The following is a 230686-nucleotide window of genomic DNA, read 5'->3' as shown; positions in this document are numbered from 1 at the left end:
CCCCGCCAGCGGTGCTTGAACTGGGTAATGCCACCGGCTTCGACGTGTTCCTTCAGGACCGCGGCGGTGTCGGCCACGCGAAGTTGATGGAGGCGCGCAACCAGTTCCTGGCCAAAGCTGCGCAGAGCAAGATCCTCAGCGCCGTGCGCCCGAACGGCCTGAACGATGAACCGCAGTACCAACTGACCATTGATGACGAACGTGCCAGCGCCTTGGGCGTGACCATTGCCGACATCAACAACACCCTGTCGATTGCCTTGGGTGCCAGCTACGTCAACGACTTCATCGACCGTGGCCGGGTCAAGAAGGTGTACATCCAGGGCGAACCCAGCGCGCGGATGAGCCCGGAAGACCTGCAAAAATGGTACGTGCGCAACGGCGCAGGCGAGATGGTGCCGTTCTCCTCCTTCGCCAAAGGCGAATGGACCTACGGTTCGCCGAAGCTGTCGCGTTACAACGGTGTCGAAGCGATGGAAATCCTCGGTGCACCGGCGCCTGGTTACAGTACCGGTGAAGCCATGGCCGAGGTCGAGCGCATTGCAGGCGAGCTGCCGAGCGGTATCGGCTTCTCCTGGACCGGCATGTCCTACGAGGAAAAACTCTCCGGCTCGCAGATGCCGGCGCTGTTCGCCCTCTCGGTGCTGTTCGTGTTCCTGTGCCTGGCGGCCCTGTACGAAAGCTGGTCGATCCCGATCGCTGTGGTGCTGGTGGTACCGCTGGGCATCATCGGTGCACTGATCGCCACCAGCCTGCGCGGCCTGTCCAACGACGTGTACTTCCTGGTTGGCCTGTTGACTACCATCGGTCTTGCGGCGAAAAACGCCATTTTGATCGTGGAATTCGCCAAGGAGCTGCACGAACAAGGCCGTAGCCTGTACGACGCAGCGATCGAAGCGTGCCGCATGCGTCTGCGCCCGATCATCATGACCTCGCTGGCGTTCATCCTGGGCGTGGTGCCGTTGACCATCGCCAGCGGCGCCGGCGCCGGCAGCCAGCACGCCATCGGTACTGGCGTGATCGGCGGTATGATCAGTGCGACCGTGCTGGCTATCTTCTGGGTACCACTGTTCTTCGTCGCAGTGTCGTCGCTGTTCGGCAGCAAAGAGCCGGAAAAAGACGTCACCCCTGAAAATCCACGTTATGAGGCTGGGCAATGACCAAGTCTTTGTTGTCCCTGGCGGTAACCGCTTTCATTCTTGGCGGTTGCTCGCTGATCCCTGACTACCAGACCCCAGAGGCGCCGGTGGCTGCGCAGTGGCCGCAAGGCCCTGCTTACTCGCCGACGCAATCGGCGGATGTTGCCGCTGCTGAACAGGGCTGGCGCCAGTTCTTCCACGACCCGGCGCTGCAACAGCTGATCCAGACCTCGCTGGTCAATAACCGCGACCTGCGCGTCGCGGCGTTGAACCTCGACGCCTACCGTGCGCAATACCGCATTCAGCGCGCCGACCTGTTCCCGGCGGTTTCGGCCACCGGCAGCGGCAGCCGCCAGCGTGTCCCGGCGAACATGTCGCAAACAGGCGAATCTGGCATCACCAGCCAGTACTCGGCCACCTTGGGCGTCAGCGCCTACGAGCTGGACCTGTTCGGCCGCGTGCGCAGCCTGACCGAGCAGGCCCTGGAAACCTACCTCTCCAGCGAGCAGGCGCGTCGTTCCACGCAAATTGCCCTGGTCGCCAGCGTGGCCAACGCCTACTACACCTGGCAGGCCGACCAGGCCCTGTTCAAGCTGACCGAAGAAACGCTGAAGACCTACGAGGAAAGCTACAACCTCACCCGTCGCAGCAACGAAGTCGGCGTGGCCTCGGCCCTGGACGTCAGCCAGGCGCGTACCGCCGTGGAAGGCGCCAGGGTCAAGTACTCGCAGTACCAGCGCCTGGTCGCCCAGGACGTCAACAGCCTGACCGTGCTGCTGGGCACCGGCATTCCTGCCGACCTGGCCAAGCCGCTGGAGCTTGATGCCGACCAACTGGCCGAAGTACCGGCCGGCCTGCCATCGGATATCCTTCAGCGTCGCCCGGACATTCAGGAAGCCGAGCACCTGCTCAAGGCTGCCAACGCCAACATTGGTGCAGCCCGCGCAGCGTTCTTCCCGAGCATCAGCCTGACCGCGAACGCCGGCAGCCTGAGCCCCGACATGGGCCACCTGTTCGCGGGCGGCCAGGGCACCTGGCTGTTCCAGCCGCAGATCAACCTGCCGATCTTCAACGCCGGTAGCCTGAAAGCCAGCCTGGACTACTCGAAAATCCAGAAGGACATCAACGTCGCCAAGTACGAAAAAACCATCCAGACGGCCTTCCAGGAAGTCTCCGATGGCCTGGCGGCACGCAAGACCTTCGAAGAGCAGTTGCAGGCCCAGCGCGACCTGGTGCAGGCGAACCAGGACTACTACCGCTTGGCCGAACGCCGTTACCGCATCGGGATTGACAGCAACCTGACCTTCCTCGATGCCCAACGCAACCTGTTCAGTGCCCAGCAAGCGCTGATCGGCGACCGCCTGTCGCAGCTGACCAGCGAGGTCAACCTGTACAAGGCGCTTGGCGGTGGCTGGTACGAGCAGACCGGGCAGGCCAACCAGCAGGCATCGGTGGAAACACCGAAAGGCTGATCGGCCTTGTTACAAAAGTAGAAAGCCCACCCTTAGCGGTGGGCTTTGCTTTTTTACTGCCTGTGCCGGCCAGTATCCCCTGGCGATTCACCGTCGCAGCCACCACCGTATTCGCGGGTGAACCCGCTCCTACACGGATCGTGTGGCGGACACATACGGTGGTTGGGCGCAAGCCGTTGTAGGAGCGGGTTTACCCGCGAAGAGGCCGCCCCAGGAGAGTTATTAACCAAACGGAACATTCCGTTCGATTATCGCCCCGTTCCGTTTGCGGCGAATTGCCTCACCCCCGCACTACCCCGCACCATCCCCCCACGCAACGTTACCCAAGTTCATCAAAAACACCCGCACCTGCAGGCCCGATCCCGCAGTGCACCGGCTCGACCATAAAAACAAGAGATCCACGACAGATGAGCATTTCGCTACCCGCACGTCAGCTGCTGCCTGGCCTGTTGGCCATGTCCTGCGCCCTCCCCGCATTCGCCGCCAACGAAGGTGGTTTCATCGAGGACGCCAAGGCCACCCTCAACCTGCGCAACTTCTACATCAACCGCAACTTCGTCGACCCGGCCCACCCACAGGGCAAGGCCGAGGAATGGACACAAAGCTTCATCCTCGATGCCCGTTCCGGTTTCACCCAGGGCACGGTCGGTTTCGGCGTGGACGTACTGGGCCTGTACTCGGTCAAGCTCGACGGTGGCAAAGGCACCACCAACACTCACCTGCTGCCCGTGCATGGCGACGGCCGCCCGGCCGATGACTTTGGCCGGCTGGGTGTGGCGCTGAAGGCCAAGCTGTCCGAAACCGAGCTCAAAGTCGGTGAATGGATGCCGGTACTGCCAATCCTGCGTTCGGACGATGGCCGCTCACTGCCGCAAACCTTCCGCGGTGGCCAGCTGACCTCCAGGGAAATCGCCGGCCTGACCCTGTACGCCGGCCAGTTCCGCGGCAACAGCCCGCGCAACGATGCCAGCATGGAAGACATGTCGCTCAACGGCAAAGCCGCCTTCACCTCCGACCGTTTCAACTTCGCCGGCGGTGAGTACACCTTCAACGACAAGCGCACCATGATCGGCCTGTGGGATGCCCAGCTCAAGGACATCTACCGCCAGCAATACCTCAACCTGACGCACAGCCAGCCGCTGGGCGACTGGACGCTGGGCGCCAACCTGGGCTATTTCATTGGCAAGGAAGATGGCGCCGAACGGGCCGGCAAGCTGGACAACCGCACCGCCTCCGCCTTGCTTTCGGCGCGCTACCAAGGCCACACCTTTTACGTTGGCCTGCAGAAGGTCAGCGGCGACGATGCCTGGATGCGGGTCAATGGCACCAGTGGCGGTACCCTGGCCAACGACAGCTACAATTCAAGCTTCGACAATGCCAAGGAGCGTTCCTGGCAGGTTCGCCATGACTTCAACTTCGCCACCGTCGGCGTACCCGGCCTGACCCTGATGAACCGCTATATCAAGGGTGACAACGTCACCGTGGGCAGCGTGGACGATGGCAAGGAATGGGCGCGGGAAACAGAGCTGGCCTATGTCGTGCAGTCGGGCAGCTTCAAGGACCTGTCGGTGAAATGGCGCAACTCGACCATGCGTCGCGACTTCAGCACCAACGCGTTCGATGAGAACCGCTTGATCGTGAGTTATCCGCTGAATCTTCTGTGAATCAAATGGCCTCTTCGCGGATAAACCCGCGAGGAGGCCAGACGCCTCCTCAAATGAACTGAAGCCATAAAAATCCATGCCCCTTTTTTGAAGGCATGATTTGCAACAGCTTGATGAAATCCCTGCCATGAATTTGCCAGTGCACGCTGCCGCCATTCGCTGAGCTGATGATAGTGGTGACTGCAGGCTATCCTGATCACTATCTGGTACAGGTGAAGCAAAGCAGAACAGGGAGGCACAACAATGAAAACCCTCGTCGACCACCTGAGCCAATACGCCAACTACCACCGCGATCCGCGCAATATCGCCACCCACTTCGTCGGCATCCCCATGATCGTGCTAGCAGTCACCATCCTGCTTTCACGCCCAGGCTGGGAGATAGCTGGCATGTGGCTGTCCCCTGCCCTGGTGGCAGCGGCGGCGTCTGTGTGGTTCTACTTGCGCCTGGACCTGCGCTTCGGGCTGGTGATGGGGCTGTTGCTGGGCCTGTGCCTGTGGGTCGGTGAGGCGCTGGCAGTGCAGTCGACAACGCTATGGCTCGGCGCCGGGCTGGGAGCGTTCGTGGTGGGCTGGATCATCCAGTTCATCGGCCATTACTACGAAGGCCGCAAACCGGCATTTATTGACGACGTGAGTGGCCTGATCATCGGGCCGCTGTTCGTGGTGGCGGAAGCTGCGTTCATGCTGGGCCTGTGCCCGACCCTGAAGCGCGCCGTGGAAACCAACGCCGGCCCGATTGCCATGCGGCAAAAAAAGGCATCGGTGTAAAGGCCATTCGCGGGCAAGCGCCCTGTTGCAGGGGGCTTGCCCGCGAACACGGTTTACTGGCGCGACTCTACGCCAAGTTCATCCCACACCGACTCAGCCATGTGGAACGTGGCATTGGCCGCCGGAATGCCGCAGTAGATCGCGCTCTGCATCAGCACTTCCTTGATCTCGTCACGGGTCACACCATTGTTGGCCGCCGCACGCAGGTGCAGCTTCAGCTCGTCGTTGCGGTTCATGCCAATCAGCATGGCGATGGTGATCAGGCTGCGGGTATGGCGCGGCAACCCCGGGCGGGTCCAGATGTCACCCCAGGCGTGGCGGGTGATCATTTCCTGGAACTCGCCATTGAAGTCGTTGAGCTTCTCCAGGCTGCGGTCCACGTGGGCATCACCCAGCACTGCGCGGCGCACTTGCATGCCAGCGTCGTAACGTTGTTTCTCGTCCATGGCGTTGTCCTCAGTGAGCCAGCAGGAAATCGAGCACGCGGCGGCTGAAGGCCTCGCCAATCTCGACATTGGACAGGTGCGCCGCCGGGAAGTCGACGTACTCGGCACCTTGGATACCGGCCTGCATGAAGCGGCCATGCTCAGGGGTGGTAACCACGTCTTCCGTACCGGCAACGATCAGCGCGGGCACCTGGATGCGGCCCAGTTGCTCACGATAATCAGCGTCACGTACCGCTGCACAGTTGCCTGCGTAGCCTTGTGGGCTGGTTTGCGCCAGCATCTGGCAGATACGCTGAGCCTGCTCCGCCTGTGCCTGGGCAAAGCCCGGGGTGAACCAGCGGGCGATAGAGGCATCGCGCAGGTCGACCATGGCCTGCTGGCCGCCTTTGAGTACCGTGTCGATACGGGTGTTCCACACCTCGTCGTTGGCGATCTTGGCGGCCGTGTTGCACAGGGTCAGGCTGTGCAGGCGCTCACCTGCATGGATACCCAGCCACTGGCCGATCAGGCCTCCCATCGACAGGCCGACGAAGTGAGCCTTTTGAATGTCCAGGCCATCGAGCAGGGCCAGCACGTCGCGGCCCAGCTGTTCGATGCTGTAAGGGCCTTCAGTGACCAGCGATGCGCCGTGACCACGGGTGTCATAGCGCAGCACCCGGAAGTGCTGGCTCCAGAGCGGAATCTGGGTGTCCCACATGCCCAGGTCGGTACCCAGCGAGTTGGACAGGACCAGCACCGGGGCGTCATCCGGGCCATCGATCTGGTAATTCAAAACGCCATCGGCCAGTTGCAAGTGCGCCACAGCGGTCTCCTTCAGGCAGTAAAACGTTGATGTTCGGACACGGCGCGCGCCACCCAGACGCGGGCCTGGCCCAGGTAATGGGCAGGGTCGAGCAGGCGATCGAGTTCTTCGCCAGACAGCTCGGCGCTGACCTGCGGCTCGTCACCCAGCACGGCACGCAGGTGCCGCTGTTCGGCCACCGCGCGCTGGCAGCATTGTTCCAGCAGGTGGTGGGCACGGTCGCGACCCAGACGCTGGGCGAGGACGATGCTAACCGCCTCAGCCAGCACCAGGCCTTGTGTCAGGTCGAGGTTACGGCGCATGCGCGCGGCATCCACCTCCATGCCCTCGGCAATCACTTGAGCCTGGCGCAGGGCACCCGAGACCAGGCAGCAGATATCCGGCAGGGTTTCCCACTCGGCATGCCATAGGCCCAGGCTGCGTTCGTGCTCCTGAGGCATGGCTGCAAACAGCGTCGACAGCAGGCCCGGCACGCGGGTTGCGGCACCGATCAACACGGCGGCACCCACCGGGTTGCGCTTGTGTGGCATGGTCGAAGAACCACCCTTGCCCGGCGCAGACGGCTCAAATACCTCCCCCGCCTCGGTTTGCATCAGCAAGCTGATATCACGGCCGAACTTGCCCAGGCTGCCGGCAACCAGGCCCAGCACCGAGGCAAACTCCACCAGGCGGTCGCGTTGGGTGTGCCAGGGCTGCTCGGGCAGGGACAGCTTGAGCTGTTCGGCCAGCGCTTCGGCCACCGGCATTGCCTTGCTGCCCAGGGCCGCCAGGCTGCCCGAGGCACCGCCGAACTGCAGGACCAGCAGGCGCGGGCGTAGTTCCTGCAGGCGCTGACGGTGGCGGGTCAAAGCCCCCAGTACACCGGCCAGTTTCATGCCCAGGGTCACCGGGGTGGCGTGTTGCAACCAGGTACGACCCACCAAGGGCGTATCGGCGTGCTTCAAGGCCTGCTGCGACAGGGTATCGGCCAGCTTGCCGAGGTCGGCCTCGATCAAATCGAGGGCATCGCGCAGCTGCAGAACCAGACCCGTGTCCATCGCATCCTGGCTGGTGGCGCCAAGGTGCACATAGCGCTCAGCCTCAGGCACGCCGGTGGCGATCACCTTGCCCAACGCTTTCACCAGCGGAATGGCCGAGTTACCGGCGGTGGCGATGGCATTGGCCAACGCACCAACGTCATAGCGCTCGGCCTGGCATGCCGCCTCGATGGCTGCTACCGCGCTGTGCGGGACCAAACCGGCAGAGGCTTCGGCACGGGCAAGCGCTGCTTCGAAATCCAGCATGCCCTGCAGGCGGCCACGGTCGGAGAAAATCTCGCGCATGGCCGGCGCGGTGAAATAGGCGTCGAACAGTTGGTTGCTCATGCAGCGTCCTTAGTCATCATGGTGCAGGTACGCCGCCTGCTTCGGCAGGCGCAGGCTGAACAGGAAGGCAATCGCCATCATCGCCGTAACGTACCAATAGAAAGTGTTTTCCATCCCCAGGGTTTTCAGGCCCAGGGCCACATACTCGGCCGAACCGCCGAATGCTGCGTTCGCCACCGCATAGGCCAGGCCAACACCCAGTGCACGCACCTGTGGCGGGAACATCTCAGCCTTCACCAGACCGCTGATCGAGGTGTAGAAACTGACGATACACAGGGCCAGGCTGATCAGCACGAAGGCCATGAACGGGCTGGTCACAGTTTTCAGTGCCATCAGCAGCGGCACGGTGCACAGGGTACCGAGGCCGCCGAACAGCAGCATCGAATTGCGCCGACCGATACGGTCGGACAGCATGCCGAAGAACGGCTGCAACACCATGAACAGGAACAACGCCCCGGTCATCACGTAGCTGGCGTTCTTGGCTGTCATGCCCGCGGTGTTGACCAGGTACTTCTGCATGTAGGTGGTGAAGGTATAGAAAATCAGCGAGCCACCCGCGGTGTAGCCCAGTACCGTGATGAACGCCGCTGCGTGATTGCGGAACAGGCCTGCGATAGAACCTGCATCCTTGTCATTGCGGGCTTCGGCGCTACTGGTCTCGTGCAGCGAACGGCGCAACATCAGCGAGATCAGGGCGGCGATGGCCCCCACCACGAAGGGAATGCGCCAGCCCCAGGCCCGCAGTTCATCTTCAGTCAGCAGCTGTTGCAGGATCACCACGACCAATACCGCCAGCAACTGGCCGCCGATCAGGGTGACGTACTGGAACGAAGCAAAGAAGCCGCGCTGCCCACGCAGTGCCACTTCACTCATGTAGGTGGCCGTGGTGCCGTATTCGCCCCCTACCGACAGCCCCTGGATCAGGCGGGCCAGCAATAGCAGCGCCGGGGCCCAGGTGCCGATGCTGGCATAGGTGGGCAGGCAGGCGATCATCAGGGAGCCGAAGCACATCATCAGCACCGAGATCATCAGGGAGTTCTTGCGACCGTGGCGGTCGGCGAGGCGGCCGAAGATCCAGCCACCAATGGGGCGCATCAGGAAGCCTGCGGCGAATACACCTGCCGTGTTCAGCAACTGCACGGTGGGGTCGTCGGAGGGGAAGAAGGCCGGGGCAAAGTAGATCGCGCAGAAGGCGTAGACGTAGAAGTCGAACCATTCCACCAGGTTGCCTGACGAGGCACCGACAATAGCGAAGATGCGCTTGCTGCGTTCTTCGCCGGTGTAATAGGTTGAGGTCATGAGGGTTTCACTCCTGGAGGGTCCTAGGTAAGTCTAGACATACCTAGTAACACACTCGTTCCGCTATCTGCCTGGCAATTGGCCTTGTGTCTCACAGGACAGACCTCTTCGCGGGCAAGCCCGCCCCCACAGGTGATTGCGTGGATCCCTGTAAGAGCGGGCTTGCCCGCGAAGCGGCCGGTACAGGTCAAACCCGCTCGATGGCCAGTGCCAGACCTTGGCCAACGCCCACACACATGGTCGCCAGGCCTTTACGCCCACCACTCTTCTCCAGTTGGTGCAGCGCAGTCAGCACCAGGCGTGCACCGCTCATGCCCAGCGGATGGCCCAGGGCAATGGCGCCACCATTAGGGTTTACTTGTGGTGCATCGTCAGCGACACCCAGCTCACGCAGCACCGCCAGGCCTTGACTGGCAAACGCTTCGTTAAGCTCGATCACGTCGAAATCGCTTACCGCAACCCCCAGACGCTCGGTCAGCTTGCGCACCGCCGGCACCGGGCCAATGCCCATGACACGTGGCGCAACGCCGCCGCTGGCCATGCCCAGAACGCGGGCACGCGGGGTCAGGCCGTGTTTCTTCACCGCTGCGGCCGAGGCCAGGATCATCGCTGCAGCACCGTCGTTAACGCCCGAGGCGTTGCCGGCGGTGACCGTCTTGTCCGGGCCGTTGACCGGTTTGAGCTTGGTCAGCGCCTCCAGCGTGGTTTCCGGGCGCAGGTGTTCGTCACGTTCGACGATGATTTCGCCCTTCTTGTGAGCGATACGCACCGGCACAATTTCTTCGGCAAAGAAGCCGGCAGCCTGTGCAGCGGCAGCCTTCTGCTGGCTGCGCAGGGCGAAAGCGTCCTGGTCGGCACGCGAAACCTGATAGTCGTCAGCCACGTTGTCGGCGGTTTCCGGCATGGAATCCACACCGTACTGGCTCTTCATCAGCGGGTTGATGAAACGCCAGCCAATGGTGGTGTCTTCCAGCTTCATGTTGCGCGAATAGGCGCTTTCAGCCTTGCCCATGACGAACGGGGCGCGCGACATCGACTCGACGCCACCGGCAATCACCAGTTCCATCTCGCCGCTGGCGATGGCGCGGAACGCGGTGCCGATGGCATCCATACCCGACGCGCACAGGCGGTTCAAGGTGACGCCCGGGATGCTTTCCGGCAGGCCGGCCAGCAGCAGTGCCATACGGGCCACGTTGCGGTTGTCTTCACCGGCCTGGTTGGCGCAGCCGAAGAACACTTCGTCTACCTGGTCCCACTGCACGCCAGGGTTGCGCTCGATCAGCGCCTTCAGCGGCACGGCTGCCAGGTCGTCGGCCCGCACGCTGGCCAGGGCGCCGCCAAAGCGGCCGATCGGGGTACGGATGGCGTCACAGATGAATACGTCGTGCATCAGGCTTCTCCTGCCAGCTGGCCATGCTCAGCGGCGGTACGGGCGTCGAGGTCACGCATGGCGGACGGCTCGATTGGGGTGGGTGTGGAAATGGTCTGCGCGTGGCATTTGGAGGCTCCTGGTCAGGGTGCTTCGATGAACCCAGATTAAGGAGACTGGTGGGCACCTTACAATCCGATAATCGACTATTTGTGCGATTAACGAACCATTTGTTGCGCAACTGCCCACGCCCACCACAGGGCAGCTGTGCGCCCTGATCGCAGCACAATGCCGCACCAGTCGGCGCGGCGTTGTGCTGCGAATGGGCCGTAACGCGGCCCTCACCCTCAGGTTGCGTCGGCGTGGCTGACCAGCCCCTTGACGACCACACCCACAGTCGCCAGCGCTGCCGGCACCAGCAACGCCGTCAGCACCTGCTCGAAAGTCCAGCCCAGGCCCAGCAGCGTTGCACCACTCCAGGCCCCAAGAATCGCACCAAAGCGGCCAATACCCAGCATCCACGATACACCTGTGGCACGGCCCTGAGTGGGATAGAAGCGCGCCGCCAGCGATGGCATTGCCGACTGCGCACCGTTCACACACATACCGGCAACGAGTACCAGCGTAGCTAGCACGGTGATGTTGCCCAGGCTCTGCCCCACTGCGTAGGCGAACACCCCGGCCAGCAGATAGAAAATGCCAATCACCTTGTGCGGGTTGAAACGGTCCATGGCCCAACCCACGCCGACTGCACTTAGCACTCCGCCAAACTGGAACAGCGCGCCGATGAACGCCGCCTGCTCCATGCTCGCGCCGCTGTCACGCATCAGGGTTGGCAGCCAGCTGGTCAGAAGGTAGACGATCACCAGGCCCATGAAATAGGTCAGCCACAGCAACACGGTGCCCAAGCCATAGGTGCCAGAGAAGATCACCGCGAACACGTTGCGCGCAGCCACCGCCTTTTGCTCAGGCACACTGAAACTGCCTGCCTCGGCCACCACTTGCGGGGCGATTGGCGACAAGGTCTTGCGCACCTTGTCGGTGCCGCGGTTGCGCACCACCAGGAACCGCGCCGACTCCGGCAGCCAGACCATCAGCACCAGCGCCAGCAGCAACGGCAGCACGCCACCGATGACCAGCAGGCTGTGCCAGCCGTAGGCCGGGATCATCTTGGCGGAAATGAAGCCACCACCCGCCATGCCCAGGTTGAAGCCACAGAACATGCTGGTCACCAGCAGCGACTTGAGGCGCTCCGGGGTGTATTCGGACAACAGCGTGGTAGCGTTGGGCATGCCTGCACCCAGGCCCAGGCCAGTCAGGAAGCGCAGTACCAGCAACTGGTCGACGTTGGTGGCATAGGCCGAGGCCAGGCTGAAACCACCAAATACCAGCACCGCCCCCACCAGCACGCCTTTGCGGCCGAAACGGTCAGCCAGCGGCCCGGAGCCCAGGGCGCCGAACACCATGCCGATCAACGCGGCACTCATGACCGGCCCAAGGCTGGCGCGGTCGATTCCCCACTCTTGCGACAGTGCCGGGGCGATGAAACCCATGGCAGCAGTGTCCAGGCCATCGAGGAAGACGATCAGAAAGCACAGCAGCACGACTCGCCACTGATAGCGGGACAGCGGCTGCTGATTGATGAACGACTGAACGTCGAGGCTTTTGCCGACGTTGGTTTGCGCTTGATTCATTATTGTTATCCAGAATGTGGGGCACAGTCAGGCCATTGCACGCGGGTAACCGGTACAAAGGCGATGATTGGGGTATATGGCCTGGGTCAGCCTGGATACAACGGTACTGCATGCGGGTGCGGCCGCAGCAGCGAGGTGACAGTATTCATGCGTAAGTGCCTCTTATGTTTTTCTTGTTCGGTCGGCTAGCCGACCGTTGCGAGAGACATTAATCAGCGGGCCGGGGTGAAGCAATTCACCCGGCACGACACTGTGCGTTTATCGCACAAGAAACGGTTTTGCCTGTTCTGATCCGGGGCCGCAACGTGCTCCCTGCGGTCTCAACCAAACAACTGATGGCAAAGGTCTCGACTGGCTGCCAGTAAAATCGGCAAGAACCGCTGCTCCAGTTCACTGCGGGTCACCCGCCCAACATGGGTACTTACGTTCAAGGCAGCCAACACCTGCCCCGAAGCGTCATACACCGGCACTGCAATCGATCGCAGCCCCTGTTCCAGTTCCTGGTCCACCACGCACCAGCCCTGGGCGCGCACCTGCTGGATGCAGGCGAACAACGATTCGGGATCATTCAGGGTGCGGCTGGTGCGCGCTTTGAGATCAGCACGTTCCAGATACTCACGCAGGCTGGTGTCGTCCATGGCCGCCAGCAGAATACGCCCCATCGACGTGCAGTAGGCCGGCAGGCGTCCGCCCACCGAGAGATCGACCGAAATCAGCCGCTCGACCGTGGCCGAACGGGCTATATAAAGGATGTCGTCGCCTTCGAGGGTGGCCATGTTGGCCGCCTCATGCAACTGGTCGCTGATGCGATCCAGGTACGGCTGGGCAGAAATTGCCAGTGGCGTCGACGACAGGTAAGCATGCCCCAGGGTCAGCACTTTGGGCAGCAGCGAATAGGTACGCCCGTCGGTGGTGGCGTAACCCAGCTTGATCAACGTGTGCAGGCAACGGCGCACCGCTGCGCGAGGGATTTCAGTACGGTGGCTGATCTGGGCGATGGTCAGGTGGCGCTTGCGCTCCTGGAATGCCTGGATCACGGCCAGGCCACGTGCCAGCGAGGTCATGAAGTCCGGGTCACCGGTAAAGGCCTGGATGCGCTTGGCCGGGGAAGCCACGATCGGCGGCGCCATGGCAGCCGAAGCAGGTCGCGCCACCTCTGCATTGCCGGAATCGTTGCCCAGGGTTTCGTCACTCATCGCACACCTCAAAAAAAACACCGGTTCGTGCGATTATCGAACAAACGGCCGATAATCGCAATTGACCGCCGACACTTTTGCTTATACCTTTCTCATGCCACTTGTGGCTTCTTTGGAGAGACTGGTCAGGTACCCACCGTAGAAGTCCCCAGGCAACGGCCTCGCCTTTCGGCGAGGCCGTTTTTCATTACGGCCCGCCCTGACATTGCAACGAACTTCTATCCGTCATTCCTTTCTAACTTGTACGAAAGGTCCAAACTGTTGGCGGGCACATCCTGCTATTTACGCCAGATGATGTCAGGGCTGAGTAAATTAACGATGATCGGCGAATTATCGGTTGCTATAATCGATTGCGCAGGCCCTCCGCTTATCGTGGTCATGGAACCTTCCGCTTTATCAAGCCGTTGCGGCCAGCAAGGCAAAATGCATGTTGCACAATGCATAACAACAGTCATTACACTTATTTCAGGTACTGCACGTGACGAAAGATGAACTGCGCGCGGAACTCGAGCGCCAGGCTGAACGTTACAAGGATGTTTATGGTGGCGAAGTCACCACTTACGCCGCACAACCGGATCCGGAACGCAAACCCTGGCGCAAGCGTGCCAGCGTTCGTGACCAGGCCTTCAGCCAGGAACTGGAACGCATCGAAAAAGAATTGCGCAGCGACAACCCCTGAGCCTCGGGGGCGCCCTCTGCGTGTCGTCGCCCGGTGTACCCGGGCGAGGTCGATCTTTACGGTCTGGCCGATGATGAAATGGAATCACACAAATTTCATACGGCCGTTTGAATTCTAGAGAAATGGCCATTTCTCCACATTTCGGCCTTATTTCGCCATATTTTGTGATTTTTTACCGCCATTTACCGCCTTGATCGCCCCCCTCCGCACGACACGGCTGCACCATGAAGGCGGTCATCTGTCTGTTGCAGGTGCATCGATTGCCAAGGTTTTCTGGCATAATCCCGCCCCCCTATGACCCGCCAGACAACCTTCATGATCGATTTATTCAGCGGACTGGATGCCTGGGTGTTGGTGAGCCTGCTGCTCGCCTTGACCTTCGTACTCGCCTTCGAGTTCATCAATGGCTTTCATGACACCGCCAACGCGGTAGCTACCGTCATCTATACCAAAGCCATGCCGCCACACCTCGCCGTGTTCTTCTCCGGCGTGTTCAACTTCCTTGGCGTTCTGCTCGGCGGTGTAGGGGTGGCCTATGCCATCGTGCACCTGTTGCCGGTAGAGCTGCTGATCAATGTGAACACCGGACACGGCCTGGCCATGGTCTTCTCGTTGCTGGCCGCGGCCATCACCTGGAACCTGGGCACTTGGTACTTTGGCATCCCTGCCTCCAGTTCGCACACGCTGATCGGCTCCATTCTCGGTGTCGGCCTGGCCAACGCCCTGATCAACGACATTCCGCTAGGCGACGGCGTCAACTGGCAGAAAGCGATCGATATCGCCATGTCGCTGGTGGTCTCGCCAATGGCCGGTTTCGCCGTTGCTGCCCTGGTGCTGATCGGCCTGAAATGGTGGCGCCCGCTGTCGAAGATGCACAAAACCCCGGAACAGCGCCGCAAGCTCGATGACAAGAAGCACCCACCCTTCTGGAACCGTCTGGTCCTGGTTGTTTCCGCCATGGGCGTGAGCTTCGTGCACGGCTCCAACGACGGCCAGAAAGGCATCGGCCTGATCATGCTGGTGCTGATCGGTATTGTGCCGGCCAAGTTCGTACTCGACCTGAACAGCACCACCTACCAGATCGAACGTACTCGCGACGCTACCCTGCACATGAGCCAGTTCTACCAGCGTAACGCCGCCACCCTGGGCGAGTTCCTGGCACTGGGCAAGGCCAAGGCCAGCGATCTGCCGGAGCAGTTCAGTTGCAACCCGCAGCAGACCGAGCCGACCATTGCTGCGCTGCAGACCTCGCTGAAAGGCGTGACGGACTACCACAGCCTCGATGCCGAGAAGCGCGTTGAAGTGCGCCGCTATTTGTTGTGCCTGGATGACACGGCAAAGAAGGTTGGCAAGCTGCCAGGCCTGGACGCCCGTGAAAAGTCCGACCTTGAAAAACTGCGCAAAGACCTCACCGCCACCACCGAATACGCCCCGTTCTGGGTGATCGTGGCCGTCGCCCTGGCCCTTGGCCTGGGCACCATGGTTGGCTGGAAGCGCGTGGTGTTGACGGTGGGCGAGAAGATCGGCAAACAAGGCATGACCTACGCCCAAGGCATGTCGGCACAGATCACCGCAGCCTGCGCCATCGGTATGGCCAACGTATTCGCCCTGCCGGTGTCGACCACCCACGTGCTGTCGTCCGGCGTGGCCGGCACCATGGTCGCCAACAAAAGTGGCCTGCAAGGCGGCACTGTGAAAACCATCCTGCTGGCATGGGTCCTGACCCTGCCTGCCTCGATGGGCCTGGCGGCCGGCCTGTTCTGGCTGGCGTCCAAAGCCATTGGCTGAGTGACACCGCAATGAATAAAGGCGCCCTCGGGCGCCTTTTTCATAGCCGTTATGTCTGCCGAAGCAGCCTTGTGCTACCAAGGGTATGGGCGCGGCGCCGGAAGACTACCTTTTCTTGCCCCCTAACAACGACCCCATCAACCCGCGCACCAACTGCCGCCCCAACTGGTTAGCGGCCTGGCGCACTGCTGACTTGATCGCCTGCCCCGCTGCACTCTGCAAGAACTCACCCGCCTTGTCGGCAAAACTCTCTTCATCCGCCTTCGGTTGCGGCGCCGGTTCCACCGGCTCGCCCTTACGCTGGCTCAGCATTTCATAGGCTGACTCACGGTCCACCGGTTTGTCATAGCGCCCAGCCAATGGCGACGCCGCAATCAGCGCACTGCGCTCAGCCGCACTCAGTGGCCCGATACGCGACTGCGGTGGTGCAACCAGCACCCTCTGCACGATGGCCGGTGTGCCCCTTTCTTCCAACGTTCCCACCAGCGCTTCGCCAATACCCAGTTCGGTAAGCACCGCCAGGGTGTCGAATGTTGGGTTGGGACGGAAACCATCGGCTACCGCCCGCAGCGACTTCTGCTCCTTGGCCGTGAACGCCCGCAAGCCGTGCTGAATGCGCAAGCCCAACTGGGCCAGTACCGCGTCAGGCAAGTCACCCGGCGACTGGGTAACGAAATAGACGCCCACCCCCTTGGAGCGGATCAGCCGGACCACTTGCTCAAGACGGTCCTGCAGCGCCTTGGGCGTGCCGTTGAACAGCAAGTGTGCTTCATCGAAGAACAGCGCCAGCACCGGCTTGTCGGCATCACCGCGCTCGGGCAACTGCTCGAACAGTTCGGCCAGCAACCACAACAGGAACGTCGCGTACACCTTGGGTGCCTCGTGCACCAATCGGCTGGCATCTAGCAGGTGGATACGTCCACGGCCATCCGGATCAGGGCGCAGCAGGTCCTCCAGTTGCAATGCCGGCTCGCCGAACAGTGCCTCGGCGCCCTGCTGCTCCAAGGTAGCGAGCCGGCGCAACAAAGCCTGGGTGGAGGCCGTGGTCATCAGCGCGCTGTCTTCGCCAAGCAGATGCGGGTTGTCCTTCAGATGCGCCAGCAGGGCCTTGAGGTCTTTGAGGTCCAGCAGCAGCAGGCCTTCGCGGTCGGCCACCTTGAATGCTGCATACAGCGCCGCCTGCTGGCTGTCGGTCAGTTCCAGCAAGTTGCCCAGCAGCAGCGGCCCCATTTCACTGAGGGTGGTGCGCAGCGGGTGGCCCGACAGCCCGGCGATATCCCACAAGCTCACCGGGTAGGCCTTGGGCGTATGCCCCAGCCACGGCATGCCGGCGATGCGCTCAGCCACCTTGCCTTGTGGCGCACCAGCAGCCCCCAAGCCACAGAGGTCGCCTTTGACATCGGCGGCGAACACCGCTACCCCCGCGTCGCTGAACACCTCCGCCAGGTGCTGCAGGGTGACGGTCTTGCCAGTACCGGTTGCGCCAGCCACCAGACCGTGGCGGTTGGCCAGGCGCATTGCTTGCCCGACTGGCTGGCCATCCGGGCCCGCGCCTACAACGATGGTCGAAAATTCCGACATCTCTTTAATCCTCTGCTCAAGCTTTAGCTTAATTCGGCCGATACCTGTGGGTGTTATTCGCCTTAATTAGAGAGGAACAGCCGAAAAGGGACTTTTCGGGATGTTGCACAACCTACGGCTCCCCTCGTGCGAACGCCTGATATAAAACCTTAGCGGAACCGATTACGCCATGAACAAAAGCCTTCGTTTCAGCCACAAGATTCTTTTGGCAGCATCACTGATCGTGATACTCGCCTTCAGCCTTTTCACCCTCTACAACGATTACCTCCAGCGTAATGCGATCCGCGAGGACCTGGAAAACTATCTGGCTGAAATGGGCACCTCCACGTCGACCAACATTCGCAACCTGTTCGAGGGCCGGATAAAACTGGTGGAGAACCTGGCGCAGAACATTGCCCAGGACCCAGCCAACGCCGAAACCCTGATGGGTCAGAATGCGCTGATATCCAGCTTCCTCACGGTCTACCTGGGCAAAGTCGACGGCGGTTTCAGCGTACGCCCGGACGCGAAGATGCCCGACGGCTACGACCCGCGCACCCGCCCTTGGTACAAGGACGGCATGAACGCCAGCGGCGCGACGCTGACCGAACCCTACATCGACATGACCACCAACAAGATGGTCATTGGTATCCTCAGCAAGGTCTCCAGCAGCGTGGGCGTGGTCGGCGGCGACCTGGCCCTGGACGGCCTGGTGCAGATCATCAACTCGCTGAACTTCGGCGGCATGGGATACGCCTTCCTTGTCAACGACCAGGGCAAGATCCTGGTGCACCCGGATAAAGATCTGGTCATGAAATCGCTGTCGGACCTGTTCCCGCAGCGCACGCCGAAACTGACCGGTGAGCTGACCGAAGTGCAAAGCGAGGGCCAGACCCGCCTGCTGACCTTCAGCCCGATTACCGGCCTGCCGTCGGCAAACTGGTACATCGGCCTGTCGGTGGACAAGGACAAGGCCTTCTCGATGCTCAGCACCTTCCGCACCTCGGCGGTGATCGCCACGGTGGTGGCAGTGGTGATCATCATCGGCCTGCTCGGCTTGCTGATCCGCGTGTTGATGCAGCCGCTGCACACCATGACCCGTGCCATGGAAGACATTGCCGAAGGTGAAGGCGACCTGACCAAGCGCCTGCACATCCACAACCACGACGAATTCGGTGTCCTCGGCAACGCCTTCAACCGCTTCGTCGAGCGCATTCACAGCAGCATTCGCGAAGTGTCCTCGGCCACCGAGCAGGTCAACGAAGTAGCCCTGCGGGTGATCAGCGCTTCGAACTCGTCGATGACCAACTCCGACGAGCAGTCCAACCGCACCAACAGTGTCGCCGCCGCCATCAATGAATTGGGCGCTGCGGCTCAGGAAATCGCCGGCAACGCCGCCCAGGCTTCTCAGCACGCAAGCTCCGCGCGCCTGTTGGCCGAAGAAGGCCAGCAAGTGGTCGAGCGCAACATTGCCGCGATGAACCGCCTGTCCGACCTGATCGTCACCTCCAGCGCGCACATCGAGACACTGAACAGCAAGACCGTGAATATCGGCCAGATCCTGGAAGTGATCACCAGCATTTCCCAGCAGACCAACCTGCTGGCGCTGAACGCCGCCATCGAAGCGGCCCGCGCCGGTGAGGCCGGGCGTGGCTTTGCCGTGGTCGCCGATGAGGTGCGCAATCTGGCGCACCGCACCCAGGAGTCGGCGCAGCAAGTGCAGACCATGATCGAAGAACTGCAGGTCGGTGCCCGCGAGTCGGTCGACACCATGGACCAGAGCCAGCGCCACAGCCAGGACAGCATGCAGATCGCCAACCAGGCGGGTGAGCGACTGGACAGCGTTACCGTGCGCATTGGCGAGATCGACGGCATGAACCAGTCGGTGGCCACTGCCACCGAAGAGCAGACCGCCGTGGTCGAGGCGATCAACATGGACATCAACGAGATCAACATGCTCAACCAGGAAGGCGTGGAGAACCTGCAAGCGACCCTGCGCGCCTGCTCCGACCTCGAGCAGCAGGCTGGCCGCCTGAAGCACCTGGTGGGCAGCTTCCGTATCTGATAAAGGCTACACCTTCACCTGGAGCAGCCTTGTGCTGCTCCAGGCATTGCGCACTCCCCCTCTCAAACTGATCGAACAAACTATCCTTCTGATAGGTCCACCTTTAGGCGTTTCATCGCCGGCCATTCAACGCCGGATGACAGACCCGAAGACGATCCCGGAGGGATGCTGATCGTGCACATCGCCGACATCACCATGTTCTACGCCCCGGCCAGCGGTGGCGTACGTACCTATCTTGATGCCAAACATCACCGTCTCGACGCCATTCACGGCGTACGCCACAGCCTGTTGATTCCCGGTGCCAGCGCCCAACACGGCGATGGCATCTATCAGGTACCTGCGCCGCCCTTGCCGTTTGGCAAGGGCTACCGCTTTCCGGTACGCCTGGCCCCCTGGTGCAATACACTGCGCACGCTCAAACCCGACCTGATTGAAGTTGGCGACCCCTACCTGACCGCCTGGGCGGCGCTGGAAGCGCGGCGCCAGCTCGACGTGCCCGTGATCGGTTTCTACCATTCCGACCTGCCGTTACTGGTCAGCAACCGCATGGGCAACTGGTTCGCACCCAATGTCGAGGCCTACGTCAGCAAGCTATACGGCAATTTTGATCGGGTACTGGCCCCCAGCCAGGTGATGGCCGACAAATTACGCCGCTTGGGCGTGCGTGATGTCCATGTGCAGCCGCTGGGCGTTGACCTTGCCACATTCCACCCCTCCCGGCGCGACCCACATGTGCGTGCCGAACTGGGCATTCCCGACACCAGCCGCCTGTTGATCTTTGCCGGCCGCGGCTCGCGGGAGAAGAACCTGCCGGTGCTGCTTGACTGCATGCAGCAACTCGGCGCCCCCTACCACCTGTTACTGGTAGGCTCGAACATGCCGGCCAGCGTGCCGTCCAACGTCAGCGTCATCGATCACTTCTGCCCGTCTGCAGAGGTGGCCCGGCTGATCGCCAGCGCCGACTTGCTGGTGCATGCTGGCGACCAGGAAACATTCGGCCTGGTCATTCTCGAAGCGATGGCCAGCGCCACCCCCGTGGTAGCCGTGCGCGCCGGTGCGTTCCCTGAAATCATCAACGAACAGAGTGGCCGCCTGTGCACGCCCAACGACGGTCGGGCCATGGCGTGCGCCGTGCGCGAGGCGTTCGAGGCGGGTACCCGCGAGCTCGGCCTGCAGGCCCGCCACCATGTAGAGCAACATTATTCATGGGATAACGTGGTAGCTGGCCTGCTCCAGCACTACCAGGCCGTGCTCGGCCACCAGCCGCAGGTGCGCGCCCATGCTTGAGCCCTCCGCCAGCCAGCGCAGCCTCATGCTGGTGTTGCACGATATTGCCCCGGAAACCTGGCCGGACTATGAACCGTTCGTAAGGGCTGTGGACGCGCTGGGCCACGTGCCAATGACATGGCTGGTGGTCCCGGACTTCCATCGACGCAATCCGCTTCACCAGGCACCTTCGTTCTGCCGCCTCCTGGACGAACGCCTTGCCAAAGGCGACGAACTGGCGCTTCACGGCTATGCCCATGCTGACGAAGGCCCCGCACCGCGCAGCCCCATCGACTACTTCATGCGGCGCATTTATACCCATGAAGGCGAGTTCTACGGCCTTGATGAGAACGAAGCGCTTACCCGGCTACAGGAGGGCCTGGCGCTGTTCGAGAGCCAAGGTTGGCCTGTGGCAGGCTTTGTCGCACCGGCCTGGCTCATGAGCCAGGGCACGCGGCAAGCCCTGTGCCGCCTGCCACTCAAATACACCAGTACACCGCAGCATCTGTACCGGCTGCCAGACTTTACAGCCATTGATGCGCCAGGCCTGGTCTGGAGCGCACGGAGCGCATGGCGTCGCACATTGTCCCGCACGCTGTGCGACTGGCAATGCCGGCGCTGGCGAGGCGCGAGCACATTGCGCTTGGGGCTGCACCCTATAGACATGCGTCATCGCTCATCCCGAGACTATTGGTTGCGAACGCTGGAAACACTGGTGAAGGATGGCCGCGAACCGCTGACCAAATCTGCCTGGCTGGAGCGCCAGGGGGCAGCATGAAGCGTTGGGCCTGGCTGGCGCTGGCACTGCTGGGGGCAGCGCTGGTGCCAGCGTTGCTGGGTGGTAGCGAGCTGCTGCCGAGGCTGAGCCGGTTCGACCCGCACCTGCTGCTCATGCTGCTAGGCATGATTCTGTTGTGCTGGGTCATCAATGCGCTGCGCCTGCGCCTGTTGCTGGGTGAGCAGGCAAAACAGTTGAGCCATGCTCGCAGCCTCGGCGTGGTCATGGCCACCGAGTTTGCCATCTGCACCACCCCTGGCGGCAGTGGTGGGCCGCTGACCCTGATGGCGCTGCTGGCGCGAGACCGCATCCGCCCGGCGCGCAGCGGCGCCGTTTTTGCCATGGACCAGCTGAACGACCTGGTGTTCTTCTTCTGCGCAATGCTGGCGATTGCCGGCTACGCGCTGTTCCACAGCCTGGGCCGCAGCCAGGAAAGCATGTTGCTTGGCAGTGCGTTACTGCTGTGCACAGCGTTGGCCGGGGTGATCGGGCTGTTGCGCTACCGGCGCCCGATAATGCGCATGAACGGCAGGCTGTTGCAGCGCATGGGGATGGGCCAGCCGCGCAAACGTCGCTGGGCGCGCAAACTGCTGCACTTCGTTGCAGCACTGGCGCAGACCTGGCGCCTGCCCAAGCGCAGGCTGAGCCTGGTGTTCACCCTGACCTGCATCCACTGGGGGCTGCGCTACAGCGTGCTGTACCTGGTGTTGCGGGGCTTGGGGGTAGACCTGCAGTGGATTCCCAGCTTCCTGGTGCAGATGCTGTCGCTCAGCGCCGGCCAATTCAGTCTGTTGCCTGGCGGGGCCGGGGCCGCCGAGCTGACGTCTGCCAGCCTGTTGACACCCTTGGTGGGCAGCTCGACCGCAGCTGCGGCAATCCTGATATGGCGGGCAGTTACTTACTACTTTTATCTGCTGGCTGGGGGGCCGGTGTTTGTGTGCCTGCTGGGACGTCCGTTGCTGGAGCGCTGGCGGCGTCAGGCGGGTTGAGCTGTTGCCAGAGTTCGGCGGCGCCGGGGAAGTCGGTGCCATCCGTGTCATCCAGGGCTTCAGGGTCGTAGCGGGCCAGGCAGCCTTCGCCAAGGATCGGTGGAGGTGAGGCGACGGGGTTGTTGCGTTGCTTGGTCATTGCCGTTTCACCCAAGATTGCCGGGGCGCTCTGCGCCCCTGTCGCGACAGGGCTGCGCAGCAGCCCAGCACCTCACAGCAAGCCGGACGGTGTCAGTCGAACACCACAGTCTTGTTACCATGCACCAGCACACGGTCTTCCAGGTGATAACGCAGGCCACGGGCCAGCACCATCTTCTCCACATCACGGCCAAAGCGGACCATGTCCTCGATGCTGTCGGCATGGCTGACACGCACCACATCCTGCTCGATGATCGGGCCGGCATCCAACTCTTCAGTGACGTAGTGGCACGTCGCGCCAATCAGCTTCACCCCACGCAGGGCAGCCTGGTGGTAAGGCTTGGCGCCGACGAACGACGGCAGGAAGCTGTGATGGATGTTGATCACCTTCTCGGCATAGTCCCGGCACAGTTGTGGTGGCAGGATTTGCATGTAGCGGGCCAGCACCACGACGTCGGCGGCATGCTCCTGCACCAGGCGCGACACTTCGGCAAAGGCCGGGGCCTTGTCTTTGGGGTCGACCGGAACATGGAAGAACGGAATACCGTGCCACTCGACCATGCTGCGCAGGTCGTTGTGGTTGGAAATGACGCAAGGGATCTCGCAGTCCAGCTCATCGGTGTGCCAGCGGTGCAGCAAGTCTGCCAGGCAGTGCGACTCACGGCTGGCCATCAATACCACGCGTTTTTTCTGAGCCGAGTCGGTAATGCGCCAGGTCATGGAGAACTCTTCGGCGATCGGCGCAAACGCCTCACGGAAGGCTTCGATACCGAACGGCAGCGATTCAGCGCGGATTTCATGACGCATGAAGAACCAACCGCTCTGCTCATCGGAGTGGTGGCTGGCTTCGTTGATCCAGCCATTGTACAAGGCCAGGAAATTACTGACTTTCGCCACGATGCCTACACGGTCGGGGCAGGCGATCACCAGACGATAGGTGCGCATGAATGAGACTCCAGAACTTCGCAAAGGCGCCTATTCTAGCGGCCCGCCAGAAAAAACGCAGTATTGATCGCTGCCGCGATTGCATATGCAGGCCCGAAAACGCCACACGGGCGCTGCCTGACAGACAAGAGGAAACGCACGGGGCATATGTAAAAATTTGTTCACGTAGAGAAATGCTGTCACAGCTTAATTAACAGTTAATTGCCCAATCTTATGTTTACTTGCGAGTAGGGGCTGTCTATTATTGCCCCACACATTTCTGAACACGCATTAAGGAACACTCCATGTCCCTGATCAACGAGTACCGCGCTACCGAAGAAGCCATCAAGGAACTTCAGGCCCGCCTGGCCAATCTGTCGCAGGATGACAAGCTGAAGAAAGAACTGGAGTTCGAAGGCAAACTGCGCACACTGATGGGCGAGTACTCCAAGTCGCTGCGCGACGTGATTGCCCTGCTCGATCCAGAATCGAAACTGAGCAAGGCACCTCGTGGTTCGGTCAAGACTACCGCCACCAAGCGCGCACGCAAGGTCAAGCAATACAAGAACCCGCACAACGGTGAAGTGATCGAAACCAAAGGCGGCAACCACAAGACCCTGAAAGAGTGGAAAGCCACTTGGGGCGGCGATGTGGTTGAAAGCTGGGCAACCCTGCTGGACTGATTATCCGCATACGCCTCTTGCTTCGCACAACAAAAACGCCGGCACACTGCCGGCGTTTTTGTTTACCGGCCATCAGCCGATTGAATAGTGCTCCTGCAATTGTCGAGCATGCAATTGCCAGGCCTCCAACACTCGCCTGCCCGCCTCGTCGGCGCCCTCCCAGGCTTGCTGGCGTGCCTGTTCGAAGTCGCCCAAGGTATTCGGCGCGCCCCACTGCGGGTCGCTCAGGCGTTGCTGGCAGAAGCCATACCAACGTTGCCGCTCTTCGGGGGTCAAGGTTTCAGGGAAGTTACGTGCCCGGTAGCGGAACAACAGCTCCGGCAAACGCGGATCATCGAACATCCAGTGGCCATGGCTCAACTGCGCCGGTTCCAGCGCACGAACTTGCTCGCATAAGCGCCGGTCGCGGTCACCTATAAAACCCTCATACAACTGCTGTTCCGGGTCCTCGCTCGGGGCGAACTCGTCCTTGCCATAGATGTGCTCCAGCTTTTCTTGCCATTGCGCCTGTTGATTGGCCAATTGTTCGCCGCGCAATTGTAACAACGTCAAGTCCAGGCCCAATCGTTGTTGATCGACCGGGCGCAATACCGACAGCGGCGCCACTACCGGGCAACGATTGATCTGCACCAATTTGAGCGGTACCGGTAATTCACCTTCGGCCAATTCATCATGCCGGGTGTACAAGCGCTGACGCAAAACTTCAGCACTTTCCCGCAGTAACGGTAGGGTTTCCTTATGCAGGTCGCAGACAATCAGTGTATTGCGATTACGCGGGTGCCAGGCCAGTGGCAATACGACCCCCAGGTAATTGCGCGCCGCCGAAAAACGCCCGGATATATGCACCAGTGGCTGCAACAGACGGATCTGCTCCATCACTTTATGCTTGCTGCGCAGTTGAAACAGCCAGTCATACAACTTGGGTTGTTTCTGCCGAATCAGGCGAGCCAAGGCAATGGTTGCCCGCACGTCGGAAAGCGCTTCGTGGGCATGACCGTGGTCAATGCCATTGGCCTTGCTCAGCAGCTCCAGACGCAGGCTGGTGCGCCCGTCCTGCTGCGGCCATGCAATGCCTTCCGGGCGCAGGGCATAGGCGGTGCGCACAATGTCGATCAGGTCCCAGCGGCTATTGCCTCCCTGCCATTCACGGGCATAGGGGTCGAAAAAGTTGCGGTAAAGGCTGTAGCGGGTCACTTCATCGTCAAAGCGCAGGGTGTTGTAGCCGGCACCACAGGTACCCGGTTGCGCCAGCTGGGCGTGCACGCGAGTCATGAACTCGGCTTCGCACAGGCCCTGCTCCGCCAACAGTTGTGGCGTGATGCCTGTCACCAGGCAGGCCGCCGGGTGCGGCAGGATGTCGTCCGACGGTCGGCAATAAAGGCTGATTGGCTCGTCGATTTCGTTGAGGTCGAAGTCAGTGCGCACGCCGGCCACCTGCAGCGGCCGATCGCAGCGCGGGTTGATGCCGGTGGTTTCATAGTCGTGCCAGAAAATGCTGGAGGTCACGGGGTCGTCCTGTATCGAGGTCGACCCGATTCTAGCGCGATTCTGAAAAATGAACGTTCAGACGGGAGCGTTCGCGGGGCGGAAACTGAAATAGTCGCGCAACGAACGTACGAAATCATCGTACTCGCGTGGAGACTGCAGCAGCATGAAGCCCGAATCGTAGTGCCCAGGCGTCTCGTCCTCGCGGCACCACAGGCAACTGGCCGTGAGGTTGACGAACTGGTGCCCGCCGCCAGGCAGGGGCATACGCAGCTGCAGCTCGTAATCAGGCCCGACCAACACGGGCAGCTGGCTGATGACCATCAACCCATTTTCAGAGGCATTGCCTAGCTGACCGATCTCCTGACCGGTAAAGCGGTTGAACACCTTGAGGACACAAGGTAGCTGATGACGTTCGATGTGGCGCTTGTTAAACATGATCGCGAGTGTATTCCGTACCTGATGCCAGGAATACTAGGTACTGGCGGTTGTTGTAACAGCTGAGTTACAGATTAGCGCAGCACGCGCAGCAAATCCCGTGAAATAAACCACACCTTTGTGTTAGCGCCAAGGTACGGTCGTCACCGGGTTGGCCACGGCCGTTTCTGCGCCGCGCAAATGGCCAAGTTTTTCCAAGGTCTGCAGGCGCGCTCGGGCGCGATAGGCATATTCGTTGCCCGGGTACTGCTGGATCAGGTACTGATAGGTCTGCGCCGCGTCCACGTACAACGCCTGGCGCTCCAGGCACTGGCCGCGCAGCAGTGATACTTCGGGGTGGATGAACGGCCGGGCACGGCTGGTGCGATCAACCTGCGACAGTTCGAGCATGACCCGTGCGCAATCGCCGCGGTCGTAGGCGCGGTAGGCATTGTTCAGGTGGTGGTCCATGGACCAGCGGGTACAGCCGACGGCGCTGGCGGCCAAGGCTAAAACGATCAGGGCTCGCATGGGGATCTCCTTTGATGCCAGTGTATCGGCGTTTGCCTGCAAATCTTCACACCCTTTTGCAAGGATACCCTGCCCCGTTCAAATGCCACCCTGCCTTGGTCGCAGGTAGTGCAACGGAACAATGACTACAGCGAGATTCAGGAGTAGCCTTTCGCTGCGCTTCACTATAGGAGTCTGTGCATGAGCATCCGCCGCACCAAAATCGTCGCCACCCTTGGCCCCGCCAGCAACTCGCCGGAAGTGATCGAACAACTGATCCTCGCCGGCCTGGACGTGGCACGTCTGAACTTCTCCCACGGCACGCCGGACGAGCACAAGGCCCGCGCGCGCCTGATCCGTGACATCGCCGCCAAGAACGGCCGCCATGTTGCACTGCTGGGCGACCTGCAGGGTCCGAAGATCCGCATCGCCAAGTTCGCCAACAAGCGCATCGAACTGAAGATCGGTGACAAGTTCACCTTCTCCACCGCCCACCCGCTGACCGAAGGCAACCAGGACATCGTCGGTATCGACTACCCCGACCTGGTCAAGGACTGCGGCGTTGGTGACGAACTGCTGCTCGACGATGGCCGCGTGGTCATGCGCGTCGAAACCGCCACTGCAGACGCCCTGCACTGCGTGGTGATCATCGGTGGCCCGCTGTCGGACCACAAAGGCATCAACCGTAAAGGTGGTGGCCTGACCGCACCGGCCCTGACCGAAAAAGACAAGGCCGACATCAAACTGGCTGCGGAAATGGACCTGGATTACCTGGCCGTTTCCTTCCCGCGTGACGCCAGCGACATGGAATACGCGCGCAAGCTGCGTGACGAAGCCGGCGGCAGCGCCTGGCTGGTGGCCAAGATCGAACGCGCCGAAGCAGTTGCCGATGACGAGACCCTCGACAAGCTGATCGCCGCCTCCGACGCTGTGATGGTTGCCCGTGGTGACCTGGGCGTGGAAATCGGCGACGCCGAGCTGATCGCTATCCAGAAGAAGATCATCCAGCACGCCCGCCGCAACAACAAGGCCGTGATCGTGGCGACTCAGATGATGGAGTCGATGATCCAGAACCCGATGCCGACCCGCGCGGAAGTGTCCGACGTGGCCAACGCCGTGCTGGACAACACCGATGCGGTGATGCTGTCGGCCGAAAGCGCCGCCGGTTCCTACCCGATCGAAGCTGTCCAGGCCATGGCACGCATCTGCCTGGGTGCCGAAAAGCACCCGACCAGCCAGAAGTCCAGCCATCGCCTGCACACCACCTTCCAGCGCTGCGACGAAAGCATCGCCTTGGCGGCCATGTACACAGCCAACCACTTCCCGGGCGTAAAGGCGATCATCGCCCTGACCGAAAGCGGCTACACCCCGCTGATCATGTCGCGCCTGCGTTCGCATGTACCGATCTTCGCCCTGTCGCCGCACCGCGCCACCCAGGCACGCGCCTCGATGTTCCGTGGCGTGTACCCGATTGCCTTCGACCCGGCCGCGCTGCCGGCCGACAAGGTGAGCCAGGCAGCGGTCGACGAACTGCTCAAACGTGGCCTGGTGGAGCAAGGTGACTGGGTGATCCTGACCAAGGGTGACAGCTACCACACTATCGGTGGCACCAACGGCATGAAGATCCTGCACGTGGGTGATCCGCTGGTCGGTTGATCCACGCTTTTCACAGCACAAGGCTCAAGCGCAGCCTTGTGCTGTGAAGATGGCCCGACAGGAATAACAAAAAGCCCCGGTTCTCGCGAACCGGGGCTTTTTAATGGTGCAGGGGGTAAGGCTGGCTTACATCATGCCGCCCATGCCACCCATGCCGCCCATATCAGGCATGCCAGCAGCTGGCTTGTCTTCCGGCAGGTCGGCAACCATGGCTTCGGTGGTGATCATCAGACCGCCGATCGAAGCAGCAGCTTGCAGCGCCGAGCGAGTAACCTTGGCTGGGTCCAGGATACCCATCTCGATCATGTCGCCGTATTCACCGGTAGCGGCGTTGTAGCCGAAGTTGCCCGAACCTTGCTTGACCTTGTCAGCAACCACGCTTGGCTCATCACCGGCGTTGGCAGTGATCTGGCGCAGCGGGGATTCAACAGCGCGACGCAGCAGCGCGATACCGACGTTCTGGTCTTCGTTGTCGCCTTTCAGGTCGACGATGGCCGCCAGGGCGCGAACCAGGGCAACACCACCGCCAGGCACCACGCCTTCTTCAACGGCTGCACGGGTAGCGTGCAGGGCGTCTTCAACGCGGGCTTTCTTCTCTTTCATTTCAACTTCAGTGCCGGCACCCACCTTGATCACGGCAACACCGCCAGCCAGCTTGGCCAGACGCTCTTGCAGCTTCTCACGGTCGTAGTCCGAGGAAGTTTCTTCGATCTGGGCACGGATCTGCTTGACGCGTGCTTCGATCTCGGTGTCAGCGCCAGCACCGTCGATGATGGTGGTGTTTTCCTTGGACAGGATGACACGCTTGGCGTTACCCAGGTGCTCCAGGGTAGCGGTTTCCAGGGACAGGCCGATTTCTTCGGAGATGACCTGGCCGCCAGTCAGGACGGCGATGTCCTGCAGCATGGCCTTGCGGCGATCGCCGAAGCCTGGAGCCTTGACTGCAGCAACCTTGACGATGCCGCGCATGTTGTTGACTACCAGGGTAGCCAGCGCTTCACCTTCAACGTCTTCGGCAACGATCAGCAGTGGGCGGCCGGCCTTGGCAACGGCTTCCAGAACTGGCAGCAGCTCACGGATGTTGGAGATTTTCTTGTCGACCAGCAGCAGCAGCGGGCCTTCCAGCTCGGCAACCATGGTGTCCGGCTTGTTGACGAAGTACGGCGACAGGTAGCCGCGGTCGAACTGCATGCCTTCTACGACGGACAGTTCGTTTTCCAGGCCCGAGCCTTCTTCAACGGTGATCACGCCTTCTTTACCGACTTTTTCCATGGCTTCGGCGATGATTTCACCGATGGAGTTGTCGGAGTTGGCAGAGATGGTACCTACCTGGGCGATGGCCTTGGAGTCGGCGCATGGCTTGGACAGGTTCTTCAGCTCGGCAACAACGGCAGCAGTGGCCTTGTCGATACCGCGCTTCAGGTCCATCGGGTTCATGCCGGCAGCGACGGCTTTCAGGCCTTCGTTGACGATGGCCTGAGCCAGAACGGTAGCGGTGGTGGTGCCGTCACCGGCAGCGTCGTTGGCCTTGGAAGCAACTTCCTTGACCAGCTGGGCGCCCATGTTTTCGAAAGCGTCTTTCAGCTCGATTTCTTTGGCGACGGAAACGCCGTCCTTGGTGATGGTCGGCGCGCCGAAGCTCTTGGCCAGTACCACGTTACGGCCTTTCGGGCCCAGGGTCGCTTTTACCGCGTCAGCCAGAACGTTGACACCAACCAGCATTTTCTTACGGGCGGAATCACCAAATTTTACGTCTTTAGCAGCCATGATCGTTTAATCCTTGAAAAACTTTGGAGTAACGGGAAGTCGGGGGGAAATCAGCCTTCAACAACGGCGAGGATTTCGTTCTCGGCCATGACCAGCAGGTCTTCGCCATCGACTTTCACGGTGTTGCTGCCCGAGTACGGGCCGAAAACCACTTTGTCACCCACTTTCACGGCCAGCGCGCGAACTTCGCCGTTGTCCAGGACGCGACCGGTGCCGACGGCTACAACTTCGCCGCGGTTTGGTTTTTCAGCGGCCGAACCCGGCAGGACGATACCGCCAGCGGTTTTCGATTCTTCTTCGCTGCGACGGATGACTACGCGGTCATGCAGAGGACGAAGTTTCATTGTCGATCTCTCCCAAATTGTGGTTTTCATCGGCCGGTTCGACACCGGCGGTTTTGATGCTGTCCGGCGTTGCCGGGGGCGGCCCGCTGTGAGCGAACCACCTGTGTAATGTCTGGTGTTACCACCAGAAACCTTGCGGTGACCACATACATGAGGCCGCCACATCCAATTACAAGGCTCGAGATAGAAAAATTTTCATCAGGCCAAAAAAAACCGGGGCCGCTTGTGCGGCCCCGGTCCTTTTTACTTGTCGCGGCGCTCGTACTCGCCTTCGATCACGTTCGGGCGGTGGCCGCCATCACGCGGCTGCGCCTGGAAGGGGTCATCCTGGAATGCACGCTGGCGCATGGCCTGGGCCTCGGCACGCTCGCGCATCTTGCGCGCCGCCAGGCGGCGGGTGAATGGCAGCAGGCACAGCACACCCAGCACGTCGCTGATGAAGCCGGGCAGCAACAACAGGCCACCACCCACGGCCAGCATCATGCCCTGGAACATGTCCTCGGCGGGCAATTCACCGCGCTGCAGGCTTTCACGGGCGCGCAATGCAGTCGCCAGGCCGGCCACCCGCATGACCAGTACGCCCAAGGCGGAGCCGGCGATGATCAGCAGCAACGCCGGAAAGAAACCGATTGCCGCGCTGACCTTCACGAAGACGAACAGCTCCAGCACAGGAAAAATCAGAAACAGCAGTAGAAAAGCACGCATCAAGGGTTCCTCGACGGAAGATAACCTTCCAATAAGACCTCACATGGATGCCTGCGCTCCGGATTTCAACCCTCGGCTTGCATCACAAGCGGCCAATGGTCGGCGCGAGCCAGCAAAACCAAGGCCTCGCGGACTTGTGTCGGCGTGTTGCAAGTAGTGGGGAAAGGCAACCAGTGCACGGCCTGGCCGATGCGCAGGTGCATGCCTTCACTGTCTACACCAACCATCTGCGCCGGTACGTGCCGTGGCAACCCGGTCAACTCGACGTAGTGGGCAATGGCACTGGCGTGATCGCTGTTCATGTGTTCGATCATGCTCCCCTCGGCCTTGCCCGCGAACGGGTTGGCCAAGGTGACATGGTCAAGCCAGTGGATCGCACCGAAGCCGCCGATGTAACGGTGGCGCACCGGTTGCAGCACCCAGAAATCGAAGTCGTGGGCCTTGTGGTAATTGGCCGCATCCGGGAAATAGCGGTAATAGCGCTCGGCGGCGGCCTCGATGACGGCCTCGTCGACCAGCTTGTGCGCTTCGGCCATCACCGTCAGGCGCCCTACCGCCTGCACATCCTCAGCCTCGCGCTCACCCACCAACAGCGAACACTTGGGGTCCTTCTGCAGGTTATGGGTGTGCTGGGCAATGCGGCTGATCAGGATCAGCGGGTTGCCCTGGGCGTCCAGGCAGTACGGCACGACCGAACCGAAGGGGTAGCCAGGCATCGACCTGGAATGTGTCGAAAGCACGCCGCGGTATTCCTTGAGCAGCAGTTCCCGGGCGGGGCGGATGGCGTTGGTACTCACTTGAGGGCGGCTCCTGGCGGACGGGTTGGGGACAAGATAAGCATTATCAGCTGCCTGTGCCACTGACCTGCATCCAGACGCCTTACCAGGTAACGCCGAAGCCCGCGGTATAGCGTGTCTTGTCCAGGTCACTTTCACGCGTGCCGGTGATGATGTCCTTCTCCGCCTTGAGGTTCAGCGAGGCCCACTCGGTGACCTTGTAGCGCAGGCCAACCTCGGCATCCAGCGAGTAGTCGGCCACGCCACCCAGCGGCTTGGCGAACTCGCCGTTGGTGAACAGCTGCACGTTCTTGCCGATCAGGTATCGGGTGTAATCCCACTTCACGGCCGCAGAATAGAAATTATCCTTGCCACCATCCTGATACTCGAAGTCAGTACGGTTGATCAGTGAGCCCAGCGAGAACGCGCCCAGCTCATCGTCCCAGAACTGGTAACCCGGGCCGGTACCCACGGTGCGCTGGCGGGCCAGGTCTTCGATGCGATCACGTTTGTATTCCGCACGCCCCTGCCAGAACCACTTCTCGGTAATGAAGCGGTCCAGCGCGTACTCGGCGCTCCAGTTGTCGGTGGTGGTGACGTCGTCCTTGGTCTCGCGGTTGTACTCACCCTCGGCGTTGTGCCGCCAACGGCCATGACGGGCGGTGGTCTTGAAGCCCACGTCGTAATCGTCGGTGTCGTTCTCGGCGCGCTTGTAGTCCAGCGCTACGTCGACATTGCCTTTCCACACGAAATCCTCGACCAGCGGCTTGGGCTTCATGATCTGCTCGATACTGGCCAGCTCCACCGTCTTCGGTGCCTCGCCATTGGCCAAGGTCACCTTGCCTGGCTCTGCCGCCTTGAGCGACTTGGCTTTCTCTCCGCTGTAGGCGTCCTGCTTGACCAGCATCTCCTGGTCGCTTTCCAGCGTCTGGACCTGTTTCCAGTCCAGGGCGATGGACCCACCATAAGGGGTTTCCAGCAGCAGCTTGCCGCCATCGAATACCTTGATCTTGCCACTTAGCCGGTCACCGTTCTTCATCCACACAGTGTCGGCGAACACCGGAGAGGCACACAGGGAAACAGCAAGAAGGCACAACAAGGATCTAGAATTCATAAACGGGCTTTGTTTGCGGACTATGGGTTCGATTTGACGAAAAAGCCGGGCATTATCCAGATACCCAAGACCAGAGCAAGGACAGACCGGGAGTATGCCGTTGAGTTCAACTCTCATTTACCAGACCACCGGTCCGGTTTCATCTGCAGCCCAAGGCGGGCGAGATGTCTGATGGATATGAGCACGCCCTCGATTCGGCCGAGGGCCGACGAACGGCGCTGTATTCAGTACTGGGCCAAGTGCCACCCGGCAAGGTCGTGAGCTATGGCCAACTGGCCGAACTGGCTGGGCTTGGCCGTGCGGCGCGCTGGGTTGGGCGCACCCTGGGGCAGTTGCCTGCAGACACACGCCTGCCTTGGCACCGGGTGCTCGCTGCGGGTGGCCGGCTGAGCCTGGCGCTGGGCACCCCGTCGGGCGATGAACAACGGGCGCGGTTACGCGCAGAAGGTGTGAATGTAAGCAACAATCGTGTGGATATGACGCGCCATGGCTGGCGCCCAATGGAGCACAGCGGTTAGAGTGCGCGCTTTGTTTTCGAAAACTTGAGGCAGATGTTGGCCCATGCCCCGTAAAACCTGGCGCGCTGCGCTTGCTGCCTATGCCAGCCCGTCAACATTGGTACTTTTGCTACTCGGTTTCGCCGCCGGCCTACCCTACATGCTGGTGTTCTCGACCCTGTCGGTATGGTTGCGCGAAGCCGGCGTTGCCCGTGAAACCATCGGTTATGCAAGCCTGATTGGCTTGGCCTACGCCTTCAAGTGGGTCTGGTCACCGCTGCTCGACCAATGGCGCTTGCCGCTGCTTGGCGGCCTCGGGCGCCGGCGTTCGTGGCTGCTGTTGTCGCAAGCGCTGGTGGTGATCGGGCTGGTCGGCATGAGCCTGTGCGACCCGCAACAGCATCTCTCCTGGCTGATTGCCATGGCCGTACTGGTGGCTTTCGCCTCGGCTACCCAGGACATTGCAGTCGACGCCTACCGCCTGGAAATCGCTGACGACCAGCGCCAGGCCGCGCTCGCTGCCAGCTACATGGCCGGCTACCGGGTGGCTGCCTTGCTCGCCACGGCCGGTGCCCTGTTCTTCGCCGAGTGGTTCGGCTCTACCGGCTTCAGCTACCTGCACAAGGCCTGGGCCGGCACTTACGTGATGTTCGGGGTGATGATGCTGCCCGCCCTGTTCACCACGTTGGTCATGCGCGAACCGCCAGTGCCCATGCGCACCCAACTGTCGGCAGCGCGCTACGGGCTGGTGCACCAGATGGCTTCGGTGTTCGTGCTGATCATCCTGCTGGTCTCGGTACCGGCCAGCTTCACCCAGATGTTCAATACCGGCTGGTCCAGCGTGGTCTCCGGTGATGCCACGCCGCTCGACCTGCTGCTGGAAGACCGCGCCTTCCTGCGCCTGATCCTCTACGTGCTGCTGACCTGGGCCTGCCTGTCGAGCCTCGGCCGCCGCGGCCTGGCTCCCGTGCTGACCCCGATCAACGACTTCATCACCCGCTACCGCTGGCAGGCTCTGCTGCTGCTCGGCCTGATCGCCACCTATCGCATGTCGGACACGGTGATGGGGGTGATGGCCAACGTGTTCTATATCGACATGGGCTTCACCAAGGACCAGATTGCCAGCGTCAGCAAGATCTTCGGCCTGATCATGACCCTGGTCGGCGCCGGGGTTGGCGGCCTGCTGATCGTACGCTTCGGCATCATGCCCATCCTGTTCATTGGCGGCGTAGCCTCTGCCGGCACCAACATCCTGTTCCTGATGTTGGCTGACATGGGGCCGAACCTGGAAATGCTGGTGGTGACCATCTCACTGGACAACTTCAGCTCCGGCATGGCTACCTCGGCCTTTGTCGCCTACCTGTCCAGCCTGACCAACCTGAAGTTCTCGGCGACCCAGTACGCGCTGCTCAGTTCGATCATGCTGCTGTTGCCGCGGCTGATCGGCGGGTATTCGGGCGTTATTGTGGAGAAGTTCGGCTACCACGACTTCTTCCTGATCACGGCGCTGCTGGGGGTGCCTACGCTGATCCTGATCGCCCTGCAGTGGCATCAGGAAGCCGGGCGGGGAACGCCGGTGGCCGAGGATCACTCTGTGGCTGAGCGGCCCTGAAGTTTTGTATTGCCTGTGCTGGCCTCTTCGCGGGTAAACCCGCTCCTACACCGGGCCGCGCTGCCTTGTAGGAGCGGGTTTACCCGCGAAGAGCCCGGGCCGCGTTGCCTTGTAGGAGCGGGTTCACCCGCGAAGAGGCCGGCCCGCGTTGCCTTGTAGGAGCGGGTTCACCCGCGAAGAGGCCGGCCCGCGTTGCCTTGTAGGAGCGGGTTCACCCGCGAAGAGGCCGGCCCGCGTTGCCTTGTAGGAGCGGGTTCACCCGCGAAGAGGCCGGCCCGCGTTGCCTTGTAGGAGCGGGTTCACCCGCGAAGAGGCCGGCACAGGCAATACCACTTATCAAGCTACAGCCCCTTCCCCAGGCCGCCCCCCCACCACAAACCACAGCGGCCACAGCGCCAACGCCCCCGCCACCCCCGCCGCCAGGGCAAAATGCAGCAAGCTGGCACCGGCGCCAATCATCGCCAGCAGCGCACCGCCGAGCCCCAGCAAGGCAATGGTGATCATCCCCAGCATGGCCGAAACCAACCCCTTGCTCTGCTCACTGGAGAACAGCGTCATGCGGTACAGCACCGCATTGGCCACGCCCAACCCCAGCGCATACAGCGACATGCCAGCCACCACACTGGTCACACTCGGCCAGTACCAGGTCGCCAGCACCATCAGGCACAGGCCCGCCAGGTATGGCCAGAGCGCACCACGCACCAGGGCTGGCAGCGGGTAGCGATCGGCAATGCGGTTGATGATCAGGTTACCGAGGATCAGGCCGCCAAAGACCGGCAACTGCCACAAGGCATACTCCAGGGTACTCAATCCCTCATCGTGAATCAGCAGCACCGGCGACAGGCCAATCCAGCCAATCAGCGGCAAGCCGACCAACCCAAGGGCAGCGCTGCCTGCAACGAAGGGGCGGTTGCCCAGCAGCTGGCCATAGCCCGCCAACAGTGGCAGCAGGTGAATCGGCGTGAACGCCAGCCGCGAACCGTCACGGCGCTCCACGCCCAGGGTTTCCGGCATCAGCCGGTACAGCAGCAGCCAGGCCAGCACCGCGCCGATGGCGAACGCCACGAACAGCCAGCGCCAGTCCAGCCATTGCAGCAGCAAGGTGCCCACCAGCGGCCCGAGCAGGGGCGACAGCAAGGCGATGTTGGCCAACAGGGCCATCATGCGTACGGCATCAGCCTCGCTGAAAGCCTCGTTCAGGGCTGGGTAGCTGACGGTGACCACAAAGCCCAGGCCAATGCCCTGCAACAGACGCAACAGGTTGAACAGGCCGATGTCCTGGACCCAGAAGGTAGCCAGGCAGGCCAGGCCAAAGAATGCGCAGCCGACCAGCAGCAACGGGCGCCGTCCATAACGGTCGGCCAACGGGCCGATCAGCCATTGCAGTACCACGCCCCCCAGCAGGTACAGGTTGAGGGCATGGGGTATGTATTCGGGGCTGGCGTCGAGGTCGTTGACCACGACAGGCATGGCCGGCATGACCGCGTCGCTGGCCAGGTAGGTCAGCAGTTCGAACAGGGCCAGGGTCAGGCCGAACAGCAAGGCACGCAGAGGGGTGATATACAGCAGTGGTTTCATGATGGCGTATCGGGTGTGGCGGGCGGGGTCACGCTATATGCCAGAAATGGCTGGAAATTGCTGTGAGCAAGTGTAATCAGGGTCGGAAAAAACTGGGGCCGCTTTGCGCCCCTTCGCGGGCAAGCCCGCTCCTACACAGAACACGCATGTCCTCGTAGGGGCGGGCTTGCCCGCGAAGGGGCGCAAAGCGGCCCCGGCTTTAACGCGGTATTACTGCGTTGCAGTCTCCTGCACCACGCGAATAACCCGCTGCGGAAACGGAATATCGATCCCTTCGGCCTTCAACCGGTCACGCGCATACTCGTTGAGCATGAACATCACGTCCCAGTAATCGGAGGTCTTGGTCCACAAGCGCAGCGATACGGTGATCGAGCTGTCGCCCAGCGTCGACACGACCGCCTGCGGTGCAGGGTCTTGCAGAACACGCGGGTCCTTTGCCAGCTCCAGCAGCACATTGCGGGCCTTCTGCAGGTCGGCCTCGTAGTCAACGCCCACATCGAACACCACCTTGCGCGTCGGCTGGCGGTTGGTGTTGGTAATGATGCCGTTGGACAGGCTGCCATTGGGCATGATGACCGTCTTGTTGTCACCGGTGCGCAGCACAGTGTGGAAGATCTGGATACTGTCGACGGTGCCGGAAACGCCCTGCGCCTCGATCCAGTCACCGATACGGAACGGGCGGAACATCAGGATCAGCACACCACCGGCGAAGTTCGCCAGGCTGCCCTGCAAGGCAAGGCCGATGGCCAGGCCTGCGGCACCGATGGCGGCGACGAACGAGGTGGTCTCGATGCCGATCATCGAGGCCACGCTGACCAACAGCAGCACCTTCAGCACGATGTTCGCCAGGGTGCTGATGAAGCCCTGCAGCGCCAGGTCGGCGTTGCGCAGGCCAACCAGCTTGCCGAGGCGGGCGCTGACCTTGTTGATGATCCACCAGCCAACCGCCAAGGTCAGCAGTGCCAGCAGCACACGGCTGCCGTATTCCATGATCAAAGGGATCCACGTCTGGGATTGGCGGACGAGCTGGTCGACCTCAGCGTTCAAATCCATATTCATCTCCTGATGCCGAGCGGCAAGTACACGGTAGAACAGGCCGCGCGTGTTATTACGCAACCCCGGCCCCCATGGACATCATTTGGCCATCGGGGTTCCGGGCCACCCCCACATCAGTCGCGGAAGTTGTTGAACTGCAGCGGCATGTCGAATTCCTTGGTGCGCAGCAGGGCAATGGCTTCCTGCAGATCGTCACGTTTCTTGCCGGTTACCCGTACCTGCTCACCCTGGATGGCGGCCTGTACTTTCAGCTTGCCATCCTTGATGGTGGCAACGATCTTTTTTGCCAGGTCCTTGTCGATGCCTTCGCGGAACTTGGCTTCCTGTTTCTTTTCCTTGCCGGAGGCGTAGGGGTCCTTGGTTTCCAGGCACTTCACGTCGATCTTGCGCTTGACCAGTGCAAGGCGCAGGATCTCCAGCATCGCCTCGAGCTGGAACTCTTCCTCAGCAGTGAGCATCACGGTCTGCTCTTTGTCCTTGAACTCGAAGGTGCCTTTGCCCTTGAGGTCGTAGCGGCGGTCCAGTTCCTTGATGGCGTTGTCGACCGCGTTCTGCACTTCGTGCTTGTCCAGTTCCGATACCACGTCGAACGAAGGCATGGTTGTTCTCCCAAAATAAAAGCGCGCTCAGGCTGAAGATGGAGCGCGCTGGGTTTGAAGGTTAAAATGCGGACTCATTATAACGGGTTGCGAAACGCATATGAGCAGCACCTGGCATATTCTCGGCGCCGGTAGCCTTGGCAGTCTGTGGGCCTGCCGGCTGGCACGCGCCGGCAAGGCTGTGCGCCTGATCCTGCGTGACGGACAACGGCTGCAGGCCTATCAGCAGGCCGGTGGCCTGACCCTGGTCGAGCAGGACCAAACCCGGCGCTACGCCATACCGGCCGAAACGGCGCAAGCGCAAGGCCCGATCCACCGGCTGCTGGTGGCCTGCAAGGCCTATGACGCTGCCCCGGCGATTGCCGGTCTAGCACCTCGGCTGGCCGAGAGCGCCGAAGTGCTGCTGTTGCAGAATGGCCTGGGCAGCCAGGATGAAGTCGCCGACCTGGTGCCGCACGCTCGCTGTATCTTCGCCTCCAGCACCGAAGGCGCCTTCCGCGAAGGGGACTGGCAAGTGCGTTTTGCCGGCCATGGCTTCAACTGGCTAGGCGACCCACGAAGCCCCCTGCTCCCCGCCTGGTTCGATGACCTGCACGAGGCCGGTATCCCCGCTGAGTGGACAGTAGACATACTGACCCGCCTGTGGCGCAAGTTGGCGCTCAATTGCGCCATCAACCCGCTGACCGTGCTTCACGATTGCCAGAATGGCGGGCTGCTGGGGCACCTGGGTGAAGTGCAAGCCCTGTGCGTCGAACTGGCCCGACTGCTGCGCCGTTGCGGCCAGCCGCAAGCAGCCGAGGGGCTGGACGAAGAAGTTCAGCGGGTAATCCTCGCCACCGCAGCCAACTACTCTTCCATGTACCAGGACGTGCATGCAGGACGGCGCACCGAGTTGCACTACCTGCTCGGCCATGCTTGCCGCGCTGCGGGCCGTCATGGCCTGCAACTGCCGCAGCTGGAACACCTGCTGCAGCGCTTGGTCGAAAACCTGCGCGTGCGTGGCTTGCCTTGCGACTGACGCGGCCCTTCCACCGGATACGGACATTGCCTTGCCCATGACCTTGCGCCAACGCCTGGAAAACCTCCCGGTCGGGCAGAAGCTGCTGGCGGCCCTGCTGGTTTTGCTGGTGACCATCTTGCTGATGGCCAACCTCACCTTCATCAGCGCCGCCTACTGGATCACCCAGGAAAGCATGGCGCCCCAGGCCATGCACACCATCGGCCGGCTGGTGGCCAATCCACAGCTTGCAGCCCGCGCCGGCGACACCCCGGACACGGCCCGTGCCCTGCTCAAGGAACTGGACAGTTACACACCGCTGCGCGCCGCCGCCATCTACGGTGGCGATGGCCGAATGCTGGCGCAGTTGCAGCATGGCGAGCCGCTGGCCCTGCCCAAGCGTTTTCGCAACATCGACGGCTGGCGCCTGATGGAGTTTCGCAGCACTCAGTTGATCCGCATCCCCCGCGATGCCAACCCACCGGCACATTTGCTGTTGGTAGCCAGCAGCGAACTGCCCACGGCCTTCTACACCGGCACACTCAGTGCCAGCCTGGGCATCCTGGTGTTCAGTGTCCTGCTATGGATCGTCATCGCCCGGCAGATCAAACGCCTGATCACCCAGCCGATCAACCGGCTTGAGGAGCTCAGCCGCCAGGTTACCCGCGAAGAGAGCTACGCCTTGCGCGCCCAACGCGGCAATGATGATGAAATCGGCAGCCTGGCCGAGGCCTTCAACACCATGCTGTCGCGCATCGAGGCCCGCGAGCAGCAGCTCAAGAGCGCCCGCGACGAGTTCCAGAGTGCCTACGACCAGGCTCAGGGCCTTGCCGAAGAAACCCGCCACACCAACCGCAAGCTGGAACTGGAAGTACAGGTACGCAGCAAGATCGAGAAAAAGCTCACCGGTTTTCAGAACTACCTCAACAGCATCATCGACTCGATGCCCTCGGCACTGATCGCCCTCGACGAACAGCTCTACGTGACCCAATGGAACCACGAAGCCACGGTGCTTTCCGGCACGCCACTGGACGAGGCACTCAACCAGCCGGTGTTCATTGCGTTCGAGCCGCTGAAGCCGTTCCTCCCGCAACTGAAGGAAACCGTGGAAAAACATCGAGTGGCGAAGATCGAGCGGGTAACCTGGCCCAAGGGCGACGACCTGCGCCACTACGCCCTGACCTTCTACCCACTGACCGGCGGCGGCGGGCGCGGCGTGGTCATTCGTATCGACGACATCACCCAGCGTCTGTCATTGGAAGAAATGATGGTGCAATCGGAGAAAATGCTCTCGGTCGGGGGTCTGGCTGCCGGCATGGCGCACGAAATCAACAACCCGCTGGGCGCTATCCTGCACAACGTGCAGAACATTCGCCGACGCCTGTCGTCCGACCTGCCGCGTAACCAGGAACAGGCCGAAGAGCTGGGCATCGACCTGGCCACGATCAACCGCTACCTGGACAGCCGCGAGGTGCCGCAACTGCTCGACGGCATTCAGCAGGCCGGCGCCCGGGCGGCGAAGATCGTCACCCACATGCTCAGCTTCAGCCGCCGCAGCAACCGCCAGCTGGTGCCATGCGAGCTGCCGGCACTGATCGATCAGGCGCTTGAAATTGCCGGCAATGACTTCGATCTGGCCATCGGCTTCGACTTCAAGGGGCAAGCCATCGTGCGCCAGTTCGACCCCGACCTGGGGCCGGTGCCATGTACCGCCAACGAGCTGGAACAAGTACTGCTCAACTTGCTGAAGAACGCAGCCCAGGCCATCCACCAACGCCCGCAACCCAGCGAGCCCGGACGCATCACACTGCGCACCCGGCTAAACCCGCCATGGGCGGAAATCCAGGTCGAAGACAACGGCGTCGGCATGCCCGAGGCGGTGCGCAAGCGCACCTTCGAGCCGTTCTTCACCACCAAGGAAATCGGCCAGGGTACCGGGCTGGGCCTGTCGGTCTCGTACTTCATCATCACCAACAACCACAAGGGGCAGATGGAAGTGCAATCCACGCCAGGCCAAGGCACCTGCTTTACCCTACGCCTGCCCCTCACCCAGCCGGCAGCGGCGGTGCCGGCCAGAACGGAGCAATGACATGGGCTACCGCCTTTCGAAGATCTATACCCGCACCGGCGACAAAGGCGAAACCGGCCTGGGCGACGGCCGTCGGGTGCCCAAGGACCACCCGCGGATCGAAGCGATTGGCGAGGTGGACAGCCTGAACAGCCAGTTGGGGTTGCTGCTGGCGGGGCTCGCCGAGCACGGGCTGAATGAAGTGACCACGGTGCTGGCGCCGTGTCAGCACCGCTTGTTCGACCTGGGTGGCGAGCTGGCGATGCCCAGTTACCAGGCATTGACCCTGGCGGAAGTGGAACGCCTGGAGGCGGCCATCGATGTGTGGAACGAAGAGCTGGGGCCGCTGAAAAACTTCATTCTGCCCAGTGGTTCGGCGCTGGTGGCGCAGGCGCACGTGTGCCGCAGCCTCGCGCGCAGTGCAGAGCGCCGGTGCCAGCAGTTGAATGCCATGGAGCCGCTGGAAGGCGTTGGTTTGGCGTATATCAACCGGCTTTCCGATCTATTGTTCGTGGCGGCGCGGATCATCGGGCGGCGCCAGGGGGTGGCTGAGGTTTTGTGGCAGCCCGCCGAGAAACCCAAAGGCTGATACTTCTGGGGCTGCTTTGCAGCCCATTCGCGGGCTTGCCCGCTCCCACAGGCTTCGAGCAGGCTTGAAGCGCCTGTGGGAGCGGGCAAGCCCGCGAATGGGCCCCGCAGCGGCCCCTGTTACAAGGGACTCAAACCTCGGGCCAGAACGCCCGGATCCCGGCTACACCCTGTGCCCCGGCTTCCCAGGCCTGCTCGCGCTCACCCGGCCCTACCCCACCCAGCAGGTAAACCGGCTTGTTGAACCCGGCAATCAACCGCTGCGCCTCATCCCATCCCAACGGCACCGCCTCTGGGTGAGTCTGGGTCGCCTGCACTGGCGACAAGGTGACAAAGTCCACGCCCATCTGTTCAGCCAGCGCCAGCTCTTCGGCACTGTGGCAGGATGCCGCCAACCAGCGCTCCTTGGGGAACGGCCGGCCCCTGGCGGCGTACTTGCGCAGCTGCGCGGCCGTCAGGTGCCAACCGGCCGCCGGGAAATCACCCAGCCATTCCAGTGGCCCTTTAAGCATCAGCTGCGCCTTGCCCGCACACAGCCCGACCGCATCCACCGCCACGTCGCGGTACTTGGGGTCGTACATGTCCGGGGCACGCAACTGGATCAGGCGAATACCATTGGCCACCGCCTTCTGGATGCCCTTGAGCATTTGCGGCACTTCCAGGCCGTCCGGGGTGATCAGGTACTGGTCCGGCAGGCGCGCAGCGGCGACGATCGGCTTGTTGGCCTCGGGGAATTCGTACTGCGGCAAATCGCGCGGGGCAACCCATTCCAGCGGCTGGCCTTCGGCACCATGGGGTTCGCCAGTGAACGCTTCGACCTCGCGCACGTCCAGCAGCACCTGCTTGTCCGGGTAGTCATGGCTGACCTTGATCAGCGCACGCGACCGGCTTACCTCGATGCCCAGCTCCTCGCGCAGCTCGCGGGCAAGCGCCGCTTCGACGCTTTCGCCTTCTTCCACCTTGCCACCGGGGAACTCCCACAAGCCGCCCTGGTGCTGGGTATCGGCACGACGTGCGATCAGAATACGGCCATCAGCGCCGCGAATCACGGCAGCTACTACATGAATCCGTTTCACGCTTCACGCTCCTCCAGGCCTGCCTGTTGCCATGCCTGGAAGGCTGGCCATTGATAAATGGTCTCGATGTAGGCTGCCGCCTCGGCGGGGACTTCTATGCGGTAGGTGCGCAGGCGCACGGCCACCGGGGCAAAGAAGGCATCGGCCAGGCTTACCTTGCCGAACAGGAACGGGCCGCTGTCCTTGGCCACCAGACGGCATTCGGACCACAGCGCAACGATACGGTCGATGTCGATTTGCACGTCCAGCGGCACGCTGTCCAGCGCCTGGTCGCGCGACAAGTCGAACGGCATGGCGCCGCGCAGGGCAAAGAAGCCGCTATGCATCTGCGCACAGGCCGAACGGGCCTGGGCACGCGCCGCCACATCGGCAGGCCACAGCTGGGCTTCGGGGTGGCGTTCGTTGAGGTATTCGGCAATGGCCAGCGAGTCAGCGATCACACCGTGCTCGCTCTTGAGCAGCGGCACCTTGCCGGTGGAGGAGAAAGCGAGGATGCGCTGGCGGGTATCAGGCTGGTTCAGCTTGATCAGGGTTTCTTCGTAGGGCACGCCAGCCAGCTCGAGGGCCAGGGCGCCACGCAGCGACCAGGAGGAGTACAGCTTGTCGCCGATGATCAGGTGATAGCTCATGGTTCGGCTCCATCAGGTTTGTCTTGCAAAACCCGCAGGCCGCTGCGCGGCCTTTCGCGGGCAAGCCCGCTCCCACAGGGACCGCACCGCTCCTGCAGGCATTGCAACACCTGTGGGAGCGGGCGTGCCCGCGAAGAGGCCTTCGGATCAGTAGATCAGGTACGGTACTCGGCGTTGATCTTCACGTACTCGTGGGACAGGTCGGTCGTCCAGATGGTTTCGCTGCACTGGCCACGGCCCAGTTCGATTCGGATGGTGATCTCTTCCTGGGCCATCACTGCCGAACCCTGCGCTTCGGTATAGCTCGGGCTGCGGCCGCCTTTGCTCGCAATGCAAACGCTGTCCAGGTAAACATCGATCAGGCTCACATCCAGCTCCGGTACACCGGCACGGCCTACCGCAGCGAGGATACGGCCCCAGTTCGGGTCGGAAGCGAACAGCGCGGTCTTGATCAGCGGCGAGTGGGCCACGGCGTAGCCGACGTCCAGACACTCCTGGTGGTTACCACCACCGTTGACTTGCACGGTCACGAACTTGGTCGCGCCTTCGCCGTCACGGACGATGGCCTGGGCCACTTCCATGCACACTTCGAACACGGCCTTTTTCAGCGCTTCGAAGAGCGCGCCGCTGGCTTCAGTCACTTCCGGCAAGTCGGCCTTGCCGGTAGCGATCAGCATGCAGCAATCGTTGGTCGAAGTGTCACCATCGATAGTGATGCGGTTGAACGACTTGTTGGCGCCGTCCAGCATCAGGTCCTTGAGGACGCTTGGCGCCACCTTGGCGTCGGTAGCGATGTAGCCCAGCATGGTCGCCATGTTCGGGCGGATCATGCCTGCACCCTTGCTGATACCGGTAACGGTGACGGTCACGCCATCGTGCTGGAACTGGCGGCTGGCCCCCTTGGGCAGGGTGTCGGTGGTCATGATGCCGGTAGCGGCCTCAGCCCAGTTGTTCTCCGACAGGTTGTCGAGGGCGGCCTGCAGCGCGCCTTCGATCTTTTCGACCGGCAGCGGCTCGCCAATCACGCCGGTGGAGAACGGCAGTACCGACTCTGCCGGTACGCCAGCCAGTTCGGCCAGCTTGGCGCAGGTGCGCTCGGCGGCGGCCAGGCCTGGCGCGCCAGTACCGGCGTTGGCGTTACCCGTGTTGGTCAGCAGGTAGCGCACGGTGCCCTGTACACGCTGCTTGGACAGGATCACCGGCGCTGCGCAGAAGGCGTTGAGGGTGAACACGCCAGCCACGCTGGAGCCTTCGGCACAGCGCATGACCACCACATCCTTGCGCCCCGGGCGCTTGATACCGGCAGAAGCGATACCGAGTTCAAAACCCGGAACCGGGTGCAGGGTGGGCAAAGGACCAAGACCAACAGCCATTAGAGCGCTCCTAGAAAAAACGATGATGTCGAAAAAGGGGCCGCTTCGCGCCCCATCGCGACACAAGGCCGCCCCCACAAGGATCGCGCCCGTTCATGGACGAGCGCGCTACCTGTGGGAGCGGCCTTGTGTCGCGAAAGGGCCGCAAAGCGGCCCCAGGCTTGTACAACGTAAGGTTCAGATCACTCGATCTGACCATGGCAATGCTTGAACTTCTTGCCCGAACCACACCAGCACGGCTCGTTGCGGCCCAGCTTCTGGTCATTGCGTACTGGCGCCGAGGCTACCGCTACTTCGGCACCCTCCTCGCTCAGTTGCTCACTTTCCAGGCCCGGTGCAGCGGCGTGCTGGAATTGCATGCGACTCGCCAGCTCTTCGGCCTCGCGGCGCAGGCGGGCTTCTTCTTCGGCCGGGTCTTCGCGGCGAACCTGTACGTGCGACAGCACGCGGATGGTGTCGCGCTTGATCGACTCCAACAGCTCCTGGAACAGGCTGAACGACTCGCGCTTGTACTCCTGCTTCGGGTTCTTCTGCGCATAACCACGCAGGTGAATACCGTGACGCAGGTGGTCCATGGTCGACAGGTGGTCTTTCCACAGGTCGTCCAGTACGCGCAGCAGAATCTGCTTCTCGAAGGTTCGCAGGGCGTCGAGACCGGCCTGGTCTTCCTTCTCGGTGTAGGCAGTGGTGATCTCGTTCAGCAGCTTCTCGCGCAAGGTCTCTTCGTAGAGGTGATCGTCCTCGTCGAGCCATTGCTGAATCGGCAACTTGATGGCGAAATCGCTGGCCAGCGAAGCCTCCAGGCCGGCTACGTCCCACTGCTCTGGCAGCGACTGCGGCGGAATGTGCTGGCTGATGGTAGCGTCCAGTACTTCCTTGCGGAATTCGACGATGGTGTCGCCAATGTTCTCGGCGGCCAGCAGGCTGTTGCGCATGTGGTAGATCACCTTGCGCTGCTCGTTGGCGACGTCGTCATATTCGAGCAATTGCTTACGAATGTCGAAGTTGCGGCCTTCGACCTTGCGCTGGGCTTTCTCGATAGCGTTGGTGACCATGCGGTGCTCGATGGCCTCGCCCGACTGCATGCCCAGTGCCTTCATGAAGTTCTTCACCCGGTCAGAGGCGAAGATGCGCATCAGGCTGTCTTCCAGCGACAGGTAGAAGCGGCTGGAACCCGGGTCGCCCTGACGACCGGAGCGGCCACGCAGCTGGTTGTCGATACGGCGCGATTCGTGACGCTCGGAAGCGATTACATGCAGGCCACCCGTCTCGATCACTTGCTGGTGACGCTTCTGCCAGTCGGCCTTGATCTGGGCAATCTGCTCGGCTGTCGGGTTTTCCAGGGCAGCCACTTCGGCTTCCCAGTTACCGCCCAGCAGGATGTCGGTACCACGGCCAGCCATGTTGGTGGCGATGGTCAGTGCACCTGGCGCGCCTGCTTGCGCGATGATCTCGGCTTCCTTCTCGTGATACTTGGCGTTGAGCACCTTGTGGTCGATCCCTTCCTTTTTCAGGAGGTTGGACATGTGCTCGGAAGTCTCAATGGTCGCGGTACCTACCAGCACCGGCCGGCCCAGCTTCATGCTTTCCTTGATGTCGGCGATGATCGCGGCGTATTTCTCGTCAGCGGTCAGGTACACCAGGTCGTTGTAGTCCTTACGCGCCAGTGGCTTGTTCGGCGGAATGACCATCACGTTCAGGCCGTAGATCGACTGGAACTCGAATGCTTCGGTGTCGGCGGTACCGGTCATGCCGGACAGCTTGGTGTACAGGCGGAAGTAGTTCTGGAAGGTGGTCGAAGCCAGGGTCTGGCTCTCGGCCTGGATGTTCAGGTTCTCTTTGGCTTCGATGGCCTGGTGCAGGCCCTCGGACAGGCGACGGCCCGGCATGGTACGGCCGGTGTGTTCGTCGATCAGCAGAACCTGACCGTCCTGGACGATGTACTCGACGTTGCGGTGGAACAGCTTGTGTGCACGAAGACCGGCGTAGACGTGTGTCAGCAAGCCCAGGTTGTGCGCGGAGTACAGGCTCTCGCCCTCAGCCAGCAGGCCCGCCTGGGCCAGCATCTCTTCGATGAACTGGTGACCGGCTTCATTCAGCTCCACCTGGCGACTCTTCTCGTCGATGGTGAAGTGGCCTTCCTGGGTGACCTGGCCTTCGACCTCTTCGATGTGCTGGGTGAGGCGCGGGATCAGGCGGTTGATCTCGATGTACAGCTTGGAGCTGTCCTCGGCCTGACCGGAAATGATCAGCGGGGTACGCGCTTCGTCGATGAGGATGGAGTCGACTTCGTCGATCACGGCGAAGTTCAGTTCACGCTGGAACTTCTCGTCCTGGCTGAACGCCATGTTGTCGCGCAGGTAGTCGAACCCGAATTCGTTGTTGGTGCCGTAGGTGATGTCGGCTGCATAGGCGGCGCGCTTTTCTTCCGGCGGCTGGAAGGCCGAGACGATACCGACCGACAGACCGAGGAACTCGTACAGCGGGCGCATCCAGTTGGCGTCACGGCGCGCCAGGTAGTCGTTGACGGTGACCACATGCACGCCCTTGCCGGACAATGCGTTGAGGTAGACGGCCAGGGTACCGACCAAGGTCTTGCCTTCACCGGTGCGCATTTCTGCGATCATACCCTCGTGCAGGGTCATGCCGCCGATCAACTGCACATCGAAATGGCGCATGCCCATTACACGCTTGCCGGCCTCACGGGCCACGGCGAAGGCTTCGGGCAGCAATTGGTCCAGTGTCTCGCCTTTGGCCAGGCGTTCCTTGAACTCTGCAGTCTTGCCCCGCAGTTGCTCGTCGGAGAGGGCCACCATCTTCTCTTCGAAGGCATTGACGATACTCACCGTCTTGAGCATGCGTTTGACTTCACGCTCGTTCTTGCTTCCAAAAAGTTTTTTTAACAAAGGCGCAAACATATCGGCAGGATCTTCCACACGTAGGGATGGAGGGCGGCCCCATGAGTCGCCCGTGCAGCCCATAGGCCGCATGCGAACGAGCATTCTACCCGGAAACGATGGTGAGGAAAGTGGTGGATTTCCACGATGCTGATACAGCGTTTTGGCAGGGGCCTGTTTTAGATAGGGGCATTTTCACTGAGTTCAAGGCTTGGCAACATGAAAGCTATCGAGAACCAGTCTTGTCTTTGGCTGCCTGTGCCCACGTCACCTCACGCGTACCCCCATGGCCTACAAACCCTCCCCCGCCCAGCCACCTTCCGCCCTGCTGCGCCAGGTGCGCCCGCTGCGCCTGCTGCTGAACCAGGCCGAGCGCCTGGAGCACCTGCAGCGCCTGCTGGAAAGCCAGTTGCAACCGGCTGCCCGCGAGCACTGCCATGTGGCGTCCTGGCGCGATGGTACTTTGTTGCTGGTGGTTACCGACGGCCATTGGGCAACCCGCCTGCGCTACCAGCAGAAGCGCTTGTTGGCGGCCCTGCAGGCCATGGAAGCATTCGGCAACCTCAGGCGCATCCTGTACAAGGTACAGCCGCCGCTGGTACCGGCCAAGCGTGGCGGGCATGCGGCCGAGCTTTCGAACAGCGCGGCCGAGAGCCTGCGCGACACCGCCGAGGGCATTACCGACCCCAAACTGCGTGCCGCACTGGAACGGTTGGCCGCCCACGCCCAGGGCAAGCCATAAAAAAGGCCACCCGAAGGTGGCCTTAATGAACTAGAGAGTGTTCGAACTTACACGGCCGCAACAGGGCGCATGTACGAGATCGGTGCCGTGCTGGCATCTTCGAAAGTGACCACTTCCCAGGCATCGGTTTCAGCAATCAGCTTGCGCAACAGCTGGTTGTTCAGCGCGTGGCCGGACTTGAAGCCCTTGAACTCGCCAATCAGGCTGTTGCCCAGCAGGTACAGATCGCCGATGGCGTCGAGGATCTTGTGCTTGACGAATTCGTCTTCGTAACGAAGGCCGTCTTCGTTGAGCACGCCGTCCTCATCGACCACGATGGCGTTCTCGACACTGCCACCCAACGCAAGGTTGTGCTTGCGCAGGTACTCGATGTCACGCATGAAGCCAAAAGTACGCGCGCGGCTGACTTCCTTCACGAACGACGTGCTGGAAAAGTCGACGCTGGCGCTCTGGGTCCGGTTGCGAAGCACCGGGTGATCGAAATCGATCTCGAAGCTCACCTTGAAACCTTCGAAAGGCAGGAACGTGGCGCGCTTGTCGCCCTCTTCCACGGTTACCTCACGCAGGATGCGGATGAACTTCTTGGCTGCGTCCTGTTCTTCCAGGCCGGCAGACTGAATCAGGAATACAAAAGGACCGGCGCTGCCATCCATGATCGGCACTTCCGAGGCGGAGAGCTCGACGTAGGCGTTATCGATGCCCAGGCCCGCCATGGCGGAGAGCAGGTGCTCGACCGTATCGACCTTGACGTCACCGTTGACCAACGTCGTCGACATGGTTGTCTCGCCGACGTTGGCCGCACGCGCAGGGATCTCGACCACAGGGTCGAGGTCGGCGCGGCGGAAGACGATGCCGGTGTCAACAGGTGCAGGCTTGAGGGTCAGGTAAACCTTCTCCCCGGAGTGCAGACCGACACCTGTGGCACGGATGGTATTCTTCAGGGTGCGTTGTTTAATCATGGCATTGGCCGCTTCAGCGCAAATTGCGAACAGGTATCAACAAAGGCTGGGGATGATAACAGACCCAACCTTTGATGAATACCAATCACCTTTATACCCCTGATAAATTCCATTAATCAGCCTGACGACGCAGGAATGCCGGGATATCGAGGTAGTCCAGGTCATCCTGAGGGTTCAGTTTAGCGGCTGCGGCAGCACCTGCATGCGCCTGGTTGCGCATGACGGTCGGGCGCTCCAGGTCACGGTAGTTGACCGCTGGCTGCTCCTGGCGCACCGGCGCAGGATTGGACGCTTCGTACGCCTGCTGGGCAGTCTGCAGGGTATTGTCGACCACCTTCACAGGCTTCTCGATGCGTGCGCCCAGACCAGTGGCCACCACGGTCACGTGCAGTTCGTCACGCATGTCCGGGTCAATCACGGTGCCGACCTTGACCATCGCGTGGTCGGAGGCGAAGGCTTCGATGATGCTACCCACGTCGGAGTACTCACCCAGCGACAGGTCCGGGCCTGCGGTGATGTTCACCAGGATACCGCGGGCGCCCTGCAGGTTGACGTCTTCCAGCAGCGGGTTACGGATAGCTGCCTCGGTGGCTTCACGTGCACGGTTCGGGCCGCTGGCGCAGCCAGTACCCATCATGGCCATGCCCATTTCACCCATCACGGTGCGCACGTCGGCGAAGTCGACGTTGATCATGCCTGGGCGCTTGATGATGTCGGAGATACCGCGTACGGCACCGGCCAGTACATCGTCAGCCTTGGCGAAGGCAGACAGCAGGCTGGCATCCTTGCCCAGGATGGTCAGCAGCTTCTCGTTGGGGATGGTGATCAACGAGTCGACGCTTTCAGCCAGCATGCGGATGCCTTCATCGGCGATCTGCATGCGCTTGCGGCCTTCGAACGGGAACGGACGGGTCACCACTGCAACGGTGAGGATACCCATTTCCTTGGCCACTTCGGCAATGATTGGCGCTGCACCGGTACCGGTACCGCCACCCATGCCGGTGGTGATGAACACCATGTTGGTGCCCTGCAGCACTTCAGCGATGCGCTCACGGTCTTCCAGCGCGGCCTGACGGCCGACTTCCGGATTGGCACCGGCACCCAGGCCCTTGGTCACACCCGTGCCCAATTGCAGGATGGTGCGCGCGCCAATGTTTTTCAGCGCCTGGGCATCGGTGTTGGCGCAGATAAATTCCACGCCTTCGATGCTGCTCTTGACCATGTGATTGACGGCGTTGCCGCCACCACCACCAACGCCGATCACTTTGATGACCGGACTTTGCGGGACGTTGTCTACGAGCTCGAACATTTTCCCTCTCCTTACAGTTCTCTAGTTGTTGCGCCTACCACTACTGCTTTGAAACTTAGAAGTTGCCCTGGACCCACTTCTTGAAGCGTTCAAGCACTGGGGCCTTCGGTTCATCGCCATAGCTGTTGCTGCTGCTGTTGCTGTTACCGGTCAGGGCCAAATCCTCGGACTGCTTCAGCAGGCCGTAGGTGAGCAAGCCCACACCGGTGGAATAGATCGGGTTGCGCACCACGTCGCTCAGCCCCCGAACGCTGTGCGGCACGCCCAGGCGTACCGGCATGTGGAAGATTTCCTCGGCCAGTTCCACGGCGCCTTCCATCTTCGCGGTGCCGCCAGTGAGGACGATGCCGGCGGGCACCAGGTCTTCGTAGCCGCTGCGGCGCAGTTCGGCCTGGATCAGGGTAAAGAGCTCGTCGTAACGTGGCTCCACCACCTCGGCCAGGGCCTGGCGCGACAGCTCGCGCGGTGGGCGATCGCCCACGCTCGGCACCTTGATGGTCTCGCCAGCGCCAGCCAGTTTGGCCAAGGCACAGGCGTAGCGGATCTTGATTTCTTCGGCGTACTGGGTCGGGGTCCGCAGGGCCATGGCGATGTCGTTGGTCACCTGGTCGCCAGCAATCGGGATGACCGCCGTGTGGCGGATGGCGCCCTCGGTGAAGATGGCGATGTCGGTGGTGCCGCCACCGATGTCCACCAGGCACACGCCCAGTTCTTTTTCATCATCGGTCAGCACCGAGTAGGCCGAAGCCAGCTGTTCGAGGATGATGTCGTCGATTTCCAGGCCGCAGCGGCGCACACACTTCTCGATGTTCTGGGCGGCGTTGACGGCGCAAGTGACCACGTGAACCTTGGCTTCCAGACGCACGCCAGACATGCCCAGCGGCTCGCGCACGCCTTCCTGGTTGTCGATCACATAGTCCTGCGGCAAGGTGTGCAGCACGCGCTGGTCGGCCGGAATCGCCACGGCCTGGGCAGCGTCGAGTACGCGCTCCAGATCCGCCAGGCTGACCTCGCGGTCACGGATGGCAACGATGCCGTGGGAGTTCAGGCTGCGGATGTGATTACCGGCCACACCGACGAACGCCGAGTGGATACGGCAGCCGGCCATCAGCTGCGCCTCTTCCACGGCGCGCTGGATCGACTGCACGGTGGACTCGATGTTCACCACCACGCCTTTTTTCAGGCCACGGGACGGATGGGTGCCGATCCCGACGATTTCCAGGGTGCCGTCTTCGCCCACTTCGCCCACCAGCGCCACCACCTTGGAGGTGCCAATGTCCAGCCCGACGATCATTTTGCCGCTATGCGCGTTTGCCATGGTCCTGCCTCTCTCTAATTCTTCGCAACGGCGGGTTGGGCCGTCGTCGGTGCAATCGGTTCCCGCCAACCAACGGCAAGTCCGTTGGAATAACGCAGATCAATGCGGGCGATAGTGGTGATCTGGTCTTTGAGTGTCTTGTCGTAAATGGCAATGAAACGGCGCATCTTCTCCACCAGATGATCGCGCCCCAGCAGCAACTCGATGCCTGGCCCGGCACTGCTCGCACCGGTGGTCAGGAACCAGCTGCCTCGCTCGCGCAGCTCCAGGCGAGCGATGGAAAAGCCCAAGGGGCGCAGCATCTGGCTCAATACCTGATACTGCTGCATGACTTGTTGCTGAGCACGCTGCGGCCCGGCCAGCTGCGGCAGGTGCTCATAGTTGGCCAGCTCGCGCGGGGTGAAAGCCTGACCCTGGTTGTTGAGCAGGGCTGCGTCCCCCCAGCGTGCCACCGGCAGCTGCTCTTCAAGGCGGATCACCACCTCGTCGGGCCACACCCGGCGCACTTCGGCGTGGGCGATCCACGGCATCTGCTCGAGCTCGGCCCGCATCGCCGGCAGGTCGACGCTGAAGAAGCTCGCCGCCACGTAGGGCGCGATACGCTGCTGCACCGACTGCTGACTGATGTAGCTGAGGTCGCCCTGCACATCGATCTTGGTGATCGGGCGGTCGGCGTACGGCATCAGGCGAATGGCGCCCTCGTAGGCACCAAAGCCGGCCGCCACCAGCAACACCGGCCACAGCAAGCGCTTGAGGCCGCCCAGGCTTGGCCGGGGCAGGCGCGCCGATACGGGCTCGTCGGCCACCAGCCGGCTGGCACCACGCGGCACCGGCTTGCTACGGCCGGTAACGGGTTGCTGCTGACGTATCATCGCGCCTTGCATGGTTATTAACCTCGCGTCGCCACGCTTTCGGCCAGGATTGCCAGCACCAGTTGCTGGAAGTCCAGGCCAGCCGCGCGGGCCGCCATGGGCACCAGGCTATGATCTGTCATGCCTGGTGCGGTGTTGACTTCGAGCAGCCAGAACTGGCCCTGCTCGTCCTGCATCACGTCCAACCGCCCCCAGCCTTCGATGCCAATGGCATCGCAGGCGCGCGCGGTCAGGTCGATCAGTTCCTGTTCCTTGACGCTATCCAGCCCGCACGGGATGCGGTACTGGGTATCGTTGGCGATGTACTTGGCGTCGTAGTCGTAGAACACGTGCGGCGTACCCAGGGCGATCGGCGGCAGCACCTGGCCGCGCAGTACCGCGATGGTGAACTCCGGACCGTGGATCCACTGCTCCACCAGTACCTGGGAATCGTATTTGGCGGCGTCCTGCCAGGCGGCGACCAGTTCCTGGGCGCTGTTCACCTTGGCCATGCCGATGCTAGAGCCTTCATGGGCGGGTTTGACGATAAGCGGGAAGCCCAGTTCCGTACTGGCCTGCAAACAATCGCTTTCGCTCGCCAGCACCGCGTGGCGTGGCGTGGGAATGCCCAGGCTCTGCCACACCTGCTTGGTGCGCAGCTTGTCCATCGCCAGCGCCGAAGCCAGGATGCCGCTGCCGGTGTAGGGGATGCCCAGGCACTCCAGCAAACCTTGCATGCTCCCGTCTTCACCGCCACGGCCGTGGAGGATGATGAAGGCGCGGTCAATCTTCTCGCTCTGCAGGCGTGCGAGCAGGTCGTCACCGACGTCGATGCCAACCACGTCGACGCCGGCAGTGCTCAGCGCATCGATCACTGCGGCGCCAGATTTCAGCGACACCTCACGCTCGGCGCTCTTGCCACCGTACAGCACGGCGACGCGGCCGAACGCCTTGACGTCCAGGGTCGACTGCAGCTTGTCGTAGGCGCTGGTCATTTCGACTTCTCCTGCTTGGCGCCTGCGAACAGCGGGCTTTTCATCAACTGCGGGGCCAGGCCGCCGACATCACCGGCACCCTGACAGATCAAAATGTCGCCAGCGCGCAGCAGTGGCTTGACCAGCGGTGCCAGCTCGACGCCGCGCTCGATGTAGATCGGGTCCAGCTTGCCGCGCTGGCGGATGCTGTGGCACAGCTGACGGCTGTCGGCACCGGGGATCGGCTCTTCGCCGGCCGGGTAGACCTCCATCAGCAGCAGCACGTTGGCATCGCCCAGCACCTGGACGAAATCGTCGTACAGGTCGCGGGTGCGGCTGTAGCGGTGCGGCTGGTAGACGATCACCAGGCGGCGGCTTGGCCAGCCACCGCGCACAGCCTTGATCACCGCCGCCACTTCGGTGGGGTGATGACCGTAGTCGTCGACCAGCATCACACTGCCGCCTTCGACCGGCAGCTCGCCGTATACCTGGAAGCGACGACCGACACCCTGGAAGCCGGACAGGCCCTGGACGATGGCCTCGTCAGTAATGCCTTCGTCAGTGGCGATGGCGATGGTCGCCAGGGCGTTGAGCACGTTGTGGTTGCCGGGCATGTTCACCGAAACCTCCAACGGCTCGCGATCACGGCGCAGCACGGTGAAGTGGGTCTGCATGCCCTGCTGACGCACATTGATGGCGCGGATGTCGGCCTCTTCGCTGAAGCCGTAAGTCACGGTAGGACGCTTGACCTGCGGCAGGATCTCGCGAACCACCGGGTCGTCCAGGCACATCACCGCCAGCCCATAGAACGGCAGGTTGTGCAGGAACTCGACGAAGGTTTTCTTCAGCTTGTTGAAGTCACCTTCGTAGGTCGCCATGTGGTCGGCGTCGATGTTGGTGACAACCGCGACCATCGGCTGCAGGTGCAGGAAGCTGGCATCGCTTTCGTCTGCTTCAGCGATCAGGTAGCGGCTGGTGCCCAGCTGCGCATTGGTACCGGCAGCGGTAAGACGGCCACCGATAACGAAGGTTGGGTCCAGGCCACCGGCGGCGAACACTGAAGCCAGCAGGCTGGTCGTGGTGGTCTTGCCGTGAGTACCGGCAACGGCCACGCCATGGCGGTAACGCATCAGCTCGGCGAGCATCTCGGCACGCGGCACCACCGGAATGCGCCGCTCCAGTGCGGTGGCAACTTCCGGGTTGGCCGGGTTGATGGCGCTGGACACCACCAACACATCGGCGGTGGCAGCGTTCTCGGCGCGGTGGCCGACGAAGATCTCAGCGCCAAAGGACTCCAGGCGCTCGGTCACCGGCGAGGCTTTAAGGTCCGAACCGGACACTTCATAGCCCAGGTTCAGTAACACTTCGGCAATACCGCACATGCCCACGCCGCCGATGCCGACGAAATGAATGCGGCGAATACGGCCCATCTTCGGCTGGGGCATGGCTTTCTGGCTCTCAACCATGGGCCACCTCCAGGCAGATATCGACCACGGTGCTGGTTGCAGCAGGTTTGGCCAGGCGCCGTGCGGTGCCAGCCATGACGTTGAGTTTCTCGGGTTGCATCAGCACCTCGTTCAGGCGTTCAGCGAGTTGCGCTGCGCCAGTTGTCGCTTGTGGCATCAGGAAGGCAGCGCCTTCGCGGGCCAGATATTGGGCGTTGTGGGTCTGGTGATCGTCGATCGCGTGGGGCAAAGGCACCAGCATCGAAGGCAGGCCTGCTGCCGCCAGTTCGCTGACAGTCAGGGCACCGGCTCGGCACACCACCAGGTCGGCCCAGCCATAAGCTTGAGCCATGTCGTTGATGAAGGGCTCTACCTGAGCCTCGACGCCCACCTCGTGATAACGCTCGGCGGTGATCGGTGCGTGCTGCTTGCCTGCCTGGTGGAACACCTCTGGCCGCAGCGCCGCGGGCACTTCAGACAGGGCCTTAGGCAACAATTTGTTCAATGGTTCCGCACCCAGGCTGCCACCGAGCACCAACAGGCGTGCGCGGCGCTCGCCCAAGGGCACGCGTTGCGCGTCCATGAAGAGTTCCGGGCGCACCGGGTTGCCGGTGGTGCGACGCTTGTCGCTGGCCTCGAAGGTGTTCGGGAAAGCTTCGCAGACCCGCGCCGAGAGTGGCACCAGCAACCGATTGGCGGTACCGGCCCTGGCGTTCTGCTCATGGATCACCAGTGGCACGCCGCACAGCCGCGCAGCCACGCCGCCCGGGCCGGTCACATAGCCGCCAAAGCCCAAGACACATACGGGCTTGAGCTGGCGAATGATGCGCCGTGCCTGCAGCACGGCCTTGACCAACGTGAAAGGCGCCTTGAGCAACGACAGCTTGCCCTTGCCGCGCAAGCCGCTGACCTGAATCAGGTGCAATGGCAAGCCTGCCTGTGGCACCAACTCGTTCTCGATGCCACGCGGGGTGCCCAACCAGTGCACGCTGTAACCGCGCTTCTGGAACTCACGGGCGCAGGCCAGCGCCGGGAATACGTGCCCCCCGGTGCCGCCGGCCATGATCAATACATTTTTGCCTTCAGCGGCCATGACTGGTCTCCTCGGCAAAATCGCTTTCGCTGAATTCGTGCTCCTCACTGCCCAGATGCGTGCGGCTCTCCCACTCGATGCGCAGCAACAGGCCTACGCAGGCGCAGCAGATCACCAGCGAGCTCCCCCCGTAACTGAGAAACGGCAGGGTCAGGCCCTTGGTCGGCAGCAGGCCGACGTTCACACCGATGTTGATCAGGAACTGGCCAATCCACAGGAAAGCCAGGCCGAACGCCATGTAGGCGGCAAAGAACTGTTTGGCTTTTTCGGCCCACAGGCCGATGTACAGGGCGCGCACGGTGACGAACACGAACAGCGCGACGGTCAGCAGCGAGCCGACCACGCCCAGTTCTTCCGCCAGGACCGAGAACACGAAGTCGGTGTGCGCTTCAGGCAGGTAGAACTGCTTCTGCACGCTGTTGCCCAGGCCAACGCCCAGCCACTCGCCACGGCCGAAGGCGATCAGTGCCTGGGTCAGCTGGTAGCCGGAGCCGAACTGATCGGCCCAGGGGTCGGTGAACGTAATAAGGCGCGCCATCCGGTAGGGCTGCGCCTGAACCAGAACAAATACCGCCAGCACCGCCAGCACCACCATCAGGCTGAAGCGGAACAGCCCCACCCCTCCCAGAAACAACATGGCCGCCGCCGCGCCCATCATGACCACGGTGGCGCCAAAGTCCGGTTCCATCAGCAGCAAGGCGGCCATGGGCAGCAGTACGATGAACGGCTTGAAGAAGCCCATCCAGGTTTCGCGCACCTCGGTCTGTCGGCGTACCAGGTAGCCGGCCAGGTAGATGACCACGAACACCTTGGCGATTTCCGAAGGCTGCACGTTGAAGAAGCTGAAACCGATCCAGCGCATGGAGCCGTTAACCTCACGGCCGATACCCGGCACCAGGACCAGGACCAGCAGGCCGAAGGCGCCAAGCAGCATCATGAAGCCCATGCGCTGCCAGGTGGCGATCGGCACCAGCATGGTTGCACCGCAGGCCACCAGGCCGAGGAACACGTACACCAGGTGGCGGAACATGTGATACAGCGGGTTGCCGGACTGTACAGCAGCCACTTCCGAGGAGGCCGAAGTGATCATCACCAAGCCCAGGCCCAGCAAGGCCAGGCAACCGGCGAGCATCGGGAAGTCCAGGTCGACGCCACGGCCGCTGATCAGCGGCGACGGGTAGGGTTTGAAGATGCCGAAGATCATGCGAGACCTCCCGCTGCCTGGGCGAACAGGCGCCCCCGTTCCTCGAAGTTCTTGAACATGTCGAGGCTGGCGCATGCTGGCGACAGCAGCACGGCATCGCCGGCCTGGGCCAGTTCGGCACACTGCTGTACGGCATCGTCAAGCGTCTTGACCCGAACCAGTGGCACGGCATCGCCCAAGGCCTCGGCCAGGCGCTCGGCATCACGGCCGAGCAATACCACGGCGCGGCAGAAACGCTTGACCGGCTCGCGCAGCGCAGTGAATTCAGCACCTTTGCCGTCACCACCGGCGATCAGCACCAACTTGCCTTCGATATCGGCGCCCAGGCCTTCGATGGCGGCCAGGGCAGCACCGACGTTGGTGGCCTTGGAATCGTCGTACCAGTTCACGCCATTACGCTCGCGTACCCACTGGCACCGGTGGGCCAGGCCACCGAACTCGCGCAGGGCCGCGAGCATGGGCTCGAACGGCAGGCCGGCAGCATGCCCCAGGGCCAGCGCCGCCAGGGCGTTGCTCTGGTTGTGAGCACCGCGAACCTTCAGTTCACGCGCCGGCATCAGCGTCTGGAACTCGAACGCCAGGTATTTTTCACCGTCCACTTCACGCAGGCCAAACGCTTTGAAGTCGGGCGAGTTGAGGCCGAAGGTCCAGCATGGTCGGCCTTCCACCGGCAGCGGCCGGCTCAGGGCGTCCTGGCGGTTGACCACAACCTGGCGGGCACCGCGGAAAATCCGGTGCTTGGCCAGGTGGTAGGCCGGAAGGCCGCTATAGCGGTCCATGTGGTCTTCGCTGATGTTCAGAACAGTCGCCACTTCGGCGTTGAGCTGGTCAGTGGTTTCCAGCTGGAAGCTGGAAAGCTCCAGCACGTACAGCTCGATGTCATCGGCCAGCAGGTCGAGCGCCGGGGTACCGAGGTTACCGCCCACGGCCACTCGCTTGCCGGCCTTGGCGGCCATTTCACCGACCAGCGTCGTGACGGTGCTCTTGGCGTTGGAACCGCTGATGGCAATGATCGGCGCCTTGGCATGGCGAGCAAACAGCTCTATGTCGCCAGACAGCTTCACGCCACGCGCGGCCGCCTGCTGCAAGGCCGGCGTGGCCAAGGCCAGACCGGGGCTCACGTACAACTCGTTGGCGCGGCACAGGAAGTCCACGTCCAGTTCACCACAGCGCACTTCCACCTGCGGGTAATCACGGCGCAGGGTTTCCAGTTCCGGCGGTTGCTCGCGGGTATCGGCGACCGCAAAGGCAATGCCCCGGCTCGCCAGGAAGCGAACCAGGGACATGCCGCTCTTGCCGAGGCCGACAACGATGCGGAATTGGTCGGAAGCGATCAAAGACACGCTCATCTACCTCAGTTTCAGGGTTGCAAGGCCAATCAGTACCAGGATCACGGTGATGATCCAGAATCGGACGATCACCCGGGGCTCTGGCCAGCCCTTGAGTTCAAAGTGGTGGTGGATCGGCGCCATGCGGAACACGCGCTTGCCGGTCAGCTTGAAGGAAGCGACCTGGATGACCACCGACAGGGTTTCCACCACGAAGATGCCGCCCATGATGAACAGCACGATTTCCTGGCGCACGATGACGGCGATGGTGCCCAGCGCGGCGCCCAGCGCCAGCGCGCCGACGTCACCCATGAACACTTGCGCCGGGTATGTGTTGAACCACAGGAAGCCCAGGCCGGCACCGATCAGCGCGCCGCAGAACACGATCAGCTCGCCCGAGCCCGGCACGTAGGGGATCAACAGGTACTCGGCAAACTTCACGTTACCCGACAGGTAGCAGAAGATGCCCAGCGCGCCGCCGACCATCACCGTCGGCATGATTGCCAGGCCGTCAAGGCCATCGGTGAGGTTGACCGCGTTGCTCGAGCCGACAATGACGAAGTAGGTCAGTACGACGAAGCCGACGCCCAGTGGAATGGTGACATCCTTGATGAACGGCAGGATCAGCGTGGTCTCGACGCTGGTTGGCGCCGTCTTGTACAGGAACACTGCCGCCGCCAGGCCGAACACCGACTGCCAGAAGTACTTCCAGCGGCTTGGAAGGCCACGGGAGTTCTTTTCGATCACCTTGCGGTAGTCATCGACCCAGCCAATGGCACCGAACGCCAGGGTGACGATCAGCACAACCCAAACATAGCGGTTGCTCAGGTCGGCCCACAGCAAGGTGCTGACGGCGATGGCCGACAGGATCAGCGCACCACCCATGGTCGGGGTGCCGGACTTGGACAGGTGCGATTGCGGGCCGTCGTTACGCACGGCCTGGCCGATCTGGCGAATTTGCAGGGTACGGATCATCCAGGGGCCCAGCCACAGCGCCAGGGACAATGCGGTCAGTACGCCAAGAATCCCGCGCAGGGACAGGTACTGAAAGACCGCAAAGCCTTTGTGGAACTGTTGCAGATACTCGGCCAACAGCAGCAGCATTAATGTTTCTCCCCGCTGGCACCGCACAATGCCGCTACGACGTTTTCCATCGCAGCGCTGCGCGAGCCCTTGATCAAGATAGTGGTGTCACTGGCATTCTCGGCGCTAACCGCATCGATCAGCTCAGCTTGAGTAGCGAAATGGCGGCCATTGGCGCCGAACGCCTTGACCGCATGTGTCATGTTGGAACCCACTGCGTACAGGGCGTCGACCTTGCCACGCGCGTAGTCACCCACCTGACGGTGGCCTTCTTCCGCCCATTGCCCCAATTCGCCGATATCCCCAAGCACCAGAACGGTGCGTCCGGAAAAGCCGGCGAGTATATCAATGGCTGCGCACATAGAGGTGGGATTTGCGTTGTAACTGTCGTCGATTACCCGTACCCCGTTCGGCGCGATCTGCGCCACGGTGCGCCCCTTGACCGGTTGCACCGCCGCCAGGCCGGCGGCGATGCCGCTCAGGCTCAGACCAACGGCATGTGCAGCGGCGGCGGCGGCCAAGGCATTGCTGACGTTGTGTTCACCCAGCACATTGAGTTGCACGTCTACCGTTTCACCGGCGCCATGCAGGGTGAAGGACGGGCAGCCACGGGCATCGCGACCAATGTCTGACGCGTGGAAATCGGCCTTCGGGTTGCTGCGTGCGAAACTGACAACCTTGTGCGCACCGGCACGCGCCTTCCAGATATCAAAGGCTTTGTCGTCCAGGTTGAGAATGGCAATACCGCCTTCGCCCAGGCCTTCGAGAATCTCGCCCTTGGCTTCGACGATCTTGTCCGGGCCGCCGAATTCGCCAACGTGGGCAGTACCGGCATTGTTGATGATGACCACCTGCGGTTGCGTCAGGCCCACGGTGTAGCGGATTTCGCCAATGCGCGAGGCACCCAGCTCAATCACTGCTGCGCTGTGCTCCGGTGCGATCTCCAGCAGTGTCAGCGGTGCACCGAGGTCATTGTTCAAGTTGCCGCGGGTAGCGTGCACCAGGCCACGGGTACGCAGGATGCTGGCGAGCATTTCCTTGACCGTGGTCTTGCCGCTGGAACCGGTAATGGCCACTACAGGCTTGTCGAAAGCCGCGCGGTTCAGGGCGCCGAGCTGACCCAGTGCTACCCGGCAATCCTTGACCAGCAACTGCGGCAGGTCGACACCGGCCACTTCACGCTCGACCAGGGCAGCCACTGCGCCTTTGGCTTTCACATCCGCCAGGTAGTCATGGCCATCGAAACGCGGGCCGGCCAGGGCGACGAACAGCTGCCCGGCGCTGACACTGCGGCTATCGATGCTGACGCCGGTGAACGTGGCGTCGCCACCGATGTGTTGACCCTTCAGTGCTGTGGTCAGCTGGCTGAGTGACAACGGCTTAAGCATGTGGAGCCTCCCAGGCTGCAAGTGCCTTTTCGGCTTCGGTCAAATCGGAGAAATCATGGCGCTCGCCATTGATCTCCTGGTAATCCTCGTGCCCCTTGCCAGCCAGCACGATCACATCGTTGGCAGCGGCGGTGGCAATCAGGTGCGCAATGGCTTCGCCACGCCCGGCGACGAACTCGACGTCGTCAGGCCTGGTGAAACCGGGGCGAATGTCATCGAAGATGCGCGACGGATCTTCAGTACGCGGGTTGTCGTCGGTGACCAGTACGCGGTCGGCCAGGCGCTCGGCCACTTCGGCCATCAGCGGGCGCTTGCCGCGATCACGGTCACCGCCGCAGCCGAACAGGCACAACAGTTTGCCATGAGCGTGCGGGCGCAGGGCCTCGAGTACTTTTTCAAGTGCATCCGGTGTGTGTGCATAGTCGACCACCACCAGCGGCTTGTCGCCGCCACCCAGGCGCTGCATGCGGCCTACCGGCCCCTGCAGTTGCGGCGTGACCTTGAGGATCTCGTCCAGCGCATAGTCCAGCGCCAGCAGGGTCGCGACAGCGGCCAGCATGTTGCTCAGGTTGAAGCGACCCAGCAGTTGGCTGCGCAAGATACGCTCACCTTGGGCGGTGACGAGGGTGGCGCGCACGCCATCGTCACTGAATACGGCTTCGCGGCAGAACAGCGAGGCTTCAAGGTTTTCCAGGCTGTAGCTCAGCAGCCGGGTTTCGATATGGTCGACACTCGGGCGACGCGCGAAGTCGGCCGCCAGACGACGACCAAAGTCGTCATCCAGGTTGACCACCTGGCAACGCAGGCTCGGCCAGGCGAACAGCTTGGCCTTGGCGGCCTCATAGGCTTCCATGCTGCCGTGATAGTCGAGGTGGTCGCGGGACAGGTTGGTCATCACCGCGATGTCGAATTCCAGTGCGGCAACCCGGCCTTGCTCCAGGGCATGGGAAGACACTTCCATGGCCACGGCCTTGGCGCCGCCTTTCTTGAGGTCGTTGAGGGTCGATTGCACGGCAATCGGGTCGGGCGTGGTCAGGCGGCCGCTCTGCAACTCGCCGTAGAAACCCGTCCCCAGGGTGCCAATCAGACCGCAGCGCTGGCCAAGCAGGTCGAGCGCCTGGGCTACCAGTTGGGTAACGCTTGTCTTGCCGTTGGTGCCGGTCACGCCGACCAGATTCAACTGGCGGCTCGGTTCACCGTAGAAGCGCCCGGCGATGTCTGACAGCTGAGCGATCAGGCCTTTGACCGGAATCAGCGGCGCATCGGTCAGCGGCAGCACGCTGGCACCCTGCTCTTCGTAGGCCACGGCGGCAGCGCCACGGGCCAGGGCATCGGCGATATGCTCGCGGCCATCGACCTTGGCACCCGGCACCGCCAGGAACAAGTCACCCGGGCGCACATTACGGCTGTCCAGGGTCAGCTCACGAATCAATGGATCACGGCTGGCGTGGGCGAAAAGTTTGCTTAGTGGCATTGTCATCATCCACGCCCTCCCTTGGCGGCTGCTGCATTGACTTGCGATTGCACGGCGGGTGCAGGTGCAGGTGGCGGCAGGTTGTCTGGCGGCACGTTCATCAGGCGCAGGGTGCCGGACATGACCTTGCTGAATACAGGCGCCGATACCAGACCACCGAAGTAGCCGCCCTTGCCCGGCTCGTCGATGACCACAACGATGGCGTAGCGCGGGTCGCTCATTGGCCCGAAGCCGGCGAACAGCGAGCGGTAGGCGTTTTCGGTGTATCCCTTGGCACCCACGGTGGCCTTACGCGCGGTGCCGGACTTGCCGGCCACGTGATAGAACGGCACCTGGGCACGGAAGACGCCGCGCGGCGCTTCGATCACCTGCTGCAGCATGCCTTGAACGGTTTCGGCGACATCCTTCGGAATGGCCTGCACGGCTTCCGGCGCCTTGTCGACCTTGATGATCGACAGCGGCACCATCTTGCCGTCGTTGGCCAGCGCCGCGTAGGCATGCACCAGCTGCAGGGCAGTCACCGATACGCCGTAGCCATAGGACAGGGTTGCGGTCTCGGCCTTGCGCCACTCACGGTGGTTGGGCAGGTTGCCGACACGTTCGCCCGGGAAGCCAAGACCGGTGTACTGGCCCAGGCCGACCTGGGACATGACGCGGTAGATGGCCTCGCCGCCGATGTCGAAGGCGATCTTGCTCATGCCAACGTTACTGGAGTTGATCAGGATGCCGGTCAAATCAAGAATCGGGCCCTCGCTGCGCGACACGTCCTTGATGGTGTAGCGCCCGATCTGCAGGCTGCCAGGGTACACCTCGACCTTGTCGGTAGGCTTCCAGCGGCCGCTCTGCAACGCCGCACTCATGGAGATCGGCTTGACCGTGGAGCCTGGCTCGAACACGTCGATGATCGCCCGGTTACGCATGGCCGCCGGGAACATGCTACGGCGGTTGTTGGGGTTGTAGGTCGGCTGGTTGACCATGGCCAGGACCTCACCGGTCTTGACGTCCATGATCACCAGGCTGCCGGCCTTGGCGTCCTGTTCGGCAATGGCATTGCGCAGCTCGCGGGTAGCCAGGTACTGCAGGCGCAGGTCTATCGACAACGCCAAGGTCTTCCCGGCCTTGGCGTTCTTGGTTACCTGAATGTCCTTGATCAGCCGGCCGCGCCGGTCCTTGATCACCTGGCGCTTGCCGGGCACACCGGCCAGCCACTCGTCATAGGCCAGCTCCACCCCTTCACGACCGTGGTCGTCGAGGTCGGTAAAGCCGACCATGTGTGCAGTCACATCACCGGCCGGATAGAAGCGGCGGAATTCTTCCAGGCCGTACACACCAGGCACTTTGAGGTCGAGCACGTGCTGGCCCTGCTCGGGGGTCAGCCCCCGGACCAGGTAGATGAACTCTTTGTTGGCCTGCTGGGTCAGGCGCTCGATCAACTGCTGCGGGTTTTGCCCCAGCGCAGCGGCCAATTGCGGCCAGCGCTCCTTAGAGGCCTGCATCTCTTTGGGGTTGGCCCACAACGTGGTGACCGGGGTACTCACGGCCAACGGCTCACCGTTGCGGTCGGTAATCAAGCCGCGGTGCGCGGGGATGGGGATGTGACGCAGGCTGCGTGCATCGCCCTGGCCCTTGAGGAAGTCACGGTCAACCACCTGGAGGTCGATGATGCGCCAGCAAATGGCGCCGACCATGATCGCCAGCAAACCGATCACTACGCGGAAGCGCCACGGGTAGAGTGCGCCTTCGAGCTTCATCATGGCGCCACCATCCGGACTTCGTCAGCTGATGGCACGCGCATCTTCAACTGCTCGGAGGCCAGGCTCTCGATGCGGCTGGCAGCAGTCCAGGTACTCTGCTCAAGAATCAGCCGGCCCCACTCGGCCTGAGCCTTGTCGCGCTCGTTCAATTCACCGTACAGGGTGTTGAGCAGTTGACGGTTCCAGTGCGCACTGTAGGACACGGCAATGGCCGAAACCAGCACGCCGACAAACAGCAGAAGCATCAGGAAGCTTCCGCCTGGCAAGGGTTTGGCAAGTAGCCTGCTCACCGCAGCTTCTCCGCCACGCGCATCACGGCGCTACGCGACCGCGGGTTGGCCTTGAGCTCGGCCTCGGAGGCGAACTGAGCCTTGCCGATGAGCTTGATTTTCGGCTCGAAGACCTTGTGCTGAACCGGCAGGTTGCGCGGCAGGTTGTCGGCCTCACCCTTCACCAGCTTGCGCATGAACAGTTTGACGATACGGTCTTCCAGCGAGTGGAAACTGATGACCGCCAGGCGACCACCGACTTCGAGCGCATCGAGCGCAGCCTCAAGGCCAGCCTCCAGGTCGCCCAGCTCGTTGTTGACGTGAATGCGAAGACCCTGGAAGGCACGGGTAGCCGGGTTCTTGCCCTTTTCCCATGCCGGGTTGGCCACTTTGAGTACCTCCGCCAGGTCGGCGGTACGGGTGAAGGGCTGTTTTTCACGGCGCTCGACCACTGCACGCGCCATGCGCCCGGCAAAGCGTTCTTCGCCGTACTCCTTGAAGACGCGGGCGATTTCTTCCACGGGCGCAGTGGCGATGAACTCGGCGGCACTGATGCCCTGGTCCGGGTTCATGCGCATGTCCAGCGGGCCATCATTGAGGAAGCTGAAGCCACGCTCTGGGTCATCCAGCTGCGGCGAGGACACGCCCAGGTCCAGCAACACACCACTGACCTTGCCGTGCAGGCCGCGCGCTGCGACTTCCGCACCCAGCTCGGCAAAACTGCGCTGCACAATGACAAAGCGGCCGTCTTCGGCCGCCAGCGCTTGCCCCGTGGCAATCGCCTGTGGATCTTTGTCGAAGCCCAAGAGCCGCCCTTGCGGCCCGAGCTTGCTGAGAATCAGACGGCTGTGTCCGCCACGGCCGAAAGTGCCGTCCAGATAGCAACCGTCGGCGCGCAGGGCCAATGCCTCGACAGCTTCGTCGAGCAGGACGGTAATGTGGTTGAAGCCGCTATCTATGGTCACAGGATCAGGTCACGCAATTCGTCGGGCATGGCGCCCGGTTGTTGAATAGCTGCAAGGTCAGCTGCCGAAACCGCGTTCCAGGCATCTTCATCCCACAGCTGGAATTTGTTCAGTTGCCCCACCAGCATCGCCTTCTTGTCGAGCTTGGCGTATTCACGCAGGCGGGGCGGCACCAGGAAACGCCCGCTGCCATCGAGCTCCAGGTCAACCGCATTACCGATCAGCAAACGCTGCAGGCGGCGGTTTTCCTCACGCAACGATGGCAAGGCACGCAACTTGGCTTCTATCTGTTCCCACTCATCGAGGGGATAAACACACAAGCAGGGGTCTACGGCGTCAATGGTCACGATCAGTTGACCATTGCAACGTGAGTCGAGCTCGTCACGGTACCGGCTCGGCATGGCGAGACGGCCCTTTGCATCGAGGCTGACGGCGTTGGCTCCGCGGAACACGGCTGTGATTCCCCACAATGTTAGCTTTTTTGTGTCAGAAAACCCACTTCATCCCACTTTCTGCCACTTGCGCACACTATAGGAATCCGCCCGCAGCACCGTCAAGGCACGTTCATAAGGAAAAGCCTTACAGGACCGAGATTTAGCGCAACAACGGAATGTGGAAGGACTGCCAGAGAGAGAAAAACACGAGAAAAATCAAACCCACGCAAACGAATGGAGTTCGAAGTTAAAGTAATTTATTAAGAGTAAGATTTTTTCGGTATTACCAGAGAGGATCTGCTATCGATTCAAGCAGGGAAAGAAAGGTGGAGAGTCGATCTGTAAGCCGGGTTTTGTCGAGGACAGTCATTCCTCTACGACGGCCATCACTGGACGCCTCTAGCAACCTACCCGGTTCCGACGCGGGCCACGCCTGATGGAACCCTATTTGGTCTTGCTCCGAGTGGGGTTTACCTAGCCACGAACTGTTGCCAGCCGTGCGGTGCGCTCTTACCGCACCTTTTCACCCTTACCGGCACCGAAGTGCTTAGGCGGTTATTTTCTGTGGCACTTTCCGTAGGCTCACGCCTCCCAGGCGTTACCTGGCACTCTGCCCTATGGAGCCCGGACTTTCCTCCCCCTGCTGCTCACACAACAAAAAGTTGCGGAACAAAAACAGGCAGCGACTGTCCGATCGACTCTCCGCCGCCAAGGTTACCGGCACGCGCGCGCAAGAACAAGCGCCACCGACATTTATATCAAAATGCCACTACTCGGCTTTCTGCTTTTCCAGGGCAAGTTGATACAAGAGGTTCTTGCGCACCCCGGTAATTTCCGCTGCAAGCGCCGCCGCCCGCTTCAGTGGCAACTCAGCCAACAGCAGGTCGAGCACGCGCTGTGCTTCGGCACTGATGGCCTGCTCGCCCTCCGGCGCACTCCATCCGCCGACCAGCACCACGCACTCACCGCGCTGCTGATTGCTGTCGCCGGCTACGAACGCACGCAACTCAGCCAGCGGCAAGCCCTTTAGGGTCTCGAAGGTCTTGGTCAGTTCGCGCGCCAGCAACGCCGGACGATCGCCACCAAATACCGCCTCCATGTCTTCAAGACACTCCAGGATGCGATGCGGGGCTTCATAGAAGATCAACGTGCGCGGCTCTTCCCTCACCTGCTCCAGGCGCGCCCGGCGCCCTGCCTGCTTGGCCGGCAGGAAGCCTTCGAAGATGAAGCGGTCCGATGGCAGGCCTGCCGCCGATAGCGCGGCGATCAAGGCACAGGCGCCCGGCACCGGCACCACGCTCACCCCCGCGGCCCGCGCCTGACGCACCAAGTGGTAGCCCGGGTCGGAAATCAGAGGCGTGCCGGCATCAGAGACGAGCGCCACATTTTCACCCGCCAGCAGCTTGGAGAGAAAACGCCCGCCCTCGTCACGCTCGTTGTGCTCATGACAAGCGGCCAACGGCGTATCAATGCCAAAGTGTTGCAGCAGGCGGATCGAATGACGGGTGTCTTCGGCGGCGATCAGCGCCACATCCGCCAGCACCTTCAGCGCCCGGGCGCTCATGTCGTCGAGGTTGCCGATGGGGGTTGCCACCACATACAGCGTCCCCACCGCGGATTTCGAAGCCCCTGCCACATCAGTCACTGCGCACACCTGTCATTCGGATCAAAGGCGCCATTGTAGCCCGAGCGCCTGCAACAGGGCGCAAAGAAACTCGCCGGCGATCAGGAACACGCCGCCTATAGTGAAGGATCGACACAGCAACATCGCGCCCCGGCCAGTGCTTGGGTACAATTGCCGGCCAACTTGATCGAGTAACAGGACCTTTACATGATCGCTTGCCTGCGGCTGCTCACAGCCCTCTGCCTCGCCGCCCTGCTGGCAGCCTGCGCCAGCTCGCCCTCATCCAGCCTGGGCGAACTGCCACGCACCCCGGATGCCAGCATCGAGCAACTGCTCGAAAAGGCCGCTTCCAGCAAGTCTGCAGAAGACGCCGCCCTGCTGCGCCTGAGCGCGGCCGACCTGGCCTACAAGCAGAAGGACTTCCCACGCGCCGCACGCATTCTCGAGCAGGTCCCGCTGGACACGCTCAAGCCGGCCCAGCAAGTGTTCGCCAGCACCCTCGCGGCGGAACTGGCCATGAGCCGCAACCAGCCCAAAGCAGCGCTGACCGCCCTGGCCCACCCGAGCCTGCAGCGCCTTGCCGAGCTGCCGACAGAACAGCAAGTGCGCACCTACAGCGTGCACGCCGCCGCGCTCGAAGCCGACGGCCAGGCCCTGGCTGCCGCACAGCAGCGCACTCTCCTGGCCCCGCTGCTTGGCGGCCAGGCCGCCAGCACCAACAATGACGCCATCTGGGCCTTGGTTGCATCGCTTCCGGCAGAGCAACTGCAGCAGCCAACCAACGATCAGACCCTGGCTGGCTGGACCAGCCTGGCCTTCGCCGTGAAAAGCGCCGGCACCCTGGAGCAGCAGCAAGCGGCCATCGAAGCCTGGGTCAAACAGCACCCGGACCACCCTGCCGCCCAGCAACTGCCGCTGGCCCTGACCAAACTCAAGGAACTGGCCAGCCAGCCGCTGACCAAGATCGCCCTGCTGCTGCCTCAGGAAGGCCCACTGGCCGGTGTAGCCCGCGCCCTGCGCGATGGCTTCATGGCCGCCCACTTCCAGGCCCAGCAAAGCGGCCAGCCAGCGCCTGCGGTGCAGGTGTTCGACAGCTCGCGTATCGGCTCGCTGGACGACTTCTATCGCCAGGCGCAAGCCGCCGGCGTGCAACTGGTCATCGGCCCGCTTGAAAAACCATTGGTCAAACAACTGGCCGCCAAACCACAGCTGCCGATCACCACGCTGGCCCTGAACTACGCCGACGCCGGCCAGAAGGCGCCGCCACAACTGTTCCAGTTCGGCCTGGCGGCCGAAGACGAAGCCCGTGAAGTGGCCCGCCGCGCCCGCGCCGATGGCATGGTCCGCGCCGTAGCCCTGGTGCCGAGCGGCGAATGGGGTGACCGTGTCCTGGCTGCCTTCCGCCAGGACTGGGAAGGCAATGGCGGAACCCTGCTCGCCGCCCAGCGCATCGCCCAACCGGTCGCCCTGGCCCAGCAGATTGCCGACCTGTTCCAGCTGCGCCAGAGCGAAGGCCGCGCCAAGAGCCTGCAAAGCACGGTGGGCGGCAGCATCGCTGCACAACCGTCGCGCCGCCAGGACATCGACTTCATCTTCCTCGCCTCGACCCCACAACAGGCGCAGCAGATCAAGCCGACCCTGAACTTCCAGTACGCCGGTGATGTGCCGGTCTATGCCACCTCGAACCTGTACAGCGCCAGCGGTGACATCAACCAGTACAATGACATGAACGGCATCCGCTTCTGCGAAACACCGTGGCTGCTCGACACCAGCAACAGCCTGCGTCAACAGGTTGTACAGCAGTGGCCGCAAGCCGCTGGCAGCCTCGGTCGCCTGTATGCCATGGGCGTCGACGCCTACAGCCTGGCGCCGCGCCTGGGCCAACTGAAAGCGCTACCAGACAACCGCATCCTGGGCCTTTCGGGCAGCCTGAGCATCAATGCCAACCAGCGCGTCGAGCGCCAGCTGCCATGGGCCGAGTTCACCGGCGGCCAGGTCAAGCGCCTGCCTGACACCGCGCGCTGATGGCCGCAGCATCGCCTACCCGTGCCGGGCAAGCGGCAGAAACCCAAGCCCTTGAGTACCTTCAGGGGCAAGGGCTGCAGTTGCTGGCGCGCAACTGGCGATGCAAAGGCGGCGAGCTTGATCTGGTCATGCTCGACGCCGATACAGTAGTATTCGTCGAAGTCCGCTACCGGTTGCACGCGGGCTTCGGAGGCGCCCTCGACAGTATCGACGGGCGCAAGCAGAAACGGTTGGTGCTTGCCGCCAGCCTGTTCCTGCAGAAGGAGGCCCACTGGGGCAACTACCCCTGCCGCTTCGACGTAGTCGCCCTGCAGGGTAGCCACCATGCAGGCAGACCGCTTCAATGGCTGAAAAACGCCTTCGAATGCTGAACCCACTTCGTTTTTTTTGCTCTATGTATCGCGGGCTGGTCGTTGTTGCGCGTAGCAAAGGCCACCGCCCCATTTAAGGTCACCAGATGGACATGCAATCCCGAATTCGCCGGCTGTTCGAGGCCAGCATCGAAACCAAGCAACAGGCAATGGACATCCTGGCACCGCACATCGAGCAGGCCAGCCTGGTCATGGTCAATGCGTTGCTCAACGAGGGCAAGATGCTCGCCTGCGGCAACGGCGGCTCGGCCGGCGATGCCCAGCACTTTTCATCGGAGCTGCTCAACCGCTTCGAGCGCGAGCGTCCCAGCCTGCCAGCCATCGCGCTGACCACCGACAGCTCGACCCTGACCTCGATCGCCAACGACTACAGCTACAACGAAGTCTTTTCCAAGCAGATCCGCGCCCTGGGCCAGCCCGGTGACGTTCTGCTGGCGATCTCCACCAGCGGCAATTCGGCCAACGTAATCCAGGCAATCCAGGCCGCACATGACCGTGAAATGATTGTCGTAGCATTGACGGGTCGCGATGGCGGCGGCATGGCTTCGCTGCTGCTGCCCGAAGACGTGGAAATCCGCGTGCCTTCGACAGTTACCGCGCGTATCCAGGAAGTCCACCTGCTGGCGATCCACTGCCTGTGCGATCTGATCGACAGCCAACTGTTCGGGAGTGAAGAATGACCCCTATGCGCCTCGGCCTGATGGCCCTGACCCTGTGCCTGAGCGTCACTGGTTGCAGCTCGGTACTCACCTCTACCCGCAATTCGCCGATCGAGGACGATCGCGGCACGCGCACCATCGGTAGCAAGATCGACGACTCGCTGATCGAGACCAAGGCTGCCGTGAACATTTCCAAAGCCAACCCAGACCTGGACAAGGGCTCGCACATCGTTGTCAGCAGCTACAACGGTATCGTCCTGCTGGCCGGGCAGACCCCACGCGCCGAGCTCAAGAGCCTCGCGGAGCAAACGGCCAGCCAGGTCCAACGGGTCAAGAAAGTACACAATGAGCTGCAAGTGATGCAGCCCTCCTCCATTCTGGCGCGCAACAACGACGCCTGGCTGACCACCAAGATCAAGACCCAGATGCTGACCGACAACGCCGTGCCCAGCTCGCGCATCAAGGTGATTACCGAAAACGGCATCGTCTATCTGCTGGGTCTGGTCACCCGCCAAGAAGCCAACTCGGCCACTGCCGTGGTGCAGGGCGTGTCGGGCGTGCAGAAGATCGTCAAGCTGTTCGAGTACATCGATTGACTCAGTGATTGCCTGGACAGGCCAAACAAAAAAGGCGATCCATCTGGATCGCCTTTTTTGTTACTTGACCACTTTCAGGCTTGGCCGGCCAGTCGGACGCGGCGGCTGCCCTCCATCGTCTGGCGGGCCATCGTCATCCGGCTGCACATCATCGTCTTCCAGCTCGTCGCCATCCATCGAAGACGGCTCCAGCTCGAAGACCATACCCTGGCCATTTTCGCGGGCGTAGATACCCAGGATTGCACCAACCGGCACGAACAGCGAGTGAGCCACACCACTGAAGCGGCCCTCGAAGCTGACTGCGTCATTGTCCATGTGCAGGCTACGCACGGCACTTGGCGAGATATTCAAGACGATCTGGCCATCACTGGCGAAACCATCCGGCACCTGAACTTTCGGGAATTCGGCATTGACCAGCATATGGGGCGTGCAATCGTTGTCGACGATCCACTCGTACAGTGCTCGAACCAGATAGGGGCGACTGGAGTTCATCAACGGCTCCTTAAAGCTTGCGCATTTCACGTTCTACGGAGGACAGGCTCGCCTGAAAAGGCTCGCGGGCGAACTGGCGCTCCATGTAATCCAGCAGCGGCTTGGCTTGCCGCGGCAATTCGATACCCAACACCGGCAAACGCCAGAGTATGGGCAATAGACAGCAATCGACCAGGCTTTGCTCATCACTCATGAAGCAGGCGAACTCGCCAAACAACGGCGAGACCCCGGTCAGGCTTTCGCGCAAGGCCTTGCGCGCTTCGGTTCGGGCAGCTTCACTGCTACGCGGGTCAAGCACGGTATCGGCCAAGGCACACCAGTCGCGCTGGATGCGGTGCATCAGCAGACGGCTGTTGCCACGCGCAACCGGGTATACCGGCATCAGCGGCGGGTGCGGGTAACGCTCCTCGAGGTATTCCATCACCACGGTCGATTCATACAACGCCAGGTCACGATCGACCAAGGTCGGCACGCTGCCATAAGGGTTGACCTCGGCCAGCTTCGGCGGCAGGCGGGCGGGATCGACATCGATCAACTGCACGCTGACGCCCTTCTCGGCCAGAACCAGGCGCACCCGATGAGAATAGTGATCAGCGGGATCGGAATAGCAGGCTAACCTGTTGGTTGCGCCCATGTAGCGGCTCCTCGCACGGATGCTTGTGCAACTTTAAATGAAAACGCGCCCGGGGTGGCCTGGCAATACTGCTAGGCCACCCCGGGCGCGTTCAACAACCAGAAACTACTGCGTGATCAGTGCACGTCCTTCCAGTATTCACGCTTGAGCAAGTAGGCGAATACGAAGAAGAAAGCCAGGTACAGCAACACATAGGTGCCGATGCGCTGGCTTTCCAGTTTGACTGGGTTGGCCGAATAGGCCAGGAAGGTCACAAGGTTCTTGACCTTCTCGTCGAACTGCTCGGTCGTCAGGGTACCGGAATTCGGCGTAATGGTCAGCTGATCGCAAGCTTCATGGGTCAACGGGCTGCCGGTCAACGGGTCGAATTGCTTCTTGCCCTCGACCACCGTCTGCACCTGCTTGCAACCCACCACCTGGTTACCTTGCAGACCCACCAGCACGTTAGGCATGCCGACGTTCGGGAACACCTTGTTGTTCACCCCGTAAGGGCGCGATGGGTCCTCATAGAAGCTGCGCAGGTAGGTGTAAAGCCAATCGGTACCGCGCACGCGGGCGACCAAGGTCAGGTCGGGCGGCGCGGCACCAAACCAGGTCTTGGCGTCGCTGGGCTTCATGCCGATCTGCATGTGGTCACCAATCTTGGCGCCCGTGAACACCAGCTTCTCGAGCATCAATTCATGCGGGATACCCAGGTCATCAGCCACCCGCTCGTAACGCTGGAACTTGGCACTGTGACACCCCATGCAATAGTTGGCGAAGGTACGCGCACCGTCCTGCATGGCGGCCTTGTCAGTCAGGTCGATATCGACCTTGTCCAGCTCCAGGCCAGTTTCGGCAGCGAAGGAAAAGGCAGGCATCACTGCCAGCAAAAATACTGCAATCAACTTTTTCATCAGCCAGTCACCCTTTCCGGAACCGGTTTGGTCTTCTCAAGCCTTGTGTAGAACGGCATCAGCAGGAAGTAGGCGAAGTACAGCACCGTGCATACCTGCGACAACAAGGTACGCCCAGGTGTCGGTGCCAGTACGCCCAGCACGCCGAGGATGACGAAGGCCACGCAGAACACCAGCAGGAAGACCTTGCTGATCCAGCCCTTGTAACGCATGGAACGCACTGGGCTGCGGTCGAGCCAGGGCAGTACGAACAGCACGGCGATGGCCGCCCCCATGGCAATGACGCCCATCAGCTTGTCAGGCACCGCACGCAGGATTGCGTAGAACGGTGTGAAGTACCACACCGGCGCGATGTGCTCTGGGGTCTTGAAGGCGTTGGCCTGCTCGAAGTTAGGTTTCTCGAGGAAGTAACCGCCCATTTCAGGGAAGAAGAACACCACAGCGCAGAACACGAACAGGAACACCACCACGCCGACAATGTCTTTGACGGTGTAGTACGGGTGGAACGGAATACCATCCAGCGGAATACCGTTTTCGTCCTTTTTCTTCTTGATGTCGACGCCATCAGGGTTGTTCGAACCCACTTCGTGCAAGGCGAGGATGTGCAGTACCACCAGGCCAAGAATCACGATTGGCAGGGCAACCACATGCAGGGCGAAGAAGCGGTTCAGGGTGATGCCCGAGATCAGGTAGTCACCACGGATCCACTGGGTAAGGTCATCACCGATCACCGGGATGGCACCGAACAGCGAGATGATCACCTGGGCGCCCCAGTACGACATCTGCCCCCATGGCAGCAGGTAGCCCATGAACGCTTCAGCCATCAGCGCCAGATAGATCAGCATGCCGAACAGCCAGACCAGCTCGCGTGGCTTCTGATAGGAGCCATAGAGCAGGCCGCGGAACATGTGCAGGTAGACCACGATGAAGAACGCTGACGCCCCCGTGGAGTGCAGGTAGCGCAGAATCCAGCCGTATTCCACGTCGCGCATGATGTACTCGACCGAGGCGAACGCCTCTTCCGCCGAGGGCGTGAAGCTCATGGTCAGCCACACGCCGGTCACGATCTGGTTGACCAGCACCAGCAATGCCAGGGAGCCGAAGAAGTACAGGAAGTTGAAGTTCTTGGGTGCGTAATACTTGCTGAGGTGGTCTTCCCACATCTTGGTGGCGGGGAAGCGAGCATCAATCCAGTCCATGAACTTGCTCATCATGCGTTCTCCTGGTCGACGCCAATGACGATGATCTCGTCCGACTCATAAGAGTGCGGTGGCACGGGCAGGTTGAGAGGCGCTGGCTGGGACTTGTAGACACGGCCAGCCAGGTCATAGTGAGAGCCGTGGCATGGGCAGAAGTAACCACCTACCCACTTCGGCCCAAGGTCGGCGGGCGCCACCTCTGGTCGGAAGGTGGGCGAGCAGCCCAGGTGCGTGCACAGGCCGACGAGAATAAGAATTTCCGGCTTGATCGAGCGAACCTCAGGGTCGACGTACGCTGGCTGTACCGAGGCCTTGGACTCGGGGTCGGACAGGTCACCCGTGATTTTTTTCAGATTGCCAAGGATTTCCTCCGTTCGCCGCACGATGAATACGGGCTGGCCACGCCACTCGGCCACCATCTGCTGCCCCGCCTCGACCTTGGCGATGTTGACCTTCACCGGTGCACCCGCGGCTTTCGCCTTGGCACTGGGAAACCATGACCCCACGAACGGTACCGCAGCCCCCACTGCCCCCGCCGCCCCGACCACGGATGTCGCGGCTACGAGGAAGCGGCGCCGGCCTGCGTTGACGCCGTCATTGCTCATTCAGTCCTCTCCCATCAGCTTGCTTGGCCAGTTGGACCTGGCCTGTACTTAGGTTGTGTCAATGGCACTAAAAATTGGCCGCCATGGTAAGAAACAAATCCACACACTGACAAGGTGATTACCCCGGCAAGGGCGACAACCCACGCTTTGCTTGATCTACGTCTATGCGACAAGCGGCCACTGACTGCTGACAGGTTAGTTCAAGGCTAAAAAAAAAGCCCGGTTCCAAGGAACCGGGCTTTTTTCGACTGCCGAAGCGGTATTAACGCTTGGAGTACTGAGGACGCTTACGCGCTTTACGCAGACCCACTTTCTTACGCTCAACTTCACGAGCGTCGCGGGTGACGTAGCCAGCACGACGCAGAGCGCCACGCAGGGTTTCGTCGTATTCCATCAGAGCGCGGGTGATACCGTGACGGATCGCACCGGCCTGACCGCTGACACCACCACCGGAAACGGTGACGTAGATGTCGAATTTCTCAACGGATTCAGTCAGCTCGAGCGGCTGGCGAACAACCATGCGAGCGGTTTCGCGACCGAAGAACACGTCCAGAGAACGGTTGTTGATGGAAATGTTACCAGTACCCGGACGCAGGAATACGCGAGCGGTTGCGGTCTTGCGACGGCCAGTGCCGTAATTTTGAGTCGCCGACATAATGAACTATCCCGTTAGATCTTCAGTTCTTGAGGCTGCTGAGCAGTGTGTGGGTGAGCAGCACCCGCGTACACTTTCAGCTTGCGGTACATGTCGCGACCCAGCGGGTTCTTAGGCAGCATGCCTTTGACCGCAGTTTCGATAACACGCTCAGGGGCCTTGGCGATCAACTTCTCGAAGTTGATTTCCTTGATACCGCCTGGGAAACCGGAGTGGGAGTAGTACATTTTGTCGGAAGACTTGGCACCAGTCACACGAACCTGCTCGGCGTTGATAACGACGATGTAGTCGCCGGTGTCAACGTGAGGGGTGTATTCTGGTTTGTGTTTGCCACGCAGACGGGTAGCGATTTCGGTAGCCAGACGACCCAGGGTCTGGCCAGCGGCGTCGACTACGAACCACTCGCGCTTTACTGTTTCCGGTTTAGCAGTAAAAGTTTTCATTCTCTAAAGCCTCAGAGGCCGCCCAGCGAAAAATAGACGGCGAATCTTACTGGATAGTGCACAGCTTGCCAAGGGCAAGCGCGCAGCCGAACACAGACGCTTTTGGGGGCTCGGGTCGGGCACGCCAATGTTCGACGGGGTTCTTCCTGCGTGATGGTGCATCACTTCCGCCACGCGGAGAGGGGCTGAATTATCCAGATTGCGCGAAAAATTTCAACCTGCTTTGATTGGCTTCTATCGCCAAGGAGTGAATAACCGATGGAATACCGCCAGCTCGGCCGTACCGACCTCAACGTCAGCGCCCTGTGCCTGGGCACCATGACCTGGGGCGAGCAGAACATCCAGGCCGAGGCCTACGAACAGATTGCCCGGGCCAAGGCCGCCGGGGTCAACTTCATCGACACCGCCGAGATGTACCCGGTCCCTCCCCGCCCGGAGACCTACGCGGCCACCGAGCGCATCATCGGCAACTGGTTCCGTGACCATGGCGACCGCGACGCGTGGATCCTGGCCAGCAAGGTTGCAGGCCCGGGCAACGGCATCAGCCATATCCGTGACGGGCAGCTCAAGCACAACCGTCAGCACATCGTCGCGGCGCTGGACGAAAGCCTCAAGCGCCTGCAGACCGACCGCATCGACCTGTACCAGTTGCACTGGCCAGAGCGCAGCACCAACTTCTTCGGCAAGCTGGGCTACCAGCACCTGCCGCAGGATCACTTCACCCCACTGGAAGAAACCCTCGAAGTGCTCGACGAGCAGGTGCGTGCGGGCAAGATCCGCCACATCGGCCTGTCCAACGAAACGCCGTGGGGCACCATGAAGTTCCTGCAACTGGCCGAGAGCCGTGGCTGGCCGCGGGCGGTATCGATCCAGAACCCGTACAACCTGCTCAACCGCAGCTTCGAGGTGGGCCTGGCAGAAGTGGCCATACGCGAGCAGTGTGGCCTGCTGGCCTATTCGCCGCTTGCCTTCGGCATGCTCTCGGGCAAGTACGAGAACGGCGCACGGCCGGACAATGCACGCCTGACCCTGTTCAGCCGCTTTGCCCGTTACTCCAACCCACAGACCGTGGCGGCCTGCAGCCGCTACGTGCAGCTGGCCCGCGAGCACGGCCTGGACCCGGCGCAAATGGCCCTGGCGTTCGTCACCCGACAGCCGTTCGTGACCAGCAACATCATAGGTGCCACCAGCCTGCAGCAGCTGGACAGCAACCTGGCCAGCCTTGAACTGAACCTGAGCGCCGATCTGCTGACAGCGATCGAAGCCATTCATCAGGAGCAGCCCAACCCTGCGCCTTGAGCCAAACACTGCGCCCCGCTTCGCGCCGCTGTTACATGGGGTAGACACAATCGCCAAAAAATAAGACGATCCAGCCGGTGATTGACCACTCTACCCTATAAGAACAATGACAATGATGTTTACCCAACCCTCAGCGTCGCTGCGGCGCGTCAGCATCCTGGCCATTGACAAGGTGTTCGCTTCGACCTTGATGCAGGCCAAGGACTTCTTCCACCTCGCCAGCCTACGCTATAGCAAGCAGCTGGGCCTGGGCTTGCAGCCCATGTTCGACATCCGCCTGGTGAGCCCCGACAGCCAGCCCGTGGACAGCTTCAGCAATGTGCAGTTACCGGTTGACGGCGGCCTGGACGACGCCGATGTGATCATCCTCCCGGCCTACTGGGATGATTTCGACAACTTGCTGCAGCGTTACCCACAGGTGCTGCCGTGGTTGCGTGAACAGCACGCGCGTGGCGCGGTGCTGTGCGCCGAGGCCAGTGGTGTGTTCTGGCTGGCCGAATCCGGCCTGCTCGATGGCAAGGAAGCGACCACCTACTGGCGCTTCTTCAACAGCTTTGCCGAACGCTTCCCGAAGATTCGCCTGAACCAGGACAAGCACCTGACCGATGCCGACAATATCTATTGCGCCGGCGGTGCAACCTCGGCCTGCGACCTGTACATCTACCTGATCGAACGCTTCTGCGGTGCCAACGTGGCCCGTGCGGTGTCCCGCGACATCCTCTACGAAGTGCAACGCAACTACACCCCGGGGCGCATGGGCTTTGGCGGACAGAAGCTGCACCAGGACCTGATCATCCTGCAGATCCAGCACTGGCTGGAGGAACACTTCGCCGACAAGTTCCGCTTCGAGGATGTGGCCCGCAACCACGGCATGAGCATCCGCAACTTCATGCGTCGCTTCCAGGGCGCAACGGGTGACAAGCCGCTGCATTACCTGCAGCGGTTACGCATCGAGACAGCCAAGGGGTTGTTGTCGAGTACGCGCAAGAGCATCAAGACCATCAGTTACGAGGTGGGGTATGACGATGCCAGTTTCTTTGCGCGGCTGTTCCGCCAACACACCGAGTTGTCGCCGAACCAGTATCGGCAGCAGTTCATGCAGGAAGCCTGAAAGGCTTCCAGAGCGGCAGGTTTCGAGCTTGAAGCGACAAGGAAAAACCAGAGCGGATCGCGCATTGCCCTGAACTTTCCTTGTCGCCTGACGCTTGCCGCTGCCGTCAGGGCTTGTGTGCGCGCGCCAGGAATTCGTGCGATTGCATCTCCAGCAACCGGCTCAGGGTACGCTGGAACTCGAAGCTCAGACGCCCACCGGTATACAGGTCCTTCAACTCCACCTCGGCCGAGATGATCAGCTTGACGTTGCGATCGTAGAACTCGTCCACCATGTTGATGAAACGACGGGCGATGTCGTCGGTGGTGACGCCCATCTGCTCCACGTTGCTCAGCAATACGGCGTGGAAGATCTTGCCCAGCTCAATGTAGTCGTTCTGGCTGCGCGGCCCGTCGCACAGGGCGCGGAAGTCAAACCAGGCGACGTCGTCGCAAGTACGCAGGGCATTGATCGGGCGGTTCTCGATCATCAGCACGTCGTTTTCGATCGCCTGGGTGCACTCAGGGGTGAGCGCCTTGAAGCTGGCGCGCATGCTCTGGTGCGCCGCGTCATCGAGTGGGAAGTGGAACAGTTCAGCCTGCTCCAGGTGACGCAGACGGTAGTCGACCCCGCTATCGACGTTCACCACGTCGGTGTACTGCTTGATCATGGCGATAGCCGGCAGGAAGCGTGCACGCTGCAGGCCGTCCTTGTAGAGGCCGTCCGGCACGATGTTGGAGGTGGCCACCAGCGACACGCCATTCTTGAACAGCTCTTCCATCAAGGTGCCGAGGATCATGGCGTCGGTAATGTCCGACACGAAGAATTCGTCGAAGCAGATCACCTTGGCTTCTTCGCTGAAGCGCTTGGCAATGAGGGTCAGCGGGTTCTTCTCGCCCTTGAGGGTTTTCATCTCCTCGTGCACACGCTTCATGAAGCGGTGGAAGTGCGTACGCATCTTCTGCTTGAACGGCAGCGCTTCGTAGAAGGTATCAACCAGGTAGGTCTTGCCTCGCCCCACCCCACCCCAGAAGTACAGGCCCTTGACCGGGGTCTGCTCCTTCTTGCCGAACAGCTTGCCGAACACGCCCGGCTTGTTGTTCTGCGCGTGCACCAGGTCGTCGTACAGGCGCTGGAGGTGACGCACCGCAGTTTCCTGCGCCGCGTCATGGAAGAAGTCGGGACGTTTCAGATCTGCTTGATAGCGTTCTAAGGGAGTCATGATTCGTTAGCGAGGCAACAAAAAACGGGCCGTCACTGTAGCGACAGGCCCGCTTAATGGCAATCAGTCTGTGGGAGCGGGCGTGCCCGCGAACACCGGCAAAGCCGGTGCCATGCACCGCGGCGCCTGTTTCGCGGGCACGCCCGCTCCCACACGGATCGCGCCAGCTTTCAGAAATTGAGCAAGACAGTTGCTCCCACCGTTTGGCGGCCTCAGTCCTGCTGTGGTGCCAAGGCTTCGTTCAGGCTCTGAATGGCCGCATCACGGGCTTCAGCGTTGTCGAACTGCGGCCCGTCGGCAACCTGCTCGCCATTGAGCCACAGGCCGAAGCTCAGGCCTTCGATGCGGACATCGGCCTCGCCACCCTGCTGCAACTGCTTGCTCACGGCGCCCGCACTCTTGCCGTCGGCGAAGCTGCGCGACAGCAGCAGTTGCTCACCGTCGGCGGCCAGCAGGCGGAAACGGAAGCTGCCGTCTTCGTCACGGAAGCTGACGAAGCGTGCGCTCTTGGCAGCCTTCTTCTTCACCTCGGTGCTGGCCTGCACGCTGCTGCGGAACGAACGCAGGCCAACGGCCTCGCGCAGCTGCTCAAGGAACGGCGTGGCGATCTTGCGGGCCTTGGCAGCGCCGGCCAGCAGGATGTCTTCCAGGTCCGCCGGCCGGGCGATCAGCTGGTGATAGTACTCGCGCTTCTCGGCCAGTTGGCCGTCCAGCAGCTGGAACAGGCGCTGTTTGGCATCGCCCCAGCCCAGGCCCTGCAGCAGCTCTTCGCGGAAACTGGCGCACTGCTCAGGCGTCGAGAAGGCCTGGTACAGGGTGAACAGGTGCGCGTTGTCCGGGTCTTTCGCCTCACCCGGCGCGCGCGAATCGGTGACGATGCGCGAGATGGCGTCTTTCATGTCCTTGGCGCTGGTGAACAACGGGATGGTGTTGTCATAGCTCTTGGACATCTTGCGCCCGTCCAGGCCCGGCAGGGTCGCCACGCTTTCTTCGATCACAGCCTCCGGCAAGGCGAAGAAGTCCTTGCCTTGACCGAACAGATGGTTGAAGCGCTGACCGATATCGCGGGCCATTTCCACGTGCTGGATCTGGTCACGACCGACCGGCACCTTGTTGGCGTTGAACATCAGGATATCGGCGGCCATCAGCACCGGGTAGCTGAACAGGCCCATGGTCACGCCGGCGTCCGGGTCTTCGCCGTTCTCGACGTTCTTGTCCACCGAGGCCTTGTAGGCATGCGCACGGTTCAGCAGGCCTTTGGCAGCAACGCAGGTCAGCAGCCAGGTCAGTTCGGGGATTTCCGGGATGTCGGACTGGCGATAGAAGGTCACCTTGTCCGGGTCCAGGCCACCGGCCAGCCAGGTGGCGGCGATTTCCAGGCGCGAGCGCTGGATGCGCAGCGGGTCGTCGCACTTGATCAGGGCGTGGTAGTCGGCCAGGAAGTAGAACGAGTCGACACCGGGCTGCTGGCTGGCACGGATCGCCGGGCGGATGGCGCCGGCGTAGTTGCCCAGGTGCGGAGTGCCGGTGGTGGTGATACCGGTAAGAATGCGCGTGGTCATGGGTGTTCGCTTATTCAGGCTTGGCTCAGTTCGAAAGGCGCGGCAGCAGCAGATCCTTCAGATCGGTCAGCTTGCCATGGAAGAAGTGTCCGCATTCTGCCACTTTCAGCAGCTCATGGGGACGCGACAGGCTGTCGGACCATTCGTAAACCAGCTGCGGCGCGACGACTTCATCGGCGTCCGGCTGCACCACGGTGAGCGGGCAGCGCTGCGGCAGCGGGAATTCGGCGGTCAGGCGCATGACCGCCGGGGCGATCATGAACAGGTGCTGCAACTCGACGCCTGCCGTTTCAAGGCGCCCGGCCAGGCTGGTGGCAACGAAACCACCGAACGAAAAGCCCATCAGCACCAGCGGTAGCCCGGGGTGCCTGGCACGCAGCCATGCTGCAGCGGCCTCGGCATCGGCCACTTCGCCAGCGCCCATGTCGTGGCTGCCGGCGCTCTGGCCGACGCCACGGTAGTTGAAACGCAGGGTCACATAACCGGCATCACGTGCAGTGCGCTGCAGGGTCGAGACCACCTTGTTGAGCATGGTGCCGCCCTGGACCGGGTTAGGGTGGCAGATCAGCACCGCGCCACGGGCTTGCGCCACGTCCAGGTACAACGCTTCCAGCTGGCCGCTGGGGCCATCGATGAACAAGGGGGTTTCGCGGACAAGCAAGGCACTACTCCGTGACCTCGAGAAGGGTCGATTCGTCTAGGTGTGAAATTCTGTTCTGATTTGCGATCGCTCGCGGTATACAGCGCAGGTCTGAGCCGTTAACGTAAAGCAAAGCCGTTTATAGAGGAAGGACTCGTGGAACTCTCGCTCCTTGTTTGGTTGTTGCCAACCCTGGCCCTGGTCATCGGTGTGGCAGTCGGTTTCATTGTTGCCCGCCTGCTGCCCAATGCGGCCCCGAGCAACACCCAGCGTCAACTGGATGACATCCAGAAGCGCTTCGACAGCTACCAGAACGAAGTGGTCACCCACTTCAACAGCACCGCCATGCTGGTCAAGAAACTGACCCAGAGCTATCAGGACGTACAGGATCACCTGGCTGAAGGCGCCAACAGCCTGGCCCTCGATGACGTCACCCGCCAACGCCTGCTGGCTGCGCTGCACTCCGATGCACCGCAAGGCCCGCGTGACCGCCTGACCCCACCTAAAGACACCGCCGAAGTGCCGCGCGACTATGCGCCGAAAGTGCCTAACTCGCCGGGCATGCTGGATGAGAGCTACGGGCTCAAGCGTTGATCTGCTGAACATGCAAAAGGCCTCGCAAGAGGCCTTTTTTATGGGCTGGATTCACTGGCCCCCTTCGCGGGCACGCCCGCTCCCACAGGTCCACCACAGCATTTGAAACCTGTGAAACACCTGTGGGAGCGGGCGGGCCCGCGAAAGGGCCAGTGCAGGCAACCTAACAGCAGGCCTGCAATGCCTGTTCGACATCTGCCAGCAGGTCCTCCACATCCTCCAGCCCCACCGACAGACGCACCAACCCCTCCGATATCCCGTGATGCGCCCGCTCCTGCGGCGTATAGCTGGAATGCGTCATGCTCGCCGGATGCTGCGCCAGCGACTCGGCATCCCCCAGGCTCACCGCCCGGGCAAAGAGCTGCAGCGCATTCATGAAGCGACGCCCCGCCTCAATGCCACCCTTGAGCTCAAACGCAATCATCCCGCCAGGCAAACGCATCTGTCGCTGGGCCAACGCGTACTGGGCAAAAGACGGTAGCCCCGGGTAATGAATCAATTCCACCTGCGGCTGCCGAGCGAGAAACTCGGCCACCTGCTGGGCATTGGCGCAATGCCGGTCCATGCGCAGGGCCAGGGTCTTGATACCACGCATCAGCAACGCCGCGTCATGCGGTGACAGCACCGCGCCGGTCATATCCTTCAGCCCTTCCAGGCGGATACGGTCTACCAACGCCTTGCACCCCACCACCAACCCGGCAGTGATATCGCCATGCCCACTGAGGTACTTGGTTGCCGAGTGCACCACCAGGTCCGCCCCCAGCTCCAGTGGCCGCTGCAGGTACGGCGTACAGTAGGTGTTATCGACCACCACATGCACATCATGCCCCCGCACTGCCTCCACAACCGCCGCAATATCCACAAGCTGCATGTTGGGGTTGGCCGGTGTTTCGAAGTAGATCATCCGTGTTTTGCTGCTGATCGCCGCTTTCAGGGCCTTGGCATCGTTGAGATCGACATGGCGAACTTTCACCCCGAACTCACCAATACCGTGGTGCAGAAAAGCGAAGGTACAGCCATACAAGGTGCGTCCGACAATCAGCTCATCCCCAGGCCTTAGCAGGGTCCAGAGGGTTGAGGTAATGGCGCCCATCCCCGAGGCCAACGCCAACCCCGCTTCACCGCCCTCCAGCGAAGCCATGCGCTGCTCCAGCAAGGCCAGCGTGGGGTTGGAAATGCGGCTGTAGAAATGCCCAGGCTCCTCCCCGGCGAAGCAGGCAGCACCGTACTCGACAGTGGGAAAGGCATAGGTAGCCGTCTGGTACACCGGTGGCACCAGGGCGCCACCATGGGAAAGCGGGTCATAGCCATGATGAATGGCCCGCGTGGAAAAACCGGTGTTGTGGTGGGAGTCGCGCATGGCAACAGCCTCTTGTGGTTTGCTATAAGCTTATGCCACCGAGCTGCCCGATTTTTTCCAAAATAGCCTACGCATACACGTGCTTGCTGGAACAAAAACAATAATCAACGGACCAGGAGGGCAAAAAATGCCTTCAAGCCTCGACCGCACCGACCGCGCCCTGCTCGCCGCCTTGCAGGACAATGCCCGTCTCACCGTTGCCGAACTCGCCGACCAGGTGGCACTGACCACCTCGCCCTGCTGGCGACGGGTCAAGTTACTGGAGGAAAACGGCTACATCACCGGCTACCAGGCCATCCTCTCGCCCAAGTCGCTGGGGTTTGGCGTGACCGCGTTCGTCAGCATCATGATGGACTCGCACACCAAGGACATGGCGCTGGCGTTCGAACAGCGCCTGATGGAAATCCCCGAGATCGTCGCCTGCCACAACATCTCCGGCCGCTATGACTTTCTGCTGGAGATCCTGGCACGGGACCTGGAGTCGTTTGGCGAATTTACCCGGGAAGTGCTGCAGCGGTTGCCGGGGGTGAAGGAGATCTATTCGAGCTTTTCGTACAAAGCGGTGAAGGAAAGACGGGTGATACCGGTGTCGGAGAAACATATCTGAGACGGATCTTTCCGAGTATTGAGAAGGATCCTGAACGCGAGACAAAAAACCCCGCCGAAGCGGGGTTTTCCTTGCAGGCTAGCGCTTAGATCGCGCCACGCTGACGCAGCACGTCCAGCACCTGTTTCACGCCCTCGTCCACGCTGGTGGCCTGGGTGTCGATCACAAGATCAGCATCCAATGGCACATCGAACGGGAAGCTCTCACCCGGGATGTTGTCGCCACCGGCAGCGTACAGGCCTTGCGGGTCACGCTCGCGGCAAACCAGCGGCGAGGCCTGGACGTAAACGGTCACCAGGCGTTCCTTGCCGATCAGCGCCTTGGCCTGTTCGCGGCCTTCGGCATCCGGGGCCACAAACGCAGCCAGGGTGAGCATGCCGGCCTCGTTGAACTGGCGCGCCACTTGGGCGGCGCGGCGCCAGTTCTCGGTACGACCAGCGCGGTCCTGTGGCAGGCCCTTGTTCAGGTCGTGACGCAGGTTCTGGCCATCGAGCACGTACACCGCACGGCCCATGTCGAACAGCTTGCGCTCCACGGCATAGGCCAAGGTGCTCTTGCCAGCACCCGACAGGCCGCTGAACAGCACGGTGGCTGGCTGCTGGCCGAAGCGAAGGGCGCGCTCTTCGGTGGACACGTGGGCCTGCTTGCCATGATGGCCGGTGCTGCCGTGTGGCAACACGGGCGGGGCGATGATCATGCCGGCGCCAACGGTGCCGTTGGTCAGGCGGTCGATGACGATGAACGCACCGGTGGTGCGGTTGCTGTCGTAACCGTCGAGGGCGATCGAGGTGTCCAGGGCTACCTTGACGCGGCCGATCTCGTTCAGCTGCAGCGCGCTGGCAGCGCCCTGCTCCAGGGTGTTCACATCGACCTTGTGGGTGATGCTGGCAATCGAACCTGGCACGTAGCTGGTGGCACGCTTGATGTCGTATTTCTTGCCCGGGAGCATCGGCTCCTCGGCCATCCACACCAGCATGGCGTCGAACTGGTCGGTGACCGGCGGGACGTTGTCGGCATGTACCAGCAGGTCGCCACGGGAGATGTCGATCTCGTCTTCCATGGTCAGGGTCACGGCCTGGCCTGGGCCAGCGTTTTCCAGTTCACCTTCGTAGGTGACGATGGACTTGACCCGGCTGCTCTTGCCCGACGGCAGCACGACAATCTCGTCACCTTTGTGCACCACGCCACTGGCGATGGTGCCCGCGAAGCCGCGGAAGTTCAGGTTGGGACGGTTGACGTACTGCACCGGGAAACGCAGGTCGGTGAAGTTGCGGTCGGCCGAAACCTCGACGGTTTCGAGGATTTCCATCAGCGTCGGGCCGGCGTACCACGGCGATTGCTCGCTGTGGTTGACCACGTTGTCACCCTTGAGCGCCGACATCGGCACGAAGTGCAGGCTGCTCGGGGTCAGGTTGATGGCTTCGGCGAACTTCAGGTAGTCGGCCTTGATCGACTCGAAGACGCCTTCATCGAAGCCCTTCAGGTCCATCTTGTTGACCGCGACCACGATGTGCTTGATACCCAGCAACGACGCGATGTAGCTGTGGCGGCGGGTCTGGGTCTGCACGCCGTAGCGGGCATCGACCAGGATGATCGCCAGGTCGCAGGTGGACGCACCGGTGGCCATGTTGCGGGTGTACTGCTCATGGCCCGGGGTGTCGGCGATGATGAACTTGCGCTTGGCGGTGGAGAAGTAGCGGTAGGCGACATCGATGGTGATGCCCTGCTCGCGCTCGGCCTGCAGGCCATCTACCAGCAGCGCCAGGTCGACTTCTTCGCCGGTGGTGCCGACTTTCTTCGAATCACGGGTGATGGCCTCGAGGTGGTCCTCGTAGATCATCTTGGAGTCGTGCAGCAGGCGCCCGATCAGGGTGCTCTTGCCGTCATCCACGTTGCCGCAGGTGAGGAAACGCAGCAGTTCTTTACGCTCGTGCTGAGCCAGATAAGCGAGGATATCTTCGCTGATCAAATCGGATTGGTGCGACATGGAGTAACCCTGAAAATTAGAAGTAGCCCTGACGTTTTTTGTCTTCCATGGAACCGGCGCCATCGTGGTCGATGACCCGGCCCTGGCGCTCGGAAGTGCGCGTCAGGAGCATTTCCTGAATGATGTCGGTGAGCGTCTCGGCTTCCGACTCGACAGCGCCCGTCAGCGGGTAGCAGCCGAGGGTACGGAAACGCACCTTCTTCTTGACGATGCGGGCTTTCTCTTCCTCGGAGAGGTGCTCGAGGATACGTTCGTCGTCGATCATGATCAGGGTGCCGTTCTTCTCGATGACTTCACGCTCGGCGGCGAAGTACAGCGGCACGATCGGGATGCCTTCAAGGTAGATGTACTGCCAGATGTCCAGTTCGGTCCAGTTCGACAGCGGGAAGACGCGGATCGACTCGCCCTTGTTGACCTTGCCGTTGTACACGTTCCACAGCTCGGGGCGCTGGTTCTTCGGGTCCCAGCGGTGCTTGCTGTCACGGAACGAGTACACACGTTCCTTGGCCCGCGACTTCTCTTCGTCGCGGCGCGCACCACCGAAGGCAGCGTCGAAACCATGCTTGTCCAGCGCCTGCTTCAGGCCCTGGGTCTTCATGATGTCGGTGTGCTTGGAACTGCCATGGGTGAACGGGTTGATGCCTTGCGCCACACCCTCAGGGTTGACGTGGGTGATCAGCTCCAGGCCCATTTCCTCGACCATCTTGTCGCGGAAGCTGTACATCTCCTGGAATTTCCACTGGGTGTCGACGTGCATCACCGGGAACGGCAGCTTGCCCGGGAAGAAGGCCTTGCGCGCCAGGTGCAGCATCACGGCGGAGTCCTTGCCGATCGAGTACAGCATCACCGGGTTGTCGAACTCGGCGGCCACCTCGCGGATGATGTGGATGCTCTCCGCCTCCAGCTGTTTCAAGTGCGTCAGTTTGTCGACCATGGCTACTCACGAAAAACGATCTTATGGACGGCCTGCGGGCCGTGTTCGAGCGAGCCACTTTATCACAGCGGCTGCTTCTATTTAGGAGGCTGGCTAGATCGAAAAAGTCTAACGATATGACTGGGGGTTTGGGCTGGCAGGACCGGCCTCTTCGCAGGTGATTCCGCTCCTACGAGGCCCGCGCGTAGGAGCGGGTTCACCCGCGAAGAGGCCGACACCGCCTTCAGATGGGATTCGGGCAATCGATGAACAAGTGCTCCACGGCAAACCGTCGTGCCAGGTAATCGCCCAGCGCCTGCACCCCGTAGCGTTCAGTGGCATGGTGCCCGGCCGCAATGAAGCTGACGCCATTCTCGCGAGCACTGTGGTAGGTCTGCTCGGACGCCTCGCCAGTCAGGTACAGGTCGACCCCGGCGGCAATCGCCGTGTCGATATAGCCCTGCCCGCCGCCGGTGCACCAGCCCACCCGGCGGATCATTTCATTGCCTTCGACCAGCAACGGCTCACGCCCCAGCACCTCTTGCACCCGCCGGGCAAAATCGCGCGCGGTCATGGATTCGGCGAGCGAACCAATCAGCCCGACCACTTTGGGGTTTTCCGGGTCTAGCGGCCCTTCGACAGTGATCTCCAGTTGCCGCGCCAGCTGCACATTGTTGCCCACGTCCGGGTGCACGTCCAAGGGCAGGTGGAACGCCAACAGGCTTATATCGTTATTCAGCAAGGTCTTCAGGCGACGCTGGCGAATGCCGGTGATGCACGGGTTCTCGCCCTTCCAGAAATAACCATGGTGCACCAGCACCAGATCGGCCTCGGCCTCGACGGCGGCATCCAGCAATGCCTGGCTGGCGGTAACACCACTGACAATACGGCTGACCTGCGGCCGGCCTTCGACCTGCAGGCCATTTGGGCAATAATCCTGGATCTTCGCGCTGCCCAGGTAACGCTCGGCTTCCTCGACCAGGGTGTTTAGAGCGACGGCCATGAAAATCTCCTCGAAAACTGCGCTTTTCTCGGGCACAACGCCTGACGAACGCCCGTATAATGCCGGCCATTATGGGCCGTCGCTGTCACTGGGGGAACCGGTGTATGATCGCGCGCGCTCATGCCCCACTGCCAGGCCGCTGGCCCCTGCTCTTTTCAGGATTCGTTCATGTTCAAGGCTTTGCGTTACTTCGGCTGGCCCCTGCTTACCGGCATACTGATCGCCATGCTGATCATCCAGCGTTTTCCGCAATGGGTCGGGCTGCCCAGCCAGGACGTCAACCTGCAGCAAGCGCCACAGACCACGCGGATCATGCAAGGCCCGGTGTCGTACGCCGACGCCGTGACCCTGGCCGCCCCGGCGGTGGCCAACCTGTACACCACCAAGGTGGTGAACAAAAGCGCCCACCCGCTGTTCGAAGACCCGCAGTTCCGCCGCTTCTTCGGCGATAACCTGCCCAAACAGCGCCGATGGGAATCAAGCCTGGGCTCGGCGGTAATCATGAGCCCAGAGGGCTACCTGCTGACCAACAACCACGTTACCAGCGGCGCCGACCAGATCGTCGTAGCGCTGAAGGATGGCCGCGAAACCCTGGCCCGCGTGATCGGCAGCGACCCGGAAACCGACCTGGCGGTGCTGAAGATCGACTTGAAGAACCTGCCGGCGATCACCATCGGCCGTTCCGACACCATTCACATCGGCGACGTGTCGCTGGCCATCGGCAACCCGTTCGGCGTCGGCCAGACGGTGACCATGGGCATCATCAGCGCCACTGGCCGCAACCAGCTGGGGCTGAACAACTACGAAGACTTCATCCAGACCGACGCGGCGATCAACCCGGGCAACTCCGGTGGCGCGCTGGTGGATGCCAATGGCAACCTGATCGGTATCAATACCGCGATCTTTTCCAAGTCCGGTGGCTCGCAGGGCATCGGCTTCGCCATCCCGGTAAAACTGGCACTCGAGGTGATGAAGTCGATCGTCGAACACGGCCAGGTGATCCGTGGATGGCTGGGTATCGAAGTACAGCCACTGAGCCAGGAGCTGGCAGAATCGTTCGGCATGAAGGACCGCCCAGGCATCGTGGTGGCGGGTATCTTCCGCGAGGGGCCAGCGGCCAAGGCCGGGCTGCAACTGGGTGACGTGATCCTGAGCATCAATGGCGAGCCGGCCGGCGACGGGCGCAAGTCGATGAACCAGGTAGCGCGGATCAAGCCCAACGAGAAGATCACCATCGAGGTGATGCGCAACGGTCAGCAATTGAAGCTGATCGCCGAGGTGGGGCTGCGGCCGCCGCCGGCGCCGGCTGTAACGCAAGAAGAAAAGTAGGGTGAGGCCTTAAGCCGTTCCGCAACCCTGTGGGAGCGGCCTTGCGTCGCGATGGGCCGCCTAGCGGCCCCAAAATTTCAGCTTCGCAGGGCATATGCCCGGGGCCGCTTTGCGGCCCATCGCGACACAAGGCCGCTCCACAGTTGGCCGAGTCTGCTGCCGCTACTGCATCAATGCAGGATCTGGCTGAGGAACAACTTGGTCCGGTCACTGCGCGGCCGGTCGAAGAAGTCATCCGGCGCGGCCTGCTCCACAATCTCGCCCTTGTCCATGAAGATAACCCGGTTCGCCACGGTACGGGCAAAGCCCATCTCGTGGGTCACGCAGAGCATGGTCATGCCATCCTCGGCCAGGCCCACCATGGTATCGAGCACTTCCTTGACCATTTCCGGGTCCAGTGCCGAGGTCGGTTCGTCGAACAGCATGATCTTGGGCTTCATGCACAACGCGCGGGCAATGGCCACACGCTGCTGCTGGCCGCCAGACAACTGACCAGGGTACTTGTGTGCCTGCTCCGGAATCCGCACACGCTCCAGGTAGTGCATGGCAATTTCCTCGGCCTTGCGCCGTGGCATCTTGCGCACCCACATCGGCGCCAGGGTGCAGTTCTCCAGGATGCTCAGGTGCGGGAACAGGTTGAAGTGCTGGAACACCATGCCCACCTCGCGGCGGATGGCCTCGATCTGCTTGAGGTCGTTGGTCAGCTCCACGCCATCGACCACGATGCGCCCTTGCTGGTGCTCTTCCAGGCGGTTAAGGCAGCGGATGGTGGTGGACTTGCCCGAGCCGGACGGGCCGCACAGCACGATGCGTTCGCCCTGGCGCACGTTCAGGTTGATGTCCTTGAGCACATGGAACTGGCCGTACCACTTGTTCACACCCTGCATCTGGATGATGCCTTCGGGGCCAGCAGGCTGCTTGATCGCTTCACTCATTTCGAAACTCCTAACGCTTGTGGCCAGTGTCCAGCTTGCGCTCCAGATGCATGGAGTAGCGGGACATACCGAAACAGAAAATCCAGAACACCAGGGCGGCGAACACGTAGCCCTCGGTGGCCATGCCCAACCAGGCGGGGTCTGCGGCTGCTTGCTTGACGCTGTTGAGCAGGTCGAACAGGCCGATGATGATCACCAGGCTGGTGTCCTTGAACAGGGCAATGAAGGTGTTGACGATGCCGGGGATCACAAGCTTCAGCGCCTGCGGCAAGATCACCAGCCCCATCGAGCGCCAGTAGCCAAGGCCCATGGCCGCGGCGGCTTCGTACTGGCCCTTGGGGATGGCCTGCAGGCCGCCGCGCACCACCTCGGCGATGTACGCCGACTGGAACAGGATCACACCAATCATCGCCCGCAGCAGCTTGTCGAAGCTCATGCCTTCTGGCAGGAACAACGGCAGCATCACCGACGACATGAACAGCACGGTGATCAGCGGTACGCCTCGCCAGAACTCGATGAAGGTCACGCACACCACTTTCACGGCCGGCATCCTCGAACGCCGGCCCAGTGCCAGCAGGATGCCCAGCGGCAAGGCGCCGACGATGCCCACGGTGGCGATCACCAGGGTCAGCATCAACCCGCCCCACTGGCTGGTCGGTACGCTTTCCAGGCCCAGGTACCCACCGTGCAGCAGGGTATTGGCCAGTACCGGGTACAGCACCAGGAAGCCCAGGCCATAGAAGGCTTTGCGCGGGAAACGCTTGATGAACAACGGCGCGGCGCCGAGCACGGCAAGCCACACGGTCAGGTCCACACGCCAGCGCAGCTCAGTCGGGTAATAGCCGTACATGAACTGGCCAAAGCGCTGCTGCACGAACACCCAGCAGGCGCCGTCCTTGGTGCAATCGGCGCGCGTGGTGCCGACCCAGTTGGCATCGATCAACGCCCACTGCAGCAACGGCGGTACGATCAGCCACACCAGGTAGAGGGCGAACAGGGTCAACAGCGTGTTGAGCCAGCTGGAGAACAGATTGGCACGCATCCATGCGAGCACGCCGACGGTTTTCACCGGTGGCGGCATATCGGGTTTGAAAACATGGGCATTCACGGGCGTATCCTCACCGCTCGATCAGCGCAATGCGCTTGTTGTACCAGTTCATCAGCAGCGAAATACTGATGCTGATGGCGAGATAGACACTCATGGTGATGGCGATCACCTCGATGGCCTGGCCGGTCTGATTGAGCACGGTGCCGGCGAACAGCGAGACCATCTCCGGGTAGCCGATACCGGCCGCCAGCGAAGAGTTCTTCGCCAGGTTGAGGTATTGGCTGGTCAGCGGCGGAATGATCACCCGCAGTGCCTGGGGAATGATCACCTTGCGCAGGGTCGGGCCCTCGCGCAGGCCCAGCGAGCGCGCGGCTTCGGTCTGGCCATGGCTGACCGAACGGATGCCGGAACGCACGATCTCGGCGATGAAGGCTGCCGTATAGATAGTCAGCGCCAGGGTCAGCGCCAGCAACTCGGGGATCAGCACCCAGCCACCGACAAAGTTGAAGCCTTTGAGCTGCGGCACTTCCCAGCTGACCGGGCTGCCGAACAGCAACACGCTCAGCCCTGGGATGGCGATGAACAGCGCCAGGCCCACCCAGAATTTGTGGAACGGCACGCCGGTCTCGTCGAAGCGCTTGTTGGCAAAGCGCACCATCAGCACGATCGCGACAATCGCTACTGCCAGGGCCACCACGAATGGCCAGAAACCGTCGGCCATCGACGCACCCGGCATGTTCAGGCCGCGGTTGCTGATGAAGAACATGTCGTCGATGTTGATGCTGCCCCGCGGTCCCGGCAGGGTCAGGAACACGGCGAAGTACCAGAACAGAATCTGCAGCAACGGCGGAATGTTGCGGAAGGTTTCCACATACACGGTTGCCAGTTTGCTGATCATCCAGTTCGGTGACAGGCGCGCTACACCGATGATGAAGCCCAGTATCGTCGCCAGAATGACGCCGATGAAGGTCACCAACAGCGTATTGAGCAGGCCGATGACGAACACCCGCGCATAACTGTCGGATTCCACATAGGGGATCAGGTGCTGGGCGATGCCGAAGCCGGCACTGCGGTCGAGGAAGTCGAAGCCCGAGGTAATGCCCCGGTGTTGCAGGTTGGTTTGCGTGTTGTGAAACAGGTACCAGCCCAGGCCGACCACGAAGACGATCGTGAGGATCTGGAACAGCCACGCGCGCACACGCGGATCGTTAAGGGACAAGCCCTTGGGTGCGCCGATTTGATTTTGCATGAAGTGCCCCGGACAGTAGGGATTCGAACAGCCTGCGGCGGCGGAATGCCGCCGCAGGATGCAGCCATCAGCGCACTGGAGGCGCGTACTGGATGCCGCCGTTGTTCCACAGGGCGTTCATGCCACGGTCGATCTTCAAGTCAGTGCTCTGGCCCAGGTTCTTCTCGAACACTTCGCCATAGTTACCCACTTGCTTGACGATCTGCACTACCCAGTCTTTGGGCAGCTTGAGGTCCTTGCCATACTCGCCATCCGCACCCAGCAGTCGGGCGACATCCGGGTTCTTGGTGGCCTTGGCCTCGGCCTCGACGTTCTTGGAAGTGATGCCCGCTTCTTCGGCATTGAGCATGGCGAACAGGGTCCACTTGACGATGCTGAACCACTCCTCGTCGCCTTTACGCACTACCGGGCCCAGTGGCTCCTTGGAGATGGTTTCCGGCAACACCACGTAGTCGGTCGGCGCAGCCAGCTTGGAGCGCTGGGCGAACAGCTGCGATTTGTCCGAAGTCAGCACGTCGCAACGGCCAGACTCCAGCGATTTGGCGCTCTCGTCAGAGGTGTCGAAGGTAATCGGGGTGTACTTCAGGCCATTGGCACGGAAGAAGTCCGACACGTTCAGCTCGGTGGTGGTACCGGCCTGGATGCAGATGGTCGCGCCATCGAGCTCTTTGGCGCTGGAAACGCCAAGCTTCTTGTTGACCAGGAAGCCGACGCCGTCATAGTAGGTGACACCCGCGAACACCAGGCCCATGCCGGCATCGCGCGAGCTGGTCCAGGTGGTGTTACGCGACAGCACGTCGACCTCGCCCGACTGCAGGGCAGTGAAGCGTTCCTTGGCGTTGAGCTGGCTGAACTTGACCTTGGTGGCATCACCGAACACGGCGGCGGCCACGGCGCGGCAGACATCGGCATCGATGCCGACGATCTTGCCCTGCGCATCAGGTACCGAGAAGCCTGGAAGACCGTCGCTCACGCCACACTGGACGAAGCCCTTCTTCTTGACCGCATCATAGGTGGCGCCGGCCTGGGCAGTGCTCACTGCGCCCAGCGCGGCGGCAGCGGTCAGGACTGCCAGGGTGGTTTTCAACATCTTCATTCACAACCTCCAAATCGCTCTTGTTGTATCGAGCCGGAATTGCACCGCACCCTTTTGAGGCGTATCCGACCCGTATTGGCTTGTTATTGGGTCAATTGGCGCAATGGACTGTTCTGTGACAGCCTTCGCGTGCAGAGGGTGTTACCGTCACGGCCTGCCCTTTGCATCACAGGTTGAGTTGCAAACCGCGTACCAAATTTTCTGGCTGTAGCGTTTAAGCGCTCGTCAAGTAGGAAAAGTTGTATCGTTGCGACATTCTTTTTCCGACAATCATTTCCGGTGCTTTCTTTTCACGCACGCCATAACAAGACCCGCACACTTTCGGAGCAGTCATGACCAACCCGCTGATTCTCGAACCACAGAAAACCGCTGACGCCTGTGTGATCTGGTTGCACGGTCTGGGGGCCGACCGTTACGACTTCCTACCTGTGGCCGAATTCATGCAGGAGCGCTTGCTCAGCACACGCTTCATCATGCCCCAGGCACCGACCCGCCCCGTGACCATCAACGGCGGCTATGCCATGCCCAGCTGGTATGACATCAAGGCCATGACCCCGGCCCGAGCCATCGACGAAGCGCAGCTGGAAGCGTCTGCCGAGCAGGTGGTTGCGCTGATCAAGGCCGAGCAGGCCAAAGGCATCAACCTGTCGCGGATCTTCCTGGCCGGCTTCTCCCAGGGCGGCGCGGTGGTGCTGCACACTGCCTATATAAAGTGGCAGGAAGCACTGGGTGGGGTGATCGCCCTGTCCACCTATGCCCCCACCTTCAATGACCAGCATCAGTTGAGTGCCTGCCAGCAGCGCACACCGGCCCTGTGCCTGCATGGCGTGCATGACCCGGTGGTCATCCCGTCCATGGGCCGTACCGCCTTCGAGTACCTGAACACCTGGGGCGTCGCTGCCCGCTGGTACGAATACCCGATGGAACACGAAGTGGTGGTCGAAGAACTGAACGATATCCACGACTGGCTGAGCAAGCAGCTGCAATAGGCAGCCTCGCTTGTAGTTGTGGGCGTATTCCGCTACGCCGCGCCCGGATCTTGCATTACACTGCCCGGCGTACATTCCTTAATCAGTTGATGAGACGACCGTGCTCAAAGCACTCAGAAAAATATTCGGCAAGGGAGAGGCCGCGCCACAAGCCGCCGCTCCTGCTGCCAGCGTGACGCCGGAAGCCCGGCCCGCGGCAAAACCGGCCGCACCCCATGCCAACCCCGCCCCCAAGGCTGAGCAACCTGCCGCCGCGACGCCACCTGCCGAACAACCGGCCAAGGAAAAACCGCGCCGCGAACGCAAGCCCAAGCCGCAGGCCAGCCTGTGGAAGCCCGAAGACTTCGTGGTCGAGCCGCAGGAAGGCAAAACCCGCTTCCACGACTTCAAGCTGTCCAACGAGCTGATGCACGCCATCCACGACCTGGGCTTCCCGTACTGCACGCCAATCCAGGCGCAGGTCCTGGGTTACACCCTGCGTGGCCAGGACGCTATCGGCCGGGCCCAGACGGGCACCGGCAAGACGGCCGCCTTCCTGATCTCGATCATTTCCCAGTTGCAGCAGACGCCACCGCCTAAAGAGCGCTACATGGGCGAGCCGCGCGCGCTGATCATCGCCCCCACCCGCGAGCTGGTGGTGCAGATCGCCAAGGACGCCGCTGCCCTGACCAAGTACACCGGCCTGAACGTGATGAGCTTCGTCGGTGGCATGGACTTCGACAAGCAGCTCAAAGCCCTGGAAGCGCGCCACTGCGATATCCTGGTGGCCACCCCGGGCCGCCTGCTGGACTTCAACCAGCGTGGCGAAGTGCACCTGGACATGGTCGAGGTGATGGTGCTTGACGAAGCCGACCGCATGCTCGACATGGGCTTCATCCCCCAGGTCCGCCAAATCATTCGTCAGACACCGCCGAAAAGCGAGCGCCAGACCCTGCTGTTCTCCGCCACCTTCACCGACGATGTGATGAACCTGGCCAAGCAGTGGACCACCAACCCGGCCATTGTCGAGATCGAGCCGGAGAACGTGGCCAGCGAAACGGTGGAGCAGCACGTGTATGCGGTGGCCGGCAGCGACAAGTACAAGCTGCTGTACAACCTGGTAACCCAGAACAAGTGGGAACGGGTGATGGTGTTCGCCAACCGCAAGGACGAAGTGCGGCGCATCGAGGAAAAGCTGGTACGCGACGGTATCAATGCCGCCCAGCTGTCGGGCGACGTGCCGCAGCACAAGCGCATCCGAACCCTGGAGAGCTTCCGCGAAGGGCGCATCACCGTGCTGGTGGCCACCGACGTGGCCGGGCGCGGGATCCATATCGATGGCATCAGCCACGTGATCAACTTCACCCTGCCGGAAGACCCTGACGACTACGTGCACCGCATTGGCCGTACCGGCCGTGCCGGCACCAGTGGTGTGTCGATCAGCTTTGCCGGTGAAGATGACTCGTATCAGCTGCCGGCGATCGAAGCGCTGCTAGGGCGCAAGATCAAGTGCGAGATGCCGCCGGATGAACTGCTCAAGCCGGTGCCGCGCAAGCATCACTGACTTCAGCAGGCTACATGCGCCCTGTGGCAGCGGCCTTGTGTCGCGATTGGGCCGCGCAGCGGCCCCGGGATTTCGGCTTTGATGCGGAGATTGTCGGGGGCCGCTCCGCGGCCCTTTCGCGACACAAGGCCGCTCCCACACGGCGCCAGCTTTCAGGAATTGAGCAAGACAGTTGCTCCCACAAAGGATCAGCGGCGCCTTGATTACCAGCGGCCCGCCGCATCCTGGTCACTCTGCTTCCCCTCCACCCATCCAGTGGTGTGTCAATCAGCTTTGCTGGTGAAGATGACTCGTATCATCACTGACCTTCAGCGGGCTACAAGCGATCAATCTGTGGGAGCGGCCTTGTGTCGCGATTGGGCCGCACAGCGGCCCCGGGATTTCGGCTTTGATGCGGAGATTGTCGGGGGCCGCTACGCGGCCCTTTCGCGACACAAGGCCGCTCCCACACGGATGGCGCCAGCTTTCAGAAATTGAGCAAGACAGTTGTTCCCACAAAGGATCAGCGGCGCCTTGATTACCAGCGGCCCGCCGCATCCTGGTCACTCTGCTTCCCCTCCACCCATCCAGTGGTGTGTCAATCAGCTTTGCTGGTGAAGATGACTCGTATCATCACTGACCTTCAGCGGGCTACACGCGATCAATCTGTGGGAGCGGCCTTGTGTCGCGATTGGGCCGCGCAGCGGCCCCGGGATGTCGGCTTTGATGCGCAGATTGTCGGGTGGAGATTGGCCAGCAGGGCCGGCCCTTTCGCGGGTAAACCCGCTCCTACAGGCGACCGGCGGCGCCTTGATTACCAGCGCCCCGCCGCATCCTGGTCACTCTGCCGCCCCTCCACCCACCTTGGCCCTTCCTGAGTATTCTCCTTCTTCCAGAACGGCGCCCGGGTCTTCAGGTAGTCCATGATGAAGTTGCAGGCATCGAACGCCGCCTGCCGATGGGCACTGGCCACCCCCACGAACACAATCGGTTCGCCCGGTTCCAGCGCACCGATGCGGTGCAGCACCTCCACTTTCAAGAGCGGCCAACGCTGCTCGGCCTCGACCACGATCTTGGCCAGGGCCTTTTCGGTCATGCCCGGATAGTGTTCGAGGAACATCCCCGCCACTTCGCGGCCATCGTTGAAATCCCGCACATAGCCGACAAAACCGACCACCGCGCCCACGCCCACATTGGCTGCATGCATGGCATTGGTCTCAGCCCCCGGGTCGAACGCGCCTTCCTGCACTCGTACAGCCATGTTCAGCCTCCGGTCACCGGTGGGAAGAACGCCACTTCATCGCCCTCTTCCAGCGGTTCATCGAGCTTGCACAGCTCTTCGTTGCGCGCGCACATCAGGTTCTGCTCGGCCAGCACTTCATACTGCCCGCCCTTGGCAACCAAGGCCTGGCGCACATCATCGAGCACCTTGAACGCCCCCTCCACCCGCTCGGCATCCACGCCCAACAGTTCGCGGTAACGGGCGAAGTACATCACGTTGACCTTCATCACGCCTCCACCTTGTAATGGCCACTCTTGCCACCGACTTTTTCCAGCAGGCGCACCTGCTCGATGACCATACCTTTATCCACAGCCTTGCACATGTCATAGATCGTCAGCGCGGCCACGCTGGCGGCGGTCAGCGCCTCCATCTCCACACCGGTCTGCCCGGCCAGCTTGCAGCGGGCGACGATGCGAACGGCGTCCTGCCCCTCGGCGCTGAGCTCGACCTTGACGCTGGTGAGCATCAGCGGGTGGCACAGCGGGATCAGGTCGCTGGTTTTTTTCGCCGCCTGTATCCCGGCAATGCGCGCCACGGCGAACACGTCACCCTTGGGGTGCTCACCGTCGACGATCATCTGCAAGGTCTGCGGCAACATGCGCACCCGCGCCTCGGCGGTAGCCTCGCGCTCGGTCACGGCCTTTTCAGTGACGTCGACCATGTTGGCCCGCCCCTGGGAATCAAGATGTGTCAGCACTGCTCTGCTCCTGTGAAGGGATTTCGCAGTGTAAACCTGTGGGTCAGGTTTGAGCAGAGGTATGTGTCGGCAGGTTTTGCCTCTTCGCAGGCACACCCGCTCCCACAGGAGCTCCATGGCCTCGAATCAAGTGGAGATCCTGTGAACGGGCGTGTCCACGAAGAGGCCGGGCAGTAATCTGCCCGGCTACAGGGTTTACAAATGAGACTCGGCGTACTCGGCCAGCACCGAGCGAGGCACGCCCTGCAGGGTGATGTGCACGCCGTGGGGGAAGTCCTTGAAGCGCTCGGTCAGGTAGGTCAGGCCCGAGCTGGTCGCGGACAGGTAGGGGGTGTCGATCTGCGCCAGGTTGCCCAGGCAGACCACCTTGGACCCGGAGCCGGCACGGGTGATGATGGTTTTCATCTGGTGCGGCGTCAGGTTCTGGCACTCGTCAATCAGGATCAGGCTCTGCTGGAAGCTGCGGCCACGGATGTAGTTCAGCGACTTGAACTGCAGCGGCACGCGCTCAAGGATGTATTCGACGCTGCCATGGGTGCTTTCGTCATCCATGTGCAAAGCTTCGAGGTTGTCAGTGATGGCGCCCAGCCACGGCTCCATCTTCTCTGCTTCGGTACCCGGCAGGAAGCCAATCTCCTGGTCCAGCCCCTGCACGCTGCGGGTGGCGATGATGCGCCGGTAGCGCTTGCTGACCATGGTCTGCTCGATGGCCGCAGCCAGTGCCAGGATGGTTTTACCGGAGCCGGCGGCGCCGGTCAGGTTCACCAGGTGGATATCCGGGTCCAGCAGGGCAAACAGCGCCAGGCTTTGGTGAATGTCGCGTGGTTTCAGGCCCCAGGCTTCCTGGTGCAGCAACGGCTCCTGGTGCAGGTCGAGCAGCAGCAGTTCGTCGTCACGAATGCCCTTGATCCACCCGACGAAGCCCTGCTCATCGATGATGAACTCATTGACGTGCACAGCTGGCAGGTTGTCGATCATCTGCACCCGATGCCAGGTGCGGCCGCGCTCCTGGCGGGTATCGACCTTGCTCACGCGGTCCCAGAACGAGCCGGTGACCGAATGGTAGCCCTTGGACAGCAAAGACACGTCATCGACCAGTTGGTCGGTGCTGTAGTCCTCAGCCGCTATACCGCAAGCGCGCGCCTTCAGGCGCATGTTGATGTCTTTGGTGACCAGCACGACGTCCAGGTCGGTGCGCCGGGCCCGGACTTCGAGCAACTGATTGATGATGATGTTGTCGTTGAGGTTTTCCGGCAGCAGCTTGTTCGGCTCGTTGCGCGGGGTCATCAGGATGGACAGGAACCCCTTGGGGCCGCTCTTGTTGCGCTGGATCGGTACGCCCTGCTCGACATCGCTGGGCGAAGCGTCACCGAGGGTCTGGTCTATCAGGCGGATGGCTTGGCGGCATTCGGCGGCGATGCTTTGTTTGCCGGTCTTGAGCTTGTCGAGTTCCTCCAGCACCGTCATCGGGATGGCGACATGGTGCTCCTCGAAGTTCAGTAACGCGTTAGGGTCGTGAATCAGGACGTTGGTATCGAGCACATACAGGATTGGCTTGCTGGAGGAAGGGTTGCGTCCTTGGTCATCCATACTCGGTCACCTTATGTCGAAGCCACACGGCGTGGTCTGTTACGCCGCAGAGTGACTGCCGCTGTTCCCGTATCCGCGTTGTTACGGGCGGGAAGCGAACCTGGCTAGGTGGGCCTGGATGACGCCACCTGTGCTGCAGGAATCGGCTGTCTGGTTTCTTCATACCGCAAAAACCATGACCGAAAAAAGCATTTTTACGCATTTTTGAAGTTTATTTTTCCGATTGACGAAGAGGCCTTGGCGCCAGCGTCAGAGGGGACTACGCTCAAAAGTCATACCCTCTATTCGCGGTATCCATATTCCCGGCAATCCTCCCAGCCGATGCCGCTTTGCGCGGTATTGTGCAGCAACCATTCCACCGCCGGCTGCGCCTTGGGAAGGCTGTCATGAAACTGGATCACGCCCTTGCGCCACAACAGCATCAGGGTCAATACGCGCTGTGCGGACGCCTCTGCGCTCAATGCACCGTCATCCTGGGCATCGATGTCCCACAACGATACCCGCAACTGCTGGCGGGCCATGAACGCTTCGCCGTCAGCCCGGCGCTGGCCATAAGGAGGGCGGAACAGCGGCACATACTGCTCGGGCAGATCAGCCTGCACCCGCGCCTGGCTGCGCCGCAGCGAATCCTGCCAGTCGGCCCACTGCGCATGGGAGCGGTATTCCCACCCCTGGATACCCACGCACTGCCCGCTATAGAGCTGGCGCAAGGCATTTGCCGCCGCGCCATCACGGCGTTGCTGCAAGCGGTTACCGAGCGTGAAGAACGTGCCTTCGAGCTTTTGCCGGCGCAGGTAATCGGTGAGTAGATCCGTACTGCCCCCCTCGGGCCCAGGCCCGCCGACAAAGGTCAGCAGGAACATGCGGTCGTTCAGTTCGTCACCCTTGCGCTCACGCGAAGACAACCGCTCGATTTCGCTGCTGGTCTGCGGCAGCAACGCCGCCTTGCGCAGTTGCTCGTCCAGGTAGCGGACATGGAACTGGTGGCTCGGTTCGATCCAGCCGGTATAGAACGCACCGACATCGGCAGCGAACGTCGCCGCTTGTGTACGCAACTCCGCCATGGACGTAACCGGGTAGCAGAATGATGCATCCTGCTCACAACTGCGCTGCGCCTGTTGATAACCCTCCCACAACCGCTGCCACATGCGCGCCCGAACCTGGCGCACCTTCTGCAGGTTGATCTGCCGCAGCCCCAGCCGGGCCGCCAGGCTTGCGTCATCCAGCAACTCGCTTTCGTGCAGCACTTGGGCGAACGATAGGATTTCTGCCCGAGAAGCCACATCGAACAGCGCTGGGCTGTCCAGCTGTTCGGGCCACAGGCTGCGGTCCAGGCTGACCTGAGGTGAAGGGGCGGCTTGCACGGCCAGGCTCAGCAGGCCGGCCAGCAAGGCAGAAGCAATGCGCACAGTGGAAGGCTCCGCAACGGCAAAACGCGAACTATAGCGCCTGCACCGACCATGGGCTGTGACTATCGTCGCCATAGTTTGGACTTGTACCGCCCACCCCGTAGAATCCTCGGCCAACGATGCCAGGAGCCGACCCGATGCTGACGGTGATTTCCCCCGCCAAGACCCTCGACTACGACACCCCGCCAGTGACCGAGCGTTTCACCCTGCCCCAGTACCTGGATGAATCCCAGGCCCTGATCCAGCAACTGCGCGAACTGTCGCCGGCGCAGATCAGCGAGCTGATGCACCTGTCCGACAAGCTCGCCGGCCTGAATGCGGCGCGCTTTGGCAGCTGGACCCCAGACTTCACCCCGGCCAATGCCAAGCAGGCGTTGCTGGCGTTCAAGGGTGACGTGTACACCGGCCTCGATGCCCAGAGCCTGAGTGAAGACGACTTCAGCTACGCTCAGGACCACCTGCGCATGCTCTCGGGCCTATATGGCCTGCTGCGCCCGCTCGACCTGATGCAGCCCTACCGCCTGGAGATGGGCACCAAGCTGGCCAACGCCCGCGGCAAGGACCTGTACGCCTTCTGGGGCACGCGCATCAGCGAATGGCTGAACCAGGCCCTGGCCGACCAAGGCGATGACGTGCTGTTGAACCTGGCCAGTAACGAGTATTTCAGTGCAGTGAAACGCAGTGCACTGAAGGCCCGGGTGATCAACGTCGACTTCAAGGACCAGAAAAACGGCCAGTACAAGATCATCAGCTTCTACGCCAAGAAGGCCCGCGGCATGATGAGCCGCTTCGTCATCCAGCAGCGCATCAGCACCCCGGAACAGCTCAAGCAGTTCGATGCTCAGGGGTACTACTACAGTGCCGAGCAGTCCAAGCCGGACCATTTGGTGTTCCTGCGCGATCACCCCTCGGAGTGACCCTGTAACGCCCCTTCACGGCCAAACCCGCTCTTACAGGTAATGCGCTACCCGTAGGAGCGGGTTCACCCGCGAAGGGGCCAGCAGCCCACACCCCCTCTCCGCCCTGCAACAGGGCACGCTGCAAACCGCCATAACGCCATTAATCCGACGCCAAAAATCCAGCACGCCCACCTTTATCGCCAAACGACATAAGACCGTTCATACCTTTTTTGACGAATTCTGAAAAAAATTTTCAGATGCTGGCATAAAAATATCTCGCAACAGTTACGTCCTTCATACACGGGGGTGAAACACCCGCGTGCTATCAATTTGAAACTGTCCGCAACTGAATAAATATTTAGAAATCTTTCATTCGAGCGAAACCGGCTCAGGAACTTCTACCAAAGGCAATCGCTCATAGTGCCGTAACGATTGTCCTGCCTACGGGCTGTGAGAGATGACTTACAGATGACAACGGCGGGTATCCACTGCCCGCCATAAGAAATTCGACAGGTATCACGGAACCCCCCGAAGACCTTGTCCATGCAGGAGAGACGCGTCCCTTACAAATCGTCCTAGTGGTTGATTTCAAAGGATTTATTCACTTGAAAAAACAAGCACAGCAACGCGCCAAGTAGCGCATTGCAATAAAGACGGCTGCATTTCAGGGCACGTTTTTTAATGAATGGCTATTGAGTGCCAACTTTGAGCGCATAACTTTTTGCGTTCCGGATTTATTTTGCCTGCGCTCGGCGAAGTGTGCATTCGCCATGGATCCGTGCGCCCGAAAACTGTTGTTAATCAACCCAGCCCGGCTCTCTGCGGAGGCGTCGGCGTGATAAACACATGAGGTGATAGCGATGCGTATCAGCATCTTTGGTTTGGGTTATGTGGGTGCAGTCTGTGCAGGCTGCCTGACGGCGCGTGGCCATGAAGTGATCGGTGTGGACGTGTCCAGCACCAAGATCGACCTGATCAACCAGGGCAAGTCGCCCATCGTCGAACCTGGCCTGGAAGCACTGCTGCAACAGGGCATCGCCAATGGCCGCCTGCGCGGCACTACCGACTTCGCCGAAGCCATCCGTGCCAGCGATGTGTCGATGATCTGCGTGGGCACCCCCAGCAAGAAAAACGGCGACCTGGGCCTGGAGTACATCGAGTCCGTGTGCCGCGAAATCGGCTACGTGCTGCGTGACACCACCCGCCGTCACACCATCGTGGTGCGCAGCACCGTGCTGCCTGGCACCGTCAAGAACGTGGTCATCCCGATCCTGGAAGATTGCTCGGGCAAGAAGGCCGGCGTCGACTTCGGTGTGGCGGTCAACCCGGAATTCCTGCGTGAAAGCACCGCCATCAAGGACTACGACCAGCCACCGATGACGGTCATCGGCGAACTGGACAGCGCCAGCGGTGACATCCTCCAGGCCCTGTACGAAGAACTCGACGCCCCGGTCATCCGCAAGCCGATCGAAGTGGCCGAGATGATCAAGTACACCTGCAACGTATGGCACGCCACCAAGGTCACCTTCGCCAACGAAATCGGCAACATCGCCAAGGCGGTGGGCGTCGATGGCCGCGAGGTGATGGACGTGGTCTGCCAGGACAAGGTCCTCAACCTGTCCCAGTACTACATGCGCCCTGGCTTCGCCTTCGGCGGCTCTTGCCTGCCCAAGGACGTACGCGCCCTCACCTACCGCGCCGCCAGCCTCGACGTGCGGGCACCGCTGCTCGACTCGCTGATGCGCAGCAACGAATCGCAGGTGCAGAACGCCTTCGAGCTGATCGAAGCCCACGACAAGCGCAAGGTCGCCCTGCTGGGCTTGAGCTTCAAGGCCGGCACCGACGACCTGCGCGAAAGCCCGCTGGTGGAACTGGCCGAGCGCCTGATCGGCAAGGGCTACCAGCTGGACATCTACGACGAGAACGTCCAGTACGCCCGTGTTCACGGTGCCAACAAGGACTACATCGAGTCGAAGATCCCGCACGTGTCGTCGCTGCTCAACGCCAACTTGCAGCAGGTGATCGACAACGCCGACATCATCGTCCTCGGCAACCGTGACGAGCAGTTCCGTGCGCTGGCCCTGCAAGCGCCAGCCGGCAAGCAGGTGATCGACCTGGTCGGCTTCATGAACAAACCGACCAGCACCACCCACCGTACCGAAGGCATCTGCTGGTAAGTGCCCGGCCGGGCAGCGATGAGGCACTCGACAAGAGCCGCCTCCTCGCTGCCCACCCTTTCCCGAATTCTCGACGGATGCTGAACATGCAAAGGCTCCAGACAGTGCTGTTGCAGTGCGCCGGGTGGCTGCTCTACATGAGCCTGCTCATGCTGATCGCCCTGGCCCTGCCAGCTGATATCTTCGACTCGCAGTCGAAGCACTTCATCTTCCTGGTCGGCGCAGTCGGCATCTGGCGCTACTCCATGGGCGCCACCCATTTCATCCGCGGCATGATCTTCCTCTACGGCGTGTACCCGTACCTGCGCCGCAAGGTGCAGAAAATGGGTAACGCCACCGACCCGTCGCATGTCTACCTGATGGTCACCAGCTTCCGTATCGAAGCGCTGACCACCGCCCAGGTGTACAGCTCGGTGATCCGCGAGGCGATCAACTGCGGCTTCCCCACCACCGTGGTCTGCTCGCTGGTGGAAATGTCCGATGAACTGCTGGTGAAAAGCCTGTGGGCCAAGTACAACCCGCCGGCCCACGTGAAGCTGGACATCGTGCGTATCGCCGGTACCGGCAAGCGCGATGGCCTGGCCTACGGCTTCCGCGCCATCTCGCGCATGCTGCCGGACGAGAACGCCGTGGTGGCGGTAATCGACGGTGACACCGTGCTGGCCGACGGCGTGGTGCGCAAGACCGTGCCGTGGTTCAAGCTGTTCCCCAATGTGGGCGGCCTGACCACCAATGAATTCTGCGAAGTGCGTGGCGGCTACATCATGAGCGAGTGGCACAAGCTGCGCTTCGCCCAGCGCCACATCAACATGTGCTCGATGGCCCTGTCCAAGCGCGTGCTTACCATGACCGGGCGCATGTCGATGTTCCGCGCCAGTGTGGTGACCAACCCCGAGTTCATCGCCGACGTCGAAAGCGACTCGCTGATGCACTGGCGCCTGGGCCGCTTCAAGTTCCTTACCGGAGACGACAAGTCCAGCTGGTTCAGCCTGATGCGCCTGGGCTACGACACCTTCTACGTGCCGGACGCCGCCATCAACACGGTCGAGCACCCGCCGGAAAAAAGCTTCCTCAAGGCCAGCCGCAAGCTGATGTACCGCTGGTACGGCAACAACCTGCGGCAGAACTCACGGGCACTGGGCCTTGGCCTGCGCCGCCTGGGGCTGTTCACCAGCATCGTGTTGTTCGACCAGCGCGTGTCGATGTGGACCAGCCTGCTGGGCCTGACCGTGGCGGTGATCGCCAGCCTCAAGTTCGGCATGGCCTTCTTGCTGGTGTACCTGCTGTGGATCGGCATCACGCGCCTGATCCTCACCATCATGCTGCTGTGCTCAGGCCACAACGTAGGCCCAGCCTACCCGCTGATTCTCTATTACAACCAGATCATCGGCGCGCTGATGAAGATCTACGTGTTCTTCCGCCTCGACAAGCAGTCGTGGACGCGTCAGCCCACTGCCCTCAAGCGTGACCTCGCCAGCTTTCAACAATGGTTCAACACCTGGTCCTCGCGGACCATGACCTTCTCGGCTGCCAGCATCTTCGTTGCTGTGCTGTTCATGGTCGTGTGAGCCCAACCCGGATCGGATCTAACAGGAACAAACCACCATGAATACCGCCGTGAACGTCAATGTCGTGCATGAGTCCGAAGCCCAGCGCCAACACGCCCGGGTACGCATTCCCGCCAAGCTGCGGTTCCTGGACGCCCAGCGCCAGGTCCACGAGGTCAAGGTCGAAGACCTTTCTGCCGGCGGCCTGAGCTTCCACGCCAAGCAACCGCAGTCGGTGGGCGATGTGCTGCGCGGGCGCCTGCAGTTCGTGGTCGACAACCTGGGCCTGTCGATCGACATCGAGTTCCAGGTGCGCTCGTACAACCCGGACAATGGCCGTATCGGTGCGCAGTTCCAGAACCTTGAACCTCGCGACATCGCCACGTTGCGGCACATCATCACCAGCCACCTGTCGGGTGAGCTGATCAGCATCGGCGACGTACTCAGCACCCTGCAGCGCGACAACTTCACCAAGGCGCGCAAGCAGAAGGACGGTGGGTCGGGCCTGAGCGCCTTCGGCCGTTTCAAGGCAGTCACCGTCACACTGGGCGTGTTCGTGGTCGGCGTTGCGGCCTTTGGCTTCGTCGCCAAATCGTTGTATGGCATGTATTTCGTCAGCCATGCCGAAGCCGGTGTGGTCGCAGTGCCCACCACCAACGTCACCATGCCGCGCGACGGTACCGTGAGCAGCCTGGTCGAAAGCGGTGGGCAGATCGCCAAGGGCGCGCCACTGGCCAGCTTCACCACCAGCATGCTGGACATGCTCAAGGGCAACCTTGAAGACGCACAGCTGGAGCCGGCGAAAATCGAGGAGCTGTTCGGCAAGCAACTGTCCGGCACCCTCACCAGCCCCTGCGATTGCGTGGTCGCGCGCCAGTTGGTGGACGACGGCCAGTACGCAGCCAAGGGCCAGCCGATCTTCCAGCTGATCCCACGCACCACCAACCCGATGGTCGAGGCGCGCTTCAGCTACCGCCAGTTCGACGAGGTCAAGCCGGGTACCCGGGTCAACTTCCAGGTGGCCGGCGAAGACGAAGTGCGCACCGGCCAGATCGTCAGCAGCGCCAGCCTCAACAGCGAAGACCTGTCCTCCGACATCCGCGTGCAGATCAAGCCAGACAGCGGCCTGCCCGCCGAACTGGCCGGCCGCCCGGCCTCGGTCAACAGCGACCGTGGCCCCTCGCTGAACTGGCTGATCGACAAAGCCGTGGCCCGTGGCCTGTGAGGGACGGACAATGATCTCTGATACCTACAAGGTCCGCGTGAACCTGGGATTGTGTGCACTGGCCGCCGCCATCACCCTGGCCGGCTGTGCCGGCCTGCCCGACCAGCGTCTGGCCAACGAGGCCATGAAGCGCGGTGACACGGCATTGGCCGAGCGCAACTACAAGGCGCTGGCCGACCTGGGCTACAGCGAAGCGCAAGTCGGCCTTGCGGACATCAAGGTGGCCACCCGCGACCCCTCGCAAATCAAGGAAGCCGAAGCCACCTATCGCGCTGCAGCCGCCACGTCGCCACGCGCCCAGGCGCGCCTTGGCCGCCTGCTGGTGGCCAAGCCGGACAGCACCCAGGCCGAGCGCGAAGAAGCAGAGACCCTGCTCAAGCAAGCGGCCAGTCAAGGCGAAAGCAACACCTTGATCCCACTGGCGATGCTCTACCTCAGCTACCCGCAGAGCTTCCCCAAGGTCAACGCGCAGCAGCAGATTGACCAGTGGCGCGCCGCCGGCAACCCGGAAGCGGGCCTGGCCCAGGTGCTGCTGTACCGCACCCAGGGCACCTATGACCAGCACCTGGGCGAAGTGGAAAAGATCTGCAAGGCGGCGCTCAACAGCACCGACATCTGCTACGTCGAACTGGCCACCGTGTACCAGAAACGCGGCCAGGCCGACCAGCAAGCCGCCCTGCTCGGCCAGCTGAAGGCCGCGTACGCCCGTGGCGCAGTGCCGGCCACCCGGGTTGACAGCGTGGCCCGTGTGCTGGCCGACCGTAGCCTTGGCCAGACCGACGAAAAAACCGCCAAGGACCTGCTCGAGCAAGTAGCCCCGGCCAACCCGGCGTCCTGGGTCAGCCTGGCACAGCTGGTATACGACTTCCCCGAACTGGGCGACACCGACCAGTTGATGGCCTACATCGACAAAGGCCGCGAAGCTGAACAGCCACGCGCCGAACTGCTGCTGGGCCGTCTGTACTACGAAGGCAAAACCCTGCCAGCCGACGCTCAAAAAGCCGAGCAGCACCTGCAAGCCGCTGCCGAAGCCGGTGAGATCAGCGCCCATTACTACCTGGGCCAGCTTTACCGCCGCGGCTACCTGGGCAATGTCGAGCCGCAGAAAGCCGTCGACCACCTGCTGGCCGCCGCCCGTGGCGGGCAGAACAGCGCCGACTATGCCTTGGCTCAGCTGTTCAGCGAGGGCCACGGCATCCGCCCGCAACCGGGCAACGCCTGGGTGTTCGCCCAGCTGTCGCAGGCCAACCCGACGCCGCAATCAGCCGAACTGCTGCAGCAGCTCGACCAGCAACTGACACCTGATCAGCGCAACCAGGCCCAGCAACTGCTGGACCAGGAAAAGCGTGCACGCGGCAGCCTGGCGCAGGGCGCGAATAGCACCCTGGCCCTCGAAGCCCTGCAAGACGACGAAAAAGAAGTAGACGGTGAGGACTCGCTATGACGCTCAATCCCTTCGTGAAAGCCGGCATCGGCCTGAGCTTCGCCCTGCTGTGGTCCTGCCCGACCCTGGCGGAAATGACCGCTGAAAAAAACTTCGGCCTGGACGTGAAAATCACCGGCCAGTCGGAAGACGACCGTGACCTGGGCACCCGCTCTGGCGGCGACGTCAACGGCCTGGGCCTGGATCTGCGCCCGTGGGTGTACGGCGAGCGCGGTAACTGGAGTGCCTACGCCATGGGCCAGGCGGTCGCTGCGACCGACACCATCGAAACCGACACCTTGCGCCAGAACGACGATGGCACCAGCACCGACACCGGCGACGACAGCCGTCAACCAGACAAAAGCTACCTGGCCATGCGCGAGTTCTGGGTCGGCTACAGCGGCCTTACCGCCTACCCAGGCGAGCAACTGCGCTTCGGTCGCCAGCGCCTGCGCAGCGACGATGGTATGTGGCGCGATACCAACATCGAAGCGCTGAACTGGACCTTCGATACCACCTTGCTCAAGGCCGACCTGGGCGTCGCCCAGCGTTTCAGCGAATACCGCACCGACCTCACCGAACTGGCGCCGGAAGACAAGGACCGCACCCACATCTACGGCAACGTCGCCACACAGTGGACCCCTGGCCACTGGGTTGGCCTGCGCGCTCACCACACACATGACAGCGGCAGCCTGAAGAACCCCGGCGAAACGGTCGACGCGCTGGACAAGACCCGCACTGGCGACCTTACCTGGCTGGGCCTGGAGGCCAACAGCGACGCCTACAACTGGCGCAACGACCACACCGTGAATTACTGGGGCAGCGTCACCTGGCTGACCGGTGACCGCGACAAGCTGAGCACCCAGCAGGTGGGTGACGACCAGGTCGCCACCGGCAAGCAGAGCGGTGACGTCAACGCCTGGGCAACCGACCTCGGTATCCGCCTGCGTCTGGACCCGCAATGGCAGGTCGGCGCTGCGTACGCCCGCGGTAGCGGCGGCGGCGGCGATGACGGCTCGAACAACTTCGAGCAGACCGGCCTGGAGAGCAACCGCTCCAACTTCACCGGCACCCGCTCGCGTGTGCACCGCTTCGGCGAAGCGTTCCGCGGCGAGCTGGGCAACCTGCAGGCCGCCACCCTGTTCGCTTCGTGGCAGCTGCGTGACGATTATGACGCGAGCCTGATCTACCACAAATTCTGGCGGGTCGATGGCAACCAGAACATCGGTTCCAGTGGCATCAACGCGGTGGTCAACGACAACGGCGTGAATCGCCCGCTGGTCGATGGCGAAAAAGACCTAGGCCAGGAAATGGACGTGGTCGTGACCAAGTACTTCAAGCAAGGCCTGCTGCCGGCTTCGATGAGCCAAGCCATCGACGAGCCGTCAGCCCTGGTGCGCCTGCGTGCCGGTGTATTCAAGCCGGGCGACGCCTACGGCAAGGAAGCGGACTCGTACATGCACCGCGCCTTCGTCGACGTCATCTGGCGCTTCTGAGGCCGGTAGGGGACTGACCGTGATGAACCTTCACCCGCACTTACGTCACAGCCTGTTGGCCAGTGCCTTGCTGCTGGCAAGCGGCCTGGCCACTGCCGCAGAGCCCCAGGTGATCGCCAAGGAGCTGCAGCAGGCCAAGACCTATACGGTGGCCAGCGCACCGATCGAGCCGCTGCAGATGGACCCGCCAAAGTTGCCCGACCTCACCGGTTTCACGGCCGAGGCGGTGCAGAAGAAAATCGACCGTCGCCACAAGGGCAAGGTCAGCCTGCGCCGTATGTTCCAGGAGGACACCCTCAAGGAGTTCGTCGGCGGCGACAACAAAGCCGCCGAGTGGGTGCAGCGCCAGCACGGCATCCCGCAGGCGATTTTCGTCGATGACGGCCATGTCGACCTGACCGAGCTGAGCAAGAAGGTACCCAAACAGTACTTCAGCGAAGTCGAGCCTGGGGTTTACCTGGCACGCCTGCCGATCGTGGTCGGGCAAAAGGGCATCCTCGAGATCGACGGCAAGGTCAAACAGCTGCGCCTGTCCCAGGAGGGCGGCGCTTTTCTGGTCAATGACGGCAAGCTGTTCGTAACCGACACCCAGGTGACCGGCTGGCGGGAAAAGGACAACGGCCCGGCGACCTTCCGCTCGCCCAAGGAATTCCGCCCGTTTCTGCTGTCTTGGGGCGGTACCGAGACCTATATCGTCAATACGAAGATGGCCAGCTTCGGCTACGCCAAGTCCAAGTCGTATGGCGTGAGCATCTCGCAGTACACGCCGAACATGGCCAAGCGCATGGGCCGCCCGGAGCCCACCGGCTGGATCATCGGTTCGGAGTTCAGCGACATGTGGTACGGCTTCTACTGCTACGAAACCCAGGACTTCGTGATCAAGGACAGCACCTACCGCGACAACATCGTCTACGGCATCGACCCGCACGACCGTTCGCATCGCCTGATCATCGCCGGCAACACGGTGTACGGCACCAAGAAGAAGCACGGCATCATCGTTTCGCGTGAGGTCAACGACAGCTGGATCATCAACAACAAGAGCTACGACAACAAGCTCTCGGGCGTGGTGATCGACCGTAACAGCGTCAACAACCTGGTGGCCTACAACGAGATCTACCGCAACCACACCGACGGCATCACCCTGTACGAAAGCGGCGACAACCTGATCTGGGGCAACAAGCTGGTCAACAACCGCCGCCACGGCATCCGCGTGCGCAACAGCGTGAACATCCGCCTGTACGAAAACGTCGCCATGGCCAACGGCCTGGTCGGCGTATACGGCCACATCAAGGACCTGTCCGACACCGACCGCGACATCGCCCTCGACCCGTTCGACACCAAGGTGTCGCTGATCGTGGTGGGTGGCGAGCTGTCGGCCAACGGCTCCGGCCCGCTGTCGATCGACTCGCCGCTGTCGGTCGAGCTGTACAAGGTGTCCATGCTCGCCCCGCGCAAGGCCAGCGGCATCAGCCTCAATGGTGTGCTGGGCGAGCGCCAGGACGAAATCCTCGACCTGCTGGTACGCCAGCAGAAGGCTGTGCTGATCGACCCGGTCGAACGCCAGACCGAAATGATCGATTAAGGAAGCCCAGACCATGACTCCACACCTGATGAAACTGCTGGGCCTGTCCGCCGCCCTTCTGGCAATCAGCCAGGGCGTGCGCGCCGAAGACGTCAAGGCCCCGACCTTCAACGCCGAGCCCTGCTGCCAGTTGTGCCCTGAAGCGCACGATGCCAGCCGCTACACCACCCGCTATCAGCAAAACTTCACCACGCTGGTGCAGGCCCAGGGCGACTGGCTGTTCCGCACCCGCGAAGACCTGCGCACCGAGTTCAACACCACCCCAGCCGGCTACAAACGCCTGCAGCAAGTGCACGACGCGTTCAAGAAACGTGGCGTGGAACTGGTGGTGGTGTACCAGCCGACCCGCGGCCTGGTGAACCGCAACATGCTCAACCCGGCCGAAAAAGCCGCGTTCGACTACCAGAAGGCCCTGGGCAACTACCAGGCCATGCTCAAGCGCTTCGCCAGCATGGGCTACAACGTGCCCGACCTGTCACCGCTGACCAACGAGCAACTGGCCGCCGCTGACCAGGGCAAGGACTTCTACTTCCGTGGCGACCAGCACTGGACGCCGTACGGGGCCGAGCGCGCGGCGAAGATCGTGGCCGACACCGTGCACAAGATGCCGGCCTTCGAAGGCATCCCACGCAAGGCATTCGAGACGAAGAAGTCCGGGCGCATGGGCAAGACCGGCACCCTGCACAACGTTGCCGGCCAACTGTGCGGCACCAGCTACGCCGTCCAGTACATGGACCAGTTCGCCACCGAGCCGAAAGGCTCGAGCGGTGGCGACGACCTGTTCGGTGACAGCGGCAATGCGCAGATCACCCTGGTCGGTACCAGCCACAGCGGCAAAAACTACAACTTCTCGGGCTTCCTCGAGCAATACATCGGCGCCGACGTGCTCAACGTCGCCTTCCCAGGCGGCGGCCTGGAAGGGTCGATGATCCAGTACCTGGGCAGCGAGGAATTCCAGAAGAACCCGCCGAAGATCCTGATCTGGGAATTCTCCCCGCTGTACCGCCTGGACCAGGAAACCATCTGGCGGCAAATCCTTGGCCTGCTCGATGACGGCTGCGATGACCGCCCAGCCCTGATGAGCGCCAGCGCCACCCTCAAGCCTGGCAAGAACGAGCTGATGGTCAACGGCAAGGGCGGCGTGATCAAAGACCTGATCAACCGCAACCTGCAGATGGACGTCAAGTTCGAAGACCCCTCGGTGAAGGTGTTGCAGGCCACCCTCTGGTACCTCAACGGCCGCCATGAGGACATCAAGCTGGAAAAACCGGAAACCTCCGACACCGACGGCCGCTTCGTCTTCCAGATGCGCGAAGACGAGGACTGGGCCAGCCAGAGCCTGCTGGCGTTCGAGGTACAAGGGCCGGAAAGCGGCACCCAGAAGGTCGAAGCCAAGCTCTGCAAACGCAACAACTTCGCCGTGCCTGCGCAGACCGCGCAGGCTGGCCAGTGAGGCGACCCATGACCATTTTCAAGCGAATTTCCAGCCCCGCCCTGCTCGCGTTGGCCTTGTTTGGCGGTGCCGCGCACGCCGCGCTGGTACCGCCGCAGGGTTACTACCAGGGGATCGAAAAGCTCAAGACCGGTGAGGGTAACTTCCGCTGCGAAGCGGCGCCCAAGCCATACACCGGCCCGCTGCAGTTTCGCAGCAAGTACGAAGGCTCGGACAAGGCACGGGCAACGCTCAACGCAGCCTCGGAAAAGGCCTTCCGCACGTCGACCGAAGACATCACCACGCTGGAGAAAGGCGTGAGCAAGATGGTCGGCCAGTACATGCGCGACGGCCGCCCGGCGCAACTCGACTGCACCCTGACCTGGCTGGGTACCTGGGCACGCGCCGGTGCATTGCTGTCCACCGACTACAACCATACCGGCAAGTCGATGCGCAAATGGGCGCTGGGCAGCATGAGCGGTTCATGGTTGCGGCTGAAATTCTCCAACTCGCAACCGCTGGCGGCACACCAGGCCGAGGCCGACCTGATCGAAAAATGGCTCAGCCGCCTGGCCGAGCAGACTGTGCGTGACTGGAGCGACCTGCCGCTGGAGAAGATCAACAACCACAGCTACTGGGCGGCCTGGTCGGTCATGGCTACCGCCGTCGCCACCGACCGTCGCGACCTGTTCGACTGGGCCGTGAAGGAATACAAGGTGGGCGCCAACCAGGTGGATGACCAAGGCTTCCTGCCCAACGAAATCAAGCGCAAGCAGCGCGCGCTGGCTTATCACAACTACGCCTTGCCGCCGCTGGCGATGATTGCCAGCTTCGCCCAGGCCAATGGCGTCGACCTGCGCGCCGAGAACAACTTCGCCTTGCAGCGCCTGGGTGAAGGCGTGCTGGCCGGCGCCCGCGATCCCAGCCACTTCAAGGCGCGCGCGGGCAAGAAACAGGACATGACCGACCTCAAGGTCGACAGCAAGTACTCCTGGCTCGAGCCCTGGTGTGCGCTGTACCACTGCGTCGGCGACACGCTTGAGCGCAAGCACGACATGCAGCCGTTCAACAGCTTCCGGCTGGGGGGCGATGTGACCCGGGTCTACGACCCGAGTGCAGAGAGCAAGAAATGAATTGACCCCCATTGCGGGGGCGGAACCTGTGGGAGCGGGCATGCCCGCGAAGAAGCCACCGCGGTGCATGGCAAGGGCTTGCCCGCTCCCACAGGAATCTAAGTTGCCTTCCAGTCTTGCACTGGGGGGTTTGGGGGGCGCTTTGCCCTGGATGCTGTGAACAAATTAGGAGAACCGGGATGGTCTTCTCGTCCAACGTGTTCCTGTTCCTGTTCTTGCCGATCTTCCTCGGCCTGTACTACTTGAGCGGGCAACGTTATCGCAACCTGCTGCTGCTGGTCGCCAGCTACATCTTCTACGCCTGGTGGCGGGTGGACTTCCTGGCACTGTTCGCCGGCGTCACCCTGTGGAACTACTGGATCGGCCTGAAAGTCGGTGCCGCCGGTGTGCGCACCAAGCCGGCGCAGCGCTGGCTGCTGCTCGGCGTGGGTGTCGACCTGGCGATCCTCGGCTACTTCAAGTACGCCAACTTCGGCGTCGACAGCCTGAACGCGATCATGACGTCGTTTGGCCTGGAGCCATTCATTCTGACCCACGTGCTGCTGCCGATCGGTATCTCGTTCTACATCTTCGAGTCAATCAGCTACATCATCGACGTATACCGCGGTGACACCCCGGCTACCCGCAACCTGATCGACTTCGCAGCGTTCGTGGCGATTTTCCCGCACCTGATCGCAGGCCCCGTGCTGCGCTTCAAGGACCTGGTCGACCAGTTCAACAACCGTACCCACACCCTGGACAAGTTCTCCGAAGGCTGCACCCGCTTCATGCAGGGCTTCATCAAGAAAGTGTTCATCGCCGACACCCTGGCCGTGGTCGCCGACCACTGCTTCGCCCTGCAAAACCCCACCACGGGCGATGCCTGGCTCGGCGCCCTGGCCTACACCGCACAGCTGTACTTCGACTTCAGCGGCTACAGCGACATGGCTATCGGCCTGGGCCTGATGATGGGCTTCCGCTTCATGGAAAACTTCAAGCAGCCCTATATCAGCCAGTCGATCACCGAGTTCTGGCGGCGCTGGCATATCAGCCTGTCGACCTGGCTGCGCGACTACCTGTACATCACCTTGGGCGGTAACCGTAAAGGCACCTTCAATACCTACCGCAACCTGTTCCTGACCATGCTGCTGGGCGGCCTGTGGCACGGTGCAAACTTCACCTACATCATCTGGGGCGCCTGGCACGGCATGTGGCTGGCCATCGAGCGCGCGCTGGGCCTCGACACCAACCCGCAGCGCTTCAACCCGGTGAAGTGGGCCTTCACCTTCCTGCTGGTGGTGGTCGGCTGGGTGATCTTCCGCGCCGAAAACCTGCAGGTGGCCGCCCGTATGTACGGCGCCATGTTCAGCTTCGGCGACTGGCAGCTGTCGGAGCTCAACCGCGCCCAGCTCACCGGTCTGCAGGTGGCCACGCTGGTCATCGCCTACCTCACCCTGGCGTTCTTCGGCCTGCGCGACTTCTACCGCAATGCCAGACCGACGCCCAAGGTGGCCCCGGTGCAGGTCAACGCGGACGGCTCGATCGGCCTGGACTGGACCCGGGTGATGACCCGCGCACTGATCCTGCTGCTGTTCGTCGCCTCGATCCTCAAGCTTTCGGCGCAAAGCTACTCGCCGTTCCTTTACTTCCAGTTCTGAGGTTGATGACCATGACCCGGACATTACGCATCACCTACTCCCTGTCGTTCCTCGGCCTGCTGGTCGGCATGGGCGCCTGGTCCACCGGTGGCCTGCAGAGTTTCCAGCGCACCGAGCAGATGACCCTGCTCAACGGCAAGCTGGCCAAGGCCGCCGAGACCCACTACGACGCCGAGTTCCCGATCAAGCGCCTGGGCACCAACTTGTGGGCGGCCATGGACTTCAAACTGTTCAACGAAGGCCGCCCTGGTGTGGTACTGGGCCGCGACCAGTGGTTGTTCAGCGACGAAGAATTCAAGCCCACCGCCGGTGCCGAGCAATTGATGCAGGAAAACCTGGCACTGATCCGTGGCGTACGCGACACCCTGCAGCAACACGGTAGCCAGCTGGTGCTGGCGATCGTGCCGGCCAAGGCACGGGTCTACGCCGAGTACCTGGGCAAAGAGCGGCCTTCCAGCCTGCATGACGACCTGTACAACCAGTTCCATGCCCAGGCACGCCAGGCCAACGTGTTCGCACCGGACCTGATGGCACCGATGGAGCAGGCCAAGGCCCGCGGCCAGGTATTCCTGCGTACCGATACCCACTGGACGCCTATGGGTGCCGAAGTGGCGGCGCAGGCGCTGGCCGAAGCGGTCAGCCGCCAGAGCCTGCTCAATGGCGACCCACAAGCCTTCATCACCGAAGCGGGCAACACCGCCCCCTACAAGGGCGACCTGACCAACTTCCTGCCACTGGACCCCTTGTTCAGCAACCTGCTGCCGGCCCCGGACAACCTGCAGAAACGCACCACCCGGCCGGTCGATGCCGAGGGTGACGCCGGCGACGCGTTGTTCGCCGACAAGCAGATCCCGGTTGCACTGGTAGGCACCAGCTACAGCGCCAACCCGCACTGGAACTTCCTCGGCGCGCTGCAGCAGGCCCTGCGCAGTGACGTCGCCAACTACGCCGAAGACGGCCATGGCCCGCTGCTGCCGATGCTCAAGTACCTGCAAAGCGATGCCTTTAAAAACGCCGCACCACAAGTGGTGGTGTGGGAATTCCCCGAACGTTATCTGCCAATGAAAAACGACCTCAGCAGCTTCGATCCGCAGTGGATCGCGCAGCTGAAAAACTCCCGTAAATCCGAAGAAAACCTGGCCTTGTCGTCCACCCGGACAGACCACTGACTGATAGAGAGGAAACGCACATGACTACCAAGACTTCCATTGCCAAAGCCCTCACCCTCGCGGCCGGCCTTTCCCTTGCTTCGATGCAGGCCTTCGCCGGTGCCGACGCCGCACTGTATGGCCCAAGTGCGCCGAAAGGCTCGACCTTCGTACGCCTGTACAACGCGACCAGCGCACCCGCCGCCGCGTCGGTCGGCAACACCCAGATCAAACAGGTTGGCGCACAGGCCAGCAGCGATTTCAGCTTCCTGCCAGGCGGCGACTACACCGCCCAGGTCGGCGGCAAGAGCGTGCCGGTCAAGCTGGCCTCGGACAAGTACTACACCCTGGTCAACAGCAACAGCGGCAGCCCGAAGCTGATCGAAGAACCACCGTTCAAGAACAAGCAGAAAGCCCTGGTGCGCGTGCAGAACCTGAGCGACCAGCAACTGACCCTGAAAACCGCCGACGGCAAGACCGAAGTGGTCAAGCCGGTGGCCGCCAACGGCCGTGGCGAACGCGAAATCAACCCGGTCAAGGTCAACCTGGCGCTGTACCAAGGAGACAAGAAAGTGGGTGACGTGAAACCCGTCGCCCTGGAGCGCGGCGAAGCCGCAGTGCTGTACGTAACGGGTTCCGGCAACGCCTTGTCGCCGGTGTGGGTAACTCGCCCCGTGGCTAGCAACTGATTCCCCTGCCTCTCAACGACTATTGGAGAAACATGATGATCCCGGTAATTCTTTCTGGTGGTAGCGGTTCCCGTCTGTGGCCTCTGTCGCGCAAGCAGTTCCCCAAACAGTTCCTGGCCCTGACCGGTGAGCACACGCTGTTCCAGCAAACCATCGAGCGCCTTGTATTCGAGGGCATGGACACCCCGATCGTGGTCTGTAACAAGGACCACAAGTTCATCGTCCAGGAGCAACTGGCCGCACTGAAGCTGGAAACCCAAGGCATCCTCATGGAACCGTTCGGCCGCAACACCGCGCCGGCCGTGGCCATGGCTGCCATGAAGCTGGTCAACGAAGGCCGCGACGAGCTGATGCTGGTGCTGCCTGCCGATCATGTGATCGATGACCAGAAAGCCCTGCAACGTGCCTTGGCCTTGGCCACCGTGGCCGCCGAGCGTGGCGAGATGGTGCTGTTCGGCGTGCCGGCGACCAAGCCGGAAACCGGCTACGGCTACATCCGTTCCAGCCAGGATGCGCTGCTGCCCGAAGGCGTGGCGCGGGTTGCGCAGTTCGTCGAGAAGCCCGACGAAAAACGCGCGGCCGAGTTCGTCCAGGCCGGTGGTTACTTCTGGAACAGCGGTATGTTCCTGTTCCGCGCCAGCCGCTTCCTCGAAGAGCTGAAAAAGCACGACGGCGACATCTACGATACCTGCGTACTGGCGCTGGAGCGCAGCCAGGAAGACGGCGATGTGCTGAGCATCGACGAAGCCACCTTCGCCTGCTGCCCGGACAACTCCATTGACTATGCGGTGATGGAGAAAACCCAGCGTGCCTGCGTGGTGCCGATGTCGGCCGGCTGGAGCGATGTAGGCTGCTGGTCGTCGCTGTGGGAAGTGCACGAGAAAGACGACAACGGCAACGTCACCAAGGGCGACGTGGTGGTTCAAGACAGCCGCAACTGCATGATCCACGGCAACGGCAAACTGGTGTCGGTGATCGGCCTGGAGAACATCGTGGTGGTCGAGACCAAGGATGCCATGATGATTGCCCACAAGGACAAGGTCCAGGGCGTCAAGCAGATGGTCAAGACCCTCGACGAACAGGGCCGCACGGAAACCCAGAACCACCTGGAAGTGTATCGCCCGTGGGGCTCGTACGACTCGGTGGACATGGGCGGCCGCTTCCAGGTCAAGCACATCACCGTCAAGCCGGGCGCCAGCCTCTCGCTGCAGATGCACCATCACCGCGCCGAGCACTGGATCGTGGTATCCGGTACCGCAGAGGTGACCTGCGACGAGAACGTGTTCTTGCTGACCGAAAACCAGTCGACCTATATCCCCATCGCTTCGGTGCACCGTTTGCGCAACCCGGGCAAGATCCCGCTGGAGATCATCGAAGTGCAGTCCGGCAGCTACCTGGGCGAGGATGACATCGAGCGCTTCGAGGATGTGTATGGGCGCACGTCCACCCCCATCGAGCGCGGCGTTTCGGTGAAGACCATCGCGCAGTAAATGCTGACTCGCCCCTGGGCTGACCAGGGGCGGGCTGCTCATTCAAGGGTCGGGGCTATGACGTAGATGTCGAATGGGCCACCCATCACCCTGAAAGGTCGCTGCAAATCATCCTCCCCTTCAAATTCGAAGGATTCAGCCCTGATGCTTGTGGCGGTCATCTCGAGTTTCCGGATACGTCCGGATTTCGCATAGCCGCCATAGGTTGTGCCGCGCTTGTGAACAAGCGCCCGGTTCGCCTCACCCCCGATAACGACATCCCGCACGCCCTCCTGTAGTTCCAGATCGAAGTCAATGTAGACGTCCGCATCTTCGGCCTGCCCCTTGTACGCATACAACCACGCTGATTTTTCAGCGCTCCCGTAGTCCACGCCCTCGGAAACGAAATCCTCCTTTTGACCCGCAAGGCTGATGACAGCCGTAACAGTGCCCTTGGCAGGCGCTTTTTTCATTTCTTGCACAGGTTTTTGCTCAACCGATGTGTCACTCATGGCCATGCTCCTTTTGAATAGGCATGGCGGAATCTAGAATGGATGTACCCTTTCCACTACTCGCAGTATTGCCAGGTCTGGCTTCTGGCATAGTTGCTCACCGGTTACCTGACCGCTGGGTTTTAGATAGGCTGTAGCCATCCCTGCGCGCGAATGAGGCGATTACGCGATGCTGATCGGTGCCCTGCTGATCCTCACCTGGCTGGTGTTGTTGTTGCGTTACCCAGCCAAGGCTCTTCCCATCTCCCTGGCGGCCGTGTTTGGCCTGGGCCTGGTGGCCTTGTTCGTGGTCTGGCAAGACAGCCGTGAAAGCAGTCGACTGGCACGCCTGGACCTGCGCCTGACCTACGCCCCCGAACACTGTCCCGCCGACCGTGCCCTGCAGGTACGCATGAAGAACGGCAACGACGTGCCGCTGACCGAACTGCGCTGGCGCGTGGCAGCGTACGCACCGGGCGATACCGTGAACCTGGCCGAGAACACCTACAATGCACCGCGATACCGAGGGCCAGGTGAATTGCAGCCGGGGGCCGAGTGGCATGACTGCCTGCCATTGCCGCCGCTGCGTTCCGGCTATCGGCCGCAGACCCTGGAATTCCGGGCAGAGCACCTGCAAGGTACATTTGCCAATTGATGTGATGCCTATGCCGGCCTCTTTGCGGGTCAACCCGCTCCTGCAGGGTGTAGGGGCAGGTTGACCCGCGAAGAGGCCGGCACAGGCAACAACCAATCCTCCATGACAACAGGCCCCTACCATGCCCACCGTCCTGATCACCGGTTGTTCCAGCGGCATCGGCCGCGCCCTGGCCGACGCCTTCCGCGATGCGGGCCACCATGTCTGGGCCACCGCCCGCAAGCCTGAGGATGTCGAGCAACTGAGTGCCGCCGGCTACACGGCCCGGCAGCTGGATGTAAACGACGGCGAGGCACTGGCCCGCCTGGCAGAGGAACTGCAAACCCTCGATATCCTGATCAACAACGCGGGTTACGGTGCCATGGGCCCACTGCTCGATGGTGGCGTCGACGCCCTGCGCCAGCAGTTCGAAACCAACGTCTTCGCCGTGGTCGGCGTTACCCGGGCGCTGTTCCCGCTGCTACGCCGCTCACGCGGTCTGGTGGTGAATATCGGCAGTGTATCGGGCGTGCTGGTCACGCCTTTCGCCGGCGCGTACTGCGCCTCGAAGGCGGCTGTGCATGCCCTGAGCGATGCCTTGCGCCTGGAGTTGGCGCCGTTCGGTGTGCAGGTGATGGAAGTACAGCCGGGTGCAATTGCCTCGCAGTTCGCCAGCAATGCCCAGCGCCAGGCTGAGCAGGTGCTGGCGGTCGACTCGGCGTGGTGGCCTTTGCGTGAGCATGTGCAGGCGCGGGCGCGGGCATCGCAGGACAAGCCAACGTCGGCGGCGGTATTTGCCCAAGGCGTGCTGGCAGCAGTCGGCAAGTCGCCGGCGCCCGCAGTGGTACGTTTGGGGAATGGCAGTACAGCCTTGCCGCTGATGGCACGGTTGCTGCCGCGGCGGTTGCTGGACTGGGCGCTGCGCAAGCGCTTTGGCCTGCTGCGCCCGCTCTGAGTGATCGCCTGCCTGTACCCGCGAAAGGGCCGGGCCTGCAGGCCAATTTTCACCCGCCGTTCACCGTTGACGCTGCTACCGTATTCGCGGGTAAACCCGCTCCTACACAGATTGGTGGTGGACACACATCGGTGGTTGGACACAGACCGCCGTGTAGGAGCGGGTTCACCCGCGAAGAGGCCGGCCCTGCTGGCCAATCTCCACCCGCCGTTCACCGTTGCTGCCGCCACCGTATTCGCGGGTAAACCCGCTCCTACACAGATCGGTGGTGGACACACATCGGTGGTTGGACACAGACCGCCGTGTAGGAGCGGGTTCACCCGCGAAGAGGCCGGTGCAGCCTGCAAAGAATAAAGCCATGGACCGCAATCCACCCCTTCAGACTCTGTGCTTCCTCCCTAGCTGTGAGCATTCGGCAGCTGCTCGTCAAACGCCTGCCAGCCACCGCCCAGTGCCTTGTAAAGCCCCACCAGCGCCTGCGACACCGCCGCCGAGCTGTCGATCCATTGCTCCTCGCTGGCCAGCAGCGCGCCTTGCACCGTCAGCACATTGAGAAAGTCCACCGCCCCTTCCACATACTGGCGCTGGGCGGTTTCCAGGGCGATACGGTTTTGCTGCACGGCCTCGGCAAGGTGATCACGGCGCAACTGACTGGCGTTGTACAGGCGTAGCACATCGTCGATTTCATGCCAGGCCCCCAGCACCACCTTGCGATAGTTCAGCGCAGCTTCCTGCTGTTGCGCCTCGCGCAGCTCCAAGGTGCCCTTGAGCCGGCCGCCCTCGAAAATTGGCAGCGACATCTGTGGACCGAAGGCGAACCGGCGCGAATCCCAGCCACCGAAATCCGACAGCTGCATCGCCTGGAAGCCGACACTGCCCGACAGGCGGATACTCGGGTAGAAATCCGCCTTGGCCACGCCAATGCTGGCAGTGGCGGCATGCAGGCGGGCCTCGGCCTGGCGGATGTCCGGGCGGCGCTCGGCCAGTTCGGACGGCAAGCCAATGGCAAACTTCTGCTGCGGCGCAGGCAGCTCGCCGCCTGGCAGCAATTCGGCCTGGAGGCTGCGCGGCGGCTCGGCAGCGAGCAGGCTGAGGGCATTGATCAGGTCATCACGCCGCGCTTCCAGGCTTGGCAGGCGCGCTTCGATAGAAGCGACCTGGGCGCTGGCCTGGGCCACATCCAGGCGCGTGGCAACGCCTTCGGCCTGGCGGTCCTGGGACAGCTTCAGGCTGTGCCGGGCGACCCTGAGGTTATCCTGCGTCACATCGAGGGTGTGCTGCACGGCACGCAGCTGGATGTAATTGCCGGCGGTTTCCGAAAGCAGTGCCAACAGCACACCGCGGCGGTCATTCTCGGCCACTTCGACCGTGGCATCGGCAGCCTCGACCTGACGCCGCACACGGCCCCACAGGTCCAGTTCCCAACCAGCCACCAGGTCGCCCTGCCAAAGGTTGAAGGCTTCTTTCCCGGCTTTGCCGGACGGATCGCTCAAGCCATCGGCGCTGTTACGAGCGCGGCTGTAACCGGCGTTCACGTCCACCGACGGTACTTCGTCGGCAGCCAAGGTACTGCGCAGGGCACGGCTTTGCAGCAGCCGCGCGCTGGCCATCTGCAGGTCGAGGTTGCGTTCAGCAACGCGCTGGATCAAAGCGCTCAGGCGGGCATCGTGGAACGTTTCCCACCAGCGCAGTTCAAGCGGTTCGGCCTGCGGCTGGCTGGCCGCCGCCTCGCCTTGCAGCGGCGCCCACTGCTGCGGGGCCTGGCTATCTGGGCGCAGGAAATCCGGGCCCAGGGTGCAACCGGTCAGCAGCACAGCCAGCAGCAAAGGGCTCAAGCGTAATCCCGGTTTCATCGCGCGCTTACCTCTTTGCCGTCCAGCTTGTCGCCACGCGTGTCGATGGTGGCTTCGACCGACATGCCCACACGCAGGCGGGTGAGCAGTGGCTGGCCATCATCGAGAACGATCTTGACCGGAATGCGCTGCACCACCTTGGTGAAGTTGCCGGTGGCGTTGTCTGGCTTGACTGCGGCAAAGGTTACGCCGGTAGCCGGGGCAATGCTTTGCACATGGCCTTGCAGGGTTTCGCCGGAGAAGGTGTCGACGCTGATGCGCACCGGCTGGCCCGGCTGTACGTGGGTCAGCTGGGTTTCCTGGAAGTTGCCGACCACATAAGCCTGCTGCAACGGCACCACCGACAACAAGCGGGCGCCCGGGTTGACGTAGGCCCCCACGCGCAGGGCGCGTTCGCCGACCATACCGTCCACCGGCGCTGTGATGCGGGTGTAGGACAGATCGAGCTGGGCCTTTTCCAGGCCTGCTTCGGCACGCTTGAGCTGGCCATCGGCGCTGGCCACTTGAGCCGTGAGGATGTCCACCTGCTTGCGCGCCGCCACCCGCGCAGCTTGAGCGTTGGCCAGGCGAGCACGGGCTTGATCGACCGCGCTGCGCGCCTGCTGGGCGTTCTGCACGGTACCCGCGCCCTGCTCGGCAAGGCGGCTGTAGCGGTTGACTTCATGGTCGGCGAACGCCGCTTCAGCCTGGGCCGCCTTCACTGCCGCTTCGGCCTGGGCAATCAGCGCGTCCTGGCGTTCAAGCGTGGCGCGGGCATCGGCGCTTTGTGCCTGGGCTACCAGCAACTGCGCCTGCGCAGCATCCAGCGCGGCCTGGTAGTCACGCGCGTCGATGGTCGCCAGCAACTGGCCAGCCGTGACCTGCTGATTGTCTTCCACCAGCACTTGCTTGATGAAACCGGCGACTTTGGGCGCGACCACGGTGTAGTCGGCGGTCACATAGGCGTCATTGGTGCTCTGGCGGTGATCGCTGCCAAACATCCAGGGGCCGACGATGCCGGCCAGGACGGCCACGGCCAGCACCGAGCCGATGAAAAGGGTTTTGCGGTTGTTGGTCATTTCAATGGTTCTCGAAATCATCCAGGGCTCAAGCCACCGCACGCGGCGGATAGACCCGGGTAGGCACGAAAGGAATCAGGCAGATCAGGGCCACGGCGATACAGGCCAGCACCAGATAGAGGTCAGCTGAGGTCAATACCTGCGCCTGGTCGTGAATGCGCTTGGCCAGGCCGGCGGCGTTGCCGTCGACCAGCGGGGCGTTGCCCAGGCTGTCCACCAGGTGATTGGAATGGAAGTGCCGGCGCAGGGTGCCAAGAACATCCAGCAGGCCACCGGCGATGACGGCGGCCAGGCCCTTGACGGTGTTGAACCAGCTGGAGGCGAACGGGCCCTCCTGCGGGGTCATGCCATTGGTGGACAGCATCAGCAACGGCAGCACTGCCATCGGCTGGCCGAACACCTGCAGCAGGTAGAACGGGTAGAAGTCGCCACGGATCCACTCGCTGGTTAGCAGGCTGCTGCCAACACAGGACACCGCCAGCATCGCCAGGCCAATGCCCAGCACCCAGCGGCAGTCCACTGCGCGGATGTTGCACAGCGCCGCCGTCAGCGGCAGGGCGATCAGTTGCGGCATGGCCACCAGCATCATCAACGGGCTGGTCTGCGCTGGGCGGTAGCCCTGGATCTGCGCAAGGTAGGCCGACGGGATGCTGCCCACACCCGAGAGCACGATCAGCACACCGGCCAGGGTCACCAAGGCGAAACTCAAGTTGCGCCGCTGCAACAAGCGCAACTGGAAAAACGGCAACGGCTCGGACCACTCGTTGTACATGAACAACACCAGCAACAGCAGGCCACCGCCCAGCAGCCAGCAGATCAGCGGCGAGTCGAACCAACCCCAGCGGTCGCCCAGCGACAGGCCCAGCACAGTGCAACTGATGGCGGGCAGGCCCAGCAGTACGCCCCGCCAGTCGAACTGTTTGAAACGCTCCAGGCGCAGCGGGTCCTGCGGCAGCCCCCAGCCTACGCAGACCATGGCCAGCAGCGAGGGCAGGATGATCTGCCAGAATGCCCATTGCCAACCGACGTATTCGGTCCACAGCCCCGCCAGTGGCGTGCCGAGGTTGGGGCCGAAGGTGGCGGTCAGGGCGTAGCAGGCCAAGCCATAGACCTTGATACCTGGCGGCAAAAAGCGCAGGGCCACGCTCATCAACATCGGCGGCAACGCGCCAGCGGCAAAGCCCTGCAGTACACGCAGCAACATCAGGCTGTGCAGGTTGGGGGCGAACGGTTGCAGCAGGCCAAGCACGGCGAACAGACCAATAGCGCTCATGGTGAAGCGGCGCAGCGAGAAGGTCGTCGCCAGCCACGGCGCAAAGGCCATGGCCGAGACCGAAGCGGCGCTGTACACCGCCAGCAACCAGGCACCTTCGTCGGCACCGATGCCCAGGGCGCCGCGGATATCGGCCAGGGAAATCTTGGTTACCGACTCGTTGAGGCCGGCGCACAGCACAGCCAGCAATACACCGAACAACCCGACCACTACCTGCAGGCCGAACGCCGCCTGCACGGGCGCAGCCGGCGCGGGGGCGGCGGCAATGGCGGCAGACGGGGCGGACAGGGAACTCATGGGCAGACATCTCCGGCAACAAATTTGCGACCGGAGCAAGTCTAAAAAGGTCGAATGCTTACGAAAACTGACTTGTTGGCAGTTTTATATTGCGTCAAACGCAATCGGGCAACAGATGCGCACGTGCCGCCCGCCTCAAGGGTCCATCCTGCCGCACGCCTTCAACGTCTGCCGCAGCCAGCGATGGGCCGGGTCGTTATCGAACCGCGGGTGCCATGCCTGCATGACATTGACCTTTTCCAGTGGCACGGGGATCTCGAAGGACCTCAATGGCAGTTTCAGCCTGTTCACACTGTTCAGGATATTGGCGGGTATCGGCAAGATCAGGTCCGAGTCCGGCAGCGAAAACATCGCGGAGTGAAAACTCGTCGTGATCAGCGCTACCCGGCGCTCCACCTTGTAATTGGCCAGTGCCACGTCGATAGGCCCATTGGCACGGCCACGGCGTGACACGCTGATGTGCGGGTAGGCGGCGAAGCGTTCAGGGGTGATCTCGTCATCGAAAACCGGGTGCCCTTCACGCGCCAAGCCCACGAAGTAGGTGTTGAACAGGCTCTGAACCTTGATTTCGGGGCCCAGTTCAATGGCTGAACTGATGATCAAGTCGATTTGCCCATTGCGCAACACCGCATCATCGTCGCCGCTGCCCTCCGGCACAAAACGCAGCACCGTATGCGGTGCCTGGGCCAGCATCATGCGCAACAGCTGAGCGCCATACAGGGCGATGAACAGGTCATTGGTGCGGATGTTGAAGGCACGGTCCAGGTTCACCAGGTCGACATCGTCGCGACTGCGAAATACCTGCCCGGCCTGCTCCACCAGGCCATGCACCTGCTCGCGCAAGGCCAGCGCACGCGGCGTCGGCACCAGGCCACGGCCGGCCCGCACCAGGATCGGGTCACCCAGCGCTTCGCGGATACGCCCCAGGGTCCGGCTCATGGCGGCCGGGCTCAGGTTCATGCGTTGCGCCGCACCAACCACGCTGCCCTCGTCGAGCAAGGCATCGAGGGCGACAAGCAGGTTCATGTCCGGAAGTTGCATGGCCGTTTTCCGTTACAGCTTTGGGGAATGCGATGGTAGCAGGTTGATGGATTGCACCGGACGCAATGCGCTTGTGCGTGGTGGGCCATTTATTCAGGGAAAGGATTGGGTGAAGAATGATGCATGGCAGGTTCGGCCCTTTCGCGGGTAAACCCGCTCCTACGTTGATCTAAGAAAAGGCCGCCTCAGCCCCCCCCAAATACATCAAGGATCCCGCATGCCCAGCCCCGTCCTGATCGCCATCGACGCCTCCCCCGCATCTGCCGCCCTGCTTGCCCTCGCCCGCCGCTACTGCCGCCCGGGCGAGCACGAACTGCACGTGCTGCTGGCCATCGATTCGACCTTCGCGGTGCACGAGCAACCCGCGCCCTACACCGCCGAGGAACGGGAAGAATACCCCGCCGCCTGCGAAGAACAGCAACATGCCGACCACGCCGTAGCCGAGGCCGTGCGCGAACTGCAGCAAGCCGGCTTCGCCAGCCAGGGCTGCATGGTGGCCGGGCTGCCGGTTGAAGCGATTGTGGCCAAGGCGCAGGAATTGAACTGCGAGCTGATCATCATGGGCCACCGCCACCTGTCGCGGCTGGGGCGGTTGCTCGACCCGTCGATCAGCGCGAAGGTGATTGATCAGGTCGAAGTGCCGGTGTTGGTGGGGGCGGCGAGTGCATGATTGGAGCGATGTGCCGCCTGTAAGATCGAGCACCACGCGAGCGGCGCTCGATCAGTCTGGCGACCTGCCTCTCAAGGCGAACTCGGCTTCACCACCACCGTACAGGTCGTCCCCGCCGCCAGCAAAAACCCTTCCGGCACTTCATCGATGTGAATGCGCACCGGCACCCGCTGTGCCAGCCGCACCCAGTTGAAGGTCGGGTTCACGTCGGCGATCAGCTCGCGGCTCTGTGGGTTGTCGCGGTCATAGATGCCGCGGGCGATGCTCTCCACATGCCCCTTGAGACGCTCGCCGCTCATCATCTGCAATTCGGCCTGATCACCCACCTTCACATGCGGCAGCTTGGTCTCCTCGAAGAAGCCGTAAACCCAGAACGAGTGCTCGTCGACCACCGCCATCACCGCTTCACCGGTACGCGCATAATCGCCCTTGTGGATATTCAGGTTGGTCACGTAGCCGTCCACCGTGGCCACGATGTGGGTGCGCTTGAGGTTCAGTTCGGCAGCAGCCAGTTCGGCCAGGGCCTGCTGGTAGTCAGCCTGGGCGGAATTGGCGATGTTGCTGGCGTCGTCGCGGTTTTCCTTGGAGATCACCAGGTTGTCCATGTCGGCACGGCGCTTGGCATTGACCTTGCGCATTTCCCAGGTGGCCTTGCGCGAGGCGACCAGCGCCTTGGCCTGGTCGACGGCCAACTGGTAGTGCTCAGGGTCGATCTGGATCAGCAGGTCGCCCTTCTTCACCCGCTGGTTGTCCTTGACCGGTACATCCACCACGTAGCCGGGCACGTCGGCTGCAACGTTGATGATGTCGGCACGCACACGGCCATCACGGGTCCATGGCGTGGTCATGTAGTGCAGCCACAACTGGCGACCGATGGCCACGGCAGCGACCAGCACCAGCAGGGTGGCGATCAGGCTGAAGAACTTTTTCATCGAAGGATTCTCACCAGTAGACAGACAGCGCCATGGCGCCGAACAAGCAGACGAACAGGCTCAGGCGCAGCAACGCCGGGTGCCAGAAGAAGCGGTAGCCATCATGGCTGGCAATGAACCGGTCCAGGCCCCAGGCCAGGCCCAGGGCAAACAGGAACATCAAGGTCATGGTGGGCATGTACACGCCATGGAAGGCGATCTCACGGGGCATGGTGCAGTCCTTTCGCCGGTGCCAGTGGCGACTGTGGGTCCAGCAGGGAAGTACGGATGAAGTGCAGGTAGCTTTGCACGCGGCGCAGCACCGAGGTGTCGAAGTGCCGGGCGAATGGCTCGTCGGTGGCCTGCACGCGGGCGATGGCGTGGTCCACTGCCACCAGTGCGCGTTCGTGGTTGCTGGCGCTGGGCTGCAGGAACAGCCGGGTCAGCGCACGGCCCATGACACGGATTGCCTGGCGCCACGGCTGCGACTCGGCATAGGCCGGGTGCACCGGGGCGCGGGCTTGCTCCTTGCGCAGCTCGATGACGGCGTGGCCGATCTCCAGCACGGTGAACATCCAGCCCATCAGCTGGCTCTGCACCTGCGGCTTGCCGGCCGCCAGGCCATAGGCCTGGTGCAGCAGGTCGCGGGTGCGGCTTTCGAAGGCCGAGCCCAGGCCGCGCAGGCGGCCGCTGATCGCGAACAGCACCTGCTCGCGCAACGCCTGCTCAAGGCGGCTCCACAACCAGCGGCTGTTGGGCGGCAGGATGATCGCCCCGGCGGCGGCACAGACGAACATGCCGATCACCATGCCGATGTAGTCGTTGATGAAGGTGTACGGGTCATAAACGGTGAGGTTGTTCGGCACCGAGCCAATCGCGAAGAACACCAGCAGGCCGATGCCATAACCGGCGTAGGCAGGGCGCGACGAAAGAAACGCGCCCAGCACGAACACAGGCGCCAGCACCATGCACAGCAGCGGAAAACCGTCGATCCAGGGGAACACGAAGAAGGTTTCGAAGAAGCCGACAAAAGCGCCGATGGCCGTGCCGCAAGCCATCTGGAACGACATGCGCTTGGGGTTGGGTGACGCCGCCGAAAGGCATACGGTGACCGTGGCGATCAGGGTCATCATGGCGCCACTGGGCCAATCGCTGAGCAGCCAGTAACTGCCCAGCAGCAACAGCACTGCCGAGGCGCGCACACCGGCCGCCAGCGATACCAACCAGCTGGTCTGCGCCACGTAGGGCTCGTCCCACTGCTCGCGCTCGTGCTTGTGCGCGGCCAGCGAGGCATGGGTTTCGGCGTAGCTCAACATCTCGTCGACGAAGCGGTACAGCAGCTCGAACGCGGTGTGGAAATCGAGCAGGTCGGATTCGCTGGGGTCCGTTGCCAGGTACTCAGCCCGCAGCCCCCGCACCTGGGCCTGCAGGCCTTCCTTGTAGGCGGCCAGCTCCAGGGTCAGGCGCAGCGCATCGGCGTCAGTCAACGCCCGGCCCACATAGGGCTGCAGCAACTCCACCAAGGTGTTCAGGCCCGGTTCGATGGCACTGACGATCTGCAGCGGGCCACGGGCACGCAGGCGCTCCAGCAAGCGGTGCAAGGCATTGAAGCGGGTGGTGATGGCCATGAACTCGCTGTTCATGCGCACCAGCCGGCCACTGCGACGGCGCATGTGCGGGTCTTCGAAAGCGGTGACGTTGCGCAGGCTCTCGAGGCCCACGGCCTCTGCCACGAAGCGCACGTTGCTGCTCTCGAAGCGGTCCTTTTGACTGTCGCCACGCAGGGCCTCGACCACCACCCCGGCAAACACGCCAAAGCGCTGGTACAGGGCGTTGCGCATTGCGGCGCTGGCCGACTGCGGCAGGATCGCGGCACTGACGAAGGTCGACACCAGAATACCCAGGGCGATTTCCAGCGCCCGCCATACCGCTGCCATGAACGCCTGGTCGGGGTGTTGCAGCACCGGCAGGCCGATCATCGCTGCGGTGTAGCCAGCCAGCACGAAACCATAGGCGCGGAAGGTGCGGTAGCGCATGGCACCGGCTGAGCACAGGCCCACCCACAGGGCCAGGCTGGGCAGAAACAGCTCGGTGTTCTGCGGGAAGATGGCGATCAGCGCCACCATCATCGCCGAGCCGGCCAGGGTGCCCAGCACCCGGTAGAAGCTCTTGGCGAACACATGCCCGCTTTGCGGCTGCATGACGATGAACACGGTGATCATGGCCGTGCGCGGTTGCGGCAGCTCCAGGCGCATGGCCAACCACAAGGTAATGAACGCGGCGGCCAGCACCTTGAAAATGTACACCCAGGTCACGCCGTCGGTGCGCGCCCAGGCAAAGAAGCCCCGGCGCCATTCCAGGCTTTGCAGCCAGCGCACGGGCAAACTGGAAGTGCTCATTCGGCGTTATCCGGCTTCTTGTCGAAAATGGCCAGGGTGGCCGGGGTCTTCGGCGCTGCCTGGCGTTCCTCTTTCGGCGCATCCTGACCGGCCTGCAGGCCACCACCCAGGGCGGTGACCAGCTCGGCATGGGCAATCAGGCGGGCGGCCTGCACCTGCTGCTGCACCTGCTGCTGGCGGAACAGCAAGGTCTGCGCGTTGAGTACGTTCAGGTAGTCGGTAAGGCCGCGCTGGAACGCGACCATGGCGATGTCGTAGGTTTTCTGCGCGGCAGCAACCGATTCGGCGGCGAAGTGCGACTGTTCTTTCATCGACTCGCGGCGGATCAACTGGTCGGAGATGTTCTTCAGTGCACCAACCACGGTCTGGTTGTAGCGGGCCACCGCCACGTCATACCCCGCCGAGGCCACGCCCAGTTCTGAGCGCAGGCGCCCACCGTCAAAGATCGGCAAGCTGATGGCCGGGCCGACGTTGTAGTTGAACTTGCGCCCGGTCAGGAATTCCAGCGGGCCACCGCCGGTGGCCATGAAGCCCAGGCTGCCGACCAGGTCGACGTTGGGGAAGAAGCCGGCGTGAGCGACGTCGATGCCACGCGCCTGGGCAGCCACCTGCCAGCGGCTGGCAACCACATCAGGCCGCTGGCCAACCAGTTCGGCGGGCAGGTTCGAAGGCAGTTTCAGCGGCGCGGCCAAGGCCAGGGCCGGGCGCTGCAACTGCGCGCCTTCCCCCGGGCCCTTGCCGGCCAGTGCGGCCAGCTGGTTGCGGGTCAGGGCAATTTCTTCGTCGAGGCTGTCGAGCTGACGGTGGGTTTCCGGCAGCGGCGCTTCGGCCTGGCTGACTTCGAAATGGGTGCCGATACCGGCATCCAGGCGACGCTTGGCCAGGGCCAGGATCTGCTCCTGCTGTTCCAGTTCAGCCTTGACGATATCGCGCTGGGCAAAATGCAGGCTCAGCTGGATGTAGGCACGCACCACATTGTTCTGCAGTTCCAGCTGCGCCTGACGGGCTTCGGCCACGCTCATGTGCGCCTGGTCCACGGCCTGCTCGCTGGCATTGCGCTCGCGCCCCCACAGGTCAAGGGCGTAGCTGAAACCGATGGCGGCGTTGTTGTCCCAGGTGTTGGCACCCGACAATGCGCCGGGGCCATAAAACTGGTCTTCAGGCCAGTTGTGGCGCTTGAGCGTTGCCTGGCCGTTGGCCTGGAGCTTTTCCGCCGACTCGACCACACCGGCCATGGCCTTGGCTTCGCGCACCCGCGCAGCGGCCATGGCCAGGCTTGGGCTACCGGCCACGGCCAGGGTAACCCAGCGGTCCAGCTGTGGGTCACCATAGGCGTGCCACCACTGCTGGTCGGGCCAGTGAGCGTCGGTCGCGGCTTCGCGAATGGCCGCGTCGGTGGTCAAGGTATTGGCTTGCAGCGTCTTGCTTTGCGGGGCAATGCCCCAGGTTCCGATACAGCCGCTCAAGGTGAGGGCAAGGGCACAGGCACTGAACGCCTTGAGCGTTCTGATGATGCGACGCGGCACAGCTGCGATTTCCCGAGGAAGAGGTGAAGGGGCCGGGCAATTCTAGGGGGCGGCAGCACTGGCGATAAGCACAGATTCCTGCGAATCTTTGTTACCAAAACAGCGATAATCCGCCTTTGGTCGAAGGCAACTTTTTCTCTTTTCTAAGTTACTTCGTGACACAATTTTGTCCTCTACCTCGAGAGTGACCCATGGACACCCTGCAAAACATGCGTGCTTTCAGTTGCGTAGCCCAACTCGGCAGCTTCACTGCCGCTGCGGCGCAACTGGATACGACCACCGCGAACGTGTCGCGGGCGGTCTCCAATCTGGAAGCCCATCTGCAAACAAGGCTGCTCAACCGTACCACCCGCCGCATTGCGCTGACCGAAGCCGGCAAGCGCTACCTGATGCGTTGCGAACAGATTCTTACCTACGTCGAAGAAGCCGAGGCCGAAGCCAGCGACGCCCATGCGCGCCCGGCCGGGCAGTTGAAGGTGCATTCGATGACCGGGGTCGGCCAGCACTTCGTGGTCGATGCCATCGCCCGCTACCGCGAAACGCACCCGGACGTGACCTTCGATTTGACCATGGCCAACCGCGTGCCCGATCTGCTCGACGAGGGTTATGACGTCTCCATCGTGCTGGCCACCGAACTGCCCGACTCAGGGTTCGTTTCGCAGCGCCTGGGCATCACCTACAGCATTGTCTGTGCCTCGCCCGCCTACATCGCCCAGCATGGCGTGGCGCACAAGCCTGCCGACCTGCTCAAGCACGCCTGCCTGCGCATGGTCAGCCCGGTCATACCGCTGGAGAAATGGCTGTTCGATGGCCCGGAAGGCCAAGAGATGGTCAACATCACCAGTTCGCCGTTCATGGTGAACACCGCCGATGCCATGAAGACTGCGATCCGCAGTGGCATGGGCGTAGGCGTGCTGCCGATCTATTCGGCTATCGAGGGCCTGCGGGACGGTAGCCTGGTACGGGTGCTGCCGGAGTATCGCCTGCAGGAGCTGAACCTGTATGCCATCTATCCATCGCGGCAGTATTTGGATGCCAAGATCAAGACCTGGGTCGAGTACCTGCGCAACTCGCTGCCAGAGATTCTTGCCGCGCATGAGGCAGACCTGAAAACCCATCAGGTGCTGATCGCCAACTAAAAAGCTGCTGCATTGCGGGGGCTGACAATGGTAGGTTGCTAACCATTGATTTCGCCTGTTCCGCCCCTTTCGCGGGCAAGCCCGTTCCTGCAAGGCACCGCGCCCCTGTAGGCGCGGGCTTGCCCGCGAAGAGGCCGGCACAGCCCCACCCCGCCTAGCAGAGAAGTTGCCCGATGAAAAAGACCGTCCTGGCCTTCAGCCGTATCACCCCGGCCATGGCCGAGCGCCTGCAGCAAGACTTCAACGTGATTCTGCCCAACCCCAAGCTCGGCGACATCAACGCCCAGTTCAACGAAGCCCTGCCTGAAGCCCATGGTCTGATCGGCGTTGGCCGCAAGCTCGGCCGGGCGCAGCTTGAAGGCGCGGCCAGGCTGGAGGTGGTGTCCAGCGTGTCGGTCGGCTATGACAACTACGACCTCGACTACTTCAACGAGCGCGGCATCGCCCTGACCAACACCCCCGACGTGCTGACCGAAAGCACCGCCGACCTGGGCTTCTCGCTGATCATGGGCTGCGCCCGGCGCACCGCCGAGCTAGATGCCTGGACCAAGGCCGGCAACTGGCAGGCCACCGTGGGCCCGGCCCACTTCGGCAGCGATGTGCATGGCAAGACCCTGGGTATCGTCGGCATGGGCAACATTGGTGCAGCAGTGGCACGCCGTGGCCGCTTTGGCTTCAACATGCCGATCCTGTACAGCGGCAACAGCCGCAAGACCGCACTGGAGCAGGAACTGGGCGCGCAGTTCCGCAGCCTGGATCAGTTGCTGGCCGAAGCCGACTTCGTGGTGATCGTGGTGCCGCTGTCTGATGCCACCCGCAAGCTGATTAGCAGCCGCGAGCTGAAGCTGATGAAGCCGAGTGCGTTCCTGATCAACATTGCCCGTGGGCCGGTGGTGGATGAGGCGGCGCTGATCGAGGCGCTGCAGGCGGGCACCATTCGCGGCGCAGGCCTGGATGTGTACGAGAAAGAACCGCTGAGCGACTCGCCGCTGTTCAAGCTGCCCAATGCGCTGACCTTGCCGCACATTGGCTCGGCCACTGCCGAAACCCGTGAGGCCATGGCCAACCGGGCGATCGACAACCTGCGTGCGGCGCTGCTGGGCGAGCGGCCGCGGGACCTGGTGAACCCGCAGGTGTGGAAGGGTTGACCGTTTTGGAGTGCCTGGGCCGGCCTCTTCGCGGGTAAACCCGCTCCTACAATTTGGAATGCCTGTGCTGGCCCCTTCGTGGGTAAACCCGCGCCTACAATTTGGAATGCCTGTGCTGGCCTCTTCGCGGGTAAACCCGTGCCTACAAAGGGTGTGCACTGCCCTGTAGGAGCGGGTTTACCCGCGAAAGGGCCGGCCCAGGCAACCCATCACCTATTTGGCTACCACAACACCCCCAGCCACCCTGGCCCGGGGCTTGCGAAACACCAGCACATTCCCCGCCATCACCGCCACCAAGCCGAGCAAGGCCGGCGCCGTCCATTGGTAACCCTCAGCCACCGCCGACACATTCAACGCCACCAACGGGAACAGCACCGTGCAGTAAGCTGCCCGCTCCGGGCCCATGCGCCCGACCAACGTCAGGTAGGCAGTGAAGGCAATCACCGACCCCGGCACCACCAGGTACAGCAGCGAACCGATATAGCGCGCATTCCACTCCATGCTGAACGGCACGCCGCTGACCACACAGAACACCGCCAGCATCACCGCCCCATAGACCATGCCCCAGGCATTGGTGGTCATCGGCTTGAGGCCGGCCTTCTGCTGCATGCTCGACAGCAGGTTGCCCGCCGAGAAGCACAGCGTGCCGAACAGGGCTAAACCAAGGCCGTACAGGGTTTCTCGGCTGGCTGCGTGATGCGACAGCTCCGGCCAGAACAGCAGGCCAAGGCCAAGCAGGCCCAAGGCACCACCGCCAAGCACATTGCTGGCGATTTTCTGGCCGAAGAAAATGCGAGCGTTAAGCGCGTTCCACAGTGTGGCGGTGGAGAACACCACCGCGATCAGGCCGCTGGCGATCCACTGGCTGGCGCTGAGGAAGCAGATGAAGTTGACGCAGAACAGGCACAGGCCCTGGGCCAGGCAGATCTGGTGGCCACGGCGGTTCATGGGTTGCAGCCGGCGCGTAAGCAACAGGAAAGCAAACAGGATCAGCCCGGCCAGGGCGAAGCGGTAGACGATCGACACCGGGATCGCGACCACGCCTAACTGGAGTTTCAGGGCGATCCAGGTGGTGCCCCAGATCAGGACGGTGAGCAGGTAGAGTGACAGGTTCATGGTGGCGGTTCCTTGGGCCTTTGGAAATCGGTGCCCGGCGCTTCGCGGGTAAACCCGCTCCTACAGGGATCACCAGTGTTCTTTCGATCAGCCTCTGCCTGCTTGCACGAACTTGCGCTTTTCTTGCGCCGGTAGCTGTCACTCGATCCAGGGCGCAGTAGGATGGCAGGCAAGAGGACCCGCCAATGACGCCACTCACCCAGTTGCAAGTGTTCAACGCCATGCATGCCTCGCCCAACGCCAGGCTGGAGCTGAGCGCGCACCTGGGCGACGGACTGGCGGCGGCGTTGTGGAGCAACCGTGACGATGCGCGCGACTACCAGGCGCCTAGCCATCACACCCTGTCGTGCTACATCGCCGACGGCACCGGCACCTTCCGCCGCCAGCGCCCGGCCGACAAAGGTGCGCCCGACAAGCTGTGCGTGATGCCGGCCGGGCAGGAATCGAACTGGGTCGTCAATGGCGCGATCCGCCTGGCACACCTGTATGTCAGCGAGGCGCAGTTCGCCCTGGGCTGTGTACGCCTGCTCGACCGGGAACCGCGCGAGCTGCAACTGCAGGAAGCGACCTTTCTGGACGACCCGCAGCAGGCTGGCCGCTTTCGTCAATTGATCCAGCTGGACTGGGACGAGCCCGGCGAGCGCCTGCTGGCCAGCAGCCTGGCGCACGAGATCGTTGACCATGCGCTGCTCAGCCAGGTCGGGTTGCGCCAAGGCCTGCGCCTGAAAGGCGGGCTGGCGCCAAACCTGCGCCGACAGCTGGTCGACTACCTCGAGGCACACCTGGACCAGCCCATCACCCTGGAAGAGCTGGCGCTGCGCTGCAATCTGTCCGAATACCACTTTGCGCGCATGTTCCGCGCCAGTTTCGGGCTCCCGCCGCACCAGTATCTGCTGGCCCGGCGGCTGCACCGGGCGTGCCAGTTGTTGCGGCTGGGAGTAATGCCGCTGGGGGAGATTGCCTTGTTGTGTGGGTTTGCCAGTGCCAGCCATTTCAGCAACCGGTTTCGCCAAACCCTGGGGGCCACACCTGGCGAATACCGCAAGGCCTTTTTCATCTGAAACCGGGGCCGCTCTGCGGCCCCATTTGCCTAGAACTCGAAGGTGCTCGACAAACTGACCTGCCGCGCATCGCCAATCGCCACAAAGTACTGGTTCACCGCCGAGCTGTAATACACCTTGTCGAACAGGTTCTTCACGTTCAGTTGCAGGCGCACGTTGTGTTCGTCGAGTTTGGTTTCATAAGTGGCAAACGCATCGGCAACGGTATAGCTCGGCAGGTCGAAGGTATTGGTCGCGTTACCCGAACGCTCGCCCACATAACGGGCGCCGGCACCGAAGCGCAGCCGGTCCCCCCCAAACAGGCTGCCAAAGTCATACACCGCCGACAGCGAGCCGCTGTGGCGGGCCACGTTCTGCAGGCGGTTGCCCTCAAGATCAGGGTCCTTGGTGACCTTGGCATCGGTCAGTGCATAGCTGCCGATCAGGCTCCAGCGCTCGCTGAGCTGGCCGGTCACGTCGAGTTCTACACCGCGTGAACTGACCTCACCCGCATTGCTGTAGACCGTCTCGCTTGTGACGGCGTCAAAGTTCGAGACCAGTACATTGCGCTTGGTGATATCGAACAACGCCAGGGTGCCCGTGATGCGGCCTGGCATGTCGAGCTTGGCGCCCAGCTCCCACGCCTTGCCCTCCTCAGGTGCTACCGAGGAATCGAGCACGACATTGCCGGTCAGCGGCGCAATGGTCGAGTTGGGCTTGAACGACTCGCTGTAGCTGCCATAGAACGAGAGCTGGTCGTCGACTTTGTAAACGATACCGGCGTGGGGCACCCAGGCCTGGCCACTGATGTCGGTATTGGCCTTGAACGGGCGACCGCGGCCAGCGTACTGGTCGTACTGCTGGAAACGCGCACCTGCAACAAGGATCCAGTGCTCATCGAGGTGCAGCGCGTCCTGCACGAACAGCGCATCGGTGCGCAGCTTGTCGGTCTGGTCGCTGTCGCTGGCTCGCACGTTGGTGCCCTCCACTTCCTGTCCGTAGACCGGGTCCAGATAACTGAACGTGGACTGTGGCGTCTGGCGAATCAGGTCACCGCGAAAGATCTTGCGGTCTTCATGGTCGATGCCGAACAGCAGGTCATGCTGCATCCCCGCCAGCTCGACATTGCCATTGAGACTCAGGGTCACGAACTGGTCACGGCTCATGGCGTTGTGGGTGCCGTCGATGCTGCGTGTCAGCGTGCCTTGGGTTTCGTTGACGCCGGTCACGCGAACCTGGCTGGCATCGTAGGTCTCACGATTGAAGCTGTAGCCGAAGTGCAGCTTCCAGTCATCGGCCAGCTGATGGTCGACTTCCAGGCGATACAGGTCGGAGCGCCCTTCCATGTCGTTGAACGGCTCGTCCAGGCGGCGCGTGGCAGGGATGTTCAGCGGGTGGCCGTTATTGCCGAACGCGGTGCCACGGTCGAAGGGATAGAGAAACTCACGGTGCTCGTAGGCCAGCACCACCTGGGTGTCTTCGCCCAGCCAAGCCAGCGACGGTGCCACCAGCGATTCGCGGTGCACACCGTAGTTGCGCCAGTAGTCCTCGTCTTCGTGGTCGACGACCAGGCGGTAGGCGAAGTTGCTGTCACCCAGTGCGCCCGTGCTGTCGAGCCCGCCACCGCTGCCGTTCTTGCCGCTGCCATAGGTCGAGCCGCGCACCGTCAGGGCGTTGTACTGCTGCAACTGCGGACGCTTGCTGACCACGTTGATGACCCCACCTGGGTCCTGGATACCGTACAGCAGCGAGGCAGGCCCCTTGAGCACTTCAACCCGCTCGGTGCTGGCATTGAGGTTGCGACCCTGCACCACGGGCATGCCATCGCGCATGATCGAGCCGTCGCGGTTGTCGCCAAAGCCACGTTTCATCACCGTGTCGGATGTGCCGCCGAAGTTGTTGCCCTGGGTAATGCCGCTGACGTTGGCCAGGGCATCATCGAGGTTGCGCGGGGCCTGGTCGCGGATGACCTGGGCCGGTACCACGTTGATTGCCTGGGGGATGTCCTGGTTCGGGCCCTGCCCGCGCATGATCGAAGCGCTGGCGGGGGGCTGGTAGCTGTAGTCGTCCAGTTGCGAGGTCACGGTGGTGGCCTGCAGGCTGAGGGCACCGGAAGTGTCTGCAGGTTCGAGGGTCAGGGTACGTGCGTCGACGCGGCGCCAGGCCAGCCCAGCGTTGCCCAGCAGTTGTTGCAGCGCTTGCTCGGCGCTGAACCGACCCTTCAGCGCTGGCGCTTGCACGCCCGGCAGCTCGAGGGTGTAGACCACGCTCTGGCCAGTGGTGCGGCTGAAGGCGTTCAGGGCCTGGGCCAAGGGTTGGGCCGGCTGGGCGAAGGCATAGGCCTGCAGCTGCTCGGCCGCGCTTGCCAAGGGGGCGACAGCGAAGGCCGGGAGCGCAGCAAGGCCGAACCAGAGAGGGACGCAACGCGGGGAGAACTTCATGGACGCTGACCTGTGAGGGGTGATTATTGCGAATCAATCGCACTTTCACTCATTACACGGATGCCACGTGCTGTTACCTCACCTGTGCCTGGAAATATTTTTTGCTGTGCCGGCCTCTTCGCGGGTGAACCCGCTCCTACAGGGGGGCGCGCAACGCTGTAGGGGCGGGGTTACCCGTGAAGAGGCTGGCACAGGCAACTACCGAATCAGGGTCAAACGCCCCAACACGGTCTGCCGTGAAAAACCCATCACCTTGCCCAGCGAATCCAGCGCCAGCAGCGGCTCGGCCACCGGGAAGCTGCCGCTGACCTTGCGCTGCCCCAGGTCACCATCGAGCAACAGGATACGCCCCGGGTAATATCGCCCAAGGTCTTCGATCACCTGCGCCAGCGGCACCTGGTAATAGTTCAGCCACCCCTGGCGCCAGGCCAGGCGGTTGTCACTGTCCACCGCCAGGGTGTCGCCTACCCTGCCTGCGCGGTAGGTCAGCTGCTGGTTGGCAGTCAGTTCTCGCGCCACAGTGCCCTGCGCGGGGCTGACGCCCACACGCCCACTGCGCACCGTCACCTGGGCACCCTCGCCTTGCTCACGCACCTCGAACTGGGTGCCAAGTACCCGCACTTCGCCGCCGGCAGCTTCCACCAGGAACGGCTCACCGGTATGGGTAACCTCGAAGAACGCCGCGCCATGCAACAACCGCACACGGCGCTCACCCTGGGCGAAATCGACCGCAATGGCGCTACCTGCATCAAGCGTCACCTGTGACTGGTCGGCCAAGGTCACCTGGCGAATCTGCCCGGCACTGCTGTAGTCCGCCTGCAGGTCCTGCAACCAGTACCCCGGGTGCCAACCACCAGCGACGCCCACGGCCAGCACCAGGCAGGCTGCCAACGCCAGCCCTGCCACCCGCCGCCACCCGCCACCAGCCGGCGGTCTGGCCATGGCATCGAGGTAGCGCTGCAGGGCGTCCTGTTCTTCGTCCGCCAGCCGCGCCGCCGGGGCGGCGCTTTTCTGCCACAGCACCTGGGCCTGTTCATAAGCTGCGCGGTGCGCGGGGTCGGCCAGCAACCAGCGCTTGAATGCCGCCCCCTCGGCTTGCCCGGGTTGCTCGTTGATCCGGTTGAACCATTGCAGGGCAGCCTGAAACTGCGCTTCGGTGATCGGCGGTAAACGGCTCATCGACGGGCGCTCCCTGGCCGGCGTGGGGTGGACGCGGGCTCGGCAACACTCGCCTTGCACGCTTCAAGGGCGCGCATCATATGCTTTTCCACGGCGCTCTGTGACAGCTGCATGGCTTTGGCGATCTCGCTGTACTTGCAGCCGTGAATGCGGTTGAGCAGGAAGATCTGCCGGGTGCGTTCGGGCAAGGCACGCAAGGTGGCCTCGATACGCTGCAAGTCGTGGTCGACCTCCACGGCCTGCTCAGGGGCCTGGGCCAGGCTCGCCTCGCTTACCGGCACAGCCGCTTCGGCCACGCGTTCGCGGCTACTCTCGCTGCGCAGGTGGTCTATGGCCAGGTTGCCCGCGCAACGCAGCAGGTAAGTGTCCAGCGCCTCGACCTTGACCTCGGGGCGACGCCAGAAACGCAGGAACAGCTCTTGGACCAAGTCCGAAGCGGTGGCGCGGCAGCCGACCCGACGGCTTACCAACGCCTCCATACGCGCACGCTGGGCCTGGAACACCTGGACGAAACGTGCACGCGCGCCTGCGCTGTCAGCGTCAGGTTCGATGATATCCCTCGGCTCGCTCACAGGGATCACGCAGCAGATACGGCCAGCATGGGGCCCAGCACCACGCTGACGGCAGCCAGGCCCAGCAGCAGACGAGGCTGGTACGGCAGGCCGAACACCCACAGTGTTACCCCGGCCATCATCACTGCGGTCCACTCCACCAGGCCGAGGGCCCAGCCACGCAGGTACACGCTGAGCACCAGCGACAGCATCAGCAGCAGCCAACCTGCAACACGTAACAGGAGCAAGTGCCTGGGGCTCGGCTTGCGCCCGAGCAAGTCGCTGAAGTGCTTTTCCATCGCCAGGCACAGGGCAACGAAGCCCGCAAAGGCAATCAGTGCGTTACCCAGCATCAGCTCACCTCCACCGTTTCAATGCTCGACTTTTTTGTCGCACGCGCCGCGCGCTTGGCTACGGGGGTTGGGCTGGCCAGCATCTTGTGGGCCAGCCAGGCCAGAAACAGGCCAGTCCCCAGGGCTGTCAGATCGAAGCCGGCCATGGCCCAGTCACCCTCCAGTACCGAATGGTTCAAGCCCCGGTCAGTCGTCAGGCCATTGAGCAACGGCAGCAGGGAGAAGGCCAGCGCGCCCAGCGCCAGTTGCTCGCCCCAGGCCTTGCGCCCGCTACGCAGCACGGCGTGCACCAGCGACAGGCCCCAGGCGATGAAGAAAGCATTCACCTCCCAGTCGGCCCGGCCTTCGACAGCCATGGGCACCAGGCGGTTGGCCCAGAAGAAGCTCGCCACCGCCAGCAACAAGCCACTCATGCTGGCCATATTGAGCACTTCGACCAGGCGCAGCTCCCCTGGCACAGCTCCGCTCTTGGCGTGCTTGAGCTGGCGCTTGCCCAACCACATCACCAACCCGGTACCAATCACCGCCGTACCGGCCACACCAAAGAAGAAATACAGCCAGCGCAGCCAAGGCCCGGCAAAGTTACCCATGTGCAGGCCGGCGAAACTGAAGGCGGTCATCATTAAACCGCTCTCCGGCTTGCCCTGGCTCAACAGCGCACCACTGGCCCCATCGAATGTCCAGTTGGCGCTACGCCGATAAGCCACGTGGTCGGCTGCCGATTGGGTGAAGGTGACGCGGGCATTGCTGTCGCCCGGGTTTTGCACCTGGATGCTGCCAACACGCGCCCCCGGCTGCAGCGCCTGCACCTTGGCGTACAGGCTCGGCAGCGCTACCAGCGGCGTGGCCACCTGGGCCGCCTTGGGCGCATCGTTGCGGCCAAACAGGTCGTTGAAGTACTTGTCGGTGTCATTGCCGTAGCTGGCCATGATGCCCGCCGGCATCACCATGTACATGAACAGCACCAGGCTGCTGTAGCTGATCATCAGGTGGAACGGCAGCACCAGCACGCCGATGGCATTGTGCCCGTCCAGCCAGGAACGCTGCCCCTTGCCAGGGCGGAAGGTGAAGAACTCCTTGAAGATCTTCTTGTGGGTAATGATGCCGGTGACCAACCCCAGCAGCATGATGAAAGCGCAGAACGTCGAGAGCCAACGGCCAACCGGGTAAGGCATCTGAAGCTGGAAGTGGAAGCGGTAGAAGAACTCACCACCGCGGCTGTCACGTGCGTCCACCGGCTGGCCGGTCTGGGTATCGAGGGTTTTCCTGACAAAGCCACGCGGGCCGCCACTGGGGTCGCGGTAGCCCACACTCAAGGCGGCCTCCCGTTCGTTCGGCATGCGAATGAACCAGGTACTCGAATGCCCTGCATTGTCCTGCAGGTAACGTTGAGCTACCGCCAGGCTATTGATCGGGTCCAGGGCATGGCTGCGCACTTCAGGCTGTGACCAATGAGTGATTTCTTCCTTGAAGTACGACAGCGTGCCGGTAAGGAAGATGGCGAACAACAGCCAGCCGAAGATCAGGCCGGTCCAGGTGTGCAGCCAGGCCATGGCCTGGCGGAAGCCTTCTTTCATGCGTTTTTCATCCAGTAGGCAACGCCGCTGATCACGCCCAGCAGCAGGCTTGGCGCCAATACGCCCAACCAGGCACGCCAGGCGCTGCGGCAGGCGAAACACCAGATGAACGCCAGCAGGTAGAAGACGAACGACAGCAGCAGGCCGGTGAGCGTGGCATCGACCTTGGGCAGTGGCGCCAGCAAGGCAATACAGACGCTCGCGAGGGACGCCAGCAGATAGCCGCCCAGCAGCGCGGCCAGGCTACGGGATGTCACGGCCAGGCGATAGCTGAGCGGGAGGCCGGCGGTTTTGCGCGTCATGGCGAGGTCCGGGCGTTCTTGGGGCTGCAATAATAATGATTTCAATTCTCATAAGCAAAGCCCAGCCCCTCTACCCATTTGGCCGTACGAGCCACGCGTCACGGTAAGCCCATTTGCAACAAGAAATTTATTTTCAAAAAGGGCTTGAATTCATTCCGCAGTTGCCTGACCTTAGAGTCAAGAGGCGCAGAAATTCCAAGGGTCTCAAGGGCCTAGGCGCGTCTCCATGCGAGCAAGCTGAATAAGGATTGAATCATGCAAATCCAGGTCAACAGCAGCAACGATTTCGACGGTAACGCCCGGCTCGACCAGTGGGTCCGCAGCACACTGCAGAACTCGCTGGAACGTTACGAAGAAGACCTCACCCGCATCGAGGTTCACCTGCGCGACGAGAACGGCGTCAAGCCCGGACCGCATGACAAACGCTGCCAGATGGAGGCTCGCCCGAAAGGCCACCAACCGATTTCCGTGACCCACACCGCCAGTTCGCTGGACCAGGCAGTCGACGGTGCCGCCACCAAGCTCAATCACGCGCTGGAGCACTTCTACGGCAAGCTGCGCAGCAAGCGCGGCGTCTTGGAACTGAGTGACCCGGACGCCTGATCGGCAATGCAAAACGCCCGGCCTTGAGCCGGGCGTTTTCGTTTGTGCCGATCAATGGCGCTGAACCAACGTGCGAACGTCCCGGTCAACCTCTGCATTCACTCAACGCAGAAGCAAGACCATGAACAACCCATTCGAACGAATCAGTGCTGCATTCGCCCCCGAATACCGGGTGAACCTGAGCATTGCAAACCTCGACGGCAGTATCATGCTGACCCTGTCCGACGACGCCGGCGTGGTCGCCAAGCGCCTCATCACCCCGGCCCAACGCAACGACCCGGTGCGCCTGCAACGGGTGATCGACAGCATCCGCCTGGGCCTTGCGATCGAACTCAGCCAGAACCCCCTGCAAGTGCTGGCCGCGCTGACCCGTGACGCCCGCCACGAGCCGCGCCATTTCATTGCCAACTGAGGGCTACTTGCCCTCCTCCACTGCCTTGCCGTTGGCGTCCAGCACCTTGGTCGAGGGGTAGCGGTACGAAGCGTAGCGCACCACCAGGATCGAGAACGCCAGCAGCAGGATGCCGCCGCACAGGTACAACAGCCCTTCATCGGGTGCCTTGTGGTGCGAAACATCGCCGATCAGCAGGCGAGTGAGCGCGGTGATTGCCACGTACAGCAGGAAGCGGATCGGCATGTGGTTGGTCTTGAAGTAGATCCCCACCATCGCCCCCAGCTCCAGGTAGATGAACAACAGCAGGATGTCATCGACACTGATCCCGCCCTTGCCCAGCATGTCCAGGAACGTCACCACCGCCGCGTAGGCGGTGATCGCGCCAATGCCGAACAGCGCCAGGTAATGGAACGCCTCGACGCACAGGTTGCCCAGCGAGTCGGCCGAGCCGTGCAGGCCCTTGCGCAGTTTTTCTGCCCATTTGATGTTCACGATGTTCCATTCCCCGATACGTCTTTAAGGATGATGCGTCGCTGATGTGACGCTTGTGCCATGCAGTTAAAGGGCCAAGCCCCTGTCTTGGAAGGCGACCGATTGCCTCAAGGCACCTTGAGGCGTGGCGCATTGCAAAAAAGCACGCCGTGCTTGGGGAAAAATCAGATTTAACCCCTTCCTTGTAGGGCATTTCCCAAAGATACTCCCTGCCATTGTGGCGTTCGGGCATGCGCACTAGTCTGGGGTCGTCGCTGCCAATCAGCGACCGGCTTTGACAGGCCGCCCTGAACTAACCACATGGCTTTGCCTTTATGGCAGCTGTCATGGGGCACCTCGTGTGCGCCGGCTTTTGGTTCTGTTCACCGGTCTGTCAACCCATGTACAGCTGCCGCCTCATTGTTTGACAGCAGGAGGTGGTGGCCCCAACTTTGAACAGGCCTTCACCATGCTGAAAGTAGTTCCCGATCCACCCCATAACCCCCATTCCCTCGAAGACACCCTGATCCAGGCCACCGACTACGCGTTGTGCGCAGCCACCGTGGTGCATCAGGCGTTGCTGCTTCAGCCCAAGTCACCGGTTTCGATCCTGATGATGACCTCGATGCATGAGCTGGAGGCGCTGCGGGCTCTGCTTGAGTCGGCACTGGTTCAGGTGCAGATGCACGCTGAGCCCAGGACTTCGCACTAAGGCTGGTTAATGTGCCGGGAGGGCCGGCCTCTTCGCGGGCTCGCCCGTGAAACGGGCGGCCAGGCACTCGAGAAACTTCAGGGGATTGAACAATGACAACAGAAGACACCCAATTCACCGTCGGCAAGACCACTTTCTATCAAGGCGAAAACAGCACCCATCCACTGTTCCGCATCGAGCCCGGCATCCCCTGCAGGGACGCCCGCGAGCAGTCGTCGGAATTGATGGGCTATGTGCGTGAATTGACCATCACTGGCCTGATGGAGGAGAAGCCCATGATGATATGGGCCGCCCATTATCTGAGTGCCATGGCCAAGGCGCTGATGGATGATGCCGAGTTGGGCATGAAGCAATGAGGATTTCGCTTCAGGTTGGATGAAGGCCTCTATGTGTTTGCCGCAGCAGTTTCAGCGCCTGTGAGATCGAGCCCCGCCCGCGCGGCGCACCATTGTAGGAGCGGGTTTACCCGCGAATAGGCCGGACCTGCCGGCCAATATCTCCCGGTCATTCACCGTCGCAGCCGCCACCGCATTCGCGGGCAAGCCCGCTCCTACATCTGTTTGGCCAATTGTTCCTGGCAAAGGTGCGCGCGCAGCGCTCGGTCTGTGCCACGCTACAATTTCTGCTTGCGAACCAACCAGCATTGCCATTACTGTATATAGATACAGTAAATCGCAAAGCAACCAGCAAAAAGGCATAGAGGTGATGAATGGCCGTCGAAGTGGTGTACCGCAGCAGCCGCGACCCGGAGCGCTTGTTCATGGATAAGGCCGAAGCAGACCGTCACGACAAAATGCTCGAACTGGCCGAGCGCCTGGCCGAAGTGCTGCACAAGGCGGTGCCGTCGCTGACCGAGCAGCAGGTCGAGGAAGCCGGTATCTACATGGCGAAGAACCGCGATGTGTTCGCCCGGGCGTTCAAAAGCCAGCCGGATGCGTTGGCTGAATTGCTTGAGGGTACTGCTGCCGAATGATATCGCTGGAGGTGTGCGGGTTTACCCGCGAAGTGGCCCACCACGCCATCATCAACCTTCAGCCATACAACAACCGCTCCGCCAACATCTGCGCCACCCTTGCCGGCGAACGCTTCTCCGCCTGCGCATGGCCAAACACTTCGGTCAGGCGTGAAGGGATCCGCGCCAGGTGCGCAGTAATGGTGCGCTGGTCTTCGCCACGGTGGGTGAGTGCCACATAGATCAGCCCACCGGCATTGATCACGTAGTCAGGTGCATACAATATGCCGCGCGACTCCAGCTGGTCTGCCACCTGCAAGGTCGTCAGCTGGTTGTTGGCCGCCCCTGCCACTGCCGCACAACGCAGTTGCATCACGCTCTGCCCGTTCAGTACCGGGCCCACGCCGCAGGGTGCAAAGATATCGCAAGGGGTACTGATCAACGCATCGTTGGTCACCGGTTTGGCATCGAACTGCTCCATCGCCAGCCGCACCCGCCCCGGGTCCAGGTCGCTGACCAGCAGCTCCGCGCCCACCGCATGCAATTGCTCCGCCAGTGCATAACCGACATTGCCCAACCCCTGCACCGCTACCCGCAAGCCTCTCAGGTCATCGCTGCCCAGCCGGAACGAGGTTGTGGCACGTATGCCCGCGAACACACCCATCGCCGCATGTGGCGATGGGTCGCCCGACGCAGTGGTGCTGGTCACGTAGGGCGTGCTGTGGGCAATGCAGTCCATGTCCAAGGTCGAGGTGCCACTGTCCACGGCGATAATGAAGCGGCCATGGAAGGTATCGATGAAGCGGCCAAAGGCCTCGAACAGCGCGGCGCGGTTTTCCACATGCGGGTTGCGCATGATCACCGCTTTGCCACCCCCCATCGGTAAGCCGGCCAGTGCTGCCTTGTAGCTCATGCCCTGGGCCAGGCGAATCGCGTCGGTCATGGCGCTTTCGTCATCGGCGTAAGGCAGGTAGCGGCACCCCCCCATGGCCGGGCCCAAATGCTCACTGTGGATTGCCACAACGGCTTTCAGGCCCGTAGGCGGGTCATTGAACAGGTGCAGTGACTGGGTACGGGTGCTTTGCATCAGCGCGAACATCGACCGGCTCCCCTACGAGGTGCTCCTTCCAGTATAGGCACGGCCTCGGCGTTGACGCCGCCGCCGGACCACTGGACGAAACCACGCGCCACGGCTAATACTCAAACGTGTGTGGAGATACCCCATGAAGCCACGTCAAGCCTGCCTGGCCTGCCTGGAACGCGAGCCTGTCGACCTGCTGGAAGCCGCATTGTGGATTGCTGCCGAGCACGACCCGGGTGTCGAGCCCGCGGCCAGCCTTGCTGCGCTGCACGACCTGCAGCGCGAGATAAGCGCCAACCTGCCGATGCTTCCACTATGCGAACTGGCCCAGCCACTGCTGCGCCAGCTCAATGCGCTGGGCTTTCAGCAGGATGAATATCACCCCTTGCGCCCCCACGCGGCGATGATGGACAAGGTACTGCAGCGCCGCCGCGGCCAACCACTGACCCTGGCCATCCTCGCGTTGGAACTGGCCAGGCGCCTGTCCATACCGCTGGAGGGTGTGGGCTTCCCTGGCCATTTCCTGCTGCGCGTGCCGGGTGCCGACCACCTGCTCGATCCCTGCGGTGGCCGGCGCCTGTACCCCAGCGACTGCCGCGAATTGCTGGCGCGCCAGTTCGGCCCGCACCTGGCGCTGACCGCCGAGCACCTGCGCAGCGCCAGCCCGCTGCAGATGCTGCAACGCCTGTCACGCAACCTGCGCCAACTGCACATCAGTAACGACAACCACCTGGCGGCGTTGATCGACGCAGAGCGCATCATGCAGTTGGGCCCGGTGCAGGTGAGCGACTACATGACCCGCGCCTCGCTCTACCATCATCTGGATTGCCCACAGGCCGAGCGCTTCGACCTGGAGCATGCGTTACTGCTGACGGAAGACCCGGTCCAGCGCCTGAAGCTGTCCGAGCGAATCGGCAAGCTTCCGGCGACGAACCGTTCACTTCACTGAGCCGGGCTGTCCGGCTGCTGGGCGGGGTGGGCCTTGGCGAACGCCGGGTGCGCGGCCGCCAGTGCGGCAACCCGCAGGATGCGCGGGAAGCTGTCGAGGTCGATGTTGAAGCGTTCGGCCGCGTACAACTGCGGGATCAGGTACACATCCGCCAGCCCTGGCGTGTCGCCAAAGCAGAAACCGTGATCGCCAATCAGTTGCTCCACTGCCGCGAGCCCTTGGCTGATCCAGTGGCCGATCCACTGGTTGACCTGCCCCTCATCCTGACCGGCCTGGCGCAGCCGGTTGAGCACACTGACGTTGTGCAGCGGATGAATGTCGCAACCAATGATGGCCGCCACCCCACGTACCTTGGCCCGTGCCTCGGCGGTGGCCGGCAGCAACGCAGGCTGTGGATAAACCTCTTCCAGGTACTCGATGATCGCCGGCGACTGCACCAGCACCTCACCACCGTCGGTGCGCAAGGCCGGTACGCGGCCCTGCGGGTTGACGGCTACATAGCCCTCGCCGCGCTGCTCACCCTGCAGCAGGTTGACCGGCAGGGACTGGTAAGCCAGCCCCTTCAGTGCCAGGGCAATGCGCACCCGGTAGGACGAGGTGGAACGGTAATAGGTGTACAGCTCCATACCCCTGCCTCCTCAGTTGGCTGCGATGACCGTGCCGCGGCATTCACCGAAACCGATGCTGGCTACGCCGTCACGTGTGCAGCGGGCACGCAGGATGATTTCGTCGCCGTCTTCGAGGAATTTGCGCACTTCGCCGCTGGCCAGCTCAACCGGCAGTTTCCCGCCTTCGGTGATCTCCAGCAGGCTACCGAACGATCCCGGCGTGGCGCCCGACAGCGTGCCCGAACCGAACAGGTCACCTGGCTGCAGTTGGCAGCCGTTGACGCTGTGATGCGCCACCAGCTGCGCCACGGTCCAGTACATGCTGCGGGTGTTGCTCAGGGTCAGGCGGTGCGGGGCAATGCCCTGCTCACGCATGCGCTCGGTCAGCAGCAGCACTTCGAGTTCGATATCAAATGCACCACTGGCCTGGTCGCGCTTGTCCAGCAGGTACGACAGCGGCTGCGGGTCACCTTCGGGGCGTGCCGGCTGAGCACAGCGGAACGGCTCCAACGCTTCGGCGGTGACTACCCAAGGCGAAATGGTGGTGATGAAGCTCTTGGACAGGAACGGCCCCAGTGGCTGGTATTCCCAAGCCTGGATATCGCGCGCCGACCAATCGTTGAGCAGGCACAGGCCGGCTACGTGCTCGGCGGCATCGCCTACCGGAATTGCCTGACCCATGTCATTGCCCTGACCAATCCAGATACCCAGTTCCAGTTCGTAGTCCAGACGAGCGCAAGGGCCGAAGCTCGGCTCGGTGTGCCCGGCCGGCAGGGTTTGGCCCTTGGGCCGGCGCACGTCGGTGCCGGACGGGCGGATGGTGGAGGCGCGGCCGTGATAACCGATCGGCACGTACTTGTAGTTGGGCAGCAGTGGGTTGTCGGGGCGGAACAGTTTGCCCACGTTCTTCGCATGCTCGATGCCAACGTAGAAATCGGTGTAGTCACCGATCTGCGCCGGCACGTGCAGCTGGCAGTCACTGGCCAGGAACAACGCCGGCTTCAAGGCCGCCTGGTGTTCGCTGTGCTCACCAAGCAGCACCTGCAAACGCTCGCGCAGGGCTACGCGGGCATTGCGGCCCAAAGCGAAGAAGGCGTTCAAAGCCCCGCCGCGGGTGGCTTCAACGGCGGCCTTGGCCGCCCCGTCGAACAGGCCGGCGGCCAGCACCGCCTCCAGGTCGAGGATCGCGTCGCCGATCGCCACGCCACAGCGCCTGGCTTCACCCGGCCGGCTGAAGATGCCCAAGGGCAGGTTCTGCAGCGGGAAGTCGCTGTGCCCGTTGGCGTGCTCGACCCAACTACGGGCATTGGCAGTGTGGTTCATGGGTTATCTCCGGTTCGGGTTGAAGGTGCTCGGCAAGGTCGCCCAGCAACTATCGTAGTCGGCCTGCAATTGCGGGCATTCAAGGGCTTGCAGGCTCGGGCGCAACACCTGGCTGGTCTCGAACATGAAGGCCATGGTGTTGTCGATCTTGTGCGGTGCCAGGTCAGCGGCAATGGCCTTTTCACAGGTTTCAGCGTCGGGGCCATGGGCACTCATCACCCCGTGCAACGAGGCACCACCCGGCAGGAAGCCCTCGGCCTTGGCGTCGTAGGCGCCATTGATCAGGCCCATGAACTCGTTCATCAGGTTGCGGTGGAACCATGGCGGACGGAAGGTGTTCTCGGCCACCATCCAGCGTGGCGGGAAAATCACGAAGTCCATGTTGGCCATGCCATGCACGCTGGTTGGCGAGGTGAGCACGGTGAAAATCGAGGGGTCCGGGTGGTCGAAGCTGACCGTGCCGATGGTGTTGAAGCGGCGCAGGTCATACTTGTACGGCACGTTGCTGCCATGCCAGGCCACAACGTCCAGTGGCGAGTGCTGCAGCTCGCAAGCCCAGTGTTCACCCAGGAACTTCTGTACCAGTTGCACCGGGCCTTCGGCTTCTTCGTAGTGGGCCACGGGCGTGAGGAAGTCACGGGGGTTGGCCAGGCCGTTGCTGCCGATCGGGCCCAGGTCCGGCAGGCGCAGCGGCGCACCGTGGTTTTCCGCGATATAGCCACGGGCCTGGCCGTCGAGCAGTTCGACGCGGAACTTCATGCCACGTGGGATCACCGCAATTTCCAGCGGTTCGACCTCCATCACGCCCAGTTCGGTGGCGATGCGCAGGCGGCCCTGTTCCGGCACCAGTAGCAGTTCACCGTCTGCGTTGAAGAACACCCGCTCCATGGACCGGTTGGCGCAGTAGATGTAGATGCTCACGCCAGCCGGTTTTTCCGCTGCGGCGTTGGCAGCCATGGGCAGCCAACCTTCGATGAAATCGGTCGGTTCAGCAGGAATCGGCTGCGGGCTCCAGCGCAGGCGGTTGGGGTTGATGCCACCCAGTGGCCCGCCGAGCGGCTGGCGCGCCAGGCGCTCGAAGCGTGGGTGCAAGGCAGAGGGACGAATGCGGTACAGCCAGGTACGGCGCAGCTCGCTGCGGGCCATGGTGAACGCCGTGCCCGACAGCAGCTCGGCATACAGGCCATACGGGGCCTTCTGCGGGGAGTTCTGCCCGACAGGCAGCGCCCCGGGCAATGCTTCGCTGGCGAATTCGTTGCCGAAGCCGCTCAGGTAGTGAAGGTCGGGCGACGTGTCGCGGTTCATCGATGCCTCCGGATTTTGTTTTTATCGTAATCAGATTACGAATAACGTAATTTGCTCCGCTCAAGGCGTCAAGCTATAAAGGCGACACGATAAATCCGGAACCTCCCCTCCCATGGCCAAAGCCAGCTCCCCCACCGACACCGGCAAGCAGAAGGTCCGCTCGGCGGAAGTCGGCACCGACATCCTCAAGGCCCTCGCCGAACTCTCACCCTCGACTTCACTATCACGCCTGGCCGAGCACGTGCAGATGCCTGCAAGCAAAGTGCATCGCTACCTGCAGGCGCTGATTGCGAGTGGTTTTGCCGAACAGGATGCGGCCACCAACCATTACGGACTGGGGCGCGAGGCATTGCGGGTGGGGCTGGCGGCGCTGGGCAGCATCGATGTGCTGAAGGTGGCGGCAATGCCGTTGTCGCAGTTGCGAGATGAGCTCAACGAAAGCTGCTTCATCGCTGTGTGGGGCAACCAGGGGGCCACGGTGGTAAGCATCGAACCTGCCGTGCGCGCAGTCACCGTGGTGACCCAGATCGGTTCGGTGCTGCCGTTGCTCAGCTCGTCCACCGGGCTGGTATTCGCCGCCTACCTGCCCGAGCGAGAAACCCAGGAGCTGCGCGACAGGGAACTGGCCGCTTTGCAACAAACCGCCAGTGACTACGACACACTGCTGGCCGGCATTCGCGAGCAGGGCCTGCACCATGTGCATGGCCTGCTGATGCCGGGGGTGGATGCGCTGTCGGCGCCAGTATTCAACGCCCTGGGGCAGATTGCGGCGGTGATGACTGTGGTCGGGCCGACGTCGATCTTCCATGCCGATGAACATGGGCCGGCGGCGCAGCGCCTGCTCACGGCCGCACGAACCGTGAGCTGGCGCATGGGTTACGCGGGCAACCCACACTGCGCTTCGACGTCTTGTGTTTCCTCCTCGACGAGCCAGAGCAGTTCCTGAGAGAAGCCGTCATAAAGGGCGGGTGCCACCTCGCTCACCAAATCGCCGTAGTCATCGCATAGCCGCCCGATCACACGCGAGAAGGCCGTGGGCTGCGACACCTCTGCCCGGGAAAGTACGGTGATGTATTTCTGCGCGGCACCGAACAGCCGCGCCAAAACCCCCGTGGAGGCCACCGTTCCTGCAACCCCCGCCGCGAACGACAGCAAGGCGGCGGAACGGTCGCCATCGCTCCACGCGATGGCCCCGGTGACAAAGGACCTGGCCGCACAGAACAGCCCGACGGCCATAGCCGCCGGCGGAAACGGCACGGTGAGGATGCCGGCCAGTACGATCCCCCACTCCACCACCACGGCCGAAATACGCTCGGCAGCGTCGGCGCTGTCTTCAGCGGCTTCGTTGATCATCCGCCTGATACGTTTCTCCAGGTCCTGGACAGGATCCCCGATACGCCCGGTCTCCCCTATCGGCGGCCGCACGCCCCTGCCTCGGGCAACGGCGTCCAGCACCAGCTCAATGCCATCCCCGGCGCGCAGTTGCTCTTCGATCCATGCGTTCAAGCGCGACTGGTTCGATAACGGCACGCGGTCTTGGCAATAACCTGCCAAGTCGTGCTCACGCCAAGTCCTTGCCAGCTCGCTGAGGGTCCGCAGCGTGGGGCCTTGCTCGATTTCTGGCAGATAGACCAAGGGCTCAAGCTCGCGGTCACGAGCATGCTTCAGCAGGTAGGCACCTTGAACAGGGCAATCGTCTATCCACAACGGATAAAGGTTGCACGTCGCGTCGATCGAGGTTCCCGAAAAAGTGTCGATCACCGATTCCAGCCACTGCGCATGGCGGCCCGACAAGCTTCCCTGAAGTTTCTCGCTGAGCACGGCACGCCTGATCTTCAACGCAAAGAGCGTGCGATAACACTGCCTGAGCCTTTCATATTCCGGCCTGGAGCGGTCGAGTAACTGCGCTTTCACTTCTTCGATGTACTTGTTGCCCAGGTCGGCAGCACGAATGTAGCTCCCCAGCAGCGCCGGGCTCAGGTGCGAGATATCCTGGCCGGTAGCCGAGGTGATGCGGGCAAAGTCGGAGAAATTGTAATACGTGGGATAACCTTTGATGACAGTCTGTGTCAGTGTGCGAATGGCATCCTCTTCCAGCGTTATCAATACCTGATCCGGGTTGATTGGGCCGCCGCGATTGCCCGGGTATGAGTTGATCTTTTCCGTCACCTGTCGATGGGCGAAGGTGCGAAAACTCGGCATCTTCATCAGCGACTGGTACCTGGCCTGCGCAAGCTTGAGCAGTTGATCGATATCAACCAGTGCCTGCTGCTCGGCACGACTGGCGTTGATGAACCAGCTTGGCGTGGTGGCCTGTTGATCCTCGATCAGGGCAATGATCTTGCGCCTGGCCAGAGCTTTGAGCACAGCCGGCCACTGCTGCGACTTGATCGGCGCGAGCGTCACGCTGTGCATGGTCCAGTCGGTGGGTAGCATCTCGACCTTGCGCAAATGGCGCTTGAGCGAATCATGCTGGGCCCGCGAGCATTGCCCCAGCAGGTACTCACTGCCTACCGGCCACAAGGTCCAGCTACCGATTTCGAGCGCCATTTCCTGGAGTGAATCGAAAAGATGAAAATCGCCTCCGGGTGCTCCAGGGGCGTAGAGCAAGTACTGATCGCCCTGCACCAGACACAGCAGATCCTTCAAGGGCGTTTGCGCACCATTGAGGCAAACCAGGCCGGCGCTGATGGCATTGGCCTGCATGTTCCCCTGGCGTGCGTGGTGCAGCAGATCGAACCCAGCCGGGTGAAACCCTTGATGACGAGCGGCCTGATTGGCCAGCGCCAGCCGCGCATCAAGCACCTCGCACAGTGCGGCCATGGTCAAAGCGTCGTCATAGAGCGTACGGATCTGTTTGACGTAGTTCACGCGCAAATCCAGTTTTTCGATCACGCTCTGGATAGAGGTACTCCCCAACAATGAACGGTGCCGCTCCCCCAGGACTTCGACCTTGAGCTGGCCCCCGCTGTAGCCACCACTCAACGCCCAATCGAGCAGGGTGTGTTTCATCACCTGCTCAGGGTCATCGACGTGACTGACACACACGCGTACCTGCTCGGGGTCGATATCCAGGCCAAGGGCTTGCTTGACCTGTTTCTTGGCGAAGCTGCGCAGGTCGCGCCATTGCGCCAGACGCTCGGTGCAACGCTGCTCCTTCACCTGCAGGTCATCTTCCAGTTGTCGATAGGCTTGCAGTTCCTCGCCCTGCATGAATCGCCGCCATTCGGGAAGCAGGCTGGTGCGGTACGCTCGCACATGCCGCGTCGCACGTTTCTGCAGCGCAGCCACCAGAGGCTCAAGCCGAGCCGCACTGTCGAGCTGGGCCAGACGCCGCGCGTCATCGACCTTGATCCGCAGGCTGCGCTGGGTGGCCTTAAGCTGGATAGCCCGCAGATCACGGATGAAATACCTGTGAAGTGGTACTTGCAGCGGCACGAAATCGAGTGTCAAACCCTCTGTAGACAACGCCGCCCGCTCTTGCGAAGACAACAGCCAACGCAACGGGCTGCCTTCAGCAAAGGCTGGGGCGAGTGCGCTGGCTGCGCGCGCGCGTTCAGTGTCGAACCAGCAACCGCTGGCCAAGCTGTAAATCAGAAAATCCGCAGGTGCGTCCGGGTTCTGTTCGAGGTCATGACGGCTGGCAACGACACCCGGCAAGCGAAAGCGCAAATCTCCGGCAACCAGATACACCTCATGCTTGTTTATGTCCCCGTCCTGCTCAAGGGCCTCGATACCGGCTTCCCAGGCCTTGAACGTAAGAGCCTTGAGGCGCGTTTCAGCAAACATCAGCTGGATCAAATGGGACGCCAGGGTAAGTGGTTTCAAACTTAATCTGGACTGTTGCTCCCACCACTGGTCAAGAACCGCCTGCCTTTGCGGCACAAGCGACTCGACAACCGCCAACGGCAAACGCTTCTGCTCGGTGAACTGTTGTCGATGCGCCTCCGGTATCAGGCTGCCCAATTGCGCAACCGCAGCCATCAGCTGTTGCAGCTCCTGGGCGTGGGCCATCATGGCCTTCACCTGTTCTTTCACAGAGCGTGCACCTGGGCACCCTTCACCGAAATCGGGGCTGCCGAGATTGAAATCGAAAGACATGAACTGCGCTCCAAAATACAAGGAGGCAGCAGAGTGAACGGACGATAAAGGCAATAGCGCAGGGAAGCTTACCCCGCACTTGGCACTGTTGCCTGAAACGTAAAGGTGAATGTCGGCAGAAGCTATTTTTCCTAACGGATCAAGCGCTTATTCTTGACTCACTGGCCGGCTTGAAGGGCTCTCCCCCCCCGCCTTTCAAGCCTGCGAGGTTCACCGACGTAGATTTTGAAGCTCCTTGATCTGACGTCTCGATTGGCCGCTGCGGCTTGCAGCGGCCTTTTTTTTGAAATCTGAAAATGCATCCTGGCGGTCAGGTGACCGTCAAGACTTTCAGCGCCGTTGAGATCGGGCGCCGCCCGGACGGCGCCCGACCTCATCGGCGCTGAAACCTCGTCATGACCACGCCACTTTCGGCGGGTAGAAGCTCAGCGGCTGCTCACGAAAGGCCAGGTAGTGGCGCAGCACCTGCACTGGCGCTTCGGTATGCGGGTAATGGCCAATGCCCAGTAACTGCACAGTGTCCGGCTCCGGCACCAGTTGCCGGTAGCGCTCAAGCATGTGCGCGCCGGAAAGCGGGTCGACCACGCCATTGATCAAGCGCAGCGGCACGCCTTTACGTTGCATCGCCCCGACCCAGCGTTCGCGGTGCAACCTGCGCTCCGGCATGTAGCCCACCAGCTTGTGCAGGATGCGCGTGCCCCGGTTGGCAGCGATCAGGCTCCAGAAATCATCCAGCGCGCTTTCACTGGGATGGGTGCAGGGGCCGTAGACCTGAATCACGTTACGCACCAGGTCGTCACGCCCGAACGAGCGCCCGACCAGCCAGCCAAACCGGCTGAGCAGCAGCTTCTGGATCAGTAGCATGCGGCAGCTTTCGGGGAACAGCCCGCTGTTGAGGAACACGCAACTGGCAATGTCGGCACGCTGCTCATGGTGTCGCGCCAGCAGTTCCTGAGCCACGCTGCCGCCGTAGTCGTGGGCCAACAGGTGCACGGGCTGCGCGACCTGCAGATGGGCAAGCAATGCCTGCTGCAGGTCTGCTTGCTCCATCAGGCTGTAAGTGTGATCGACGGGCTTGTCCGAATCACCAAAGCCAAGCATGTCGCAAGCGATCACCCGGAAACGTTGGCTCAGAGGGCCCCACAGGTAGTGCCAGTCCCAACTGGCGGTGGGGAAACCGTGTAACAGAAGCAGAGGCTCTCCTTGCCCTGCGGTCCAGTAGCGGATGCTCTGGCCCCGGAACATGAAACGCTGTGACCGGGTACGCCAGACGCACAATGGAATCTCGGCCATAGGCATCAGATGGGTCCCGGTGTAGTGGTGTTGGCGGAATAGGGCAAGGCTGCGTTCATTGCATGTCACCTCGGCACTTACATGTGCTCTCTATGTCGAGGCAAAGTCTAGCCAGCAGCCCATTGGCTGGAACTTGCGTTGCCAGCCAGCTTGATGACTGAGCGAGTCAGTGGCACGAACGGTCAGAGCAGCAAGGCCAACAACGGCGCCGCGAACAGGTTGAGCAGCCCGGTCAGGACCATCACCAGGCCGGCCACCGAGCCTTCCTCACGGCCCACTTCCTGCGCCCGGCTGACCCCGGCACCATGAGCGCCAACACCGAACAGCGCCCCCCGTGCCAACGGCGTGCGCAGCGGCAACCAACGCAACAGCACACCGCCGAACATGGCACCGAGCACGCCGGTGAACATCACGAACACCGCTGTCAGTTCTGGCACCCCACCCAAGTCATGGGCCAGCGGCATGGCAAAGGGCGTGGTGATCGAGCGCGGCACCAGCGACAGGCTGGTTGCGCTGTCCAGCGCCAACAGGTGCGCCAGCCCCCAGGAGCTGGCGATCGAGGCACTGCTGCCGGCTACCATGCCCACCATCAGGGCCGGCCAATGGCGCGCCAGCATGGCCCGCTGCTGCCAGATCGGCACTGCGAAGGCTACGGTCACCGGGCCGAGCACGCCCATCAACCAGTGGGTGTTGCGCGCATACTCGGCATAGGCCGTATGCAGCGGCACGGCCACAGCCAGCAGCAACACCGGTACCAGGATCAACGGCGACAGCAGGTAGCGCTTGCTACGCCGGTACAACCAACGGCTACCCAGGTAAGCCAGCAAGGTCAAGGCCAACCAGAACAGCGGCATGGGTTCAAGGCTCACGGCGCAGCCTCCAGCGGCACACCAGCTCCACGGTCATGGCGGTCACTACCATCACCATCAGCGTGCTCACGGCAATCACCAGCAAGATGCGCCAGCCCTCTTCACGGATCAATGCGCCATAGTCGAGCAGGCTCATCAGCGCCGGGATGAAGAACAACAGCATCTCAGCCATCAGCCAGCCGGCCCCCAATTGCAGCATGGCCGGTTTGAGCACACCCGAAGCGAACAGTATCAACAGCAGTGCCAGGCCCATCACACCGCCGGGGATCGGCCAGCCCAGCCAACTGGCAATCTGGCCACCGAGCAGGAACAGGGTACAGAGAACCGCCAGCTCGACGAGCAGGCGCAGGGCTTTTTTCAATGATGCAGGTTTCATGGCGGGGTTCCTCGACAGGCCCTCATTTTAAGATTTGGCTGCCTAGGCCAGAAGCGAATTGTTAGACTGCCTGCCATTCCAGAATGGAATCGAAGCAATGGAATTCAAACAGCTGCGCAGCTTTATCGAAGTGGTCCACCGCGGCGGTTTTACCCAGGCGGCACAGACCCTGCACATCAGCCAGTCGGCAGTGAGCAAGCAGGTGGCCCAGCTTGAGCAAGATGTGGGCCAGCCGCTGCTGGAGCGCCAGGCGTCGCACCTGCACCTGACCGCTGCCGGGCGCATCGTGCTGGAGCGTGGCGAAGCCCTGCTGCGCCAGCGCCAGGCGCTGCTCAACGAGCTGGACGACCTCAGCCAGATGGAGCGTGGCGAACTACGCCTGGGCTTGCCGATGCTTGGCAGCGACACGTTGTTCGCCGGCTTGTTCGCCGAGTACCGGCGGCGCCATCCGAACATCGCCATCCAGCTGCTTGAAGGCGGCAGCCGCAACGTCGAACAGGCCGTCAGAAGTGGCGAACTGGAATTGGGCGGCTGCTTGACGCCCACCGACGAGGCATTCGACTACCAGCCCTTCTGCAACGAACCGCTGGATGCCTTGCTGCCGGCTGGCCATGCCCTGGCGGGCCTGGACGCCGTGGGCCTGGGGCAACTGGCCGATACACCGTTCCTGCTGTACCAGCGCAGTTTCGTGCTCAACGACCGGCTGCTGAAGGCGTGCCAGCAGCAGGGCTTCACCCCCAAGGAAGGCGGGCGCAGCGGCCAGGCGGATTTTTTGGCGGCGCTGGTGGCGGCGGGCCAGGGCGTGGTGATGCTGCCCCGGGTGGTGGCAAAAGCGCTGGAGCGCCCCGGTGTGGTGCGTGTGCCGTTGCATGCGCAGGAGGATTTGCGTTGGGATATCGCGTTTATCTGGCGACGCGGTGCCTACCTGTCACGGGCGGCGCAGGCGTGGTTGGACTTGTTGCGCGAGCCCCATGGCTAACACGCCTGCGCAGATGCCAGGTCAGGCGTTCAGTGCGCTCGCCAACTCAGCCAGCCAAGGCTCGGCATCCGCCTCCGGGGTCACGGTCTCGCTCGCATCCAGGCGCAGCATTGGCTGCACCTCGCGCACGCCCAGCTCGGCGAACAGCTCACGCATCTGCTCGCCACCCCCGCAATAGGTATCGCCATAACTGGAGTCGCCCAGCGCGATCACCGCACCAGGCAGGCCGCGCCAGGCCGCGGGCAGTGTGTCACGAAGTGTGCTGTACAGCGGCATGAGGTTGTCCGGCAACTCACCCATACCGGTGGTCGAGGTCACGGCCAACAAGGCGTCGGGGGCAAAACCCTGAAGATCCTGAAGGGTGGCACGTGCAGCATGCCAGGCCTCGAAACCCGCCGCCTTGAGTAGCGATTCAGCGTGACGGGCGACTTCTTCGGCGGTGCCATAGACCGAGCCGGAAATAATGGCGACTTTCATCGGGTAGAGGATTCCGAAACTGAGTGAAAACGTAGGATACTAGCATTCAACGCTGGCAAAAGGCCGCCGTTACCAAAGTCGCCATCTTCCGTTTTCCTTCACCTATGGCCCGGACATGATCAACGCGCAATTGCTGCAATCGATGGTCGATGCGTCCAATGACGGCATCGTGGTTGCCGAAAAGGAAGGCGACGACACTATCCTGATCTACGTGAACGCCGCTTTCGAATGCCTCACTGGCTACAGCCGTGACGAGATTCTCTATCAGGATTGCCGGTTCCTGCAGGCTGACGACCGTGACCAACTTGGCCGCGCACGCATCCGCAAGGCCATGGCCGAAGGCCGCCCCTGCCGCGAAGTACTGCGCAACTATCGCAAGGATGGCAGCGCCTTCTGGAACGAGCTGTCGATCACGCCGGTAAAGAGCGACTTCGACCAGCGCACCTACTTCATCGGCATCCAGAAGGACGTCAGCCGCCAGGTCGAACTGGAACGGGAGCTGGCGGAACTGCGCGCTCGTCCGAAACCCGACGAACGCGCCTGAACCAAGTCCGCCACGCACGGTCAATTCCGTTGAAGAAATCGCCACCACCGAGTTCGATCATGCAAGCAGACGCGCTCCTGACCCAGGACGAGCTGGATTTCATACAGAACATGCAGCATTCGCCACAACTGAACCTGGCTGACACCATGTCGAGCCTGCTGGTCAATGGCGACCGCCGCATTCAAAGCTTGCTTACGCGGCTGGTGGCTAACGAGCAGGTGACCTTGCAGGCCCAGTTCAACAACCAGCAGATCAGTTTCCCGCTGCAGCTGGTAGAGGACGAGTTCCACGCCCTGCACCTGCAGCTGGGTTCACCGGAAATCTACGAAGACGGCCCCATGCTGCGCCCATGGCGCTTGTCGCTCGACCAGCCCAGCGCTCTGCTCAACGCCCATGACGAGGCAAGCGGCCTGTGGGTGCGCGAGATTTCCTTCAAAGGCGTGCTGCTGGAAGTCCGTGATTTGCCAACAGCACCCGCCCGCTTCGAGCTGCGCTTCGCCCCGGGCGGCATCACCCCGATCGAACTGCATGGTGTGTTGGGCCGGCGCATCGGCACGGACCTGGCTGCCTACGACCTCGGCCAAAGCCCAGCCGAAGAAATCGAACGCCTGCGCGACTACATCCTCCAGGCCCACCGCCACGCCCACCCTGAGCTGCACACTCAAGTATCGAGCTGACGGGCCAGAAACTGCCGCAAGCGCTGGCGCATCACACTGCCCTGCGCGCCCAGGCAGGCTACAGGGCTGCCAGCCAGGCTGTCCTGTACCGCTTCCGCCGCCTCACCGGCCAGTAACAACGGGCATTCCAGCATCGACGCCAGGCGCTTGAGGTGCCGGGTGAGTTCTACTGTGGGCGACGGATGGGAAAACAGCACCAAGGCGTCCGGCTTCAGCCGTTCGCAGACCAGCGCAAGCTCTTGCAGCGGCTGCCCGTTCGCCAGCGGGATCACGCGTATTTCATCGCTACCCAGGATCAGACTGGTTACCAGTAACTCAAGCTCATGGCACTGCCCCGGCAATGGCGCCACCAGCACGGTGCGGCTACTCGGCACACGGGCCAGCTGCAAGCGGGCGAAAACCCGACCGCGCAGGAACTGATCATAGAACAGCCATTCGCTGGCCTGCCCATAGCCGCCTTGCCGGACTACCATGTCATGCCACACCGGCATGAACACATTGGCGAAAACCTGGTCCAGGGTGCTGGCCGCGAACACCTCGTCATAAAGGCGATCCAGGCCCGCCACGTCGAAGTGCTGTACCGCCAGGCGAATCTGGTTGTGCCAGCGCAAGCAGGGGTCCACCGCGCCGCCAGCCTGCCCGGAGAGGGCATGGCCGCGAGCGAGAATGCTGCCCACCTTGCTGACCGCCACGCCACGCTCCAGCCAGCCGAGGATACGGCGGATTTCATCGATATCAGCCTGGGAATACAGGCGGTGACCACTGTCGGTACGGATGGGCTGGATCAGCCCATAACGGCGTTCCCAGGCACGAAGGGTCACGGCGTTGACACCGGTCAAGCGTGACACTTCACGAATCGGAAACAGCTCCTGCTGCTCGAAACTCGCATCGATCACCGGTTTACGTCCCTGTTCGTTCATGTGCACGAAGTACCCTGAGTGCGAAGAAACTGAGCACATAGCTTACTACGACTGTATCGGTCTGTTGGTGCCACCGTTTGCCAGCTGAAAGTTGCCGAAGATCGCAACTGCGCGATAATGCGTGCCCGATTCTTGCATGCACGACTGCGTCGCCCACCACCCCGGGCCACACAGCCAAAAGGGCCAGCTACCCGCCAGCCCCGTTGCCAGGAGATACACAATGTCTACCCCACCCGTCACCCTCATGGTGTCGCGCCGCGCCGCCCATGGCCGCTACCAGGACCTGCTGGCCTGGCTGCACGAAGGCGAACAGCTGGCCACCGACTTCCCTGGCTACCTCGGCTCGGGCATCCTCGCCCCGCCCCGGGATGGCGACGAATTTCAGATCATCTTCCGCTTCAGCGACGAGCCGACCCTGCATGCCTGGGAGCACTCCGCCTCGCGTCGCGCATGGTTACAACGCGGCAACGGTCTGTTCGAGCGCCCCAAAGAGGCGCGCGTTAGCGGTATCGACGACTGGTTCGGCACCAACAGGGTGCAAAAACCGCCACGCTGGAAGCAGGCCGTGGCCATCTGGCTGGCGTTTTTCCCTGTCTCGCTGGCCTTCAACCTGGTGTTCGGCCACTGGTTGACGGCACTCGACCTCGTGCCCCGGGTACTGCTCAGCACCCTGGCCCTGACGCCGGTGATGGTGTACCTGTTCATCCCGCTGTCCACCCGCCTGCTGGCCAGTTGGCTACAGGCCTCCCCGCCCGCTGCTGGCGCCTTGCGCAGCCGCTGAGGCCAGGCCATACAACAGGTAAACAGTTCGGGTATGCTGGGTGGCAATCAAAGGACAGACAAGTTGACCACCCCGAACATGAACAGCCCCATTCTCGTTACCGGAGCCAGCCAGCGTGTCGGGCTGGCCCTGGCCCTCGAACTGGCACAGGCCGGCCATACGGTGGTCAGTGCCAGCCGCAGCATCCAGCCGCAGGCAGCCCACCCCAACATCGTGCAGTTTCAGGCCGACCTGTGCCAGGCGGGCGACCGCCAGGCGCTGATCGATCACCTGCACGATCGTTACGACGGACTGCGCGCCATCATCCACAATGCTTCGCTATGGCTCGACGACGGCCTCGACAACCTCGAGACCATGTTCCGCCTGCACGTCGAAGCGCCCTACCACCTCAACCTGGCCCTGGGCGACCTGCTGGCCAAGGTGGAAAAGGCCGACATCATTCACATCTGCGACGAAACCTCTTCGCGCGGCAGTAAAAGCCACATCGGCTACGCCGCCACCAAGGCCGCACTGCAGAACATGGTGCTGTCATTCGCCGAAAAATATGCGCCCAAGGTGCGTGTGAACGGTATCCTGCCCGGGCTGCTGATCCTCAAGGAAGGGGGTGACGAAGCCTACCGCCAGCAAACCCTGAAAAAGGCCCTGCTGGAATTCGAACCCGGCGCCGGCCCGCTGATCGAGACCGTCAAGTACCTGCTCGCCAGCCAGTACAGCACCGGCAGCCAGGTGGTCATCAACGGTGGCCGCCACCTGAAGAACCGCATGACTTGAGAGAAGACCATGACCCCACAACAACAGCTCGAGCTCGAGGCCGCCGCGTTCCGGCGCCTGGTCGAACACCTGCAAAAGCGCACCGATGTACAGAACATCGACCTGATGAACCTGTCCGGTTTCTGCCGCAACTGCCTGTCCAAGTGGTACAAGGCCGCCGCTGACGAGCGTCAGCTGGACCTGAGCCTGGATGATGCCCGCGAAGCGGTGTACGGCATGCCCTACGCCGAGTGGAAAGCCCAATACCAGAAAGAAGCCAGCGCCGAACAACAAGCGGCGTTCGAAAAAGGAAAAACCTCGTGACTGACCTGAATACCCTGCGCGCAAGCCTGGCCAGCGGCCAACATGTATTTGCCGATACCTTGGCGTTCATTGCCGACAACTACAGCTACCAGCCGCAGGCCTTCAACAACGGCGGCGTGGAGAATGCGGCAGGGCAGAACGAAGGTTCGTGCAAAACCCTGGGCCTGGCCTTGCTTGAAGGGCTGAGCGACCAGGAAGCGCTGCTGGCCTTCGGCGAGCACTACCGTGATGTGGTGGCCACGCCTGAGGGTAGCGACCATGGCAACATCCGTGCGCTGATCAAACACGGTCTGGCGGGTGTGAAGTTTGCTGCGCAGCCGCTTGCGCGCAAGGCTTGATATTGCCGGGGCCGCTTTGCGGCCCCACGATCCTGCGCCCACCATCAATCGATAATGGTGCCAGGCCCCCCACCTTCCAGCCTCCCCTGCCGCAACCACTGCAAGGCCACCGGCCACAGGTTTTCGCGAAACCGGTCATGGAAGAACGCGAAATGGCCAATTTCCTCGACCGAGATATCCACAGGCGCAATGCGCAGGTGCTGGCGCTCGGCACTTTGCAGATAACCCAACAAACGCTCGGTTGCCGCTACGGTCCCGAAGGGGTCGTCCGTCAGACTGATGGCCAGCGTCTTCGCACGCACCTGGGCGAACGGTAGCGCCGCCAACGCCCGCCCGCTGGGGCGGTGCTCATAACGTGGGGTACGCGTGGTCCAGTCGTGCACCACGCCGGATGGCGTGTCTTCCAGCCAACCCAGGCGCTTGCCGGGAAAGTAGCCGAATACCCGGGTCAACAGCGGCATGACCACATGCCACTTGCCGAACAGCTGCCAGCGCTGGTTGGCCGCGTAGTCGCGCCAGTAGGCGAACTGCGCGCCAACCATCACGACCCGACGGATCTGGCCAGCCGACGGTGCCAGGCCTACTGCACAACCGCCGAAACTGTGCCCCACCACGTCCACCGGCTGATCTGGGAAATGCGCTGCCGCATGCGCCAGCATGGCTTCAAAATCCAGCCGGCCCCAGTCGCTCCAGGAGGCCTGGAAACCACGCAGCGACGCCGGCCGGGATTCGCCGATGCCACGGTAGTCGTAGGTCAGCACATCGCAGCCGTGGGCGAACAGGTAGTCGGCAAAGCGGGCGTAATAGCGGCAGCGTACCGACGTGGCAGCGTTGATGATCACCAGCGGGCGCTGGGGGTCAGGTTGGGCGTGGCGCCAGCAGAAGCCGCCGAGGCTGTATCCGTCGGCCGCGGGGTGGCGAAATGGGGTAGCGGGTTGGATGAGGCTACTCATGGCGCATTTCCTGTTGTTGTGCGCCAAAACTAGCAAAGATTTTGTAGCTTGTACTGGCCTCTTCGCGGGTGAACCCGCTCCTACAGGGGGAGAACCTGTGGGAGCGGGCTTGCCCGCGAAGAGGCCGGTACAGGCTTACCCGATTACAGCTCGACGCAGTCGAACTTCACATCGGTGGCCACGTCTTCGTCGTAGTTGACGTCAGCGCGCTCGAAGCCGAACAGGTTGAGGAACTGCTTCTTGTAACCGGCGTAGTCAGTCAGCTCGAACAGGTTCTCGGTGGTCACCTGTGGCCACAGGGCCTTGCAGGCGTTTTGCACGTCGTCACGCAGTTCCCAGTCGTCCAGGCGCAGGCGCCCCTTCTCGTCGACCTCTGCCGGCGCACCGTCGGTACGGTACATACGGTCGCGGTACATGCGGTCGAGCTGGTCCTGGGTGCCTTCGTGAACACCTTTCTCCTGCATGATCTTGAAGACCATCGACAGGTACAGTGGCATCACCGGGATGGCCGAGCTGGCCTGGGTAACCACCGACTTGAGCACCGCCACATTGGCGCCGCCTTTCACTTCACCGGCCAGCTTCTGGTTCAGACGCAGGGCAGTTTCGTCCAGGTCCTGCTTGGCCTGGCCCAGTGCACCGTGCCAGTAGATCGGCCAGGTGATATCGCTGCCGATATAGCTGAAGGCCACGGTGCGAGCGCCTTCGGCCAGTACATTGGCGCCAGCCAGCGCATCGATCCACAGCTGCCAGTCCTGGCCACCCATGACGGTGACGGTATCGGCAATTTCCTGCTCGGTGGCCGGCTCGATGCTGGCCTCGATGATGGTGTCCTTGTTGGTGTCGATGGCGGTCGACTTGTATGGCTGGCCGATCGGCTTGAGTGCCGAGCGAATGACTTCACCGGTCTGCGGCAGCTTGCGCACGGGCGAAGCCAGCGAGTAGATGACCAGGTCGACCTTGCCACCCATTTCGTTCTTGATCAGCTCGATGACCTTGGCGCGGGCTTCGTCAGAGAAGGCGTCACCGTTGATCGACTTGCTGTACAGGCCCTCGGCCTTGGCGAACTTGTCGAAGGCGGCAGCGTTGTACCAGCCAGCAGTGCCGGCCTTGGTCTCGGTGCCTGGTTTTTCGAAGAACACGCCCAAGGTGTCGGCCTTGAAGCCGAAGGCCGCCGTGATGCGGGCAGCCAGGCCGTAGCCGCTGGAAGCACCGATGACCAGGACCTTCTTCGGGCCATCCTCGCGTACGCCCAGCTTGCGGGTGGCTTCGATCTGGTCACGGACGTTGAGCTCGCAGCCCTTCGGGTGAGTCGTGGTGCAGATGAAACCGCGAACCTTAGGATGAATGATGGCCAATGTCTGTACCTCGTCAGGTTTATGCCAGGAAAGCGCCGCTTGGGGCGATTCCGATTGATCAGAGGGTGAGACTACCCCCGCAGGTTATCCGACACATATTACGGGGTGATCAGAGGGATGCAAAACCAGAGTTCTTCTGTGCAGGAAGGACATGGCTGCTTGAAATCCAGATTGGCGGGTTAGAACGCCGGGCACCCATTGATTTGCTTTTCACATCAATCCGAAAGAAAAACAAACTTAACAAATAAGCCAAACCCGCCGATGCTGGCGGCACTACGCCCATTGCACGGAGAACAACAACATGAACGACGTGGTGATCGTCGCCGCAACCCGCACCGCCATCGGCAGCTTCCAGGGCGCCTTGGCCACTGTGCCTGCGGTCGACCTCGGCGCCGCCGTGATCAAGCAACTGCTGAAACAAACCGAGCTGGACCCGGCGCAGGTCGACGAAGTCATCCTCGGCCAAGTGCTCACTGCCGGTGCCGGTCAGAACCCGGCACGCCAGGCAGCGATCAAGGCTGGCCTGCCCTTCAGCGTACCGGCCCTGACCCTGAACAAGGTCTGCGGCTCGGGCCTCAAGGCCCTGCACCTGGCCGCCCAGGCGATCCGCTGTGGCGATGCCGAGGTGGTGATTGCCGGTGGCCAGGAGAACATGAGCCTTGCCCCCTACGTGATGCCCTCGGCCCGCACCGGCCAACGCATGGGCCATGGCCAACTGATCGACAGCATGATCACGGACGGCCTGTGGGATGCCTTCAATGACTACCACATGGGCATCACTGCCGAAAACCTGGTGGACAAGTATGGCCTCAGCCGTGAGCAGCAGGATGCCTTCGCTGCCGAATCGCAGCGCAAGGCAGTGGCAGCGATCGAGGCCGGCCGTTTCGACGCTGAAATCACCCCCATCGTGCTGCCGCAGAAAAAGGGCGAGCCCAAGGTTTTTGCCCGTGACGAGCAACCACGCCCGGACACCACCGCCGAGTCCCTGGCCAAACTGCGCCCGGCCTTCAAGAAGGACGGCAGCGTCACCGCAGGCAATGCCTCCAGCCTGAACGACGGCGCCGCCGCCGTGCTTTTGATGAGCGCAGCGAAGGCCAAGGCGTTGGGCCTGCCGGTGCTGGCGAAGATCGCCGCCTACGCCAGTGCCGGGGTAGACCCCGCGATCATGGGTATTGGTCCGGTTTCGGCGACCCAGCGTTGCCTGGACAAGGCCGGTTGGCAACTGGCCGAACTGGACCTGATCGAAGCCAACGAGGCCTTTGCCGCCCAGGCGCTGGCCGTGGGCAATGCGCTGGCATGGGATGCCGCGCGGGTTAACGTCAATGGAGGGGCGATTGCCCTGGGCCACCCGATTGGTGCTTCCGGGTGCAGGGTGCTGGTGACCCTGCTGCACGAGATGATCAAACGGGATGCCAAAAAAGGCCTGGCGACCTTGTGCATTGGTGGTGGGCAAGGGGTGGCGCTGGCCATCGAACGCTGATTGATTCAAGCAGGCCCGGCCTCTTCGCGGGTAAACCCGCGCCTACACTGATCGGTGGCTGACACACATCGGTGATCGGGCGCAGGCCGTTGTAGGAGCGGGTTTACCCGCGAAAGGGCCGGACCTGCTGGCCAATTTCCACCCGCTGTTCAATGTCGCAGCCGCGATCGTATTCGCGGGTAAACCCGCTCCTACACTGATCGGTGACGGACACACATCGGTGATATGGCGCAGGCCGTCGTAGGAGCGGGTTTACCCGCGAAAGGGCCGGGCCTGCTGGCCAATTTCCACCAACCGTTCACTGTTGCAGCCGCCATCGTATTCGCGGGTAAACCCGCTCCTACACTGATCGGTGACGAACACACATCGGTGATTGCGCGCAGGCCATTGTAGGAGCGGGTTTACCCGCGAAGAGGCCCGTACAGGCAGCAAATGATCAAGCCGCGACTCGGTCCTGCTCCAGCGAAGCGGCCAGCACCGCCACTTCCTGGCACTTCTGCACGGCCAGGTCCACTGGGCTTTCCAGCAACGAACAGGCCGGCGCCAACCACAGCCGCTCACCCAGGCGTTCATGGGCCTCGTGCAGCAGCCCCAGGGTCTTGCCCAGATCACAAGGCGAGGCGTTGCGACCATCGACCAGGCCCAGCGACAGTACCTTGTAGGCCGGCAGGCGGTCGAGAATGCTCTGGTACTGCTCGGGGGCCTGGACCAGATCGACGTGCAGGCCATCAACCGGCAGGTTGGCGGCCAGGCCGAGGTTGCCTTCCAGGCCACCGAAGTACGTGGCGATCAGCTTCTTCAACGGTGCGCGCTGAAGGATGTTGTAGACACGTTCATAGGCATTTTTCCAATCCTGGGGCAGGTCCTGGGCGAGGATGGGTTCATCGATCTGCACCCATTCAACGCCGTGGTCGGCCAGGCGGTTGAGGAGTTGGTCATACACGGGCAGCAGGCGGTCAAGCAGCTCCAGCTTGTCGAAGTCACCGCCCACGGTCTGGCCCTGCCACAGGTAGGTCAAGGGGCCGATCACCACCGGCTTGACTGCAAGGCCCAGGGCCTTGGCGTGCTCCACTTCTTCGAACAGTGGTTCCCAGTTCAGAACCAACGGCTGATCGCCTGCGCTAAGCACGTGGCTGTCCCAGGCGAAGTCGCCGACCGGCACCAGCTCGATGCCGGCGTCTTTCTGCACCTGCCAGTGGCGGGCACGCAGCTCGCGGTCACGGCCGATGTGTGGAAAGCCCAGGTTATGTGCCAGTGCCATGTCTTGTCCCTTCAGCATGCTTGAATGAATAAGGGGGATTCTCCGGCTGACGGGGTATTGAGACAAACTCATTAAATTTGAGATGAACCCAAGAAATCTTCATGATCATGCTGTCATGATCTTCGCGCCCCCATGTCTCATTCAGATCACCATCCTGCGCATCCGGACATGACCCGGCTCGCCTTCTGCCGCACAATGCCACCCTGACCAAACCAGGTGCCCGGCCAACATGAGCCTGCTGAAAACCGCCCTGCGCGAACAGAACTTCGTCTGTGTCATGGAGTTCGTCCCCAAGCCTTCCGCAGAACGCTTTGCCGCCATGGAAGCGATCATGGCCCGTGCGCACCTGTGCGGCTGGCCGATGACCGTGGCCATCGGTGATCGTGTCGGCAGCCCGCTGGACATGTCACCGCTGGACGCCCTCGCCTCGTTCAGCAACCCGGTGCCTGCCCTGCCGCATTTTTCAGGCAAGGATCGCGAACGCCACCACCTGCTCGCCCAACTGCAGCGCATGGACGCCGCCGGCCTCGACCAGCTGTTACTGCTGACTGGCGACCGCCTGCCCGGCCATGAACCTGGCCAGCGCCCGGTGCGTTATCTGGAATCGGTCGCCGCCCTGCAGGTTGCTCGCCAGGCCTGCCCGCACTGGCTGCTGGGCGCGGCGCTGAACCCGTTCAAGTACCACGAGGAAGAAGGCGGCGCCCAGTATTTCAAGGCCGAGAAAAAGCTGGCAGCGGGGGCTGACTTTCTCACCTTGCAACTGGGCTTCGATGCCGCCAAGCATCAGGAAGCCATACACTGGATGCGCCGCCAGGCCTCACCCAAGCCTATGCTGGCCTGCCTCATGAGCCTCACCCACGGGCGCGCGGCGATGCTCGACCACGTGGCCGGCGTGACTGTCACGCCCTCCATGCGCGACATGCTCGAAGCGGAAACGGCGCAGTCCAAGGCCTTTGCCCAGGCGCGCAGTGTTGACCGCCTGGCCTTGCAGATCATCGGTACAAAGCTGATGGGGTACGCCGGTGTGCACCTGTCAGGGGTTCACACACTCGAACAGTTGCTGGCCCTTGAGACCCGTATCGAGCACTGGCAATCCCAGGTTCAGTCCCTGGAGCAATGGGCACCGGCCTGGCACGCCAGCTGGCAGATGCCTGGCCTGCCGGCGGTGACCTTCCATCCGCCACAGGCTGGCTGGCGCCTGGACGAGTCACGGGTCGATGCCTCATTCAAGGAAAAAGCCCGCTATCACCTGATGCATGGCATGCATTCACTGCTGTTCAGCCGGCGCAACGGCCTGAGCAAGGCCTTCGGCTGGGCAGTGCGCCAGCCTCTGTGGGCAACACGCGCTGGCGCACACGTGCTGCACACGCTGGAGCGCAGTGTGAAGCGCCCGCTGGTGGGTTGCGACACCTGCGGCCGTTGCCGCCTGGAAGACACCTTGTATATCTGCCCGGAAACTTGCCCTAAAGGCCTGGCCAATGGCCCTTGCGGCGGAACCGCCCTGAATCGCTGCGAGTTCGGCGACCGCGAGTGCATCCACAGCGTCAAGTACCGCACTGCCAAAGCCGTGCGGCAAACCGCTGTGCTGACCGAGCGCCTGATCCCGTGCATCGAGGTCGAAACCCGCCACCGCAGCTCATGGCCGCAGTGGTTCGCAGGGCAGGCGCCGCAGCGGCTCAGCCCGCAGCCATTGCCTCGAAGCCAGCCCGAATCGTAGCCTCGGGCAGTTCATCGGCAATGAACACCATCACGCTCTCGCGCGCTTCGCCTGCAGCCCACTCGGCGTCCCAGTCGAAGCCATACAGCTTGAGCACGCCCTGAAACACCAGCTTGCGCTCCTCGCCGGCAATGTTCAGCACGCCCTTGTAGCGCAGCAGCTGTTTGCCGTGGGTTTCCAGCAGCTCGTTCATGAAGCTGCTGAGGCGGTCGATATCCAGCGGGGTTTCGGTACGCAGCACCATCGTGGAGATACGGTCCGGGGTGGCAGGCTTGAGCACGGGTTGCAACATCGGTTTCAGGTTCACCCCAAGGTCGGGGTTGAGGTTGAAACCGCGCACATCCAGTAGTTCAGCCAGGTCGATGCAGCCGTGTTCGACCACACGGATCGCCGCCCTGCTATTGATGCGGGCCAGGCGTTCGCGCAGGGCTTCAACCGCAGTTGGCTCGACCAGGTCGGTCTTGCTCAGCAGCAGACGATCGGCAAAGCCGACCTGGGCCTGAGCGATGGTCTGGGTCAGGTGCAGTTCGGCATGCGCGGCATCGACAAGGGTGATGATGCCGTCGAGGATGTAGCGCTCACGCAGCTCCTCGTCGATGAAGAACGTTTGCGCTACCGGCGCCGGGTCGGCCAGGCCGGTGCATTCGATCACCAGGCGATCGAAGGCGATTTCCCCTGCATCCAGGCGTTCAAGCAGCAGGTAAAGCGCGCGAGTCAGGTCGCCATGGATGCTGCAGCATACACAACCGTTGGCCAAGGTCATGACCTGCACCGGCTGGTCACCCAGCAGTTGGCTGTCGATGCCGGCCTCGCTGAATTCATTTTCGATCACGGCGAGCTTCAGGCCATGCTCGGCCTTGAGCATGTGCCTGAGCAAGGTGGTCTTGCCGGCACCGAGGAAGCCCGTGAGGACGGTTACGGGAATGGGCGTCTGCACGCAAAATACTCCTGAATCTGAAAATGACTGTGGGAGCCGGTTACCCAGGCTCCCACAGGTTTACACGTACCGCAGGCTCAACAGCACTTGGGCCCGGACTTGCCACCGTAGCGTGCTTCCTGGCGTTCGCGGAAGAACGCCTCGTAGCTCATCACCGGCTTGTCCGGATGCGTTTTCTGCATGTGTTCGACATAGTTGTCGTAGTCGGGCATGCCGACCATCAGGCGGGCTGCCTGCCCCAGGTATTTGCCCAGTCGACCCAAGTCGTTGAACATGATTGCAGTCCTCTCGATTACGCGTCAGGCAACGCCTGGAACGGGGTTTCCTTGTCGCTGCGTTCTTTGCGGCCCAAGGCGGCGTAGCCGACCTTGATGGCGAAGAACAGAATGCTGAAGACCACCAGCAGGAACAAGATCGTCAGGCCCGCGTTGGTGTAGGCGTTGAAGATCACGTGCTGCATTTGCCCGATGTCCTTGGCCGGGGCCAGTACCTGGCCGGCGTCCAGCGCAGTGCTGTACTTCTTGGCCAGGGCCAGGAAGCCGACAGCCGGGTTGGGGTCGAACAGCTTGATCAGGCCTGCAGCCGTGGTGCAGATCAGCAGCCATACGGCCGGCAGCAGGGTGACCCAGATGTAGCGCTGACGCTTCATCTTGATCAGCACCACAGTACCGAGCATCAAGGCGATACCGGCCAGCATCTGGTTGGAGATACCAAACAGCGGCCACAGGGTGTTGATGCCACCCAGCGGGTCGATGACGCCCTGGTACAGCAGATAGCCCCAGAGTGCCACGCAGCCAGCAGTGGCAAGCAGGTTGGCCCCCCACGATTCAGTGCGTTTGAGTGCAGGCACGAAGCTGCCCAGCAGGTCCTGCAACATGAAGCGCCCGGCACGGGTACCAGCGTCTACCGCAGTGAGGATGAACAGCGCCTCGAACAAGATTGCGAAGTGGTACCAGAAGGCCATGGTGTTTTCACCTGGCAACACCTGGTGCAGGATCTGCGCGATACCGACCGCCAGGGTGGGCGCACCGCCGGCACGGGCCAGAATGGTGTGCTCGCCGATGTCACGGGCAACGGCTTCGAGCTGCTCAGGTGTAATCAGGAAGCCCCAACTGCTGACGGTCTGCGCCACCGACGCGACATCGGTACCGACCACTGCAGCCGGGCTGTTCATGGCGAAGTACACGCCCGGTTCGATCACCGAGGCCGCAACCATGGCCATGATGGCGACGAACGATTCCATCAGCATGCCGCCGTAGCCGATATAGCGGGCGTTGGTTTCGTTATCCAGCAGCTTGGGGGTGGTCCCCGAGGAAATCAGCGCGTGGAAGCCGGACACCGCACCACAGGCAATGGTGATGAACAGGAACGGGAACAGGGTACCCTTCCACACCGGGCCCGTACCGTCGGTGAACTGGGTCAGCGCCGGCATTTTCAGCTCGGGAGCGATGATCAGGATACCGATGGCCAGGCCAAGGATCGTGCCGATCTTGAGGAAGGTCGACAGGTAGTCACGCGGCGCCAGCACCAGCCACACTGGCAGCACGGCGGCGACAAAACCGTAGCCCACCAGCATCCAGGTGATCTGCACGCCGGTGAACGTGAACGCCGGGCCCCACACCGGGTCCGCAGCGATCACGCCCCCCAGCCAGATCGAGGCCAGCAGCAGTACCACGCCAACGACCGAGATTTCGCCAATACGGCCCGGACGGATGTAGCGCATGTAGATGCCCATGAACATCGCGATCGGGATGGTCGCCATCACCGTGAACATGCCCCAAGGGCTTTCAGCCAGGGCCTTGACCACGATCAGTGCCAGCACCGCGAGGATGATGATCATGATCAGGAAGCAGCCAAACAGGGCGATGGTGCCCGGGATTCTGCCCATTTCCTCGCGCACCATGTCGCCCAGCGAGCGCCCATTGCGGCGGGTAGACAGGAACAGGACCATGAAGTCCTGCACCGCACCGGCCAGCACCACGCCGGCAATCAGCCACAGCGTGCCGGGCAGGTAACCCATTTGCGCGGCGAGCACCGGACCCACCAGTGGGCCAGCGCCGGCGATGGCGGCGAAGTGGTGACCGAAAAGAATGTGTTTGTTGGTAGGGACGTAGTCCAGGCCATCATTGTTGAGCACCGCCGGGGTGGCACGGCGCGGGTCGAGTTGCATCACCTTGGTGGCGATGAACAGGCTGTAGTAACGATAGGCGACCAGGTAGATGGCCACTGCCGCGACCACGATCCACAAGGCGTTGATCGCCTCGCCGCGACGCAGGGCAACCACACCCAGTGCGCAGGCACCTATGACTGCCAGCGCCAGCCACGGAATATGGCGTAGCAGGCTATTATTGTTGTTCATGGTTAGCTTCCAGCTGGTGGATTGGAAAGACCGCCCACCGAGTCTAGGGCCAGTCAAGCGGCATTGCCACACTTGCTTTGTTCTAGAGCCTCTGCGGCCTGATTGCAGTACCTGATGCACATGCAACTCTAACTATAGTCAGGATGACACCTGATGACCTATTCGAGGATCCAAGCCATGAGCGATCATGACGAACGCCGCCGCTTTCAACGCATCGACTTCGATGCCCCCATCGAGCTGCGCCAGGGGCTGAAACGCTGGCCTGCAAAACTGCTGGACCTTTCACTCAAAGGCTTGCTGATCGAACGCCCCGCAGGCTGGGATGCCGACCTGACTCAGGACTTCGACGCCATCATCGAGCTGAACGAGGATGCCCGTGTGCAGATGCAGGTCGAACTGCGCCACGAAGAACCGGACCGCCTGGGCTTCATCTGCCTGTACATCGACCTCGACTCGATGAGCCATTTGCACCGTCTTGTGGAATTGAACGTGGCTGACAGCACCGAAATGATGCGTGAGCTGCGCGAACTCATCGAATAATAAAATCTCTTAGCTAGCTAATAGCCTTCCCGCCTGGTGTTTCTTGTCTACCCAGACAGCTTTAAGCCTGGGTAGCGATGCTTTGTACACACCCTTCTAATACAGCTTCTGCCAAGTTGGTACGCCTTCTGCATTGGGTTTTAACACACCCTGCGGCCGGATCTGTTCGCGCTCCGATCAAAATATTGTATACAATTTTTGTGGCAATCATTTGTAGGAAGTGTCTACAGTAGCGGCACAACAATAAACAGAGAGCCTGCTCCATGACTACGTCCCCTAGCACGTCTCCCGCCAAGCGACCCGAGGATGAAAACCTCGGCCTTGGTGCCAATCTGGCCTATGGTCTGCAGCATGTGCTGACCATGTATGGTGGGATCGTCGCAGTACCCCTGATCCTGGGGCAGGCCGCGGGCCTGAATGGTGCCGAAATCGGCATGCTGATCGCCGCCTCGCTGTTCGCCGGTGGCCTTGCCACCCTGCTGCAGACCCTTGGCCTGCCGTTCTTCGGTTGCCAGTTGCCACTCGTGCAAGGCGTGTCGTTCGCCGGTGTGGCGACCATGGGTGCGATCCTGAGCAGCGAGGGGGGCGGTGGCCTGCCTGGGGTGCTCGGCGCGGTCATGGCTGCGTCGCTGATCGGCTTTCTGATCACACCGGTGTTCTCGCGCATCACCAAGTTCTTCCCGCCGCTGGTGACCGGTATCGTCATCACCACCATCGGCCTGACCCTGATGCCGGTTGCCGCACGCTGGGTAATGGGTGGCAACAGCGCCTCGCCGGAGTTCGGCAGCGTGGCCAACATCGGCCTGGCCGGGCTGACCTTCGCCATCGTGCTGCTGCTGAGCAAGCTTGGCAGCGCAACCATCTCACGCCTGTCGATCCTGCTGGCCATGGTGGTCGGCACGCTGATCGCCTGGGCATTGGGCATGACCGATTTCAGCAAGGTCAGCGAAGGCCCGATGTTCGCCTTCCCCACGCCTTTCCACTTTGGCATGCCGGAGTTCCACATCGCCGCGATCCTGTCGATGTGTATCGTGATCATGGTCACCCTGGTGGAAACGTCGGCCGATATCCTCGCCGTGGGTGAGATCATCGACACCAAGGTGGACTCCAAGCGCCTGGGCAACGGCCTGCGCGCCGACATGGCATCGAGCATCCTGGCGCCGATTTTCGGTTCTTTCACCCAGAGCGCGTTCGCCCAGAACGTTGGCCTGGTGGCCGTGACCGGGGTCAAGAGCCGCTACGTGGTGGCTACCGGCGGCGTGATTCTGGTGGTACTCGGCCTGCTGCCAGTCATGGGCCGGGTGATTGCCGCCGTGCCTACCCCGGTACTGGGCGGCGCCGGTATCGTGCTGTTCGGCACCGTGGCGGCCAGCGGTATCCGCACCCTGTCCAAGGTCAGCTACAAGAACAACGTCAACCTGATCATCGTCGCGGCCTCGCTGGGCTTCGGCATGATCCCGATTGCCGCGCCGACCTTCTACCACCACTTCCCGAACTGGTTCGAGACCATCTTCCACTCCGGCATCAGCTCGGCGGCGATCATGGCCATCCTGCTGAACCTGATCTTCAACCACTTCACCACCGGCAACTCGGAAAACCAGTCAGTGTTCGCTGCAGCCTACGAGCGGACCATCCAGTATTCGGACATTTCCGCGCTGCGTGATGGGGACTACTTCAAAGATGGCAAGCTGTTCGATGCCGAAGGTAACGAAGTGCCGATGCTGGAACTGGACGAGCATGGCAATGAAACGGTCAGGCGCACGGCCGTTGCCGAACACTGACTGATTGCAGGAGCGAGCTTGCTCGCTCCTGCACACTATTCGAACAATGCATCCAGCGCCTGTTCCAGGCGGGTAACGGCAATCACCTGCAAACCCGCAGGCGCTTCTTTCGGCGCATTGCCCTTGGGTACGATGGCACGCTTGAAGCCGTGCTTGGCCGCTTCCTTCAAGCGCTCCTGACCACTGGGCACCGGCCGTACCTCGCCCGACAAGCCAATCTCGCCAAACACCAGCAAACCGTGGGCCAGTGGCCGGTTACGCAAGCTGGACATCACCGCCGCCAGCAGCGCCAGGTCCGAAGCCGTTTCCAGCACCTTCACCCCGCCGACCACGTTGAGAAACACATCCTGGTCATGGGTCGGGATACCGCCATGGCGGTGGAGCACCGCCAACAACATGGCCAGGCGGTTCTGGTCCAGGCCCAAGGTTACCCGCCGCGGGTTGGCCAGATGGCTATCGTCGACCAGCGCCTGCACCTCGACCAGCATTGGCCGGGTACCCTCCCAGGTTGCCATCACCACGCTACCCGGCACCTCTTCCTGAGTACGGTTGAGGAAGATCGCCGACGGGTTGGATACCTCCTTGAGGCCACGATCGGTCATGCCGAACACGCCCAGCTCGTTGACCGCGCCAAAGCGGTTCTTGACCGCCCGCAGCAAGCGCAGCCGGCCATCGGACTCACCTTCGAAATACAGCACCGTGTCGACCATGTGCTCCAGCACCCTTGGGCCAGCCAGCGAGCCTTCCTTGGTCACGTGGCCGACCAGAAAGATTGCCGTACCGCTTTGCTTGGCATAGCGCACCAGCAACGCTGTGCTTTCGCGCACCTGGGCCACGCCGCCCGGGGCCGATTGCAACTGCTCGGTGAAAATGGTCTGGATCGAGTCGATCACCATTACCCGCGGCTTCTCGACCCGCGCTGTGGCAATGATCGTCTCGATGCAGGTTTCGGTCATCACCTTGAGCTGGTCCTGGGGTAGGCCCAGCCGCCGCGAGCGCATGGCCACCTGCTGCTGCGACTCCTCCCCCGTGACATACAGTGCCGGCATGCCCACGGCGATGTTGCACAAGGTCTGTAGCAAAATGGTCGACTTGCCGATGCCGGGGTCACCGCCAATCAGCACCACCGAGCCATCCACCAAGCCGCCACCCAGCACGCGGTCCAGTTCGGTGCTGCTGGTCGTGAAACGCGGGATTTCCTCGACACTGACTTCGGCCAGGGTCTTGATCTGCGCCTGCTGCCCTGTCCAGCCAGCGCGGCCGCTACTGGGTGCAGCAGCGCCGCCGCTTTCGATCATGGTTTCGACCAGGGTGTTCCAGGCCCCGCATTCGCCGCACTGGCCGGCCCATTTGGGGAAGGTCGCGCCGCATTCGGTGCAGCCATACAAGCGCTTGGCCTTGGCCATGGGTGGGGTCTCCTGGAAAAATTCGCCATGATAACTGAGCAGGACGTGTCTCGAACGCCTCGAGATGCGACAAAACTATTCGTTCTAACTGCAGTCAGTAGCCCTGAACACAACGCATGAAGCGTTTAAGTGGCTTACACTGCGTTAACCTCACCTTTTGTTACAAGGAACCAAACATGGGCGTGCTCAACGAGTTCAAGGCTTTCGCAGTCAAAGGCAATGTCGTCGACATGGCGGTCGGTATCATCATCGGCGCGGCCTTCGGCAAGATCGTCTCGTCCTTCGTCGGCGACGTGATCATGCCGCCACTGGGCCTGCTGATCGGTGGCGTCGACTTCAGCGACCTGGCCATTACCCTGAAGGCTGCCGAAGGTGACGTGCCAGCGGTGGTGCTGGCGTATGGCAAGTTCATCCAGACCGTGATCGACTTCGTGATCGTGGCCTTTGCCATTTTCATGGGCGTGAAGGCGATCAACAAGCTCAAACGTGAAGAAGCCGTGGCGCCGACTACGCCGCCTGTGCCTTCGGCTGAAGAGACGCTGCTGACCGAAATCCGCGATTTGCTCAAGACGCAGAACCAGAACCGCCTGCCCTGAAATTGCCGGGGGCGCTGTAGGAGCGGGCATGCTGGCGAAGAATCCAGTGCGGTGGATGGCACCGGCTTCGCCGGTGTTCGCGGGTAAACCCGCTCCTACACGGCGGCCTGTGTCCAACCTCCGATGTGTGTCCACCACCAATCCGGTGTAGGAGCGGGTTTACCCGCGAATACGGTGGCGGCAGCAACGGTGAACGGCGGGTGGAGATTGGCCACCAGGCCCGGCCCTTTCGCGGGTAAACCCGCGCCTACAGGCCCGCAACGGCCGCAATGGACTTACCAGTAGTTCTCGACTGCCACCTGCCCCGGCCGCTTGCTCAGGCTCAATTGCAGGTCGCGCGCCTTGAGGACCTTGCGGGTTTCGTCGATCATTTCCGGGTTGCCGCACAGCATCACACGAGAATGCTCCGGCGACAGTTCAAGCCCTGCCGCCCTCTCCAGCTCGCCATTCTCGATCAACGTCGTAATCCGCTGATTCAACGCCCCAGGGTGTTGTTCACGGGTCACCACGGGAATGAACTGCAACTTGCCCGCGTACTCGGCCAGATAATCGCGCTGTTCCAGCCCGGCAATTTCATCCACATAGGCCAGCTCCTTCGCTTCGCGCACTGAATACACCAGCTTGATGCTGTCGAAGCGCTCCCAGGCCTCGAAGTCCTGGAGGATCGACATGAATGGCGCAATGCCGGTACCGGTAGCCAGCAGCCACAGGTCACGACCACCGACGAAGCGGTCGAGGGTGAGGAAACCGAACGCCTGTCGGTCGATCAGCAACGTATCGCCTGCACCCAAACGGCTCAGCTCACTGGTGAACTCACCACCTGGCACCACGATGGAAAAGAAATCCAGGTGCTCGTCATGGGGGGCGCTGACCATGGAATAGGCGCGCCACACCACACTCCCATCGGCCTTGGTCACACCTAGCCGGGCGAATTGGCCGGAACGGAAGCGGAACCCCGCATCGCGCGTAACCCGCAGGCTGAAGAGGTTCGGCGTCAGTGGCTGAACATCAAGCAGTGTCTGGCGAGTGAACTTTTCGGCGCTAGCGGTCATATCGGGCTCCAAGGTTGGCGTGTGCACAGTGTCGCCTAAAGTGGCCAGGATAAAAACCACCGCTTTGTAGGGCCTCATCAAGGGTGATCGTGCCGAACTCGCAGAAAATCCTGTTCGCTATAACAAAAAAATCCCAACAAGATGGTAGGTCTTTTCCTACAATCATCCGGGTACTCAAACGGATTGGATCCTGTGCACCCGAAGGAGTGTTTCAGATGCTTCACTGGAAACCCGAGTATCTTCATGCGTTCGTCAGCGAACGCAGCCCGCAGAAGCTATTCGACATTGCAGTCCATCTGGCTCAGGACCTGGACATGGATTACCTTGGGCTGAACATCCGCATTCAGATCGCTACGCAAACGCCAAGGCTGTACCTCTACAGCAACTACCCAAGTGAGTGGATCGAGCGCTACCAGCGCGACGACTTCTACAAGCAGGACCCGGCAGCGAACCTGAGTCACAGCTCGACGATGCCGGTGCTGTGGACCGATGACCTGTACAAGGAAGCCCCGCAATTTCGCGAAGTGGCCTGCCTGCATGGCTTGCGCCACGGCTGGACACAGTCGCTTCACGATCAGCAGCACAACGAGAGCCAGATCAGTGTCGCTCGGCCAAACGGCCACATCGATATGCTCGAACTGTACGACAAAGCCGGCAGTGTGCAGTGGCTGTGCCACACCCTTCACGCGGTACTGGGCGAGCACCACCTGAACGCGCTATGCCCACCCCAGCCGAAAATGAGCGAGCGCGAACTGGAAGTGCTGAAATGGTCTGCCGCCGGCAAGACCGCTGCCGATGTTGCCTCCATCCTCTCGCTGTCGCAAAGCACGGTCAATTTCCATATCCGCAGCGTGATCACCAAGACCAACGCAGCCAACAAGGCCGGAGCCATTGCCATTGCCGCCTTGCGTGGCTGGATCTGATCTTCGAACCTGCGACCTCGGGCAAAGCCCTGTAGAATCGCCCGGCAAAGCCCGGAGCGAACCGCAACGGGCAGTTTCGTACCCGAGCCAGACGCCATGCCCCTGTTGACCACCCCCTACGCCGAACTCGACCTGATCCGCCAGCCGGAGCAGGCCAACGACCCGTTGCAGGCCTTCGATGCCGCCGACGAGTACCTGCTTGCGCAGCTACACGATCAGGCACCCGACGCCAATTGCCGGGTCCTGGTGCTCAATGACAGCTTCGGTGCCTTGGCCGCAAGCCTTGCGGGCCAGCTGCAGGTGGTCAGCAGCGGTGACTCGCACCTGGGGCACCTGGCCCTGGAAAAGAACCTGGCGCGCAATGGCCTGCCGTTCGACAGTGTGCCGTTCGTACCGGCCAGCGAACACTGGCAAGGCCCGTTCGACCGGGTGCTGGTGCGTGTACCCAAGACCTTGGCCCTGCTCGAAGAACAACTGATCCGCCTGCAAGGCCAGCTGGCACCCGGTGCGCAGGTGATTGCTGGGGCAATGATCAAGCACCTGCCACGGGCGGCCGGCGACCTGATGGAGAAGTACATCGGCCCCGTACAGGCTTCGCTGGCACTGAAAAAGGCCCGTTTGCTGACAGCAACGGTTGCCGAGCGGCCGCTCGCCAAGTCCCCCTATCCCAGCTGCTACCGCCTCGACGCGCCGGCACTTGACTTGGTCAACCACGCCAACGTGTTCTGCCGTGAAGGCCTGGATATCGGGACGCGGGCGTTCCTCCCGCATCTACCACGCGACCTTGGCCGTGCGCGGGTGGCAGACCTGGGCTGCGGCAACGGCGTACTCGCGATCGCCAGCGCCCTGGCCAACCCGGATGCCGAGTACACCCTGGTCGACGAGTCGTACATGGCAGTGCAATCGGCGCAGGAGAACTGGCTGGCAGCGTTGGGCGAGCGCCCGGCGACCTTCTTCGCGGCCGATGGCCTGGCCGGGCTGGAGAAGCAGTCGCTGGACGTGGTGCTGTGCAACCCGCCGTTCCATCAACAGCAGGTAGTGGGCGATTTCCTCGCCTGGCGCATGTTCCAGCAGGCGCGTGAAGCGCTGGTGGTAGGTGGGGCGCTGTACATCGTGGGTAACCGGCACCTGGGCTATCACAGCAAGCTGGCGCGGTTGTTCCGGGGGGTGGAGCAGGTGGCGGCAACGCCCAAGTTCGTCATTCTGAAAGCCCGCAAGTAGGCGCGCCACCGCCCCCGTAGGAGCGGGCTTGCCCGCGAACACCGGCAACGCCGGTGCCATCTAGCGCGTTGCCTGCTTCGCGGGCAAGCCCGCTGCCGCTCTTTATCAATGTGTGGTCAGGCCCGCCGCCCCCATGAACAGCCGCATCACCCAGGCCGCCACACCCAGCGCTGCGACGCTCATTGCCCAGATCAGCAACAGCCAGCCCAGTCGCTGCCACAGCGGTTTCTTGTCTTCCAAACCATGTTTGCCAGCCATCATGCGGCCCTCCTAGTGGTAGCCGTCTTCGTGGGTGACCTTGCCGCGGAACACATAGTAGCTCCAGAAGGTATACATCAGGATAAACGGCAGGATGAACAGGGTACCCACCAGCATGAAGCCCTGGCTTTGCGGTGGCGCTGCGGCATCCCAGATCGAAATCGACGGCGGGATGATGTTAGGCCACAGGCTGATTCCCAAGCCGCTGTAGCCAAGGAAGATCAGTACCAGCGTGAGCAGGAACGGCGTGTAGTGCGCGTTGCGTGCCACCGCTTTGAGCAACCCGTAGAAGGTCACCAGCACCAGCAGCGGTACCGGCATGAACCAGATCAGGTTGGGCATGCTGAACCAGCGGTCGGCAATCTGCGGGTAGGCGATGGGCGTCCACAGGCTGACGATACCGATCACCACCAGCAGCACCAGCGCCAGCGGCCGGGCCATATCGTGCATCTTCTGCTGCAGCGGCCCTTCGGTCTTCATGATCAGCCAGGTGCAACCCAGCAAGGTGTAGGCCACGATCAACCCCAGCCCGCAGAACAGGCTGAATGGTGTCAGCCAGTCCAGGGTGCCACCGGCAAAATGCCGGTCGACAACCTTGAACCCCTCCAGGAACGCGCCCAGCGCCACACCCTGGAAGAAGGTGGCGATCAGCGAACCCCAGATAAAAGCCTTGTCCCAGATGTGCCGCTTGTCGGCCTTGGCCTTGAAGCGGAACTCGAAGGCCACGCCTCGGAAAATCAGGCCGATCAGCATCAGGATCAGGGGCAGGTACAGGGCCTCGAGGACCACGGCATACGCCATCGGGAAGGCACCGAACAGTCCGGCACCGCCCAGGATCAACCAGGTTTCGTTGCCGTCCCATACCGGCGCGACAGTGTTCATCATGACATCACGGTCCTGCTCGCCCTTGACGAAGGGGAAGAGCATGCCGATCCCCAGGTCGAATCCGTCCATCACCACGTACATCATGACGCCGAAGATGATGATCACGGCCCAGATCAGTGGAAGGTCGATACCCATGGTTCAGTTCCCCTCGTTCAGGCTGGCAGAGGTGGCCTCGCGGCCATCATCGGCGGCGGACAAAGGCCGTGCCGGCGTGCGTTTCTGGCCTGGGCCTCCCGGTGTGTGCTCGTCACCCTCGCCGGTCTGCGGCCCTTTGCGTACCAGGCGCATCATGTAGCCAAGGCCGGTGCCAAACAGGGCGAAGTACACCACCACGAACGCCACAAGGGTGAAGCCGAGCTGGGCGTAGCTGTGGTTGGAAACACCGTCCGCCGTGCGCATCAGGCCGTACACCACCCAGGGCTGGCGGCCAATTTCGGTGGTGAACCACCCGGCCAGCAGCGCGACCAGCCCCGATGGGCCCATCCACAGGGCCACATGCAGGAACGGGCGTGAACTGTACAGCGTGCCGCGTTTGCGCAACCACAGGCTCCACAGGCCAACGAAGATCATCAGGAAACCAAGCCCGACCATGATCCGGAACGACCAGAACACAATGGTCGAATTAGGCCGGTCCTCAGGCGGGAACTCCTTCATCGCCGGCACCTGCTGGTCCAGGCTGTGAGTCAGGATCAGGCTGCCGAGCGCCGGGATCTCGATCTTGAACCGGGTAGTCTCGGCCTCCATGTCGGGAATGCCGAACAGGATCAGCGGCGTCGGCTCACCGGGCACGTTCTCCCAGTGGCCTTCGATCGCGGCAATTTTCACCGGCTGGTGCTTGAGGGTATTGAGGCCGTGGAAATCGCCGATCACTGCCTGAATCGGGGCGACGATCAGTGCCATCCACATGGCCATCGACAGCATCTTGCGCACGGCCGGGTTGTCACGCCCGCGCAGCAGGTGCCAGGCCGCCGAGGCACCGACGAAGAACGCGGTGGACACGAACGCGGCAGTGGCCATGTGCATCAGGCGGTAGGGGAAGGAGGGGTTGAACACCACCGCAAACCAGTCCACCGGCACCACCCGACCATCGATGATCTCGTGACCTTGCGGGGTTTGCATCCAGCTGTTCGAGGCGAGAATCCAGAAGGTCGAGACCAGCGTACCGAGCGCTACCATCACCGTGGAGAAGAAGTGCAGACCACGGCCGACGCGGTTCCAGCCAAACAGCATGACGCCCAGGAAGCCGGCTTCGAGGAAGAACGCAGTCAGTACTTCGTAGGTGAGCAGCGGGCCGGTGACGGCGCCGGCAAAGTCGGAGAAGCGGCTCCAGTTGGTGCCGAACTGGTAGGCCATGACCAGGCCGGAGACGACGCCCATGCCGAAGTTGACGGCGAAGATCTTCGACCAGAAGTGATAGAGGTCACGGTAGACCTGGTTGTGGGTCCGCAGCCATAGGCCTTCGAGGACTGCCAGGTAGCTGGCCAGGCCAATGGTGATGGCCGGGAACAGGATGTGGAACGACACGGTAAAGGCAAACTGCATTCGGGCGAGCTCTAAGGCTTCTATTCCGAACATGGTGCTTCCTCTTCAGATAATCCGGCGGCCGGGCTTGTGGCCCCGTCGCCCACTGCCCCCACTGGGTCGAGTACGGCGTGTTTGAATTGTTCTGTTCGATCGCAGGGATTCCGGCCAGGCGGCCATTTCATTGATCTGGAACGATTGACCCAGATCAATTAATGCTAGGAAGCATAGTCCCGAATGGCCCGGTGGGCCGTGTGGTGGATTGCCGCGTGACCTGTTGCCTCACCCTCTTTAATTAACAGTGGAAAAGTGCCGACCCGAGCAAACAGTAACCGTTTGTTACAAACAGGTGATACGCTGCGCACCCCCTCTACTGCGCCGAGGCCCCTGGTTTCCGATGTCCGATTCCGCACCGCAGTTGTTGCGTCACCATCGTCCTTTTTTGGCCTTCTGGCTGGCCCGCGTGTTCACCGCCAGCGGCTTCCAGATGCTCACCGTGGCCATCGGCTGGCACCTCTACCAATTGACCGGCAACGTCCTGGACCTGGGCCTGGTCGGCCTGGTCGAGTTCGCCCCACGGGTGCTGTTCATGCTGCACACCGGCCATGTCGCCGACCGCTATGACAGGCGCAAGGTCGCCGCCCTGTGCCAAAGCCTTCAGGGGCTGATTGCCCTGGCGCTGGCAGTGGGCAGTGCCACCGACAACGTCACCCGCGAACTGATCTTTGCCCTGGCCTTCCTGCTCGGCGCCACCCGCTCATTCGAAATGCCGGCAACCCAGGCGCTGCTGCCCAACGTGGTACCGGCCGGGCTGTTCCCGCGGGCAGTGGCGGCGTCGGCCTCGGCCACCCAGTCGGCGACCATCGTGGCGCCGGCGGTGGGCGGCTTTCTGTATGCCTTTGGCAGCATGTGGGTGTATGGCCCGACGGTGGCCCTGTACGCCATTGCCTGCGTGCTGACCCTGAGCCTGCAGGCGCACGGCCAGGTCGCCCAGCGCGGACGCGCCAGCATCGAATCGCTGCTGGCTGGCATCCGTTTCATTCGCAGCCGGCCCGACATCCTCGGCGCCATCTCGCTGGACCTGTTCGCCGTATTGTTGGGCGGGGCCACCGCGTTGCTGCCGGTATTTGCCAAAGACATCCTGCTGACCGGTCCGATGGGGCTTGGCCTGTTGCGCTCGGCGCCAGCGGTGGGGGCGTTGCTGATGTCGCTCTGGCTGGCGCGCTTCCCGTTCCAGCGCAACGTCGGGCGGACGATGTTCACTGCGGTCGGCGTGTTCGGCGTGGCAACCATCGCCTTCGGCCTGTCGACCTCGTTCTGGTTCTCGCTGGCGGTACTGGTGGTACTGGGTGCGGCAGACATGATCAGCATGGTCATTCGCAGTTCGTTCGTGCAGCTGGAGACACCGGATGAAATGCGTGGGCGGGTGAGCGCAGTGAACGGCTTGTTCATCGGTGCCTCGAACCAGCTCGGTGAGTTCGAATCGGGGGTGACCGCGCACTGGTTTGGTACAGTGCCGGCGGTAGTGCTGGGCGGGGTGGGCACCTTGGTGGTGACCGGGGTGTGGATAAAACTGTTCCCTACCCTGGCCAAGCGGGATCGGTTGCATAACGGGTAATGCGTCACCCGTGCCGGCCTGTTCGCGGGCAAGCCCGCGCCTGCAGGGGACGTTACCCGCGCAGGGCCAGAAAAACCCATTCCCCAACGGCCATAGGCCCCCGCCATGCATGCTGGTATCATGCGCGGCTTTTTTCCTCCCCACACAAAACCACAGCATCCGGTACGGTCTGTGCTTTGCTGATGGGGTCGATACATTCATGGCGCCGGGGGCGCCTTGGGGAGCGGGCATGCTGGAAAGGCTGTTTCAACTAAGAGCACACAACACCAACGTGCGCACCGAGATTCTCGCGGGCGTCACCACCTTCCTGGCCATGGCCTACATCCTGTTCGTCAACCCGAGCATCCTCGGCGAGACCGGCATGGACAAAGGCGCGATCTTCGTTGCCACCTGCCTGGCAGCGGCCATCGGCTCCGCCACCATGGGCCTGATTGCCAACTACCCGATCGCCCTGGCACCGGGCATGGGCCTGAACGCGTTCTTCACCTACACCGTGGTGCTGCACATGGGCCACACCTGGCAGGTGGCACTGGGTGCCGTGTTCCTGTCGGCGGTGATGTTCTTCCTGCTGTCGATCTTCCGCATCCGCGAGTGGATCGTGAACAGCATCCCGCTGCCGCTGCGTTCGGCGATTGCCGCCGGTATCGGCCTGTTCCTGGCACTGATCGCCCTGCATAACGCCGGTATCGTCGTCGATAACCCAGCCACTTTGGTGGGCATGGGCGACCTCAAGCAGCCGTCGGTGATTCTCGCCACACTGGGCTTCTTCCTGATCGTCGGCCTTGAGTCGCTGAAAGTGCGCGGCGCGGTGCTGATCGGCATCCTGGCCGTCACCGTCGCGTCGATCGCCATGGGCGTCACGCCGTTCGGCGGGATCGTGTCGATGCCACCTTCGCTGGCACCCACCTTCCTGCAGCTGGACATCGCCGGTGCCCTCGATGTGGGCCTGATCAGCGTGATCTTCGCGTTCCTGTTCGTCGACCTGTTCGACAACTCCGGCACCCTGATCGCCGTGGCCAAGCGCGCAGGCCTGATGGGCAAGGACGGCCACATGCCGAAGATGGGCCGCGCCCTGATCGCCGACAGCACCGCCGCCATGGCCGGCTCCCTGCTGGGCACCTCGACCACCACCAGCTATATCGAGTCCGCTGCGGGTGTGAGCGCCGGTGGCCGCACCGGCCTGACGGCCATCGTGGTTGCCGTGCTGTTCCTGCTGGCGCTGTTCTTCGCCCCCCTGGCCGGCAGCGTGCCGGCGTTCGCCACCGCTCCGGCACTGCTGTTCGTCGCGGTGCTGATGGCCTCGGGCCTGGCGGAAATAAACTGGGACGACGTCACCGAAGCCGCACCGGTGGTGGTAACTGCCTTGGCCATGCCGCTGACGTACTCGATCGCCAATGGTATCGCCTTCGGCTTCATCGCCTGGACCGCCGTCAAACTGATTTCCGGCCGCCGTCGCGACCTGAACCCGGCCCTGGTGATCCTTTCCATCCTGTTCGTCATCAAGCTAGGCTGGTTCAACGCATGAGTGCTGCTTTCGACCCCTCCTCCTACGCCACCCAACTGGACGCCAAGGTGGCCCGGCTGCGCGAGCTGCTGGCGCCGTTCGGTGCGCCGGAACCGGCTGTTTTCGACTCGCCACGCGAGCATTACCGCCTGCGCGCCGAGTTCCGCCTGTGGCGCGAGGATGGCCAGCGCCACTACGCCATGTTCGCCCCGGGCGAGAAGCACAAGGCAATCCTGATCGACGATTTCCCCATTGCCAGCGAACGCATCAACGCGTTGATGCCACGCCTGAAGGCAGCCTGGCAGGCCAGCGAAGAACTGGGCAACCGCCTGTTCCAGGTGGAGTTCCTCACCACCCTGGCTGGCGATGCGATGATCACGATGTGCTATCACCGCCCGCTGGACGAGGCCTGGGAAGTGGAAGCACGGCAACTGGCTGAAGCGCTGGGGGTGAGCGTCATCGGCCGTTCCAAGGGCAAGCGCCTGGTTATCGGCCGCGACTACGCGGTGGAAAAACTCGATGTGGCTGGCCGCGTGTTCAGTTACCGCCAGCCGGAGGGTGCGTTCACTCAGCCCAACGGCGCAGTGAACCAGAAGATGCTCAGCTGGGCCTTCGAGGCCATGGGCGAGCGTGAGGATGACTTGCTGGAGCTGTATTGCGGCAACGGCAACTTCACCCTGCCGCTGGCCACGCGTGTACGCCAGGTGCTGGCCACCGAAATCAGCAAGACGTCGGTCAATGCCGCACTGAGCAACCTTGACGAAAACGCTGTGGATAACGTGCGGCTGGTACGCTTGTCGGCAGAGGAGCTGACCCAGGCACTGAATGAGGTGCGGCCGTTCCGTCGCCTGGAAGGCATCGACCTGAAGAGTTATCAGTTCGGTACCGTGTTCGTCGACCCACCGCGTGCGGGGATGGACCCGGATACCTGCGAGCTGACCCGGCGTTTCGAGCGCATCCTGTACATCTCGTGCAACCCGGAAACGCTGGCAGCGAACATTGCCCAGTTGCAGGACACCCACCGCATCGAGCGCTGTGCATTGTTTGACCAGTTCCCGTATACCCACCATATGGAGAGTGGGGTTCTGCTGGTTCGGCGCTGATCGTTGTATTGCCGGGGCTGCTTTGCAGCCCATTCGCGGGCAAGCCCGCTCCTACATTGATCGGCGTCGGCGTACGCAGATCGTTGTAGGAGCGGGCTTGCCCGCGAATGGGCCGCAGAGCGGCCCCAAGCGTCACCTCAGAAGTCGAAGAAAACGGTCTCCCCTTCCCCCTGAATACGGATATCAAAGCGGTACGCCGTCTTCCCATCCACTTCGCAACGCTTGGCAATCAAGGTTTCACGCCGCTGCGGCTGCTCGATCAGGTTGAGCACCGGGCACTTGGCATTGGCCTGGGCCTCATCATCGAAATACAGGCGCGTGTGCAGGTGGATGTTGATGCCACGGGCAAACAAGCTGATGTTGATGTGCGGCGCCATCGGCACGCCCGCAGCGTTGTTCACCACACCCGGCTTGACCGTGTGCAGCGTCCACTCACCGGCATCGAAGGTCGTGGCGGTGCGGCCGAAGCTGTTGAAGGCGTTTTCCAGGTTGTAGGCATCCTGGTACTCGCCGTTGGCGTCGGCCTGCCACACTTCCAGGAACGAGTCGCGCACCAGGTGGCCGTTACCGTCATACACCTGGCCGAGCAGCAGAATGTGCTCGCCTGGTGCGTCTGGCTTGGCCAGGCGGTTCCAGATTTCCTGATCGCGGGTCGGGTTGCCGGCCGCTTCCAGGGCCAGGCCGATGTGCACATAGGGGCCGGCAGTCTGCGAAGGGGTTTCCGGCAGCAGTTCGATTGGCATGGCGGGGTCCTCAGCAGTTTTCGAAGTGGGTCTTGCGCTGGCCGCGCAGCACGATGTCGAAGCGATAGGCCAGGCAGTCCATCGGGTTGGCGTTGCTCATGTCGAGCTTGGCGATCAACTGCTGCACGGCTTGCGGGTTGGCGATCGACTTGACGATCGGGCACATCGGAATCAGCGGGTCACCTTCGAAGTACAGCTGGGTGATCAACTTGGTGGCGATCGATGGGCCGCTGATGGCGAAGTGGATATGCGCCGGGCGCCAGTCGTTCGGGCCGTTGCGCCATGGGTACGGGCCCGGCTTGATGGTGCGGAAGCTGTAGTAGCCGTCACGGTCGGTCAGGCACCGGCCAACACCACCGAAGTTCGGGTCCAGCGGCGCCAGGTAGCGGTCGTTCTTGTGGCGATAGCGGCCGCCGGCGTTGGCTTGCCACATCTCCACCAAGGTGTTCGGCACAGGCTTGCCGTACTGGTCGACGACACGGCCGGCAACGATGATGCGCTCGCCGATTGGCAGGCCACCGTTATTGAAGTTCAGCAGCAGGTCATGGTCATGGGCGCCGAAGCCCAGGTGGGAAAAATCCGGACCAGTGGTTTCGCTGATCGACTGCGGAATACTGACCAGTGCCTGGCGCGGCGAGCGGGCAATGGACGTCTTGTAGTCAGGCGTAAGGGCTTTGGGGTGCCAGTTGCGATCACGGATCACGAAGCGGCTGTTGTCCTGGGCGGGCATGCCGGTTTCCTCTCTTGGAATTATGAGAACGCCTGAGTGTGGCAGGCGGACTTACAGTTTCCGGCAGGTCGCGGGCGATGAACATTGAAATCGACCCCTTGATACATAACTAAATGGTTATGGATAAACACCTCGGCCTGACAGGTTCCACCTTCGTGAACTAATCTTTGTCTTCTTGTTTCACGCTCGGAGAGCATTCATGGAATGGCGAAAAGGCCGACGCAGCGACAACGTGGTCGATGCCCGAGGCGAAGGTGGCGGCGGCGGCATGCGTTTCGGCGGCGGCAAGGGGCTGGGGCTTGGGGCAATCCTGCTGATCGTCGGCATCGGCTGGCTCACCGGGCAGGACCCGTTGCAGATTCTTGGCCAGCTTGCCGGGCAGATGGAGCAGCAACAACAGCAGACGGCGCCCAGTGGTGCGGGCGGCAAGGCGCCACCGGCCAACGACCAGCAAGCCGAGTTCGTCGCCTCGGTTCTGGGTGACACCGAAGACACCTGGAAAGCCCTGTTCGCCGAGGCCGGCAAACAATACCGTGACCCCAAACTGGTCCTGTTCAGCGGCCAGGTCAATTCGGCCTGCGGATTTGCCTCGGCAGCGGTTGGGCCGTTCTATTGCCCGGCGGACCAGCGGGTGTACCTGGACATGTCGTTCTTCCGTGAAATGGAAACCCGCTTCGCTGCAGCTGGCGACTTCGCCCAGGCCTACGTGATCGCCCATGAAATCGGTCACCATGTGCAGACACTGCTGGGCGTTTCGGCCAAGGTCGACGCCGCACGACGCGCCGGCCAGCGCATGGAGGGCGACAACGGCCTGTTGGTGCGCCAGGAGTTGCAGGCCGACTGTCTGGCCGGGGTATGGGCATACCAGGCGCAGAAACGCCTGAACTGGCTGGAGCCAGGCGATGTCGAGGAAGCGCTGAATGCGGCCAATGCCATTGGCGACGACCGCCTGCAGCAGCAAAGCCGCGGGCGCGTAGTGCCAGACTCGTTCACCCACGGTACCTCGGCGCAGCGGGTGCGCTGGTTCAAGGCCGGGTTTGCCGAAGGTGAAGTGAACCGCTGCGACACCTTCAGTGCACGCACCCTCTGATACCCGGTGCAACAGGGACCGAGTGAGACCGCTTGCTGACATTTTGCTGAAAAAGCGTTTCAGCTTCCCCAATCATGGCCGATAACCCCTGCACGAATCAGCGGGCATCCAGAACAAAAACGCCTGGCGATCGAAGATCAAGAGAGCGAAATCAACTTCTGGAGAGCGTGCATGAACAGCTGGTTCGCCAACATCAGCGTCAACCTTAAACTCGGCCTGGGCTTCGGCCTGGTGCTGGTCCTCACTGGCCTGCTGGCCCTCACCGGCTGGACCAGCCTGGGCAGCCTGATCGACCGTAGCAACTGGATGGGCGATATTGGCCAGTTGAACAAGGACCTCACCGATCTGCGCATTGCGCGCCTGCAGTACATGATCGCCAACGGCGACGATACCGCCGCCGCCAACACCCTGGCCAAGCTGGACGCATTCAGCAAGCAGCAGGCCTACCTGGCCACCACCTTCAAAAGCCCGGAGAACGTCAAGCTGCTGGGTGAGCTTGGCGATACCATCAGCGCCTACAAGCTGTCGCTGAACAAGATGCGCCAGGGCTACGACGCCACCCGCGCAGCGCGCGTTTCCATGGACAGCTCGGCCATCCGCGCCGACCAGGCCATGGATGCGCTCAGCCAGGAGGTGATGGCTCGCCCCGAGGCTGACAGTGCGCGCCTGGCCCAGTACCAGCTGATCAGCAAGGCCCGCCAGCAATTGCTGCAGGTACGCATCGATGTGCGTGGCTACATCGCCGAGAACAGCAGCGCCAACGAGCAGGCCGCCCTGCGCCAGCTGGATGCAGCACTGGCCGATATCGACAACCTCAAGCGCCAGCTGCCTAGCGAAGACGCGCGCCTGCAACAGTTCGAAAACGCAGTACTGGCCTATCGTGACGCCGTACGCCAGTTCCGCGACGCGGTTGCCAACATCACCACCTCGCGCGCCGAAATGACCGTGCAGGGTGCCGACATCGTCAAGCGCAGCGACGCGTTGTACCAGATCCAGCTAGAGCGCCGTGACATCGAGAGTACCCAGGCCCGCAGCCTGCAGGCCATCGCCACACTGCTGGCGCTGCTGGTCGGCGTGCTGGCGGCGGTGCTGATCACCCGCCAGATCACGCGCCCGTTGCAAGACACCCTGGTGGCCGTGGAAAAAATCGCCAGTGGCGACCTTACCCAGCACATGCGCGTCACCCGCCGTGACGAACTGGGCGTGCTGCAGCAAGGCATCGCGCGCATGGGCACCACCCTGCGCGAGCTGATCAGCGGCATCCGCGATGGCGTCACCCAGATTGCCAGCGCCGCCGAAGAGCTGTCGGCAGTCACCGAACAGACCAGCGCGGGCGCCAACAGCCAGAAAGTCGAGACCGACCAGGTGGCCACCGCCATGCACGAAATGGCCGCTACCGTTCAGGAAGTGGCGCGCAATGCCGAGCAGGCCTCACATGCAGCTACAGGTGCCGATGACGAAGCCCGTGCCGGCGACCGCGTGGTGGGCGAAGCGATTGGCCAGATCGAACGCCTGGCCGAAGACATGCACCGTTCCACCGAGGCCATGAACCTGCTGCAGCAGGAAAGCCAGAAAATTGGTAGCGTGATGGACGTGATCAAGTCGGTGGCCGAACAGACCAACCTGCTGGCGCTCAACGCAGCGATCGAGGCGGCGCGTGCCGGCGAGGCAGGCCGTGGCTTTGCCGTGGTTGCCGACGAAGTGCGCGGCCTGGCCCAGCGCACGCAGAAGTCTACCGAAGAGATCGAAGAACTGATTGCCAGCCTGCAGCACGGTACCCAGCAAGTAGCGAATGCCATGCAGGGCAGCCGTACCCTGACCGACAGCAGCGTCGAACTGGCGCGAAAGGCCGGGTCATCGCTGGAGAGCATTACCAGTACGGTATCGAGCATCCAGTCGATGAACCAGCAGATTGCTGCGGCGGCAGAGCAGCAGAGTGCGGTGGCTGAAGAGATCAGCCGAAGCATCCTGAATGTGCGTGATGTGTCAGAGCAAACCGCAGCAGCCAGTGACGAGACGGCAGCGTCGAGTGTGGAGCTGGCGCGGTTGGGTGGGCAGTTGCAGACACTGGTCAGCCAGTTCCGCGTCTGACCTTTGGAACCTGGGGCCGCTTTGCGGCCCTTTCACGACACAAGGCCCCAACGCAGGTCCTCGTGGGAGCGGCCTTGTGTCGCGATAGGAGGGCAAAGCCCTCCCGGCGTTCTGACAGGTACTACTTGACGATCATCCCTACCCCACGCCCACGTGGGTCGGAAGCGGTCTCAAGCTTCGCCCCATCGACCCGGATCGCCTGGATGTCGCCCATCTCCCAGCCCTGGTCCTCCAGCACATAGCCCATCTTCTTCAGCTCATCAGCTACCGGCCCGGTCAGTGGCGCATAGCTGTCGAAGTAGATGGTGTCCTTGGGCAGCAACTGATGGTGCACGCGCTGCGCCGCCACCGCCTTGTCCAGCGGCATGCCGTAGTCGTACAGGTTGTTCATCACCTGGAAGATCGAGGTAAAGATCCGTGAACCACCCGGGGTACCGATTACCAGCTCGACCTTGCCATCGCGGGTCATCAGGCTGGGGCTCATCGACGACAGCATGCGCTTGCCTGGTTCGATCGCGTTGGCATCACCGCCGACCACGCCAAAGGCGTTTGCCGCCCCCGGTTTGGCGCTGAAATCATCCATCTCGTCGTTGAGCAGGAAACCAGCGCCCTTCACCACCACACCACTGCCATAGTCGAGGTTGAGGGTGTAGGTATTGCTGACCGCGTTGCCCTGCTTGTCGACGATCGAGAAATGCGTGGTCTGGTGCGGCTCAAGGCCCGGCTTGACCTTGTCGGTGTCGGAAATGGCCTTCGGGTTGACTTGGGCTGCGCGCTTGGCCAGGTAATCCTTGGCCACCAACTGGTCCACCGGCACCTTGGTGAAGGCCGGGTCGCCCAGGTAATCGGCGCGGTCGGCGAACACCCGCTTCTCGATCTCGGCCAGCAGGTGGATGTACTGCGCCGAGTTATGCGCCACCCCTTTGAAGTCGGCCGCGCGGTCTTCCTTGATGCCCAGCAACTGGGCAAGCGCCACACCGCCTGAGCTCGGCGGTGGCGCGGTATACACCACATTGCCACGCCAGCTCACGGCCATCGGTTCACGCCATACCGCCTTGTAATCCTTGAGGTCATCTTTGGTAATCAGGCCTTTGTCAGCCTGCATCTGCGCCACCAGCAAATCGGCGGTCTTGCCTTGATAGAACTCGCTCACGCCCTTGGCGGCTATACGCTCCAGGGTCTGGGCCATTTCCGGCTGCTTGAACAACTCGCCGACCTTCATGTTGCCGAAGTAATCGTTGAAGTTGGTCGCCGTCTTGAACATGCCTTGGGCATCGTTGCGGTACTGGTACTGCTTTTCCGCGACCTTGAAGCCATTTTTCGCATAGCCGATGGCCGGGGTCAGCAACTCGCTCCAGGGCAGCTTGCCGAACTTCTGGTGCGCCTCCCACAGGCCCATTACCGTACCGGGTACGCCTGCGGCGCGTGCCCCAACCAGGCTGAGGTTCTCGATGACCTCGCCCTTGTCGTCCAGGTACATGTTGCGCGTGGCGGCCTTGGGCGCGACTTCGCGGTAGTCGAGGAAGTAAGGCTTGCCATCGACAAACAGGGTCATGAAGCCGCCACCGCCGATATTACCGGCCTCTGGGTAAGTCACCGCCAGGGTGAAGGCGGTCGCTACTGCCGCGTCCACCGCGTTGCCGCCCTTTTTCAGAATATCGGCGGCCACCTGTGCACCATATTGATCGGGGGCGGCCACCGCGCCGCCCTCCAGGGTGGCGGCGTAAACTGAGGAACAGCTCAGGATCGCGGCTGCGAGAGCCAGATACTGGAAAGGGACAATACGCATGACACTTCCTTGGTGTTGTTTTTGTTGAGCAGTCAGTAAGGCCGAAGCGCTTCGACTGTGCAATCAACCGTCGGAAGTTTCGCCGCCTGTGGACAGGATTTGTCGCGATCAGGCAACTCAGCAGGCGTACATCGCCAGCTTGCGCTGGATGAAATCCAGGAAGCACTGGATGCGCAGTGCCAACTGGGTGTTGCGGTAATACACCGCGTGGATCGGCTGACGGTAGCCATTGTTGGCCTCGCTCAGCAGCACCTGCAGGCGCCCTGTGCGGATATCTTCGTGGGTCATGAAGTGCGACAGGCTGACGATGCCCTCCCCGGCCAACGCCAGCTGGCGCAGGGTTTCGCCGCTGGAAGCAACCAACGCCGGGCGGATGCTCCAGCGATCGCCCTGAGCGTGACGTAGCGGCCAATGATTGAGCGACTCCGGTTGGCTGAAGCCGAGCAGACAGTGGTTGGCCAGCTCCTCGACCTGCCGTGGCGTGCCGTGCTGCTCCAGGTAGGCCGGACTGGCCAGCACCTGCACCGGACTACAACCCAGGCTGCGCGCGTGCAGGCTGGAGTCGGCCAGCTCTCCGATGCGGATCGCCACATCAGTGCTCTGCTCCAGCAGGTCGATGATCAGGTCGTCGGTGTTGAGCTCCAGTTCGATGCCCGGGTACTGGCGGCGGAACTCGCCAATCCACGGCAGGATGGCATGCAGCATGAACGGCGCAGCGGCATTGATGCGCAATCGCCCGGTCGGGGTCTGGCGGTTCATCGACAGACGCTCTTCCATCTCGTCCATCTGCTGCAGGATCAGCCGCGAGCGCTCAAGAAAGTAGCGCCCCTCTTCGGTAAGGTCCATGCGCCGGGTGGTGCGGTTGACCAGCGTGGTGCCCAGCTTGCCCTCCAGGCGCGACAGGGTGCGGCTGACGGCAGACGGGGTCTGGCCCATCTGCTCGGCAGCAGCGGAAATCGAGCCGCAGTCGATGACGGCGACGAATACCTGGAGTTCTTCGGATCGGGTTTTCACGTTCAGGCCTGCGGCTGATATCAATCCGGATTAGATCGCCTTGCCGAACACCTTGTCCAGATGCGCCTCGTAGGCCGCCAGTGCCGCCGGCACATCCGGGCGCTTCATCACATCCACAGCCAGGAAGGTCGGCAGGCCGGTCATACCCAGGAACTGGTTGGCCTTGTGGAACGGGAAGTACACGGCATCCACCCCCTTGCCTTCAAAGAAATCGCTGGGGTCATCGAACGCCTGCTGCGGCGCGTTCCAGGTCAGCGACAACATGTATTGCTTGCCGTGCACCAAACCACCGCTGCCGTATTTCTGCGAGTGGTCCGAACGGGTACGGCCATCATTGGCATACAGGCTGCCGTGGCCGGCAGTGAACACGTCGTCGATGTACTTCTTGACGGTCCACGGCGCGCCCATCCACCAGCCGGGCATCTGATAGATCACCACATCGGCCCAGAGGAATTTCTCCACCTCTTCCTGGACATCGTAGCCGCCATCGATGAACGTCTGGCGCACATCGAAGCCGGCGCGGTCCAGGTGAGCGATGGCCGCTTCGTGCAAAGTCGCGTTGAGGCGGCCTTCGGAGTGAGCGAACTGTTTACCACCATTGAGCAGAAGGATCTTTTTCATGCTGGCCTCCACGGCCGAGTCAAAAATTGATGCCAGCAGGTTAGAGGCTCGCGGGGGCGGGATACAGCGGTGACGGGGCAAAATACAATTGACCAGAAGTCACGAATGAGCAATACATTATTGCCGTAGAATAGCGTCACCCCCCATCACCGAGTAGCGCCCCATGAGTGAGCCGTTCGCCTTTATCCTCAAAGCCAAGACCCGCCCGGAAATGGCTGATGCGTTCGAAAACCTGTTCCGTCCCTACGTCGAGCCAAGCCGCCAGGAACCCGGCTGCATCGAATACCACATGCTGCGCGACCAGCAGGACCCGAGCCTGTTTGTGTTCTTCGAAGTGTGGGCCGACAAGGCCGCGCTGGACGTGCACTCGGCCCTCCCGCACATGGCTGCCTTCTTCGAAAAACGCATGGATTACCTGGAGCGCGATTTCGATATCCAGAGGGTCGACATGCTCAGCGCTTCGTCCGCTAGCCGTTGATCAGCAGATGGACGCCGAGTGCGGCCAACCCGATGAAAAAGCAACGCTTGAACAGCAGCGCGCTGATCCGCTGACGCAGCCACTGGCCCGCCAGCATGCCGAGCAAAGCCGGCGCCAGCATCAGCAGCGACGCCCCCAACGCCTGGCCCCCCAAGGCATCCTGCCCGGCCAGGCCTAGGGCCAAGGCCAGGGTCGACACCGTAAACGACAGGCCCAGGGCCTGGATCAACTGCTCGCGGCTCAAGCCCAGGCTCTGCAGGTAAGGTACCGCTGGCATCACGAACACTCCGGTCGACGCCGTGACCACACCCGTGACCAGCCCGCAAAGCGGTCCCAGCCAGCGCTCGTGTCCCGGGCCCACCTGCAGGCCCGGGCCGACCACCCCATACAACGCGTAGACCAGCAAGGCGGCCCCCAGCGCGTGCACAGCCCAGGGGCCACTGTTGATTCCCAGCCAGGCGCTGCCCAGCAAGGTGCCGACAACGATCAATGCCAGCATTGGCCCCAGGCGGACCAACAACCCTCGCAGATGCCCGCCGCTGGCCAGCTGCCACAGGTTGGTGAGTGTCGAGGGCACGATCAACAACGCGGCAGCCTGCGCAGGTGGCATAGCCAGGCCCAACAGGCCCATGGCAATGGTGGGCAGGCCCAGGCCGATGACCCCCTTCACTGCGCCCGCCAGCAGAAAGGTCAGTACAACCAGCAACGACAGTGCCGGGCCAATGTTCTGGTAAAACGCGAGCAAGGTAGTCATGGGCCGATGATGCCGTGCCCCGGGCAACGTGAGAATCTGCCATATACTCAGCCAGCCTCTTGCCAGGACAGAGCCACATGCATTTCGACCTGATCGACCTCAAGCTGTTCCAGCACACCCTGGAGTGCGGCAACATCACCGCCGGCGCCAGCCGCAGCCATCTGTCACTGCCAGCAGCCAGTGCGCGCATCCGCGCCATGGAAGCATCGCTGGGCATTCCCTTGCTGGAACGTAACCGCCGTGGCGTCCAACCAACGCCGGCTGGCCAGGCACTCTTGCAGCATGCACGGCTGATAACACAGCAAGTCGAACGCCTGCAGTTCGACCTGGGCCTGTACGCGCAAGGGCAGCAAGGCCAAGTGCGCCTGCTGTGCAACACCGCAGCGCTGACCGAATACTTGCCCGAACTGCTGGCCAGCTATCTGGCTGAAAACCCTGGAGTCAGCGTGGATGTGCAAGAACTGCCAAGTTTGCGCATCGTGCAGGCAATTACCCAAGGCATGGCCGACCTGGGCATCGTGTCCACAGCCGCCCCCAACGAGCACCTGCAGACCCGGCCGTTTCGAGACGACCCGCTGGTGCTAGTGACGCCACAGGGCCACCCCCTGGCCAGTGCGCTGGCGCCAAGTTTCGTCGACAGCCTGGCCCATGGCTATGTCGGCCTGGGGGCCGGCAGTGCATTGGGGTTGTACCTGGAAGAGCAAGCGCTGCACGAGGGGCAGCGCATGCAGGTTCGGGTACGAGCAGAGGGGTTTGATGGGGTGATCCGCATGGTCGCGGGCGGGGCCGGAATCGGGGTGGTGCCGCTGGCAGCGGTGCAGCGCTGGCAAGGGATGCTGCCGTTGCACTGGGTGGCGCTGCAGGAGCCATGGGCCAACCGCCGGCTGCTGGTGTGCGCGCGGGATTTCGCGGCATTACCAGGCTATGCCGCCGGACTGGTATCCGCCCTTATCCACTGACAGCCTTCGCTGGCACGCCTGCTTCCACAAACTCGTTCGCGTACCGCTCGGACCGTGAAGGTATTGATACCCCCCTGGGGTATTCGTGAAAGGGTACGGCGACCTCCTACTTCAGATAAGAACGCAGCAACGCCGCCACCTTGTCTGCCTCGTCCTGCCGTTCCTCGGCACTCAGGCCGTCCGCCACAAGGTGATCGCGGATGTGCCCTTCCATCACCTCGGCCATCAGCCCGTTCACCGCGCCGCGCACGGCAGCGATCTGCTGCAGGATCGCCAGGCAGTCCTTGTCCTGCTCCAGCGCCGTCTCCAGGGCGGCGGCTTGGCCTTTGATCTTGCGCACCCGGGTCAACAGCTGCTTCTTGCTCTTCAGGGTATGTGCCATTGGGTTTCACGCCATGCTAGGTATACTGGGGTATAGTATTTTTTCTCGATCTTCCGGGAGCATGATAAACCATGGCGACACAAACCTCAGACCGCTGGCAGCACAGCCACCAGTTCCACACCAGCAACCTGGGCGCTGAGCGCAAAACCCGCCTGGCGGTTTGGCTGACCGCAGTGATGATGGTGGCGGAGGTTGCCGGAGGCTGGTACTTCAACTCCATGGCGCTGCTGGCCGACGGCTGGCACATGAGCTCCCACGCCCTGGCACTTGGCCTGTCCTTGCTGGCCTACGCTGCCGCTCGGCGCTATGCAGGTGACCGGCGCTTTGCCTTCGGCACCTGGAAGATCGAAATTCTCGGCGGCTACTCCAGCGCATTGCTATTGCTGGGCGTGGCCGGACTGATGGCGTTCCAGTCGGTGGAACGGCTGTTGGTGCCGGGACAGATCCACTATGACGAGGCGATCTTGATTGCCGTGGCGGGCCTCGCCGTCAACCTCATCTGCGCCTGGCTGCTACGTGATGACCATCATCATGACCATCACCCTCACAGCCACGATCATCACCATCACCATCACCACCACCACCACCACGACCTGAACCTGCGCTCGGCCTACCTGCATGTGATGGCCGATGCCGCCACTTCGGTGCTGGCCATTGCTGCCTTGCTGGCCGGCAAGTTCTGGGGCGCCAGTTGGCTCGACCCAGCGATGGGCCTCGTCGGTGCGCTGCTGGTCGCGCTGTGGGCCCGTGGCCTGCTGCGCGATACCGGGCGAGTGTTACTGGACGCCGAGATGGACGCCCCGGTTGTGGCGGAAATCCGCGAAGTGGTCGCGCAATTGCCGGCGCCGGCCAGTATCACCGACCTGCATGTCTGGCGGGTGGGCAGGGACCAGTACGCCTGCATTCTTGGCCTGGCCACCCAGGCCACACTGAATGCCGACGGCGTGCGCCAGGCCCTGGCCGTGCACGAAGAGTTGGCGCACATCACTGTCGAGGTAAACCGCCTGCCATAGCGCGACCAGACACCTGGACGTCGAGCCCAGGCAACTGCTGCGCGGCCGTTGGGCCTATGGTGACCCGTCATTCAGCCAGTCACCAGGAGTTGTGCCATGTCCGATTTCATCACCGTCCTGCGCGAAACCTGCCCGACGCCGGTCGTGGACGCCACCAAGTGGAAGCGCATTGGCGGCGATCCGCACACCGTCAACCTCAATGCCTACCTGTCGGCCGACGGCAGCAAGATCATGGGCACCTGGATCTGCACCCCGGGCAAGTTCGAGGTCAACTACGATAAATGGGAGTTCTGCCACTTCCTCGATGGCTATTGCATCATCACCCCGGAAGGCGAAGAGCCCAAGCACCTGAAGGCGGGTGATGTGTTCGTGATCGAACCGGGCATGAAAGGTACGTGGGAAGTGGTCGAGACTGTACGTAAGTATTTCGTCTTCGCCTGACCTGCAGGCGCGGGTTTAGCTGCGAATGCGGCGGTGAGGCTTCTGCAGCATTCGCGGGTGAACCCGCGCCTACAACGGCCGCGCAATACCTGTAAGCGTGGACAAAAAAATCGCGGAGCAGACGCCCTTCCCTCTGGTGCGCAGTTACAGAGGGAAGGCCACCTGGCCCGCGATGAAGTCCACCTCTTGCATCAATCCTTCTTGCGATAACCCTCGACGATGGCCGAGAAGTCCTTGCCACCCTCGCCTCGCAGGCTCATGGCCTGGTACAACTGCTGGGCCACGGCACCGAGAATCACCGGTTGGTGTGCCTGGCGTGCCGCTTCGGTAGCCAGACCGAGGTCCTTGAGCATGAGTTCGGCGCCAAAGCCACCGGTGTAGCCACGCGATGCCGGTGCGGTTTCGATGACGCCCGGCCACGGGTTGTAGGTGTCCGAACTCCAGCAACGCCCGGTCGAACTGTTGATGATGCCGGCCAGCACCTTGGTATCGATACCCAACGCGTTACCCAGGGCCATGGCCTCGGACACGCCGATCATCGAAATGCCGAGCAGCAGGTTATTGCAGATCTTGGCGATCTGGCCGGTACCGACTTCCCCGCAGTGCACGATGTTGCGGCCCATCTGCTCCAGTACCGGCTTGAGGCTGGCGAACAACTCGGTACTGGCGCCGACCATGAACGTCAGGGTGCCGGCCGCCGCACCGCCAGTACCACCGGAAACCGGCGCATCCCCCATGTCCACACCCTTTGCCGCTGCGGCCTTGGACACATCACGTGCGGTCTGCGGGTCGATGGTGCTGCAGTCAACGGTCGGCGTGCCAGGGCGAATGCCGGCCAGTACGCCGTCCTCGCTCAAGTACACGCTGCGCACATGGGCTGCGGCCGGCAGCATGGTGATCACCAGCTCGCTGTTGGCCGCCGCGTCCTTGGGCGAGGAGCTGATCTGCCCGCCCAGTTCTGCCAGCTCGGCCAGCACGGCCTTGTTCAGGTCGAACAGGTTCAGCTGATGCCCGGCCTTGATCAGGTTGCGGGCCATGGGCGCGCCCATGTTGCCCAGGCCGATGAATGCGATACGCATGACGTACTCCTTAGCGCAGGCTAATGGTGGTGTTCACACCGTCGTTGACGCTGTCGTCATCGAACCAGCGAGCCGTGACGGTCTTGGTCTGAGTGTAGAACTGCACCACTTGCTTGCCGTAAGGCCCGAGGTCACCGAGTTTGGAACCCCGCGAGCCGGTGAAGCTGAAGAACGGTACGGGTACCGGGATCGGGATGTTGATGCCGACCTGGCCAATATCGATTTCGCTCTGGAACTTGCGGGCCGCAGCGCCGCTCTGGGTGAACAGGCCGGTGCCGTTGCCGAACGGGTTGGCGTTGACCAGGGCGATGGCCTCGTCGAGCGTATCGACTTCCAGGGTCACCAGCACCGGGCCGAAGATTTCCTGGGTATACACCTGCATGTCGGTCTTCACGCCCGAGAACAGGGTTGGGCCGACGAAGTTGCCTTGCTCGTAGCCCGGCACCTTGACGTCACGGCCGTCAAGTTCCAGCTTGGCGCCTTCCTTGATACCGCTTTCGATCAGGCCCAGCACACGCTCCTTGGCACGCTTGGATACCACCGGGCCAACGTCGGTGCCCGGTTCACAGCCAGCATTGACCTTGAGCTTGCTGGCAGCCTCCTTGATATCCGGCAACCATTCGCGGGCCTTGCCCACCAACACCGCCACCGAGGTCGCCATGCAGCGCTGGCCCGCCGCGCCAAAGGCAGCACCCACCAGCGCATTGATGGTTTGTGTGCGGTTGGCATCAGGCAACACCACCGCGTGGTTCTTGGCACCCATCATTGACTGCACACGCTTGCCATGCTGGCTGCCAAGGTTGTAAACGTGCGTGCCGACTTCAGTAGAGCCCACGAAGGAAATCGCCTTGATGTCCTGGTGGGTGCAAATGGCATCCACCACCTGCTTGCCGCCGTGCACCACGTTCAGCACACCGGCCGGCACGCCGGCTTCCAGCGCCAGCTCGACCAGTAGCATGGTCGACAACGGGTCCTGCTCGGACGGTTTGAGCACAAACGTGTTGCCGCAGACAATGGCCATAGGGAACATCCACAGCGGGATCATTGCCGGGAAGTTGAACGGGGTGATGCCAGCGCATACGCCGATCGGCTGGCGCAGGGTGTAGGTATCGACACCGCCGGCGACGTTCTCGGCAAATTCGCCCATCTGCAGGGTGCCAATGGACGCCGCGTGCTCGACCACTTCCAGGCCGCGGAAGATATCGCCTTCAGCGTCGGCCAGGGTCTTGCCCTGCTCGGCGCTGAGCACCTGGGCAATGCGTTTGGTGTGTTCGCGGATCAGCGCCTGCAGCTTGAGCATGATGCGCATGCGCGCGCCGATCGGGGTGTTACGCCATGTCTGGAAAGCGCGGTGAGCAGCGGCCACGGCTGCATCGACTTCCTCGACGGTGGCGAACGGTACGCGCGCCAGCACCTCTTGGGTGGCCGGGTTGACGATGTCACGCCATTCGGTGGTTTTGGACTCGACCCACTGGCCGTCGATCAGCAGCTTGACCTGCTCGACCTTGGTGCTGTTAGGGGATTGCGGTGCGTTCATCTGCGTTCTCCTTGGAATTGTTGTCGGGACGAGATCGCCAGCGCCGGGCAAACGCGGGGTGGCGTCCTGAGGCTTGTTTCGAGTATAGATGTGCAAACATCCAACAAGAACGCACAAAAAAACCGGATCATCATGCAAAAAGACCTCACATCCCTGAGCGCGCTCAACTGGGACGATTTGAAGTTCTTCCTCGAAGTGGCTCGCACCCGCAAGGCCAGCAGTGCCGCCAAACGGCTGAGCGTGGACTACACCACCGTGTCGCGACGCATCAGCTCGCTGGAGGGTGCGCTGGGCACCTTGCTGTTCGAAAAGTCGCGCACCAACGGCTTTGTGCTGACCGCCGAGGGCCAGCGCCTGCTGGGCTATGCCGAATCGATCGAGAGCACGCTGCACATGGCGTGCGAGCAGGTGTCCGGGTCGGGGGTGGCGTTGTCGGGCCATGTGCGCATGGGCTGCACGGAGGGCTTTGGCAGCTTTTTCATCACGCCGCAGCTAAGCCACTTCGTCGACGCCTACCCGGCGATTTCGGTGGACATCCTGCCGCTGCCGCACTTCATCAGCCTGTCCAAGCGTGAGGCGGACATCGTCATCGCGCTGGAGCGGCCCGAGCACGGGCCTTATGTGTGCTGCAAGCTGTGCGACTACCGCCTGCGGCTGTATGCCACCCAGGGCTACCTGGACAGCCACGCGCCGATCCGCCAGGTGACGGACCTGGCCAAACACCCCTTCATCAGTTACGTGGATGACCTGGCGTTCAGCTCCGAGCTGCTGTACCTGGCCAACCTGATCCCCAACGCCAGCGCACATTTGCGCAGTACCAGCGTGATCGCGCAGTACACGGCAGCGCTGCAGGGGCGTGGGCTGGCAATATTGCCGTGCTTCCTCGCCGCGCAGGACCCGCGATTGGTCACGGTGTTGCCGGAGGAGATCGAGGTGACGCGGCAGTTCTGGATGTATTGCCGGGAGGACTTGCGCAAGTTGAAGCGCATTACCCTGCTGTGGGATTACATCCGGGCGGTGACCGAGGCGAATGCGCCGTTGTTGATGGGTGAGACGCGGGAGATGCGCTTTGCGTAGCCGGATCGACAAGGAGTAAGGGTGCCTCATCCTACTCACCGCAACAGGGCCATGGCAACGACTTGTGACAGGGGTTATGACAGCATTTGTGACACTTCGGAACGGCCCCTCCCACACAGGTAGTAGCGTGAACTCGGACACCAGCAGTCTTCGCGTGCTTCATCTGCATCCTGCCCTGCTCGACTTGGGCAGGCTTCAGGATGGCGAGTCAGTCAGGGCCAATGGCGCTTTCTTTCAAGAAACCTGTTGACAGGCCGGAAGAACCCACGTAATGTGCCGCTCATCGCCAAGTCAACGGTGATAAATCAGGCCCGCATTGGCCAACTGCAACACCAACCTCCCTGCAGATTCGTCAGAACGATGAATGGTTAGCACGGAGGTTTTGTCGTGTCCGAGATTTAACCATCTCAGCCGCATCAGCCCTAGTTTAAATTATTCGAGCAACTGCCATGCCATGATCGCAAGATAAGTCCGTGCCCGTAAAACGCCGTAAACCACCACTAGAGAACAACTATATGACCTAAGAGAAAAGCCCAGCACAGCTGGCTTAGTATAGAGCCAGTACCCCAACTCGGCCCACTTACACTATAAGTCCGACGAAACTCACAGTTTACGTTACGGCACCCTATTGCCCAAAAAACGCCCACAGGAAAGATAAATGAATTAACTTAGCACTAGAACCCTACTTCAGCACCACCAATGTTTATCAATAGGTGCACACACTTGCACTAGCTCTCACATAAGAGCGACGGCCACCTATTGCCTGAAATCCGCAAAGGAAGACAACTAGATGAAACACCAAGCCAACAACGAACTCGTAGAACTCGGTAGCATTTACCGCCCAAAGAACATAATTGCCAAGCAGCGAGCTTCGACACAGTACGTCGTACCACTCACCGGCCCTATTGGCGAAATCCAAGAGTATGGCGAGTTAGTCCACATCCTCGCCCATGCGGGAGAGGAAGACCAAGTATATGTCCAACTCTCATCACCTGGCGGAAGCCTGGAGACTTGCGACTATCTTTGCCGCCGAATGGATGAATGCGAAGCCCACATCACTGTAGAGATTGGCATGACTTGCGCCTCAGCTGCGTCTGCCATAGCCCTACAAGCCGATGACTGGGTAATTTACGACAGTAGCACCATGATGGTTCATGCCTGCTCCTACTCCCCAGGCTACGGCAAAGAGTCTGACATCCGGTCGAGAGTGGAATACACGGAGCGACTCAACCGGGAATGGCTCGAACGGACATACCAAGGCTTTCTCTGGGAAGATGAAATGATCGAAGCCTTAGACTACGGCAAAGACTTGTACCTCTTTGCAGATGATCTGCGGGAACGCATGCCGCTACTGAAGGAATACCGCAAGACCTCTAAAGCCCGAAAGATTGAAGAAATCTTGCAGTATTGGGAACAACAGGAAGCCGCTTAACAGCCACACAAGGAAACATGTCAGCCCTAGCTGACTTTTAAGTAAAAAGGAACGCAATATAAAATGAGCAACGTAATCAGCATCACAGACTATCAGACCACAACAGTTCACATCGGCGACATTGTTGTACGCCGAGACCATGAAGGACGATACTGTCTAAACGACTTCCATAAGGCTGCTGGCGGTGAACCCCGCCACAAACCGACACTATGGGTACGCCAAGCAGAAGAGCTAATCAGCGAGTTAGCTAAAGGTACAGAATCGTACCCTTTGCAAACCAAGCCCGGTCGCAATGGCGGCACCTATGTAGCAAAAGAACTAGTGTACGACTACGCAATGTGGATCAGCCCCGAGTATAACTTGAAGGTAATCCGGGCGTACGACCTCCTTGCGACAAACGGCGTAGCAGTACATGAGAATGCTGCCCAATACGTGCTGGGCAATCCAGGCACCTACCTGGAAACCATCATTGAGCAAGCTCACTGCATGGCAGGTAACTACGCACAGTTGATCCACAAAGTCGAAAGGGACGCGCCAAAGGTCGAGTACCATGACGCAGTTGCAGGCTCTTCTAACTTGCAGACGGTAAGTGAGGTAGCTAAGAAGTATGGCATTGGTCGCAACACACTTTTCAAACTATTACGACATAGCAACGTACTGATGGCGGACAGGCATCACTCGCCTTACCAGCGGCACATCAACTCGGGACACTTCGTGGTTGTGGGAAAGGTACATATCACCCCTAGCGGTATTCACCGAACCAATAAGACCATGGTAACCGGTAAAGGTGAAATTTACATCGGCAAGCTGCTTCGCCGAGAAGGACTGTTGCCGAACAAACTCGCTGCCTAACAAAAGCCAACTGAGATTTGATCAAGTAAGGCTGAGCATGACAGACACCAAGTTTATTCTAGGCACCTTGGCACATGTTTAAAAATGGCTAGCGTCGCGAAGCTAGCCATCTCACGCTCTTATTCTCGAAACCCAACGCTATACACTCAAATCGCATACAAGGAAGTGACCCAATCAATACATACGTCAACCCCGACCCACAAACCACGTGCTCTCTTGACCTACTCCGCAGCAAGGTGGCAGAAGCTCGTACTAGAATAATCGAAGGATACATATACGACACCGCAACCGGAGAGTGCTACGGTGGATACACCACAACTCCTTATCTATCAACGCCAACTCATTACAGTGCAGGCACACCAGTAAAGCTAAGTGAAAACTGGTTCTCAGAACACGATGGCACTGTCTCACCGCTGGCACCTTTCAACAATTTGCACAACTCAACTGAGCTCGCCCCAGTTTTCGAGCTATTCCCTCAGGAAGAAGTGGTAGAAACCAGCCATAGTTCCACTCGCGGCCCCAAGCCACAAGTTATACAAAACCTGCTAGCACCTGCCTTGTGCATTCTAAAGTTCGAGGAACGCTCAACCCCTTGGCTAGATGACATCGTATTCGGAGCTATATATACAGGGCCAGGGGTCATCAGCGGAAAGCACAGCGTCTCTCTTTCTGACGTAAATAAAGTGCTGCGCCTCTCTGTCATCTCGACAGCGGCAGCAGCAAATTGCTTGCTCAACCATGAGCTTCGACCAATGAGCATTCGACAACTACAACGAGTAATTGAAGCAGCGAGAACAGCTTTACGAGGCATTGCCCTGTACCTTGAACGGCACCCGCAGATTCTTCAATCCATCGACGTACAAGTGGATTTCAATGCGTTATGGTTGCCACAGCAGCCAACGACTGCAAGCGTTGTTAGCAATGAACACCCGATGAAGCAGCAGGCACTGATGATGATCAAGGCTGAGGTTCCGATTAAGAACATCGCCAACGCGCTTGGCATATCCAAGAACACGGTCAAGAAATGGAAGCAAGTCCCCCGAACAAATGAAATAGAGGGGTCAGTCGAGGGTAATTAGCGACAGATATATATAAGGGATAACCTTACCTCTTAACGCATATAACACCGAAGTCTCGATACCTGACCATTTTCCCATTAGTGGCGTAGACGCCACAGTAGGAGAGACCGTGCCCGAGGCACGGATAACAACTCTATGAAGCAGAGAAGAGAAGGGGCAAGAAAGCCCCTCCTGCTCTTGATCTTTCTTTAACCTTGCTGAGAACAATAGAAATTATTACGACGTGACGGAACGTCACCATATATCTGCAAGGTGAAAATCAAAAGCTTGGGGCTTTCCGCCCTGCCCCCTGCTACAAACATGCCGTGAGGCAAGAATAAAAACTCTATGCAGAGGGGAGGAACAAGGGCGAGCAGAGCCCCTCCCCCACTCTTGCCCTTGCTTTAACCATGCCGAGCGGCATAGGTGTATTATCGTGTGACGGTGCATCACCATAGAACTCAGCAACTCAATACTCTATACAGGCGTGAGTGCTAGCAGAGTTGCTAATACCCCGCTAGCGGGTGTGAGTGCCAGGCCAAGATAACTCACTTATACATCATCTCCCCGGCAGGTGTAGCCTACGGTTACTAATCACAGAACTAACCACTATCTAACCCCCATCGGGCGACAGTGTCGGTGCTGGCATACCCTTACACCCGGTGAAGCACCTATTTTCGCGGGATTGCTGGTGGCGGTGCTAAGCGAATCACGCCCTTGATATAATATCTGACTAATTAGTCAGGATTTAACTACAGTGCCCTGCCGTCCGGTGTATGCCAGTTTCACTACAGCCCTTGGAGGGGTGCCAGCAAATCTGCTGATACACCACTCCGTATTGCTTTCAAAGCCGGAATTCCGGCTTTGCCAAGTTCCTGATAACAAGCTTGCCCGGCGTACTGCCTCAAACCTGAAGCGGTCCAGGGATAGGGTAAGGAGCCTACGTCCGTTGATGGATCGAAAGTGAGCCATCCTCGAAGCCCTTAAGAGCCAAGCTATCTCCTTCAACCCGTCACTGTGCGTGCTGAAAAGCTCCCGGTGGGTCGGGAGCAGCCAGAGCGACCCTCTCATTTGGCTATAGCTATCCGAGATGGCGCTAGAGAGCCGCCCTAACCTATCATTCATCAGTTGATCACTGGTTAAATGATAGTTTATCATTAGGCTATCGAATGTCGTGGCAAAGGATAAAACCATGATCAAGGCCCACCTCTACCTTCGTGCTTCAACTACTGATCAGGACGCAGAGCGAGCGAAGCAGTCTCTTCTGGACTTCGCCCAAGGCAAGAGCCTGCAAGTAGCCGACGTGTATGCAGAGAACATCAGTGGGACCAAGCTGGAGCGTCCTGAGTTGTCGCGCCTACTGGCCACTGCCTCTGTTGGTGATGTACTGCTAGTGGAGTCGGTAGACCGCCTGTCTCGCCTGACGATGGCCGAGTGGGATTCCCTGAAAACCACGATCAAGTCCAAGGGACTGCGTCTGGTTGTAGCTGATATGCCGACCACTCACCAGATGTTAACTCTGCGCGATGACGGTGATATCGGCACCCGCATAATGCTGGTTATCAACGAGATGCTGGTGGACCTAATGGCAACGATGGCCCGCCTGGATCAAGAGAAGCGAGTGGAGCGTATCAAGCAGGGTCTGGACAACAAGCGTGCCCGTGGCGAGAAGGTGGGCGGCAAAGGCCGTAACCAGAAGAAGTGGGATCAGGTAGCTGCCCTGCTCAAGCGTAATGGCAACACCATGGAAGAGATAGCCAAGCTGGCTGAGGTGGGAGTAGCCACGGTGTACCGGATCAAGAAAGAAATCTCCTCCAAGGCGTCGTAATCCCCTACGCTTCGATAACTACCATACTTCGAGGACGCCACATGGACGATATGAACGCTACTGCAGCCGATGCCCTTGAGCTACTGCATCTCAATCAGATTGCATTAAGAGCGGCCATAGAGGAAGTCAGTACGTGGGTACGTCAACGTGGCTCCGTGACCACGCACGACAGCGTGCTAGGAGCGCTTCAGACGCTAGACGGCAACTCACAAGCCATATCCTCAGCGATAGAGCGATTACGCTCATAGCCGGTCGTTAGCGGGGCTTATTGCTGCCTGCGATATTTTGAAATCAGCCACGGGGACGGGATGCAAGTCAGCATGGGGGCGTTAGGTACCGAGCCAGCCTAAACAGTACGCAGCGGATTTTCTGCCTATTAAGCAACGCCAGAAGGCCGAACCAGGAGGCCAAGACCTCCTAGCACATTAGCCAGCAGAAATAGCTTAACGCCCTATACCGTTGAACTGGCCTTTCAATATTTTGTTAAAGTATGCGTCATCACGGAAGTGCATAAACCCCATATTTATACAAGTTTTAAGTCGACTCTCAGCGTCCGTATTGTGATTAGGAATACGCACGACTTTCTGCAGAAGGGAAATCATAGTAGTGCAAGGGTACGCATCCGAATCCCCCCTACTGATACGTTCTTGGTCTAATAACAAAACGCCCTCTTCATACGCTTCAGTTTCACAACCGTTAGACGCGATGAAGCTTTCAAGTAGTGCCGTGCCAAGAGAATGCCGAGTTTGGAACGAGTCATAATAAGAAAGACCAGTTCTGAAGCAAACTATCGCATCATCGAGTCGCCCAGTCTTTCGATAGTACCGTCCAAAATGCAACCAGAAAATTCCATCGCGATTGAAGTACTTCTGCACCTCATGATAAGTACGCTCAGTATCGGCGTCTCTAGTTGAAGCTGGATAGTAGCTTTCGTACAGGAAATTATATGATATAAGATCCTTATAAACCCTATATGCAAGGGGATGGAACTTAATATCATCAACCGTAAACTGCCTAGACAAGAATATTAGACTGTCGACAATTAAATCCAACTTTCCTTTTTTAGCAATGCAATTTTTGTAGTAAAACTCAGAAATAATACGATGACGCAACTTCAGAGTCTTGTTGTTATTTGAAACTATTCCTGCAAGGCCAGAATCGACTTCTGCCAATACGGAATCCACTGAAACATCTAGAGCCCCGGCAACGTAACTTATCGGGAGCAGATGACCTAAGTTGTTAGTAATTACAATTAAATCCAATACCCTTTTCGCCAGACCTTCTGGTACAGTCTGGTAGTCACGAAAAATCTTCCGCTCAAAGTTCTCATTGGACGTAAGTGAGAACAACGTAGTCAAGAGGTCACCCGAGTAACCCTTTTCTTTATCGTAGATTATTCTAGATCTAGCAGCAATAGACTTCTTAGAGAAGTTATCGAACTCAAAACCATGCTCCTCAATCTTCAAGGCGATTCGCTCAGCATCTAGCATACTGAGATTCCCCATATGGAAATAAGTAGCATCTTCCCTTAGGATCAATTGCCTTTTATTTCTCTCATGGTCATGATTACGCTCTTCAAGCACAAACAAACAGTAGGGCTTATTTTTATCACCTAGTGCTTCTGACAGATAGGTTGCGGCAAAATAGTATTCAGCAGCCGAATAGAATACAAATATCGACTTATTACCAAGGTTCTCAATCACAGACCGTAAATATGAAGTTGACAGTTCAGAGCTATCATTAAATTCATATATACATTCATAAGAATTAGAAAGACTTTGCAATGCCACTTTGATAGCGGTAGATTTACCCGAACCACTTGGCCCGATTACGTGAATCACACCGAAACCACTCTTACCTTCTCTAAGCATGCCACCTAAAGTTGCAGTTAAACTTTCATGCTTACCTATCAAAGCCTGAGCATTATTATAAAGATAGAACCACTCAGGATCAGCACCGGTTATAAAGTGCCGGACAATACCCGCTTGAGTTTTCGCCTCCTCAATTTCAGAAGGCACATGTTTAAAAGCTCCTCTAAACCAAGTTAGTGACTGGACGTTGCTTATCACCTTCTTGATTTGAGGGACAGTATCAGCCATTATTTCACCAATGCTTTTTGGTGAAGCGACAGAAAACAACTGATTGAAGAATTCTTCTGCTGTGCAGTCGATTACTCGAAACCCGTTAGCTTCATAATTCGATGCTTTAATTGGGTCAGGATTTGGCATTACTATCCAGTTCTTGGCCGGAACTTCAGAATTGGGGTAATCACTTATTCGAGCCGCAAGATAAGTATCAATATCGGTCTCTTCGAGTTGATTACCAATGACAACTAAGCCACCAGTCAGTAGGTTTGCCGCCAAATCACGATGCCAATCGTAAACCCTCGTTGAAGCTTTCGCATACTCTAACGTAGAAAAAATAAACCCTTGATCGAGCTTTAAGCATGTCCCGTGGATAGTAACAATTGGAATACTGCCAATAGTTTCAGACAAAACCCCTTGATCAGCGTAATTGAAGAATTTAAAGTCTCCACCAAGCCTGCCAGTCTTGTTCTGTCTGTCAAGTGCAACGTTTAGAACGTTATCTATATTCGTCGTATAGATTCTACTCCAAGCATACTGAAACATTTTTGCTTGCCAAGGCTCAACATCATCAACAATAAAGCAAGAAGAAAGGAAGGTATTAAAGTCGTTGATTTCTCGACCACCTAGGACATATGCGTCTTTCAAGGTGGTTTTGGGGCCTGCAGCGCGAGAGCATTCTTTTAATATAAGATCCCGCAACCCCTCTCCGCCCGGCAAAGGACCTCGGTTGGTTCTATTCGTAAACGAAAACCCAGCTCCCAATAATAGTGAAATTTCACCGCTATTAACTGCTGGGGCTATTTCTTCTTTTATTGCATCTATGTCGGCCTGCTTCACTCTAGCATCCCTGTTATGGCATTTTTTGGATCATAGCATTTTGCCCAGACGCCGCAATCCTTACTGAAGCTATTAGAAGCCTTTCGCTTTATGAAGGTGGCCGGCTCGGCCATTGGCTCAGGGAGTTTCATCGAGGGTACAGTCCTTTTAGCAGCTCTGACAATGTCTCGACAGGCACGCTAGAGCCGTAGGTGTCGAATGTAACCGTTCCTGACGCATGCCCCATCACTGCCTGAGCATGAGTAACAGGAACCCCCTTGGCTTGCATCAATGAAGCTAGAGAATGCCGCAATGAGTGGAATACTAATCCGCGTTCATACGTACCCTCTAAAGCCGCAGGGATAGCATGCTGGTTGACCCATTCGCCCGACGGCCTATAACCAATCTGGGCTAGCGATTCGCTCCCACTGCAGCGGATCACATCGACGTACCTCAAGAACGCTGCTAGGTCGAAACCATAGGCACCGTCAGTAAGCGGCACCAGTCGCTCGCTCCGCTTGTTCTTGATGGACTTGCCCTCACCTGCCTCGTTGATGTGAATGGCAATAAGGCCAGACTTCATGGTTACAACGTCACCCAGAGTCAGCTGGCATATCTCCTTCAGCCGCCCGCCAGTGATGATTCCCAGGCTGAGCAGCCATCGCTTCCACGAAGTCTCTGGGAGGCCGTTTGCATAGTCCATCAGTTTGCTCACCTGGTGCTGGGTAAAAGCCTTACGGGTCGATTCAACCCCCTTTGTGAGCTTCAACTTCTTGTCGTAGGTCTTGCTCAGGTGCCCGTTCTCGACGGCCCAGGTAAAGACAGCCGAAAGCTTCACGATCAGTTTGTTCACTGTCGAAGGCATCCGACCTGCTGACAGGCGTTCCCGGAACGCTACTAGGTCTGCCCTGGTATGGTTCCTCAAATCCACCCCAACCAAATTCTCGGAAATCACCTTGTGGCACAAGGTCGTCTCCTTCAAGGTCGTGGGCTTCTGGTCCCCGCCACGATCAGCCATGTAAAGCTGCGAGAGCATATCGAAGGTCATCGGGGTTGCCACCGGCTCCTTTGCCGTACTCATCACCTCACCATGCGGTGCCGATACCGGCATCGAGTTAACAGCCACGTTCCGGTACAAGTCTCCCCAGTGACGAAGTGGGGGGCCTTCGTCAGCAGACACCAGCGTACTGCTCACCAATTTCAACAGCTGCTCCCGCAGCTCGTTCCATGAAGCATCAGGACGATCCAAGTGGAACGATTGAAGTGATGCCGTGAGACGGCCAGATGCCTGCATTGCCCATCTGCGATCAGTGGTCTTCAGAGAGACAGACACCGCCCTGTTCACGCTGCCAGTCACGCGAAGGCGTAGGTAGTAGATTCCGTGTCGTCGGTAGTGATACGGACTCGCCAACCGGCAATTTGGCCTCAAGGGAAGCGTGCGGTTTGTGACAGCACTTGTGACAGGGTGCTCCTGTGGAGAGGTGTTCATGGTGGTTAAACCCCCGTAGTCATTGGGTTAACCCTTCCCCTCTTTGTCGTTCTGGATGTATTGCCGGGAGGATTTGCGCAAGTTGAAGCGCATTACCCTGCTGTGGGATTACATTCGCGGGGTGACCGAGGCGAATGCGCCGTTGTTGATGGGGCAAACCCGCGAGACGCGCTTTGCCCAGGACTGATGGGCCTGCGCATTTCCGAAGGCAACACAGCCCCTGTAGGAGCGGGCTTGCCCGCGAACACCGGCAAAGCCGGTGCCAGACAGCGCGTTGCCTGCTTCGCGGGCACGCCCGCGCCTACAGGGGATATGTGACAGCCCGAGCGGCGACGATCAGTAGGATGCGACCACGATGGACACTCGACGGTTCTCGGTACGCCCGGCGCTGGTGCGGTTGTCCGCCACCGGCTGGCTGCTGCCCAGGCCACGGCTCTGAATGTTCTGCGCCTGCATGCCAATCCCCACCAGCGCCTTGGTCACGCTTTGCGCGCGGCGCTCGGACAGCTGCTGGTTATACGCCGCCTTGCCCGACGAGTCGGCATGCCCGTCCACCCGCACGCCCTGGATACCAACGCCGAGCAGCGCCTTGCCGATGCGCTCGACAATCGCCTGGCTCTGGCCATTGAGGCTGTCCAGATCGCTGCCGAACAACACTTTGCCAGACAAGTCGTAGGCCCAACCTTCATCGGTCGGGGTGAAACCTTCGCGCTTGAGCACGGCAATCTGTTCTGGGGTAAGGCCTTTCGGGGGGGCGCTCTGGCAACCCGTCAGCGCCAGCATGGCGAGCAACAAGGCCCAAAGCGGAAAACGTAAAGCTTGCATCACGGGTTCAACTCCTGTTCCTGATTTCGTTGGCGGACCGTTCCGTCTGCGCCAGTTGCCAATGGCCACGGCGTTCGCGCTTGGCCTGGTACATTGCCGCATCGGCGGCATTGAGAAGACTGGCGGGGTCAGCGCCGTCATCCGGGTAATAGGCAATACCGACACTCAGCGAGGTGGAGATACTGCGGCCACTGTCCAGTTGCACCGGCAGCTTCATGCTGGCAACGATCTTCTCGGCAATGTGTTCGGCGTCCTTGCGCGTATGCAACGGCGTCAACAGCACGGCAAACTCGTCGCCCCCCAGGCGCGCCACCAGATCGTGCTCGCGCAGTTGGGCGCGCACACGTTCGGCCACGCTGATCAACACCTCGTCACCCACGGCGTGGCCGAGGGTGTCGTTGATCTGCTTGAAGTGGTCGCTGTCGAGGAACAGCAGTGCCAGGTGGTCCTGCTGACGCGCCGCATTCCGCACGCTGCGGCTCAGGCGTCCTTCAAAGAAGGCGCGGTTGGGCAAGCCGGTCAGGCTGTCGTGGCTGGCCTGATGGGCAAGGGTCTGGTTTTCGCTCTGCAGGTGGCTATGCCACACCTCCAGTTCATCCAGCAGGGCATTGAAGTCATTACCCAGCTCGTTCAGCTCGGCAATCGGCGCTTCTGGTACGCGCCGGTCGAAGCTGCGCTCGCGGCGGGCGGCATGGGCGACACTGGCCAGGCCACGCAGCGGGCGGGTGATATCGCTGAGCAGGCGCCGCGACAGATACTGGGCAGCCAGGGCGCTGAGGACCGTGCAGAACAGGATACCGGCCAAGCCACTGAGCAGGAACAGCAACAGGCTCCTGCCCTGGCCTGCCAGTTCGATATGCCCGACCTGCTGTTGCTGGTGCACGATCGGCAGAATGACCGGCTCATCCAGCAAGGTGCTGGCAACCTGCACCTCCAGCTGCGCGAGCATGCCGGTATTGTCGCGTTGCCAGTGCGCCAGTTGCTCGCCCTCGTTGTTGAAGACCTTGGCCTCGGCCACTTCTTCGGTACTGGCAATCAACGCCAGCGACTCATTGGCAGCGGCGCTGTCATCGAACACCACCGCCGCCTCTACCGTGTAATTGATCGAGCGGGCGATCAACTGCAGGTTATGGTTGGCATAGACACGCAGGGCGAGCACGCCCAGCAGGGTGAGGGAGATACCCGCCAGGCCAACGGCAAGCAAGGCGACGCTGAGGTGGCCACGGCCCAGCACCGAGCGCAGGGTCGGGCGCACGGTACGCTTGCGGGTCGGCTTCATGGCTGCTCCGCCCGGCGCCGCGACAATTGCAGCACGCTGGGGTGAATACGCACGCCAGAGCGTGCCACCGAGTCGAGATTGACTTCAAAGGCCACCTGCTGGTCGCTGACCCGCAGGCAGAACAGGCTGCCGACCGTACAGGGGTCATCCGCCTCGCTGATGCTCAGCACCGGGTGGCCGCCGATACGCTGAAACAGCCGATCCCGCTGGCCCTGGTCAAGCTTGCCAATGTAGAGGGCATCGCAGGCCTGGGCGACCTGGGTGTCTTCTGCCAGCAAGCGCCGCACCTGCAGCGGCCGGCCGGACTCCTGGACATGGCCCTTGATGAGATCGTCGGCGTACTCGGTCGGGCCGACCAGGCACAGGCGCAAAGGAGAGGGTTCCACGGGCCAGCGGGCGTAACTGAAGATACCCAGTACTACCTGGGTGACTGCCTTGGCGCGTTGCTGTGCCTGGGCGGCGGTTGTGCCGGGGTCTGCCCGGGCAGCGCCTGCAGAAAGGAGCAGGACGGCCAGCAATAGCGAAAGCGCACAGCTTGTCACTCGCCTTGCGGCCACGTTCATGTGGGAAATCCCTTTAAGCCCCTTCCGATATCGGCGCAACGATAGCACATGGCCGCTTTAATGTATGAGCCTGCAGCCACGTGTAATGGGTGTCATGGCCCTAGACCTGCTCGAGCATCAACCCGGAAATACGCCGTACTTTGCGCGCCACCGCTTCTTCGAAAATGCCTTGGCGTGGCTCGACCAGGCTGAAGCAGTGCTTGGCCCGAGTGATGCCGGTGTACACCAGTTCCTTGGTCAGCACCGGGTTGAGCGCATCCGGCAGCACCAGGGCAGTGTGGCTGAACTCCGAGCCCTGGGACTTGTGCACGGTCATGGCGAATACCGTTTCCACTTCGTTGAGCCGGCTCGGCAGAACGAACCGCACACCACCACTGCCGTCGTTGCGCGGGAAGGCCACACGCAGCAGCGGCTGGCCCTGCTCATCCGGCAGGCGCAGGGCTATACCGATGTCACCGTTCATCAGGCCCAGGCCGTAGTCGTTGCGGGTCACCAGCACCGGGCGCCCTTCGTACCAGGGCTGCTGGCTGTCGATCAGACCGGCATTGTGCAGCACCCGCGCCACCCGTTCATTCAGGCCTTCGACCCCCCAGGCGCCCCGGCGCACCGCGCACAGCAACTGGAAATCCTCGAAACTGCGCAACACCTTGCCCGCCCATTGCTCCCAGGCGGGGTCGTCAAAGGCGGTATCAAGTGCTGGCCGGTAACGCCCAAGGGTGCGCAGGTAGCTGCGGTAGCCTTGCGGTCCATCGGTACCGCGGTTCAGACCGTCCAGTAACAGGCGGTCGAAAGCACGATCCTGCTCGTGCTTGAGCGACAGGCTGTGCACGTCAGCAGGCGGCGCGGCCAGCAGGTTGCGCGCCGCGTGAGCATCCTGACGATTGACCAGTCTGGCCAACTGGCCAATACCGCTGCCTTCACCGAAACGCCGTGAAAACCGCAGCATCACCACTTGCTGAGCCAACGGGTGGCGCTGCTCATCGCCGGCCTTGAGGCCACTGCCGGCCAGCGACTCGCCACTGACCTGCTGAAGCCACGCTGCAGTCGCCGGCGAGTAAAAGCCCTCCTCAGCATCCCGGCACAGGTCACCCAGTACCGCGCCGGCCTCGACCGAGGCCAACTGGTCCTTGTCGCCCAGCAGCACCAGACGCGCCCGCGGCGGCAAGGCATCGAGCAGGTTGGCCATCATTTCCAGGTCGATCATCGACGCTTCGTCGACCACCAGCACATCCAACGGCAACGGGTTGCCAGCATGATGGCGGAAGTGCCGCGAGCCTGGGCGGCTGCCGAGCAGGCGATGCACGGTGCTGACTTCAGTAGGGATTTGCCCGCGTACTTCGGCGCTGACTTGCAGGCGCTCGACTTGCTGGCCAATGGATTCGGTCAGGCGCGCAGCGGCCTTGCCGGTCGGTGCAGCCAGGCGGATGCGCAGTGGCCTGCCCTGCTCCACTGCCGGCGCCTGCAGCAACGCCAGCAGGCGCACCACGGTGGTCGTCTTGCCGGTGCCGGGGCCACCCGTGATGATGCTGAAACCGGCACGGGTGGCCAAGGCACAGGCGAGCTTCTGCCAGTCCAACTGGCCAGCTGGCGCGCCGCCCTCGAACAGTTGCGCCAGGCGCTCTGGCAGATCCGCAGGCGGTGCTTCGGCCTGACTCAGGCGCTGGCGCAGGGCATGGTCGATGCGCCGTTCGTAACGCCAGTAACGGCGCAGGTAAAGGCGCTCGCCACTGCGTACCAGTGGCCGCGCTTGCTGGCCAGGCGTATCACCTGCGGCCACCAGCGGGCTGGCGCTGATGCGCTGAAGCCAGGCATTCAAGTCAAGGTTGGCCAGCAGTTGCGATGGCAGTAGCAAAGGGCCGATAAGGGCGTCACCTTCCGGCGGCAACGACAGGGCGAAATCAGGCTCGGCCAAGGTTTGTTGCAGGTCGAGGCAGACATGTCCGTGCCCCAGTTGGTGGCTGGCCAGCGCCGCTGCCAGCAATAGCAAGGGATCACTGCCGGGGGCACGCTCTTCCAGGAACGACACGAATGCGCGGTCCAGGGCACGTAGCCAGCCCCGCTCAACCCAACGGTCGAGTAATTGCAGCAGGTCAGCGCTGTTGTGCTGCGGTGCCAGCGCCAGCAGGTGCTCTGCGTGCAACGGGGTGGGCAACAGGTCGACAAGGCTTCGGCTCATGGCGCAACTCCGGCAAACAGGTCCTGCTGTACCGGCGCGTGCTCGCCACGGAACAGTGCATCGAGGCTTTCGATCAGCTCACGCGGTGGCTTGGCGTGGTACACGCCGTGGCCGCTGCTGCTGGCACCGCGCAGGAAGATGAACAGGGCGCCGCCAACATGGCGGTCATAATCGTAGTCCGCCAGCCGCGCGCGCAACTGGCGGTGCAGGGCCAGCAGGTACAGCACATACTGCAGGTCGTAGCGGTGCTCAAGAATCGCCTTTTCCATGGCCATGGCATCGTAGGCCTGGATGTCCGCACCCAGCCAGTTGGACTTGTAGTCGGTCACGTAGTAACGCCCGTCCAGCTCGAACGCCAGGTCGATGAACCCTTTGAACATGCCGTTTAGCACGGTCGGCTGCGCAGCTGGGCGCGCCAGACCGGGGTGGGTGTGGCGTGCCACCAGGCGATCGAGTTGTTCTGCGTCGACCCGGTGGCTGGCGAACCAGAATTCCATTTCGATCTGGTAATGACGCAGTTGGCCCAGCGTTACGCTCTGGTCGCTGCCCGGCAGCGGCAACGCCTCGCTCAGCAAACGTTGCATCCAGTGGCTCAGGGTGGGGATCCAGCCGGCCCAGTCACGGCGGTTGCAGCGCTGGCCAACGGTACGCTCGATCAGTTGAGGGTTACCGCTGACCTCGCTGAAGCCCTCACGGCCTGCCCACTCCAGCAAACCATGGAGGAAGGTGCCGGGGTTAGGCCCCCGTGGGAAGCGATGGATATCGCCGCTGTCGGCCGGGACCTCGCGCAACACCTGGGCATCGGGCACCTCGTCATCCAGCAGTTGCTGGGCCTGCGAGCTGTCGGCGCCGAGGGTCTGATCGCCGACACGAAGGGCACTGTACGAAGCGATCCACCAGTGCTCGGCAGCCGCATGGCGTGGCCTGCGTGCTGGCAGCAGCTCACGTTCGGCGTGTGGCATGCGATACATCTGCTCATCCGCCTGCGGCAGGCCCGGGCAAGTGATGTGCGGGCAACTTGCCGCCAAAGCCTGCAACCAGTCCGTCAGCTGCGCCGAGCCAGCCAAGGCAAGGCCGCCCCCCAGCAGGTAGCCAAACGCCGAGCGGTGCAGCTGCGAGCTCTTCAGATTACCGCGCTTGAGGTCGGCGACACCCAGCCAGCAAGCATGCTGGGCGCGGGTCAGGGCCACGTAGAGCAGGCGCAGGTCTTCGGCCAGGCGCTCGTCGTCAGCGCGCTCGATCTGCTCCTGGTCAGGTGTGAGGGTGAGGTGGGCGTTACCTTCGCTGTCATGCCAGGCCAGCGGTAGACGGCTACCATCCACCGGTTTGCTGGTGCAGATGAATGGCAGGTAGACCAAGGGATATTCCAGGCCCTTGGACTTGTGGATGGTCACCACCTTGACCAACTGTTCGTCGCTCTCCAGGCGCAGGATCTGCTCTTCACCGGCCTGACCGGAACTGGCCAGGTGCTCGGCCAGGTGGCGGATAAGCGCCTGTTCGCCGTCCAGCTCGCCAGCGGCCTGCTGCAGCAGCTCGGCCAGATGCAGCAGGTTGGTCAGCACCCGCTCGCCATCACTGCGGCGGATCAGCGTGCGCGGTAGCTGGAAGTCATGCAGCAGGTGGCGCAACATCGGCAACACCCCTTGGCGCTGCCAGGTGTCGCGGTAAAGGCGAAAGCGCATCACCCAGCTCTCCCAGACCCGCTCGTCCTGGTTAAGCCGGTCCAGCGCAGCCAGCGACAGGCCCAGTGTAAGGCTGGCCAGAGCAGCCTTGAGCAGGCGCTCCGAGTCAGGCTCGGCGCAGGCCTTCAGCCAGGCCAGCAGGTCGTGGGCTTCCTGGGCGGCAAACACCGAGTCCTTGTCGGACAGGTAGACACTGCGCACCTCGCGTGCGGCCAGTTCGGCGCGGACCATCTGCGCCTCATGGCCATCGCGCACCAGGATGGCGATGTCCGAGGGCAGACAGGCGCGCAATTCGCCTTCGGCATTCTGGAAGCCCGCCGTGCCCTGCTGGCCGCCATTGAGCAAGGCCACAATATGGCTGGCGCAACTGGCGGCCAGTTGCTGGCGGTAAACGCTGCTGGAGACTGGCTCTTCACTTTCCAGCTGCCAGCATTGCAGGGCTGCACTGACTTCACCGTCAATCAGCAGCTGTTCGCCACGCCCCTTGGCGCGCACCTCGATGAATGGCAGCGGGTTGTCATCGGCCTCGCGGAACAGGAATGCACCCCGCCCCGCTTCACGCCCCTCGGCCTGCAGGAACACCTGGTTGACCGCCGCCACCATGGCTTTGCTGGAGCGGTAGTTGGTGTCCAGGCTGTGCAGACGGCCGCTGGTGGCGCGCCGCGCCGCAAGGTAGGTGTAGATGTCGGCACCGCGGAAGGCGTAGATCGCCTGTTTGGGGTCCCCGATCATGAACAGACCGGTTTCGGCGCGGTTTTCACTGATCTGGTAGATGCGCTCGAAAATGCCGTACTGAACCGGGTCGGTGTCCTGGAATTCGTCGATCAGCACAACCGGGAACTGTTCACGGATCAGGCTGGCCAGGCGCTCGCCGGCCTCGCTGGCGAGTGCGTGCTGCAAGCGCACGAGCATGTCGTCGAAGCCCATTTCTGCACGCCGGCGCTTCTCCACTTCAAAACGTGCCGATACCCAACTGGCCGCGTGCTCGAGCAGAGGGGCATCCGGGCTATCCAGGGCCTGCAGTTGTTGCTGCAAGTGCTGCATGGCGTTGAGGGCTGGGTGCTCGGGAGGCTCTCCCTTCCAGGCCTCGGCCATGCCCGCCGGGGTCAGCCGGGTAAAACCGGTGCCCAAGTCGAGCTCTACCAGTTGCTCATCGCTGGCCCAAGCGCAGAGCTTGTCGAACCAGGGCTCGAAGTAACGGGCTTGCATCTTGCGGCCGTCGACCTGCTTGGCGGCTAGCGCCTCGCGGCAGATTTGCCGCAGTTCCTCGGCCCACTGTGCCCATGGTGCCTTGATCCGGGCCAACTGTGCGCCACGTTGCTGCAGCGATGCCTGGATCAATGCAGCGGGCTCTGGCCCATCCTGCTGGGCGCGCACACGGCCGAACAGTGGGCGAATGCGTGGCAGCAAAGCGTCGGGGCTCCCCCAGTTGCCGCGCACCCAGGCCAGTGCGTCCCCTTGCATCCCATAGCAGAAGCGCCGCCAGTAATCGCGCATGACCTGGCCCAACAACTCGCTGTGGTCGGTTTCCAGGGTCTGGGTGAACAGGCTGCCGCTGTCGAAGGCATGCTCGCGCAGCATGCGCTGGCACCAGCCATGGATGGTCGATACCGCAGCCTCGTCCATCCACTGCACGGCGATTTCCAACCGGCCGGCGCAACGCGGCCAGTTCTCTTGTGGGTAATCGTCACGCAGTTGGTGCAACAGCGGATCGGCCCCTTCCAGTTCGCCACGGAAGAACCGTGCGGCTTCAGCCAGGCGGGCGCGGATACGCTCGCGCAGCTCTTTGGTGGCGGCGTCGGTGAAGGTCACCACGAGGATCTGCGGTGGCAGCAGCTCGCGCTCGAAGCCCTGTTCGCCACCGTGACCGAGGATCAGGCGCAGGTACAGCGCCGAAATGGTAAAGGTCTTGCCCGTGCCGGCGCTGGCTTCGATCAGCTGGCTACCGTGCAGGGGGAAACTCAGTGCCAGAGGACGGTCCTGGGTCATGCGCCTTTCTCCGGGTTGCCCAAGGTCTGCCAAGGGGCGGTGAACAACGGGCGGTACAAGGTCTCGCACCAGCCTTCAAACGTTTCGTCAGCGGTGAGTGCTGCAAAATCTCGGAACTGGCGAACCAGCGCAATGCTTTCACTTCGCTCGCCAAAACTGGTGCGTTCGTCGCCTTCGTAGGCGCGAGCTGCTGCGGCCATGGCTTTATCGGCATCGTCCTGGGCCAACCAGGCGAACGCGGTCTTGGCCGCGACTGGCAACGGCGCATTCATTGCCGCCTGACGGGCCACCAACAGGTCGCCCAGCAGTTGCGCGGACAGCGCTTGCGGCAGCGGTGCAAGCAACAGGGTCAGGTCACTGGCTACCAATGCACTGTTATAGGGGTAGCCCGCTGCACAGGCCGCCAGGTGCGTAACCCAGGGCGCGATAAGACGGTGCCACTTCAGGTTGTTGCGCCCGGCACTGATGGTGTTGGGTACTGTGGTGATACTGAGAAGGCTCTGATCTTCCGCCTGGAACACCCGGCCCAGCCAGCCCTCCAGACGGTGCTGACCGTGCTCGAAATGCACCGGTAAAGCGCCCTCGACCAGCTGTGGCCAGCGTTGCAGCAATTGTTGGTGACGTTGCAGCAGGTCCGGCAGCGGTTCGATCAATTCGTTTTGCAGCAGTTCGCCGAAACCGGCTAGCGGCAGCAAACCGCAGGCCTGCAGGCGTCGGGCCTGGGCGCGCAAGGCCTGTTCAGCGTTGTCCGGTTCGGCCAAGGCGGCGCCAAGCAGGCTTTCACTGGCGCCGTAACGTTGCAGGGTATCGAGGACGAAGGGCTCTTCGTCCGGGGTCGGCGCTTCCAGCGCCTCAAAGTACACCTTCAAGCGCTGGCTGAAGAAGTGCCGTACCGGGTGGCGCAAGAAGTCATTCAACTGGTGCAGACTCAGGGCTTCAGCGTCCTGATAAGGCGGCAGGCCCGGCTCGCTCTGCTCGTCTGCCTCACCTTGCTGGTGCAGCACCTGCCATTCATGGGCATAGCTGAACAATGGGCTGCCCTTCTGGAAGTACCGAGGGCTGAACGGCTGCAGCGGGTGCTCCTGGGTCAGTGCGTGCAACAGTTGCTCGCCCGGTTTCGCGAGCTGGCCCTGCTGCGCGTCGGCCAAATGCCAGCCCGCAGCGATGTGATCGCGCAACTGGCCGATCAGCACCGAGGCCGGGCGTTCGCTATTGTCGCGGATACTGCGCCCGACCCAGCTGACATACAGTTGGTCACGTGCTGACAGTAGCGCTTCAAGCAACAGGTAACGGTCGTCTTCGCGGCGTGAGCGGTCGCCGGGGCGATAGTCGCTGGCCATCAGGTCGAAGTCCAGCGGTGGCTGCGCACGCGGGTAATCGCCATCATTCATGCCCAGCAGGCAAACCACCCTGAACGGGATCGCGCGCATGGGCATGAGTGTGCAGAAGTTGACCGAGCCGGCGAGGAAACGTTGTGACAGCTTGCCCTGATCGAGGCCCGACAGCCAGGCTTCACGCACCACGGTAAGCGGTAGCGGGTCGTGCAGGCCGACGGTCTCGCACACCTCAAGCCAGCTATCACGCAGATCCTGCAACTGCATCAACAGGAATTCATCACCCTCGTCCTCGGCGAGGAAGAACACGTGCAGCAAGGCATGCAGTCGCTCGCCCCACTGGCTGACGGTGGCAGGCTCGGACAAGGCCTGGCAGGCGACTTCGAGCGCATCGAGCAACGCGACCAGCGGGCCGATCAGTGCCGCGTCCAGGCCACCGATTTCATCGTAGGGCTCAATACCATCACAGGCCTCACCCACCCCCACGGCATAACCCAACAGCATGCGGCGCAAGCCGAAACGCCAACTGTTCTGTTCGAGCCCGGCGGGCAAGCCCAGGCTCGCCCGCTGCGCGGCGTCAAGGCCCCAACGAATGCCAGCGCCCTCGATCCAGCGGTGCAGCGTGGGCAGATCGTTTTCGCGGATGCCGAAGCGGGCGCGGACTGCCGGCACGTCCAGCAGGTCGAGCACTTCGCTGACCGCGAAGCGGCTGTCAGGCAGTTTGAGCAGGTGCTCAAGCGCGATCAGCAAAGGTTCGCGACCACGCTGGCCCTGGTCTGTCAGGGTGAACGGGATGTAGCGCGGGTCGTTGCGCTGCAACTGGCCGAAGACGGCGCGGATATGCGGCGCGTAAGTGTCGATGTCCGGCAGCATGACGATTACGTCGCGCGGGCGCAAAGTCGGGTCGGCGCTGAAGCGGGCCAACAGCTGGTCGTGGAGGATTTCCACTTCACGTTGCGGGCTGTGCGCGATATGGAAGCGGATCGAGCGGTCTTTTGTGGTGTCGACTGGCGGCCACCGTTCGCGGCTCTCGGCGAGCGGGCGCAATTCCAGGATGTCGTCCTGCAGTTCGTTGAGTAGCGTGGTGGGCGAACCGTCGCTGAACAGGTCGATACGGCCGTCGCTGAACACGCCCTGGTAGCTGCCTGGGTCATCATAGCTGTCGAGCAGGTTGATGTAGTCGCGGCCTTGTTTACCCCAGGCAGCCAGCAACGGGTGGGCATGCTGGTGCAGCGTCTGGTCGTCCAGTTGCAGGGGCATGCCTTGCTTGCGTTGCTGGCGTTTGTACTGGTGGCGCAACAGGTCCTTGTCGGCGACGATATCGGCCCAGTGGTGGCGGCATGGGTTGTGTACGCACAGCAATACCTGACTGAAACGCGACAGGCCTGCCAGCGCTTCCAGGGCCTGGGCCGGCAGCGAAGAGATACCGAACACGATCACCCTCGGTGGCAGCCCTGCAGGCGCCTGCTCCAGGCTGTTGATGCGCTCGATGAAACGTTGGTGTACTCCGGCGCGGCTCTGCGCCATGCCTTGCTCGCCAACATCCTCGAGCAATGCTCGCCACAACTCGGCTTGCCAGCGGTTGCCTGGCGGCAGTACTTTGCGCTCGCCGCGGGCCGTGTTGATGACGTGCTCGCCACTGGCCCAGTCCTTGAGCCAATCGGCACGGTAGACCTGGTACTGGTCGAACAGGTCGGCCAGGCGCTCGGCTAGCTGGTAGCGCTTGCGCAAGTCACTGTCGTCGGTGAGGAAGCGCCGCAGTGGCTCGAAATGCGGACGCTCGATGAGCGCTGGCAACAGACGCATCAGCCGCCAGGTCAGTGGTGCCTTGTCGAGCAGAGACACTTCGGGAATTTCGCTACGGCCAAGCACGCTGCGGTAGAGCTGCCACATAAAGCTACCGGGCAGTTGCACATCGATGGCAGCGGCGATGCCGCAGCCGCCTTGGTCATCTTCCAGCGGATCTTCAGCCAGGGCCAGCTTGAGCCATTGGGCGATGCCATTGCTTTGCACCAGGGCAATTTCGTTTTCCAGAGGCGCCAGCGGGTAGCGACGCATCCAGCTCACTACCAGGCTACGCAGGTCGTCGAGGCGGTTGCCGTGGACGATCATGAAGCCTGGGTGGAGATGGGCGGTGTTGGGCATCGGAAGGTCTCTGGAGGCGCTGATGGCTGAGAGGGGAACGATATCACGCGCACATGAAACGGCCGAATGCCATCAGGCTGTGGGAGCGGGCACTTCAACGCGGTGCCATCCGCAGCGTGGCACTCCCGATCCATAGGGGAGGTGACGTTGGTGGCCTGGAGAGTGTGCGCCCCTGCCTGGCGTTGCCCCCTTCCCCGTAGGAGCGGGTTTACCCGCGAACACCGGCGAAGCCGGTGCCATCTCCGCTCTCGAGCAGGTCCAGTTTTTTTGCCCACAGAGACAAAACCCCTACCTGCATGCGCAGATAGGGGTTTTGCGAAATGAATCTTGACGATGACCTACTCTCACATGGGGAAACCCCACACTACCATCGGCGATGCATCGTTTCACTACTGAGTTCGGGATGGGATCAGGTGGTTCCAATGCTCTATGGTCGTCAAGAAATTCTGTTGCCAGAATGTCCAGTTGGACAGCCCAGCGAATCCGGATATGCGATATTTGTGGTCTTACGAATTTTCGGGTCTTTCGTCTTCACCACCACAATCTGCGTAGCAAATTGCTTGGGTGTTATATGGTCAAGCCTCACGGGCAATTAGTATTGGTTAGCTCAACGCCTCACAGCGCTTACACACCCAACCTATCAACGTCGTAGTCTTCGACGGCCCTTTAGGGGATTCAAGATCCCAGTGAGATCTCATCTTGAGGCAAGTTTCCCGCTTAGATGCTTTCAGCGGTTATCTCTTCCGAACATAGCTACCCGGCAATGCCACTGGCGTGACAACCGGAACACCAGAGGTTCGTCCACTCCGGTCCTCTCGTACTAGGAGCAGCCCCTCTCAAATCTCAAACGTCCACGGCAGATAGGGACCGAACTGTCTCACGACGTTCTAAACCCAGCTCGCGTACCACTTTAAATGGCGAACAGCCATACCCTTGGGACCGGCTTCAGCCCCAGGATGTGATGAGCCGACATCGAGGTGCCAAACACCGCCGTCGATATGAACTCTTGGGCGGTATCAGCCTGTTATCCCCGGAGTACCTTTTATCCGTTGAGCGATGGCCCTTCCATACAGAACCACCGGATCACTAAGACCTACTTTCGTACCTGCTCGACGTGTTTGTCTCGCAGTCAAGCGCGCTTTTGCCTTTATACTCTACGACCGATTTCCGACCGGTCTGAGCGCACCTTCGTACTCCTCCGTTACTCTTTGGGAGGAGACCGCCCCAGTCAAACTACCCACCATACACTGTCCTCGATCCGGATAACGGACCTGAGTTAGAACCTCAAAGTTGCCAGGGTGGTATTTCAAGGATGGCTCCATGAGAACTGGCGTCCCCACTTCAAAGCCTCCCACCTATCCTACACAAGCAAATTCAAAGTCCAGTGCAAAGCTATAGTAAAGGTTCACGGGGTCTTTCCGTCTAGCCGCGGATACACTGCATCTTCACAGCGATTTCAATTTCACTGAGTCTCGGGTGGAGACAGCGCCGCCATCGTTACGCCATTCGTGCAGGTCGGAACTTACCCGACAAGGAATTTCGCTACCTTAGGACCGTTATAGTTACGGCCGCCGTTTACCGGGGCTTCGATCAAGAGCTTCGCTTGCGCTAACCCCATCAATTAACCTTCCGGCACCGGGCAGGCGTCACACCCTATACGTCCACTTTCGTGTTTGCAGAGTGCTGTGTTTTTAATAAACAGTCGCAGCGGCCTGGTATCTTCGACCGGCATGGGCTTACGGAGCAAGTCCTTAACCCTCGCCGGCGCACCTTCTCCCGAAGTTACGGTGCCATTTTGCCTAGTTCCTTCACCCGAGTTCTCTCAAGCGCCTTGGTATTCTCTACCTAACCACCTGTGTCGGTTTGGGGTACGGTTCCCAGTTATCTGAAGCTTAGGAGCTTTTCTTGGAAGCATGGTATCAACCACTTCGTCGCCTAAAGGCAACTCGTCATCAGCTCTCGGCCTTGAAATCCCGGATTTGCCTAAGATTTCAGCCTACCACCTTAAACCTGGACAACCAACGCCAGGCTGGCCTAACCTTCTCCGTCCCTCCATCGCAATAACTGGAAGTACAGGAATATTAACCTGTTTTCCATCGACTACGCTTTTCAGCCTCGCCTTAGGGACCGACTAACCCTGCGTCGATTAACGTTGCGCAGGAAACCTTGGTCTTTCGGCGTGCGAGTTTTTCACTCGCATTGTCGTTACTCATGTCAGCATTCGCACTTCTGATACCTCCAGCAAGCTTCTCAACTCACCTTCACAGGCTTACAGAACGCTCCTCTACCGCATCATCATACGATGATACCCGTAGCTTCGGTGCATGGTTTGAGCCCCGTTACATCTTCCGCGCAGGCCGACTCGACTAGTGAGCTATTACGCTTTCTTTAAAGGGTGGCTGCTTCTAAGCCAACCTCCTAGCTGTCTAAGCCTTCCCACATCGTTTCCCACTTAACCATGACTTTGGGACCTTAGCTGACGGTCTGGGTTGTTTCCCTTTTCACGACGGACGTTAGCACCCGCCGTGTGTCTCCCATGCTCGGCACTTGTAGGTATTCGGAGTTTGCATCGGTTTGGTAAGTCGGGATGACCCCCTAGCCGAAACAGTGCTCTACCCCCTACAGTGATACATGAGGCGCTACCTAAATAGCTTTCGAGGAGAACCAGCTATCTCCGAGCTTGATTAGCCTTTCACTCCGATCCACAGGTCATCCGCTAACTTTTCAACGGTAGTCGGTTCGGTCCTCCAGTCAGTGTTACCTAACCTTCAACCTGCCCATGGATAGATCGCCCGGTTTCGGGTCTATACCCAGCGACTAAACGCCCTATTAAGACTCGCTTTCGCTACGCCTCCCCTATTCGGTTAAGCTCGCCACTGAATATAAGTCGCTGACCCATTATACAAAAGGTACGCAGTCACCTAACAAAGTAGGCTCCCACTGCTTGTACGCATACGGTTTCAGGTTCTATTTCACTCCCCTCTCCGGGGTTCTTTTCGCCTTTCCCTCACGGTACTGGTTCACTATCGGTCAGTCAGTAGTATTTAGCCTTGGAGGATGGTCCCCCCATATTCAGACAAAGTTTCTCGTGCTCCGTCCTACTCGATTTCATTGATAAGAGATTTTCGTGTACGGGGCTATCACCCACTATGGCCGCACTTTCCAGAGCGTTCCACTAATCTCAAACCAACTTAAGGGCTGGTCCCCGTTCGCTCGCCACTACTAAGGGAATCTCGGTTGATTTCTTTTCCTCAGGGTACTTAGATGTTTCAGTTCCCCTGGTTCGCCTCTTGCACCTATGTATTCAGTACAAGATAACCAGCTTATGCTGGCTGGGTTCCCCCATTCAGAGATCTCTGGATCACAGTCTGTTTGCCGACTCCCCAAAGCTTATCGCAGGCTACCACGTCTTTCATCGCCTCTGACTGCCAAGGCATCCACCGTATGCGCTTCTTCACTTGACCATATAACCCCAAGCAATCTGGTTATACTGTGAAGACGACATTCGCCGAAAATTCGTACGTTGCTCTTTCGAGCAGAACTCACAAATTTTACCTTAGCCTGATCCACCAGCAGTGAAACTGGTGTTCAGTCTATATCTATCACATATCCGAATTTTTAAAGAACGATCTGACAAAAGCCAGAAATCAACATTCGACGCGAATGCTCATTTCTGAGTTTGATCAAGGTACAGCAAGTGGTGGAGCCAAGCGGGATCGAACCGCTGACCTCCTGCGTGCAAGGCAGGCGCTCTCCCAGCTGAGCTATGGCCCCGCATATTGGTAGGTCTGGGCAGATTTGAACTGCCGACCTCACCCTTATCAGGGGTGCGCTCTAACCAACTGAGCTACAGACCTATATAGGGTCTTGATCGTCTTCGACAATGAATCAAGCAATTCGTGTGGGAGCTCATCAGCAGGCTGATGTCGTCGATTAAGGAGGTGATCCAGCCGCAGGTTCCCCTACGGCTACCTTGTTACGACTTCACCCCAGTCATGAATCACACCGTGGTAACCGTCCTCCCGAAGGTTAGACTAGCTACTTCTGGTGCAACCCACTCCCATGGTGTGACGGGCGGTGTGTACAAGGCCCGGGAACGTATTCACCGCGACATTCTGATTCGCGATTACTAGCGATTCCGACTTCACGCAGTCGAGTTGCAGACTGCGATCCGGACTACGATCGGTTT

202 protein-coding genes, 2 tRNA genes, 3 rRNA genes, 1 other RNA gene and 2 pseudogenes (2 of these 210 running past the window's edge) are annotated in these 230686 nt (G+C 61.6%); 85 read left to right on the top strand and 125 right to left on the bottom strand.

Annotated elements, in window-relative coordinates; all coding sequences use genetic code 11:
- The 4 genes from ttgB to V6093_RS22670 form a co-directional block, all read left to right on the top strand.
- Positions 1–1157 carry the final stretch of a multidrug efflux RND transporter permease subunit TtgB gene (gene ttgB / locus V6093_RS22685; protein ID WP_014754360.1) on the top strand. The gene continues 1996 nt to the left of window position 1, outside the view, so 1157 of the gene's 3153 nt are visible here — the last part of the coding sequence; the start codon falls outside the window, past its left edge; the stop codon is at positions 1155–1157.
- The gene (locus tag V6093_RS22680; RefSeq protein ID WP_003251955.1) at positions 1154–2608 is read left to right on the top strand and encodes an AdeC/AdeK/OprM family multidrug efflux complex outer membrane factor; all 1455 of its coding nucleotides are present in this window, start codon (positions 1154–1156) and stop codon (positions 2606–2608) included. Before ttgB ends, V6093_RS22680 begins: the two co-directional genes overlap by 4 nt.
- A 407-nt stretch (positions 2609–3015) precedes the next feature.
- Positions 3016–4272 carry an OprD family porin gene (locus tag V6093_RS22675; protein WP_265979011.1) on the top strand — a complete coding sequence of 419 codons (1257 nt, stop codon included), beginning with the start codon at positions 3016–3018 and terminating at the stop codon, positions 4270–4272.
- A gap of 243 nt (positions 4273–4515) precedes the next feature.
- Positions 4516–5040: a DUF962 domain-containing protein gene (locus V6093_RS22670; RefSeq protein ID WP_012053631.1), complete on the top strand. Its 525-nt coding sequence runs from the start codon at positions 4516–4518 to the stop codon at positions 5038–5040.
- Between the two features lie 53 nt (positions 5041–5093).
- On the opposite strand, the gene pcaC is transcribed toward V6093_RS22670, so the two are convergent.
- From pcaC to pcaR, 7 genes are all read right to left on the bottom strand, one after another.
- A complete protein-coding gene (pcaC, locus tag V6093_RS22665; protein WP_003251949.1) occupies positions 5094–5486 on the bottom strand; it encodes a 4-carboxymuconolactone decarboxylase in 393 nt (130 codons plus the stop codon).
- 10 nt (positions 5487–5496) lie between these two features.
- Complete coding sequence (gene pcaD / locus V6093_RS22660; protein WP_014754363.1) at positions 5497–6288, bottom strand: 3-oxoadipate enol-lactonase; 792 nt, start codon at positions 6286–6288, stop codon at positions 5497–5499.
- Positions 6289–6299: 11 nt separating this feature from the next.
- Positions 6300–7652, bottom strand: coding sequence for a 3-carboxy-cis,cis-muconate cycloisomerase (locus tag V6093_RS22655; RefSeq protein WP_003251947.1), 1353 nt, complete (start codon positions 7650–7652; stop codon positions 6300–6302).
- 9 nt (positions 7653–7661) lie between these two features.
- Entirely contained in the window at positions 7662–8951 is a 1290-nt protein-coding gene (locus V6093_RS22650) for an MFS family transporter (RefSeq protein WP_003251946.1), read from the bottom strand.
- Positions 8952–9138: 187 nt separating this feature from the next.
- Positions 9139–10344 (bottom strand): 3-oxoadipyl-CoA thiolase, encoded by a 1206-nt coding sequence (gene pcaF / locus V6093_RS22645; protein ID WP_172830960.1) that lies wholly within the window; start codon positions 10342–10344, stop codon positions 9139–9141.
- Between the two features lie 323 nt (positions 10345–10667).
- A complete protein-coding gene (locus tag V6093_RS22640; protein WP_003251942.1) occupies positions 10668–12014 on the bottom strand; it encodes an MFS transporter in 1347 nt (448 codons plus the stop codon).
- Positions 12015–12334: 320 nt separating this feature from the next.
- On the bottom strand, positions 12335–13210 hold the full coding sequence (gene pcaR / locus V6093_RS22635) for a pca regulon transcriptional regulator PcaR (RefSeq protein WP_003251938.1): 876 nt from the start codon (positions 13208–13210) through the stop codon (positions 12335–12337).
- A 478-nt stretch (positions 13211–13688) separates the two neighbouring features.
- Between pcaR and V6093_RS22630 the strand changes: the two genes are divergently transcribed.
- A complete protein-coding gene (locus V6093_RS22630; protein ID WP_003251937.1) occupies positions 13689–13889 on the top strand; it encodes a hypothetical protein in 201 nt (66 codons plus the stop codon).
- Positions 13890–14204: 315 nt separating this feature from the next.
- Positions 14205–15677: an inorganic phosphate transporter gene (locus tag V6093_RS22625; protein WP_003251935.1), complete on the top strand. Its 1473-nt coding sequence runs from the start codon at positions 14205–14207 to the stop codon at positions 15675–15677.
- Between the two features lie 105 nt (positions 15678–15782).
- Here the strand turns inward: V6093_RS22625 and V6093_RS22620 are convergent, their stop codons facing one another.
- Entirely contained in the window at positions 15783–17258 is a 1476-nt protein-coding gene (locus V6093_RS22620) for a helicase HerA-like domain-containing protein (protein ID WP_054888624.1), read from the bottom strand.
- A gap of 169 nt (positions 17259–17427) precedes the next feature.
- Here V6093_RS22620 and V6093_RS22615 point away from each other — a divergent pair.
- The 5 genes and pseudogenes from V6093_RS22615 to V6093_RS22595 form a co-directional block, all read left to right on the top strand.
- Positions 17428–18444 (top strand): annotated as a pseudogene (locus tag V6093_RS22615) (cache domain-containing protein); the annotation flags it as partial.
- 93 nt (positions 18445–18537) lie between these two features.
- Positions 18538–19302 (top strand): methyl-accepting chemotaxis protein, encoded by a 765-nt coding sequence (locus tag V6093_RS22610; protein WP_370588296.1) that lies wholly within the window; start codon positions 18538–18540, stop codon positions 19300–19302.
- A gap of 165 nt (positions 19303–19467) precedes the next feature.
- Complete coding sequence (locus tag V6093_RS22605) at positions 19468–20589, top strand: glycosyltransferase family 1 protein (RefSeq protein ID WP_003251928.1); 1122 nt, start codon at positions 19468–19470, stop codon at positions 20587–20589.
- Entirely contained in the window at positions 20582–21346 is a 765-nt protein-coding gene (locus tag V6093_RS22600; RefSeq protein WP_406669628.1) for a DUF2334 domain-containing protein, read from the top strand. Before V6093_RS22605 ends, V6093_RS22600 begins: the two co-directional genes overlap by 8 nt.
- A complete protein-coding gene (locus V6093_RS22595) occupies positions 21343–22335 on the top strand; it encodes a lysylphosphatidylglycerol synthase transmembrane domain-containing protein (protein WP_003251923.1) in 993 nt (330 codons plus the stop codon). Before V6093_RS22600 ends, V6093_RS22595 begins: the two co-directional genes overlap by 4 nt.
- A 231-nt stretch (positions 22336–22566) precedes the next feature.
- Here the strand turns inward: V6093_RS22595 and purU are convergent, their stop codons facing one another.
- Entirely contained in the window at positions 22567–23418 is an 852-nt protein-coding gene (gene purU / locus V6093_RS22590; RefSeq protein WP_003251921.1) for a formyltetrahydrofolate deformylase, read from the bottom strand.
- A gap of 284 nt (positions 23419–23702) precedes the next feature.
- Between purU and mvaT the strand changes: the two genes are divergently transcribed.
- Positions 23703–24080 (top strand): histone-like nucleoid-structuring protein MvaT, encoded by a 378-nt coding sequence (gene mvaT, locus V6093_RS22585; RefSeq protein ID WP_003251920.1) that lies wholly within the window; start codon positions 23703–23705, stop codon positions 24078–24080.
- A gap of 72 nt (positions 24081–24152) precedes the next feature.
- Here the strand turns inward: mvaT and sbcB are convergent, their stop codons facing one another.
- The 3 genes from sbcB to V6093_RS22570 form a co-directional block, all read right to left on the bottom strand.
- Positions 24153–25586 (bottom strand): exodeoxyribonuclease I, encoded by a 1434-nt coding sequence (sbcB, locus tag V6093_RS22580; RefSeq protein WP_406669627.1) that lies wholly within the window; start codon positions 25584–25586, stop codon positions 24153–24155.
- A gap of 57 nt (positions 25587–25643) precedes the next feature.
- Positions 25644–26003, bottom strand: a complete 360-nt coding sequence (locus V6093_RS22575) for a PilZ domain-containing protein (RefSeq protein WP_014859131.1) — start codon at positions 26001–26003, stop codon at positions 25644–25646.
- Between the two features lie 123 nt (positions 26004–26126).
- Positions 26127–26513: a hypothetical protein gene (locus V6093_RS22570; RefSeq protein ID WP_003251914.1), complete on the bottom strand. Its 387-nt coding sequence runs from the start codon at positions 26511–26513 to the stop codon at positions 26127–26129.
- 180 nt (positions 26514–26693) lie between these two features.
- Between V6093_RS22570 and pyk the strand changes: the two genes are divergently transcribed.
- A complete protein-coding gene (gene pyk / locus V6093_RS22565; protein ID WP_003251912.1) occupies positions 26694–28148 on the top strand; it encodes a pyruvate kinase in 1455 nt (484 codons plus the stop codon).
- Positions 28149–28274: 126 nt separating this feature from the next.
- Here the strand turns inward: pyk and groL are convergent, their stop codons facing one another.
- From groL to V6093_RS22540, 5 genes are all read right to left on the bottom strand, one after another.
- Positions 28275–29915, bottom strand: coding sequence for a chaperonin GroEL (gene groL, locus V6093_RS22560; RefSeq protein WP_003251907.1), 1641 nt, complete (start codon positions 29913–29915; stop codon positions 28275–28277).
- A 50-nt stretch (positions 29916–29965) separates the two neighbouring features.
- Positions 29966–30259 (bottom strand): co-chaperone GroES, encoded by a 294-nt coding sequence (locus tag V6093_RS22555; RefSeq protein WP_003251905.1) that lies wholly within the window; start codon positions 30257–30259, stop codon positions 29966–29968.
- Between the two features lie 243 nt (positions 30260–30502).
- A complete protein-coding gene (locus tag V6093_RS22550; protein ID WP_003251903.1) occupies positions 30503–30964 on the bottom strand; it encodes an FxsA family protein in 462 nt (153 codons plus the stop codon).
- Positions 30965–31029: 65 nt separating this feature from the next.
- A complete protein-coding gene (locus V6093_RS22545) occupies positions 31030–31761 on the bottom strand; it encodes a HugZ family protein (RefSeq protein WP_019752481.1) in 732 nt (243 codons plus the stop codon).
- An 82-nt stretch (positions 31762–31843) separates the two neighbouring features.
- Positions 31844–32854 (bottom strand): DUF481 domain-containing protein, encoded by a 1011-nt coding sequence (locus V6093_RS22540; protein WP_012053643.1) that lies wholly within the window; start codon positions 32852–32854, stop codon positions 31844–31846.
- A gap of 164 nt (positions 32855–33018) precedes the next feature.
- Here V6093_RS22540 and V6093_RS22535 point away from each other — a divergent pair, with 164 nt between their 5' ends.
- Together V6093_RS22535 and V6093_RS22530 are read left to right on the top strand one after the other, a co-directional pair.
- Positions 33019–33372 carry an MGMT family protein gene (locus V6093_RS22535; RefSeq protein ID WP_003251897.1) on the top strand — a complete coding sequence of 118 codons (354 nt, stop codon included), beginning with the start codon at positions 33019–33021 and terminating at the stop codon, positions 33370–33372.
- A gap of 43 nt (positions 33373–33415) precedes the next feature.
- Positions 33416–34963: an AmpG family muropeptide MFS transporter gene (locus V6093_RS22530; RefSeq protein ID WP_104962507.1), complete on the top strand. Its 1548-nt coding sequence runs from the start codon at positions 33416–33418 to the stop codon at positions 34961–34963.
- Between the two features lie 336 nt (positions 34964–35299).
- On the opposite strand, the gene V6093_RS22525 is transcribed toward V6093_RS22530, so the two are convergent.
- The 3 genes from V6093_RS22525 to V6093_RS22515 form a co-directional block, all read right to left on the bottom strand.
- The gene (locus V6093_RS22525; RefSeq protein ID WP_179053434.1) at positions 35300–36541 is read right to left on the bottom strand and encodes an MFS transporter; all 1242 of its coding nucleotides are present in this window, start codon (positions 36539–36541) and stop codon (positions 35300–35302) included.
- Between the two features lie 210 nt (positions 36542–36751).
- Positions 36752–37594, bottom strand: coding sequence for a mechanosensitive ion channel family protein (locus V6093_RS22520; RefSeq protein ID WP_004575128.1), 843 nt, complete (start codon positions 37592–37594; stop codon positions 36752–36754).
- A 116-nt stretch (positions 37595–37710) separates the two neighbouring features.
- Positions 37711–38196, bottom strand: a complete 486-nt coding sequence (locus tag V6093_RS22515) for a YajQ family cyclic di-GMP-binding protein (protein ID WP_003251890.1) — start codon at positions 38194–38196, stop codon at positions 37711–37713.
- A gap of 100 nt (positions 38197–38296) precedes the next feature.
- On the opposite strand from V6093_RS22515, the gene V6093_RS22510 reads away from it, so the two are divergent.
- The 3 genes from V6093_RS22510 to V6093_RS22500 are packed head-to-tail and all read left to right on the top strand — an operon-like array spanning position 38297 to position 41850.
- The gene (locus V6093_RS22510; RefSeq protein WP_003251888.1) at positions 38297–39214 is read left to right on the top strand and encodes a putative 2-dehydropantoate 2-reductase; all 918 of its coding nucleotides are present in this window, start codon (positions 38297–38299) and stop codon (positions 39212–39214) included.
- 37 nt (positions 39215–39251) lie between these two features.
- The gene (locus tag V6093_RS22505; protein WP_047604419.1) at positions 39252–41282 is read left to right on the top strand and encodes an ATP-binding protein; all 2031 of its coding nucleotides are present in this window, start codon (positions 39252–39254) and stop codon (positions 41280–41282) included.
- A gap of 1 nt (position 41283) precedes the next feature.
- Complete coding sequence (locus tag V6093_RS22500; RefSeq protein ID WP_004575125.1) at positions 41284–41850, top strand: cob(I)yrinic acid a,c-diamide adenosyltransferase; 567 nt, start codon at positions 41284–41286, stop codon at positions 41848–41850.
- A 130-nt stretch (positions 41851–41980) separates the two neighbouring features.
- Here the strand turns inward: V6093_RS22500 and V6093_RS22495 are convergent, their stop codons facing one another.
- The 4 genes from V6093_RS22495 to secA all read right to left on the bottom strand — a co-directional run bounded on the left by V6093_RS22495 (position 41981) and on the right by secA (position 47845).
- A complete protein-coding gene (locus V6093_RS22495; RefSeq protein ID WP_047604417.1) occupies positions 41981–42925 on the bottom strand; it encodes a Nudix family hydrolase in 945 nt (314 codons plus the stop codon).
- On the bottom strand, positions 42922–43554 hold the full coding sequence (locus V6093_RS22490) for a glutathione S-transferase family protein (protein WP_047604414.1): 633 nt from the start codon (positions 43552–43554) through the stop codon (positions 42922–42924). The genes V6093_RS22495 and V6093_RS22490 overlap by 4 nt, the downstream gene beginning before the upstream one ends.
- Before the next feature lie 155 nt (positions 43555–43709).
- On the bottom strand, positions 43710–44927 hold the full coding sequence (gene argJ, locus V6093_RS22485; protein ID WP_003251879.1) for a bifunctional glutamate N-acetyltransferase/amino-acid acetyltransferase ArgJ: 1218 nt from the start codon (positions 44925–44927) through the stop codon (positions 43710–43712).
- Between the two features lie 182 nt (positions 44928–45109).
- Positions 45110–47845: a preprotein translocase subunit SecA gene (gene secA / locus V6093_RS22480; protein ID WP_003251877.1), complete on the bottom strand. Its 2736-nt coding sequence runs from the start codon at positions 47843–47845 to the stop codon at positions 45110–45112.
- A gap of 265 nt (positions 47846–48110) precedes the next feature.
- Between secA and V6093_RS22475 the strand changes: the two genes are divergently transcribed.
- Positions 48111–48566, top strand: a complete 456-nt coding sequence (locus V6093_RS22475) for a DUF721 domain-containing protein (protein ID WP_003251875.1) — start codon at positions 48111–48113, stop codon at positions 48564–48566.
- Between the two features lie 47 nt (positions 48567–48613).
- Here V6093_RS22475 and lpxC read toward each other — a convergent pair whose 3' ends face one another.
- The 18 genes from lpxC to rsmI form a co-directional block, all read right to left on the bottom strand.
- Entirely contained in the window at positions 48614–49525 is a 912-nt protein-coding gene (lpxC, locus tag V6093_RS22470) for a UDP-3-O-acyl-N-acetylglucosamine deacetylase (protein ID WP_003251873.1), read from the bottom strand.
- Positions 49526–49637: 112 nt separating this feature from the next.
- The gene (gene ftsZ / locus V6093_RS22465; protein WP_003251871.1) at positions 49638–50834 is read right to left on the bottom strand and encodes a cell division protein FtsZ; all 1197 of its coding nucleotides are present in this window, start codon (positions 50832–50834) and stop codon (positions 49638–49640) included.
- Between the two features lie 55 nt (positions 50835–50889).
- On the bottom strand, positions 50890–52152 hold the full coding sequence (gene ftsA / locus V6093_RS22460; protein ID WP_003251867.1) for a cell division protein FtsA: 1263 nt from the start codon (positions 52150–52152) through the stop codon (positions 50890–50892).
- 14 nt (positions 52153–52166) lie between these two features.
- The gene (locus V6093_RS22455; RefSeq protein WP_003251865.1) at positions 52167–53036 is read right to left on the bottom strand and encodes a cell division protein FtsQ/DivIB; all 870 of its coding nucleotides are present in this window, start codon (positions 53034–53036) and stop codon (positions 52167–52169) included.
- Positions 53037–53041: 5 nt separating this feature from the next.
- Complete coding sequence (locus V6093_RS22450; protein ID WP_003251863.1) at positions 53042–53998, bottom strand: D-alanine--D-alanine ligase; 957 nt, start codon at positions 53996–53998, stop codon at positions 53042–53044.
- A complete protein-coding gene (gene murC / locus V6093_RS22445) occupies positions 53995–55443 on the bottom strand; it encodes a UDP-N-acetylmuramate--L-alanine ligase (protein WP_003251860.1) in 1449 nt (482 codons plus the stop codon). The genes V6093_RS22450 and murC overlap by 4 nt, the downstream gene beginning before the upstream one ends.
- Positions 55436–56515 (bottom strand): undecaprenyldiphospho-muramoylpentapeptide beta-N-acetylglucosaminyltransferase, encoded by a 1080-nt coding sequence (murG, locus tag V6093_RS22440; protein ID WP_003251858.1) that lies wholly within the window; start codon positions 56513–56515, stop codon positions 55436–55438. The genes murC and murG overlap by 8 nt, the downstream gene beginning before the upstream one ends.
- Complete coding sequence (gene ftsW, locus V6093_RS22435; RefSeq protein WP_003251856.1) at positions 56505–57719, bottom strand: putative lipid II flippase FtsW; 1215 nt, start codon at positions 57717–57719, stop codon at positions 56505–56507. The genes murG and ftsW overlap by 11 nt, the downstream gene beginning before the upstream one ends.
- Positions 57716–59062: a UDP-N-acetylmuramoyl-L-alanine--D-glutamate ligase gene (gene murD / locus V6093_RS22430; RefSeq protein ID WP_003251854.1), complete on the bottom strand. Its 1347-nt coding sequence runs from the start codon at positions 59060–59062 to the stop codon at positions 57716–57718. Before murD ends, ftsW begins: the two co-directional genes overlap by 4 nt.
- Positions 59063–59068: 6 nt before the next feature.
- Entirely contained in the window at positions 59069–60151 is a 1083-nt protein-coding gene (gene mraY / locus V6093_RS22425) for a phospho-N-acetylmuramoyl-pentapeptide-transferase (RefSeq protein ID WP_003251852.1), read from the bottom strand.
- Positions 60151–61518 carry a UDP-N-acetylmuramoyl-tripeptide--D-alanyl-D-alanine ligase gene (murF, locus tag V6093_RS22420; RefSeq protein ID WP_047604412.1) on the bottom strand — a complete coding sequence of 456 codons (1368 nt, stop codon included), beginning with the start codon at positions 61516–61518 and terminating at the stop codon, positions 60151–60153. The genes mraY and murF overlap by 1 nt, the downstream gene beginning before the upstream one ends.
- On the bottom strand, positions 61511–62998 hold the full coding sequence (locus V6093_RS22415; RefSeq protein ID WP_265978991.1) for a UDP-N-acetylmuramoyl-L-alanyl-D-glutamate--2,6-diaminopimelate ligase: 1488 nt from the start codon (positions 62996–62998) through the stop codon (positions 61511–61513). Before V6093_RS22415 ends, murF begins: the two co-directional genes overlap by 8 nt.
- A complete protein-coding gene (locus tag V6093_RS22410) occupies positions 62998–64743 on the bottom strand; it encodes a penicillin-binding protein 2 (RefSeq protein WP_161775025.1) in 1746 nt (581 codons plus the stop codon). The genes V6093_RS22415 and V6093_RS22410 overlap by 1 nt, the downstream gene beginning before the upstream one ends.
- Positions 64743–65036 (bottom strand): cell division protein FtsL, encoded by a 294-nt coding sequence (gene ftsL / locus V6093_RS22405; RefSeq protein ID WP_003251845.1) that lies wholly within the window; start codon positions 65034–65036, stop codon positions 64743–64745. The genes V6093_RS22410 and ftsL overlap by 1 nt, the downstream gene beginning before the upstream one ends.
- The gene (rsmH, locus tag V6093_RS22400; RefSeq protein WP_003251843.1) at positions 65033–65980 is read right to left on the bottom strand and encodes a 16S rRNA (cytosine(1402)-N(4))-methyltransferase RsmH; all 948 of its coding nucleotides are present in this window, start codon (positions 65978–65980) and stop codon (positions 65033–65035) included. Before rsmH ends, ftsL begins: the two co-directional genes overlap by 4 nt.
- A complete protein-coding gene (gene mraZ, locus V6093_RS22395) occupies positions 65977–66432 on the bottom strand; it encodes a division/cell wall cluster transcriptional repressor MraZ (protein ID WP_004575120.1) in 456 nt (151 codons plus the stop codon). Before mraZ ends, rsmH begins: the two co-directional genes overlap by 4 nt.
- A gap of 308 nt (positions 66433–66740) precedes the next feature.
- Positions 66741–67116, bottom strand: an RNA gene (gene rnpB / locus V6093_RS22390) — RNase P RNA component class A.
- Positions 67117–67183: 67 nt separating this feature from the next.
- A complete protein-coding gene (gene rsmI, locus V6093_RS22385) occupies positions 67184–68059 on the bottom strand; it encodes a 16S rRNA (cytidine(1402)-2'-O)-methyltransferase (protein WP_003251840.1) in 876 nt (291 codons plus the stop codon).
- A 186-nt stretch (positions 68060–68245) separates the two neighbouring features.
- On the opposite strand from rsmI, the gene V6093_RS22380 reads away from it, so the two are divergent.
- The 4 genes from V6093_RS22380 (at position 68246) to V6093_RS22365 (ending at position 71689) form a co-directional block, all read left to right on the top strand.
- On the top strand, positions 68246–70063 hold the full coding sequence (locus tag V6093_RS22380; protein WP_012053655.1) for a penicillin-binding protein activator: 1818 nt from the start codon (positions 68246–68248) through the stop codon (positions 70061–70063).
- Positions 70063–70434 carry a YraN family protein gene (locus V6093_RS22375; RefSeq protein WP_003251836.1) on the top strand — a complete coding sequence of 124 codons (372 nt, stop codon included), beginning with the start codon at positions 70063–70065 and terminating at the stop codon, positions 70432–70434. Before V6093_RS22380 ends, V6093_RS22375 begins: the two co-directional genes overlap by 1 nt.
- An 86-nt stretch (positions 70435–70520) precedes the next feature.
- Positions 70521–71114: a phosphoheptose isomerase gene (locus V6093_RS22370; RefSeq protein WP_012053657.1), complete on the top strand. Its 594-nt coding sequence runs from the start codon at positions 70521–70523 to the stop codon at positions 71112–71114.
- Positions 71111–71689, top strand: coding sequence for a BON domain-containing protein (locus V6093_RS22365; protein WP_004575118.1), 579 nt, complete (start codon positions 71111–71113; stop codon positions 71687–71689). The genes V6093_RS22370 and V6093_RS22365 overlap by 4 nt, the downstream gene beginning before the upstream one ends.
- A gap of 60 nt (positions 71690–71749) precedes the next feature.
- On the opposite strand, the gene V6093_RS22360 is transcribed toward V6093_RS22365, so the two are convergent.
- The 7 genes from V6093_RS22360 to rplM all read right to left on the bottom strand — a co-directional run bounded on the left by V6093_RS22360 (position 71750) and on the right by rplM (position 76613).
- Positions 71750–72181, bottom strand: a complete 432-nt coding sequence (locus tag V6093_RS22360) for a ClpXP protease specificity-enhancing factor (protein ID WP_003251830.1) — start codon at positions 72179–72181, stop codon at positions 71750–71752.
- A gap of 10 nt (positions 72182–72191) precedes the next feature.
- Complete coding sequence (locus V6093_RS22355) at positions 72192–72815, bottom strand: glutathione S-transferase N-terminal domain-containing protein (RefSeq protein ID WP_003251828.1); 624 nt, start codon at positions 72813–72815, stop codon at positions 72192–72194.
- 116 nt (positions 72816–72931) lie between these two features.
- A complete protein-coding gene (locus V6093_RS22350) occupies positions 72932–73711 on the bottom strand; it encodes a cytochrome c1 (protein WP_003251826.1) in 780 nt (259 codons plus the stop codon).
- Entirely contained in the window at positions 73711–74922 is a 1212-nt protein-coding gene (locus V6093_RS22345; protein ID WP_003251825.1) for a cytochrome bc complex cytochrome b subunit, read from the bottom strand. Before V6093_RS22345 ends, V6093_RS22350 begins: the two co-directional genes overlap by 1 nt.
- A complete protein-coding gene (gene petA / locus V6093_RS22340; protein WP_003251823.1) occupies positions 74922–75515 on the bottom strand; it encodes a ubiquinol-cytochrome c reductase iron-sulfur subunit in 594 nt (197 codons plus the stop codon). Before petA ends, V6093_RS22345 begins: the two co-directional genes overlap by 1 nt.
- Before the next feature lie 262 nt (positions 75516–75777).
- Positions 75778–76170, bottom strand: a complete 393-nt coding sequence (gene rpsI / locus V6093_RS22335) for a 30S ribosomal protein S9 (RefSeq protein ID WP_003251821.1) — start codon at positions 76168–76170, stop codon at positions 75778–75780.
- 14 nt (positions 76171–76184) lie between these two features.
- A complete protein-coding gene (gene rplM / locus V6093_RS22330) occupies positions 76185–76613 on the bottom strand; it encodes a 50S ribosomal protein L13 (RefSeq protein ID WP_003251819.1) in 429 nt (142 codons plus the stop codon).
- 258 nt (positions 76614–76871) lie between these two features.
- On the opposite strand from rplM, the gene V6093_RS22325 reads away from it, so the two are divergent.
- Entirely contained in the window at positions 76872–77912 is a 1041-nt protein-coding gene (locus tag V6093_RS22325) for an NADP(H)-dependent aldo-keto reductase (protein ID WP_003251817.1), read from the top strand.
- Positions 77913–78102: 190 nt separating this feature from the next.
- The gene (locus V6093_RS22320) at positions 78103–79023 is read left to right on the top strand and encodes a GlxA family transcriptional regulator (protein WP_173881439.1); all 921 of its coding nucleotides are present in this window, start codon (positions 78103–78105) and stop codon (positions 79021–79023) included.
- Positions 79024–79129: 106 nt separating this feature from the next.
- Here the strand turns inward: V6093_RS22320 and zapE are convergent, their stop codons facing one another.
- From zapE to V6093_RS22305, 3 genes are all read right to left on the bottom strand, one after another.
- On the bottom strand, positions 79130–80224 hold the full coding sequence (gene zapE, locus V6093_RS22315) for a cell division protein ZapE (protein ID WP_003251813.1): 1095 nt from the start codon (positions 80222–80224) through the stop codon (positions 79130–79132).
- 212 nt (positions 80225–80436) lie between these two features.
- The gene (locus V6093_RS22310) at positions 80437–81786 is read right to left on the bottom strand and encodes a tryptophan--tRNA ligase (RefSeq protein WP_108078408.1); all 1350 of its coding nucleotides are present in this window, start codon (positions 81784–81786) and stop codon (positions 80437–80439) included.
- A gap of 25 nt (positions 81787–81811) precedes the next feature.
- Positions 81812–82447 (bottom strand): alpha/beta hydrolase, encoded by a 636-nt coding sequence (locus V6093_RS22305; protein ID WP_004575116.1) that lies wholly within the window; start codon positions 82445–82447, stop codon positions 81812–81814.
- Between the two features lie 135 nt (positions 82448–82582).
- On the opposite strand from V6093_RS22305, the gene V6093_RS22300 reads away from it, so the two are divergent.
- Complete coding sequence (locus V6093_RS22300) at positions 82583–83020, top strand: YhcB family protein (RefSeq protein ID WP_003251807.1); 438 nt, start codon at positions 82583–82585, stop codon at positions 83018–83020.
- A 163-nt stretch (positions 83021–83183) separates the two neighbouring features.
- On the opposite strand, the gene V6093_RS22295 is transcribed toward V6093_RS22300, so the two are convergent.
- Positions 83184–84380 (bottom strand): methionine gamma-lyase, encoded by a 1197-nt coding sequence (locus V6093_RS22295; protein ID WP_014859327.1) that lies wholly within the window; start codon positions 84378–84380, stop codon positions 83184–83186.
- A 127-nt stretch (positions 84381–84507) separates the two neighbouring features.
- On the opposite strand from V6093_RS22295, the gene V6093_RS22290 reads away from it, so the two are divergent.
- Positions 84508–84987, top strand: coding sequence for an Lrp/AsnC family transcriptional regulator (locus tag V6093_RS22290; protein ID WP_003251803.1), 480 nt, complete (start codon positions 84508–84510; stop codon positions 84985–84987).
- Positions 84988–85072: 85 nt separating this feature from the next.
- On the opposite strand, the gene cysN is transcribed toward V6093_RS22290, so the two are convergent.
- The 3 genes from cysN to V6093_RS22275 form a co-directional block, all read right to left on the bottom strand.
- On the bottom strand, positions 85073–86974 hold the full coding sequence (gene cysN, locus V6093_RS22285; protein ID WP_406669626.1) for a sulfate adenylyltransferase subunit CysN: 1902 nt from the start codon (positions 86972–86974) through the stop codon (positions 85073–85075).
- Positions 86975–86990: 16 nt separating this feature from the next.
- Positions 86991–87908 carry a sulfate adenylyltransferase subunit CysD gene (cysD, locus tag V6093_RS22280; protein ID WP_003251799.1) on the bottom strand — a complete coding sequence of 306 codons (918 nt, stop codon included), beginning with the start codon at positions 87906–87908 and terminating at the stop codon, positions 86991–86993.
- Positions 87909–88131: 223 nt separating this feature from the next.
- Positions 88132–88890: a Nif3-like dinuclear metal center hexameric protein gene (locus V6093_RS22275; protein WP_019752501.1), complete on the bottom strand. Its 759-nt coding sequence runs from the start codon at positions 88888–88890 to the stop codon at positions 88132–88134.
- Positions 88891–89058: 168 nt separating this feature from the next.
- Here V6093_RS22275 and algW point away from each other — a divergent pair, with 168 nt between their 5' ends.
- Positions 89059–90219, top strand: a complete 1161-nt coding sequence (algW, locus tag V6093_RS22270; protein ID WP_003251794.1) for a Do family serine endopeptidase AlgW — start codon at positions 89059–89061, stop codon at positions 90217–90219.
- 170 nt (positions 90220–90389) lie between these two features.
- On the opposite strand, the gene V6093_RS22265 is transcribed toward algW, so the two are convergent.
- The 4 genes from V6093_RS22265 to V6093_RS22250 form a co-directional block, all read right to left on the bottom strand.
- Complete coding sequence (locus V6093_RS22265; protein ID WP_003251792.1) at positions 90390–91154, bottom strand: amino acid ABC transporter ATP-binding protein; 765 nt, start codon at positions 91152–91154, stop codon at positions 90390–90392.
- A gap of 10 nt (positions 91155–91164) precedes the next feature.
- On the bottom strand, positions 91165–92262 hold the full coding sequence (locus V6093_RS22260) for an amino acid ABC transporter permease (protein WP_406669625.1): 1098 nt from the start codon (positions 92260–92262) through the stop codon (positions 91165–91167).
- 10 nt (positions 92263–92272) lie between these two features.
- Positions 92273–93451: an amino acid ABC transporter permease gene (locus tag V6093_RS22255; RefSeq protein ID WP_003251788.1), complete on the bottom strand. Its 1179-nt coding sequence runs from the start codon at positions 93449–93451 to the stop codon at positions 92273–92275.
- A gap of 67 nt (positions 93452–93518) precedes the next feature.
- The gene (locus tag V6093_RS22250; RefSeq protein WP_014859324.1) at positions 93519–94547 is read right to left on the bottom strand and encodes an amino acid ABC transporter substrate-binding protein; all 1029 of its coding nucleotides are present in this window, start codon (positions 94545–94547) and stop codon (positions 93519–93521) included.
- Between the two features lie 332 nt (positions 94548–94879).
- On the opposite strand from V6093_RS22250, the gene V6093_RS22245 reads away from it, so the two are divergent.
- Both V6093_RS22245 and rhlB read left to right on the top strand, forming a co-directional pair.
- A complete protein-coding gene (locus tag V6093_RS22245; RefSeq protein ID WP_003251782.1) occupies positions 94880–95536 on the top strand; it encodes an alpha/beta hydrolase in 657 nt (218 codons plus the stop codon).
- 100 nt (positions 95537–95636) lie between these two features.
- Complete coding sequence (gene rhlB, locus V6093_RS22240; RefSeq protein ID WP_004575111.1) at positions 95637–97079, top strand: ATP-dependent RNA helicase RhlB; 1443 nt, start codon at positions 95637–95639, stop codon at positions 97077–97079.
- Positions 97080–97872: 793 nt separating this feature from the next.
- On the opposite strand, the gene moaE is transcribed toward rhlB, so the two are convergent.
- From moaE to V6093_RS22215, 5 genes are all read right to left on the bottom strand, one after another.
- A complete protein-coding gene (gene moaE, locus V6093_RS22235) occupies positions 97873–98319 on the bottom strand; it encodes a molybdopterin synthase catalytic subunit MoaE (RefSeq protein ID WP_010952421.1) in 447 nt (148 codons plus the stop codon).
- A gap of 2 nt (positions 98320–98321) precedes the next feature.
- Positions 98322–98567 carry a molybdopterin converting factor subunit 1 gene (gene moaD, locus V6093_RS22230; protein ID WP_047604399.1) on the bottom strand — a complete coding sequence of 82 codons (246 nt, stop codon included), beginning with the start codon at positions 98565–98567 and terminating at the stop codon, positions 98322–98324.
- The gene (gene moaC, locus V6093_RS22225; RefSeq protein WP_047604397.1) at positions 98567–99037 is read right to left on the bottom strand and encodes a cyclic pyranopterin monophosphate synthase MoaC; all 471 of its coding nucleotides are present in this window, start codon (positions 99035–99037) and stop codon (positions 98567–98569) included. Before moaC ends, moaD begins: the two co-directional genes overlap by 1 nt.
- 195 nt (positions 99038–99232) lie before the next feature.
- Entirely contained in the window at positions 99233–100627 is a 1395-nt protein-coding gene (locus V6093_RS22220) for a PhoH family protein (RefSeq protein ID WP_003251772.1), read from the bottom strand.
- 281 nt (positions 100628–100908) lie between these two features.
- A complete protein-coding gene (locus V6093_RS22215; protein ID WP_406669624.1) occupies positions 100909–102036 on the bottom strand; it encodes a polysaccharide deacetylase family protein in 1128 nt (375 codons plus the stop codon).
- Positions 102037–102173: 137 nt separating this feature from the next.
- Here V6093_RS22215 and yaaA point away from each other — a divergent pair, with 137 nt between their 5' ends.
- The 13 genes from yaaA (at position 102174) to V6093_RS22150 (ending at position 119914) form a co-directional block, all read left to right on the top strand.
- Positions 102174–102953, top strand: coding sequence for a peroxide stress protein YaaA (gene yaaA, locus V6093_RS22210; protein ID WP_265978975.1), 780 nt, complete (start codon positions 102174–102176; stop codon positions 102951–102953).
- 842 nt (positions 102954–103795) lie between these two features.
- Positions 103796–105112 carry a nucleotide sugar dehydrogenase gene (locus V6093_RS22205; RefSeq protein ID WP_003251764.1) on the top strand — a complete coding sequence of 439 codons (1317 nt, stop codon included), beginning with the start codon at positions 103796–103798 and terminating at the stop codon, positions 105110–105112.
- A gap of 86 nt (positions 105113–105198) precedes the next feature.
- Entirely contained in the window at positions 105199–106680 is a 1482-nt protein-coding gene (locus V6093_RS22200; RefSeq protein ID WP_003251762.1) for a glycosyltransferase family 2 protein, read from the top strand.
- Between the two features lie 37 nt (positions 106681–106717).
- Positions 106718–107884 (top strand): PilZ domain-containing protein, encoded by a 1167-nt coding sequence (locus tag V6093_RS22195; RefSeq protein WP_047604392.1) that lies wholly within the window; start codon positions 106718–106720, stop codon positions 107882–107884.
- Positions 107885–107894: 10 nt separating this feature from the next.
- The gene (gene algK, locus V6093_RS22190) at positions 107895–109328 is read left to right on the top strand and encodes an alginate biosynthesis TPR repeat lipoprotein AlgK (RefSeq protein ID WP_003251758.1); all 1434 of its coding nucleotides are present in this window, start codon (positions 107895–107897) and stop codon (positions 109326–109328) included.
- The gene (locus tag V6093_RS22185) at positions 109325–110803 is read left to right on the top strand and encodes an alginate export family protein (RefSeq protein WP_003251756.1); all 1479 of its coding nucleotides are present in this window, start codon (positions 109325–109327) and stop codon (positions 110801–110803) included. The genes algK and V6093_RS22185 overlap by 4 nt, the downstream gene beginning before the upstream one ends.
- A gap of 22 nt (positions 110804–110825) precedes the next feature.
- Positions 110826–112385, top strand: coding sequence for a mannuronan 5-epimerase AlgG (gene algG / locus V6093_RS22180; protein WP_003251754.1), 1560 nt, complete (start codon positions 110826–110828; stop codon positions 112383–112385).
- A 13-nt stretch (positions 112386–112398) separates the two neighbouring features.
- A complete protein-coding gene (locus V6093_RS22175; protein ID WP_003251752.1) occupies positions 112399–113838 on the top strand; it encodes an alginate O-acetyltransferase in 1440 nt (479 codons plus the stop codon).
- 8 nt (positions 113839–113846) lie between these two features.
- Complete coding sequence (locus tag V6093_RS22170; RefSeq protein ID WP_019752510.1) at positions 113847–114950, top strand: mannuronate-specific alginate lyase; 1104 nt, start codon at positions 113847–113849, stop codon at positions 114948–114950.
- 179 nt (positions 114951–115129) lie between these two features.
- Complete coding sequence (locus tag V6093_RS22165) at positions 115130–116587, top strand: MBOAT family protein (protein WP_047604385.1); 1458 nt, start codon at positions 115130–115132, stop codon at positions 116585–116587.
- Between the two features lie 11 nt (positions 116588–116598).
- Positions 116599–117756 (top strand): alginate O-acetyltransferase, encoded by a 1158-nt coding sequence (locus tag V6093_RS22160; RefSeq protein WP_406669623.1) that lies wholly within the window; start codon positions 116599–116601, stop codon positions 117754–117756.
- Positions 117757–117776: 20 nt separating this feature from the next.
- A complete protein-coding gene (locus V6093_RS22155) occupies positions 117777–118424 on the top strand; it encodes an alginate O-acetyltransferase AlgF (RefSeq protein ID WP_003251744.1) in 648 nt (215 codons plus the stop codon).
- A gap of 35 nt (positions 118425–118459) precedes the next feature.
- Positions 118460–119914, top strand: a complete 1455-nt coding sequence (locus tag V6093_RS22150; RefSeq protein ID WP_003251742.1) for a mannose-1-phosphate guanylyltransferase/mannose-6-phosphate isomerase — start codon at positions 118460–118462, stop codon at positions 119912–119914.
- Positions 119915–119952: 38 nt separating this feature from the next.
- Here V6093_RS22150 and V6093_RS22145 read toward each other — a convergent pair whose 3' ends face one another.
- Complete coding sequence (locus tag V6093_RS22145) at positions 119953–120405, bottom strand: hypothetical protein (RefSeq protein ID WP_406669622.1); 453 nt, start codon at positions 120403–120405, stop codon at positions 119953–119955.
- Positions 120406–120574: 169 nt separating this feature from the next.
- Here V6093_RS22145 and V6093_RS22140 point away from each other — a divergent pair, with 169 nt between their 5' ends.
- Positions 120575–121039, top strand: coding sequence for a hypothetical protein (locus V6093_RS22140; RefSeq protein ID WP_004577148.1), 465 nt, complete (start codon positions 120575–120577; stop codon positions 121037–121039).
- 121 nt (positions 121040–121160) lie between these two features.
- On the top strand, positions 121161–121973 hold the full coding sequence (locus V6093_RS22135) for an SDR family oxidoreductase (protein WP_003251736.1): 813 nt from the start codon (positions 121161–121163) through the stop codon (positions 121971–121973).
- A gap of 398 nt (positions 121974–122371) precedes the next feature.
- Here the strand turns inward: V6093_RS22135 and V6093_RS22130 are convergent, their stop codons facing one another.
- The 4 genes from V6093_RS22130 to V6093_RS22115 form a co-directional block, all read right to left on the bottom strand.
- The gene (locus V6093_RS22130; RefSeq protein ID WP_265978968.1) at positions 122372–123826 is read right to left on the bottom strand and encodes an efflux transporter outer membrane subunit; all 1455 of its coding nucleotides are present in this window, start codon (positions 123824–123826) and stop codon (positions 122372–122374) included.
- Positions 123823–124884, bottom strand: coding sequence for an HlyD family secretion protein (locus V6093_RS22125; protein WP_003251732.1), 1062 nt, complete (start codon positions 124882–124884; stop codon positions 123823–123825). Before V6093_RS22125 ends, V6093_RS22130 begins: the two co-directional genes overlap by 4 nt.
- Before the next feature lie 28 nt (positions 124885–124912).
- Positions 124913–126454 carry an MFS transporter gene (locus V6093_RS22120; protein ID WP_003251730.1) on the bottom strand — a complete coding sequence of 514 codons (1542 nt, stop codon included), beginning with the start codon at positions 126452–126454 and terminating at the stop codon, positions 124913–124915.
- A gap of 135 nt (positions 126455–126589) precedes the next feature.
- A complete protein-coding gene (locus V6093_RS22115) occupies positions 126590–127495 on the bottom strand; it encodes a LysR family transcriptional regulator (protein ID WP_003251728.1) in 906 nt (301 codons plus the stop codon).
- 217 nt (positions 127496–127712) lie between these two features.
- Here V6093_RS22115 and V6093_RS22110 point away from each other — a divergent pair, with 217 nt between their 5' ends.
- Positions 127713–128165 (top strand): universal stress protein, encoded by a 453-nt coding sequence (locus V6093_RS22110; protein WP_047604376.1) that lies wholly within the window; start codon positions 127713–127715, stop codon positions 128163–128165.
- A gap of 71 nt (positions 128166–128236) precedes the next feature.
- On the opposite strand, the gene V6093_RS22105 is transcribed toward V6093_RS22110, so the two are convergent.
- From V6093_RS22105 to V6093_RS22090, 4 genes are read right to left on the bottom strand one after another with little or no spacing between them, the layout of a single operon-like run.
- Positions 128237–129097 (bottom strand): HlyD family secretion protein, encoded by an 861-nt coding sequence (locus tag V6093_RS22105; RefSeq protein WP_004575355.1) that lies wholly within the window; start codon positions 129095–129097, stop codon positions 128237–128239.
- Between the two features lie 10 nt (positions 129098–129107).
- The gene (locus V6093_RS22100) at positions 129108–129308 is read right to left on the bottom strand and encodes a DUF1656 domain-containing protein (RefSeq protein ID WP_003251718.1); all 201 of its coding nucleotides are present in this window, start codon (positions 129306–129308) and stop codon (positions 129108–129110) included.
- A complete protein-coding gene (locus V6093_RS22095) occupies positions 129298–131475 on the bottom strand; it encodes an FUSC family protein (protein ID WP_003251716.1) in 2178 nt (725 codons plus the stop codon). Before V6093_RS22095 ends, V6093_RS22100 begins: the two co-directional genes overlap by 11 nt.
- Positions 131472–133001 carry an efflux transporter outer membrane subunit gene (locus V6093_RS22090; RefSeq protein ID WP_014859913.1) on the bottom strand — a complete coding sequence of 510 codons (1530 nt, stop codon included), beginning with the start codon at positions 132999–133001 and terminating at the stop codon, positions 131472–131474. Before V6093_RS22090 ends, V6093_RS22095 begins: the two co-directional genes overlap by 4 nt.
- Before the next feature lie 191 nt (positions 133002–133192).
- On the opposite strand from V6093_RS22090, the gene V6093_RS22085 reads away from it, so the two are divergent.
- Both V6093_RS22085 and V6093_RS22080 read left to right on the top strand, forming a co-directional pair.
- Positions 133193–134140, top strand: a complete 948-nt coding sequence (locus V6093_RS22085) for a LysR family transcriptional regulator (protein ID WP_003251712.1) — start codon at positions 133193–133195, stop codon at positions 134138–134140.
- A gap of 173 nt (positions 134141–134313) precedes the next feature.
- A complete protein-coding gene (locus tag V6093_RS22080; RefSeq protein ID WP_003251708.1) occupies positions 134314–135288 on the top strand; it encodes a D-glycerate dehydrogenase in 975 nt (324 codons plus the stop codon).
- A 213-nt stretch (positions 135289–135501) separates the two neighbouring features.
- On the opposite strand, the gene V6093_RS22075 is transcribed toward V6093_RS22080, so the two are convergent.
- Positions 135502–136404, bottom strand: coding sequence for a DMT family transporter (locus V6093_RS22075; RefSeq protein WP_047604373.1), 903 nt, complete (start codon positions 136402–136404; stop codon positions 135502–135504).
- Positions 136405–136589: 185 nt separating this feature from the next.
- On the opposite strand from V6093_RS22075, the gene V6093_RS22070 reads away from it, so the two are divergent.
- Positions 136590–137465, top strand: coding sequence for a helix-turn-helix domain-containing protein (locus V6093_RS22070; RefSeq protein ID WP_047604372.1), 876 nt, complete (start codon positions 136590–136592; stop codon positions 137463–137465).
- Positions 137466–137494: 29 nt separating this feature from the next.
- Here the strand turns inward: V6093_RS22070 and V6093_RS22065 are convergent, their stop codons facing one another.
- From V6093_RS22065 to V6093_RS22040, 6 genes are all read right to left on the bottom strand, one after another.
- The gene (locus V6093_RS22065; protein ID WP_108078942.1) at positions 137495–139885 is read right to left on the bottom strand and encodes a TonB-dependent siderophore receptor; all 2391 of its coding nucleotides are present in this window, start codon (positions 139883–139885) and stop codon (positions 137495–137497) included.
- Between the two features lie 198 nt (positions 139886–140083).
- Entirely contained in the window at positions 140084–141064 is a 981-nt protein-coding gene (locus tag V6093_RS22060; RefSeq protein ID WP_265978961.1) for a FecR domain-containing protein, read from the bottom strand.
- Entirely contained in the window at positions 141061–141636 is a 576-nt protein-coding gene (locus V6093_RS22055) for an RNA polymerase sigma factor (RefSeq protein ID WP_014859905.1), read from the bottom strand. Before V6093_RS22055 ends, V6093_RS22060 begins: the two co-directional genes overlap by 4 nt.
- A gap of 5 nt (positions 141637–141641) precedes the next feature.
- Positions 141642–141968, bottom strand: coding sequence for a DUF3325 domain-containing protein (locus tag V6093_RS22050; protein WP_004575362.1), 327 nt, complete (start codon positions 141966–141968; stop codon positions 141642–141644).
- Positions 141968–143545: a PepSY domain-containing protein gene (locus V6093_RS22045; protein ID WP_047604366.1), complete on the bottom strand. Its 1578-nt coding sequence runs from the start codon at positions 143543–143545 to the stop codon at positions 141968–141970. Before V6093_RS22045 ends, V6093_RS22050 begins: the two co-directional genes overlap by 1 nt.
- Positions 143542–143847, bottom strand: a complete 306-nt coding sequence (locus tag V6093_RS22040) for a DUF3649 domain-containing protein (protein WP_003251691.1) — start codon at positions 143845–143847, stop codon at positions 143542–143544. The genes V6093_RS22045 and V6093_RS22040 overlap by 4 nt, the downstream gene beginning before the upstream one ends.
- 255 nt (positions 143848–144102) lie before the next feature.
- On the opposite strand from V6093_RS22040, the gene V6093_RS22035 reads away from it, so the two are divergent.
- Together V6093_RS22035 and V6093_RS22030 are read left to right on the top strand one after the other, a co-directional pair.
- On the top strand, positions 144103–144450 hold the full coding sequence (locus tag V6093_RS22035; protein ID WP_003251689.1) for an HPF/RaiA family ribosome-associated protein: 348 nt from the start codon (positions 144103–144105) through the stop codon (positions 144448–144450).
- 121 nt (positions 144451–144571) lie between these two features.
- On the top strand, positions 144572–144862 hold the full coding sequence (locus tag V6093_RS22030; RefSeq protein ID WP_003251688.1) for a DUF3509 domain-containing protein: 291 nt from the start codon (positions 144572–144574) through the stop codon (positions 144860–144862).
- Between the two features lie 3 nt (positions 144863–144865).
- Here the strand turns inward: V6093_RS22030 and V6093_RS22025 are convergent, their stop codons facing one another.
- On the bottom strand, positions 144866–145336 hold the full coding sequence (locus V6093_RS22025; protein ID WP_003251685.1) for a phosphate-starvation-inducible protein PsiE: 471 nt from the start codon (positions 145334–145336) through the stop codon (positions 144866–144868).
- A gap of 448 nt (positions 145337–145784) precedes the next feature.
- Here V6093_RS22025 and V6093_RS22020 point away from each other — a divergent pair, with 448 nt between their 5' ends.
- From V6093_RS22020 to V6093_RS22010, 3 genes are all read left to right on the top strand, one after another.
- Positions 145785–146027 (top strand): hypothetical protein, encoded by a 243-nt coding sequence (locus tag V6093_RS22020; protein ID WP_003251683.1) that lies wholly within the window; start codon positions 145785–145787, stop codon positions 146025–146027.
- Between the two features lie 92 nt (positions 146028–146119).
- Positions 146120–146383, top strand: coding sequence for a DUF3077 domain-containing protein (locus V6093_RS22015; RefSeq protein WP_003251681.1), 264 nt, complete (start codon positions 146120–146122; stop codon positions 146381–146383).
- 353 nt (positions 146384–146736) lie between these two features.
- Complete coding sequence (locus V6093_RS22010; protein WP_003251679.1) at positions 146737–147000, top strand: YebG family protein; 264 nt, start codon at positions 146737–146739, stop codon at positions 146998–147000.
- Between the two features lie 58 nt (positions 147001–147058).
- On the opposite strand, the gene V6093_RS22005 is transcribed toward V6093_RS22010, so the two are convergent.
- The gene (locus tag V6093_RS22005) at positions 147059–148078 is read right to left on the bottom strand and encodes a Glu/Leu/Phe/Val dehydrogenase dimerization domain-containing protein (RefSeq protein WP_108078939.1); all 1020 of its coding nucleotides are present in this window, start codon (positions 148076–148078) and stop codon (positions 147059–147061) included.
- 124 nt (positions 148079–148202) lie between these two features.
- Between V6093_RS22005 and V6093_RS22000 the strand changes: the two genes are divergently transcribed.
- The gene (locus V6093_RS22000) at positions 148203–149009 is read left to right on the top strand and encodes a SirB1 family protein (protein WP_004575364.1); all 807 of its coding nucleotides are present in this window, start codon (positions 148203–148205) and stop codon (positions 149007–149009) included.
- Here V6093_RS22000 and maiA read toward each other — a convergent pair.
- The 3 genes from maiA to hmgA are packed head-to-tail and all read right to left on the bottom strand — an operon-like array spanning position 149003 to position 152245.
- Complete coding sequence (gene maiA, locus V6093_RS21995) at positions 149003–149635, bottom strand: maleylacetoacetate isomerase (protein ID WP_003251674.1); 633 nt, start codon at positions 149633–149635, stop codon at positions 149003–149005. The genes V6093_RS22000 and maiA overlap by 7 nt on opposite strands.
- Before the next feature lie 12 nt (positions 149636–149647).
- On the bottom strand, positions 149648–150940 hold the full coding sequence (gene fahA, locus V6093_RS21990) for a fumarylacetoacetase (RefSeq protein ID WP_014859902.1): 1293 nt from the start codon (positions 150938–150940) through the stop codon (positions 149648–149650).
- A 3-nt stretch (positions 150941–150943) separates the two neighbouring features.
- Entirely contained in the window at positions 150944–152245 is a 1302-nt protein-coding gene (gene hmgA / locus V6093_RS21985; RefSeq protein WP_003251670.1) for a homogentisate 1,2-dioxygenase, read from the bottom strand.
- 112 nt (positions 152246–152357) lie between these two features.
- On the opposite strand from hmgA, the gene V6093_RS21980 reads away from it, so the two are divergent.
- A complete protein-coding gene (locus V6093_RS21980) occupies positions 152358–153191 on the top strand; it encodes an IclR family transcriptional regulator (RefSeq protein ID WP_003251668.1) in 834 nt (277 codons plus the stop codon).
- On the opposite strand, the gene V6093_RS21975 is transcribed toward V6093_RS21980, so the two are convergent.
- The 4 genes from V6093_RS21975 to V6093_RS21960 form a co-directional block, all read right to left on the bottom strand.
- Positions 153122–156346 carry a DUF6543 domain-containing protein gene (locus tag V6093_RS21975; RefSeq protein WP_265978956.1) on the bottom strand — a complete coding sequence of 1075 codons (3225 nt, stop codon included), beginning with the start codon at positions 156344–156346 and terminating at the stop codon, positions 153122–153124. The genes V6093_RS21980 and V6093_RS21975 overlap by 70 nt on opposite strands.
- Before the next feature lie 393 nt (positions 156347–156739).
- Entirely contained in the window at positions 156740–157645 is a 906-nt protein-coding gene (locus V6093_RS21970; RefSeq protein WP_003251664.1) for an alpha/beta fold hydrolase, read from the bottom strand.
- A 176-nt stretch (positions 157646–157821) separates the two neighbouring features.
- Positions 157822–158508, bottom strand: a complete 687-nt coding sequence (locus V6093_RS21965) for an LrgB family protein (protein WP_003251661.1) — start codon at positions 158506–158508, stop codon at positions 157822–157824.
- Entirely contained in the window at positions 158498–158884 is a 387-nt protein-coding gene (locus V6093_RS21960; RefSeq protein WP_265978954.1) for a CidA/LrgA family protein, read from the bottom strand. The genes V6093_RS21965 and V6093_RS21960 overlap by 11 nt, the downstream gene beginning before the upstream one ends.
- Positions 158885–158981: 97 nt before the next feature.
- Here V6093_RS21960 and V6093_RS21955 point away from each other — a divergent pair, with 97 nt between their 5' ends.
- Positions 158982–159863, top strand: a complete 882-nt coding sequence (locus V6093_RS21955) for a LysR family transcriptional regulator (RefSeq protein ID WP_406669621.1) — start codon at positions 158982–158984, stop codon at positions 159861–159863.
- A gap of 21 nt (positions 159864–159884) precedes the next feature.
- Here the strand turns inward: V6093_RS21955 and V6093_RS21950 are convergent, their stop codons facing one another.
- Positions 159885–160340 (bottom strand): flavodoxin, encoded by a 456-nt coding sequence (locus V6093_RS21950; RefSeq protein ID WP_003251656.1) that lies wholly within the window; start codon positions 160338–160340, stop codon positions 159885–159887.
- A 115-nt stretch (positions 160341–160455) separates the two neighbouring features.
- Here V6093_RS21950 and V6093_RS21945 point away from each other — a divergent pair, with 115 nt between their 5' ends.
- Together V6093_RS21945 and V6093_RS21940 are read left to right on the top strand one after the other, a co-directional pair.
- The gene (locus V6093_RS21945) at positions 160456–160884 is read left to right on the top strand and encodes a PAS sensor domain-containing protein (RefSeq protein ID WP_003251655.1); all 429 of its coding nucleotides are present in this window, start codon (positions 160456–160458) and stop codon (positions 160882–160884) included.
- A gap of 59 nt (positions 160885–160943) precedes the next feature.
- Positions 160944–161561 (top strand): hypothetical protein, encoded by a 618-nt coding sequence (locus V6093_RS21940; RefSeq protein WP_060546326.1) that lies wholly within the window; start codon positions 160944–160946, stop codon positions 161559–161561.
- On the opposite strand, the gene V6093_RS21935 is transcribed toward V6093_RS21940, so the two are convergent.
- Complete coding sequence (locus V6093_RS21935; protein WP_406669620.1) at positions 161546–162481, bottom strand: MerR family transcriptional regulator; 936 nt, start codon at positions 162479–162481, stop codon at positions 161546–161548. The two genes, V6093_RS21940 and V6093_RS21935, sit on opposite strands and share 16 nt — an antisense overlap.
- Positions 162482–162701: 220 nt before the next feature.
- On the opposite strand from V6093_RS21935, the gene V6093_RS21930 reads away from it, so the two are divergent.
- From V6093_RS21930 to V6093_RS21915, 4 genes are read left to right on the top strand one after another with little or no spacing between them, the layout of a single operon-like run.
- A complete protein-coding gene (locus V6093_RS21930; protein WP_003251651.1) occupies positions 162702–163262 on the top strand; it encodes a hypothetical protein in 561 nt (186 codons plus the stop codon).
- Positions 163263–163295: 33 nt separating this feature from the next.
- A complete protein-coding gene (gene folM / locus V6093_RS21925) occupies positions 163296–164033 on the top strand; it encodes a dihydromonapterin reductase (protein ID WP_003251650.1) in 738 nt (245 codons plus the stop codon).
- Between the two features lie 9 nt (positions 164034–164042).
- Positions 164043–164336 carry a DUF1244 domain-containing protein gene (locus V6093_RS21920; RefSeq protein ID WP_003251648.1) on the top strand — a complete coding sequence of 98 codons (294 nt, stop codon included), beginning with the start codon at positions 164043–164045 and terminating at the stop codon, positions 164334–164336.
- Positions 164333–164674, top strand: a complete 342-nt coding sequence (locus V6093_RS21915; protein WP_003251646.1) for a HopJ type III effector protein — start codon at positions 164333–164335, stop codon at positions 164672–164674. Before V6093_RS21920 ends, V6093_RS21915 begins: the two co-directional genes overlap by 4 nt.
- A gap of 44 nt (positions 164675–164718) precedes the next feature.
- On the opposite strand, the gene V6093_RS21910 is transcribed toward V6093_RS21915, so the two are convergent.
- Both V6093_RS21910 and fabV read right to left on the bottom strand, forming a co-directional pair.
- Positions 164719–165627: an alpha/beta fold hydrolase gene (locus V6093_RS21910; RefSeq protein WP_003251644.1), complete on the bottom strand. Its 909-nt coding sequence runs from the start codon at positions 165625–165627 to the stop codon at positions 164719–164721.
- Between the two features lie 143 nt (positions 165628–165770).
- Positions 165771–166982, bottom strand: coding sequence for an enoyl-ACP reductase FabV (fabV, locus tag V6093_RS21905; RefSeq protein ID WP_003251642.1), 1212 nt, complete (start codon positions 166980–166982; stop codon positions 165771–165773).
- 301 nt (positions 166983–167283) lie between these two features.
- Between fabV and V6093_RS21900 the strand changes: the two genes are divergently transcribed.
- Complete coding sequence (locus tag V6093_RS21900; protein ID WP_003251640.1) at positions 167284–168462, top strand: acetyl-CoA C-acetyltransferase; 1179 nt, start codon at positions 167284–167286, stop codon at positions 168460–168462.
- 436 nt (positions 168463–168898) lie between these two features.
- Here V6093_RS21900 and V6093_RS21895 read toward each other — a convergent pair whose 3' ends face one another.
- Positions 168899–169723: a 5-methyltetrahydropteroyltriglutamate--homocysteine methyltransferase gene (locus V6093_RS21895; protein ID WP_047604496.1), complete on the bottom strand. Its 825-nt coding sequence runs from the start codon at positions 169721–169723 to the stop codon at positions 168899–168901.
- A gap of 229 nt (positions 169724–169952) precedes the next feature.
- On the opposite strand from V6093_RS21895, the gene V6093_RS21890 reads away from it, so the two are divergent.
- Entirely contained in the window at positions 169953–171440 is a 1488-nt protein-coding gene (locus V6093_RS21890) for a methylenetetrahydrofolate reductase C-terminal domain-containing protein (protein WP_047604355.1), read from the top strand.
- On the opposite strand, the gene yjiA is transcribed toward V6093_RS21890, so the two are convergent.
- From yjiA to V6093_RS21875, 3 genes are all read right to left on the bottom strand, one after another.
- Positions 171400–172377, bottom strand: a complete 978-nt coding sequence (gene yjiA, locus V6093_RS21885) for a GTPase (protein ID WP_012053705.1) — start codon at positions 172375–172377, stop codon at positions 171400–171402. The genes V6093_RS21890 and yjiA overlap by 41 nt on opposite strands.
- A 77-nt stretch (positions 172378–172454) precedes the next feature.
- Complete coding sequence (locus V6093_RS21880) at positions 172455–172652, bottom strand: YbdD/YjiX family protein (RefSeq protein ID WP_003251633.1); 198 nt, start codon at positions 172650–172652, stop codon at positions 172455–172457.
- 17 nt (positions 172653–172669) lie between these two features.
- Positions 172670–174736 (bottom strand): carbon starvation CstA family protein, encoded by a 2067-nt coding sequence (locus tag V6093_RS21875; protein WP_004577217.1) that lies wholly within the window; start codon positions 174734–174736, stop codon positions 172670–172672.
- A 177-nt stretch (positions 174737–174913) separates the two neighbouring features.
- On the opposite strand from V6093_RS21875, the gene V6093_RS21870 reads away from it, so the two are divergent.
- Both V6093_RS21870 and V6093_RS21865 read left to right on the top strand, forming a co-directional pair.
- Positions 174914–175276: a PilZ domain-containing protein gene (locus tag V6093_RS21870; protein ID WP_003251630.1), complete on the top strand. Its 363-nt coding sequence runs from the start codon at positions 174914–174916 to the stop codon at positions 175274–175276.
- Between the two features lie 263 nt (positions 175277–175539).
- A complete protein-coding gene (locus tag V6093_RS21865; RefSeq protein WP_012053706.1) occupies positions 175540–177057 on the top strand; it encodes a nucleobase:cation symporter-2 family protein in 1518 nt (505 codons plus the stop codon).
- Between the two features lie 35 nt (positions 177058–177092).
- Here V6093_RS21865 and radA read toward each other — a convergent pair whose 3' ends face one another.
- Positions 177093–178463, bottom strand: a complete 1371-nt coding sequence (radA, locus tag V6093_RS21860) for a DNA repair protein RadA (RefSeq protein ID WP_003251626.1) — start codon at positions 178461–178463, stop codon at positions 177093–177095.
- 176 nt (positions 178464–178639) lie between these two features.
- Here radA and mscL point away from each other — a divergent pair, with 176 nt between their 5' ends.
- Positions 178640–179059 (top strand): large-conductance mechanosensitive channel protein MscL, encoded by a 420-nt coding sequence (gene mscL, locus V6093_RS21855; RefSeq protein ID WP_003251622.1) that lies wholly within the window; start codon positions 178640–178642, stop codon positions 179057–179059.
- 275 nt (positions 179060–179334) lie between these two features.
- On the opposite strand, the gene V6093_RS21850 is transcribed toward mscL, so the two are convergent.
- Complete coding sequence (locus V6093_RS21850) at positions 179335–180111, bottom strand: ferredoxin--NADP reductase (protein ID WP_003251619.1); 777 nt, start codon at positions 180109–180111, stop codon at positions 179335–179337.
- Positions 180112–180326: 215 nt separating this feature from the next.
- On the opposite strand from V6093_RS21850, the gene V6093_RS21845 reads away from it, so the two are divergent.
- Positions 180327–181034, top strand: a complete 708-nt coding sequence (locus V6093_RS21845; RefSeq protein ID WP_265978944.1) for an autoinducer binding domain-containing protein — start codon at positions 180327–180329, stop codon at positions 181032–181034.
- 96 nt (positions 181035–181130) lie between these two features.
- Positions 181131–182255, top strand: coding sequence for a methyltransferase (locus tag V6093_RS21840; RefSeq protein WP_003251615.1), 1125 nt, complete (start codon positions 181131–181133; stop codon positions 182253–182255).
- A gap of 105 nt (positions 182256–182360) precedes the next feature.
- Here V6093_RS21840 and V6093_RS21835 read toward each other — a convergent pair whose 3' ends face one another.
- Genes V6093_RS21835 through V6093_RS21825 form a run of 3 tightly spaced genes read right to left on the bottom strand, consistent with a single transcriptional unit; the run spans position 182361 to position 184973 of the window.
- Positions 182361–182516: a DUF2474 domain-containing protein gene (locus V6093_RS21835; RefSeq protein ID WP_003251614.1), complete on the bottom strand. Its 156-nt coding sequence runs from the start codon at positions 182514–182516 to the stop codon at positions 182361–182363.
- Between the two features lie 9 nt (positions 182517–182525).
- Positions 182526–183533, bottom strand: a complete 1008-nt coding sequence (gene cydB / locus V6093_RS21830) for a cytochrome d ubiquinol oxidase subunit II (RefSeq protein ID WP_003251612.1) — start codon at positions 183531–183533, stop codon at positions 182526–182528.
- A gap of 3 nt (positions 183534–183536) precedes the next feature.
- Positions 183537–184973 (bottom strand): cytochrome ubiquinol oxidase subunit I, encoded by a 1437-nt coding sequence (locus tag V6093_RS21825; protein WP_003251610.1) that lies wholly within the window; start codon positions 184971–184973, stop codon positions 183537–183539.
- A gap of 343 nt (positions 184974–185316) precedes the next feature.
- Between V6093_RS21825 and V6093_RS21820 the strand changes: the two genes are divergently transcribed.
- The 3 genes from V6093_RS21820 (at position 185317) to trmA (ending at position 189144) form a co-directional block, all read left to right on the top strand.
- Complete coding sequence (locus V6093_RS21820; protein ID WP_003251608.1) at positions 185317–186537, top strand: MFS transporter; 1221 nt, start codon at positions 185317–185319, stop codon at positions 186535–186537.
- Between the two features lie 229 nt (positions 186538–186766).
- Positions 186767–188062, top strand: a complete 1296-nt coding sequence (locus tag V6093_RS21815; protein ID WP_003251606.1) for an NCS2 family permease — start codon at positions 186767–186769, stop codon at positions 188060–188062.
- Entirely contained in the window at positions 188059–189144 is a 1086-nt protein-coding gene (gene trmA / locus V6093_RS21810; protein WP_019752543.1) for a tRNA (uridine(54)-C5)-methyltransferase TrmA, read from the top strand. The genes V6093_RS21815 and trmA overlap by 4 nt, the downstream gene beginning before the upstream one ends.
- A 137-nt stretch (positions 189145–189281) precedes the next feature.
- Here trmA and pcaG read toward each other — a convergent pair whose 3' ends face one another.
- Positions 189282–189887, bottom strand: a complete 606-nt coding sequence (gene pcaG / locus V6093_RS21805; RefSeq protein WP_003251601.1) for a protocatechuate 3,4-dioxygenase subunit alpha — start codon at positions 189885–189887, stop codon at positions 189282–189284.
- Positions 189888–189897: 10 nt separating this feature from the next.
- Positions 189898–190617 carry a protocatechuate 3,4-dioxygenase subunit beta gene (gene pcaH, locus V6093_RS21800; RefSeq protein ID WP_003251597.1) on the bottom strand — a complete coding sequence of 240 codons (720 nt, stop codon included), beginning with the start codon at positions 190615–190617 and terminating at the stop codon, positions 189898–189900.
- A 199-nt stretch (positions 190618–190816) separates the two neighbouring features.
- On the opposite strand from pcaH, the gene V6093_RS21795 reads away from it, so the two are divergent.
- The gene (locus V6093_RS21795) at positions 190817–191707 is read left to right on the top strand and encodes a neutral zinc metallopeptidase (protein ID WP_003251596.1); all 891 of its coding nucleotides are present in this window, start codon (positions 190817–190819) and stop codon (positions 191705–191707) included.
- Between the two features lie 171 nt (positions 191708–191878).
- On the top strand, positions 191879–193798 hold the full coding sequence (locus V6093_RS21790; protein WP_265978941.1) for a methyl-accepting chemotaxis protein: 1920 nt from the start codon (positions 191879–191881) through the stop codon (positions 193796–193798).
- Between the two features lie 121 nt (positions 193799–193919).
- Here V6093_RS21790 and ggt read toward each other — a convergent pair whose 3' ends face one another.
- From ggt to V6093_RS21775, 3 genes are all read right to left on the bottom strand, one after another.
- Entirely contained in the window at positions 193920–195587 is a 1668-nt protein-coding gene (ggt, locus tag V6093_RS21785) for a gamma-glutamyltransferase (RefSeq protein ID WP_019752545.1), read from the bottom strand.
- 117 nt (positions 195588–195704) lie between these two features.
- Positions 195705–196601 carry a LysR family transcriptional regulator gene (locus tag V6093_RS21780; protein WP_003251593.1) on the bottom strand — a complete coding sequence of 299 codons (897 nt, stop codon included), beginning with the start codon at positions 196599–196601 and terminating at the stop codon, positions 195705–195707.
- 30 nt (positions 196602–196631) lie between these two features.
- Positions 196632–197222 (bottom strand): NAD(P)H-dependent oxidoreductase, encoded by a 591-nt coding sequence (locus tag V6093_RS21775; protein ID WP_047604343.1) that lies wholly within the window; start codon positions 197220–197222, stop codon positions 196632–196634.
- 163 nt (positions 197223–197385) lie between these two features.
- Here V6093_RS21775 and V6093_RS21770 point away from each other — a divergent pair, with 163 nt between their 5' ends.
- Positions 197386–197700, top strand: coding sequence for a putative quinol monooxygenase (locus V6093_RS21770; protein WP_003251589.1), 315 nt, complete (start codon positions 197386–197388; stop codon positions 197698–197700).
- On the opposite strand, the gene V6093_RS21765 is transcribed toward V6093_RS21770, so the two are convergent.
- Positions 197690–198454 (bottom strand): sulfite exporter TauE/SafE family protein, encoded by a 765-nt coding sequence (locus V6093_RS21765; RefSeq protein WP_060538256.1) that lies wholly within the window; start codon positions 198452–198454, stop codon positions 197690–197692. The genes V6093_RS21770 and V6093_RS21765 overlap by 11 nt on opposite strands.
- A gap of 77 nt (positions 198455–198531) precedes the next feature.
- Between V6093_RS21765 and V6093_RS21760 the strand changes: the two genes are divergently transcribed.
- Positions 198532–199413: a LysR substrate-binding domain-containing protein gene (locus tag V6093_RS21760; RefSeq protein ID WP_014859453.1), complete on the top strand. Its 882-nt coding sequence runs from the start codon at positions 198532–198534 to the stop codon at positions 199411–199413.
- Between the two features lie 106 nt (positions 199414–199519).
- Here V6093_RS21760 and V6093_RS21755 read toward each other — a convergent pair whose 3' ends face one another.
- Positions 199520–199795: a metal/formaldehyde-sensitive transcriptional repressor gene (locus V6093_RS21755; protein WP_003251584.1), complete on the bottom strand. Its 276-nt coding sequence runs from the start codon at positions 199793–199795 to the stop codon at positions 199520–199522.
- 71 nt (positions 199796–199866) lie between these two features.
- Between V6093_RS21755 and dmeF the strand changes: the two genes are divergently transcribed.
- The gene (dmeF, locus tag V6093_RS21750; protein ID WP_143495540.1) at positions 199867–200808 is read left to right on the top strand and encodes a CDF family Co(II)/Ni(II) efflux transporter DmeF; all 942 of its coding nucleotides are present in this window, start codon (positions 199867–199869) and stop codon (positions 200806–200808) included.
- 96 nt (positions 200809–200904) lie between these two features.
- Entirely contained in the window at positions 200905–201249 is a 345-nt protein-coding gene (locus V6093_RS21745) for a cupin domain-containing protein (RefSeq protein ID WP_003251579.1), read from the top strand.
- Between the two features lie 191 nt (positions 201250–201440).
- Here V6093_RS21745 and mmsB read toward each other — a convergent pair whose 3' ends face one another.
- The gene (gene mmsB, locus V6093_RS21740; RefSeq protein WP_265978937.1) at positions 201441–202328 is read right to left on the bottom strand and encodes a 3-hydroxyisobutyrate dehydrogenase; all 888 of its coding nucleotides are present in this window, start codon (positions 202326–202328) and stop codon (positions 201441–201443) included.
- 10 nt (positions 202329–202338) lie between these two features.
- Entirely contained in the window at positions 202339–203865 is a 1527-nt protein-coding gene (locus V6093_RS21735; protein ID WP_003251574.1) for a CoA-acylating methylmalonate-semialdehyde dehydrogenase, read from the bottom strand.
- A 132-nt stretch (positions 203866–203997) separates the two neighbouring features.
- On the opposite strand from V6093_RS21735, the gene V6093_RS21730 reads away from it, so the two are divergent.
- The 5 genes from V6093_RS21730 (at position 203998) to V6093_RS21710 (ending at position 210112) form a co-directional block, all read left to right on the top strand.
- Positions 203998–204942: a LysR family transcriptional regulator gene (locus V6093_RS21730; RefSeq protein ID WP_406669619.1), complete on the top strand. Its 945-nt coding sequence runs from the start codon at positions 203998–204000 to the stop codon at positions 204940–204942.
- Positions 204943–205732: 790 nt separating this feature from the next.
- On the top strand, positions 205733–206374 hold the full coding sequence (locus V6093_RS21725) for an ATP-dependent Clp protease proteolytic subunit (RefSeq protein ID WP_406669618.1): 642 nt from the start codon (positions 205733–205735) through the stop codon (positions 206372–206374).
- A 63-nt stretch (positions 206375–206437) separates the two neighbouring features.
- Positions 206438–207226, top strand: coding sequence for a phage antirepressor KilAC domain-containing protein (locus V6093_RS21720; RefSeq protein WP_406669617.1), 789 nt, complete (start codon positions 206438–206440; stop codon positions 207224–207226).
- A 236-nt stretch (positions 207227–207462) separates the two neighbouring features.
- On the top strand, positions 207463–208305 hold the full coding sequence (locus V6093_RS21715; RefSeq protein WP_406669616.1) for a helix-turn-helix domain-containing protein: 843 nt from the start codon (positions 207463–207465) through the stop codon (positions 208303–208305).
- A 1174-nt stretch (positions 208306–209479) separates the two neighbouring features.
- Complete coding sequence (locus V6093_RS21710) at positions 209480–210112, top strand: recombinase family protein (RefSeq protein ID WP_406669829.1); 633 nt, start codon at positions 209480–209482, stop codon at positions 210110–210112.
- A 443-nt stretch (positions 210113–210555) separates the two neighbouring features.
- Here the strand turns inward: V6093_RS21710 and V6093_RS21705 are convergent, their stop codons facing one another.
- Together V6093_RS21705 and V6093_RS21700 are read right to left on the bottom strand one after the other, a co-directional pair.
- The gene (locus V6093_RS21705) at positions 210556–213036 is read right to left on the bottom strand and encodes an SIR2 family protein (protein WP_406669615.1); all 2481 of its coding nucleotides are present in this window, start codon (positions 213034–213036) and stop codon (positions 210556–210558) included.
- Positions 213037–213163: 127 nt separating this feature from the next.
- Entirely contained in the window at positions 213164–214210 is a 1047-nt protein-coding gene (locus V6093_RS21700) for a tyrosine-type recombinase/integrase (protein ID WP_406669828.1), read from the bottom strand.
- 343 nt (positions 214211–214553) lie between these two features.
- Here V6093_RS21700 and V6093_RS21695 point away from each other — a divergent pair.
- Positions 214554–214691, top strand: a pseudogene (locus tag V6093_RS21695) (LysR family transcriptional regulator); the annotation flags it as partial.
- A gap of 149 nt (positions 214692–214840) precedes the next feature.
- Here the strand turns inward: V6093_RS21695 and V6093_RS21690 are convergent.
- The 11 genes from V6093_RS21690 to V6093_RS21640 form a co-directional block, all read right to left on the bottom strand.
- The gene (locus V6093_RS21690; RefSeq protein ID WP_014754448.1) at positions 214841–215332 is read right to left on the bottom strand and encodes an OmpA family protein; all 492 of its coding nucleotides are present in this window, start codon (positions 215330–215332) and stop codon (positions 214841–214843) included.
- A 4-nt stretch (positions 215333–215336) separates the two neighbouring features.
- Positions 215337–216608 (bottom strand): diguanylate cyclase domain-containing protein, encoded by a 1272-nt coding sequence (locus tag V6093_RS21685; protein WP_047604334.1) that lies wholly within the window; start codon positions 216606–216608, stop codon positions 215337–215339.
- Complete coding sequence (locus tag V6093_RS21680; RefSeq protein WP_014859459.1) at positions 216605–217171, bottom strand: YfiR family protein; 567 nt, start codon at positions 217169–217171, stop codon at positions 216605–216607. The genes V6093_RS21685 and V6093_RS21680 overlap by 4 nt, the downstream gene beginning before the upstream one ends.
- A gap of 100 nt (positions 217172–217271) precedes the next feature.
- The gene (gene recD, locus V6093_RS21675) at positions 217272–219347 is read right to left on the bottom strand and encodes an exodeoxyribonuclease V subunit alpha (RefSeq protein ID WP_144000383.1); all 2076 of its coding nucleotides are present in this window, start codon (positions 219345–219347) and stop codon (positions 217272–217274) included.
- A complete protein-coding gene (gene recB / locus V6093_RS21670; RefSeq protein ID WP_406669614.1) occupies positions 219344–223018 on the bottom strand; it encodes an exodeoxyribonuclease V subunit beta in 3675 nt (1224 codons plus the stop codon). Before recB ends, recD begins: the two co-directional genes overlap by 4 nt.
- Positions 223015–226497, bottom strand: coding sequence for an exodeoxyribonuclease V subunit gamma (gene recC, locus V6093_RS21665; RefSeq protein ID WP_406669613.1), 3483 nt, complete (start codon positions 226495–226497; stop codon positions 223015–223017). Before recC ends, recB begins: the two co-directional genes overlap by 4 nt.
- A gap of 325 nt (positions 226498–226822) precedes the next feature.
- Positions 226823–226938: ribosomal RNA gene (rrf, locus tag V6093_RS21660) — 5S ribosomal RNA — on the bottom strand.
- Between the two features lie 130 nt (positions 226939–227068).
- Positions 227069–229961, bottom strand: a 23S ribosomal RNA gene (locus V6093_RS21655).
- Positions 229962–230195: 234 nt separating this feature from the next.
- Positions 230196–230271 (bottom strand) — tRNA-Ala (locus tag V6093_RS21650).
- A gap of 6 nt (positions 230272–230277) precedes the next feature.
- Positions 230278–230354 (bottom strand) — tRNA-Ile (locus V6093_RS21645).
- A 77-nt stretch (positions 230355–230431) separates the two neighbouring features.
- Positions 230432–230686: ribosomal RNA gene (locus tag V6093_RS21640) — 16S ribosomal RNA — on the bottom strand; it runs 1282 nt beyond the window's last position.
- The 16S, 23S and 5S rRNA genes sit together here with 2 tRNA genes alongside, the layout of an rRNA operon.

Source organism: Pseudomonas putida group bacterium ESBL64, from assembly GCF_045277175.1.
In the GTDB taxonomy this organism is placed as follows: domain Bacteria; phylum Pseudomonadota; class Gammaproteobacteria; order Pseudomonadales; family Pseudomonadaceae; genus Aquipseudomonas; species Aquipseudomonas alloputida.
Note: the sequence above shows the minus strand (reverse complement) of the source record. Positions and strands in the feature narration are given on the sequence as shown.

Coding starts and splice junctions, on each gene's coding strand:
- algG (WP_003251754.1), top strand. CDS start 110,826: ATGAACCTTCACCCGCACTTACGTCACAGCCTGTTGGCCAGTGCCTTG.
- V6093_RS21870 (WP_003251630.1), top strand. CDS start 174,914: ATGAGCGATCATGACGAACGCCGCCGCTTTCAACGCATCGACTTCGAT.
- V6093_RS21790 (WP_265978941.1), top strand. CDS start 191,879: ATGAACAGCTGGTTCGCCAACATCAGCGTCAACCTTAAACTCGGCCTG.
- V6093_RS22155 (WP_003251744.1), top strand. CDS start 117,777: ATGACTACCAAGACTTCCATTGCCAAAGCCCTCACCCTCGCGGCCGGC.
- V6093_RS22085 (WP_003251712.1), top strand. CDS start 133,193: ATGGACACCCTGCAAAACATGCGTGCTTTCAGTTGCGTAGCCCAACTC.
- moaD (WP_047604399.1), bottom strand. CDS start 98,567: ATGAAGGTCAACGTGATGTACTTCGCCCGTTACCGCGAACTGTTGGGC.
- V6093_RS22670 (WP_012053631.1), top strand. CDS start 4,516: ATGAAAACCCTCGTCGACCACCTGAGCCAATACGCCAACTACCACCGC.
- V6093_RS22205 (WP_003251764.1), top strand. CDS start 103,796: ATGCGTATCAGCATCTTTGGTTTGGGTTATGTGGGTGCAGTCTGTGCA.
- V6093_RS22325 (WP_003251817.1), top strand. CDS start 76,872: ATGGAATACCGCCAGCTCGGCCGTACCGACCTCAACGTCAGCGCCCTG.
- V6093_RS22530 (WP_104962507.1), top strand. CDS start 33,416: ATGCCCCGTAAAACCTGGCGCGCTGCGCTTGCTGCCTATGCCAGCCCG.
- V6093_RS22620 (WP_054888624.1), bottom strand. CDS start 17,258: ATGTCGGAATTTTCGACCATCGTTGTAGGCGCGGGCCCGGATGGCCAG.
- V6093_RS22120 (WP_003251730.1), bottom strand. CDS start 126,454: ATGAGTTCCCTGTCCGCCCCGTCTGCCGCCATTGCCGCCGCCCCCGCG.
- V6093_RS22175 (WP_003251752.1), top strand. CDS start 112,399: ATGACTCCACACCTGATGAAACTGCTGGGCCTGTCCGCCGCCCTTCTG.
- V6093_RS22195 (WP_047604392.1), top strand. CDS start 106,718: ATGAATACCGCCGTGAACGTCAATGTCGTGCATGAGTCCGAAGCCCAG.
- V6093_RS22015 (WP_003251681.1), top strand. CDS start 146,120: ATGACAACAGAAGACACCCAATTCACCGTCGGCAAGACCACTTTCTAT.
- murC (WP_003251860.1), bottom strand. CDS start 55,443: ATGGTTGAGAGCCAGAAAGCCATGCCCCAGCCGAAGATGGGCCGTATT.
- rplM (WP_003251819.1), bottom strand. CDS start 76,613: ATGAAAACTTTTACTGCTAAACCGGAAACAGTAAAGCGCGAGTGGTTC.
- algW (WP_003251794.1), top strand. CDS start 89,059: ATGTTCAAGGCTTTGCGTTACTTCGGCTGGCCCCTGCTTACCGGCATA.
- V6093_RS22345 (WP_003251825.1), bottom strand. CDS start 74,922: ATGAGCAAGTTCATGGACTGGATTGATGCTCGCTTCCCCGCCACCAAG.
- V6093_RS22170 (WP_019752510.1), top strand. CDS start 113,847: ATGACCATTTTCAAGCGAATTTCCAGCCCCGCCCTGCTCGCGTTGGCC.
- murF (WP_047604412.1), bottom strand. CDS start 61,518: ATGCTTAAGCCGTTGTCACTCAGCCAGCTGACCACAGCACTGAAGGGT.
- V6093_RS22625 (WP_003251935.1), top strand. CDS start 14,205: ATGATCGATTTATTCAGCGGACTGGATGCCTGGGTGTTGGTGAGCCTG.
- V6093_RS21685 (WP_047604334.1), bottom strand. CDS start 216,608: ATGAAGCCGACCCGCAAGCGTACCGTGCGCCCGACCCTGCGCTCGGTG.
- V6093_RS21955 (WP_406669621.1), top strand. CDS start 158,982: ATGGAATTCAAACAGCTGCGCAGCTTTATCGAAGTGGTCCACCGCGGC.
- V6093_RS22020 (WP_003251683.1), top strand. CDS start 145,785: ATGCTGAAAGTAGTTCCCGATCCACCCCATAACCCCCATTCCCTCGAA.
- V6093_RS22100 (WP_003251718.1), bottom strand. CDS start 129,308: ATGCCCCGTGAGATCGCCTTCCATGGCGTGTACATGCCCACCATGACC.
- V6093_RS21930 (WP_003251651.1), top strand. CDS start 162,702: ATGTCTACCCCACCCGTCACCCTCATGGTGTCGCGCCGCGCCGCCCAT.
- V6093_RS22515 (WP_003251890.1), bottom strand. CDS start 38,196: ATGCCTTCGTTCGACGTGGTATCGGAACTGGACAAGCACGAAGTGCAG.
- ftsW (WP_003251856.1), bottom strand. CDS start 57,719: ATGATCTTCGGCATCTTCAAACCCTACCCGTCGCCGCTGATCAGCGGC.
- V6093_RS22450 (WP_003251863.1), bottom strand. CDS start 53,998: ATGACCAGCGCCTACGACAAGCTGCAGTCGACCCTGGACGTCAAGGCG.
- V6093_RS21940 (WP_060546326.1), top strand. CDS start 160,944: ATGCAAGCAGACGCGCTCCTGACCCAGGACGAGCTGGATTTCATACAG.
- V6093_RS21865 (WP_012053706.1), top strand. CDS start 175,540: ATGACTACGTCCCCTAGCACGTCTCCCGCCAAGCGACCCGAGGATGAA.
- dmeF (WP_143495540.1), top strand. CDS start 199,867: ATGGCGACACAAACCTCAGACCGCTGGCAGCACAGCCACCAGTTCCAC.
- rpsI (WP_003251821.1), bottom strand. CDS start 76,170: ATGTCGGCGACTCAAAATTACGGCACTGGCCGTCGCAAGACCGCAACC.
- V6093_RS22130 (WP_265978968.1), bottom strand. CDS start 123,826: ATGAAACCGGGATTACGCTTGAGCCCTTTGCTGCTGGCTGTGCTGCTG.
- V6093_RS22145 (WP_406669622.1), bottom strand. CDS start 120,405: ATGAGTGACACATCGGTTGAGCAAAAACCTGTGCAAGAAATGAAAAAA.
- V6093_RS21975 (WP_265978956.1), bottom strand. CDS start 156,346: ATGTCTTTCGATTTCAATCTCGGCAGCCCCGATTTCGGTGAAGGGTGC.
- V6093_RS21725 (WP_406669618.1), top strand. CDS start 205,733: ATGAAACACCAAGCCAACAACGAACTCGTAGAACTCGGTAGCATTTAC.
- cysN (WP_406669626.1), bottom strand. CDS start 86,974: ATGTCGCACCAATCCGATTTGATCAGCGAAGATATCCTCGCTTATCTG.
- V6093_RS22535 (WP_003251897.1), top strand. CDS start 33,019: ATGTCTGATGGATATGAGCACGCCCTCGATTCGGCCGAGGGCCGACGA.
- V6093_RS22080 (WP_003251708.1), top strand. CDS start 134,314: ATGAAAAAGACCGTCCTGGCCTTCAGCCGTATCACCCCGGCCATGGCC.
- V6093_RS22365 (WP_004575118.1), top strand. CDS start 71,111: ATGACCCCTATGCGCCTCGGCCTGATGGCCCTGACCCTGTGCCTGAGC.
- V6093_RS22005 (WP_108078939.1), bottom strand. CDS start 148,078: ATGTTCGCGCTGATGCAAAGCACCCGTACCCAGTCACTGCACCTGTTC.
- V6093_RS21980 (WP_003251668.1), top strand. CDS start 152,358: ATGGCCAAAGCCAGCTCCCCCACCGACACCGGCAAGCAGAAGGTCCGC.
- V6093_RS22040 (WP_003251691.1), bottom strand. CDS start 143,847: ATGACGCGCAAAACCGCCGGCCTCCCGCTCAGCTATCGCCTGGCCGTG.
- V6093_RS22380 (WP_012053655.1), top strand. CDS start 68,246: ATGATCGCTTGCCTGCGGCTGCTCACAGCCCTCTGCCTCGCCGCCCTG.
- V6093_RS22355 (WP_003251828.1), bottom strand. CDS start 72,815: ATGGGCGCAACCAACAGGTTAGCCTGCTATTCCGATCCCGCTGATCAC.
- V6093_RS22095 (WP_003251716.1), bottom strand. CDS start 131,475: ATGAGCACTTCCAGTTTGCCCGTGCGCTGGCTGCAAAGCCTGGAATGG.
- V6093_RS22255 (WP_003251788.1), bottom strand. CDS start 93,451: ATGCAAAATCAAATCGGCGCACCCAAGGGCTTGTCCCTTAACGATCCG.
- mvaT (WP_003251920.1), top strand. CDS start 23,703: ATGTCCCTGATCAACGAGTACCGCGCTACCGAAGAAGCCATCAAGGAA.
- V6093_RS22220 (WP_003251772.1), bottom strand. CDS start 100,627: ATGGATGACCAAGGACGCAACCCTTCCTCCAGCAAGCCAATCCTGTAT.
- V6093_RS21730 (WP_406669619.1), top strand. CDS start 203,998: ATGCAAAAAGACCTCACATCCCTGAGCGCGCTCAACTGGGACGATTTG.
- V6093_RS21945 (WP_003251655.1), top strand. CDS start 160,456: ATGATCAACGCGCAATTGCTGCAATCGATGGTCGATGCGTCCAATGAC.
- V6093_RS21960 (WP_265978954.1), bottom strand. CDS start 158,884: ATGAAACCTGCATCATTGAAAAAAGCCCTGCGCCTGCTCGTCGAGCTG.
- V6093_RS22550 (WP_003251903.1), bottom strand. CDS start 30,964: ATGCGTGCTTTTCTACTGCTGTTTCTGATTTTTCCTGTGCTGGAGCTG.
- recC (WP_406669613.1), bottom strand. CDS start 226,497: ATGCCCAACACCGCCCATCTCCACCCAGGCTTCATGATCGTCCACGGC.
- V6093_RS22320 (WP_173881439.1), top strand. CDS start 78,103: ATGCAGGCCAAGGACTTCTTCCACCTCGCCAGCCTACGCTATAGCAAG.
- V6093_RS22650 (WP_003251946.1), bottom strand. CDS start 8,951: ATGACCTCAACCTATTACACCGGCGAAGAACGCAGCAAGCGCATCTTC.
- V6093_RS22555 (WP_003251905.1), bottom strand. CDS start 30,259: ATGAAACTTCGTCCTCTGCATGACCGCGTAGTCATCCGTCGCAGCGAA.
- pcaH (WP_003251597.1), bottom strand. CDS start 190,617: ATGCCCGCCCAGGACAACAGCCGCTTCGTGATCCGTGATCGCAACTGG.
- ftsZ (WP_003251871.1), bottom strand. CDS start 50,834: ATGTTCGAGCTCGTAGACAACGTCCCGCAAAGTCCGGTCATCAAAGTG.
- V6093_RS22455 (WP_003251865.1), bottom strand. CDS start 53,036: ATGCAAGGCGCGATGATACGTCAGCAGCAACCCGTTACCGGCCGTAGC.
- V6093_RS22075 (WP_047604373.1), bottom strand. CDS start 136,404: ATGAACCTGTCACTCTACCTGCTCACCGTCCTGATCTGGGGCACCACC.
- V6093_RS22655 (WP_003251947.1), bottom strand. CDS start 7,652: ATGAGCAACCAACTGTTCGACGCCTATTTCACCGCGCCGGCCATGCGC.
- V6093_RS22295 (WP_014859327.1), bottom strand. CDS start 84,380: ATGCGCGACTCCCACCACAACACCGGTTTTTCCACGCGGGCCATTCAT.
- V6093_RS21895 (WP_047604496.1), bottom strand. CDS start 169,723: ATGGCACTGGCACATAACCTGGGCTTTCCACACATCGGCCGTGACCGC.
- V6093_RS22640 (WP_003251942.1), bottom strand. CDS start 12,014: ATGAATCAAGCGCAAACCAACGTCGGCAAAAGCCTCGACGTTCAGTCG.
- V6093_RS22200 (WP_003251762.1), top strand. CDS start 105,199: ATGCAAAGGCTCCAGACAGTGCTGTTGCAGTGCGCCGGGTGGCTGCTC.
- V6093_RS21745 (WP_003251579.1), top strand. CDS start 200,905: ATGTCCGATTTCATCACCGTCCTGCGCGAAACCTGCCCGACGCCGGTC.
- cysD (WP_003251799.1), bottom strand. CDS start 87,908: ATGGTCGACAAACTGACGCACTTGAAACAGCTGGAGGCGGAGAGCATC.
- V6093_RS22595 (WP_003251923.1), top strand. CDS start 21,343: ATGAAGCGTTGGGCCTGGCTGGCGCTGGCACTGCTGGGGGCAGCGCTG.
- folM (WP_003251650.1), top strand. CDS start 163,296: ATGCTGGGTGGCAATCAAAGGACAGACAAGTTGACCACCCCGAACATG.
- V6093_RS21935 (WP_406669620.1), bottom strand. CDS start 162,481: ATGAACGAACAGGGACGTAAACCGGTGATCGATGCGAGTTTCGAGCAG.
- V6093_RS21755 (WP_003251584.1), bottom strand. CDS start 199,795: ATGGCACATACCCTGAAGAGCAAGAAGCAGCTGTTGACCCGGGTGCGC.
- pyk (WP_003251912.1), top strand. CDS start 26,694: ATGAGCATCCGCCGCACCAAAATCGTCGCCACCCTTGGCCCCGCCAGC.
- V6093_RS21825 (WP_003251610.1), bottom strand. CDS start 184,973: ATGTTCGGAATAGAAGCCTTAGAGCTCGCCCGAATGCAGTTTGCCTTT.
- V6093_RS22030 (WP_003251688.1), top strand. CDS start 144,572: ATGAACAACCCATTCGAACGAATCAGTGCTGCATTCGCCCCCGAATAC.
- pcaR (WP_003251938.1), bottom strand. CDS start 13,210: ATGAGTGACGAAACCCTGGGCAACGATTCCGGCAATGCAGAGGTGGCG.
- V6093_RS21970 (WP_003251664.1), bottom strand. CDS start 157,645: ATGCCTATGGCCGAGATTCCATTGTGCGTCTGGCGTACCCGGTCACAG.
- V6093_RS22010 (WP_003251679.1), top strand. CDS start 146,737: ATGGCCGTCGAAGTGGTGTACCGCAGCAGCCGCGACCCGGAGCGCTTG.
- V6093_RS21680 (WP_014859459.1), bottom strand. CDS start 217,171: ATGAACGTGGCCGCAAGGCGAGTGACAAGCTGTGCGCTTTCGCTATTG.
- V6093_RS22415 (WP_265978991.1), bottom strand. CDS start 62,998: ATGACAATGCCACTAAGCAAACTTTTCGCCCACGCCAGCCGTGATCCA.
- V6093_RS22540 (WP_012053643.1), bottom strand. CDS start 32,854: ATGAATTCTAGATCCTTGTTGTGCCTTCTTGCTGTTTCCCTGTGTGCC.
- yaaA (WP_265978975.1), top strand. CDS start 102,174: ATGCTGACGGTGATTTCCCCCGCCAAGACCCTCGACTACGACACCCCG.
- V6093_RS21770 (WP_003251589.1), top strand. CDS start 197,386: ATGAGTGAGCCGTTCGCCTTTATCCTCAAAGCCAAGACCCGCCCGGAA.
- argJ (WP_003251879.1), bottom strand. CDS start 44,927: ATGGCTGTTGGTCTTGGTCCTTTGCCCACCCTGCACCCGGTTCCGGGT.
- V6093_RS21820 (WP_003251608.1), top strand. CDS start 185,317: ATGTCCGATTCCGCACCGCAGTTGTTGCGTCACCATCGTCCTTTTTTG.
- V6093_RS21815 (WP_003251606.1), top strand. CDS start 186,767: ATGCTGGAAAGGCTGTTTCAACTAAGAGCACACAACACCAACGTGCGC.
- V6093_RS22475 (WP_003251875.1), top strand. CDS start 48,111: ATGGCCTACAAACCCTCCCCCGCCCAGCCACCTTCCGCCCTGCTGCGC.
- mscL (WP_003251622.1), top strand. CDS start 178,640: ATGGGCGTGCTCAACGAGTTCAAGGCTTTCGCAGTCAAAGGCAATGTC.
- V6093_RS22350 (WP_003251826.1), bottom strand. CDS start 73,711: ATGAAAAAGTTGATTGCAGTATTTTTGCTGGCAGTGATGCCTGCCTTT.
- V6093_RS22500 (WP_004575125.1), top strand. CDS start 41,284: ATGGGCTACCGCCTTTCGAAGATCTATACCCGCACCGGCGACAAAGGC.
- V6093_RS21950 (WP_003251656.1), bottom strand. CDS start 160,340: ATGAAAGTCGCCATTATTTCCGGCTCGGTCTATGGCACCGCCGAAGAA.
- pcaC (WP_003251949.1), bottom strand. CDS start 5,486: ATGGACGAGAAACAACGTTACGACGCTGGCATGCAAGTGCGCCGCGCA.
- trmA (WP_019752543.1), top strand. CDS start 188,059: ATGAGTGCTGCTTTCGACCCCTCCTCCTACGCCACCCAACTGGACGCC.
- V6093_RS21775 (WP_047604343.1), bottom strand. CDS start 197,222: ATGAAAAAGATCCTTCTGCTCAATGGTGGTAAACAGTTCGCTCACTCC.
- V6093_RS22360 (WP_003251830.1), bottom strand. CDS start 72,181: ATGAACTCCAGTCGCCCCTATCTGGTTCGAGCACTGTACGAGTGGATC.
- V6093_RS21735 (WP_003251574.1), bottom strand. CDS start 203,865: ATGAACGCACCGCAATCCCCTAACAGCACCAAGGTCGAGCAGGTCAAG.
- V6093_RS22060 (WP_265978961.1), bottom strand. CDS start 141,064: ATGAGCCGTTTACCGCCGATCACCGAAGCGCAGTTTCAGGCTGCCCTG.
- V6093_RS21910 (WP_003251644.1), bottom strand. CDS start 165,627: ATGAGTAGCCTCATCCAACCCGCTACCCCATTTCGCCACCCCGCGGCC.
- V6093_RS22065 (WP_108078942.1), bottom strand. CDS start 139,885: ATGAAGTTCTCCCCGCGTTGCGTCCCTCTCTGGTTCGGCCTTGCTGCG.
- V6093_RS21760 (WP_014859453.1), top strand. CDS start 198,532: ATGCATTTCGACCTGATCGACCTCAAGCTGTTCCAGCACACCCTGGAG.
- V6093_RS21920 (WP_003251648.1), top strand. CDS start 164,043: ATGACCCCACAACAACAGCTCGAGCTCGAGGCCGCCGCGTTCCGGCGC.
- V6093_RS22165 (WP_047604385.1), top strand. CDS start 115,130: ATGGTCTTCTCGTCCAACGTGTTCCTGTTCCTGTTCTTGCCGATCTTC.
- murG (WP_003251858.1), bottom strand. CDS start 56,515: ATGGCCGCTGAAGGCAAAAATGTATTGATCATGGCCGGCGGCACCGGG.
- ftsA (WP_003251867.1), bottom strand. CDS start 52,152: ATGGCAAACGCGCATAGCGGCAAAATGATCGTCGGGCTGGACATTGGC.
- V6093_RS22290 (WP_003251803.1), top strand. CDS start 84,508: ATGCCTTCAAGCCTCGACCGCACCGACCGCGCCCTGCTCGCCGCCTTG.
- V6093_RS22135 (WP_003251736.1), top strand. CDS start 121,161: ATGCCCACCGTCCTGATCACCGGTTGTTCCAGCGGCATCGGCCGCGCC.
- V6093_RS22035 (WP_003251689.1), top strand. CDS start 144,103: ATGCAAATCCAGGTCAACAGCAGCAACGATTTCGACGGTAACGCCCGG.
- V6093_RS22140 (WP_004577148.1), top strand. CDS start 120,575: ATGCTGATCGGTGCCCTGCTGATCCTCACCTGGCTGGTGTTGTTGTTG.
- lpxC (WP_003251873.1), bottom strand. CDS start 49,525: ATGATTAAACAACGCACCCTGAAGAATACCATCCGTGCCACAGGTGTC.
- V6093_RS22185 (WP_003251756.1), top strand. CDS start 109,325: ATGACGCTCAATCCCTTCGTGAAAGCCGGCATCGGCCTGAGCTTCGCC.
- V6093_RS22525 (WP_179053434.1), bottom strand. CDS start 36,541: ATGAAACCACTGCTGTATATCACCCCTCTGCGTGCCTTGCTGTTCGGC.
- maiA (WP_003251674.1), bottom strand. CDS start 149,635: ATGGAGCTGTACACCTATTACCGTTCCACCTCGTCCTACCGGGTGCGC.
- V6093_RS22045 (WP_047604366.1), bottom strand. CDS start 143,545: ATGAAAGAAGGCTTCCGCCAGGCCATGGCCTGGCTGCACACCTGGACC.
- V6093_RS22570 (WP_003251914.1), bottom strand. CDS start 26,513: ATGCGAGCCCTGATCGTTTTAGCCTTGGCCGCCAGCGCCGTCGGCTGT.
- V6093_RS22160 (WP_406669623.1), top strand. CDS start 116,599: ATGACCCGGACATTACGCATCACCTACTCCCTGTCGTTCCTCGGCCTG.
- V6093_RS22675 (WP_265979011.1), top strand. CDS start 3,016: ATGAGCATTTCGCTACCCGCACGTCAGCTGCTGCCTGGCCTGTTGGCC.
- V6093_RS21875 (WP_004577217.1), bottom strand. CDS start 174,736: ATGAACAACAATAATAGCCTGCTACGCCATATTCCGTGGCTGGCGCTG.
- V6093_RS21900 (WP_003251640.1), top strand. CDS start 167,284: ATGAACGACGTGGTGATCGTCGCCGCAACCCGCACCGCCATCGGCAGC.
- V6093_RS22510 (WP_003251888.1), top strand. CDS start 38,297: ATGAGCAGCACCTGGCATATTCTCGGCGCCGGTAGCCTTGGCAGTCTG.
- V6093_RS22605 (WP_003251928.1), top strand. CDS start 19,468: ATGCTGATCGTGCACATCGCCGACATCACCATGTTCTACGCCCCGGCC.
- V6093_RS22245 (WP_003251782.1), top strand. CDS start 94,880: ATGACCAACCCGCTGATTCTCGAACCACAGAAAACCGCTGACGCCTGT.
- V6093_RS22150 (WP_003251742.1), top strand. CDS start 118,460: ATGATCCCGGTAATTCTTTCTGGTGGTAGCGGTTCCCGTCTGTGGCCT.
- V6093_RS22610 (WP_370588296.1), top strand. CDS start 18,538: ATGACCAACTCCGACGAGCAGTCCAACCGCACCAACAGTGTCGCCGCC.
- V6093_RS22265 (WP_003251792.1), bottom strand. CDS start 91,154: ATGAGTGAAGCGATCAAGCAGCCTGCTGGCCCCGAAGGCATCATCCAG.
- V6093_RS22310 (WP_108078408.1), bottom strand. CDS start 81,786: ATGACCACGCGCATTCTTACCGGTATCACCACCACCGGCACTCCGCAC.
- cydB (WP_003251612.1), bottom strand. CDS start 183,533: ATGGGTATCGACCTTCCACTGATCTGGGCCGTGATCATCATCTTCGGC.
- V6093_RS22250 (WP_014859324.1), bottom strand. CDS start 94,547: ATGAAGATGTTGAAAACCACCCTGGCAGTCCTGACCGCTGCCGCCGCG.
- V6093_RS22110 (WP_047604376.1), top strand. CDS start 127,713: ATGCCCAGCCCCGTCCTGATCGCCATCGACGCCTCCCCCGCATCTGCC.
- V6093_RS22505 (WP_047604419.1), top strand. CDS start 39,252: ATGACCTTGCGCCAACGCCTGGAAAACCTCCCGGTCGGGCAGAAGCTG.
- V6093_RS21880 (WP_003251633.1), bottom strand. CDS start 172,652: ATGTTCAACGACTTGGGTCGACTGGGCAAATACCTGGGGCAGGCAGCC.
- V6093_RS22600 (WP_406669628.1), top strand. CDS start 20,582: ATGCTTGAGCCCTCCGCCAGCCAGCGCAGCCTCATGCTGGTGTTGCAC.
- V6093_RS22115 (WP_003251728.1), bottom strand. CDS start 127,495: ATGCAACTTCCGGACATGAACCTGCTTGTCGCCCTCGATGCCTTGCTC.
- mmsB (WP_265978937.1), bottom strand. CDS start 202,328: ATGCGTATCGCATTCATCGGCCTGGGCAACATGGGCGCGCCCATGGCC.
- V6093_RS22370 (WP_012053657.1), top strand. CDS start 70,521: ATGGACATGCAATCCCGAATTCGCCGGCTGTTCGAGGCCAGCATCGAA.
- V6093_RS22375 (WP_003251836.1), top strand. CDS start 70,063: ATGGCCGCAGCATCGCCTACCCGTGCCGGGCAAGCGGCAGAAACCCAA.
- V6093_RS21890 (WP_047604355.1), top strand. CDS start 169,953: ATGAGCCTGCTGAAAACCGCCCTGCGCGAACAGAACTTCGTCTGTGTC.
- zapE (WP_003251813.1), bottom strand. CDS start 80,224: ATGACTCCCTTAGAACGCTATCAAGCAGATCTGAAACGTCCCGACTTC.
- petA (WP_003251823.1), bottom strand. CDS start 75,515: ATGAGCAATGACGGCGTCAACGCAGGCCGGCGCCGCTTCCTCGTAGCC.
- V6093_RS22050 (WP_004575362.1), bottom strand. CDS start 141,968: ATGCTGGGTAACGCACTGATTGCCTTTGCGGGCTTCGTTGCCCTGTGC.
- V6093_RS22105 (WP_004575355.1), bottom strand. CDS start 129,097: ATGAAAAAGTTCTTCAGCCTGATCGCCACCCTGCTGGTGCTGGTCGCT.
- ggt (WP_019752545.1), bottom strand. CDS start 195,587: ATGCGTATTGTCCCTTTCCAGTATCTGGCTCTCGCAGCCGCGATCCTG.
- V6093_RS22000 (WP_004575364.1), top strand. CDS start 148,203: ATGAAGCCACGTCAAGCCTGCCTGGCCTGCCTGGAACGCGAGCCTGTC.
- V6093_RS22490 (WP_047604414.1), bottom strand. CDS start 43,554: ATGAGCTATCACCTGATCATCGGCGACAAGCTGTACTCCTCCTGGTCG.
- V6093_RS21765 (WP_060538256.1), bottom strand. CDS start 198,454: ATGACTACCTTGCTCGCGTTTTACCAGAACATTGGCCCGGCACTGTCG.
- pcaG (WP_003251601.1), bottom strand. CDS start 189,887: ATGCCAATCGAACTGCTGCCGGAAACCCCTTCGCAGACTGCCGGCCCC.
- V6093_RS21850 (WP_003251619.1), bottom strand. CDS start 180,111: ATGACCGCTAGCGCCGAAAAGTTCACTCGCCAGACACTGCTTGATGTT.
- V6093_RS21840 (WP_003251615.1), top strand. CDS start 181,131: ATGCCCCTGTTGACCACCCCCTACGCCGAACTCGACCTGATCCGCCAG.
- V6093_RS22275 (WP_019752501.1), bottom strand. CDS start 88,890: ATGGCCGTCGCTCTAAACACCCTGGTCGAGGAAGCCGAGCGTTACCTG.
- radA (WP_003251626.1), bottom strand. CDS start 178,463: ATGGCCAAGGCCAAGCGCTTGTATGGCTGCACCGAATGCGGCGCGACC.
- hmgA (WP_003251670.1), bottom strand. CDS start 152,245: ATGAACCGCGACACGTCGCCCGACCTTCACTACCTGAGCGGCTTCGGC.
- V6093_RS21720 (WP_406669617.1), top strand. CDS start 206,438: ATGAGCAACGTAATCAGCATCACAGACTATCAGACCACAACAGTTCAC.
- V6093_RS22125 (WP_003251732.1), bottom strand. CDS start 124,884: ATGACCAACAACCGCAAAACCCTTTTCATCGGCTCGGTGCTGGCCGTG.
- V6093_RS22070 (WP_047604372.1), top strand. CDS start 136,590: ATGACGCCACTCACCCAGTTGCAAGTGTTCAACGCCATGCATGCCTCG.
- algK (WP_003251758.1), top strand. CDS start 107,895: ATGATCTCTGATACCTACAAGGTCCGCGTGAACCTGGGATTGTGTGCA.
- V6093_RS21835 (WP_003251614.1), bottom strand. CDS start 182,516: ATGATGGCTGGCAAACATGGTTTGGAAGACAAGAAACCGCTGTGGCAG.
- purU (WP_003251921.1), bottom strand. CDS start 23,418: ATGCGCACCTATCGTCTGGTGATCGCCTGCCCCGACCGTGTAGGCATC.
- groL (WP_003251907.1), bottom strand. CDS start 29,915: ATGGCTGCTAAAGACGTAAAATTTGGTGATTCCGCCCGTAAGAAAATG.
- secA (WP_003251877.1), bottom strand. CDS start 47,845: ATGTTTGCGCCTTTGTTAAAAAAACTTTTTGGAAGCAAGAACGAGCGT.
- V6093_RS21795 (WP_003251596.1), top strand. CDS start 190,817: ATGGAATGGCGAAAAGGCCGACGCAGCGACAACGTGGTCGATGCCCGA.
- fahA (WP_014859902.1), bottom strand. CDS start 150,940: ATGAACCACACTGCCAATGCCCGTAGTTGGGTCGAGCACGCCAACGGG.
- recD (WP_144000383.1), bottom strand. CDS start 219,347: ATGAGCCGAAGCCTTGTCGACCTGTTGCCCACCCCGTTGCACGCAGAG.
- V6093_RS22575 (WP_014859131.1), bottom strand. CDS start 26,003: ATGTTTAACAAGCGCCACATCGAACGTCATCAGCTACCTTGTGTCCTC.
- recB (WP_406669614.1), bottom strand. CDS start 223,018: ATGACCCAGGACCGTCCTCTGGCACTGAGTTTCCCCCTGCACGGTAGC.
- V6093_RS21845 (WP_265978944.1), top strand. CDS start 180,327: ATGCTTCACTGGAAACCCGAGTATCTTCATGCGTTCGTCAGCGAACGC.
- V6093_RS22520 (WP_004575128.1), bottom strand. CDS start 37,594: ATGGATTTGAACGCTGAGGTCGACCAGCTCGTCCGCCAATCCCAGACG.
- moaE (WP_010952421.1), bottom strand. CDS start 98,319: ATGGCTGTACGAGTGCAGGAAGGCGCGTTCGACCCGGGGGCTGAGACC.
- mraY (WP_003251852.1), bottom strand. CDS start 60,151: ATGCTGCTGCTGTTGGCCGAGTATCTGCAACAGTTCCACAAAGGCTTT.
- V6093_RS22410 (WP_161775025.1), bottom strand. CDS start 64,743: ATGAAGCTCGAAGGCGCACTCTACCCGTGGCGCTTCCGCGTAGTGATC.
- V6093_RS22680 (WP_003251955.1), top strand. CDS start 1,154: ATGACCAAGTCTTTGTTGTCCCTGGCGGTAACCGCTTTCATTCTTGGC.